The organism is Luteimonas sp. A478, from assembly GCF_054052025.1.
In genome coordinates, this window is sequence record NZ_JBSVRF010000002.1 from 1 (window position 1) to 230,686 (window position 230,686).

Below are 230,686 nucleotides of genomic sequence, written 5' to 3' on the forward strand. Positions count from 1 at the left end.
TGTTAGGCCTGCCGCCAGCGTTCACTCTGAGCCAGGATCAAACTCTTCACTTAAGTCTTGCAGGGCCGAAGCCCTTAAGTCTTGAGTGCAGTCGTCGTTACCTGAGCCCCAATTACTCGCTTGCATTTGCATGCATTTGAATCGTTGTTGCTCTTGTTACGAACGTCTGCATTTTGTGGATGGTCACCCACCTGCCAGACGCCCGCACAAGTCACCTGCGCACACTGTCAAAGAACCCGGGAACAGGCCTCAGCGCCTCGATCCCGACCCCTCGCAACTTCTCGAGGGGAGCCGCACATGATAGCGCGGATTTGGTTTCTGTCAACACCTCGTGAGGGTGACTTTTTCCGTTCCGCTTCCCATTCAGTCGGTGACCGTCCGGGGAGCGAGCCGCACATTCTAGCGCCGAATTGAAGAACGTCAACACCCTTCGAGCAAGGATTCCCAAACCCGCGCGCCTGTTCAGTTTTGCGCGCTGCTGGCAGGGCGGGTGCGAGCCAAAGCGCCTCCTTCGAGCGATCTCCGCGCCGGCTGATGGCCCCGCCCCACGCATCCTGCCAAAGCCCAGGCTTTGCTCCTCAGGCAACCGCGAAGTCACAGCGCGGGGTGCCGATGCCCTTGAGGGCGAAATCAAGGAGGAGGCGGTGGCCGCAGGCCATCGCCGGGGGACATTCGCCATCAAGGGCATCGGCACCCCACGCTTCCGCGACTCATCAGCCCTGCGATGGCAGGTTCACCCCCCTGCATCCAGAATCAGGCCCATGCTCGAACATGACTCCCACATCGGCCTGTGGCTGCTGGCCATCGACTGGCTGATCCGCATCGCCGCCCTGTTCTGGATCCCCACCCGGACCACGCCCGCCGCCGCGCGCAGCTGGCTGCTGCTGGTCGGCTTCCTGCCGCTGGTCGGCCTGCCCCTGTACCTGCTGTTCGGCCACCCCTGGCTCTCGCGCGAACGGGTACGCCGCCAGGCCGAAGCCTCCGAAGCCATCCGCGAAGGCCAGGCCCCGCAGGCCGCCCTGCGCTGGACCCCTCCCGGCACCGCCGCCGACAGCGAGATCGTCCCGTTGGTCGAGCGACTGGGAGGGTTCATGCCGGTGCGCGGCAACTCGGTGGAACTGCTTGATGACTACGACGGCTCGCTCCAGGCCCTGATCGAAGCCATCGATGGCGCCAGTACGCGTGCCCACCTTCTCTACTACCTCATGCACGATGACGCCGTTGGCGAGGCCGTCGTCCAGGCCCTGATCCGCGCCGCGGGCCGCGGAGTGCACTGCCGCCTGCTGCTGGATGCCATCGGGGCCAAGCAGGGCCTGCGCGCCTATGCCCGCAGGCTGCGTGCGGCCGGGGTGGAAGTGCACGACATGCTGCCCGGCGGCCTGCGCTGGCGGCGCAGCGGAAGGATGGACCTGCGTAACCACCGCAAGCTGGCGGTGATCGACGACGACGTGGCCTTTGTCGGATCACAGAACCTGGCCGCCGCGGAATTCGTTCCCGGCCACCCCAACCGGGAGCTGGTGGCACACATCCGCGGGCCGGCGGTGGCCCATGTGGAAGCCATGTTCGCGGTTGACTGGTATCTGGAGACGGGCGAGTTGCTGGAGGTCTCGCCGACGCGGCCTTTGCAGGACGAGGACATGGCCCTGCAGCTGCTGCCCAGCGGCCCGGCTTTTCCCTTTCCCAACGCCCGCGACACCGTTGAAACCCTGATCCACCTGGCCCAGCGCCGGCTGGTCATCACCACCCCATACTTCGTGCCCGACGACAGCACCATGAACGCGCTGCGCGTCGCGGCGCTGTCGGGAGTGGAGGTGCAGCTGATCCTTTCGGCCAGCAACAACAAGCCGTTGGCCAACCTGGCCCAGGAGGCCTGCTACGAGGAGCTGCTTGCATGCGGGGTGCAGATCTCACTCTATCGGCCGAACTTCCTGCATGCCAAGCATATGAGCGTGGATGAGGAGATCGCCATGGTCGGCTCGCTCAACCTCGACATCCGCTCGTTCGCCCTGAACGCCGAGATCGGCCTGATCTGCTACGACCAGCGCGTGGTGGCGCGGATGCGGGAGATCGAAGCCGGTTACCTGGACGATGCAGTGCATCTGTCACTGGAGCAGTGGCAGCAGCGGCCGCACTTCAAGCGCAGCCTGGAAGCCATTGCCCGGTTGGCGGATTCGTTCCTGTAGGCCTGCTCCCGTAACCCTGCTGCGCCGGCACTGTCCGGCACGGGGCGGCGTACACTGGGCCGCGTTCGCGCGGAGGGCGGGAATTGTCGAACTGGGTGCTGCTGCTGGTGTCGCTCGGCTACGCCGCGCTGCTGTTCGGCGTGGCATGGTGGGGTGACCGCAACCCCGGCTTCACCCAGCGCCCGGCGCTGCGCCCGGTGGTCTACAGCCTGGCCCTGGCGGTGTACTGCTCGTCGTGGACGTTCTACGGCGCGGTCGGCACCGCAGCCCGCAACGGCCTGGGCTATCTGCCCATCTATCTGGGCCCGCTGCTGCTGCTGATCTTCGGCTGGCGCATCCTCGAGCGGCTGGCGCTGATCGCGCAATCGCAGAACACGGTGTCGATCGCCGACTTCCTGGCCGCCCGCTATGGCCGCTCGCAGCGGCTGGCCGCGATGGTGGCATTGGTAGCACTGATTGCCGCGGTGCCGTATCTGGCGCTGCAGTACAAGGCGGTGGCGCTGAGCTTGCAGGTGCTAGGCGGCGATCGCATGCCCAGGGGCACCTTCAGTGACCCGGCCCTCTACGTGGCCCTGCTGATGGCGCTGTTCGCGATCCTGTTCGGCACCCGCCAGGTGGATGCCACCGAGCACCGCCCCGGCATGATGTTGGCGATCGCGCTGGAGTCGCTGGTCAAGCTCGTGGCGCTGGTGGCGGTAGGGGTGTTCTCGGTGTTCTGGTTCAGCCGCAACAACCTGGATCTGACCGCGGCGACCGGTGAGCTGCTCGCCAATACACCGGCCACCGGCGTGGTTGCCCAGACCCTGCTCGCGTTCACCGCACTGGTGTGCCTGCCGCGCCAGTTCCACGTGGCGGTAGTGGAATGCGTCGACGCCGGCGACATCCGCAAGGCGCGCTGGCTGTTCGGCGGCTACCTGGTGGTGATCTGCCTGATGGTGCTGCCGATCGCGGCCGCCGGCATGGCGCTGTTCGGTGGCGGCACTGCCCTGGCCGACACCTTCGTACTGGCGCTGCCGCAGGCCGAGGGCCAGAACGCGCTGGCCCTGTTCGCCTACGTGGGCGGGTTTTCCGCCGCCACCGGCATGGTGATCGTGGCCAGCGTGGCGCTGGCGATCATGGCCAGCAACGACCTGGTGATGCCACTGCTGTTGCGCAGTCGCTGGGCCCAGCGCCAGGGCGGCGACGTGGCTTCCACGGTGCTGTGGGTGCGGCGGATCGCGATCCTGTGCTTTGCGCTGTTCGCCTATGGCTATTACCTGGCCAGTGGTACCGACACGACGCTGGCGGCGTATGGGTTGATGGCGTTCGCGGCAGTGGCACAGTTTGCGCCGGCGCTGATCGGCGGGCTGTACTGGCGTGGTGCCAGCCGCCAGGGCGTCGAGGCGGGGCTGCTGATCGGGTTCGGCGTGTGGGTGTACACCCTGTTGCTGCCCACCCTTACCGACGCCGGCTGGCTGAATCCGGCCTGGGTAGAGCACGGCCCGTTCGGCATTGGCTGGCTGCGGCCGCGGCAGCTGTTCGGGGTCGAGGGTTGGGACCCGCTCACCCACGGCACGTTCTGGGCCCTGCTGCTCAACATCGGCGCCCTGCTGCTGGTGTCGGCGCGCTGGCGTCCCGGGCTGGACGAGCGGCTGCGTGCGGCACCCTTCCTGGACCCCTATGCCGAGCGCCGGGTGCTGGGCGCCGATGACTGGCGCGGCGCGCCCATCGCCGACCTGCAGGCGCTCGCGCGCCGGGTGGTGGGCGCGCGTGCCGCGCAGCGTGCATTCGATGATTACGCGGCCAGCCAAGGCCGGGAGCTTGCCCCGGGAACGTTGGCCGACCGCGGCTGGGTGCAGTTCACCGAGCGCCTGCTGGCAGCAGCCATCGGCGCCGCCTCTGCCCGGCTGGTGATCACCAGCACCCTGCGCGGCTCGGGCATGGAGCTGCCCGAGGTGATGGCGGTGCTGGACGAGGCCGGCCAGGAGCTGCGCTTCAACCGCGAGATCCTCTCCAGCACGCTGGAGAACATCGACCCGGGCGTCAGCGTGGTCGACCGTGACATGCGCCTGGTGGCCTGGAACCGGCGCTACCAGGAACTGTTCGACTATCCCGACGGGATGCTCTACCTCGGCCGCCCCGTTGGCGACCTGATCCGCTACAACGCCGAGCGCGGCGAGCTCGGCGAGCTGGACGAAGCGGGCATCCAGGCCGAGATCGACAAGCGCATCGTCTACATGCAGGCCGGATCGCCGCATGTCTCCGAGCGCACCATCGGCAAGGGCGTGGTCACCGACGTGCGCGGCCAGGCCCTGCCCGGCGGCGGCTACGTGACCAGCTACAGCGACGTGACCGAGTACAAGCGGGTGGAGCGGGCGCTGCGCGAGATCAACGAGACCCTGGAGCAGCGGGTGACCGAACGCACCCGCGAGGCGGAGATGGCGCAGCACTCGCGTACCCGATTCCTGGCTGCGCTCAGCCACGACGTGCTGCAGCCGCTGAACGCAGCGCGGCTGTTCACCTCGGCCATGCGCGAAACCGATGATCCACCGGAACAGCTGCGCCTGGCCGAGCGGGTGGATTCATCCCTGCGCGCCGCCGAGGAACTGCTCGACGGCCTGCTTGACGTGTCGCGCCTGGACGCGGGCGCACTGCGGCCGGAATGGTCCAGGTTCGACGCCGGCGCCCTGGTGCGTGAGCTGGTGGCCCAGCACGCACCAATGGCCGGGGCGCGTGGGCTGGAATTGCGCGCGCATGCGCCAGCCCTGTGGGTGCGCAGCGACCGCCGCCTGCTGCGCCGGGTGATCCAGAATTTCCTGGTCAATGCGCTGCGCTACACCCGCCAGGGCCGGGTGCTGGTGGCCGTGCGCCCGCAGGGCAACGAGGTGGCGCTGCAGGTCTGGGACACCGGGCCCGGGATTCCGGAACACCACATGCGCCAGATCTACGACGAATTCCAGCGTTTCGAACAACCCTTCGACTGGGATGAGCGCGGCATGGGCCTGGGCCTTTCGATCTGCCAGCGTATCTCGCTGCTGCTCGACCACCGCCTGGATGCGCGCTCTGAAGTCGGCCACGGCAGTATGTTCTCGATCATGGTGCCGCGGGCCCCCGCTGGTGGTGAACAACCCCTGCCGCCGCCGCAGGTGGATGACGGCCTGGAAGGCATGCGGGTGCTGTGCGTGGACAACGATCCGGAGATTCTCGCCGGGATGCGCGCCCTGCTTGAACGCTGGGGCGTCGAGCCTTTGCTGGCAGCCACCGTCGACCAGGCGCTGGCGCTGGCTGGCGAAGATCCACAGGTACTGCTGGTGGATTACCACCTGCACGACCGCCTGGACGGGCTGGGCACGCTGGATGCCCTTCGCGCCGCCGGCATCCAGGCGCCCGGCGCGCTGGTCACGGCTGACGGCAGCGACCGGCTCAAGCAGGCCGCCCGCCAGCGCGGCTACCGCGTGCTCACCAAACCGGTGAAGCCGGCCTCGCTGCGGGCGTTCCTCTCAGCCAGCCGACAATAGTGTTTACACTGGCCCGCCCGCAATCTTTCCGGCAGCGCCCGGTCCATCCCCGGACCGGCACCACGCCGGCTCTCTGGAATGACTGACTCCACTTACCGCTCCACCCTTGGCGACCGGCTGGAAGGTGTCATCGCCGGCCTGGACGGCGACTCGCTCACCCTGGGCCAGATGCTCGACCACGTCGGCACCCAGGGCCTGCTGCTGCTGGCCGCGTTGCTGACCCTGGTGTTCCTGATCCCGGTCTCGATCCCCGGCGTGAGCACGGTCTTTGGCGCCGCGATCCTGCTGATCGGAGTCAGCCGGCTGCTGGACCGGCCGCTGTGGCTGCCGGCCAGGCTGCGCAACCGCGAGCTGCCTGCCGAGCGGGTGCGCGAGATGCTGGGCCGCGGGATGACCTGGGTGCATCGGATGGAGCGGATCAGCCGCCGGCACCGGATGCCGGGGCTGGCCGAAGGCCGGGCGATGGACATCATCAACAGCCTGGCCTTCATCTTTGCCGCAATCCTGCTGATGATGCCGTTCGGGTTCATCCCGTTCAGCAACACCCTGCCGGGCATCGCGCTGCTGTTCTATGCGGTCGGGATGATCCAGCGCGACGGCGTGGCGATCCTGCTCGGCCACCTGGGCACGGTGGTGACGGTGGTGTACTTCACCTTCCTGATCGCCGGTGGCGGCTGGGCGCTGCTGGCCCTGTGGCAACACTTCTCCGGCTGATGACCGGCGACGGCTGAAGCACTGCCGACGGCGTCAGGAAAAGGCGTCGTCGCCTTCCGCCACGCCGTCCGGATCCAGCGCCAGCCGGCCGGCGATCAGCACCGCCTGGGTGCGGTTGGTGGCGCCCAGTTTGCGCAGGATCGCGCTCATGTGCGCCTTGATGGTGGCTTCGGACACGCCCAGCTCCCAGGCGATCTGCTTGTTGAGCAGGCCGGTGGCGAGCATCTGCAACACCCGGAACTGCTGCGGCGTGAGCTCCCTCACCCTGGCCGCGACGTCCTGTTCGACCTCGTCCGCGGCAGGAGCCGCGGCGGCGGCTTCCGGCGCCCAGCGCTCGCCATCAAGCACCTGCTGCAATGCTTGACCCAGCGTCTGGGCATCCACCGACTTGGGAATGAAACCCGCCGCGCCGTGATCCAGCGCGCGCCGCATCACCGCCGGCTCTTCCCGGGCGGACACCACCACCACCGGCAATTCCGGATAGTGCGCGCGCAGATACACCAGCACGCTGAACCCGTGCGCGCCCGGCATGTTCAGATCCAGCAGCAGGAGATCGGCATCAGGCTCGGCCTCGATCAGCCGGAACAGCCCGTCGGCATCTTCGGCCTCACGCAGGGTCGCCTGTGGCAGGACCCGCGCGATGGCGCCCCGCAGGGCTTCCCGGAACAGGGGGTGATCGTCTGCGATCAGCAGGGTCGGCATCGGCTGCGGCAGCTCAGCTGAACGGAGTCCGAGTGTGCACCATGACGCCACAGGCGTCACGGCGGCCCGTCTCCTGTCTGGAGTACGGGCCGCACGACTGGCAACGGCTCAGGCCTGGCGGCGGTCGTTGACCAGGGCTTCGACTACCGATGGGTCGGCCAGGGTGCTGGTATCACCCAGCTGCTCGGGAGCGTTCTCGGCGATCTTGCGCAGGATCCGGCGCATGATCTTGCCCGAGCGGGTCTTGGGCAGGGCGTGCGCCCACTGCAGGTGATCGATCATCGCGATCGGACCGATCTCCTTGCGCACATGCGCGATCAGCTCTTTGCGCAGCTCCTCGGTGCCCTCTTCATCGCCGATCAGGGTCACGTAGGCATAGATGCCCTGGCCCTTGATGTCGTGCGGGAAGCCAACCACCGCCGCCTCGGCCACTTTCTCATGCCCCACCAGCGCACTCTCCACCTCGGCGGTGCCGATGCGGTGGCCGGACACGTTGATCACGTCATCCACCCGGCCGGTGATCCAGTAGTAGCCGTCGGCATCGCGGCGGCAGCCGTCACCGGTGAAGTAGGCCCCGGGATAGGTCTTGAAGTAGGTGTCGATGAAGCGCTCGTCGTCACCGTAGAGCGTGCGCATCATTCCCGGCCAGGCATCGGTGATCACCAGGTTGCCCTCGCCTTCGCCCTCGATCAGCTCGCCGTTGGCGTCCACCAGCGCCGGCTGTACGCCGAAGAAGGGGAAGGTGGCCGAACCGGGCTTGAGATCGAAGGCACCGGGCAGCGGAGAAATGAGGATGCCGCCGTTCTCGGTCTGCCACCAGGTGTCCACGATCGGACAGCGACCGTCGCCAACCACATCGAAGTACCAGCGCCACGCCTCGGGATTGATCGGCTCGCCCACCGTGCCCAGCAGCCGCAGCGACTTGCGCGAGGTGGCCTTCACCGGCTCCTCGCCCTCGCGCATCAGCGCGCGGATTGCGGTTGGGGCGGTGTAGAAGATGGTGACCTGGTGCTTGTCCACCACCTGCCAGAAGCGCGAGTAGTCCGGGTAGTTGGGCACGCCCTCGAACACCAGGCTGGTGGCGCCATTGGCCAGTGGTCCGTAGACGATGTAGCTGTGCCCGGTGACCCAGCCCACGTCGGCCGTGCACCAGAAGACGTCGTCGTCCTGGATGTCGAACACCAGCTCGTGGGTGTAGGCCGCGTAGACCAGATACCCGCCGGTGGTGTGCAGCACGCCCTTGGGCTTGCCGGTGCTGCCGGAGGTGTAGAGGATGAACAGCGGGTCCTCGGCGTTCATGCGCTCGGGCTCGCATTCGGCCGGCTGGCTGTCGACCACCGCGTCGTACCAGCGGTCGCGCGGCATCTGCATGTCCACCGCACCGCCGGTGTGGCGCACCACCAGCACGGTTTCCACCGTTTCGGTGCCGGGCAGTTTCAGGGCCGCATCGACGTTGGCCTTCAGCGGCACCTTGCGGCTGCCGCGCAGGCCCTCATCGGCGGTGATGATCAGCTTGGCGCCGCAGTTGCCGACCCGGTCGGCGATGGAGTTGGGCGCAAAGCCCCCGAACACCACCATATGGATGGCACCGATGCGCGCACAGGCCAGCATCGCGACTGCGGCCTCGGGGATCATCGGCAGGTAAATGGTGACCCGGTCACCCTTCTTCACCCCCAGCGAGCGCAGCGCGTTGGCCAGCTTGCACACGCGCTCGTGCAGGTCGCGGTAGGTGATGTTCTGCGCCGGGGTGTCTGGCGAGTCCGGCTCGAACACGATCGCGGTCTTGTCCCCGCGCTCGGCCAGGTGGCGGTCCAGGCAGTTGACGCTGACATTGAGCTCGCCATCGTCGAACCAGCGGATCCGGAAGTCGTCCAGCGCGAAGCTGGTGTCCTTGATCCGGGTGGGCTTCTTCATCCACTCCAGACGCTCTGCGGCCCGGCCCCAGAAGGCGTCCGGATCACGCAATGATTCCTGGTAGAGCCGCTCGTATTCTTCCTTGCCGATGCGCGCTTTGGCGGCAAAATCGGCCGGTACCGGATAGATGTCCTGGGGCGTGGTCATGCGGTGTTCCTCCCGAAACTGTGGTCCCGACTCCAGTGTGCCGCATCCGTTACCGGGCAGGCTTAGACCTTGGTCTATCCATATGCTGCAATACAACCAATTGGGAATACGCTCGGGAGCACAGGTCAGCGGGTCGTCCGTTGCCATGCCCCGCGCTGCGTCTCGGAACCGACTCCATGGAGAGAAACATGTCTGGATCACACCGCGCCGGCACCGCCGGCACCGTACCGGCCGGCCCCATACCGGCACTTCGCCGGCCCCTGGCCGCCGCAGTCCTGCTGGCCCTGCTTGCCCCCGGCCTGGCACTGGCCCAGAGCCCGCGCGAACAGGAACTGGAAGCGCGCGTTGCCGAGCTGGAGCGGGTCGTCCAGCAGCTGCTTGAGCAGCGGGACACCACCGTGGAAGGTACCGCCCAGGCGCCCGCGCCGGCTCCTGCAGCGGCGCCCGCCGTCCCGGCTGGCGCCCAGCCGATCCAGACCACCACCATCACCCCGCAGGCCAATCCCGGCACCCGCTTCACCGTAGGCGGCATGGTGCGCCTGGACGCCATGGCCACCAAGACCACCGACGGCGAGATCGCCAAAGGCACCGCCGGCCGCGATTTCTACGTACCCGGCGTGATCCCTGTGGGTGGCGAAGGTGCGGACGTATACATGGACAGCACCGCCAAGTTCTCGCGGCTGTGGTTCGACGCCAGCACCGAGCTCGACACCGGCGACAAGCTCGGCGCACGCTTCGAGATGGACTTCTTCGGCGGCTCATTGGGCAACACCGCGGCCACCAACACCTATGGCGCCATCGTCCGCCACGCCTACGTGACCTGGAACAACCTGCTGGTAGGCCAGACCTGGTCGAACTTCATGGACACCGGCGCCCTGATCGACGCGGTCGACTTCATCGGTCCGACCGACGCGGTGGTGTTCGTCCGCCAGCCGCAGATCCGCTACACCCACGGCCCGCTCACCGTCTCGCTGGAAAACCCGGAAACAACCGTGCAACCGTTCGGCGGCGCGCCGCGGGTGATCACCGGCGACAACAGCGTGCCGGACCTGATTGCGCGCTACACCCACAAGGCCGACTGGGGGCACTTCGGCATGGCCGGCATGGTGCGCCAGCTCAAGTACGAACCGATCGCTGGCAGCTCCGATTCCGCGACCGGCTTCGCCGCCAGCATCAGCGGCCTGGTGAAGCTGGGCGAGCGCACCGACATCCGCTACCAGGCCACCGGCGGCGAAGGCTTCGGCCGCTACGTTGGCCTGGCCACGATCCAGCAGGACGCCATGGCCGATGCGGCCGGCAACATCGACGCCCTGGGCGGCTGGGCCGCCTACGTGGGCCTTCGCCACGTGTTCAACCCCACCCTGCGCGGCAACCTGTTCTACGCCCGCTCGCAGTGGGACAACAGCACCGACCTGACCGGCTTCGGCGTCACCCGCCGGGTGCACTCCACCCACGCAAACCTGATCTGGTCGCCGGTGCCCAAGCTGGACTTCGGCGTCGAAGCCATCTGGGGCGAGCGCACGCTCGAATCCGGCGTCGACGGCGAACTGCTCCGCCTGCACACCACGGCGCGCTACTCGTTCTGAGTCCGCCGCAACTGATCCCAAAGGGCCCGCACAAGCGGGCCCTTTTTTGTGGTGGCTGGGTTCACGCGGCTTCGCGCGCATGGCGCGCTCCTACAGGAGAGCGCCTCGATAGCGAATGTCCTGACATTCAGCGCGTAGCACCCACAGCAGCAGCGCCAGCCACCCCCCAGGTACCTGATAACCCCCCTCCGCAAGCCGAGCCCCGTCGTGGCTGGGAGGCCTTTGCGGGAAGTAAAGGAGGAGGCATCCGCCGCAGGCGGAGGCCGGGGGACATGAGCGCAAAGGCCTCGCGGCCGCGACGGGGCCCGTCAGCTCACCGCAACATGGATCGAAGCCAAGCCCTCCCGCACAAAAAAACCCGCAATCGAAACCGTCCGATCGCGGGTCCAGAGTTGTCGCCGCAGCGGAACCGCCCTCAGCGCACCACCAGCACCGGCAGCGTGCTGTGGGTGATCACCGCATTGGCCTGGCTGCCTAGCAGCAACCGGTTGAGACCACGACGCCCGTGCGTCGCCATCACGATCAGATCCGCACCCCGCTCCTTCGCAACCTCAAGGATCGCCTCGGCCGGATACGCGTCCGCCACGTAATGCGTCTTGTGCGTCACGCCCAGCGCACTCGCTCGATCACCCGCCGTCGCCAGGATCTTCGAGGCCGCCTCGCGGCTATGCGCCCGGTACTCGTCGAGCATGCTCACCGACCCGCCCCACAGCTGGCCGGCGTCAACCGACTGCCAGGGCTCGGTCACCGTCACGATGGTCGCCTCGGCGCCAGTAGCCACGGCCAGCCTGAGCCCCTGCTCAAGCCCCTTGGTGGCCAGTTCCGATCCGTCCGTGGCAATCAGGATGTGCTTGTACATGGAATTACTCCCTCAGCGGTGGAACCACCATGGTACCGGGCCGCACAGGGCGGCCCGGTACCGCCGGATCAGTGGTCAGACGCCGAAGTGGCACCAATGCCGGTCTGGCTGCGCACCGTCAGCGCCTCGAACGCGTGACGCTCTTGCTCCGCCGCCTTGCTGCGGTCAGTCACCGAGAACAGCCAGATGGCGATGAAGGCCAGCGGGATGGACACGATGCCCGGGTTCGGGAACGGCACCACCGGGCTGGCGAAGCCGAACACGTCCACCCACACCGTCTGGCTCAGCACCACCCACAGCGTGGCTACGATCAGTCCCGTGAAGCCGCCGATCGTCGCGCCGCGGGTGGTGCACCCGCGCCACGAGATCGACAGCACCAGCACCGGGAAGTTGGCGCTGGCCGCGACCGCGAATGCCAGCCCGACCATGAAGGCCACGTTCTGGTTCTCGAACACGATGCCCAGCAGAATCGCCACCACGCCCAGGGTCACGGTTGAGATGCGCGAGATCCGCAGCTGCTGCTTCTCCGTCGCCCGGCCGCGGGCAAACACGTTGGCATACAGGTCATGCGAGATCGCCGCCGCACCGGCCAGCGCCAGGCCCGCCACCACCGCCACGATCGTGGCGAAGGTCACCGCGGCCAGGAAGCCCAGCAGCAGGCTGCCACCCATCGCGTTGGCCAGGTGCACCGCCACCATGTTGGTGCCGCCAATCAGCCCGTCGATCATGTTGAAACTGCCATTTGACGCGACTTCAAAGAACTCCGGATTGCGCACCAGGATGGCGATCGCGCCAAAGCCGATGATGAAGGTCAGCAGGTAGAAGTACCCGATGAACGTGCTCGCATAGATCACCGACTTGCGCGCCTCCTTGGCGTTGGCCACGGTGAAAAAGCGCATCAGGATGTGCGGCAGGCCCGCCGTGCCGAACGCCAGGGCGAGGCCCAACGAGAGCGCGTTGAGCGGATTGCCACTGACCTGCGAGCCCGGCTGCATGATCGACGCACCGGTCGGGTGCACGGCCACTGCTTCGGCCAGCATCGTATCCGGGTTGAAGTTGAACGCGCCCAGCACCAGGAACGCCAGCAGCGAGGCGCCGAACAGCATCAATACCGCCTTGATGATCTGCACCCAGGTCGTGGCGGTCATGCCTCCAAAACCCACGTAGACCATCATCAGCGCGCCAACGATGACCACCGCGATGTTGTACTGCAGGCCGAACAGCAGCACGATCAGCTTGCCCGCGCCCACCATCTGGGCAATCAGGTACAAGGCGATGATGAGCAGCGACGCGCTGGAAGCCAGCACCCGCATCTTCGTTTGCCCGAGCCGGAACGAGGTCACGTCGGCGAAGTTGTAGCGGCCCAGGTTACGCAGCCGCTCGGCGATGAGGAACATCACCACCGGCCAGCCGAACAGGAACCCGATGGCGTAGATCATGCCGTCGAAGCCGCTGACATAGACCATGCCGGCGATACCCAGGAACGACGCCGCCGACAGGTAGTCGCCGGCAATCGCCAGTCCGTTCTGGAAGCCGGTGATGCCGCCACCGGCGGTGTAGAAGTCCGACGTGGTCTTGGTGCGCCGTGCGGCCCACCAGGTGATGCCCATCGTGGCCGCGATGAACACCAGGAACATGACGATGGCGGAATTGTTGGCCTGTCCGGGGGCCGCGGCCAATGCCGGTACCGGGAGCAGGGCTGCAGCCGCAGCAAGGACAAGGCGGCTCATGTCACATCCCTCAGCACGGCTTCAAGCAGCGGATCGAAGTACTTGTTCGAAAAACGCACATAGGCGGCGATCATCACCACTGCGCTGACCGCCACGATGGTGGCCGTCAACACGCCGATACTCATGGTGAAGCCCGGCCCGATGGGTCGTGAAAACAGTTCCGGCAGGTACGCCAAGGTGACGATGAAGCCTGCATAGATCACGATCATCACCGCGAAAAATATCAGGCTCACCCGGGTGCGCTTGTGTACCAGCTCCTGGTATTTCGGGTGCTCCACCACCCGACGGACCATCTCGTCGTTCTGCATCTCCACTCCCTCCATTCATGGATGCCCCGTGTCCCGACCGCCCGCTGGCTGGCGCCTGCGGGACCGATGGTGACGGGTACATCGCCGAATGTAGTGAGGGCCCGGAGGCGGGCACAGACGACCTTGGTATAACACCGGCCCCCAGCCTGCATGCCGGGGAAGACCGGGCTCAGCGCGGCGGAGCGGCCAGTTCGCGCGCGTCCAGGAACCCGTCCCGGTTGGCATCCTGGCGGTTGAAGCGGTCTGTCAGGCGGGCGCGGTGCTCGGCCAGGGTCAACGCCTGGCCCCGCCCGCCGGGCAGCTCATCAGTGCTGAGCACGCCGTCGCCATTGCGGTCCATGCGCTGGAAGGCATAGGTCATCCAGGCCAGGTACTCGTCCAGGGAGACCCGGCCATCGCCATCGGTGTCCATCCGCTCAAGATACTCAGCGGTGGCCTGCACCTGCGCCGATGCCCACCCTGGCACCAGCACCAGTATGAGCACCAGTGAGATTGCGAGCGCCACAGGTCCCAACGCCGATCGCCGCGCGGGCGGTTGGCAGCGGGGGCCTGCGGCGTGCGGACTCACGTCCGCGCGTTCTGCAGTGAATAGCCCTTGAGCCGCTGCGCATAATCGTGCAGCAGGCGATTGCCGCTTTCTTCGGCTTCCCTGCACCAGGCCTGCAGCTGGGCCAAGCGCTCGGAGGCGTCATGGCTGCGGGCTTCCAGCACGGCGCGCAGGCGCGCGCGGTATTCGATCAGGGTGTGGATCTGCGGGCGCTCTTCCACCCAGCGCTGCAGCTGCTCGCGCGCCTCCGGCTGAAGCCAGCGGCCGTCGTCCACCAAACCCTTACGCAGCTTGCGCGGCAGCAGCGCGCGCAGCTTCTCGCCGGCCAACCGCGCTTCCTCACGCAGCGCCGGCTTGAGTACCTTGCGCTGGTAATCAGTCATGGCCTGGAAGCGGAGCGCCAGCAGCGCCCGCATGGTGTCGGTATCGGGCACGTTGATGTTGGGGCGCACATCCAGCGATGGCGCCACCCGCAGCACCTTGGCCAGGCGCAGCTTCTCCAGTCCGCGGATCACCAGCCAGCCGATATCCAGCTCCCAGCGGCGCAGCGCGAACTTGGCCGAGCTGGGAAACGCGTGGTGGTTGTTGTGCAGCTCTTCGCCACCGATCCACACCGCCCAGGGCGTCAGGTTGGTGGCGGTGTCGTTGGTTTCAAAATTTCGATAGCCCCACCAGTGGCCCAGGCCGTTGACCACGCCGGCCGCCCAGAACGGGATCCAGGCCATCTGGATCGCCCAGATCGCCACCCCGGCAAAGCCGAACAGGGTGAACTGGATCACCAGCAGCACCACCGGCCCCATGGTGGCCCAGGGTGTGTACAGCCGGCGCTCGATCCAGTCGTCGGGCGTGCCCTTGCCGTACTGCTCCATGTCCGCGCGCTGGCGGCGTGCTTCCCGGTACAGCTCCACGCCGCGCCAGAACACGTTGCCGATGCCCTTGTGCATGGGGCTGTGCGGATCCTCTTCGGTCTCGCACTTGGCGTGGTGCTTGCGATGGATGGCCACCCACTCGCGGGTGATCATCGACGTGGTCAGCCACGTCCAGAAGCGGAAGAAGTGGGCGATGACCGGATGGAAATCCACCCCCCGATGGGCCTGGCTGCGGTGCAGATACAGGGTGACCGCAAGGATCGTCAGCTGGGTGGCAACCAGGAGTACGAGGACAAGCTGCCAGAAACCGAACTGCAGCAGGCCCCCGGCAAGGAAATCGAGCAGGAGCGCGGACATGGGGAGAGCATTACCGTAACGGCGGGGAAGACTGGTCATGATGGAGGGTGCTGTCCGCGATTGCCATCCTTGCCGGGCTCCTGCAGGGGGCGCATTCAGCGCCGGCCCTTGCGTACCCCGGCCCTTGTGCACCCGCGCCTTCGCCGCCACCTTGGGCGGATGCCTGAACTTCCCGAAGTTGAAACCACCCGCCGCGGCCTGGCGCCACACCTGACCGGGCGCACCATCCGCCAGGTCATCCTGCGCAGGCCCGACCTGCGTTGGCCGATACCGCCCGAGATCCAGGCTCTGCTGCCCGGACAGCGCGTGGGCGGGGTGCGACGGCGGGCCAAATACCTGCTGCTGGAAACTGAAGCCGGCAGCGCGCTGATGCACCTGGGCATGTCCGGCAGCCTGCGGGTGATCGACGCGGCCACTCCGGTACGCGCGCACGATCATTTCGACCTGGTACTGGACAGCGGCCGGGCCATGCGCTTCAACGATCCGCGCCGCTTCGGCTGCCTGCTCTGGCAGCCCCCCGGCGAGCAGCACCCGCTGCTGCAAGCGTTGGGCCCCGAGCCCCTGTCGGAAGACTTCAGCGGCGCCTGGCTGTGGTCGCGCTCACGCGGGCGGCGGGCGGCGGTCAAGACCTTCCTGATGGACCAGAAAACCGTGGTTGGCGTGGGCAATATCTATGCCGCCGAAGCCCTGTTCATGGCCGGCATCTCCCCGCTCCGATCGGCCGGACGCATCTCGCGCGAGCGCTACGAGGCCCTGGCCGCAGCGGTGAAGCAGATCCTGCTGGCCGCGATCGAGCGCGGCGGCACCACCCTGCGCGACTTCCTCACCCCGGACGGAGCCCCCGGCTATTTCGAACAAGAGCTGTCCACCTACGGCCGTGGCGGCCAGCCCTGCCAACGCTGCGGACGGCCACTCAAGCAGGCCCTGATCGGCCAGCGCAGCTCGGTGTGGTGCGGCCACTGCCAACGCTGAGCGCCGCCGCGCGCCCTCATATATAAGGTATATAGTGACCCCATCACCGAGGGGGAACTTGATGGCGGATAGCGGAGACATCACCCAATGGCTGGACGCCGCTCGGGACGGGGATCGCGGCGCGCTTGATCGGGTGCTTTCCACCTTGTACCAGGAGCTTCACTCCATGGCACGGCGACAGCTGGCGGGCCAGTATGGACAGACCCTGGACGCGACCGCACTGGTCCACGAGGCGTACCTGAAGCTTGTCGGCGGGCGCACCGCCCGCTTCGAGGATCGCACCCACTTCTTTGCCTACGCCGCTTCGGCCATGCGCAGCGTGGTGGTGGACTACGCGCGCCAGCGCATGGCCCGCAAGCGCGGCGGCGACATGCACCGGGTCACCGACCTGCCCGAGGATCTCCCCGGCGGTCTGCACCTGGACGAGGACATGCTGGCACTGGACGCCGCCCTCAACAGCCTGGCCGCTGCCGACCAACGCCTCGCCCGCGTGGTGGAACTGCGTTATTTCGCCGGGCTGTCCGAGCTGGAAATCGCCAGCCTGATGGAGCGTTCCGAGCGCAGCGTGCGGCGCGACTGGCAGAAGGCGCGGCTGTACCTGTTGGCGGCGCTGCAGGATGACCCGGCCGACTGAACCCGTGACGGGGGCCCCCAGCCGCCGCCGCGGCTGATCGGCCATGGACGCCGAAAGCTGGCTCAAGCTGTCTCCGCTGCTGGACGCGCTGCTGGAGCTGGAGCCGGCCGCACGCCAGTCCAGCCTTGCTTCATTGCGTGAAGACGACCCCGGTCTGGCGGACGAGCTGGAACAACTGCTCGCCCTGGAGCAGGGCCGGGAAGGCTTCCTCCACACCCCCCTGGTGGCGCCTTTGCCCGGCATGCGGCCCGGCCTCGAGGTTGGGCCCTACCGGCTCGAACGCCTGTTGGGAGAAGGCGGCATGGGTCAGGTGTGGCTGGCCAGCCGCTCCGATGGCCTGTACCAGCGCCGGGTGGCGCTGAAGCTGCTGCGTCCCGGCCTGGCCGACCCCGGCCTGCGCCTGCGCTTCACCCGGGAGCGGGAGATCCTGGCCCGGCTTGAACATGCCCACATCGCCCGCCTGCTGGATGCCGGCATCAGCGCCGACAACCAGCCCTACCTGGCGCTGGACTATGTGGACGGCGAGCCGATCAGCGACTGGTGCACACGCCGTGGCCTGGAAGTGCGTCCGCTGGTGCAGCTGTTCCTGCAGGTATGTGACGCGGTCAGCCATGCCCACGCCAACCTGATCGTCCACCGCGACCTCAAGCCGTCCAACATCCTGGTCACGCCGCTGGACGAGGTGCGCCTGCTCGATTTCGGCATTGCCAAGCTGCTCGACAGCGCTGACACCCCGGAGCAGACCCGCACCGGCGCGCGCACCTTCACCCTGCACTACGCCGCACCCGAACAGATCCGCGGCGAACCGGTGTCCACCCTGACGGACGTGTATTCACTCGGCGTGGTGCTGTACGAGCTGCTGGCCGGGACCAAGCCCTACGTGCCCAAGCGGCCCAGTGACGCGCAGTGGGAAGAGGCGATCCTGGCCAGCGATCCCATCCGACCCTCACAGGCCCTGCTGCGTCGGGCCGATGCCGAGCCGGAGGCGGCCCAGTCCCTGCACCGGCGTGCGCGCGTGGTAGCCGGCGATCTGGACAACATCGTCCTCAAGGCACTGTCCAAGCGCTACGAGCACCGCTACGCCTCGGTCGAAGCGATGGCCCTGGACCTGCAGCGCTACATGGAAGGTCGTCCGGTCCTGGCCCGCCCACAGCGGCTGGGCTACCGGGTAGGCAAGTTCATGCGCCGCCACCGCTGGCCATTGGCCACCACCCTGCTTGGGGTGGTGGCGCTGTCCGCGGCACTGGGGCTGGTGGCCTGGCAATCGCGCCAGTCACTGTTGGATGCGGGCCGCGCGCAGGCCATGCAGAACTTTGTCATCAGCCTGTTCCAGGATGCTGGCGACGGTCCGGAGGGCGCTCCGCTGGATGTGCGCCAGCTGCTCGAGGCCGGCGTGGAGCGGGGTGAAGTGGAGCTGGCCCGACAGCCGGTGGCACGCGCCGGACTGCTGGGCGTGATCGCCAGGCTGCGGCTGGGCCTGGGCGACCACCCCCAGGCGCTGGAATTGCTGCGCCGCCAGGCCGGATTGTTGGCAACCGTGGACAGCGCGCCGGCAGGGCTCCGGCTGGAAGCGGCCACCGACCTGGGCCGGGCGTTGCGCGCGACCCGGCAGCCGGCCGAATGCATCGAGCACATGCGTCCACTGCAGCCCCTGGTCCGTCGCGAGGAACGACGGCTGCCGCGGCAGGCCAGCGGTTTCTATTCCCAGCTCGGTCGCTGCCATCGCGATCTGGGTGAGAGCGAGCACGCCAACGCGCTGTTCCGGCGCTCGCTGTCGCTGCGCCGCGACCGCCTGGCCGGCAGCCCCGGGATCGCCGAGAACATGGCCGACCTGGCCGGGCTGGAGGCCGATGCGGGCCGCCCGCAGGAAGCACTGACGGGGCTGGTGGCAGCATTGGCGCAGCTGCAGGACACGGTCGGCGATCGCCACCCCATGACCATCCGGATATTGCGCGAGCTCTGCTTCCAGCGTTGGAATTCGGGCCAGCAGCAGGCGGCGCTGGGTGCCTGCGCCCGGGCGGCAACACTGTCGGCCGGGCTGCATGGCCCGCAGCATCGCACCACCATCGACGCCCAGCGTGACCATGCCGCCCTGCTGGCGGTGCTGGGCCGCCACGCCGAGGCCGCGGCACTCCAGGCGGAAGTGCTGGCCCAGCTGCGCTCCCGCCTGGGGGCGGCCCATCCGGAAGTAGCCGCGGCCCATCATGCGCTGGCGCTGACCGCATGGCAGCAGGGTCAGCGGGCAACGGCGCTGGAGCAGTTGGACGAGGCCGTGCCGATCTGGAAGGCCCAGCCTGATACGCCCCGCCTGGTCGCCGCCCTGGCCGACCGGGCCATGATCCTCAACCGCGACCGCCGCCACCGCGAGGCCCTGGCCAATCTGGAGCAGGCCTTGCAAGCCGTCTCCAACGGATCGGACCTGGAGCCTCCTGCCGGGTCGGCGCGCGCTCTGCGCCTGCTCGCCGAGACCCTGGCCGCGCTGGACCGGCCCGCAGAGGCCCGTGACGCATACAGTCGTGCCTTACAGGCCGCCCGACGCGATGAAAGCCCGGGTCACCCGACCATCCTGGGGATCGAACTGTCCCAGGCGGTGTTCGAGCAGCGTCAGGGGGACCCCGACGCATCGCAGCGGCTCGAACAGCTGGCAGAACTCCCTGACCGCGGCCCGGCGCGCGCAGTAGCCTGGCTCGCCCGCGGCCATCTGGCCGCCAACAGCTGCGGAGCGGATGCCCCAACGGCCGCCCAGGCTCGCCAGGCACTGCGCAACCTGGACGGCACCGTCCATGCGGCCCTGCCTGAAGGCGGGGCGATCGCCGGCCAGATCCGCGACCTGCGACAGACCTGCGAACGCGCCGCCGTGACGGCTCCAACCGGCGTGGCGCCCTGACTGAAGACGCCGGGAGTGGTCAGCCCAGTGGAAGATCCGGCTGCAGCGGTTCGATCCGGCCTTGGCCCTGCATGATCTTCTTGAACTCCGCCCGGCTGACCGACACATACCGGCCATTGCCGCCGATCTCCAGCTGCGGGCCGGCCTGCACCGCAAAACCGGCCTCATCCACCCGGACCGTCATCGTCGCCTTGCTGCCGCTGTGGCAGATGGTCTTGATCTCAACCAGCTCGTCGGCCCAGGCCAGCAGGTACTGGCTGCCTTCAAACAGCTCCCCGCGAAAATCCGTGCGCAGGCCGTAACACAGCACCGGGATGCCCAGCGCATCGGCCACCTCGCTCAGCTGCCAGACCTGGCTGCGGGCCAGGAACTGTGCCTCGTCCACCAGCACGCAGTGCAGGATTCCGTTGGCGGCGATGTCGCGCTGCACCAGCGCCTGCAGGTCATCAGTGGCGGCAAACGCCACGCCCTCGGCCTGCAGCCCGATCCGCGAGGCCACCCGCCCGCTGCCGGCGCGATCGTCCAGCGCCGGGGTGAGGATGAGCGTGCGCATGCCGCGCTCACGGTAGTTATGCGCCGACTGCAGCAGCGTGGTCGTCTTTCCGGCATTCATCGCCGAGTAGTAGAAGTAGAGCTTGGCCATGGGGGGAGTTTAATCCCCCGGCGCGTGCGCCCACCCCTGTCGTCAGTCGTCGTTCTCCGGAGCATCGTCACGGCGCAGTGGCTCCACGTCACCGATGTCCACGCGTCCCGCCGGCAGCTGGGTCCAGACCGCATCCTGCCAGGCGTGATATTGCTCCGGCTCCCAATACTTCGGGTCGTAGAAGCGGTTGCCATCGATTGACTGGACGATGCCCCCGGGACCCGGGATCCGGATCTCCAGAAAGCCTACGAAGCCGGTTCGGCTTCCAGTGGTCCTCCTGCGTTCGCGGCGCAGCACCTGGTCAATGCGTGGCCTGGATACCGCATCTCCGTATTCGGCATAGACCTGCTCGCCCCGCACCAGCGCGTCCTCGCGCTGCGCATCGTCCAGCCCGGCCCAGAGCCGCTCGCGGATGACAGTAAACCCGGGATAACCACGCTCCGCGGCCAGGTCCATCCACGCATAGGCGAGCGCGGGATCCCGGCTCGTGCCTTCGCCCTTCCACAGCATCTCGCCCACCATGGCCTGCGACGGCTTGTCGGCATAGCGGGCGGCGCCACGGAAGAATGTCAGCGCTTCCTTGTACCGGCCCACTTCATAGGCCGCCATGCCCCTGCGCCGGTTGTTGAGATCCGGATGCGCGGTCAGGAACGCCTCCGATTGCATTACCACATGCTCGTCCAACGCGTCCTGCGCTGAGGCGGACGCGGAGCCCAATAACACCACGCCGACCATCCCGGCCAGAATTGCCTTCCTCATGAAAACTCTCCTTGAATGTTTGACGCTGCCCAAGCCGCGCATTGGCGGATCAGTCGTCTTCCTCTCGCAAGGGATTGATCGCTCCGACATCCACGTGTCCAGATCGGTCAGGCGCGTTCCAGGAGAGTTCACGCATCTGCCAGTACTGCTCGGGTACCCAATAACGGTCAGCGTAATACTCCTCTCCACTGACTGTCATCGCGTTCGGGGTGGACAGATTGAGCCCGCCAACGCCCGACCTGGCCAGCGGTCCGGTAAGCGGCCTCACGCTGCCAGCGAATATCCGGATGGCCCCCGAGAAAGCCTTCGGTCAGCATGTCCAGATCAATTCCCCGCTCCAGCCCCTGTCCCGCTGCCACCGGCATCTGGCTTGACGCAAACAATACCGCCAGCCCGACTCCCCATGCTTTGTTCATACGGCGCTCCTCCCTGGTTGCCATGTCCGTGCAGGACAATACGGCGCAGCAGCCGGAAAGGTCGCACCCTGTAGACTTGCGGCCCGTCCGCGCGGCCGATTCCACAGCTTTCCTGCAATGCTCAATCCCCAACAATCCGCCGCCGTTGCCTACTCCGACGGCCCGCTGCTGGTGCTGGCGGGTGCCGGCAGCGGCAAGACCCGGGTGATCGTGGAAAAGATCGCCCAGCTGATCAGCTCCGGCCGCTACCCCGCCCGGCGCATCGCTGCGATCACCTTCACCAACAAGTCGGCCAAGGAAATGCGCGAGCGCGTGGCGCAGCGGATCCGCGGCGATGGCGCGGAAGGGCTGACCGTGTGCACGTTCCATGCGCTGGGACTGCGGATGCTGCAGATCGAGCATGAGCGTGTCGGGCTGCGGCGCGGGTTCTCGGTGTTCGATATGGATGATTGCCTGGGCCAGTTCCGCGACCTGCTTCCCGGCGCCAAGTCCGACGTCGTGCAGTCCATGCAGCAGCTGGTGTCGCGGGCCAAAAACGCCTGCCTGTCGCCGAAGGAAGCCGCCGCGGCTGCCCGCACCAATCGCGAGCACGAAGCGGCAGCGCTGTACGCGCGCTACCAGGCGCGGCTGGAAACCTTCAACGCGGTGGATTTCGATGACCTGATCCGTCTGCCCGTACAGATCCTGGAGAATGACGAAGACGCGCGGCTGGGCTGGCGCGAACGCATCGGCTACCTGCTGGTGGACGAATGTCAGGACACCAACGACGCCCAATACCGGTTGCTCAAGGCGGTGGCCGGTCCTGCGGGCAACTTCACCTGCGTGGGCGATGACGACCAGAGCATCTACGCCTGGCGCGGCGCCAACCCGGAAAACCTGTCGCAGCTGGGCAGCGACTATCCAGACCTCAAAGTCATCAAGCTGGAGCAGAACTACCGCTGCTCCAACCGCGTGCTGCGGTCCGCCAACGCGTTGATTGCCAACAATCCGCACGAGCATCTCAAGACCCTGTGGAGCGACCGTCCGGATGGCGAGCGGATCCGGATCTGGGAGTGCCGCGACGCCGCCCACGAGGCGGAACGGGTGGCTGCCGAGATCGACTTCCTGCACAACTCGCAGCAGATCCCGTGGAGTGATTTCTGCATTCTGTTCCGCAGCAACTACCAGTCGCGGGCGCTGGAAAAGGCACTGCAGCTGATCCGCGTGCCCTACCACCTGTCCGGCGGCACCGCGTTCCTGGAACGGGCCGAGGTCAAGGATGCGCTCTCATGGCTGCGGCTGGTGGCCAACCCTGACGACGACTCCGCCTTCCTGCGCGCGGTGCAGTCGCCGCGTCGCGAGGTGGGTGCCACCACCCTGGCGCGGCTGGCCGAGTTGGCCCGCAACGCCGGCATGCCCATGGCGCGGGCGATCGAATCGATCAGCGTGCTCAAGCAGCTGCCTGCCCGTGCAGGCAGCGCATTGGGTGGGTTCGCCAGCATCCTGGGCAGGCTGCGCGCCGACGCCTCGCGGCTGCCGCCGGCCGATCTGGTCCGCAGCCTCAGCGAACGCTCCGGGTTGCTGGCGGCGCTGCGCGCCCAGTGCCAGACCGAATCCCAGTTCAGCATCCGCCGCGGCAACCTGGACGAGCTGGCCGACTGGTTCGAGGCCGGCCCGGGCCGCCAGAACCGCGGCGCCGGTGCCGCCGAGCTTGCCGCACAGCTGGCCCTGCTGACCCACGCCGATCGCGACGATGGGGGCAACCAGGTGCGGCTGATGAGCATGCACGCGGCCAAGGGGCTGGAGTTCCGCTGCGTGTTCGTGATCGGGGTCAGCGATGGCACCCTGCCCCACGAAGCCAGCATCGACGAAGGCAGTCTGGATGAAGAGCGCCGTCTGCTCTACGTAGGCATCACCCGGGCCAAGGAGCGGCTGTGGCTGTCCTACCCGCGCGAAGTGCAGAAGTGGGGCAGCAAGCTGCGCCTGGAGCCGAGCCGCTTCCTGGATGAACTGCCGCCCGAGGAGCTGCAGCGCGATGGCGCCGACCCGGTGGCCGACGCCGCACGCAAGCAGGAGCGGGCTGATGCCGGCTTCGCCGCGATCCAGGCCCTGCTCAACGACTGAGCCCCGCCGCCGGGCACCTTGGGTACACTCGGCGGCCCATCCTGACCCGGAGCCCGCGATGCAGCAGCAACGTCCGTCCCAGACCCTTTTGCTGGCGCCGCTGCTGGCGCTGGTCATGACCGGCTGCGCCAGCGTGCCCGCCGCGCCGGCACCGGCCACCACCGCATCGGCCGACGACAACCTCAACGCCGTGCTGTGGGTCCAGCGCTCGCAGGAATTTGAAACCACCCTGCTTTCGCTCTACCGGGGCGCGATCAACCAGCTGGATGCCGCCCTGGCCGATCCGCAGTGGGATGCACTGGTTCCAGCCGAACGCGACAACCCGGACGGATGGCACGGCCTGCCGCCTGCGGTGATCCTGGACATCGACGAAACCGTGCTGGACAACTCCATCTACCAGGCCCGGCTGGTCCGTGATGGGCTGGAGTACGACGACGACACCTGGGCCGAGTGGGTTGCAGAACAGCGCGCTACCCCGGTGCCGGGCGTGCTGGAGTTCGCCCGCGCCGCCAGCGAGCGCGGCGTGACCCTGTATTACGTGACCAACCGCGAGCACCGGTTGAAGGACGCCACCCTGGCCAACCTGCGCGCCCTGGGCCTGCCGGTAGCACACGACAATGTCTTCCTGGGCCTGGGCATGGAAGTGGCGGACTGCGAGCAGCCGGGAAGCCGCAGCGGCAAGCTGTGCCGACGCCAGCTGGTGGGCCGCAGCCATCGGGTCCTGATGCAGTTCGGCGACCAGCTCACCGACTTCGCCCACCTGCCCGTCAACACCAGCCAGGCGCGTGACGCCACCGTGGCCGAGCGCGGCGGCTGGTTCGGAGAACGCTGGTGGATGTTGCCCAATCCCACCTACGGCGGCTGGGAACCGGCGCTGTTCAACAACGACTGGGGTCTGTCACGAGAACAGCGCCGCACGCTGAAGCGCGAAGCTCTGAACACAGAAAATTGATATAAATCAACAGCTTTGTATGCAAGTCCTAACGTATTGAATTAAGTTTAATGCCGGGTTAACCTTTCCCGGCCACAACATGGTCCTACGGCTCCGGCCGATTCACGGGAAATCTTCGGATTTCCCGTTTTTTTTTTGCGGAAGGACCTAGGGTCAGCCCCAGCTTTCACGGAGCGCCCGCACGGGTAGCGTTACAGCAACATGCGCGACGGGGGGCGGCGTCGCAGCAATCCGTTCCCGGAGCAATTGGCATGGTGTCCATTCCGAGCCCATCCAGGGTCATCTCCTCGCTCATCGGAGGAGGACCTTCGCCGCTGCGCTCGGTCCATTCCGCGCTCTCCTCAACGCTTTTCCGCCACGTCTCCAACGGCCCGCCCGGCGGTGGCCCGCCCGCATGGGCCGGCTTTTCCGGCGCAGGACGCAGCCCCGGACCTCCGCCCTGGGCGGGCGGTCCCGGTGGTCGTCCTGCCGTCGAAACGCCCCCGGGAGTCGGTCCCCCGCCCCAGTTCGGGGGACCGCCCGCGGCGTCGCGGGGGCCTGGCTGGAGCAACGCGCCGACACCGGGGCCTCCTGTACTTCCGGGCGGAGCACAGTCTCCAGGCGCGCAAGGGCCTGCTGGCAATCCCGGCCTTCCCGGGAGCTCCCCCCTGCCAGGGCAGTCGGGTTCTCCGGCTTCTGCCGCCCCGCCCGCCTTCCGCGGGGTGCTGGGGGAAACCGTGGCTGCAGCGCGCGGTCTGTTGTCCACCCTGCCTGACGCCGCCGCGCTGAGATCCGATGCAGCGACCGGGCGGCCGGGCAACGCCGGTCCGGGCAATGCCTCACCCTGGACACCGGCCTCTGGCATGCCGGCCAGTCCACTTGCCCCGGCCCCGCCGGCCCAGACATTGGCCGCCCTTGTCCAGGCACTGCGGGCCGCCATGACTCCCCAGGGAGCGGGTCCGATCCAGACCTCCGGCATGCCGCAGGCCACCAGCCCCGGCTCGCCCGGCGTCGCCACAGCTTCGGGCATGGCGGGTCCTGCCAACCTGATGAGCCACGCCGGCATCACCCAGGCGCCAACCCAGACCATGCCGTCTGCATTTTTGCCAATGCGTGCGCACGGCGCCCAGGCGGGCGCCCACCCATCAGCCGTACTCGCGGGCCAGCAGGGCAATTACCCAATGCCGGCTTCAACCTCAGCCTCGGCCCCAACGCAGGTCCTGACAACTGCACCCGCTGCGACATCGGTCACCGCTTACTCCAATGCCACACACATTGCCGGCTCCCAAGCCTCAGCCGCCCAGGCGAGTGGGTTCCTGACGCCTCCTGCAGTCAATCCGCAGATGACTTCACTGCTGCAGATCCCTGGCAATCCCCAGTCGATGAATCCAGCAGCCGCTGCGACCCAGGCGACCGTTCCTGCCCAAGCGCCCGCCGTAACCGCGGGCGGCAACCCGATGCTTGCCGGCGCCCCTTCCCAGGCCCGCAGTGAGGGAGTGGTCCCGGCCCATGGGCATACGGTGAGCGCGGCTGCACGCCGGCAAGCGGGGACCGGGCGCTCAGGACTGCACGGCTGGATCAACGCGGCACTGCCGGGTCACACCGCTGCGCGTGGCCGCGAACCGGACGTGCAGGAGCGGGCCGAGCGCACTTTCCGGCGGCTTTACTGGCTGCTCGCTCTCACCGCCTACATCAGCCTCGCGTTCACCGTAGTCCTGCTCCTGCCCCTGCTTGGTGGCAGCGGAACCACCTTGATGCCAGCCGGCCACCAGCGTTCCCTGGCGGGCCTGCTCGGCCTGGCCGCCCTGGGGTTCGGCGCCGGAATCGGAGCCTGGTTGCTGGCCCGACGACCAAGATAGCTTTCGTCCCGCGCAAAGCGGGAGCGATCGCGGGAGCCCGGATTTCTTCAGTGTCAGATAGAGGACAGGTCCGATAGAAGACATGACGGCCTGCCGAGCGGGCATCGGCGCCTGTCTTATCCCACCGCACAAGAAAAGAGGCCCCGGGAACCGGGGCCTCTTTGATCCAGCTTCCCGAGGCGGCGCGGGCCGCCCCGGGAATTCTGTCCTGCTTACTGCTTGCGGGCCAGGGCGGTGTTGCCTTCGCCGATGGTCTTGATGATGGTGCTGATGGCGTTCATCAGCATGTTCATCTGCTGGGTCATGGCCTGCATCTTGGCGTTCATTTCCGTGACGTCCTTCTTGTCGGCACGGATGGCGGAGTCCAGCTTGGCCGCCTGCTTTTCAATCTTCTGGCCCAGGGCGTCTGCCATCTTGCCCAGTGCCTCGGCAACCGCCACGAGCCAGCCCTTGCCGACTGCGGACGAGGCGGATGCGCCGCGCGCGTTGGTGATGGTGGAAATGTAGGTGTTGATATTGCCGTTGTAGCCGACGTCATTGGACATGATGAGTTCCTCGATTGGATTAGCGATAGATTGATCTATGGACAAACACACTTCGGTAACGCGTCTGCTGTGAAGCGTCAGCGCCGAGGTGGGCCACGCAATCTCCGCGACTTCGAGTTCACAATCGAATCACGACCCGGCATTCCGGATACGTCGGCAGGAGCAACATCCTCCTGGCCGGACTCCTCGGACCTGCGGCGTTCGTTCTGGAACCATTCCAGGGCGGCCTCTTCACCATCGCGCTCACAGCGCGAGGCGAACTCCATGGCCATCTGTACGTCCGGTGTCTGCAGCGGACCCAGCGCGTCATCAATCTGCCGGGAGAGGTCATTGCGCTCGTCCTCGGCCAGCACCCCGTTGTCGACCAGCCCGTTGAGGGCCAGAGTCAGGTCTTCGGGATCGAATGGCGTCAACGCCACATCCAGCGGGGTGTCTTCGACCGCCTGCCGGAAGGTTTCCAGCAGACCGTCCAGGTCTCCGTCATCCAGGCTGGACGACTCACGCAGGGAAGCTTCGAAGTCAGCGATCACCTGCTGCCGCAGCCCCTCTTCCTGGCTCTGCTCCGGAGCAACAGGTGATGCAGTCTCCACTGGGACGGCAGCCTGCGGAGCCACGACACCGGTACTCGGCGCGGGACGCTTGCGGGGCGCAACTGGGCGGCGAGCGAATGACATGTAATCCGGTCTCCCTTGTGATCCGGGTTCCGGGCTGACAAGCCCGCATGCCCGATCACTTCTTGAATTCGACTCTAGGGGATTGCCGCCCCAGTCGATACTAGGGCGTACCCTAGGGACGCCCGCATTCCACGATCCTCAACCATGGAACTGCGAATCGATTTCCAACGTACCCAGGTTGCGCTCCGCAAAGCGCCTTGCCAGTTCCGGCGCTGCTTCCTGGATGGCATCAAAGCTCTCGCGCGAACGCACGTCCGCACGCAGCAACCAGCCATCCGCGGTCTTGCTCAGCAGCAGATCGGTACCGGGCAGGGTGGCATCGGCCATCCGCAGCAACACCTGGCCATCACGATCGCCGGCACTGTTGCCACCCCCCACGGCCAGCTGTCGCAGGTGTCGTTCCACCAGGTCGGCAAAGGCCGCCGGATTGGACGTCAGCGGCGCGACGGGAGCAGCCTGTGCTCCATCCCGCATCGCGGTCTGGGCCTGCAGCATGGCCAGCACTTCGGCCGGATCCATGTTCGACTGCCTCATCTGCTCGCTGTCGCCGCTGAACTGCCGGCCGGCCTCCACGGCGTCTGCCGTGGCTGCCTGGTGCGCAGCGTCCTGCGCTCCGGCACGCTGCTCCTTGCCGAGGTCACCGGCGCCCTTGAAGCGGGCTGCGCTGAACTCGTCGCGCGCCTCCTGGCGGCTCTGCATGAGGTTGCGGAAGCGTTCGGAACTCTCCGGCTGGGCGGGTTCGCGCCCGGTGCGACTCTCGCCGGTCTTGCGGGCCTCGCCCACCGAATCCGACAGCTGGCTGCGTTCGATACTCATGGGTCACCTCGTTGTTGTCCGGCCATGCCGCGCATGGCGCGGCCCTGAAGCAGGTCGGCGGTGGCTTCCTCTTCCTTCCGACCTTCCAGTGCAAACTGCTCAACGCGCCAGGCATCCCTGCGCTTGTGCAGTGCGTCCTCGCGCCCCTTCGCCCGCAGCCAGGCCTGCCTGGCCTGGTCGAGCGCCTGTTCGGCGGCCTTGAGCCGCTCACGGGCCTGCTGCAGGTTCTTCTGTTCAGCCACGATGCGCTCGCCCAACAGGTCGATGTGCGCCTCGCGCTGTTCCATCGCCACCGGCCAGGCCTGGCCGGGCGGCGGCGGATCCAAAAGGCGGTGACGCTGCGCAGCGCGCTCCTCGCCCAGCGCCTGGATCCCAGCCTCGATCCGCTCGCACTGCTCGCGACAGGACCGGGCCGCCGCCTGCTTCTCCAGCATTTCCAGGCGCGCCTTGTCGGTGCGGTGGGCTCGCAGCTTGACCAGTGTCTGCAGCGGATAGCGCTTCATCGGAACAGCTTCTTCACAGCGTCCGCGGACTGGCTGAATTCAACCAGGTCGGACGACGACTGCTGCAGCAGCTTGCGGATGGGGCCGATCTTCTCGATCGCCACGTCGGCTTCCGGATCGGTGCCGCGCTTGTATTCGCCCAGCTGCAGCAGCATCTCGATGTCTTCGTACTTGGCCAGGTATTTGCGCAGCTGTCCGGCCGCCCGCAGGTGCGCTTCATCCACCACCCGCGGCATGGTGCGGCTGAGGCTGGTGAGCACGTCGATGGCCGGGTAGTGATAAGCGGCGGCCAGCTTGCGCGACAGCACGATGTGGCCGTCAAGGATCGAGCGCACCTCTTCGACGATCGGATCGCCGCCGTCCTCGTCCTCGGCCAGCACGGTGTAGAAGGCGGTGATCGAACCGTGCTCGTTGTTGCCGGCACGCTCGAACAGGCGGGGCAACGCGCTGAATACCGAAGGCGGGAAACCACGCCGCGCCGGCGGCTCGCCAATGGCAAGGCCGACATCGCGCAGGGCACGGGCAAAGCGGGTGACTGAATCGACCAGCAGCAGCACGCGTTTGCCGCGATCACGGAAGTGCTCGGCGATCGCCGTACCCACCCAGGCGGCGCGACTGCGCTCCAGCGCAGGCCGGTCGGACGTGGCCACGACCACCACAGAGCGGGCCATGCCTTCATCGCCCAGGTTGTCGTAGATGAATTCGTTGACCTCGCGTCCGCGCTCGCCGACCAGGACGATCACGTTGACGTCGGCATCGCCGCCACGGGCGAGCATGCCCAGCAGGGTGCTTTTGCCACCGCCGGCGACGGCAAAGATGCCGATGCGCTGGCCTTCGCCCGCGGTCATGGTGGCATCGATTGCACGCACTCCGGTGGCGAACGGATGCTCGATCAGGTTGCGGCTGAGCGGATTGGGCGAATCGGCATAGATCGGGGCATCCACCGTCGGACCCAGTGGGCCCTTGTCGTCAATCGGCTCGCCGTGGGCATCGAGCACCCGTCCGAGCAGGCCATCACCGGCGCGCACAGCCGCCTGGCGACCAGTGGCATAAACCTCGGTGGTGGCCGAAATTCCATCCAGCGCTCCGAGCGGGGTCAGCAGGGTGTGCTGGCGGGCCACGCCCACGACCTCGGCCGCCAGCCGGAAATCGGGATCACCCTCACCGCGGGGATTGCGCAGGTAGCACAGCTCGCCGATCGACGCCTTCAGCCCGGTCGCCCGGATCAGGGTGCCGTAGGCATCGGCCACCCGGCCGACGCGCTCGATGCTGGTGACCGATGACAGCGCACTGAGCAGCGGATCGCCAGCGGGAGCGTTCACGACGGTGCGGCCTCCGCGGCAGCCCCTGCCAAGGCGGCGCGGATCGCTTCAATCTGCTGGGTCACGCCCGCCCTGACCTCACCGGCTTCCGACACCACCACGCAGCTGAGCGGATCCAGGCTTTCATCGGCAACCAGCTCGATCACGCCCACCGCAGGATGCGCCTGGCGCACCGCGCCCAGGCCGGCTTCCACGCGCTCACGCACATCCGGGTGCACCCGGATCAGCAGGAACTGCTCCGCCTGGGCCGCTTCCACGGCCTGCATCACCAGCGGTGGGACCACGGTCAGCGCGTCAAAGCCCGGGGCAATCCGGGCGACGATGGCACAGGCCAGGTCGGTGATCCGGCCCGCGGCTTCCGCCAACACCCGCGCGCGACGCTCATTGAGTTCGGCCATCTTGCCGGTCATCTGTTGCTGCGCACGGGCAAGGCCTTCCGAAAAACCGGCGGAATGACCTTCCTCGCGGGCCTTTGCCACTTCCTTTTCAGCCTGCGCATACAGCGCATTGACCTGGTCGAGCAGGCTGTCGAGCTCAGACAGCCGGGCCCAGGCCGCGGCAGGCACCACCGGTGCAGTGACCGAACGTACGAACGCCCGCCGGTCGGTGACCACGATTGCATCCTGGGGCACCCGCGGTGTCGCTCGGCCCTGGGCGGTGCCCTGTCCGGGTGCGGTCGACGCGCTCATGGCCGTTCCCTCTTTGTCTCGTGATGGGTGACCAGCAGCAACACCGGCTTCTCCGGCAGGTGTGTCGGGCCGGGCTCTTCGGGCGGATGCAGCAGCGCCACCCACTCGCCCAGCGGACGATCCCGGTGCGCCGCCCAGCCGCGCAATTCGTTGCGGCCCTGGCGTTCGAACAGGGCATGAAGTGCCGCATCATCCTCCCGCGCACGCAGCGCCGCCATGAGCGGGGCCCATGCCTGTTGCAAGCGACGCAGCACGTCGTCTTCCACTCTTGCATTCCAGATGGTGCGGTCCAGTGGCAGCAGGTAGCTGCTGCCCAACGCCCGCTTGAGCATGCGCACCGAATCCCGCGCAACCTCGGCGCGGATCAACGGCGCGTATGCCAGCACGCCCAGGTCCCGGATCAGCGCCGCCAGTCGCGCACGCGGCCAGCGCATGACCGCGCTGGGGATTGCATGCCCCGGCCGGGGCGCCAGCAGCGCTTCCGCCGCACCCGCCTGAAACAGCCTGCGGGCCAGCATCCTGCGCCCCAGCTGCGAGCGGCCGGCACGCGCCACCAGGCGCTGGTCCAGAGGCGCGGCGTCACCCGCATACCAGCCCGGATCAACCTCGGCGAACAGCGGTTGCAGCGGCATGGCGCCCGGTCACCCCTTCCAGATCCGATCGTCGGGCTTGGCCGGTCCCTTCAGCCGCGCACGCAGGCGGTTACCAAAGGTCATGGCCAGCGCCAGCAGCGCGATCACCCCAGCCACGATGGCCAGGGTCACCGGGCTCATCGCCGACATCACCGGTTGCGCACGGCCCTGTCCCGCCAGATCGGTCGGAGCGGGGAGGGTGTTGAATTTGATGGTCACGTGGTTGATGTTCTCCAACCCCGGGACCGCGTCCTTCACCAGCACCTTGAAGTTGTGTTCCTCGTTGCGGACATTGGCCCCTGCCTGTTCGAACACCACCACCGAAGCCGATGCCAGGCCAACCTTGCCAAGCACCGGGTCACGCTCGGGCATGGCGATATGGACGCGGGCATGGGCGACGCCGGCATAGGAAGACAGGGTCCGCGACAGATCCTGCTGCAGGCCACACTGCTCCTGGCCACGCTGCTCGGTGGCCGACGACACGAAACCCTGCCGTTGGAACACCTCACAGGTGGTTGACTGGAAGCTTTCCCCCGGCAGGCCGCGCGCCTCGAGGATCTGCATGGCGAGGGCGAAATCACCCTGCCCGACCCGCACCTGATAGCCGCTGTCACTGGCGATCGAGGTGCGCTTTTCAGCCTTGATCCCGTTGGCCAGCAGGACCCCGAGTACACGGTTGGCCTGGCGCTCGTCCAGACCGTCGTTCAGCGTCACGCGGCTGCAGGCGGCCAGCATCAGGCTGGCCACCAGCACCACCGCGATCCGCATCCATTTTCCGTTTACGGTCCCGGTTGTCGTCGCGATCATTGTTGCTCCCCCGTCATGGCAGTCAGGACTGCTGGCGGAACAGCTGCTGCACGCCATCGGACGTGCGGTTGGCCACGTTGGCTGTCAGCTGCGACTGGAACAGGAACTGGTGCGTGCTCATGGTCATTTCCAGCATCTGGCTGGGGGTGAGGTCACCCACCGTGGAGGCGCTGGCCATGCTTTGCGAGAGATCGGCGATCTTCTTCGCCCCGCCGTTGAGGCCGTCGAACGCCGACATGAGCATGCGCGTGCCTTGCGATGGCTCGGCCTGGGCAGGACCCGATACGGCCTCGGCCCCGGACGCCTGCTGCGTCTGGTTGGTGCCTGAAACGCGTTCCTGCGCCTGGGCGAAATCGCGGACTTCGGTGGCTGATGCCTGGGGCTGGGCCGCTGATCCGGCACTGGCGCCGCCGGCTGCGCCGGTGGTCGCTTCGATACCGGCGGCCTGGATGGCTTCAATCATTTCAACTCTCCCGTGGAGATGTTCCGTTACTGGCGCTTGCCCAGGGTTTCCAGCGCCTGCCCGGTCGCGTTCTGCGAGGTGGCGGCGTTGTTGGACATGAACTGCATCTTCAGGCTGGCCGCGGTCAGCTGGACCATGTTCGATGGCTGGTCGCCACCGGTGCGGATCTCTGCCGACATCTCGGTGATCTGTGCCGCCTGGCCGTCGAGGGCCTGGCCCCAGGCACGGGACATCGCCTCATACCAGCTGCTGCCGCTGCTGGAAGACGCGCTGCCGCGGCCACCGTTGGCGGCCGGGCCGTTATTGAATGTTGCGTGCCCGATGAAATTGTTCAGGGCTGAATTGTCGACGCTCATCATGCTGCTCCTTCTGCTATGGATTGAGACTGCTGGATGGTCCGGCACCCCGGACCGTACTGCGATTCCTTTCCTGGAATGTTCATTGGCGGCTGCCCGCCGCGCGTGCCTGCTCCATCGCCCAGGCGTGCGAGCGTGAAGCGGCGGCGGATACTCCTGCCGATCCGCCGCCTGCACCCGGGGCAGCCGCTGGCTCCTGCTCTTCCGGGGACAGCGGGCGGATGGTGATCTTGCGGATCGTGCCGTCACCGGCAGTGGCGAACGCATGGTTTCCCAGCGACGCGAGCGAGCCTTCGCCCGGGATGAACATGCCCACCCGGTATTCATTGCCGTGCTCATCGAGCAGATGCGGATCTTCACCGCGTTCGTAAGCCACGATCCGGACCGCGGGGGCCTCCTCGGGAGACGGCTCTTCGGCCGCTGGCGCGGCCCGGTTGATCAGTGCCACGTTGCGCACGCCGGTGTTGCGCATGGCATCGGTCCCCAGGAAGACACGGAAGGCGGCCTCGTCCTTGTAGTAACCGGTGACTTCCACTTCGCCGCGCCCCAGATAGCGGGTGTTGCCGGGATAGCCCCCGCCGCGCAGCACTTCACCAACATCCGAGGCGAGGTCTGCGCCGGTCGTCAACGTCAGCCCGGCATCGAGCCCTTCGTCCACGATCATCTGCTGCATCCGCTGGCGCACGGTGTCATCCGCCACCATGCCGGACAGCACCGGGCGCCCATTGACGTCCGTCTCGATCCGCCGCCCCGACACGTTGAACTCGAGCGCCATCGCTTTCAGGCGCTGCTCGGGATCCACTTCCGGTTCGGAGGAGGGCACCACCGCGACGAACGTGGCCAGCGCGGCCAGGCACAGCACCGCGATCGCGGCAATCATCGGCAGGCGGCGGGTGAATGGCTCGGAGATCCTGCGCGCACGCGACGCACTGGGCTCCTGGCCATCGGGGGCCAGCGCCAGCCATGCGGGGTCATCCTCTTCGCCGAAGGCCAGCGCGGCTTCGCCCAGCCCGACCCGTTGCAACCGGTCCATGGCGACCGGGTCGCCCGGATGCAGCACGCGGCCTTCCAGCTGCAGCGGCGCATCCAGCGCGCGCAGCTGGCCATGGCCATCAATCACGCTGATCAGGGCATGGTGCCGGGCGACGCCCTCGTCGGCCAGGACGATGTCGCAATCGTCGCCGCTGCCGACCAGGATCATCTCGCGCTCGGCCAGCTCCCGGCTTGCGCCCGCGTGCAGTCCGGAGATGATCCGCAGCAGCCTGCGACCCTCCTGGTCTGGAACGTTGGCGTCCGGCTCAGACATCCCATACCTCCCTGTAACACTTGCCGGCACTCCGCATCAGCCTGCGGGGCGCGATGCTTCCCGGAGCGGACAGGTCATGCATTGATCTGCCCCGATTGCACGATGCGAAGATCCGCTGCCAGTTCCTGGTAAGAGAGCACCGGCAGCTCGAAAAAATCCACTTCCATCAGTTTGCGCAGGTGTCGGCGCACGTCGAGCGAGCACAGCAACACCGGGCGGACGTCCTGGGCCATGCGCGCCAGATTCGCACGCACTTCATTGCCAAGACGCGCGGCCAGCTCGGGAGAGATGGCCAGTTGGCTGGCGCCGCCGGCAACCCTTACGGATTGACGCAGCTTGTCTTCCAGCTCGGGATGGATCAACAGTACGTGCAAATTCCGCTCGCTGTCTGAATAGCGGTCGGCGATTTCCCGCTTCAGCGCAACGCGCACATATTCCGTCAGCAACACCACGTCCTTCTCACGCCCACCCACATCGGTGATGGCTTCGAAGGCATCGCGCAGGTTGCGGATCGGCACGCCTTCCTCGGCCAGCCGGCGCAGCACATCGGCCACCCGTTGCGGGGCCACCACGCGCAGCATTTCCTTCACCAGGTCGGGATAGTCACGCTGCATGCGTCCGAACAGGTTGGAGGTTTCCTGGATGCCGAGGAAACCGCCGAGGCGGCGCTGCAGGGCGCCGCGGCAGTGATCCACCATCACCTCCATCGGCGGCCGTGCGTCTTCGGACGGCTCGGTGGTCCACTCGCCCGACACCGGCGGGAAGAACCCGGTCAGGCGCGCGTCGGCCGCACCGGGCCGCGCCGGGCGCAGCCCGCCTTCCAGCTGCAGGCGTCCGGAAGCCAGGCGCGCACCAAAGGCGGTCAGCCGATATTCGCCCTCTTCCAGACCCGTGGTAACCCGCAGCACCGGCGTGGGTACCGGTACGCCGTACTCCTCGCGCTGGCGCCGGGCAATTTCACCCATGCGGGTGCGCACCGGCTCCTGCCCGAACGCGACCGCAATGGACGGCGAGATGTCCAGTTGCAGCGGCGCCGGCGGCGCCATGTCATCGCTCTGCGCGGTCACCTGGCTGATCGCCAGGTCCTCGTCGCTGACCCGGAACAGCTTGCGCAGTGTTTCGAACTGGTAACGGTACTGCCAGCCCGCGGCAGCGAACAGGATCAGGCTCAGCGCGGCAAACACCAGCTTCGGAAAGCCCGGCACCAGCATCATGAGGAACGCGAGGATGGCGGTGATCAGCAGCACCCGCGGCTGCTTGGTGATCTGGCGGGTGATCGCCTCACCCAGATGCCTGTCGTCCACGTCGCTGGTGGTGCGGGTCACCACCAGACCGGCGGCGATCGTGCCCAGGATCGCCGGAATCTGCGATACCAGGCCGTCGCCGATGGTCAGGATCGAATAGACCCGGGTGGCCTCACCCAGGTCCATGCCCTTCTGCAGCACGCCGATGGCCAGGCCGCCGAGCAGGTTGATGATGATGATGACGATGCCGCAGATGGCATCGCCCTTCACGAACTTCATCGCGCCATCGAGGCTGCCGTACAGCTGGCTTTCGGTCTCCAGCAGGCGGCGCTTGCTGCGCGCCTCGTCCTTGTCGAGCAGGCCGGCACGCAGGTCCGAGTCGATCGACAGCTGCTTGCCCGGCATCGCATCCAGGGTGAACCGTGCGGCCACTTCCGCTACGCGCTCGGCACCCTTGGCGATGACGATGAACTGGACCACGGTGATGATCAGGAACACCACCATGCCGACCACCAGGTTGCCCCCCGCGACCAGCGCGCCGAAGGTCTCCACGATGTGGCCGCCTTCGGCATCGAGCAGGATCGAGCGGGTGATGGCGACCGAGATGGCCAGCCGGAACAGCGTTGTCAGCAGCAGCACGCTGGGGAAGCTGGAGAACGCGACAGGGCTGGGAATGTAGATGCCCAGCAGCAGCAGACCGAAACCGATCGAAATGTTGACCGCCACCAGCGAGTCGATCAGCACCAGCGGCAGCGGCAGGATCATCACCGCGATGATCAGCACCGCCCCGAAGGCGAGGAATACATCGCTGTAACCAAGCCGTCCGCGTGGCGCCGAGCCCGCCGGCGCGGCGAACAGGTTTCCAATCAGCGCCCGCATTGCCTACCTCCCCCTGTAGCCGCGGTACGCGGCGTCAACCAGGCGTGGGACTTCTGCCATGTGGGGCAAACGATCTGCGGAGGATATCCGCACCTGCTGCCGCAAACGACATCGCTTCCGCCCCACGCCTGACCTCATGTGTCACTTTGTGCCAACTTACGATAGCTGTGTAAAGTGTACGAGGCGTAAAGATCATGTTTCAGCCGACCCGACTTGCGTTCTGGGCCGGGGGACATGTGCAAATTGTGACGCGCGTCCCGTTACGCAAATCGATCACGGAGGCTTAACGCCGCAGCAGCAGATCTAGTGGAGACTTCGCCGTTCGTGCGGCCTGTGCCGATCCGGATTCTTCCGAATCTGGATCGATGGTCACATCGTCCTGTTCCAGGCGTGTGATCAGATTGACCGACTGCGCGCTCACCCCGATGGCCAGCACGCGCCCGGCACGGGTCTGGAGCAGCACGACGCGTTCACGCGGCCCCACCGGCAGGATCTGCAGGACTGACAAATGGGCTTTGCTGCCCGTCAAACCGTAGCGGCGGCGCATGAGGCGCAGCACCAGGAGCAGGGCAAGAATCATGAACCCCAGTGGCACCACGATTCCCATCAGCTCACGCAGGTACGAGGGCGCCGGCGCGGTCGCCACAGGCGCAGCGGCTGCTACCGCAATACCGCAGGTCAGGGCCAGCGCGGCGAAGACAATCACGTTGGCCGCACGGCGGCGAAGCACTCTATGGGACATGACGGGAAGGGGTGCGTGAGGAAATGAAAGGGGGAAGCGCGTGGGACGCGGCAGCAGGGTATCCCATTGTCGGCAGCGTGGAACGGACGGTGGGGCGGGCCGGGAATCGGCGATGACCATCATCGAAACCGTCCCTGAAGAAGCAGGGGTGCCCTTCGCCACCGAGTTGGAGCCGCTGCTGCAGGCGGTGCCGTTTGCCTGCGCTGCTTTCGACCGTGACGACGGCCGGCTGCGGGCTGCAAACGATCTGTACCGGCGTGAATTCGGCGCCCTGGCAGGCCACGACCGGCGCTCCGGGCTGCTGGACTCGCTGCGCGCCAGCGAGGTCGACGTCGATGCCGGGCGCGAGGTGCGGGCACCGCATAACGGCCGCTGGTACTCGCTGTACTGGCGTGACGTTGACCAGCAGGGGCAGGCACTCGCGCTGCTCACCGCGGTCGACATCAGCGCGCGGATCGAAACGCTGGACTCGCACAAGAGCCGCCAGGAAAAACTGCTGTTCACTTCGCGCCTGATGTCGGTGGGGGAAATGGCCGCCACCCTGGCCCATGAGCTCAACCAGCCCCTGGCTGCAATCGTCAACTATCTCAACGGCAGCCTGCGCCTGGTCGGCCAGGCAGGCGGACCGGCGCAGGTGGAGCGTGCCCTGGTGGCCGCCCGCACCCAGGCCGAGCACGCGGCTGCAGTCATCGCCCGGGTGCGCGAATTCGTCCGTGCGCGCGAACCGCGGCGTGATGCCCACAGCCTGGCCGCGATTGCCGAAACCGTGCTTGAACTCCTGCGCCTGGAAGCCGAACGCCAGCAGCTGGACATCGAGGTGGCGCTCGCAGACACCCTGCCCGACGTTTACGCCGACAAGGTGATGGTCGAGCAGGTGCTGCTGAACCTGGTGAAGAACGCCATCGAGGCCATGCGCGAGGTGGACGCTGGCGAACGTGACCTGCGCATCGAGGGCCGGGTGAACCTGGACGGCGAGATCGAGGTGCGGGTGTGCGACCGCGGCCACGGCATGAGCCCTGCGGAGAGCGAGCAGCTGTTCTCGCCGTTCTACACCACCAAGTCGGACGGCCTGGGAATCGGCCTGGCGATCTGCCGGTCGATCATCGAATACCACGAAGGACGCCTGTTCTTCGAACCACGCGAGAGCGGCGGCAGCATCTTCGGCTTTACCCTGCCGCGCGCCGAAGGGAGGACGTGAGAATGGGACAGGTCCAGGTGTACCTGGTCGACGACAACGACGGCTTCAGGGATTCGACCGCCTGGCTGCTGGAAACGGCCGATTTCAAGGTCGAGTCGTATGCCTCGGGCGCCGAATTCCTGACGGCCTATGATGCCGGCCGTCCAACCGACGAGGCCTGCCTCGTGTCCGATATTCGCATGCCACAGATGAGCGGCCTGCAGCTCCAGGACGAGCTGCGCCGCCGCGGCAGCACCCTGCCGCTGGTGTTCGTCACCGCCCACGGCGACGTGCCGCTGGCGGTGGAGGCGATCCGCAAAGGGGCGGCCAACTTCCTGGAGAAGCCGTTCGGTGACGACACCCTGATCGAAGCGATCGGGGCCGCGCTTGCCAGCGCCCGCAACCGTGCCGATGGGTTCATCAACCAGCAGGTCCTGGAAAAACTCAGCCCGCGCGAGCGCCAGGTGCTGGACCTGGTGGTGGCCAGCAAGCCCAACAAGATCATCGCCGACATCCTCGGTATCAGCATCAAGACGGTGGAGCTGCACCGGTCGAACATGATGAACAAACTCGGGGTACGCTCGCTGCCCGAACTGATGAAGGTGGCTCTGGGACATGCCTGAGACTGCGAAGGCGGTATCCGCCGCATCGGCGCCTGTGTCGCTGCGCGGACGCATCCCGGCCGTCCCGCCTGGGCACGCGCAGGCGCTGCGGACATTCTTCTCCGCTCCGCACAGCTGGCTGCTGGCGGACCATGGCCTGGTCATGTTCATGCCCGGCCGGGCCGGCACAGCAGGGGATATCTTCGAGCTGGATGCCGAAGGCACGCGCATCGGCGTGCGCCTGCAAGCCACCGCGGCGGCTATCGGCGAGGGCCTGCACTGGAGCGACTTCAGCGGATCCTCGCGGGTCCTGGCCTGGAGCCTGGCCCACGAAAGCCAGCTGATGCGGCTGAGCGAGGCGCTGGGGGTGGCCCTGACCCCGCTGCTGGAAGCCGGCGGCGGACAGGATCCGGAAAGCGCCCCGCTGTGGCTCGACTTCCTGATCGATGACGAGCCCCCTGCGGAGGACCCGGACGCCGCGCGCCGCGCCCCGGGCCTGCACGGTTCACTGCGCCTGCCCGCCGAATGGCTGCCGCGCCTGCTGACCCGTGCCGAGCCGCCGTTCGAAGGCGAGGCGCCGCCGCGCCTGGGCCGCTGGAGCCGGATTCCGGCCTCCGTCTCACTGCAATTCGCCATCCCGCCGCTGACCCCGGCCGACTGGGCAGGCCTCGCGCCGGGCGCAGTGTTCGTGGTTGGCCGCGGCGGACGCCGGCCGGCCTTCCAGGCCCATGCCTGCGGCCAATCCTGGCCGCTCGCCCCCACCGGCGCCGGCTGGCGTATCGAGGGCCCGGCGCAACCCATTCCACGCATGCACGAGGACTCCACCATGACCGACACCCCTTCCCAGGCCGTAGAAGACGGCGACCAGGGCGAGGCCGCGGCCCCACCGCCCGACCCGGATGCCGCCGTGCGCGGACTGCCGGCCAATGTGGTGTTCGAGATTGGCCGCCTGGAAATGCCGGTGGGCAAGCTGGCTGATCTGCAGCCGGGCTATGTGTTCCCGGTACCCGCGCAGCTGGAAGGGGCCAACGTCACCATCCGCGCCAACGGCGAGGCAGTCGGTCAGGGCGAGCTGGTTTCGGTCGGCGATACCCTCGGCGTGCGCCTGTTGTCCTGGAAGTAGGCCGAGACGATGGACTTCAGCAATTACTCCCCGGCACTGGTCCTGATGGTCGTCGTCAGCCTGGCGCTGGCGCCGTTCGTGGCGGTGATGGTGACTTCCTTCACCAAGATGGTGGTGGTGCTGAGCCTGCTGCGCAACGCGCTGGGGCTGCAGCAGGTGCCGCCGAACGTGGTCATCAACGGCCTGGCGATCGTGCTCTCGATCTACGTGATGTATCCGGTGATCCTGGACACCCACGCGGCGATCACCGCGCACATGGAGGGCCGGCCACCACCGCCAACGGTGCAGGCTCATATCCAGGCGCGTCAGGCGGAGCAGGCGGCGATTGAGCGGGCCGCGGCCGACGCCATGCGCGACGTGGCCACGGAGTCCAGCACAGGTGCGGTCGCATCCGCCACCAGTCCGGCAGCCGCCGATGCACTCCAGGCCGAAGCCCGGGCCGCGACCGAACCCGAACGGGGCGAGCTGTTTCGCAACGTGACCGGTGGCGTGGGGCAGGATCCGGACCCGGCCGGAGGCGCGCAGGCGCAGGCAGCGCAGGATCCAGCGGCGCCGCGGGTAATCATTGCGCCACCACCGCCAGCGGCCACCGGTCCCCCGGCCGACGGCATCGACGCGAACTACCTGCTGGGCCTGGCCGAGGCGGGCAAGGAGCCGCTGCGCACGTTCCTGATCCAGCACTCGCACCGCACCGAGCGCCAGTTTTTCCTCAACAACGCCAAGCGCCTGATGCGTGAGGAATACCACCCGTCGCTGACGATCAACGACTTCATCGTGGTGATTCCCGCATTCACGGTGAGCGAGCTGACCGCGGCGTTCCAGATCGGCTTCCTGATTTTCCTGCCGTTCCTCATCATCGACCTGGTGGTGGCCAACATCCTGCTGGCACTGGGCATGATGATGATGTCGCCCACCATCATCTCCCTGCCGTTCAAGCTGCTGCTGTTCGTGCTGGTGGACGGCTGGGCCAAGCTGGTGCATGGCCTGGTGCTGACCTACGCGATGACATGACCGGGATCTGCGCCACCACCGGAGGAGGCCACCATGGCTGAGATGCTGGAACTGACCCGCCAGTCACTGTGGCTGGTGCTGGTCCTGTCGGGACCGCCGATCGCCGCGGCGGCCGTGGTCGGCCTGCTGGTGGCCTTCCTGCAGGCGGCCACCCAGCTGCAGGAGCAGACGTTCGCCTACGCGCTGAAGTTCCTGACCATCGTGCTGGCGCTGTTCGTGACCGCCTCGATGATCGGCGGGAGCATGTACACCTTCACCGAGCACATCTTCACTTCCTTCCCGGGCCTGGTGAGGGACAACCGGCAGTGAACCCGTTCGGCTCGCTCAGCGAGACCATGCTCGCGCTGGGACTGACCCTGCCGCGCATCATCGGCGCGTTCATCATGCTGCCGCTGATCACCCAGTCGAACATGCCGGCCATGGTGCGCAACAGCTTCCTGGTCAGCCTGGCAATCGTGGCCCTGCCGGTGGCGATGGCTGCGGCGCCCGGCGCGACCACAAGCTCGCTGCAGTGGCCGATGATGGTGCTCAAGGAGCTGTTCATCGGCCTGGCGATCGGCTACCTGTTCGGGCTGGTGTTCTGGGCGTTCTCCGCCGCGGGCACGGTGATCGACAACCAGGTCGGCATGGGCATGGCGCAGGCGTTCGATCCGATCCAGGGTCACCAGGTAACCCTGCACGGGCAGTTCCTGTCCGAGTTCGCGGCATGGCTGTTCATGGCCAGCGGCGCGTTCATGATCTTCCTGGGCCTGCTGATGGACAGCTATGCCATCTGGCCGCCCACGTCCTTTTTCCCCGACCTTGAGCGCGCCGGGATCAATCTGTTCGTGAGCCACTTCGGATGGTTCATGAGCACGCTGGTCGTACTGGCAGCGCCGGTGATGGTGATCCTGCTGGTGATCGATCTGTCGTTCGGGCTGATGAACAGGTTTGCGCCGCAGCTCAACGTGTTCGCCCTGACCCTGCCCATCAAGGCCTGGCTGGCCACCGCAATCCTGCTGCTGCTGCTCGGGGTCTACGTGGAAGTACTGCTGGACCGGCTGGCGTCGAGCAAGGGCCTGGTGGAACTGCTGCAGCGGACCTTCGGCAGCTGAGCCCGGCGGCGTCCGCCGCGCCCGTCAGTCTGCCTGGCCACCCGCGCCGGTCCCGCCGGCGCCGTCGCTTCCCAGGTCGCCGCGGCGCACGCCTTCGGCCCAGAACAGCACTTCGGCCACCGCGTCGAAGAACTCGTCGCTGATGTAGTCGTCCAGCTCGACCTTCTCGTTGAGCCCGCGTGCCAGCGGCACGTTCTGCAGGATCGGCACGCCCGCCTCTTCGGCAGCCTGCTTGATCATCTCGGCCATGTGGCCCTCGCCCTTGGCAACCACCACGGGCAGGTCGGTTTCACCCTGTTCGTATTGCAGGGCCACGGCGATGTGGGTGGGGTTGGTCACGACCACGTTCGATTTGCGCACGGACCCGAGCATGTTCTGCTGCGCCCACTCCTGATGCAACTGCTTGCGCCGCTGCTTCACGTACGGGTCGCCTTCGTTGTCCTTCACCTCGCGCTTGATGTCGCGCCGGCTCATGCGCAGTTTCTTGGTGTAGGAAAACTTCTGGTACCACACGTCCAGGGCCGAGACGAAAAAGAACACCACCACCGTCCACAGCATGATCCACTTGATCCCGTGCCACACCGCCGCGGCCATGCCCGCGGGGTTGCCGTGGGGCAGCATCATCAGCCGCTCGATCATGCCGCTGAGCACCACATAGCCGATCCCGATCATTGCCGCGCACTTGATTACCGACTTGACCAGCTCGATCAGGTTGTCCATCGAGAACATCTTCTTGATGCCCTCCACCGGATTGAGCTTGTCCACCTTGGGCGCCATCTTCTTCATGGTGGCGACCGGACCTACCTGCAGGAACTCGATCAGCACGCCCAGCGTGACCGCCAGCAGCATCAGCGGCAGCACCATCCACAGCAGTGTCATTACCGCCAGCCAGCCCAGCTCCGGCAGCACCTGGAAGAACGGCAGTCCCACCGCGCCCAGCGACTGGTCGAACAGATCACCGATCCGCCGGCCCATGAGGCCCATCAGCATCCAGCCGCCGGCCACCCAGCCCATCACCAGGACGGTGCTGGTCAGGTCCTTGCTCTTGGCAACGTCGCCTTCCTTGCGCGCGTCCCGGACCTTTTTCGGAGTCGGTTTTTCGGTCTTGTCGCCGCTGTCGCCCTTGTCGGCCATCCATCCGCCTGCGTTTGCCCCGTACCGTGCGGGAGGCTAGCATGCCCGCGCTGCAGCATTGTCGCCTCCAGTGCGGCTCTCCTGAACAGGGGAAAACAGGCGCTGGAACCTAGGGTCGGCCCGAGGTGACACCGGACCTGCAGCGCCATACATTGGATTCCGGCCCCAAAGACGGTCGACCGCCCCCACGCTTCCAGGATCTCCCGCACAGTCATGAGCAGCATCGGCTCCAACCCGCACCTCAACCTCACCGGCCTTGGCGGCCTGGGGAGCCAGGTTGCGCTGGACGATCTGCAGGGACGCCAGCAGGCCGGACTGGAGCACGTCGAGGCGCCGCGTGAGCCGGGCACCGCCCAGGCGGATGTCGATGCCGGCGAACTGGTGCTGCAGGCTGCCGCATGGGAAGGCGCGGGCGAAGGCACCCGCATGTTGCCCGGTGATGGCGCTTTTGAAGCCGCGCTCGGCCACCTGGACCTTTCGGCCGCTGCCGACCAGGGCGTGGACGCGATCTTCGCCGCGCTCGGCGCCGCCTGATCACCCCGCGGCACGCGCCGCGATACCCTAGCAATCCCTTCTGCTGCCGGATGTCCGGCGCTCCGCGCCTGCCGTTGCCGGCCGCGGCCTGCTGCCATCAACCATGAACGTTCCCGCCCCCGAACCCGCCGCCCTGCGCGCCGCCGCCGACCGGCTGGTCTCGACCCTGGCCGCGCACAGTGACCCCGAGTACCGCCTGACCGTGCTCAAGCGCCTGGCCCGCCGGCTGGGGGAAGATTCCTACCCGATGTTCCTGCGGCTGCTGGGCGTGGTGGCGGAAAGCGACGACGAGCGCGCCAAACGGCTGCTGGCCGAGACCCTGGGCGCGGCGCTGCGGCGCATGGACCTGCCCGGCGGGGCGCTCAGTTCCTGGGGTGCGACCGGGCTGCCTGACACGGTCAATCCATTTGCGGCCGGCGGCCTCAGCGGGCATTTTTTCGGCGCCACGCCGCGACGCCTGCTCGGTCCGGTGGAGTACCTGACGGTCTGGCACCTGCAGCGTACCCAGCGCATGCCCCTGGGCGCCGGGACATTCCGCACCAGTCTGGAGCGGCTGATTGAATTGCTCAACCACAGCGAGGAAGCTCGCACCCTGTACCCGCAAAAGATTGCCGCCGACGTGCAGAACGAGCTGGAAGGTGCCTACACCCGGGCCACCCGCGAGCGCCTCGCTGCGCTGGCGGCTGCGTGGAAGGCGGGTAAATCCCCTGCGGAAGTAGCCCGGGCAGCGCTGGACCCGGACGTCGACCAGCCCCCCGGCACGTGGCTGGTCCGCGACCTGTAGTCCCAGCCCGCAGTTGGGCCCGGCCCGGTTCGGGCCCGGTTGCCGGCGTTGCTGGGTGATAATGGGCCCATGTCGCAGCCTTCTGACCAGTCGCGCCTGCCTTTTCCGGAAAAACCGGGAACGGCAGCGCCCACCGACACCCAGCCGGCGGCTCCGGCGCGCGCCGCGGTGAGCCCCTACAAACGCCCGCTGTGGGCGCGCGTGCTTGGCGGACTGCTGGGCCCGTGGATCGGCCTGAAAACCGAGCCCGCCGATCCGGAGCGGTTCGTGGACGGGCGCCCGGTCTGCTACGTGCTCGAGGACTACGGCCTGTCCAACGCCCTGATCCTGGAGCGCGCCTGCCGCCAGGCCGGCCTGCCCTCGCCGCTGCAGCCGCTTCCCGGCGACCCGCTGGGCCGCAAGCGCGCCTACGTGGCGCTATCCCGTCGCAACGCGGGCTCCACCCTGGGCGCGCTGGCGCCGGGCAAGCGCCCGCCCACCAAGACCCATTCCGAATCGCTGGCCAGACTGCTCGATGCCCACCGCGAAGATCCGGCGCTGGACGTGCTGCTGGTGCCGGTCTCGATCTTCGTCGGCCGTTCGCCGGACAAGGCCAGCGGCTGGTTCTCGGTGCTGTTTTCTGAAAACTGGGCGCTGGTGGGCCGCTTCCGACGGCTGCTGACCATCCTGCTCAACGGCCGCGACACCATGGTCCGCTTCGCCGCGCCGGTGGAGCTGCGCGCCAGCGTGGAAGAGGGCCTGACACCGGAGCGCACCGTGCGCAAGGTGTCGCGGGTGCTGCGCACCCATTTCAACCGCATCCGCGAAGCGGTGATCGGCCCGGACCTGTCCACCCGCCGCCTGCTGATCGACAAGGTCCTGACCACGCCTTCGGTCAAGGACGCCATCGCCGACCAGGCCCGCCGCGACAACAGCACCCCGCAGGAAGCGTGGAAGAAAGCCCACGGCTACGCCTGGGAAATCGCGGCCGACTACTCGCACCCGCTGGTGCGCTCGGCCAGCTTCCTGCTGACCACGGTGTGGAACCGGATCTACCGCGGGGTGCTGGTCCACCACCTGGACCGGCTGAAGGCGATCGCGCCGGGCAACGAGATCATCTACGTGCCCTGCCACCGCAGCCACATGGACTACCTGCTGCTGTCCTATCTGCTGTACGTGCGCGGCATCGTGCCCCCGCACATCGCCGCGGGCATCAACCTCAACCTGCCGGTGATCGGCACCGTGCTGCGCAAGGGTGGGGCGTTCTTCATCCGCCGCAGCTTTCGCGGCAACGCGCTGTACTCGGCGGTGTTCACCGAGTACGTGGCGCAGCTGGTGGCCGGCGGCTACTCGATCGAATACTTCATTGAAGGCGGGCGCTCGCGCACCGGCCGGCTGCTGGCCCCCAAGGGCGGGATGCTGGCCATGACCGTGCGCGCCTACCTGCGCCAACCCACCCGGCCGGTGCTGTTCCAGCCGGTCTACATCGGCTACGAAAAGCTGATGGAGGGCAACAGCTACCTGGACGAGCTGTCGGGCAAGAGCAAGAAGAAAGAGTCGATCTGGCAGCTGCTGCGCGGCATCCCGCGGGTGCTGCGCTCCAACTACGGCCAGGTGGTGGTGAACTTTGGCGAACCGATCCCGCTCACCGAGGCGCTGGCCGAACACGCGCCGGACTGGGACGGCAGCCCCATCTCCGAAGACGAGAAGCCCGCCTGGCTATCGGCAACGGTCGAACGCATCGCCCAGCGGATCCAGGTGAACATCAACCGCGCCGCCGACGTCAATCCGGTCAACCTGCTGGCGCTGGCCCTGCTGTCCACGCCCAAGCACGCCATGGGCGAGGCCGACCTGCTGGCCCAGATCGCCCTGTCACGGACGCTGCTGGCCGAGGTGCCCTACAGCGAGCTGGTCACGATCACCCCGCATACGCCGGCCGAGATCGTGGCCCACGGCGAAGAAATCGGCATCCTCAACCGCGTTGCCCATCCCCTGGGAGACGTGCTCAATGTCGATGGCGACACCGCGGTGCTGCTCTCGTACTTCCGCAACAACGTGGTGCACCTGTTCACCGCTTCAGCGTGGATCGCGTGCTGCTTCCTGCACAACCGGCGCATGAGCCACGCCACCCTGCTGCGGCTGGGCGCAGAGCTGTACCCGTTCCTGCAGGCCGAACTGTTCCTGCCGTGGGGGGCGGACACCTTCGCCGAGCGCATCGCGCTGACGCTGGACGTATTCGTACGCGAAGGTCTGCTGCAGCGGACGGGTGAGGACGATGGCGGCATCTACCAGCGCAGCCCCGGCCAGACCGATGAGGTGTTCCGCCTGCGCGCATTGGGTCACCCGCTGCAGCAGGCATTCGAGCGCTACTACATCGCCATTTCGGTGCTGGCCAAGAACGGGCCCGGCGCCCTGGGCGCGGGCGAGCTGGAGAGCCTGTGCCAGCTGGCCGCGCAGCGGCTGAGCCTGCTGTACGCGCCGGCGGCGCCGGAGTTCTTCGACAAGAGCCTGTTCCGCGGCTTCATCCAGAAGCTGCGCGAGCTGGAGCTGGTGAAGCTGGACGGCAACAGCAAGCTCACCTTCGACCAGCGCCTGGACGGCTGGGCCCGCGACGCCAAGCTGATCCTGGGCCGCGAGCTGCGCCACACCATCGAGAAGGTCAGCCCTGAAGCGGCCCGGCCGGAAGAAGAACCGGAAGAAGCCTAAGGCGCTCCCGCCTTTCTACACCGTGCCGCCCGCAAGGGCAGCGTGTCATGCGGGTTCGTCAGGGATCTGCGCCGACTCCAGCCGGGCGATCGCATCGCGCAGCTGAAGCTTGCGCCGCTTCATGCGCTTGAGGGCCAGCTCATCGCTGGCAATGTCCGCGTGCAGGCGCACGATCGCCTGGTCAAGTTCGCGATGCTCGCCGCGCAAACGGGCGAGCTGCTGCGTGATTCCGTCCGGATCGTCGGGCGCCATGACCGAATCTTACCCCGGCCCGGCGCCCATGGCCTCCGGCTACTGTGGCGGACGCTCGCCGCCGGCCTCGTCGTGGGCCTGGTGATAGCGGCAGGCTTCCTCGACTTCCTTGCGCGAGCCCAGGAACACCGGCACGCGCTGATGCAGCTTGTCCGGCTGGATCTCCATGATCCGGCGGCGGCCGTCGCTGGCCGCACCGCCCGCCTGCTCCACCAGCATGCCCATCGGATTGGCCTCGTACATCAGCCGCAGCTTGCCCCGGCGATCCGGCTCACGCTTGTCCCAGGGATAGATGAAAATGCCGCCGCGGGTGAGGATGCGATGCACGTCGGCGACCATCGAGGCCACCCAGCGCATGTTGAAGTTCTTGCCGCGCGGCCCGGTCTCGCCGGCCAGCAGGTCGGCCACGTAGGCCTGCATCGGATCTTCCCAATGCCGCTGGTTGGACATGTTGATCGCGAACTCCTGCGTCTCCTCGGGAATCCGGATGTCGCTGCGGGTGAGCACGAACGCGCCCTGCTCGCGATCCAGGGTAAAGGCATGGGTGCCGTTGCCCACGGTCAGCACCAGCAGGGTGCTGGGCCCGTAGATGCAGTAGCCGGCCGCCACCTGGTCGGTGCCCGGCTGCAGGAAGTGCTCGTCGCGCGGTTCGCCGGCATTCTCCGGGGCCTTGAGCACCGAGAAGATGGTGCCCACCGAGACGTTGACGTCGATGTTGCTGCTGCCATCCAGCGGATCAAACAGCAGCAGGTAGTTGCCGCGCGGGTAGGCGTCTGGGATCGGCGTGCAGTGCTCCATTTCCTCCGAAGCGCAGGCCGCCAGGTGCCCACCCCAGGCGTTGGCCTCCAGCAGGATCTCGTTGGACAGCACGTCCAGCTTCTTCTGCGCCTCGCCCTGCACGTTGATGCTGCTGCCGCCGGCGCCGCTGACCGCATCGCCCAGCACATCGCCCAAGGCACCCTTGGCGACCGCCACCGAAATCCGCTTGCAGGCGCGCGCCACCACTTCGATCAGCAGCCGCAGCTGCGGATTGATATGGCCCTCGCGCTGGGCCTCGATCAAAAAACGGGTCAGGGAGGTGTCGGACATGGCAGGCAAGGTCCTCGGCGGCGGATGGAGGGCTATTGTCGCCTTTCCCGCCGGCAAAAGCCTCCGGGGCCCGCAGGCCCTGCCGCTACAATGGCCGGATGAGCATCGTCATCCCCCTGCCCGAACCGGTCATGCCGCGCCCCGCTGGCGACCCGCCGGGCCAGCGCCGCGACATTGAGCGGCTCGGCCGGCGCCTGCGCCATCAGGCCGGCCGGGCGATCGCCGACTTCGGCATGATCGAAGACGGTGACCGGGTGATGGTGTGCCTGTCCGGCGGCAAGGACAGCTACACCCTGCTGCACATCCTGCTGCAGCTGCAGAAGAAAGCGCCGGTGGATTTCTCGATCATCGCGGTCAACCTGGACCAGAAGCAGCCGGGCTTTCCGGAGCACGTCCTGCCGGACTACCTGCGCTCGCTGGGGGTGGATTTCCACATCATCGAGCAGGACACCTATTCGGTGGTGTCGCGAGTGGTGCCCGAGGGCAAGACCATGTGCTCGCTGTGCTCCCGGCTGCGCCGCGGCGCCCTGTACACCTGGGCCGCGGAGAACGGGATCACCAGGATCGCACTCGGCCATCACCGCGAAGACATGGTGGCCACATTCTTCCTCAACCTGTTTTTCCACGCCAAACTGAGCGGCATGCCGCCCAAGCTGCTGTCCGACGATGGCCGCCACGTGGTGATCCGGCCGCTGGCGTACGCGGCCGAAACGGACATTGCCGAGTATGCGCGCCTGAATGAATTCCCGATCATCCCCTGCAACCTGTGCGGCTCGCAGGAGAACCTGCAGCGCAAGCAGGTGCAGCGGATGATGGCCGAATGGGAGCTCCAAACCCCCGGGCGGATCGAGACCATCGCCCGCGCCCTGGCCGACATCCGCCCCTCGCAGCTGGCCGATCCGAAACTGTTCGATTTCCTGGGTCTCACCCCCGGCGACACCAACCCGGTCTGATATCCCCCTCATCCGCCGCCCCGCTGCGCCCACCCGGCGCGCGGTCGCCGGCGGATTCTCCCGACAACTGCCCAACACGGTCCCTCAATGTTCTTTCGCAATCTCACCCTGTTCCGTTTCTCTCCCTCCCTCGACCTGTCGCACCTCGACGAAGGGCTGGCTGAAACCACGCTCAAGCCGGTCGGCCCGCTGGAGCTGTCCTCGCGCGGCTTCATCTCCCCCTTCGGTCGCAACGCCGAAGCCCTCTCACACCGCATCGGTGATGCGCTGTGGCTGACCGTGGGCAACGAAGACCGGCTGCTGCCGGGCGCCGTGGTCAACGACCTGCTGGCCCAGAAGCTGGCCGAAATAGAGGAGAAAGAGGGCCGTAAGCCCGGCAGCCGCCTGCGCAAGCAGATGAAGGACGATCTGGTGCAGGAACTGCTGCCACGCGCCTTCGTGCGCCCCGGGCGCACCGACGCGCTGCTGGATCTGGAACACGGGGTCTGCGTGATCGATACCTCCAGCCGCAAGAGCGCCGAAACTGTGGTCTCGGAGATCCGCCGCGCCCTCGGCAGCTTCCCGGCCCTGCCGCTCAATGCCGAAGTCTCGCCGCGCGCGGTGCTGACCGGCTGGATCGCCGGCGAGCCACTGCCCGAGGGCCTGTCGCTGGGCGAGGAATGCGAACTCAAGGACGCCGACGACCACGGCGCGATTGTGCGCTGCCAGCGCCAGGAACTGCAGTCCGACGAGATCACCCGGCACCTGGAGTCGGGCAAGCAGGTCACCAAGCTGGCCCTCACCCTGGACGACCATGTTTCGTTCGTGCTCGGCGAAGACCTGGTGATCCGCAAGTGGAAGTTCCTGGAAGGCGCCGTGGACCAGCTGGAAGCCAGCGATCCGGACGACATCCGCGCCGAACTCGACGCCCGCTTTGCCCTGATGAGCGGCGAATTCCGGCGCCTGTTTTCGATCCTGGAGCCGGCGCTCAAGCTCTCCAGGGCCGACGCGGGCTGAACCCAATGATTTGACCCGCCGGCTGCGCGGTGATAGTGCTGCAGGACCACAAACGACAGGGACACAGTCATGCTTACCAACCTGATGATCGCCTCGCTGATGGCTGGCAGTGGCGCCGTCTGCGTGGATGATCTGCAATCCACCAGGGCAACCGATGTCCAGCCAGTGGAGATCAGCGCCAGCCGCGCAGGCGTTGCCTCGGGTCACGCGAGTGAAGTGGAGGTTCTGGCCACAGTTGGAGCGGACGGCCGGATTGCACGGATCGCGATCCTCGATGAAACCGCCTCAGCTACTGTTATCTCCGCCGTGGAGCGGGCCTCATCCGCGTGGCGCTTCGATCCCGCCCGCGCCTGTGGCCAAGCGGTTGCCCAGGATGTCCAGTTCTCCGTTCCGGTAACGGCGACCCGTTTTTCCCGCCTTCGCGCGCCGCGGGCAGTTGGCCCCGAAATGAGTGCTTCAAACGCATCCTACGGTGGCGGCAAGACCCGACGCCTTCCGCACGAAAGCTTCTGACTCCCTGACAGCCGGACCGGCGCTTCCGCGCAGGCCTGGCGCGTATCATCCTGCCGATGGCGCTTTTATCCGGTCGCAGGTCCGCTGCGCGCCCGCGCAGGATCGAACGTGACGTCATGCAGGTGCCGCTGGACGACGGCGGCGGCATCGAGATCCTGCGGGTGCGCGATCCGCGCGCACGCCGCATCCGCCTGAGCGTTGGTGACCGCGGCGCACGGCTGACCCTGCCACTGCGCGCCAGCCTGGCTGCAGGCGAGCGTTTTGTCCTCGAGCACCGCGACTGGCTGCTGGAGCAGCTCGACAGGCGGACCGCGGTGGACACCAGCCCCCTGGTCCCGGGCCAGGATGCCGGGCTGCCGCTGCGGGGAGATTTGCTGCCGCTGCGCTGGCAGACCGCCCGCTATACCCGGCTGCTACAGGACGACGGCGGCCTGGTCATGCAATACCCGGCCAGCGCCGGTCCAGCTGCAATCTCCCGTGCCCTGCGTGACTTCTACGAAGCCGAGGCCCGGGCCGACATCGGTCGCTGGCTACCGCGCTACCTGCCCGGCCTTCCCGCTGCGCCGAGCCGGATCCGCCTGCGGCAGATGTCCTCGCAGTGGGGGTCGCTGGCACCGGGCGGGGCCATGTCGCTGGATCTGTCATTGGTGCTGGGGGAACCGGCGGCGTTCGAATACGTGCTGGTCCACGAGCTGTGTCACCTGATACAGGCCAACCATTCGCCCGCGTTCTGGCATGAGGTGGAAGTCCGCTGCCCGGACTGGCGCCGGCACCGGGATTACTTCCGCGCCGAGGGGGCGCGGCTGAAGGGCACCCTGCGCGCGCTCCTACGACGGGGTGGATGCAATCAGTGCGTGAGGAAGTCGCCGATGGCGGCGGCCACTTCGACCGGCTGCTCCATGTGCAGATGGTGGCCGCCGGCGATCACCACCAGCTCACCCTGCGGCAGCAGCCGGGCGCGACGGCTGCGGTCGGGTTCGGGCAGGTAGGGCTGGGGGGGATCGGCATAGATCACCCTGGTGGGACAGGCAATGCCGGCAATCAGGTCGTCAACCTGCTCCGGCGTCATCCGCACCATGGTCGGCAGGGTCAGGCGCGGATCGCTGCTCCAGCTGAAGCCGCCTTCTACTTCCTTCAGACCACGTTCGACCAGCAAGCGCGCACTGCCCTCGCCGAGCGCGTTGGTCGCCATCCGCGCACGTATCGCCGGGCAAGGATCTGCGAACACGCGCAGCTGCTTGTCGTTCAACTTGCGGCGGGCTGCCACGGCTTCGCGCAGCCGCTCGGCAGTCCGCCCGGCCGGCTCCGGCAGCGCGCCCAGGGCCTCGATGGCCACCAGTCGCTCCACCCGCTCCGGACAGCCAGCTGCCACCATGCTGGCGATGCCTGCCCCCATGGAGTGGCCGAGCAGGGAAAACGTATCCCAGCCCAGCGCATCGGCGATCTCCAGCACCGTGTTCACCGCGCCGGCGAACGAATAGTCCGCCCCCGGGCCCAAATGGAAGCTGCGGCCGTGGCCGGGCAGGTCCGGCGCCACCAGGTCCACGCCTTCAAGATGCGTGGCGAGCGGCACAAAGCTGGCGGCGTTGTCGAGCCAGCCGTGCAGGGCCAGCACGCGCCGCGTCCCGGGCGTACCCGAGCGCAGGCCGGCAATGGTCCCGCCCGAGATCGGCAGGGAAACAGCGTCCATCAGGACATCAGGCCCAGGCGGCCAGTTCACGCCGCGCCAGGTCGGCCAACACGCCAGCGTGGACCGGCGAGTCGTTCAGGCACGGAACGTAGTGCAGTTCCTCGCCGCCGTGCTCGCGGAACAGCTCGGCATTCTCGATCGAGATCTCCTCCAGGGTTTCCAGACAATCGACCGCAAACCCGGGGCAGACCACGTCGATGCGCTTCACCCCGTCGCGCGCCAGCTGTTCAATGGTGCCGGCCGTATACGGCTGCAGCCACTGTTCGCGCCCGAAGCGCGACTGGAACGTCATGATGGCCTCGCCCTCCGGCAGGTCAAGCGCCGCGGCGATGGCCCCGGTGCCCGCCTCGCAGTGGCGGTGGTAGGGGTCGCCCTGATCCACCAGCCGCTGCGGAATGCCGTGGTAGGAAAACAACAGCCGCTCGCCCTTGCCGTGCTGTTCCCGGTAGTCGCGGATGCTGTCGGCAACGGCCTGCACCCACTGCGGATCGTCGTGGTAATCATGCACCACCCGCACCGCATCACCACCGACGCGATTGGCCACGTCTTCCACCGAGGCGGTGGTGGTGGTCGAGTACTGCGGATACAGCGGCAGGACGAGGATCCGGCGCGCACCCTGCGCCCGCAGGCGCTCGATGGCGCGGGTCAGCGACGGCTTCTGGTAGCGCATGGCCCAATCCACCCGCACATCCGGCATGGAGACGGCGACCGCCTCGGCCAGGCGCCTGGTGTAGACCGCCAGCGGCGAGCCCTCGTCCATCCAGATCCCGGCATACAGCTTGGCCACCCGCGGCGAACGGAACGGCAGCACGATCAGGTACAGGATCGGATACCAGAGCCAGCGGGTCAGCTGGACCACGCGCCGGTCGCTGAGGAATTCGCCCAGATAACGGCGCACGGCACCGGCCGTCGGCGCGTCCGGTGTACCCAGATTGACCAGGAGCAGGGCATCATGCCCTCTGGATGGAGCAGTTTGCGCAGCGGCGGCGGCCGACTGGGACGGATGAGCTTGATTTGTCATCGGTATAGGATGACAGGCAGCCGCACCACCTGTCAGCGCCCCGGCTGCGACAGTCGGTTCCGCCGGCAAGGCTCATTGCCGATTCATGCCACCACCCCTAGCCTGAACTTGCACCGCCTGGTGCGGTCTTTCCCGTATCCCGCCGAATCTCCGGAGTCTCCCGATGCCCGTGTCCCGCCGTCCCAGCCTGCGCCTGCTGCTGCCCGTCGCCCTTGCCGCATCGTTGGCGGTCACTACCGTAGCCAGCGCCGGCCAGAAGGAAGATGTGCGCGCGCACAACGCGGTCAGGGTGCTGGCCGAGATCCAGGAGATCCCTGAAAGCGCCATTCCCAACAAGCTGCTCGATGAGGCCCGTGCCATCGTGGTGGTTCCCGACACCATCAAGGCCGGGCTGGTGATCGGCGGCCGCCGCGGTCACGGGTTGATGTCGGTCAAGACCGCCGATGACACCTGGTCGCAGCCTGTCTTCGTAACCCTGACCGGGGGCAGCATCGGCCTGCAGGCGGGGGTGCAGTCCGCCGACGTGGTGATGGTGTTCCGCAACGACCGCAGCCTGGACAGCATCGTCAACGGCAAGCTGACCCTGGGTGCCGATGTCGGCGTGGCTGCTGGGCCGCTCGGCCGCAACGCGTCCACCGCCACCGATGGCCAGCTCAAGGCCGAAATCTGGTCGTGGTCACGCGCTCGCGGCCTGTTCGCCGGGGTGGCGCTGGACGGCGCGGTGCTGAGCATCAATGACCGGGCCAACCAGGCCGTTTACGGCCGCGGCACCACGCCAAGGATGATTTTCGAAGGCCGCGTGCAGAACCCGCCCTCCAACGCGGTGGTGGACTTCCGCGACCGCCTGGAGGAAGCCACCGCCGTGGCCCGCGCCGAGCGCGGCACCGAGACCAGCGCGCCGACCAACGTTCCGTCCAACGCCGCCGCTGCAGCCCAGGCTCCGGCTGCTGCGAACACAGGCGCGGAAAGCCTGCCCCTGCCACTGCCGGACGCCGAGGCCCAGCCGCAGCCGTTCGAACCGGTGCCCGAAGGCGAGATCCGCAGCGAACCGCTCGACGACGGCATCTGATCTGAATCTGGCCCCCGTACGGCCCGCGCCAAAAGCCGGGTGGCTGCGGTATCCTGACCCCTCCGATCACTCTGGAATTTCGACCACAGCTTATGGGCACTTTCAGCATCTGGCATTGGATCATCGTGCTGGTGGTCGTGCTTCTCGTTTTCGGCACCAAGCGCCTGCGCGGCGCGGGCCGTGACCTGGGCGAGGCGATCAAGGGCTTCAAGAAGGGCATGCACGACGCGGACGACGATACGCCGCCGGCCAAGCTCGAGGACCAGCAGCGGGAGACCGACTCCCAGCGGGACGCGCAGCAGAAAGAAAGCACGCGGCGCTGACGCCGCGGACGCGGCGGCTGCGACATGTTTGATATTGGATTCTCCGAGCTCGTCGTCATTGCGCTTGTCGCCTTGATCGTGCTCGGCCCCGAACGCCTGCCCAAGGCCGCGCGGTTTGCCGGCCTGTGGATCCGTCGCGCGCGCGCCCAGTGGTACTCGGTGCGCAGCGAGCTGGAGCGCGAGTTGGCCGCCGATGAACTCAAGCGCAGCCTTGAGGATGCCAAGCAGGCCGTGCAAAGCACGGAAGAATCCATGCGCACCGCGGGCCAGGACCTGCGTCGCGAGCTGGGCACGATCGAAGACTCCGTCCGCGATACCGCCCGCGACGCCGGCGACGCGCTCAAGCCACCGGTAACCCCGGCGGCCAACGGGGACGAAGCGGACACCGGCCAGCCCAGGGCCCTGCCGGAACGCGCCGGGCCGGAGGCAGACGATGACCAGCAACGCTGAGGGCGCGTCCGAATCCACCCTGGTCGATCACCTGATCGAACTGCGCTCGCGCCTGCTGCGCGCGGTGACCGGGCTGATGCTGGTGTTCCTTGGGCTGCTGCCGTTCGCCAACCGGCTCTACGCCTGGCTGGCCCAGCCGCTGCTGGACAAGCTGCCAGAAGGCGCCCACCTGATCGCAGTCGAAGTGGCCTCGCCGTTCTTCGCCCCGCTCAAGCTGGCCTTCTTCATCGCCCTGGTCGCCACCATGCCGTGGCTGCTGTACCAGCTGTGGGCATTCGTGGCGCCGGGCCTGTACAAGCGCGAGAAGAAGCTGGCGATGCCGCTGCTGGTCTCGGCGGTGACCCTGTTCTACGCCGGCTGCGCGTTCTCGTTCTACCTGGTGCTGCCGGTGGTGTTCACCTTCCTCACCGCGGTGACCCCGGAAGGCGTGTCGATGATGACCGACATCCACGCCTACCTGAATTTCGTGATGGTGATCTTCCTGGCGTTCGGGCTCAGCTTCCAGATGCCGGTGGCGCTGGTGATCTTGACCCTGCTCGGATGGGTCACCCCCGACCAGCTGCGCGAATGGCGCGGCTACGCGATCGTCGGCGTGTTCATCCTGGCCGCGGTGGTGACCCCGCCGGATGTGATCTCGCAGCTGATGCTGGCGATCCCGATGATCCTGCTGTACGAGGCTGGCATCATCGCCTCGCGCATCCTGGGGCCCAAGCGGCAGCGGGACGCCGGCGACGAAGCCGGTCGCCCGACGCCTTGAGCCCCCGCGGCGGCCAAGCCGCGGGACCTGTTGTCAGAGTTCAATACCGGTAGCCGGCGGCGGCGTTGCGCCAGCGGTTGCCTGGCCTCCGAGCAGCTGGCGCCAGGCGTGATAGACCGCGCCCATCAATACCGGCATCAGCACCGTCATCATCAGCAGCTGCGCGCCGATGGCGGCGGCCACCTCGCCACCGAAGATGCCCAGGATCATGCCCACGATCTGGGCGCCGATCAGGATGGCCACGGCCACGATCAGCATCAGCACGACGAACACGAGGAAGGCGCCAATGTTGGCCATGCAGGCCTGGAAGCTGCGCTTCATTGCCGCGAACGGCCGTGCACCTTCAAACATCACCTGGGCCGGGAACAGGAAGGTGAAGGTGTAGGCCACGACGCCGATCACGATCGCGCCGAGGAACCAGAGCGCAAACCGGCCCATCGGGAAACCTTCGAACAGGGCCGGATCGGGGTTCTGGCCCTGGGCCTGCTCCATCGCCACCATCATGTTCTGCAGCGCTGTGGGGCCAACCATCACCGCCAGCAGCACGATGGCCGCCAGGCCACCCAGCATCTGCGGGATCAGCTGCGCCACCAGCGACGCCGCCTTGCCTTCGCGGAACGCCTGCAACAGGTGCGACGGACTTGCCTCGCGGCCCTGGTCCACTTCGCGCACCGCGTAGACCAGCCCGCCCAGCATGATCGGCGTGAGCAGCACCAGCACCAGCTGCGCCAGCATCGACAGCAGCGGCCCCGCGCCCATGAACAGCAGCGGCAGCACCGACACGATCCCGAACACCAGGCCCACCAGGCCCAGCGCCAGCGGCGCCTTCTTCAACAGGCCGAAGCCGCCCAGCAGCCACTCCGCGCCCGCACCCGCTTTCACCCTGTTGCCATTACCCATTGATCCGGCCCGTCAATCCGTGTGTGAGGGCGCAAGTGTAGTACGCGCAAGTTGCGCGAACCTGCGCAGCACCCCGCGCGCCACCGGCGCGGCACGCACGGCCTTGAGCAGGGCCTCCGGATCAGCGCCTCCGCTGCGCAGCACATGCGCACGGGCGCGGATGTAGCCGCGCATGTGGGTCACGCTGAACTCGGGGTGGAACTGCACGCCCCACACCGCCTTGCCCCAGCGGAAAGCGTGCAGCGGATCGTGCCCGGTCTGCGCCAGCAGCACCGCGCCTTCCGGCAGCCGGCGCGCGACCTGCACGTGGGTCATATGGGCCGGGAAGCGGGAAGGCAGCCCGGAGAACAGCGGATCCTCAGCCGCCGCTTCCAGCAGCTCGACCTCGAAAGTACCCATCCGCCGTCCCTCCGGGTTGTCGCCCACCTCGCCGCCCAGCGCATGGGCGAGCAGCTGATGGCCGTAGCAGATGCCAAGCATCGGAACGTCCGCTTCGGCCGCCGCGCGCAGCCAGCCGGCGCAGCGCTCGCTCCACTCCAGGCGCTCGGTGACCATCGCGGCCGAGCCGCTGATGATCACCCCGGAAAACCTGTCGTGCGGTGGCAGGGATTCGCCGGACTCCACGTCGACCACTGCCACCTCCCCGGCCTGCAGACCCGCGGCCACGCGGATCCAGTGGGCGAAATCGCCTTGGCGGCGCAGTGATTCCACCGGACGACCGGCAGCGATGATGAGCAACGGAAGGGGAGCAACGGACATCGCGGACATTCCAGGGCAGAAGGTGGGAAGGAGCCAGCGACGATACCGCACCGACGCCACCCCCTTGCAGATGCAGCCCCTTGTAGATGCAGCCCCGTCCGCTTGCTGCCAACATGGCCGCCCGCCCGATTCCTGGACCCGAGATGCCCGCAGCCGCAGCCCGTTCCCATGCGATCAACTGGATCGCCGCCTGCCTGCTGGCGCTGGTTTGCTTCACCGCGCCGATCGCAAAGGCCGCCGCGCCCGATGCCGCCGCCTACCAGCGTTCGCTGGAACTGCCGGAGCAATGGCAGCACCTCACCCGCGGCATCGCCGGGCCGGTCAGCTGGATCGATGACAGCCGTTACCGCTACCGACGCACGGTGGAGGGCGGGTTCGAATTCCTGCTGCGCCATGTGGACGGGACGGATGCACGGCCCGCCTTCGACCACGCCGGGCTTGCCCGGGCGCTGGGCGAGGCGCTCGATCAACCGTATGACGCGCGGCGGCTGCCGTTTGGCGATTACGAATTCATCGACGGCGAGGCCGCGATCCGCTTCCGCGCCACGGACCACGCCATGCCCCAGTGGATGCGCTGCGAGCTGGGCGCCGCGATGACTTGCACCGCGACGGCACGCGAGTCCGGCAAGCGCCGCCCACGCGCCTTCGGGGTGGTGCGTGACCTTTCGGTGCCGGCGGACGACACGCCCCACCCCTCGCCGGATGGGAACTTCGAGGCATTCGTGCAGGACGGCAACGTGGCCCTGCGCATCCGTGCCGACGGCAGCGTGCGCCTGCTCACCTCCGATGGCGCGGCGGATGATTTTTACGATGCGGAAACCATCGCCTGGTCACCCGACTCCAGCCGCTTCGCCCTGTACCGGGTGCGGCCCGGCCATCAGCGCCTGGTCACCCGGGTGGAGAGTTCGCCCCGCGACCAGCTGCAGCCGAAGGTGCATACCCAGCTCTATCCCAAGCCCGGCGACGCGGTGGATATCGAGCGGCCGGTGATTTTCGAAATTGCCACGGGCCGGCGCATCGAAGTGCCAACAGCCCTGTTCGCCAACCCGTTCCGGCTGTCCCCGCTGGCCTTTCGCGCCGACGGCCGCAGCCTGGCATTCCGCTTCGTCGAGCGCGGCCACCAGCGGGTCCGGCTGATCGAAGTCGATGCCCATAGCGGGTCAGCGCGCACCGTGGCCGAGGAACAGGCCGATACCTTCGTCAACGACTGGTGGCACCGCAGCTTCTTCCACGACGTGGGCGGACGCGGCGCGCAGATCGTGTGGATGTCCGAGCGCGACGGCTGGAATCACCTGTACATGATCGACGGGGCCAGTGGACAGGCACGGCAGCTCACCCGTGGCGAATGGGTGGTGCGCGAGGTGCTGCGGGTGGACGAGGAGCGGCGCGAGATCTGGTTTGCCGGCAACGGCCGCGAGCCGGGCGACCCGTACCTGCGCCACGTGTACCGGATCGACTTCGACGGAGCCAACCTCACCCACATGACCCCGGCCCACGGCTGGCACGAGACCAGCCTGTCGCCCGACGGGCGCTACTACGTGGACACCTGGTCGCGGCTGGACCAGCCGGACGTGACCGAGCTGCGTGATGCACGCGACGGCAGCCTGCTGGCCCGGATCGAGGAGGGTGATGCCAGCGCACTGCTCTCCGCCGGCTATCGCCCGCCGGAGACTTTCGTTGCCCCGGGTCGTGATGGCCACACGCAGATCTGGGGCCTGGTGGTTCGCCTACCGATTACGACTCCGGCCGCAGCTATCCGGTGATCGAGAACATCTACGCCGGCCCGCACAACGCCTCGGTACAGAAGAAGTTCTGGCCCTACGATCCGCAGTCGAGCAACGAGCGGCTGGTGCGTGCGCAGGCGCTGGCGGACCTGGGCTTCATCGTGGTGCAGATCGACGGCATGGGCACCATGTACCGGTCCAAGGCTTTCCATGACGTGGCCTGGAAGAACCTGCAGGACGGCGGCTTCCCCGACCGCATCGCCTGGCACAGGGCATTGGCTGCCAGGGACCCGTCCTATGACATCAGTCGCGGCGTAGGCATTTACGGCGCGTCCGCCGGTGCCCAGAACGCGCTGCATGCGCTGCTGTTCCATCCCGGGTTCTACACCGTCGCCGTGGCCTACAACGGCTGCTACGACAACCGCATGGACAAGATCAGCTGGAACGAGCAGTGGATGGGCTGGCCGGTGGACGACAGCTATGCGCGCGCCTCGGGCGTGGACAACGCCCACCTGCTGCAGGGCCGGCTGCTGCTGGTGGTCGGCGAGCAGGATGCCAACGTCGACCCCGCCTCCACCTACCAGGTGGCCGATGCGCTGATCCGCGCCGGCAAGGATTTCGACCTGGTCACCATGCCCGGCGCCGGCCACGGCGTGGGCCGCTCCGAGGAGCCGGTGAACTGGCTGCAGCGGCGCAAGTTCGACTTCTTCGTTCGCCACCTGCTTGGCCAGCCCACTCCCGACTGGAACCGTCCGCGCGCTGTTGGTCCTCTGCCTGCGGATCCACTGTAGGAGCGCGCCACGCGCGCGAAACCGCGTGACACTTCCTATGGGCCGGGGCTTCGGTAATCGCGTGGTTGCCGGAGCCACGCAGTGCCGCCGGTATTCACGCGGCTTCGCGCGCATGGCGCGCTCCTACGGGGCAGGGTCCATCGCCGGAACGAAAGCCGGGACACGATTCGTTTCCGGAGTGAATGCCCGCGGGGCGGTTCATCCCGAGGCGAAAGCGGGGCGCGCCCTATTTCCGGGCGGAAGCATGGGAGCGGTTCATTCCCGCGGCGGGAGGACGGTTAGGACCTCTTCGACCGTGGTCAGACCCTGGGCGACCTTGGCGGCGCCGGCCAGGCGCAGGGTGCGGAGGCCGCCGGCGCGGGCCGCGCGTGAGAACCCGGCCAGCTCCATGTCCGGCCGGATCAGCGCGCGCAGGGCCGGGGTGAGCGGCATCAGTTCGTACAGCCCCACCCGACCCATGTAGCCGGTCTTGCGGCACTCCAGGCAGCCGACCGGGCCCATGGTTTCGCCCTCCGGCACCGGCTCGTCCGGGCCGAGCAGCGCATCCCAGCCGCCCGTCTTCACCGCGCGCGGCTGCTTGCAATGCGGGCACAGGGTGCGCACCAGGCGCTGGGCCAGCACGCCGGTGAGGGTGGAGGCGATCAGGTAGTGCGGCAGACCCAGGTCGAGCAGGCGGGTCACCGCCGAGGGCGCGTCGTTGGTGTGCAGGGTCGAGAGCACCAGGTGGCCGGTAAGCGAGGCCTGCACGCCCATCTGCGCGGTATCCAGGTCGCGAATCTCGCCGATCATGATGATGTCCGGATCCTGGCGCAGCAGGGTGCGCACGCCTTGGGCGAAGCCGAAATCGATGCCGTGGTGCACCTGGCTCTGGTTGAGCTCGGGGGCCACCATCTCGATCGGGTCCTCCACCGTGCACACGTTCACCTGCGGTGTAGCCAGGGTGCGCAAGGTCGAATACAGCGTGGTGGTCTTGCCCGATCCGGTCGGCCCGGTGACCAGGATGATCCCGTGCGGCTGCTCCACCAGCGCGTTCCACGTCGCCGCCTCGCCGGCGTCGAAACCAAGCTGGGAGATCGGCTTGAACGCCGTGTCCGGGTCGAAAATGCGCATCACGCACTTTTCGCCGAACGCGGTGGGCATGGTCGACAGCCGCATCTCCACCTCGCGTCCGCCCGGCGAGCGGGTCTTGAGACGCCCATCCTGCGGGCGCCGGCGCTCGGCCAGGTCCATGCGCCCGAGCACCTTGATCCGGCTGACCACCGCGGTCATCACCGGCGGCGGCATCTCGAACACCTTGTGCAGTACCCCATCGATGCGGAAACGCACCCCGCCCACGTCGCGCCGCGGCTCCAGGTGGATGTCGGAGGCGCGCTGCTCGTAGGCGTACTGCAGCAGCCAGTCGACGATGTTGACGATGTGGTGGTCGTCGGCGTTGACGTCACCCGCGCGGCCCAGCTCCACCAGCTGCTCGAAGCTGGGCGCATGGCCTTCGCCATCGGCATCGCGGTGATCGCGCGCACCGCGGATCGAACGGGTGACGCCGTAGAACTCCATCGTGTAGCGGTGCAGGTCCAGCGGGCTGGCCACCACCAGGTCGATCTCGCGCCGCAGCAGCCGGGCCACGTCGGGCAGCCAGTCCAGCGCCAGCGGCTCGCTGGTGGCGATCAGCACGCGATCCGGCGCCACCTCCAGCGGCAGGATCCGGTGGCGGCGGGCGTAGGCATGGGAAACGACATCGGTGACCCCGGCCACGTCCAGCCGGGTCGGATCGATCCGCCGGTAAGGGTGGCCGGTTTCTTCCGCCAGCCACTCGGTGAGCTGCTCCAGGCCCAGTTCGGCACCAGGCCTCGGTACGAAAGCCAGCTTGAGGTTGGCCAGGAACACCAGCGGATGCACCGCATCGTTGGCCCGCCCCTGGCGGGCGGAGACCTTGGCCCGCTCGGCGTCGACAGGCGAGATCGCGCCATCGGCCAGCAGCGCGTCCACCACCGCAGCCAGCTCCAGCCGGCCCGAAGGCAGCCGCGCGGGACGGAGCGGAACGCGGCTTGGGCGGGGTTCTTTCAAGGCGTCCTCTCGCGGATTGCGGCTGGGCCGGGGTGGGCTCGCCGCTATACTAGCGCGCCCCGTATTGCGAGCCTTCCGGATGAGCGGCCCGACTTTCCAGGACTTGATCCAGCGCCTCAATGCCTACTGGGCCGGACACGGCTGCGTGCTGATCCAGCCGCTGGACCTGGAGGTGGGCGCCGGCACGTTCCACCCGTCCACGTTCCTGCGCGCGATCGGCCCCGAGCCGTGGAACGCCGCCTACGTGCAGCCGTGCCGCCGGCCCACCGACGGCCGCTACGGCGAGAACCCCAACCGCCTGCAGCGCTATTACCAGTACCAGGTGGTGATGAAGCCCAGCCCCGACAACATCGTGGAGCTGTACTTCCAGTCGCTGAAGGAGCTGGGCGTGGACCCGAAGGTGCACGACCTGCGCCTGGTCGAGGACAACTGGGAATCGCCGACGCTTGGCGCCTGGGGCCTGGGCTGGGAGGTCTGGCTCAACGGCATGGAGGTGACCCAGTTCACCTGGTTCCAGCAGGCCGGCGGTCTGGAGTGCCGGCCGGTGATGGGCGAGATCACCTACGGTCTGGAGCGCCTGTGCATGTACCTGCAGGGCGTGGACGACGTGTTCGACCTCATCTGGACCCACGGCCCCGACGGCACCCCGGTCACCTACCGCGATGTTTACCACCAGAACGAGGTGGAGCAGAGCACCTACAACTTCGAGCATGCCGACGTGGCCGAACTCTTCCACCGCTTCGACGCCTGCGAGGCCGAAGCCCTCAAGCTGGCCGAACTGGGCCTGCCGCTGCCGGCCTATGAGCAGGTGATGAAAGCCAGCCACAGCTTCAACATGCTCGACGCGCGCCGCGCGATCAGCGTCACCGAGCGCCAGCGCTACATCCTGCGCGTGCGCCGGCTGTCGCAGACGGTCGCACAGGGTTATTACGCACAGCGCGAGAAGCTCGGCTTCCCGGCCCTGCGCCAAGTGGCAGGGGAGGTGGCGTGATGGCCAACAAGATGCAGCCGCTGCTGATCGAACTGGGCACCGAGGAACTTCCGGTGAAGGCGCTGCCCGGACTGGCGCAGGCGTTTTTTGACGGCGTGCTGGCCGCGCTGGACAAGCGCGGCATCGCGGTCGAACGCGGCGACGCCAAGCCGCTGTACACGCCGCGTCGCCTGGCCGTGCTGCTGCCGGGAGTAGCTCCCGAACAGCCGGAGCAGGCCTCCGAAGTGCTGGGGCCCTATCTCAACATCGCGCTGGACGCGGACGGCCAGCCGACCCGCGCCCTGCAGGGCTTCGCCACCAAGGCCGGCGTGGAATGGACCGCGCTGGAGCGCACCAGCGACGCCCGCGGCGAGCGCTTCGTGCACCGCTCGGTCAAGCCCGGGGCCAGCACCGCACAGCTGCTGCCGGAGATCCTGGCGGAAGCCATCGCGGCCATCCCCATCCCCAAGCCGATGCGCTGGGGCGCGCATGAGCACGCCTTCGCCCGCCCGGTGCTGTGGCTGGTGGCCCTGCACGGCAGCGACGTCGTCGATTGCGAAGCCTTTGGCGTGCGCGCCGGCCGCGAAAGCCGCGGCCACCGGTTCATGCACGAAGGCCCGGTGCTGATCATCCGGCCGGATGCCTATGTCGACACCCTGCGCGCCGCGAGCGTGCTGGTGGACGCGGACGAGCGCCGCACGCGCATCGTCGAGCAGGTCAACGCCGCCGCGCAGAGCGGCAGCGCGCGCATCGATCCGGACAACCTGGAGCAGGTGAACTGCCTGGTGGAATGGCCCAGTGCCATCGCCTGCTCGTTCGAATCCGGCTTCCTCGCGATACCGGCCGAGGCGCTGGTGGTGACCATGGAAGCCAACCAGAAGTTCTTCCCGGTGCTGGATGCCGACGGCCAGCTGACGGAGCGCTTCATCGGCATCGCCAACATCGAATCAACCGACGTGACCCAGGTACGCCAGGGCTACGAGCGGGTGATCCGGCCGCGCTTCGCCGATGCGCAGTTCTTCTTCGAGGAAGACCTCAAGCAGGGCCTGGGCGCGATGAACGCGGGCCTGGAATCGGTGACCTACCAGGCGAAGCTGGGCTCACTGGCCGCCAAGGTGGCGCGCGTGGGCGAACTGGCCCGCGCCATCGCCCCGCAGGCCGGCGTCAACCCCGACCTGGCCGCGCGCGCCGCCGGCCTGTCCAAGGCCGACCTGCAGTCGCGCCTGGTGGGCGAATTCCCCGAGCTCCAGGGCATCGCCGGGCGCTACTACGCCCAGCAGGATCCATCGCTGCAGGAGCTGTCCGATGCCGACCGAACCGCCCTTGCCGACGCCATCGACGCAGCCTACGCGCCGCGCCATTCCGGTGAGGCGATCGCGCCCTCGCCGCTGGGCCGCACGCTGGCAATCGCCGAGCGGCTGGATACCCTGGCCGGTGGCTTCGCCGCGGGCCTGAAGCCCACCGGCAACAAGGATCCCTTTGCCCTGCGCCGCAATGCGCTGGGACTGGCCCGCACGATCATCGAAAGCGGACTGCAGCTTGATCTGCACGCGCTGCTGGCCCGCGCCCACGCGCAGGCACTGGACGCCGCGTTCGTGGCTGCCGAAGCAGCGCTCGCTGACGCGAACACCGAAAAGGAGCAGGCCCAGGCCAACAAGCGCCTGGAGCAGGCCTCCACCGAACGCCAGGCGGATCCGGCTGGCGCGGTCGCGGAGCTGTACGACTTCATCCTCGAGCGCCTGCGCGGCTATTACGCCGACAAGGGCGTGCCGGTGCAGCACTTCAACGCGGTGGCAGCTTTGTGTCCGGGCTCGCTGCACGATTTCGACCGGCGCCTGTCAGCAATCGGCAGCTTTGCCGCCCTGCCCGAGGCCGAAGCGCTGGCCGCGGCCGACAAGCGCATCCGCAACATCCTGCGCAAGGCCGGCGACGACGTGCCGGCATCCGTGGATCCCGCGCTGCTGCAGGAGCCGGCCGAGCTGGCCCTGGCCGAAGCAGTGGACCAGACGTTCACTGACACCGATCAGCCCCTGGCCAATGGCGACTACGGCAAAGTGCTGGCGCGGCTGGCGCAGCTGCGCCCACAGGTGGATGCGTTCTTCGACGCGGTGATGGTCAACGCCGAGGATCCGGCTGTGCGCGGCAACCGCCTGGCACTGCTGCAACGGCTCGCCGACCGGCTCGGCAGCGTGGCGGTGATCGGCCAGCTATCGGGCTGAGCCGATCACGGTGGGCGCGTGCGCGGCACCGCCCACCCACCGCGGAACCCGGATGCGCATGGTGCAGCCCGGACCCGGGCCGTCGACCGACAGCTCGCCCCCCGAGGCCTCGATCATGTTCGCGGCCACTGCCAGTCCAAGGCCGGTGCCATGACCGCTGGCCTTGGTGGTGAAAAACGGTTCGAAGCAGCGCGCAACCACGTCAGCCCCCATGCCCGGCCCGGTGTCGCTGACCAGCACGTCGACAGACCCCGGCACCGCCGCTTCCAGCCCGATCCTTAGCCGGCCCCCGTCTTCCATCGCCTGTACCGCGTTGGCGGCCAGGTTCAACAGCACCAGCTCGAGCTGCGCACGATCCATCCGCACCGGCTGTGGCATCGCTGGCAGGTCCAGCTCCAGGGCAATTCCAGGCGGACACATCTGCTGCAGCATCGGCCGCGTGCGCGCCAGCATTTCCCCCAGATCAAACGCATCCAGCCGCGGCGGCTCGAGCCGGCTGAAATCCAGCAGCTGCCGACTGACCGCAGCCGCCCGGCGGGCGGCCGATTCGGCGCCCGCCAAGGCTTTCCGCAGTCCATCCACGTCGTCCAGCTGGGGCCCCTGTGCCGCATAGCCCATCACCAGGCCCAGCAGGTGGTTGAAGTCGTGCGCTATGCCGCTGGCCAGATGCCCGGCCACCTCCATCTTCTGCGCGTGCACGAGCTGTTCGCGCGCCCGGTCTTTTTCCCGCATTTCCAGCTGCAGCCGGTCGCGCGTGCGTGCGAGTTCAAGGTTGCGCTGCTGCTGGGCCTTGAGGCTGGTGCGCAGCCCGGCTACCGCCAGATCCAGCACCGCGGTGATGGCCAGGAGCACCACTACCATGTGCAACGCACGATCGCGGACCGTCTGGACCATGAAGGGCTCGAACAGATACAGGCCGGCGTCGCGCCACGCGCCGAGCAGGACCAGCAACGCGAGGCTGCCGGCGGCCAGCCACAGCGCGCGGCGGCTGAGTACCAGTCCGCCCACGAGGATCGGAAGCAGTTGGCCCAACTGCCCCCACAGCTGTGCCTGCAGACCCCAGCGCAGGTATCCATAGCCGACCAGCAACAGCGAGACGGCAACGAACAGCCCCGCCGCAAAGCGCAGATGGCCACGACGCAGCAGTACGAAACACGCCCACATCACCACCGTGTTCAGCAGCGCCGCCCCTATCAGGAGCGGATCCTGGCCGCTGCCACGCCACATGGAATTGAGCAGTAACAGCGGCTGGTAGATCCCCATGAACACCAGCAGCAGCTGCAGCATCGCAGCATGGTTGCGACCCACCGGGTCGACGATCGGCACCGCGCGCAGCCATTCCAGCGCACCGCGGGCCCAGCGCCACCACGTCGGGCGGAAAGCTTGCGGGTCCATCGTCGTTACTTTAGACGAGAACGCGCCGCCGTCGCGGACCCGGTCCAAACGGAGTGCGATACTCACCCGGAGTGAACAAGCGGCAGCGCCGCACCTGGAGATTTCACACATGGAACCGACCCGGAGCTGGTGGCTCACCCTGGTGGCAATCAGCGCCATGGCCTTTGCATCCACGACGCACGGCCAGAACGTCCCGCTCCACGATCCCTACGCAGCCCGGATCCAGCACTGCCTCAAGACCCGCCAGGAGGCTCCACACGAAGCGCTGCTGCTGGCCGACGCCCTGCTTGCCACCCTGCAGCTGCCGGACGGCCCGCGGCTGGGCGCGTTCCTGTGCAGGGCCGAAAGCCTGATGATGATCGGCGAGGGCGACGCGGCGCGCGCAGCCGTCGAGCAGGGCCTGCCGCTGGTCGACTCGCCCGGGGTCTCGGCGCAACAGCGGTTCGCCGCGATGATGAATTTCGGCGGCATGCTGCAGAGTCTGGGGCAGACCCGTCAGGCGCTGCAGCTCTTCGATCAGGCACTGGAGCTGGCAGGCCAGGATGGTTCTCCGCAGGAGCAGCTGGCCGCACTCCAGAGCATTGCGCTGACCCGTGCGGTGGGCATGAATGACAACGCGGGTGCGGAGCAGTATTTCCAGCGCGCACTTGCACTGCTGGAACGCCACCCGATGCCGCCCTCCATGGTTGAGCTGATGCTCCACTACAACTACGGCTACACCCTGCTGCTCGGGCAGCGCCACGACGAGGCGGAATCCGCGCTGGCGCGCGCGCTCGAGCTTGCGCCCGAATTGCCTGGGCAGGAGCAGCTTTACCATCGCATCCTCAGCCATCGCGGTGAAATCCAGCGCGCGCAGGGCAACGCGACTGGCGCGCTGGAACGCTTCGAGCGGGCCCATGCATGGCAGCGCGACAACAGCGATGCGCAGGGCGAAACCGTCACCCTCACCCGCCTGGCCCGCGTGCACCTGGACCTGGATGCCCCGGAGCAGGCGCTGCCGTACGCCGAGCGCGCACTGGAGCTGGCCGAGCGCGGCAACTACGTGGCCGAGACCCGGGCCGCGCTGGACACCCTGGTCGACGTCCACTCGGCGCTGGAGGACCACGCGCAGGTCATCGCTTTCACCAGCCGGGCGCTGGCGTTCGAGCGTGAATCGGCGCGCGTGGTGGACCTGGAGCGGCTTGCCGCACTGCAGGCACGGGCTGACGCGGCCCAGGCTGCGCGGTCCTCTTCGCCCCGCGCCAACGCGCTGCGCGACACCGCCATCGGGGTCCTGGCACTGCTGCTGGTCGTCGGCGCGGTCCTGCTGTTGCGCAGCCGGCGCCGGCAAAACCTGCTGGCCACGCAAAGCGCAGTGGACCCGCTGACCGGCCTGTACAACCGCCGCGAAGGCGTGCGGCTGATCGAGGCGCTGGCGCCACCGGCGGCGTCGGGCGAGGCCCGCCATGCGCTGCTCGTGGTGGACATCGACAGGTTCAAGGCGGTCAACGACAGCCACGGCCATGGGGCTGGTGATCGGGTCCTGGCACAGGTTGCCAGTCACCTGCAGGAAGCCTGCGACAGCGGCGACATCCTCGTCCGCTGGGGTGGCGAGGAATTCCTCGTGGTCCGCCCGCACTCTTCGCGCAAAGCAGCGTTCGCCTTCGCCGACCATCTTCGTCGGCGGATCGAAGGCCAGGCGTTCGAGCTGCCGGGGGGCCTGTCCCTGGCAGTCACCATCTCCATCGGCCTTGCACCGTCGCCGTTCTTCCCTGGCAAGGCCGGACCATGGCAGGAAGCCATCGGCATGGCCGACCGCGCCCTGTACGTGGCCAAGCACGCGGGCCGCAATGCCTGGGCCGGGGTCTGGGGGCTGGAAGAAGGCAGGGACGTCGACCTGTTCAGCGTGCGGGAGGATCCGCAACATGCACTGGCACAGGGCTGGATCGCGATCAGCGGGAACAAGCCCATGTCGTGGTCCCCGGCACCGGATGTGCCGACCCCGTGGAGCGGTGCACGTGCCGTTGCGGATCCTGGCAAGCGTGCCAGGCACGTTTCCTGAAAGTCCGCACGCATGCGCCACGGTCGCAGCCGGAGGCTGTTGTTAAGCCAACCTGGACGTCTGCTTGAGTATCCTGCGCGGATGCCAGGACGCACGCTCGCCCCCACCTTCGCCGCGCTTCTTCTATTCCTGTCCGGTGCGGCGCATGCGGTGGAAGTGGGTGAGGTGGTCATCCGCGGGCTGGATGAGGAAATGGCCGACAACGTGCGGGTGTCGCTGTCACTGAGCGATGCGCGCGGCGACGACGTGTCGATGCGCCGGTTGGCCTACCTCATCCGCGCCGCGGAAGCGGAAGCCCGCGAGGCGCTGGAGCCGTTCGGCTATTACTCCCCGGAGATCCAGGTCGAGCGTGAGCGCGTCAATGGCAGCTTCAACGTGACCGTGACCGTGGATCCGGGTGAGCCCGTACGGGTGCGCAACGCCGACGTGGCGATCATCGGCGCCGGCAACCGCGACCGTTACCTGGCGCAGGACCTGGCGGATTTCCTGCCCGCGCCCGGCTCGGTGTTCGACCACCGGCCCTACGAATCCAGCAAGGCGCGGATCAGCCGCCGCCTGGCCGAGCGCGGCTACTTCGACGCCGACTTCAGCGCCCGCCGGGTGGAGGTGACCCGGGCCGCACAGACGGCAGATATCGAACTGGTGTGGACCAGCGGCGAGCGCTACAACATGGGCCCGACCACCTTCACCCAGGCGCCGCGCCAGGTCATCAACGACGACCTGCTGGAACGGCTGGTCTATTGGGAAGAAGGCGGCTACTACCACCAGGGCCGGCTGGACCGGCTGCGCACCTCACTGCAGCGGCTGGATTATTTCGGCTCCATCGAGATCGAGCCGCGTCCCGACGACGCCGATGACGACCTGCGGGTGCCGGTGGACGTACGCCTGACCCCGGCGCCGCGAAAGATCCAGACCGCCGGCCTCAGCTACGGCACCGACAGCGGCGCCGGCTTCCGCCTGGGCGAGGAGCGGCGCTACGTGAACCGCCGTGGGCACAAGGCGCTGGCGCAGCTGGATTACGCGCAGAAGCGGAAAACGCTGACCCTGCAGTACCGCATTCCCGCCTTTGCCTGGTATGACGGCTGGTACACGGTCAGCCTGCAGGCGGCCGACGAGCAGACCCGCTACATCGATGCGCGCAAGGTCGAGCTGGTGGCCAGCCGCAATGGCCAGTACAACCGCAATCTCAACCTGGTGGCATCCGCCCACGTGCTGCGTGAGCGCTGGTCGTACGTGGACCAGGACAATCCCGACGTTCCCGCGGAATACCGCTACGCCACCTTCAGCTATCCGTCGCTGCGCGCCGAATACGTGGACGTCGACGACCAGCTGTTCCCGCGCCGCGGGATCGGCGGCAGCGTGGTGCTGCGCGGCGGACTTGAAGACGTGGGGTCGGATGCCAGTTTCGCCCAGATCCACGCCCGGGCCAGCTGGTACCGGGGCATCGGCGAACGCCATCGCCTGATCGTACGCGGCGAAGCCGGCCACACCTACACCGACGCGCTGGTGGACATGCCGCCGAGCCTGCGGTTCTACGCCGGCGGCGACCGCAGCATCCGCGGCTATGACTGGCGCGAGGTAGGGCCGCGCCTGGGTGACTACGCGGTGGGCGCCAAGCACGTGTTCACCGGCAGCGCGGAGTACGAGCACTACTTCCAGAGCGGATTCGGCTTTGCCGTATTCGCCGACAGCGGCAGCGCGTTCAACAACAGCCCGGACTGGCACACCGGCGTAGGCATGGGCGTGCGCTGGGCGTCCCCGGTCGGCCCGCTGCGGCTGGACATCGCCCGCGGGCTGGACGATCCCGACTCGCCCTTTACCCTGCACCTGGATATCGGCACCGCATTCTGAGCCATGGCACCCACACTGCGCCGCCGGATCGACCCCAACCTGAGCCCCGAGGAACGCGAGGCCCGGATCGCGGCCCTGCGCGAGCGACGCAAGGCGCGGCTGCGCTGGCTGGCGATCCGCTCCGGCATTGTCAGCCTGGTGCTGGCGGTGCTGGTCATGGCCCTGGCCTGGTGGCTGCTGCTGACGCTGGGCGGGCGCGACTTCCTGCTGTCGCAGATCACCGCGCGGCTGCCGGCCGGGACCACGCTTGAGTGGCGCCACGCCGAAGGCCCCGCCTCCGGCCCGCTGACCCTGCACGGACTGCGCTTCGTGCAGCTGAGCTGCCCGGATCGCGACGGCGAACCGGTGGCCTACGGCAACTGCGACGAGCACCGCAGGCTGGTGTTCACTGCGGAGCGGGCAATGATCGATCCGGCCGTCCTGCCCTTGCTGGGCCGCCTGCTGCGGCTGGATGTGCTGGAAGTGGAGGGCGCAGTGCTGTCGCTGCCGCCATCGGTGGAGGATGACGAGCCGTTCCAGCTGCCCTCCTGGCCGGATTCGCTGCCCGATATCGGCCCGCTGCCGCTGTCGCTGCAGGCCGACACGATCCGGGTGGACGACCTGCGGGTGATTGGCGCCGACGGCCCGCTGATCCATGTCCACCAGGTGCGCGGCGGGCTCAACGCCGGCGAGGGCCTGCTGGAGCTGGACAACGTGCTGGTGGACAGCGACCGTGGCCGGTTCACCGCCCACGGCAGCTACGCGCCGCGCGACAACTATCAGGTGGACCTGACCGCTGGCGCGGTGATGCCTGCCCCGGCCGGGCACACCCGCCCCAACTTCGGCCTGGTGGCACGCGGCGACGCCGGCCACCTGGACCTGGTGCTGACCGGCCATGCGCCCTCGCCGGTGCTGGCCACCCTGGCCCTGCGCGGCGGCGAGCGCCCGGACTGGCGCCTGCAGGCGCGCTCGGACGCGCTGGACCCGGCCCTGCTCGCCGGTGGCGAGCCCGGCACCCCCGTTGCCTTCGATCTTGTGGCCGACGGACAGGACGGAGCGATGGTGCTGGAAGGCAGCATCAGCCAGGGGGACTTCAGCGCCACCGTATTGCCCTCCACCGTCAGCCTGCACGATGAAGTGCTGGAGGTTGACCCGCTGGTGGTCGAACTGCTCGAAGGCCGGGTCACGGTGGCCGGCCGGGCGGACTTCAGCGGCGACGACGGTCCCAGCGGCCGCTTTGCCATCAATGCCCAAGGCGTGCGCTGGGGCGGCGGGCAGGACGAAAACGGCGAGCCCGGAACTGCCGTTGTGGCCGATGCCAGGCTCGGCCTGGCCGGCCGGATGCAGGCCTGGGCCGCGATCGGCAACGCCGACCTGACCCGCGGCGACCTCGCGGCGCGGGTGGAGCTTGACGCGCGCGGCAACCAGACGCAGATGGTCCTGCGCCGCCTGCACGCGACGATGCCCGGCAACAGCGGCAGCCTGGACGGCAGCGGGCGGCTGGCCTGGGCGCCGGCTCTGGCATGGGATCTCGATCTGGCGCTGGCCTCGTTTGATCCCGGCTATTTCCTGCCCGACTGGAACGGGGCAGTGGACGGGTCGATCACCAGCAGCGGCAGCGCCCATGACGACGGCGGTCTTGAGGCCCAGGTCGAAGTGGCCGACCTTGGCGGGCAGCTGCGCGGGCGCGCGCTCGGCGGCAGCGGCCGCTTCACCATGCGGTCCCCACCGGCCTCGGAATTGGAAGCGCCTGCTGCATATGAGGGCGAGCTGGCCCTGACGCTTGGCGAGAGCCGTATCGACGCCACTGCCTCGATCGGCCAGTCCCTGGACATTGATGCCCGCCTGGCGCCGCTGCTGCTGGCCGATATCCTGCCCGGCGCCGGCGGCCGGCTCAGCGGGGAAGTGAACCTCACCGGTGCCCGCACCGCACCGGATATCGATGTCGATCTGGAGGGCAGCGACCTCGCCTGGGGTGACTACAGCGCGGGCCGCGCCACCCTGCGCGGCCGCCTGCCGTGGCGCGGCGGCAACGGCCAGCTGGACCTGGATGCGGAAGCGATCAGCGCCGGCGTGGCCCTGGATGCGGTCACGATCCAGGCCAGCGGCGCGGTTGAATCGCTGCGCGCCACCGCCAGCGCACGCGGCGAGATCGGTGAGCTGCAGTTGGCCGGCAACGCCGAGCGCCGCCAGCAGCGCTGGCAGGGCGGGCTGTCATCGCTGCGGCTTGCTCCGGCCCGCGGCGCCGCCTGGAACCTGCAGTCACCGGCCAGCTTCGCCCAGACCGGCAGCGGCTGGCGGCTGTCGCAGTCGTGCTTTGCCAGCACCGCCGGCGGCGCGCTGTGCCTGGATGCCGACTGGCCGGCCACTGGCCTGGGCGTCAGCGGCAACAACCTGCCGCTGGCACTGGCCGAGCCCTACCTGCCCGAGCGCGCCGACGGCCAGTCCTGGGCCCTGCGCGGCAACATCGACATTGACGGGCGCCTGCGCCCGGCCGGCAACGCGTTCGCCGGCCACCTCAACGTGCGCTCCGAAGAGGGCGGCCTGCGCTTCAGCCAGCGGGCCCGCCGCGACACGGTCAGCTATTCCGGTCTGCAGCTTGAAGCCGAATTCAGCCCCCAATCCATCCAGGCCAGCTTCACCACCCTGGTGGACGACGAGGGCCGCATTCAGGCGCGGGTTGAAACCGGCTGGGACGCCTGGTCGCCGCTGTCCGGCGCCATCGACCTCGACATCAGCGAGCTGGTGTGGCTGGAACTGTTCTCTCCCGACATCGTGGAACCGGAGGGCCAGCTGGCCGGACGCATCACCCTGGCCGGCACCCGCTCTGAACCGGTATTGGGTGGGCAGGCGAGACTGACCGGATTCAGCACTGAACTGCCCGCGCTGGCGATCCTGCTGGAAGAGGGCGATGTGCGCCTGGACGCGCGCGCGGATGGCACCGCCACCATCGCCGGCAGCGTGCGCTCGGGCGAGGGCACGCTGGATATCAGCGGCAGCCTCGGCTGGAGCGGCGAGACCGCCGCACCGCTGGTGCTCCAGGTTGGCGGCGAGAACGTGCTGGTCTCCAACACCCGCGACCTGCGCGCCGTGGCCAGTCCCGATATCCGCGTGCTGTACGCCGCGGGCAGGCCGCTGGAAGTAACCGGAACCGTGCTGGTGCCCGAGGCGCGGATGGACCTGGAGCGGCTGAGCGACGGCGTGGCGCCCTCCGACGACGTGGTGGTGCTGGACCCGGTGGACCCCGAAGAAGGCCCGCCGCTGGCGATGCAGCTCGACCTGACCCTGGAAATGGGCGATGACGTGGTGCTCAACGGCTTCGGCCTGGAGGGCACCCTGGGCGGCAAGCTGCGGGTGCGCCAGCACCCGGGCCGCGACATGCGCGGCACCGGCTCACTGCAGGTAGGCGGGCGCTACAAGGCCTACGGCCAGGAGCTGCGCATCACCCGCGGCAACCTGTCGTGGAGCAACGACATGATCTCCGACCCGGTGCTGGACATCCGCGCGGTGCGCCGGATCGAAGCGGAGGAGCTGACCGCCGGCATCGACGTCACCGGCCGCGCGTCCGCGCCACAGGCGAGCGTGTGGACCGATCCCAGCCGCGACGAATCCGAGGCGCTGGCCTACCTGGCGCTGGGCCGCTCGCTGTCCAGCGTGACCGGTGACGAAGGCCGCGAGCTGGACGCCGCCGCGGCGGCGCTGCAGGCGGGCGGCGGCCTCCTGGCCTCGCAGCTGGGCGCGGGCCTGGGTTTGGATGACGCCGGCGTAAGCCATTCGCGCGCGCTGGGCGGCAGCGTGCTGGGCGTGGGCAAGCAGCTCTCGCCGCGCCTGTACGTGGGCTTTGGCGTCTCGCTGCTTGGCACCGGCCAGGTGCTGACCCTGCGCTACCTGCTCGATCGCGGCTTTGATCTTGAAATCGAATCGAGCACGCTGGAAAACCGCGGCTCGATCAACTGGCGCCGCGAAGTGGACTGATGCAGCGGCCGCGTAGCGGCTACGGCGCCAGGCCCGCTTCCGCCAGCTTCCGGCCCAAGGCCTGGAAGGCGCGCTCGGCGTCGGCGAGGTCATCAAACTCCTCCGCGCAGGCAACCACAATGGTGGCCCCCTCATCGACCTGGTCCGGGTTGATCACCCCGACGTTGCAGGCGCGTGCCACCTGGGTGCCGGCTTGCTGGGCGAAATCGGTGCCGGGCGGCAGTCCGGCCTGGATGCGCCGCTCTCCGGTGCTGATCGCGCGCATGTGCCCCAGCATCAGCGCGGTGCTTTCCGCTGACAGCAGCTCACCGGACACCAGCATTTCCAGAATGTTGGCAAACATTTCCAGCGGCGCGGAATTGGTGCCGGTGTCGTAGTAGCGGCTGAACACCTCCTCGATGCCGGGGGTGTCCAGCGCATCCCGCTCAACCTCGAGCATCCCGGCCAGCGCATCCAGCCGCGCTTCTCCGTCGCCCGCCTGCTGCACCTTCAAAAGATCCGCACTCGTGAGCGTCCTCACGCCCGGATGCAGGGCACCGTAGACGTCATAGTGCACCTGCAGGTTGGTGGTGATCTGGCCAAAACCACGCCCGAGCCAGTCACGGACCCGGCGGTTGAGGTCAACCTCGCCCACCTGGCGGATCAACATGTCGGTAGCCGTGCTGTCGCTGTCGCGCAGTGACTTTTCCAGCAGGGTGGCGATGCTGAAGTGCTCGCCGGGCCGATGGCCCAGCATGTCACCGGCGCCGTCGACAAAATCCGTTTCGGCCAGTTCCAGCTCCTGATCCAGTGACAGGGTGCCGGCATCCACCTGCTCCAGCACCGCAATCGCCACCGGCACCTTGACCGTGGACGACAGGTACCAGGCGCGCCCGTCGCCCAGGTCCAGGCTGCCGGCGTCAGGTCCGAGCCGACGCACGTAGACCCCGAACCGTCCGGACATGCCGGCGTCGATTTCATTGATCGAGGCCGACAGCGGGTTGAGCCAGGACGGGGCCGCGACATCGCCCGGCGTGTACTCGGTGCGCGCGTCGGCATCTGTCTCACTGGGCAGTTGCGGTTGCGGATCGGCCGGGCGGCAGGCCGCCAGTAGAAAGAGAATGGCCAGCAAGGCCGGCAACTGGAGTCTTGGTGCGCTGGGCATGGGCAGGACGGTCATGGGCTCGGCACATCCAATACCCCGGACACAGTGACAGCAGCGCCAACGTCGCCCAGCGCGCCCACCCGCCGCCAGCGATGCGTTGCCACATCTCTGCTAGGGTCTTTGCCCGCCCATTCACCAGTGCGATCGACTCAATGCAACCAACCCGCCGTTCTTCCCGACCACGCCTGCTCCAACGCTCACTGTTCCTCCTGTTCGGCTTGCTGCTGGTGCCGCTGGGCGCCATGGCGCAGACCGGGGCGCCCGCCGAGCTGGAAGGCATCGAGGAGTTCGTCGAGCGCGGCATGCAGGACTGGGGCATTCCCGGCCTGGCGGTGAGCGTGGTCAAGGACGATGAGCTGGTCTGGGCGACGGGCTTTGGCGTGCGCCGCCTCGGCCGCCCGGATCCGGTCGACGGCGACACCCTGTTCAACATCGCTTCGGTGTCCAAGGCCTTCAACGCCGCGGCGCTGGGCCTGCTGGTAGACGAGGGCCGGATCAGCTGGGACGACCCGGTGGTCAAGCACCTGCCCCAGCTGCAGCTCTACGACCCCTATGTGACCCGCGCAGCCACGGTGCGCGACATGCTCGCCCACCGGGTGGGCCTGGGCCGGCTGACCGGCAACCGGCTGCGCTGGATCTCTTCGCGCGACCGCTCCGAACAGATCGCCCGCCTGCGCCACCTGCCGCCCGAGCAGGGGTTCCGCGAGGGCTACGTGTACTCGAACGTGCTGTACATGGTGGCCGGCGAGGTGGTGCCCGCAGTCACCGGCACCGGCTGGGAGCAGTTCGTCGAACAGCGCCTGTTCGCGCCGCTGGGCATGACCCGCAGCCTGGCAGGCGGCAGCCGCCTGGACGAGTCCGGCAACGTGGCCTGGCCACACCAGGAAATCGACGGCACCGTGGTGGAGATCCCGCGACGCAATTTCGACGCGGTGGGCCCGGCGGCCTCGGTCCACTCCAGCGCGCGCGAGATCGGCAGCTGGATGCGCCTGCACCTGGGCACGCCCGGCGAATTCGAAGGCAACGTTGTGCTCGCGCCTGGCACGGTGGCGGAAATGCACCGCTCACAGACCCCGATCCAGACTCCCGCTTTCGAACCGCTGGCCGCCTACGGCATGGGCTGGCGCCTGGGCAGCCATGAAGGCCGGCAGACCTCCTCGCACTCAGGCGCGGTGGACGGCATGAACTCGCTGCTGATGCTGGTGCCCGAAGAAGGCCTGGGCATCTTCATCACCACCAACACCTTCAACAACTTCACCACCGCGCTGGCCCGACAGATTGTGGACGCCTACCTCGGCATCGATGGCCGCGACCGTCATGCGGAGACCTTCGAGCGCTATCTCGGGCAGAAGACGCGGGCGCAGGAGGAACGCGAGGCGATCCATGCCGCGCGCATCCGCAGCACCCGCCCGTCCGGTCCGCTGGCCGACTTCATCGGCGGCTACGACGACGCCCTTTACGCCGACGCCGCGGTGCGGGTGGTGGATGGGAGGCTGGTGCTGCAGCTGTGGGACGATCCGGAGCAGGTTGCCGACCTGGAGCACTGGCACCACGACACTTTCCGGGCGGTGTGGCGCAACCCGGCGATGCGCGAGGAGTTCGTGTGGTTTACCCGCGGCCGCGACGGCACCATCGACCAGCTGCACATCGACTGGAACCTGCGGCCCGCCGTGCTGCAGGTGGGGGCGTATCCTTCGTCGTATCGTCGTGAGGCCACGTTCAAGCGCCAGCACGGCGGAGAATGACCGGCTGGCACGGCTGACGAGCATAAAAAAGCCCCGCAGGCAGGGGGGGCCGGCGGGGCTCGGTGGAACGGGAGCTCGGGGAGAAGTCCCGTTCCAGATCACTCCAGGGGAAGGGAGAGATCAGCGACAGACGTTGCATCTGTCGCGTTACATATGACCACCGCGAGCATTGATGGTTCGTGAAGATCCCCGGCTTCCCGGCGAAAAGTTCAGCCGGCATTTACATTTCACGGGGACTGAACGGAATTTGTACAAAACCCGCTGAAATCCGCCGTATTTCTGCGGTTTCCACCCCTCAATGGGCTACCTCCCAGTTGTCTCCCACGCCGCTTTCGACCGTCAGCGGCACCTGCAGTTCCGCCGCGCCGGTCATGCGCGGCACCACCTCGGCGAGCAGGGTGTCGGCAAAGTCCGCATCGGCCTCGAAGACCAGTTCGTCATGCACCTGCAGGATCATGCGCGCCCGCCCACCCTGGCTGGCCAGCCAAGCGTCGATATCGATCATCGCGCGCTTGATGATGTCGGCCGCCGTGCCCTGCATTGGCGCGTTGATGGCCGCCCGCTCGGCGCCGGCGCGCAGCCCCTGGTTGCGGGCGCTGATGTTTTCCAGATACAGGCGGCGACCGAACACGGTTTCCACGTAGCCGGCCTCATGCGCCTGCTCGCGGGTGCGGTCCATGTACTCGCGCACGCCCGGGTAGCGTGAGAAGTACAGGGCGATGTAGTCCTGCGCCTCGCCGCGGCCGATGCCGAGGTTGCGGGCCAGGCCCCAGGCGCCCATGCCGTACATCAGGCCGAAGTTGATCGCCTTGGCCGCGCGGCGCTCGTCAGCGGTGACCTCTTCCAGCTTGCGGCCGAACACCTCGGCCGCCGTGGCGGCGTGGATGTCGGCACCTGCTGCGAATGCCGCCAGCAGGCCCGCGTCGCCCGACAGGTGGGCCATGATCCGCAGCTCGATCTGCGAATAGTCGCAGGCCACCAGCACGTTGCCCTCGTCGGCAATGAAGGCGCGGCGGATGCGGCGCCCGTCCTCGGTGCGGATGGGGATGTTCTGCAGGTTGGGATCGGACGAAGCCAGCCGCCCGGTGGCCGCGCCCGCCTGGTGGAAGCTGGTGTGCAGGCGACCGGTCTCCGGGTTGATCATTTCCGGCAGCTTGTCGGTGTAGGTGCTGCGCAGCTTGGCCAGGCCGCGGTACTCGAGGATGATCCGCGGCAGTTCGTGCTGGTCGGCGATCGCCTCCAACGCTTCCTCATTGGTGCTGGGCTGGCCCTTGGGCGTCTTTACCAGCGCCGGCAGGCCCAGCTCGTCGAACAGCAGCGCCTGCAGCTGCTTGGGCGAATCCAGGTTGAAGGTGCGCCCGGCCAGCTCGGTGGCCTTCTGCTGCGCGGTGAGCATGCGCCGCGACAGGTCGGCGCTCTGCCGGCGCAGCTCGTCGGCGTCGATGCGCACGCCGTGGGCCTCGATCCGCGCCAGCACCGGCACCAGCGGCATCTCGATCTCGCGGTACACCTTCTCCAGCGCCGGCACCCCGGCCAGCTTCGGCGACAGCTCGCGGTGCAAGCGCAGGGTGATGTCGGCGTCTTCGCACGCGTAGGGGGTGGCGTCGTCGATCGCCACCTGGGAAAACGGGATCGCCTTGGCTCCCTTGCCGGCCACGTCGGCGTACTTGATGCAGGTGTAGCCCAGGTAGCGCAGGGCCAGCGAGTCCATGTCGTGGCGGCTGGCGGTGGCGTTGTACACAAAGCTTTCGAGCATGGTGTCGTCGGCGTAGCCGCGCACCTCGATCCCATGCCGGCGCATCACGTGGATGTCGTACTTGCCGTGGTGTCCGATCTTGCGCCTGCCCGGATCTTCCAGCAGCGGCCGCAGCGCTTCCAGCGCCTCCTTGCGATCGAGCTGGGCCGGGACGCCACCGTAGTCATGGCCCAGCGGCAGGTAGGCCGCGCGGCCGGGCTCGACCGCAAAGCTCATGCCCACCAGGTTGGCGCGCAGCGGGTCGAGCGCGTCGGTCTCGGTGTCGAAGGCGAACTCGTCGGCCTTGCCCAGGATCCCGATCCATTCGTCCAGGCGCGCCCGGTCGAAGATCGTCTCGTGTACGCCGGGCGCGGCCAGCGCTGGATCCAGGCCACCGTCAGCCGGTTTCGCCGCCGGACGCGCGTAGCCGGCCTCGGTGCCGCGCACGCTGCCGGGAATGTCGGCCACCGGCACCGGCGCATCGCCATTGGCTCTGTCCAGGTCCCGCAGCGCCTGGGTGAATCCATAGCGGGTATACAGCGCGCGCAGGGTGTCCACATCCTGCTCGCGCAGCGGCAGCCCGGTGGGGCCGCGATCCAGCGGCACGTCGGTGCGGATGGTCACCAGCTCGCGGTTCAGCGGCAGCCGGTCCAGCGCCTCGCGCAGGCTCTCGCCGACCTTGCCCTTGATGTTGGCCGCGTTGGCGATCACCCCGTCCAGGCTGTCGTACAGGGCCAGCCACTTGGCGGCGGTCTTGGGACCGCACTTGGGCACGCCCGGCACGTTGTCGACGGTATCGCCCATCAGCGCCAGCAGGTCCACGATCTGGTCCGGGCGCACGCCGTACTTGTCGATGATGGCCTCGTCGCTGTCCACGTGGCTGCCGCTCATGGTGTTGATCAGCGAGATCCCGGGCCGCACCAGCTGGGCGAAGTCCTTGTCGCTGGTGGACACCAGTACATCCAGGCCGTCAGCGGCGCCAGCCACGGCGAGGGTGCCGATCACATCGTCCGCTTCCACGCCCTCCACCCGCAGGATGTCGATCCCCAGCGCGTCCACCACGTCGCACATCGGCTGCACCTGCACCCGCAGGTCGTCCGGCATCGGCGGGCGGTTGGCCTTGTATTCGGGGTACAGGTCATCGCGAAAGGTCTTGCCCGGCGCGTCGACTACGAAGGCGATGTGATCGGGTTTTTCCTTCAGCGTGGCCCGCAGCATGTTGACCACGCCGAACAGGGCGCCGGTGGGCTCGCCCTGGGCATTGGTCAGCGGCGGCAGGGCATGGAAGGCGCGGTACAGATAGCTGGAACCGTCGATCAGCACGAGTCGTTTCATGGCCCTGATTCTACGCGTGCGCCCTTCTCGGCACCGGCACGCGCCAGCACGCATACTTGGGGATCGCCACGCCCCGGAGCCCCCAATGAAAGTTCTGCTGTCCGCCGTCCTGCTGATGCTGCTCGCCGCCTGCGCCACCATCGGCACGGGAGCCGGGATCGCGGGGATCCCTGAAATACCCGCCGATGCGGTCGAACAGGTCCGCACCTCCCCCAACGGCGACGTCATCACCGAGTACCGCGTTGCCGACCAGGTCCGCGTGCTCAAGGTGCAGCCGCCGCGCGGGCCGGCCTACTACCTGTACAACCGCGACGGCCAGATCATTTCCACCCGAGAAGGCGACAATCCGCCACAGACCTATTTCAAACTGTTCGAGTGGTGAACCCGGCCGGGCTCAGCCGTCGTCGGGCCCGGTCACCAGGCGCGCACCGCGCAGCTGCGGGCGGCCGTCAATGACATCGGTCCACACCGCGTGGGCGACGCCTTGGTGGAACACCAGCCGCGGGAATCCGGTGCCGCGCCCCCGGCCTGCAAGTCCGGCCAGCCGGATGCGCTCGATTTCACGTGAGAGGTCGGGAGTAAAGCGCGCGTACCACAGCGACTGTCCATCGCCGTCTTCCCGCAGCCACAGCGCCCCGGCCTGGTGGCCATCCAGGGCCACCGCCACGCGCCCTTGCACCCCGGCGCCGCTGTCGAGCACCAGCGGCTGGCCGAAGTTGTCACCCGCGTCGGCGCTGTAGGCCAGGCGCACCTGCGGCTCGCCACCGGCTTCCGTGTACCAGCCCGCCACCACGTTGTGGCCGTGGCCGTGCGCTGATGGACCGTTGACCGGGCAGGCGGACATGACCCAGCCGTCCGCGTGGATCCGGCGCGGCGCGGTCCACACGTTGCCTTCCAGGCGCGACACCAGCACATCGCGGACTTCATCGGGGCTGCGGCCGCGGTAGAACAGCAGCGGCCCACGCGAGGTCAGGGCCACGCTGGTCTGGCAGCACTCGCACACGCGGGTGTCGATCACCGCCTCGTGCACCAGTCGCTGGGCGGAATCCACCAGCGCAGCGCGCAGCGTCGAAGAACCGTGGGCGCGGGTTTCGGCCTCGCCCGCGCCGGCCTCATGGCCGTCATGGCCATCGTGATCGATGCCCGTGCTGCGCCCGTCCAGCCAGGCAATCCCCAGCAGGTCGGTGCCGTGCGGCCACATGGAAGCGAACCCATGCTCGGTGCTGGTACCGCCGGCATGGGGCACCAGCGGCGCCGACCAGTTGGCGCCGTCGCGTGAACGCACCAAGGCAATGTCGTAGGCGTTGGCCCTGCCGCTCTTCTGCAGCCAATGAGCCCAGACCGCGCCGTCCAGGCTCGCCACGATATGCGGCGTATCGGCCCAGTTGACGAACATCCGGCTGCCGATCGCGATATTGGCAGGCGCGTGCTGCCAGCGCTCCAGCGCCGGGTTCCATGCGCTGAAGCGGAACAGGTGCCTGCGCCCGGGCTGGGAATCCAGCCATGACAGCAGCACCCGTCCGTCCGCAGCCACCGCCAGGTCCGGCGCGCTGGTGCCCGCAACCGCGCCGGGCAGCGGCCAATCCAGCACCTGCAGCCGGCCGGGCCCGGCTTCGCCGGTGGGAGTTTCCCCCGCATCCTCACCGCCACAGGCGGCCAGGAGCAGGAACGACAACAGCATCAATGCGATGAGACGGGCCATCGACGCAGCCTACCCGGTTTCCGCTGGGCCCCACATCCGGCCGCTGTCAACGGGTACCCCCGCCTGCGTCATGCGGCCACAATGGCTGGCTCCGCGGCCCTTGCCGCCCGCCCCAGAATGCCGATGTCCGATTCAGCCCCCGCGCTCATGCGCAAGATCGCCCAGACCATCGCCGAGGAAATCGGTGCCCAGCGCAGCCAGGTGGAATCCGCCGTGGGCCTGCTTGACGAAGGCGCGACCGTGCCCTTCATCGCCCGCTACCGCAAGGAAGTCACCGGCGGCCTGGATGACACCCAGCTGCGCGACCTGGAAACCCGCCTTGGCTATCTGCGCGAGCTGGAAGACCGGCGCGCCGCGATCCTGGCCAGCATCGACGGGCAGGGCAAGCTGGGCGACGAGCTGCGCGCCGACATCGAAGCCGCAGACACCAAGGCGCGGCTGGAAGACCTGTACCTGCCGTACAAGACCAAGCGCCGCACCCGCGCGCAGATCGCCCGCGAGGCCGGGCTGGAGCCGCTGGCCGACGGCCTGCTGGCCGATCCAACCCGGGTGCCGGAGGAATTCGCCGCCGGCTTCGTGGATACCGACAAGGGCGTGGCCGACGCCAAGGCGGCGCTGGATGGCGCGCGCGCGATCCTGATCGAACGCTGGGGCGAAGACGCCGCGCTGGTGGGCGAGCTGCGCGAATGGCTGACCCGCGAAGGCGTGATCCGCGCCAGGGTGATCGAAGGCAAAGACGCCGCGGGCGAGAAGTTCCGCGACTACTTCGATCACGCCGAGCCGCTGGCGAAGATCCCCTCGCACCGCCTGCTGGCCCTGTTCCGCGGCCGCCGCGAAGAATTCCTCAGCCTGGATCTGGAACCCGGCACCGATGCCGACGCGGGTCACGCCTATGCCGAAGGCCGCGTGGCCCTGAATGCCGGCATCCAGGACCGCGGCCGGCCGGCCGACGCCTGGCTGCGCACCGCCTGCCGACTGGCCTGGAAGGCCAAGCTGCACCTGCACCTGATGCTGGATCTGTTCGGCCAAGCCCGTGAGAAGGCGGAGGCCGAAGCGATCGCGGTGTTCGGCGACAACCTCAAGGACCTGATGCTGGCCGCGCCCGCCGGCCCGAAGGCAGTCCTCGGCCTGGATCCCGGTCTGCGCACCGGCGTCAAGGTGGCGGTGGTGGATGCGACCGGCAAGCTGGTCGCCACCGACACCATCTTCCCGCATGAGCCGCGCCGGCAGTGGGACCAGTCGCTGGCCGCGCTGAAGAAACTCTGCACCGCGCACGGCGTGCAGCTGATCGCCATCGGCAACGGCACCGCCTCGCGCGAGACCGACAGGCTGGCCGGCGACGTGCTGAAACTTCTGCCGGAGCTGAAGATGCAGAAGATCGTGGTCAGCGAGGCCGGTGCCTCCGTTTACTCGGCCTCGGAGCTGGCGGCGAAGGAATTCCCGGGCCTGGACGTATCGCTGCGCGGCGCGGTGTCGATCGCCCGCCGCCTGCAGGATCCGCTGGCCGAACTGGTCAAGATCGAGCCCAAGGCGATCGGCGTCGGCCAGTACCAGCACGACGTGGACCAGTTCAAGCTGGCACGCGCCCTGGATGCCCGGGTGGAGGACTGCGTGAACGCGGTGGGCGTGTACGTGAACACCGCTTCGGCACCGCTGCTGGCGCGGGTGTCCGGCCTGTCGTCCACGGTGGCCACGAACATTGTTGCCCACCGCGATGCCAATGGTCCGTTCAAGCGCAGGAAAGACCTGCTGAAGGTGCCGCGCCTGGGCGAGAAGACGTTCGAGCAGTGCGCCGGCTTCCTGCGCATTGCCGACGGCGACGAGCCGCTGGACGCGTCCGCGGTACACCCGGAAACCTATCCGGTGGTCGAGCGCATCGTGGCCGCGACCGGCAAGCCGATCCGCGCGCTGGTGGGCGACGCTTCCTTCGTGCGCACGCTCAGGGCCCGCGACTACGTGGACGGGCGCTTCGGCGAGCCGACCGTGCGTGACATCCTCGCCGAGCTGGAAAAGCCGGGTCGCGACCCGCGCCCTGAGTTCAAGGCGGCGGTGTTCGCCGAAGGGGTGGAGGACATCAAGGATCTGCGCGAAGGCATGATCCTGGAAGGCGTGGTCAGCAACGTGGCCGCATTCGGCGCGTTCGTCGACATCGGCGTGCACCAGGACGGTCTGGTCCATATTTCCGCGCTGTCCGACCGCTACGTGAAGGATCCGCGCGAGGTGGTGAAGGCCGGTGACATCGTCAAGGTGAAAGTGCTGGAGGTCGACGTGGCGCGCAAGCGCATCGCCCTGACCCGGCGCCTGGACGACACGCCCGCGCCGCGGGAAGAGCGCCAGGATGCGCGTCGCAACGAGCGGGACGGACGCGATGGACGCGGACGGCCAAGTGGCGGCCCACGCGGCGGACGTCCGGGTGGCGGTGGACAGAAGACCTCGGCGCCGCCGGCGAACAACGCCCTGGCCGATGCCTTCGCCCGCGCCAAACGCAGCTGAGGACCATCACGAATGGGCTGACCGTCAGTCAGCCCATTCCGGATCGGCGGTGAACTCGATCGTCAGCCAGCGGTTGGCATCGTCACCGCCGAGGGCCTCGCTGATGTCGTCGCGCAGGTCATCCCACTCCTCCACCCTGCGCGCCGGCCCGTTGGCCGGCACGATGAACACCAGCTCGATCTGGCGCCCGCGCCCGACCCGCGCCACATAGGCCCGGTGATCGATGAAACCATGGCGCTGCACCACCTGTCGGGCCACGGTATCCACGTGGTCTTTCAGGTCCTGCGGCGTGACCAGCAGGATGTCCTTGAGCGCCTGGCGGATAGTGCCCAGCGGCATCGGGATGATCACCAGGCACACCAGCATCAGCACCGCCGGATCGATGTAGGGCGCCATCCACGCCCGGGGCGTCCCTTCCACCAGCAGGCCCGCCGCGAAGGCGACCAGCAGCGCCCCGGCGAGCAGCGCGGCCATCAGCCAGCCCTTGGCATCCAGGGCCACGAAACTGGAGCGGATGTGCCGGTTGGCACGCGTCTCGAACACCCACATCACAATGCAGGTGACCAGGGTAAGGGCCGCATATACCAGCGCGCGTCCGAAACGCAGCTCGCGTCCACCGGTCATGAACGAGTCGATCGCGCTGATCAGCGCGTACATCGCCGCCCCGGTCAGCAGCAGCCCGGTCACCCCCAGCACGATCGGCTCCAGATGCCAGAAGCCCATGGTGAACCGCTCCACCAGGCGCTTGTTGCGCAGGTCGCCCGCGGTTGACGTGGCAATCAGGTTCGCCACCAGCAGGGCCACTGTGGTCATGCTCGCATCGATCAGCGAATACACCCCGTCGAACACGATGGCGAACGAGCCCGACAGCAGCCCGAACACCACCCCCAGCACGGCGAACACCACGATCACCGCGATCGAGATGCGCAGCACGCCCTGCTCGGTATCCACCTCCAGCCGCCACCGTGACCGCCCAACCGCCATTGACCCGTTCTCCGCCTGCACGCCCATCGGGCAGGCTAGCGCATCGGAAGCCGCTCAGGATCCCGTGCGGGTGGGAACGCGGTAATCGAGCGGTGGCGTCTCGCGTCGCTGCAGCGGTACGTAAGGATTGTCGCCACGGCGCTGCTCAAACTCGGCACGCGCCGCAATCACCAGCTCCGGATTGGAGAACAGCTCAACCGCTGCCATTGCCAGCACCGAGGCAGCGTTGAGCGCGCCGCGCTGGCCGATCGACATGCCCGAGGCGGCTACCGCCTGCCAGCTGTGGGCCGGCGTGCCCGGCACCCAGGTGGCGGTGGACAGGCCCGCAGTCGGAACCACCTGGCTGACATCACCTACGTCGGTGGAAGCCAGCCCTTGCACGTCAGCGCGGTACTCCGCCACCTGCGTGGCTGACTCCAGCGGCGGCGCACGCTCAAGGCTCTGCTGCAGCTCACGCGCGAACTGGAGCTCATCCTGGCTGTACTGGAGCCCGCCAACCAGGCGCAATGCGCGGTCCAACACCTGCCCCAGGGCATCGTTGGGCAACAGCCCGTGCACCCCGCCCAGGGGCTCGAACTCCACTTGTGTTCCCGTCCCCAGCGCGGCACCGCGGGCCGCAGCGTGCAGCCGCTCGAAGACTTCCCCCACCACCTCACCGCGCGTGTGCCGCACGTAGTAATACGCCTCGGCATAGGCCGGCACCACGTTGGGTGCGCGGCCGCCGTCGGTGATCGCGTAATGGATGCGCGTGCCGTCGGGCACGTGCTCCCGAAGCAGGTTGGCCATGTGGTTGAGCGCTTCCACTCCATCCAGGGCAGACCGGCCACGCTCGGGGGCGATCGCGGCGTGCGAGGCAACACCATGGAAGCGGAACTTGCCGCTGATGTTGGCCAGGCTGGTGGACTGCGCGGCGGAATTGCTGTCCGAGGGGTGCCAGTGCAGGGCCACATCGACATCGTCGAACAGTCCGGCACGGACCATGAACACCTTGCCGGAGCCGCCTTCCTCGGCAGGTGTGCCGTACACCCGGATCTCACCCTCCTGTCCGCTGTCTTCCAGCCACCGTGCCACGGCGCGCGCGGCGCCCACCGCCCCGGCACCAAACAGGTTGTGCCCGCAGGCATGGCCGGCGTCGTGTCCGGGCAGCGGCGAACGCAGCGGTGCCGCCTGCTGCGACATTCCGGGCAGCGCATCCATTTCTGCCAGCAGCGCGATCACCGGCCCGCGACCGCGGCGACCGGCCCGGGCGACGAACGCGGTCGGCATGCCCGCCACTCCGGCCTCAACCTCGAACCCGGCCTGGCGCAGCTGCTCCTGCAGCAGCGAAGAAGCCATCTGCTCCTGATAGCCCAGCTCCGGCTGCTCCCAGATCGCCTGGGCCAGCTGCGCCTGGGGCGCGGCCCAGGCCTCCACTTCGGCCCGCACCATGGCCTGGCCGGCGTTGATGGCCGCTGCACCCCCTGTTGCGGCGCTGACGCTGGTGACAGACATGCCGACCGCGACGAGCAGGCCGGCCACGAGCTGGCGGCCGATCAAGACCCCTCTCCTTCCTGCGGATCCAGCAGGCGCACGTCGTCCAACTCGAACCAGGCCGTATCGCCCGGCGCGCCGCCCAGGGAAAACGCAATCTGCACCGCATCATCGCCACGCCAGGCCGGCGGATCACCGTCACCCCGCCACGGCGGCAGGCCGGCGAAGCCGGTCCAGGGGATCCGGTACTCGCGCCAGTCCGGTCCAAGGGTGAACTCATGCGCCCAGCGCTTTCCCTCCTGGCCGCGGATTTCCACCCGCGCGGTCCCGGCCTCGCCACGGGCCTGGAACGACAGCCCGGTCCAGGCACCCAGGTTGGCCGGTGCCACCGAGCCACGCGAGAGCGGCAGCAGCACCGCCGCATTGGCCCGGTCGGAATGCGAGAGGCGCGCGTGAGTGGACAGCACATGACCGTCCCCGTCAGGGCGGGCAATGCGCAGGCTCGATTGCCAGGTGCGGTCGTTGCCGCCGTCGGCATCGGTGACGCGCAGGGTATCCACGGCGGTCCGGCCATCCTCGCGCTCGAAGTCGTCGATCAGTGCGGGCAAGGACACCGCCGGCAGGCTTGCATGGGCATTTTCCGACGGACGATTGGCATCCGGCCCGGTCACCTCCACCCCCGCCAGGAACACGCGCTGCACGCGCTGCATCGCGGTGACGTCATCCCATGGCGCACCTTCCACCAGAACCAGATCTGCACGCTTGCCCTCGGCGATCACCCCCCGGTCAGTGGTTCCCAACACCGTGGCTGCCACTACGGTGGCGGCGTGCAGTGCCTGGCGTGGGGTCAGTCCTGCCTGCACCAGCAGTTCCAGTTCGCGGCTGGTAGCCCGGCCGTGCGGAGTACCGGTCATACCGGCATCGGTCGCCACCACCACGGGGATTCCGGCGTCATGCAGGCGCTTCACATTGGCCAGCGCCATGTCGAAGTTGATTCGTCGCTGGCGCAGGACCGGGCTGTCCGGATCCCGCGGCGGCGCATCGCCGACCCGCACCGGCTCGTACACCGCCAGCGTCGGGCCGTAGGCCGTGCCGTGTTCGAGCATCAGCGCGATCAGTTCGTCGTCAACCTCGCGGTCCAGCAGGCTGTGGGCGATCAGGTCCACGCCGGCGCGCGCCGCCTGCTTGCCGCGCTCGACCGTCACCGTGTGGGTGAACACCTTGATGTCGTGGCGGTGCGCCTCCTCGACCAGGGCGGTCAGCGTGGCCTCGTCCATGCTCGTGTTGTCGGCAGCATTGTTGTAGCGCCAGCCGTCGGTGAACGCCTTGATGAAATCGGGCCGGTAGGCGGCGATGTCCCGCACCGCCGCGCGCGCGGCCTCGGGCGAATTGACCCAGCGCGTGGTGGCCTGGTCGGCCCAGTCCGCGCCGTGGCCCAGCGGTGTGCTCATGCGTGCACCGAAATGGACGGTCGGCGCCGCCAGATTGGCAAGCCACTCGCGCCGTGGCGCGTGCGCCTCCGGGGGCTGGTGGTAGTCGGCCACCGTGGTTACTCCGGCATCCAGGTAGGCGTTGGCTACCTCCGGCAATGCAGCCGGCCGAGTATTGGGAGTCCAGTGAGTGTGCAGGTCGAGCATGCCAGGCACCAGCGACAACCCGTACGCCTCGATGATGCGCACGCCGTCGTCCGCGGACAGTCCGCTGCCAATCCGCGCGATCCGCCCCTCCTCCACCAGCACATCCACGGTCCGCGGCTGCTGCGCCTGATCGCCCAGGATCAGCGCCTCGCGGATCAGCAGCCCCGCTTGGGCATTTCCCGCAAACAGCAGCAGAACCAGCAGCATCGGCCAAAGAGCGTGGGAAACGTGTTTTTGCATCAGGAAGGACCTCGTCGTTGCAATCGCGGCCCGGCGGCAGCGCCGCCGGCAAGGGTACAGGGCTCCGCTTCCAGGGCGCTCGAAAACTGGTAGCTTCTTGCAGCTCCGCAACGATCACAGAACCTTCCATGCCCTCGCTCGATACCCTGCACCGCCACTTCCGCCTGATCGCCGCGCTGGCAATCGCGCTCAGCGCGCTCACCTGGGCCGTGGACCTGGCCGGACTGGTCTACAACTGCCCGTTCTGCCGCGCCCAGCGCACGGTGATCGGCCTGCTGGGCCTGCTGATGCTGGTACCCAATCCGCGCCACTGGCTGGTCCGCTGGCCGGCGGCCACCCTGGCTGGTTTCGGGATGGTTGTCGGTGCCACCCAGCATTTCTCGCACTGGCGGCGGATCAATGCCGGTGAGTTCCGCCTGGCCGAGGCGTGGTGGGTGGATCCGTTCCTGCTGTCGGGCGCGGCCATTTTCATCATCACCGGACTGTTGCTGCTGCTGTGGTCATGGCGTCCGCCGGACGGGGCAACTCGTTCAAACTGAACACCGGCTTTGAAACCTGTCGCACCAGCCCCATCCTGTTGACGATGGAGAAGCAATCCGCCGCCCTGAATCTTGCCCTCGTCCGCGACGACGATCCGCGCCCGGAGCCGCCCGAAGCGCCGCTGCCCAGCGACTGCTGCGACAGCGGCTGCGATCCGTGCGTGCACGACAGCTATACGGAAGAGCTGCAGTATTACCGCCAGCAGCTGGCCAAGTGGCTGGAGCGCAACCCGGGCCAGGGCGATTAGTGGATCATCCGCGCCTTGAGCAAGCGGGCTGCCTGATGGGATATCGCACATGAGCGCACTGGGGCCGTTCCCGATGCGCGCGGTGATTGTCGCGCTGGCGCTGCTGGCCGCCTGGCTTGTAGTGCGCGCGTGGGCACGGCGGCTGCCGGAGTCGCCGCACAAGCCTGCCGGCGCGTGGTTGCTGGACGCCGCGCTGGTCGGCCTGCTGGCCGCACGGCTGGGCTTCGTGCTGCGCTGGTGGCCGGAATACGCTGCGGCGCCGATGTCGCTCATCGCCATTGGCGATGGTGGCTTCCTGTGGTGGGTCGGGCTGCCGGCCGCTGTTGCCTTCGCCTGGTGGCGGGCACGACGACTGCCTGCGCTGCGCCGGCCGCTGCTGGCCGGCATTACCGCGGGCATGCTGGCCTGGCTGGCGTTCAACGGCACCCTGGCGCTGCTGCAACACTCCGCACCGCCGCTGCCGGGCACCGCCTTGGCCACGCTCGACGGCAGCCCAACCACGCTCGATGCCCACGCCGGCAGGCCAATCGTGCTCAACCTGTGGGCCACCTGGTGCCCGCCCTGCCGGTGCGAGATGCCTGTGCTTGAAGACGCGCAACGGCGCTACCCCGGCGTCGCCTTCGTACTGGTCAACCAGGGCGAAGGCCGCGATGAGATCCAGGCGTTTCTGCAGCAGCAGGGCCTGGTCCTGGAACACATCCTGCTCGATCCGCACTCGCAGGCAATGCGCGACATGGGCGCTCGCGCTCTGCCGACCACCCTGTTCTTCGACGCCGGCGGCCGCCTGGTGGACACCCACATGGGTGAACTCACCCGCGCCAGCCTGGCCAGCACCCTGCGCAAGCGTTTCGACGCGACCGCCACCATCGCCCCACCCCGGGAGCAACCATGAACAAGGCCCTTGCACGCGGCTGCCTGGCCGCCCTGACGGCCGCCGCCCTTGCGGCGTGCACCGTCACCGCACCCGCTCCTGGCCCGTCGCACGCCGCGGAGGAGGCCTCCGCCACACCTTCCGACAGCTGGCTGCAAGGCACGGTGGAGGAGCGCCTGGACACCGTGGCCGACCAGCTGCGCGGCTTCGGCGCGGCCATGGTGGAAGTCGACCATCGCTACCGCGAGATGTACTTCGCCGGCCAGGACCGGAACTGGGACTACGCCGCATACCAGATCGAGGAGATGGAGGAGGCCATCGGGTACGGACTGCAGCGACGGCCCAACCGCGCCGCGAGCGCAGCCATGCTGGAGCCCGCCCTGGACGAAGTGAAGGCCGCGGTCTCCGCGCAGGACGCGGATGCTTTCGGGCAGGCGTTCCAGGCCCTGGCCGCGAACTGCAACGCCTGCCACCTGGCGGAGGCCGTGCCCTTTATCCATGTCGCCGTGCCGGAAATGCGCGTGAGTTCGATCCGCCGCGAACCGCAGTGATCATCTGGCAGCGGCGTCGCGCACCTGCTTGATCCTGATCAAGAGTCCGGCCCCGGTGGGCGAGCACAATCGTGTTGCGACCCGGGCCGACCTTCTCCACCGTCGGACCGCGGCGCCACCCCTGCGTGGAGGTCCACATGTACGCACGCACGATTCTGGCCCTGACCCTCGCGCTGTCGGCGGCCGGTGCCCAGCCCGCCGACAGATGGCAGACCAGTGGCGACATCCGCGTTGGCTACGTTGCCTCCGAAACCCGCACCCGCAGCGACACCACCTCTGATGCCGACAGCTTCCGCACCCGGGCCCGTTTCCGCGTGCGGGGCGAACTCGGCGGCGGCTGGCACGCCAGCGGCCGGGTAGCTGCGCGGCTGGACACCAACCAGTCGGACGAGGAGTTCTGGTTGCGAACCTACGCACCCGGTCCTGCAGGCCTGCAGGACGGCCAGGCCACGATTGACGAGGCCTACCTCGAATACCGCCCCGCGGAATCGCCTTGGAGCCTGCGCGTCGGGCGCTTCCAGGCCGCGTTCGGCATCGACGACATCATGAAAAAGTCGCTGGACCAGAACGACAGTCCCAATTTCGATATCACCTGGACCGACGGCATCTGGTGGCAATGGCGCGGCAGCGACTGGACTACGCATGTCATTGCGCGCCACAACGACCGCCGCGGCCCCACCGGCACGCTGCGCCGGCCGCTGGACTTCGCCGACGGTGACTCGCGCGCGGGTTTGTTCCTCGCAGCCGAATCGAAGACAGCGGTCGGCCCGCTGGTGCAGCGCATGGTCACGCTGACCTGGCTGCCGTCGGCGCTGCGCCCCAACGGCCTGACCGACCCGGCGCTGGATGACTACCTGGCGGTGACCGCCAAGACCGCCGCGGAGTGGCCGCTGGGCGAAGCCGGGACGAAATTCCGCCTGGGCGCAGAGGTCGGCTGGGCGCCCGACACGCCGCGCCGTGAGGCGATGAACTCCGGCACCGGCGACGCAGACGCGCTGTCCTGGCAGGCCTCGTTCAACTTCATGGACATCCGGCCCGACCACGACTTCGGCATCGTCTACGGACGCGTCGCCGACGGCTGGCTGCTGTCGAGCGACTTCCGTCCGAATGACAGGCTGCTCGAAGCGCGCTGGGTCTGGCAGGCTACGCCGGCCTGGCAGTTCGACGCCCGGCTGCGTCGCCGCGAGGAGATCCACCTGCCCGCCACCGCCGCGGGCGCCCGTCGTGATGACGACCTTTACGTGCGGGCGACCTGGCGGTTCTGAGACGTCCCGGCCCGGCAGCCTGATGCCGGTGAAGCCTGCGCGCTCGCTGTAAACCACTGCGTTGTGCAGTGGCCACCTCGTTCACGCACAGCGCCTGGCCGGCCGGGCGGCTACCCTCGGGGCTTCGGAACAAAGATCACGTGGGAACTGGAATGCACAAGCACGAGCACGAACACGGACACGACCACGGCCAAGCCGGCGACACCGCGGTCCCGGCCGCGGGCGAAGGCGCGATCTGGACCTGCCCGATGCATCCGGAAGTTCGCCAGGATGGCCCGGGGAGCTGTCCGATCTGCGGCATGGCGCTTGAGCCGATGACGGTCACCCGCGACAGCGCGCCCAGCTCGGAGCTGGCCGACATGACGCGCCGGTTCTGGATCGGCCTGGCGCTGGCGCTGCCGGTGTTCGTGCTCGAGATGGGCGGGCACGTGTTTCCGGCGTTGCACGAACTGGTGCCCATGCGCACCTCGATCTGGATCCAGCTGGTGCTGGCCACGCCGGTGGTGCTGTGGTGCGGCTGGCCGTTCTTTGAGCGCGCGTGGGCGTCGCTGGTCAACCGCAGCCTCAACATGTTCACCCTGATCGCGATGGGTACCGGCGTGGCCTGGGGCTACAGCGTGGTGGCGACGCTGGCGCCGGGGATCTTCCCCGACGCGTTCCGCGCCGTCGACGGCACGGTGGCGGTGTACTTCGAAGCCGCCGCGGTGATCACCGTGCTGGTGCTGCTGGGCCAGGTGCTGGAGCTGCGCGCGCGCGAGCAGACTTCCGGCGCCATCCGGGCCCTGCTGGACCTTGCCCCGAAGACCGCGCGCCGGATCGGCGACGACGGCAGCGAGGAAGACGTACCGGTCGAAGCCGTGGTGCCCGGCGACCGGCTGCGGATCCGCCCCGGCGAATCGGTTCCCGTCGACGGCGTGGTCGAGGATGGCCGTTCTTCGCTCGACGAAGCCATGGTCACCGGCGAGTCGATGCCGGTCACCCGCACGGCCGGTGACAACGTCATCGGCGGCACCTTGAACCAGACCGGCGCACTGGTGATCCGCGCGGAGAAAGTCGGCAGCGACACCATGCTGTCGCGGATCGTGCAGATGGTTGCCGACGCGCAGCGCTCGCGCGCGCCGATCCAGCGCCTGGCCGACCAGGTCTCGGGCTGGTTCGTGCCACTGGTGATCGTGATCGCGGTCGTCGCCTTCATCGTCTGGAGCCTGGTCGGCCCCGAGCCGCGCATGGCCTACGGGCTGGTGGTGGCGGTGTCGGTGCTGATCATCGCCTGTCCTTGCGCGCTGGGCCTGGCCACGCCGATGTCGATCATGGTCGGCGTGGGAAAGGGCGCGCGTGCCGGGGTGCTGATCAAGAACGCCGAGGCCCTCGAGCGGCTGGAAAAAGTGGACACTCTGGTGGTCGACAAGACCGGCACCCTGACCGAGGGCAAGCCGTCGGTGACCGCGATCACTGCCGCTCAGGGCTTCGACGAGACCGGGATCCTGCGCCTGGGCGCCGCGGTGGAACAGGTCTCCGAACACCCGCTTGCGCTGGCCATCGTCGCCGCCGCGCGCGAGCGCGACATCGAACTCCCGCAGGTCACCGGCTTCGACTCGCCGCTGGGCAAGGGCGTCATCGGCACGGTTGAAGGCAAGCCGGTGCTGCTGGGCAACGCGGCTTTCCTGCGGGAGCACGGCATCGACGTCGCCGCCCTGCGTGAGGCCGCCGACAAGCTGCGCCACGACGGCGCCACTGCCATCTACATCGGCATCGACGGCGTGGCCGCGGGCATCTTCGCCATCGCAGACCCCATCAAGCCAACCACGGCCCAGGCGCTCAAGGCGCTGCACGCCGACGGCATCCGCATCGTCATGCTGACCGGCGACAACCGCACCACCGCCGAAGCGGTCGCGCGCGAGCTGGGCATCGACGAGGTCGAGGCCGACGTACTGCCCGATGAAAAGAACGCCGTGGTCAACCGGCTCAAGGCCGAAGGCCGGGTGGTGGCGATGGCGGGCGACGGCGTCAACGACGCCCCGGCGCTGGCCGCGGCCGACGTCGGCATCGCCATGGGCCACGGCACCGACGTGGCGATCGAAAGCGCCGGCGTGACCCTGCTCAAGGGCGACCTGATGGGGATCGTCAAGGCCCGCAGGCTGTCGGAAGCCACCATGGCCAACATCCGCCAAAACCTGTTCTTCGCCTTCATCTACAACGCCGCCGGCATCCCGATCGCCGCCGGCGTGCTGTATCCCGCGTTCGGCATCCTGCTCTCGCCGATCTTCGCCGCCGCGGCGATGTCGCTGTCCTCGGTGAGCGTGATCGCCAACGCCCTGCGCCTGCGCACGTTGAAACTGGACTAACTGCCGGTCAGCCGGAAAACCCGCCTTCGGCCAGGAACGCCTCTTCCTCACGGGTGTGTTCGCGGCCCAGCACCGGGTTGCGATGCGGGAAGCGGCCGAAGCGCCGAATGATGTCGCGGTGTCCGCTGACCCGCTGCGCCCGCTCCTCGCTGATCCGGGCGCTCAGGGCGATCGACATTTCCTGGTCCGCCAGTTCCTCGGAGTGGGTGAACGGGAAGATGAAGAACACGCGGAAGCCCTCTTCCGCCCGCGCCATGTAGTCCCTGCGTTCGGACTCCCAGGCAAACATGCGCGCCAGGCCATCGGTCGCGTACATGTGTGCGGTACCGCGGAACGCATTGCGGGGGAACTGGTCAAGCAGAACCATCAACGCCAGCGCGCCCTCCGGGCTTTTGATCCATTCGTCGCAGCGGCGTGCAGCGGCGTCCATGTGCAGGCCAAGGAAGCCCTCGCGGAACAGCTGGTCGAAGGCATCGTCTTTCTGCATCCAGCGGCCATCGGCGACAACGTCGCGCCAGAAGTCGATCACCGTATCAATTCGCGGATCCATGCCGATCCCTTCTGAAGAAACGCCTTCAAACATAGCTCACCGGTTCCTAAGTTTTACTGAGCCGGCTATTGCTCCTCTCCTGCAGTGCGCGCACATCCGTCATCCACCCGCAGACCGACATTCCGAGGGCGGAATTCACCCAAAACGCCTTGGCAAAAGACCGTTCCATGGCCCATGGGACGGTGGATCCCACAAACGATCGTTTGAATCGTGCGCCCGGACTCCATATCTGCTCTGAGCGGGCTTCCCCGCATGATCGATAGGAGTTCCCCCATGACCAAGACCAACCTGATTGCCACTTCCATCCTTGCCGCAGCGCTGGGCGCGCTGTCATTCAATACCCAGGCGGCCGAGCCGACCGGCTTTTACGCTGGCGCCGGTGTGGGTCAGTCGATGGTGGACGAGTGGTTTGCCGATGACGAAGACGTCGGGTTCCAGGTGTTCGGCGGCTACCAGTTCAACCCGTACTTCGGGCTGGAGGCGGCCTATACCAACTTCGGCGATGTAGACGTGACCGGTGGGGTCGGCGAGCTTGATGCCGACGCATTCTCCCTGGTCGCCGTAGGCACGCTGCCCTTCACCGAGCGGTTCTCCGGCTATGCCAAGGCCGGCTTCAACCGCTGGGATGCCGATGTGGACATGCCCGGCGTTGGCCGCGTCAGCGATGATGGCACCGACCCCACCTACGGCCTGGGCCTGCAGTACCGCTTCACCGACACCGTAGCCCTGCGCGGCGAGTACAGCCGCTTTGAAATGGACGACGTTGACGTGGACCTTGCGCAGGTACAGGTACGCTTTGATTTCTGATGTTTCCGCAGAAACGACATACGTACGGGGTCGGCATTTTGCCGGCCCCGATTGCATTCCTGCGGGCTGTAACGCGCAGCTATCCATCGAGGAAAAGACATGACTGATAAAAATCGCATCGTGATCATCGGCGGCCACGGCAAGGTGGCGCTGCTGGCCGCGCCAAAATTGAAGGCCGCCGGCTACCGCGTGGATTCGATCATCCGCAATCCCGATCACGCCGACAGCGTGCGTGCCGCGGACGGCAACCCCGTGGTGTTCGATATCGAATCGGCCGACGTGGACGCGATGGCCAAGGCCTTCGAAGGCGCTTCGGCCATCGTGTTTTCCGCGGGCGCGGGCGGCGGCAATCCGCAGCGAACCCGTGCCGTCGACTACGAAGCCGCAACGCGCGCCATGCAGGCGGCGGAGCAGGCCGGGGTGAAGCGGTTCGTGATGGTGTCCTACGCCGGCGCCGACAAGGACGTGCATCGGCTTGACCCTTCCGACTCGTTCTATCCCTATGCCAAGGCCAAGCATGATGCCGATGCGAAGCTGCGCGAGAGCGCGCTGGACTACACCATCCTGGGCCCAGGCCTGCTGACATTGGAGCCGGCCACCGGCAGGATCCAGCGGGCGGAAACGACCGGCGCCGAGTTGGCCGAGGACAAGCGGGTCACCTCACGCGACAACGTGGCCGAGGTGATCACCCATGTCATCAGAACCGCTGCCGCCAGTCGCCAGACCGTGGATTTCTACGACGGCGACACGCCGATCGCTGAAGCCATCGCCTGAGCGCGCCTCCAGAGGCGCAGGAGCGCGCCATGCGCGCTCCTACATTTGGGTGGATCAGGCGGCGGTGGCGCGGCGGGTGCGCTCCAGATGGACGAGGAGCAGGGAGACGGCCGCTGGGGTGACGCCTGAAATGCGGCGCGCCTGGCCAATGGTCTCCGGGCGCACCCGCTCGAGCTTCTGCTGCACTTCAGCCGAAAGCCCGCGCACCTGGCCGTATTCGAAGCTGTTGGGAATGGGCGTGACTTCGTGGCGCTGTTGGCGGGCGATCTCGTCGCGCTGGCGCTGCAGGTAGCCGGCGTACTTGGTTTCGATCTCGACCTGTTCCGCCACATCCGCAACCACCGGTACCTCCGGGGTGAACGCCGGCAGCGACACCAGCTTCGCGTAGTCCAGCTCCGGGCGGCGCAGCAGGTCCAGTGCGCTGTTCTCGCGAGTCAGCTCAATGCCCAGCGTGTGCGAAGCCTCGCGGCCGGCGGCGTTGTTGGGCGAAGCCCACAGCCCACCCAGCCGTGCGGTCTCGCGCTCGATCGCCTCGCGCTTGACGTCAAAGCGCGCCCAGCGCGCGTCGTCCACCAGACCCAGTTCCCGACCGATGGCGGTCAGGCGCAGGTCCGCATTGTCCTCACGCAGCTGCAGGCGGTATTCGGCGCGGCTGGTGAACATACGGTAGGGCTCGGTGGTGCCGTGGGTGATCAGATCATCGACCAGCACGCCGATATAGGCCTGGTCACGACGCGGCGACCACGCCGCTTCATCGCGCAGCAGGCGCACGGCGTTCACTCCGGCCAACAGGCCCTGGGCGGCGGCTTCTTCATAACCGGTGGTGCCATTGATCTGGCCGGCGAAGAACAGCCCGGCCACGGCCTTGGTTTCCAGCGAAGCCTTCAGCCCGCGCGGATCGAAATAGTCGTACTCGATCGCATAGCCGGGGCGGGTGATGTGTGCGTTCTCGAATCCCACCACGCTGCGCACCAGGTCCAGCTGCACGTCGAACGGCAGCGAGGTGGAGATGCCGTTGGGATAGATCTCGGCCACGTCCAGGCCTTCCGGCTCGACGAACACCTGATGGCTGTCCTTTTCCGCGAAGCGCACCACTTTGTCTTCGATCGATGGGCAGTAGCGCGGGCCAATGCCTTCGATCTGTCCCGTATACATCGGCGAACGATGCAACGCGCCGCGGATGATCTCGTGGGTGCGTTCGGTGGTCTGGGTGATCCAGCACTCCACCTGACTCGGATGATCAGCGCGGCTGCCCATGAACGAAAACACCGGGCGTGGAACATCCCCGGGCTGCGCGGTCATGCGGGAGTAATCAAGGCTGCGCCCATCCAGCCGCGGCGGCGTGCCGGTCTTGAGCCGGCCAACCGCGAAGGGCCGCTCGCGCAGGCGCTGGGCCAGGGTGGTGGCGGGCGGATCGCCGGCCCGCCCCGCGGAGTACTGCGCTTCCCCCACGTGCACGCGGCCGGCCAGGAAGGTCCCCACGGTCAGCACCACGGTGGGCGCGCTGAAGCGCTGCCCGCCCTGGGTGATGATCCCGCGTACGGCATCGCCCTCGATGACCAGATCGTCCACGGCCGACTGGAACACCGTCAGCCCGGGCTGGCTCTCCACGACCTGGCGGATGAAAGCCCGGTACAGCGACCGGTCCGCCTGGCAGCGGGTGGCGCGCACGGCTGGGCCTTTCGATGCGTTCAACCGCCGCCACTGGATACCAGCTGCGTCGGCGGCCTTGGCCATCACCCCACCCAGCGCATCGATCTCCTTGACCAGATGCCCCTTGCCGATACCGCCGATGGCGGGATTGCAGCTCATCGCGCCGATCGTTTCGATGCTGTGGGTCAGCAGCAGGGTGCGCGCACCCGCACGCGCGGCCGCCAGCGCGGCCTCGGTGCCCGCATGGCCACCGCCGACCACGATCACGTCATGGCTGAAAAAGTCCGTACCCATCTGTCTGCCTGTCTGTGTCGAAGCGCGGCCAAAGGCCGGCGCCGGGCCATTATCGCCCCTCGCCCCCATTCATGAATTCCAGCGGGATTGGCACGCATTCTGCGTACGTATCCACTGCACCCGGGAAGGCAAGCGCCCAGAGGGCGCGGCTGGACTGGAACAGGGGCTGGCCACGCGCAACCCGGGGAAGCGAAGGGGCCGGATGTCGGGGGACATCCGGCCCCGTTTTTTTTGCGGATCGGCCTTGCTGGCCTCTTGATCGGGTTGCCGACACCCGGCGGGAGCGGAACAGGGGGGATCCGGAAGTCTCCCGCCGGGGGTCGGCATAGACGGCTTGCGCGCGTCGCAATGCGACGCTGGCTGTCACATGGCCCTAGCTTGCGCCCACAATCTGGGCAGTGCAAGGGGCACTAGGGCTCAATAGTGCGATGACGGTCACCGTCCCGCGATCGCGAAGCCGGTGCCGGACGGCGTGCAGGCCGCGGGGACGCATTCTGACGTGCCGGGGTCACAGACTGACGCGTAGCGGCAGGCGTGGGACGACTGCGGTTCGGCTGCGAGCTCCGCTGCTGGGAAGGACCCGCCCGCCACGGAGAACTGCGGCTCGATTGGCCGGTGGACGGCCTGGTGGACGGATTCGACTGCTGGATGCGCTCGCGTCGCTGGCTCTGCGGACGCGGACCCGCGGTGTTGCCGCGACCGATGCGCTGGGCGCGCTCACGATGTTCAACCCGGGTGACGCCCTGCAGATTTCGCCAAGGAGAATTGGGACGACTCTCGCGGGGCGGTCGGTTGTGATCAGGACGCGGGCGCACAACGATTGGGCGACCGTAGTAGGCCCCGGGGTAGTAACCGTAGGACGGATAGCCGTAATAGCGCGACCCGTAACCGTAACGATCACCGTAACGGGCGTAGCCGGGGTAGCCATAACCCACGCTGCCGTAGGCGCCGTAAACACTCCCGTAGCCCACGCTGCCATAAGGCGCGCCGTAGTAACCGGTGGAAGAGCGGTCGTAATAGTAGTCACCGCTGCCACCGCGGTAGCCGTAGGTGGCGCAGCCGCCTAGCAGCAGCGCGGCAAGCCCAACGGCGACGATATAGCGGATTTTCATTGGATCGCCCCTCTGTGACTGGTGTCCAGCATGGGCCCAGGCCATTGAATCATGGCTTAATTCAGCTGAAGCGGCGTTGTGATAGCTGAACGGACCCGGCTTCGGCTACGCTTTGGCCGATGGCATCTTCGCTCCCTGCCGCCGGCCTCCAGAACGTCCCCGCCCCCAGCACCCGCGGCGTAACCTGCAGCGTGGTGGCGCCGGAAATATTGCGGATGGCCGAGGAGCAGGGGTGAGCGCCCGGCGCCGGCCAGGAATTTTCCGGCGGCTGCTGGGCGGCCTGTTCAAACTGGGCGTGCTGGCCCTGCTGTGGCTGGGCGGGGTGGCGGCGTACATCGCCTGGACCGGTGCGCGCGACCAGGCCGCGCCGGCGGAAGCGATCATCGTGCTGGGCGCCGCGGCCTACGACGCCCGCCCGTCGCCGGTGTTCGAGCAGCGCATCGCCCACGGCATCAACCTGCACGAACAGGGGCTGGCCGAGTGGATCATCTTCACTGGCGGCTTCGGCGGCGAGGGCGCTCGCTTTGCCGAATCGGAAGTGGCGCGGCGCTACGCGATCGAGCGTGGCGTGCCGGAGGAACGGATCCTCATCGAAACCGTCTCGCGTACCACCCGGCAGAATCTGGAACAGGCCGCGATGCTGATGCGCGAGCGCGGCATGCGCAGGGCCATCGTGGTCAGCGATCCGCTGCACATGGCCCGGGCGCTGCGGCTGGCCCGTGGGCAGGGCATCGAGGCACTGGGATCAGCCACCCCCACGACCCGCTTCCGCAGCCTGGAGTCGCGCTGGCAGTTCCTGCTGCGTGAGGTGTATTTCTTCCACCGCGACCGCTGGATCGAGCTGACCAGCGACCGCTGAGCGGCTACAGCTCGCGGCCGTAGCGGGTCATTCCTTCCAGCAGCAGATAGCGGGTGGCGGCGGCGCGTTCGGCCAGTTCGAAATCCTGCAGCACGCCCACCAACTGGCGGAACGAGCGGCAGCGGGCCTCGCGGCTGCGTTGGTCATCACCGGTGGCAACCATGCCCGCGGTGAACCCGTCGTGCACCAGCATGGCCGTCGCGCCCGCGCGCCGGAGCACCTGGCTGGCATGGTCCTGGTCGTAGGGCTGCAGCGGGTTCTGCATGCCCGCCACGGCAATCGCCACCGCGGCGTCGGTAAAGCGCGCCCTGCTTTCCGTGCCCAGACCATTGGCCACGCGCTGCAGCCCCACCAGGCTGCGATCGGCGGCCGGATCGAACAGGGCGCAGAGCAGCCGCGCCTCCTCATCCGTGGCGGCGGCATGCAGCACCGCCTGGTACAGGCCATCCATGTCACGGTCCGTGGCCCGGAGCATCACGTCTTCGGCACCGGCCAGAACCATTGCCGGATTGATCCCGGACAGGTCGATCTCATAGGTGTGCTGCTGCGCGTTGGCGGACAGCGACAGGCAGCTCAGTGACAGGGCAAGCAGCAGTGCGCGCATGGCGGAAACAGTTGGGAAATGACGGCGCCGAGTGTAGGCAGCGGCGCCTGAATCGCTCCGGTGCGGCCTCCGGCCACGGGCTATTTGCGCCGGCGGACCGGAATGCGGTCGGCGGGAAAGCTGATCACCTCTTCACCGCCCAGACGGATCGGCGCGCCCGGTTCCGGTGCCCAGGCCATGCCGGTGATCACCTCCCAGCTTGCCGGCAACCTGCCGTTGCCACGCAGCGGTTCGTAGGCCTCGGCGGCGCGCGAGAAGCGGGCCCGCCCGGTCAGGGTGCGGCGACGGCTGGCCAACGCATTGGTCGCCCCCATCGCACGCAGCTCGCGCATCAGCGTGGGCAGGTCGTCATAGCCGCGCACCATCATTTCGCGGTCGATCACCGGGTTACGGAAGCCCGATTGCATCAGCGCATCGCCGAAATCGCTGATGGTCACGAACGGGCTCACGTGTGGCGCTTCGTCGGCGGCCGCGAACGCCCCACGCAGCTCGTGCAGGGTGTCGTGGCCGAAGGTGGACAGCAGCAGCAACCCGCCCGGCCGCAGCACCCGGCGAAAGCCCGCCAGCGCCGCCGGCAGGTCTTCCACCCACTGCAGGCAAAGGTTGGAGAACAGCACGTCCACGCTGCCATCGGCCAGCGGCAGGGCTGCTGCGTCGGCACAGACCCGATCGATGCCCCGGCGCAGGCCCAGGCCCGCGGCCAGACCGCCACCGGCGCGGCGATCGATCTGCTGCAGCATCGGCAACGCCAGGTCCATCGCCATGACGCGCGCTTTTGGCCAGCGCTTGCGCATGGCGACCGACGCGTTGCCCGGCCCGGCACCCAGGTCCAGCACTGTGTCCGGCAGGGTGTCGTCCAGGTACATCAGCGATTCGAGCAGCCAGTCCTCGACTTCGCGCTGCAGCCCGGCGGCGGCGGAATAGCCATCGGCGGCGCGGCCGAAAGCGTGGCGGATATGGCGGGAATCAAACATCTACGGATCCAGTGAGGCTTCGAACCGGCGCAGCGCATCGGCGACCACGTCGGCATGGGTGAGAAAGGGGGCGTGGCCGGCATGCTCCACCTGTTCGAACTGCGCCCGCGGAGCCAGCGCCGCAGCTTCACGCATGGCGCGTGGATCGACCACGCGGTCGCGACGGCCGGCCAGCCACAGGCTGGGCACGGGCAGACCCGGCAATGCCGGGCGCAGGTCGGCTTCCTGCAGCAGGCGCAGGCCATCGGCCAGCACTCCGGCCGCCGGCTCGCCGCGGGCGAACAGTCCGTCGCGCAGCGTGCGCAACTCTTCCTTGGCGTGATCGGAGCCGAACGCCTCCAGCGCAATGAACCGCTCCAGCGTGCCGCGCCAGTCCTGGCGCAGGCCGGCGGCGAAGTCCTGGAAGATTTCCGGCGACATGCCGTAGCGCCAGCTGCCTTCGCCGGCACCATCGCGGACGAAGCGCGGGCTTGAGCAGAGCAGCGCCACTCCGCGCACCGCCGGCGTGCGTGTCAATGCCGCCTGCAGCGCGAACAGACCACCGAGCGACCAGCCCAGCCACAAAGCGCGCGGCAGTTGGGCCACCAACGCGTCCACCACCGGCCCCGGCGCCAGCGGCAGCCCGGCCCCGGCGCTGTGGCCGTGCCCGGGCAGATCCACGATGTGCAGGGTGTAATCCGCTGCCAGGCGCTCGACCAGCGGCGCGAATACGCCGCCGTGCATCGCCCAGCCGTGCAGCAGCACCACATCCGGCCCGCTGCCGGTCGTCTCCACGTGCAATGTGCTCATTGCCTGATCATGCTCCCTTGTCGGTACGCAGGACCTGGACCGTCTTCGCGCTGCCAGCCGCGGGCCGCGCCACCGTCCAGGCGAAGGTGATGATCCCGGCAATCACCACCAGCGCGCCGTACATCGACAGCCGGCCGGGCCAGGCTTCACCGAGCAGCAGCGCGCCCAGCAGGACCGCGAACACCACTTCCGAGCCCTGCATGGCCTCCACCCCGCCCAGCGCCAGCGGCTGGTTGCGGACCATGCCGGTGGCCTGGAAAAACAGGATGGTGGCGATCACCCCGGCAAACAATGCCACCCCGGCGGCCAGCCACACGTGCGAGGCCGCCGGAACGCCCGACTGCACTCCGGCGTACAGCGCCACTGCAATCCACAGCGGCTGGCTGGCCAGGGTCATGCCGAACACGCGCTGGGTGGCGTTTAAGTTTTCCCCGCTGCGTTCCAGGTGCAGCAGCAGCAGGCGGTTGCCCAGCGGAAACGCGAACGCGGCCACCAGCACGCAGCCCAGCGCCAGCCACGCGGAGCCATCCAGCGGCCAGCTGGCGTATCCGACCTGCATCAGCAACACCCCGGCCAGGATCACCACCGCCACGGCCAACCCTGCCGGCGGGATCCGGCGGCGCTCGTCCTTGTACAGGAACGGCGCGCACAGCATGCCGGTGACCACGGTGACCAGGAAGCTGCCGGCCACCAGCCAGGCCGGTCCGCTGGCCGCCGCCAGGCTGAGCATGCAGTAAAACAGCACGAAGCCGATGGCCCCGCAGCGGATCCACGCCCACGGATGCGCGGCGATCGCCCGCAGCACCGGCCGCGCGCCGCCCTGGAACCACACCAGCGGCAGCATCAGCGGCAGGGTGATGAGATATCGAAGGGAGGCCATCCACGCCCAGTGACCGCCCTCCAGCGCGCTGGCGCGGTTGAGCACATAGGTCATGGTGAAAAACAGCGAAGCCAGCAAGGCAACGCCAAGGGCGACCAGCGCGATGCGTGCCGGCGAAGACCCCACGCCCAATGCCGGGGGATTCATTGCCGCATGCCCGCCTCAAGCCCGTCGCGCGCCCGCACCAGCGCGTCCACCAGACCGTCCACGTGGGCTTCCTCGTGCGCCGCGGACAGGGTGATCCGCAGCCGCGCGCGGCCTTCGGGCACCGTGGGTGGGCGGATCGCCGCCACCCAGTAGCCCTGCTGCTCCAGCGCCCGGGAGAGCGCCAGCGCGTGGGCATCCTCGCCGCACAGCAACGGCTGGATGGCGGTGTCGGAAGGCATCAGTTCGAAGCCGTGGCCGCCGAGGCCGCGCCGCAGCCGGTGCACCAGGGCCGCAAGCTTGCCGCGGCGCCAGTGCTCGTGCCGGGCCAGCTTCACCGCCGCCAGCGACGCCGTGGCCAGCGCCGGTGGCAGGGCGGTGGTGTAGATGTAGGGACGCGCGGTGCCGGCCAGGTGTTCGATCAGGTCCGCCTCGCCCACCACCGCCGCACCGTAGCCGCCAAGCGCCTTGCCCAGGGTAACCAGCTGCAGCGGCACCTGCTCCACTCCCAGGCGCGCGGCGGCAACGCTGCCGCGCCCTTCCGGACCCAGCACGCCCACGCCGTGGGCGTCATCCACGTACAGCAGCGCCTGCTGCGAATGGGCCGCCACCGCCAGCTCGCGCAGCGGCGCCACGTCGCCATCCATGCTGAACACCCCATCGGTGGCCAGCATGGCCGCTCCGCCGGGCGTGGCCCGCAGCTGGCGCAGCGCCCCGCCGGCGTCGCCATGTGGATAGCGGCGCAGGCGGCAGCCGGCCAGCAGCGCAGCGTCGATCAGGCTGGCGTGGTTGAGCCGGTCCTGCACGCACACGTCGCCATCGCCCAGCAGCGTCTGCAACACCGCCAGGTTGGCCATGTAGCCATTGCCCAGCAGCAGCGCGCGCGGCGCCTGCAGCCAGTCGGCCAGCTCGCGCTCCAGGAGTTCGTGCTCCTGCGAATGGCCGCAGACCAGGTGCGAAGCCCCGCCCCCGGCACCGGTGCGCATGGCACCGTCCGCCAATGCGTTGGCCACCGCGAACTGCTGGGCCAGGCCCAGGTAATCGTTACCGCAGAAGTTCACCAGCCAGCGGCTCGCACCGCCCTCGGCGGCCAGTTCGCAGCGCACGCCGTCGCGGCGGAGCACGGTGCGGCGCACGCGCAGCCGGTCACGGGCGACGCGCTCGGCCCGCTGCCCGGCAATGCGCGCCCGCAGGTCTTCGCGCTCAGACAAGCTGGCGCACCCACACCGCGATCGCGCCCATGGCGATTGCCGGCAGCGTGGCCAGGCCGCCCAGCGAAGTGACCAGTCGCTCCCCGGCCGGAATCGGCGCCTCGCGCATGCGCTGTGCCTGGGCCACCGAGTGCTGCGCCAGCACCAGCACCGACAGCAGCAGCGCCCCCATGAACAGCAGGCCCGCGCCGGCGCCGCGATAGAACAGCACCACGCCCAGCATGACCACGGCCATCGCCGCCATCGAGCCCAGCGCCGCGGGCAGTCGCTTTCCCGCGCGCAGGCGCGCGCGAAATCCGGCCAGCCCGATCAGTGCCAGCATCACCAGGTACGCCCAGGCGTACCAGGGCATCACGCCGCGCAGGTCCGGGCGCCGGCCACGATATCCGCATGCACGGTGCCGCCGTGGTCATGGTCGGCGGCATCGACCTCCACATGCATCGGACGCAGGCCCAGACGTTCAAACAGCGCCAGGTCGCGCTCGGTATCCGGGTTGCCGGTGGTCAGCAGCTTCTCGCCGTAGAAGATCGAGTTGGCCCCGGCCAGGAAGCACAGCGCCTGCAGCTCATCGCTCATTTCCTCCCGCCCTGCCGACAGCCGCACCATCGAGCGCGGCATGAGGATGCGGGCGACCGCAATCGTGCGCACGAATTCGAACGGGTCCAGCTCGGCCGCGGTGTTTTTATCGGCCAGCGGGGTGCCGGCCACCTGCACCAGGCGGTTGATCGGCACCGAATCCGGATGCGCCGGCAGGGTGGCCAGCGCAAACAGCAGGCCGGCGCGCTGGGCACGCGATTCGCCCATGCCCACGATGCCGCCGCAGCAGGTCTTCAGGCCCGCGTCGCGCACGTGGCCGAGAGTATCCAGACGGTCCTGGAAATCTCGGGTGCCCACGATCTCGTCGTAGAACTCCGGATCGGTATCGATGTTGTGGTTGTAGTAGTCCAGCCCGGCGACCTTGAGCGCGGCGGCCTGTTGGCCCGACAGCATGCCGAGCGTGGCGCAGGTCTCCAGGCCCAGCGCCTTCACCTCGCGGATCATTTCCGCCACCTTGGGGATGTCGCGATCCTTGGGCGAGCGCCAGGCCGCACCCATACAGAAGCGGCTGGCACCGGCGGCCTTGGCCTGGCGGGCTTTTTCCAGCACCTCATCGGTGGCCATCAGCTTGGTCGCATCCACGCCGGTGTGATAGCGCTGGGCCTGCGGGCAGTAGGCGCAATCCTCCGGGCAGCCGCCGGTCTTCACCGACAGCAGGGTGCTGACCTGGACCTCGGCGGGGTCGAAGTGCGCCCGGTGCACGGTGGCGGCGTGGTGCAGCAGCTCCGGGAAGGGCAGGTCGAACAGCGCTTCGATCTCGGCGCGCGACCAGTCGTTGCGCAGATCGCGGGTTTCACTGACTGCAGGCATGGCGGTTTTCCGATGGAATGGATGGGACAAGCCGGCCAGTCTGGAAAGCATGCCAGCGACTGTCAACCAAACCGGCCGCGAAAAAGTTGACGAGCTGCGTCGCCGGATCGGATTCTGGCTGAGCAACGATGCCACCCGCCTGCTGTGGCCGGGCCGCTGCCTGTCCTGTGGAGAAGGTGGCACCGAGGCCATCGACCTGTGTATTCCCTGCCAGTCCAGCCTGCCGTGGCTTGGGCCCGCCTGCCCGCGCTGCGCATTGCCACTGCCCGCCGTCGGGACGAGCGAGGCCGCTCCATGCAGCGCCTGCCTGGCCAATCCGCCGCCGCTGACCGAAGTGCACGCCCCGTGCCTGTATGCCGCGCCCATCGACCGCCTGCTGCCACGGTTCAAATTCCATCATGACCTGGCCGCAGGCCGGCTGCTGTCCCAGCTGATGGCCGAGCATTGTTCCGCCCTGCAGCGGCCCGGCGCGCTGGTCCCGGTGCCGCTGCATCGCGCCCGGCTGCGCCAGCGCGGCTACGACCAGGCCCTGGAACTGGCCCGACCGCTGGCCAGCGCGCTGGGGATCCCCATACGCACCGATCTGCTGCGGCGGGTGCGCGCCACCGCCCAGCAGACGCGCCTGGATGCCGCAGAACGGGCGCGCAACCTGCATCGCGCATTCCAGGCCAATCCGGCCAGTCGACTGCCATCGCACGTGGTGCTGATCGACGATGTCATGACCACGGGGGCCACGCTGCACGCCGCCGCCTACGCCCTGCGCCAGGCCGGCGTGCGCCGCGTCGACGCGTGGATCTGCGCACGCGCGCCTTGACGGCGCGGCGCGGGCAGCGTATCCGGACGGTTGTCATCGGCATGGAGTGTGGCAATGGGATCGAGTTTCCAGATGGGACTGCGCCGCAGTTGGTGGATCTTCCTTCTATATGGGCTGCTGGCCATCGTGTTCGGCGTGGCGCTGCTGCTGTGGCCCACGTACTCGGTGATGGCGCTGGTGATGGCCTTCGGCGTGCTGTCGCTGGCCGACGGCCTGGTAAGCCTGTTCAGCGCCATCCGCCGCGACCTGGCCCTGCCACGCTGGCTGCTGGCCGCCTACGCGCTGGTATCGATCGGCTTTGGCGTTGCCGCACTCATGTGGCCGGTCCATCTGGCCACCGCCATGCTCTGGGTCATCGCGCTGTGGCTGATCCTGGCCGGCATCGCCCGCATCGTGTTCGCGGTCCAGGTGCGCAAGCTGATCCGTGGGGAATGGCTGCTGGCCCTGAGCGGCGCACTGGCCCTTGCCCTGGGCATCCTGTTCCTGGCCCGCCCGGATATCGGCCTGGTGGCGATCTCGGCCTGGGTGGGGATTGGCGCGCTGTTCTACGGTGCGCTGCAGATCACCACCGGCGTGCGGATGCGATCGCGCACGCGGCTGAACCTCTGAGCACGAGCCAGCGGCGGCGGGTTCAGCCCGGCGTGTAGTCCAGCGCGTAATCCAGCGCTATTCCGGCAAATACCGCCATCCCCACCCAGTGGTTGTGCAGGAACGCGCGGAAACAGGCCTCGCGGTCGCGGTAGCGGGCCAGCAGGAATTCCCACGCCACCAGCGCCAGGGCCACCGCCAGACCGGCCCAGTACAGCGTGCCCAGGCCCACCTGCAGGCCGACCAGCACCAGGGCCAGGAAGAACAGGGTGTACAGCACGCCCTGGGCGACCAGGTCGAGGTCACCGAACAGGATCGCGGTGGATTTGCTGTTGACGCGGATATCGTCGTCGCGATCCACCATCGCGTACCAGGTGTCGTAGGCGGTGGTCCAGAAGATATTGCCCACGTACAGCACCCAGGCCACCGGCGGCACCTCGCCCTGCACCGCCGCGAACGCCATCGGAATCGCCCAGCCGAAGGACAAGCCCAGGTACACCTGCGGCAGATGGGTATGGCGCTTCAGATAGGGATAGGTGGCAGCCAGCACCAGGCCAATCAAGCTCATCACGATGGTGAGCCGGTTCATGGTGAGCACCAACGCGAACGCGGCCAGCATCAATACCGCGAACAGCACCAGCGCCTCGCGCCCCGACACCGCTCCGGTCGCCAGCGGCCGGTCGCGGGTGCGCTTCACATGCGGGTCCAGCCAGCGGTCGGCGTAATCGTTGATCACGCAGCCGGCCGAGCGGGTCAGCCATACCCCGGCACTGAACACGAACAGGATCCACGGCGGCGGAAATCCGTCGGCCGCCAGCCACAGCGCCCACCAGGTGGGCCACAGCAGCAGCAACCAGCCGATCGGCCGATCGGCACGCATCAGTTTCCAGTACAGCGCCAGCCGCGAGGGCGCAGAAGGAGGCGGGGGCGCGGCGTATCGTTCGTAGGTCACCGCGAAAGCGTAGCAAGAAGGAGCGCGATTGCCCCGCATCCTACGAGATCCGGCTGGAGTCGCTCGTCGGCTCGGTCAGCGCCTGTGGCCCGGATGCGGGCTCGGTGTGCAGGGCGGTGGTGTGGCGCTCGATCATCCGCCGGACCCGGGGCCCATCGGGCCCGCGATGCAGCGCGCGCAGGTGCGCCGGGATGGTCGCATCGTCGTGGGTGAGGCGGCTGTTGTGGCGGATGTAGTCCAGCCAGGTCGGCGTCTCGTAGCGCTCGATCCAGACCTGCGGATCGGCGAGATCGCGCAGCACCCGCCAGTTGCGCGCACCGTCTCGGCGGCGCATGCGGCGCCGCTCCGCCATCGCGCCGAGGAACTCCAGCACGTCCTCTTCACCGATGATGTACTCGACCGTGACCACCACCGGCCCGGTCCGCGGCTGTACCGGGACCGCGGTGGCAGGCTCCTTCCAGCGGCTCAGCGGATCGAGGTTGAGTTCGGTCAGCCGCGCCAGCGGGAACCGGAGGCCAAGCAGTGCACAGGCGACCATGACCGCCGCCGCCGCCAGCAGCGCCGTGCGCACGTCGGCGTTGTCAGCGACGAAACCCCACAGCCAGCTTCCCAGCGCCATGCCGCCGAACGCGGCCATCTGGTACAGCGACAGCGCGCGCGCCACCACCCAGCGCGGCGTGGACAGCTGCACCGTCACGTTGAAGGTCGACATCGCCAGCACCCATGCGGCGCCACCAAGCAGCAGCGCGGCCATCGTCAGCAGCAGAAAGCCGCTCAGGGCGGCGATGGCCGCGGCGGCCGCGAACGCGACGCAGGCGCCGCGGACCAGGCCTTCGGTGGACAGCACCTCGCGCAGGCGCGTGCTGCCCATCGCGCCAGAGACGGCTCCCACCCCGAATGCCCCGAGCAGCAACCCATAGGTCAACGGACCGCCGCCGACCAGGTCCTGGGTCACCAGTGGCATGAGCGCCATGATCGCGCTCGCGCCGACGCCGAAGACGGCGGCGCGTCCCAGGATGGTGCGAACGGCCGGCGACATCGCCACGTAGCGCACGCCCGCGGCCATCGCGCCCCCGAGCGCTTCCCGCGGCAGCAGGCGCGGACTCCGGTCCGGGCGCCAGCGCACCAGCACCACGATCAGGGCGACGTAGCTGGCGGCATTGATCGCAAACGCGGCCGCGGCGCCCGCCGCGGCGACGATGGCACCACCAACCGCCGGCCCGACGCTGCGGGCGATGTTGAAGCCCATGCTGTTGAGGGCGACCGCGCCCGGCAGCTCCCCGCGCGGCACCATGTCGCCGACGGATGCCTGCCACGCAGGCGAATTGAACGCCGCGCCGCAGCCGATCAGGAAGGTGAAGAGCAGCAGCAGCCACGGCGTGATGACACCCGACCACGCGCAAACCGACAGCGCGACCGACACGACCAGCATGAACACCTGCGCCGCCAGCATCATCTTGCGGCGGTCGAAGTTGTCCGCCATCGCGCCGGCCACCAGCGAGAACAGCATCACCGGCAGCGCGACCGAGGCCTGCACCAGCGCAACCATGTCGGCCGACTGCGCGATCGAGAGCATCAGCCACGACGCGCCGACCGACTGGATCACGCCGCCGAAGTGCGAGGAGACGCTGGCGAACCAGACCTTGCGGAAGATCGGATAGCGCATCGCCGACAGCGTCGTCGGGCGCTGCACTGGATCAGGTGGAGTCGATGCGTTCTGCGCCATCACGAGCCTGGCTGAAGGGAACGACGGCAATGGTACCGGTGGCCGTCCACCGAGCGACAATTCAGCCAGCGGATGCAAGCCCGCTACGCGAACGCTCGCAACATCCGGCCGAATAGTGGAAAATGGCCGTCTGCGCGCCTGTAGCTCAGCTGGATAGAGTAGTGGCTTCCGAAGCCATTGGTCGGGGGTTCGAATCCCTCCAGGCGCGCCATTTCCTGCGGACATTTCGTCGGGGCGGGATTCCCGGCCCGATCGCACAGCGATCGTGCGTTCGCTCGACGCGCGAACCAGTGGTTCGCAGACGCGTCGGACTCACCCCTCCAGGCGCGCCATTTCCTGACCCGCGGAATCACTGCGCGGCGCTGCCACAGCGCCAGGCGGCGGCAGCTGTTGCGCCAAAAATAAGTTCGGCCAAGGCAAATGGTTCGAACTCGCGCCCGCGTGTTCTATACTTGCCCGTCAGCTGTGGCCGGGCGGCCACGCGCCAGAACGGTGTCCCGTGCGCAATTACGACCTCGACTTCCTGAAGAAATTCTCTCTGGTGATCCTGTTCCTGGCGGTGATAACCGGGGGACTGATCTGGTTGGCTGCGGCGCTGCACCGTTCGGTGCCACCGCAGCCGTCAGAGACCGCAAACCTGGCCCGGCTTGAGCGTATTGCTCCGATAGGGTCTGTCTATGCCGGTTCCACCGGCGCGGCGGCGCAGGCCGCGGCGGCAGCTGCGGCGCAGGCCTCGGCAGCCTCACAGGTGGCCTACGGCGGCACCCTGGACGGCGGCGAGATCTACAGCAACCTCTGCGCTGGCTGCCACACCAGCGGCGCCGGCGGCTCGCCCACCCTCACCCAGGCCGAGTGGGCGCCGCGTATTGCCCAGGGCCGCGACACCCTGGTCCAGCACGCCATCGAAGGCTTTACCGGCAACACCGGCTTCATGCCTGCCCGCGGCGGCAACCCTGCGCTGAGCGACGAGCAGGTGATCGCTTCGGTCGACTGGATGCTGGAAAACATCCAGTAAGCCAGCCAAAAGCACCATCGACGAACGCCGCCTCCGGGCGGCGTTTTCGTGCCCGGAACATCACTTTCGACTGCCGCAAGCCATGACCATGCAAGCCATCACCCCCCTGTTATCCGTTGCCCTGGCCAGCCTGCTGGCTGCGGCCTGCTCCCAGCCCTCCGCCGATCCCGGCGCCGCCGCGGTGGTCCTGATCGGCACGGTCCAGGGCGATGGCGAGCGCAGCCCGCTGGAAGGCGAGGAGGTGACGGTGGAAGGCGTAGTGACCGGCAACTTCGGCAAGCACCTGGGGGGCTGGTTCCTGCAGGACGCGGGCGACGGAGACCCGGCCACCTCCGACGCACTGTTTGCACTCAGCGATGGAGATTCACCGGTGCGCCGCGGTGACAGGCTGCGGGTACGCGGCCGGGTGCTGGAACATGGAGAGGGCGACGCCACCCTGACCGCACTGCAGCCGGTTGAGCAGGAAACACTGGAGGCCGACGCCAGGGTGGAGCCACTGGTCCTGCACGGGCCACCCGAAGACTGGGAACGTCTGGAAGGCATGCACATCTGGATCCAGGCACCACTGGCCATCAGCGGCCATCGTGACTTGGCCCGGGAAGGCGTGCTGGTGGCCAGCTTCGACGGACGCCTGCCCGCGCCCACCGAAGTCGCCCTTCCCGGCGAGGACGCTCGCCTCGTGGCAGCGGACAACGCCCGTCGCAGCGTGCTGATCGACGATGCCATGCAGGACCGGGATCCACGCCAGATCTGGTATCTGCCGGAAGACAACCAGACCCCGCGCACCGGCAGCGTGCTGACCGGCGTACAGGCCGTGGTCGACCAGCGTGACGGCCAGTACCGGCTGCAGCTGCTCGACAAGCCGGTCCTGCACCCGGCACCGCGCCCGCAGCCACCGGAGGTGGAAGGCGACCTGCGCCTGGCGGTGTTCAACCTTGAAAACCTGTTCAACGGCGACGGCCGGGGCGGTGATTTCCCCACCGCACGCGGGGCGCGCAGCGCCGATGAGTACGCCCGCCAGCTGGCGCGCCTGCAGGCCAGCCTGCAGATGCTTGCACCCGATATCGTGGCGTTGATGGAGCTGGAAAACGACGGCTATGGGCCGGACTCGAGCATCGCCCAGCTGGCCACGGCGCTGGGCCCGGACTGGCGCTTCGTGGATGCCGGCGAAGGCCCCGGCGAGGACGCCATCCGGGTGGGCCTGCTGTATCGCGCCTCGGTGGTGGAGCCGGTGGGCGCTCCGGCCACGCTGGAAGGCGGCCCTTACGGCACCCGCAGCCGGGTGCCGCTGGCGCAGGCGTTCCGCGCCGACGGGGGACCGGTGTTCACCGTGGTCGCCAACCACTTCAAATCCAAGGGCTGCGGTGAAGCCGTCGGCCTCAACCGCGACCAGGACGATGGCCAGGGCTGCTGGAATGCGCTGCGCACGGATTCCGCGCGGCGCCTGGTGGAATGGCTGGCCACTGACCCGACCGGGTCGGGCACGGGGCTCGCCGCCCTCGTCGGAGATCTGAACTCATACGGCATGGAGGATCCGATCCGCCTGCTGCGCGATTCCGGCTGGCTCGACGTGTTTGAAGGCCGCGAATCGTACAGCTATGTCTTCGCTGCCCAGGCCGGGCGCCTGACCCACGCCTTGCTCAGCCCGGAGTTCGCCGACCGGCTGCGCGCAACGGCGACCTGGCACAGCAACTCCGATGAGCCGGCCAACGTCGGCTATCGTGCCGCCAACGGCGATCAACCGCTGGAAAGTCCGTGGCGAAGCTCGGATCACGATCCGGTCATTATCGGCGTAGATGCGCGCCTTCCCTGACCGGAAAACCTTGCCTGAACACCGGATCGCCTATCATTTCGATCATGACTACCCCCAATTTCCCCATCCAGTCGGGCGCGCTTTCGCTGCCCGGCCCCTCCGGCGCGCTGGAAGTGGCCGTCGATTTTCCCGATGACGATGTGGCGGCACTGCCGCTCACCGTGATCGTCTGTCACCCGCTGCCCACCGAGGGCGGCACCATGCACAACAAGGTCGTGACCATGACCGGGCGCTCGCTGCGCGAGCTGGGCGCCACCACGGTGCGCTTCAACTTCCGCGGCACGGGTGACTCTGAAGGCACGTTCGACGAAGGCCGCGGCGAGGTCGATGACCTGCGCGCCGTGGCGGCCTGGGTGCGCGAGCAGCGTCCGGGCCAGCGTCTGTGGCTGGCCGGCTTCAGCTTCGGCGCCTACGTGAGCCTGGCCGCCACGGCGCAGATCGAGCCCGGGATGCTGATTTCCATCGCCCCGCCCGCAGGCCGCTGGGATTTCGACTCCATCCAGCTGCCCACCTGTCCCTGGCTGGTGATCCAGGGCGAAGAAGACGAGATCGTCGATCCGCAGGCGGTGTACGACTGGCTGGACAAGATCGACGCCACCTCCGAGCTGGTGCGCATTCCCGACAGCGGGCATTTCTTCCATCGCAAGCTGATGGACCTGCGCGGTGCGGTCAAAAACGGAGTGCGCCAGCACCTTCCGGCCGCCGAAGCGTGACCCCCGGGCGGCGATGACCCCAACGCAGGCCTACGACGCCGGCGTTGCCGAAGGCAGCTGGCAGGATGATCCCGCCCAGCGCGCGGTGCTGGTGGAGCTGGACCGCATCCACGCTGCCGTGTCGCGGCCCGCACCGCGGCGCGGCCTGCTGGACCGGCTGCGCGGCGCCGGTACGGACGAGCCCATCGAAGGCCTGTACCTGTGGGGCGGCGTGGGCCGCGGCAAGACATTTCTGGTCGACCTGCTGCATGCCGCCCTGCCGCTGCCTGATCTCAAGGGCGCCGAGCTGGCGCGTGCCGGCACCTCCGAGCGCGCACGCGGGGCCCGCGCCGCCGCGCCCGGCAAGTACCGCACCCACTTCCACCGTTTCATGCGGCAGGTGCACGAACAGCTGCAGGCGCACGGCGGCGAACGCGACCGCTTGGCCCTGATCGTGCAGGGCTGGCGCCGCGCGGGCCTGCGTGTGCTGGTGCTGGACGAGTTTTTCGTCGGCGACATCGGCGACGCCATGATCCTGGCGCGCCTGCTGGAGCGGATGTTCGCCGAAGGCATCGTGCTGGTGACCACCTCCAACGTGGCCCCGCCCGACCTGTACCGCGACGGCCTGCAGCGCGCGCGCTTCATGCCGGCGATCGACCTGATCCAGGCCCACTGCCGTGCGCTGCATATCGAAAGCGAGACCGACTACCGCCTGCGGGCGCTGACCCGATCGCCGGTCTACCGCACTCCGCTGGATGAAGGCGCCGAAGCCTGGCTGCAGGCACGCTGGCGCGAGCTGGGCGGCAGCCAGGCCCACCGCGATGGCGGCATCGAGCTGGAAGGGCGCCGGATCGCGGTACGTGCGCGCTGCCCGGGCATGGCGTGGTTTGATTTTGACGTCCTGTGCGAAGGTCCGCGCGGATCCAGCGACTACATCGGGATCGGGCGCGAATTCCACACCTTGCTGCTGGGCGGCATCCCGGTACTGGACGGACTGCGCGACGACGCCGCGCGCCGCTTCGTCAACCTGGTCGACGAACTCTACGACCGCCACGTCAACCTGGTCTGCACCGCCGCCGCCGAGCCGCCCGCGCTGTATGCCGGCGAACGCCTGGCCGGCGCGTTCGAGCGCACCGCCTCGCGGCTGATCGAAATGCGCAGCGCCGAGTATCTGGCCAGTCCGCACCGGCCCTGAGCACCACCCCCACATTTTGCGTTGACAAATTCCCGGACCACGATATGTTGTGTCCGTCGGTTCCGGCGGGCGCTACCCGCCGGATGAAAAGGGAAGCCGGTGAAGCCGTTCCACTCAGGATCGGCCATTCCGGCGCTGCCCCGCAGCGGTAACTGGGAACGACCCCGCCATACAGCACTGGAACCACCTGGGTTCCGGGAAGCGGCGGGCAAGGTGGAGGCCACAGGCCTCCGTGCCCATGAGTCCGAAGACCTGCCGACAGCCGCGCGCAAGCACGTCGCGCGGTGCCGGCTGCGGAATCTCCGGGGGGAGATGGCTGGCGAAGCATGCGCGCGGCCTCCGCTTTCCGGGAGGCTGTCGCTGCCCCTGCGACGCCGCTTTCCCATCCTGTGACGAATCCGCCCGCCCGAGGGGGCGAGGCCGCGCCGACGCCTGCGTCGGCGCGCGCCCGTGCCCTTCACCGCCTGTCGGGGACAGGTGGATGTGCGCAACCGATCCGGGAGACATCCATGAGCAGCAACGACAGCGCCACCCTCACCACCACTGCAGGGACTCCCGCGGCGGACAACACCGCGGCTGCACCCCCCGCCCCCGCTACCTCCGGCCCCGCGGATCCGATTCCCTGCCCCCGCAGCGCCAGCCCGGTCCCGGCCAGCGGTCCCGACCCGGTCGGTGCCGGCACGGCTACCTGGATCACCAAGGAAGCCGGGAACCGCCGCATGCCCTACGATCGCACCCGTCTGGAACGCGCCATCGACCGGATCCACGCCGAGTTCCAGCAGCTCGACATCGCCCCCTACAAGGCCGCAGTGTTCGGCTTCGTCGAACGCAAGCAGGCGGTCAACGCCGACGACCTGGTCGACCACCTGATCCGCGAGGCGGAAGCCCGCGTGGACGTGACCGCGCCGGAGTGGGAGATGTTCGCCGCGCGCATCTACCTGCACCGGCTGTACAAGCGCGCCAGCCGCAACCGCTTCTACGACGTGGGCGAGAAGTACGGCTCCTACGTGGGCCTGCAGGAGAGCCTGGCCGACCGCAACATCTATTCCAACGACATCCTGCGCGCCTACTCCAAGGAGGAACTGGAGGAGGCCGGGCGCATGATCGAACCCGATCGCGACCGGCTGTTCACCTACAACGGCCTGTACCTGCTGGCCACCCGCTACCTGGCCACCGACACCAGCCGGGCGGTGTATGAGCTGCCGCAGGAGCGCTGGCTGACCATTGCCCTGTACCTGATGCAGGACGAGGGCGGCAGCGCCCCGGGCAGGCGCGAGCGGCGCATGCAGCTGGTGGGCGAGGCCTACTGGGCGCTGTCGAACCTGTACATGACCGTGGCCACGCCCACGCTGCAGAACGCCGGCAAGGTGGGCGGCCAGCTGTCGAGCTGCTTCATCGACACGGTCGAGGACTCGCTGCAGGGCATCTACGACTCCAATACCGACATCGCCCGCGTGTCCAAGGGCGGCGGCGGCGTGGGCGCCTACATGGGCTACGTGCGCGCGTCGGGCTCGGCGATCCGCGGCGTGCCCAACTCCTCCGGCGGCGTGGTGCCGTGGATCAAGCAGCTCAACAACACCGCCGTCTCGGTGGACCAGCTGGGCCAGCGCAAGGGCGCCGTCGCCGTGTACCTGGACGTCTGGCACCGCGACATCGAGGCCTTCCTGGACCTGCGCCTGAACAACGGCGACCAGCGCCTGCGCGCGCACGACGTGTTCACCTCGGTGTGCATCCCGGACATCTTCATGGAGGCGGTCGAGCGCCGCGGCGACTGGTACCTGTTCGACCCGCACGAGGTGCAGCGGATCAAGGGCTGGTACCTGCAGGACTTCTTCGACGAAAAGAAGGGCGAGGGCAGCTTCCGCACGAAGTACGAAGAGGTGGTGGCCGACGAGCGCATCAGCCGGCGCACGGTGAAGGCGATCGACATCTTCAAGCGGATCATGGTGAGCCAGCTGGAAACCGGAAACCCCTTCATGTTCTACCGGGACGAGGTCAACCGGAAGAATCCGAACAAGCATGCCGGCATGGTGTATTCGTCCAACCTGTGCACGGAGATCCTGCAGAACATGAGCCCCACCCGGCTCATGCAGGAGATCATCTCCGGCAACCAGATCGTGACCACCCGCCAGGCCGGCGACTTCGTGGTCTGCAACCTGTCATCGATCAACCTGGGCCGCGCGATCGTGCCGCAGGACGCGCAGGGCGACCTGATCACCGACGTCCTCGAACGGCTGATCCCGGTCCAGGTGCGCATGCTCGACAACGTGATCGACCTCAATCAGCTGCCGGTCCTCCAGGCCACCATCACCAACCACAAGTACCGGGCAATTGGCCTTGGCACCTTCGGCTGGCACCACCTGCTGGCCCTCAAGGGCATCCACTGGGACACGCCTGAAGCCGAGGAATTCAGCGACACGCTGTACGAGCGCATCAACCAGCTCACCATCCAGGCCAGCATGGAACTGGCCAGGGAGAAGGGCGCCTATCCGGCGTTCGCCGGCAGCGACTGGCACACCGGCGCCTACTTCCGCGACCGCGGCTACAACGATCCCCAGTGGCTGGACCTGTCGGCCCAGGTAGCGGTCAATGGCCTGCGCAACGGCTGGCTGATGGCGGTGGCACCGAACATGAGCACCGCCCAGATCGCCGGCTCGACCGCATCGATCGATCCCGTCTACTCCGCGTTCTATTACGAGGAAAAGAAGGACTACCGCCGCCCGGTCGCCGCACCGGGACTGTCTCTGGAGACCTGGCCGTATTACGAGAAGGGCGGCTATCGCTTGGACCAGTTCGCCAGCGTGCGCCAGAACGCCCGTCGCCAGCGCCATATCGACCAGTCGATCAGCTTCAACTTCTACGTGCCCAGCACCATCCGCGCCAGCACCCTGCTGGAGCTGCACATGAGCGCATGGCGCGAGGGGCTGAAAACCACCTACTACGTGCGCTCCAACGACATCGACATCAGCGAGTGCGAGTGGTGCAGTAGCTGAAAACGCATTCGCGCTTTCAGCTTCCACGGTTCGCGTTGCGAACCGTGGACCCTGCATTACCAGCTCCCAGGCCCCCGCGCCTTCGGCGCGCCCCCCTGACTCAGGGGGGCTTTCCTCCAGAAGGTTTGCGCCGCTGCGCGCCACCCGAATAAGAGAACGCAGACATGTCCGCTACCGCTCCCTCCACCGCCACCCCGCTCGAGCGCATCCGCATCCTCGAGCCGCGCCATCCCAACCGCTCCACCGGCATCATCAACGGCCGCACCAGCGGCATCCTCAACTGGAACGACATTCCCTATCCGTCGTTCTACCGCGCCTACAAGGAGCTCTCGACCAACTTCTGGATCCCGGACGAGGTCGACATGAAAAGCGATGCCAAGGAATACGGCGACCTGTCCGCGCGCGAGAAAAACGCCTACGACTCGATCATCGGGCTTCTGGCCACGCTCGATTCGCCGCAGACGCGCTTCATCTACAACGTCGCCGAGTACATCACCGATCCGGCCGCGCACGCCAACGCGGCGATCATCGGCCAGCAGGAGGTGATCCACAACGAGAGCTACAGCTACGTGCTGTCCTCGATCACCGACCTGGAAAACCAGAAGCGGATCTTCGAGATCGCCCGCACCCACCCCACCATCATCAAGCGCAACGCGCCGATCATGGGCTCGTATGACGACTTCATGCACGAGAAGACCGCCGAGACCCTGCTGCGCTCGCTGATCCAGTCCTCGATCCTGGAAGGGATCAACTTCTATTCCGGCTTTGCCTATTTCTACAACCTGGTGCGCCAGAACCGGATGGCCGGCACCGGCAAGATCATCAGCTTCATCAACCGCGACGAGCTGGCCCACACCAAGTTCATCAGCGAGGTGATCCGCGCCATCGTTGGCGAGAACCCCGAACTGCAGACCGACGAGCTGACCGACTACGTCCACGGCGCCTTCCGCCACGCGGTGGATCTGGAAATGCAGTGGACCGGCGAAGTGCTGGACGGCATCGACGGCATCAACGTGGACGAAATGATCCGCTACGTGCAGTACCGCGCCAACAAGATGGCCGGGATGCTCGGCATCGAAAACCTCTATCCGGATTCGACCGACAACGTCATGCCATGGATCCGGGCCTACGCGGACAACTTCACCGAGACCAAGACCGACTTCTTCGAGATGCGCAACGCGTCGTACAAGAAGACCAACGTCGACAACGGCTTCGACGACCTGTAGCCCCATCCGATGCGCATCCTGATTGCCTACACATCCCTGAGTGGCAACACCCGCGACGTCGCCCGCATGGTGCAGGCGCGCTGCCAGGCACGCGGACACGCGGTCACCTGGATCGAGACCGACATCCAGGGCCTGGCCGCGGCCGGCGATGATCCGCGCCACGACCTCTACCTGCTCGGCGCCTGGAGCGACAACGCCGGCCGCACGCCACCGGAGATGAAGCGCTTCATCGGCGAGCTGGTGGAAGCGGTCGGCAAGCCCCGGCGGCTGGCGGTGTTCGGCACCGGCGAGACCCAGTGGGGCGAGGAGTACTACTGCGGCGCGGTGCGGCGCATGGCCACGTTCTTCGACACCGGCTACCCGCGCCTGGAGATCGAGCAGATGCCGCACGGCAACCGCGACACGCTGAAGATCGAGCGCTGGACCGACCACGTCCTGGCCATTGCCGGCGACCCCGGCGCCACCCACACCACCATCGACAAAACCATGCCCCATGCAGACCCTGCACGCCTCATCCGCTGACGACTACCGCACCGCCCTCGCCGCCCACCCGCGGCTGCTGGTCGACTACTACAAGGACAACTGCCCCGGCTGCAGGATGCTGGAGATGTCGCTGCACAAGTTCGCCGCCGCGGATGCCGAAGGCGTGGCGCTGCTGAAGGTGAAGCTGGAAACCGTCGGCGAGGACTTTTTCCACGGCCTGGGCCTGCGCCAGACCCCAACCCTGTCGCTGTTCCGCGACGGCGTGGAAGCCGCGCGGCTGCCGGGATTCCAGTCGCCGGAGCAGATCGCGCACGCGGTCCACGCCCATTTCGCCGGGGTCCCGGCATGATCCCGGCACCGGGCCCTGCCCCCACCGAGGCACGGCTGCTGGAAATCGTGTTCCCCGACCACACCAACCATCTGGGCACCCTGTTCGGCGGCCAGGCGCTGGCGTGGATGGACAAGGCCGCCTTCATCGCCGCCTCGCGCTATGCCCGGCGCACCGTGGTCACGGCGAGTTCGGACCAGGTCGACTTCAAACTGCCGATCCGCCAGGGGCAGCTGGTGGAGACGATCGCCCGGGTGGTGGCGGTGGGCCGCACCTCAATACAGGTACAGGTGGAGCTGGTGGCCGAAGACCTGCTCAGCGGTGAGCGCACGATCTGCACCCGCGGACGCTTCGTGATGATTGCGCTCGATGCCGCGGGCACACCAACACCGGTTCCGGCGCTGCGCTGACCCTCCAATCTGAACAGCCCGGACCCGGCCAGGGGAAGCCGCTCCTATAATCCCCGGTCCCGGTGGCACCGCGACCGGACAGCCCGTCCTGTCCGCCCGGCTGCCGCCACCTTCATGCCAGCATTCGCCGGCACCTGATCCGCCCCGCATGGGCGTGAGCGGCCCGGAGGGTCGCTCACGCCCATGCGCGCTGCCTACGGAGATGGTCCATGACCCGTGAAGACCTGCTCGCTTCCCTGCGCACCGCGCTTGCCCAGCCCGGTTCCGACACCTTTGCCACCCTTGCAGACCAGGTCCATGCTGCAGACCTGGCCCTGGCCCTGCGTGACTTCGAAGCGGACGAGGTCCACCGAATGCTGCTCACCGTGGCCCCGACCCCGCGCGCCCGGCTCTTCGGCTACCTGGTCCCCGACCAGCAGGCCGGGGTCGCCCTGCTGATGGACCGGCACAGCCGCATCCAGCTCCTGGAGCGCCTGTCCCCCGATGACCGCGCCGACCTCTACAACACCCTTCCCGAAGACGCCCGCGAAGCGCTGATGCCGGCCCTGGCCCAGGCCGACCGGGAGGACATCGTCCGCCTTGCCTCCTTCCCGGAAGGCACCGTGGGCGCGCTGATGACAAGCGAGTACGCGCTGCTGCACCCGGGCCTGAACGCCCGCGAGGCGGTGGAGCACCTGCGCCGTGAGGCGCCGGACAAGGAAACCATCTACCACGCCTATGTGGTGGACCAGCAGCGGCGCCTGCTGGGAGTGGTATCGCTGCGCGACCTGATCGTCGCCTCCGCCGCCACCAGCGTGGAAGCGCTGATGACCCGCGACGTGGTGTCGGTACAGGCCAACGCACCCGTGCGCGAAGCGATCAAGGCCATCGACCACTACGACCTGCTGGCAGTGCCGGTGACCGACGATGGCCACGCCCTGGTCGGCATCGTCACCGTCGACGACGTGCTCGACTCGGCGGAGGACGAGGCCACCGAGGACTTCCACAAGGGCGGCGGCAGCCTGCCGCTCAAGAGCACCAGCCTGCTGGGCGCGTCCGCCTGGCTGCTGTATCGCAAGCGGGTGTTCTGGCTGGTGGTGCTGGTGTTCGGGAACCTGCTTTCAAGCGCCGGCATCGCCCATTTCGAGGAAGTCATCACCAACTACATCGCGCTGGTGTTCTTCCTGCCCCTGCTGATCGGCTCCGGCGGCAACGCCGGTTCCCAGGCCTCCACGCTGATGGTGCGCTCGCTGGCCACGGGCGACGTGAAGATGCGTGACTGGGGCCGGATGCTGGGCCGCGAGTTCGGCGTGGCCGCGCTGCTGGGACTGACCATGGCGGTGGCGGTGGCGCCCATCGGCATCTATCGCGGCGGCTATGAGATCGCCCTGACCACGTCGTTATCGATGGTCCTGATCGTGCTCACCGGCAGCGTCGTAGGCATGTCGCTGCCGTTCCTGCTGTCACGGCTGCGGCTGGATCCGGCCACCTCCAGCGCACCCCTGATCACCTCCATCTGCGATGCGATCGGGGTCGTCATCTACCTGTCCATCGCCGTCGCCATACTTGGCGCCCCGGGGGCGGGCGCCGGCTGAGGCAGGCGGCGGGGCATGAAAAAGGCCGGCGCGAATCCGCGCCGGCCTACTTGCCACCTGCCGCTGCCGCCGATCAGGCGATCGAAGCGCGATAGATCGATTCGATCGAGTCGTCCAGTGCGCTGTTGAACCCGTCGTCGCTCTGCTGGGCGGTCAGGCCTTCGGTCAGCGCGCGGCTGAAGCTGGCGATCACGCCGGGGTTCTTTGCCAGCTTCTCGTTGGCATCGGCGCGGCTGTAGCCACCCGAGAGCGCCACCACCTTCAGGACCGCCGGATGGTCAACGATCTCCTGGAAGAAACCATCAACGCTCGGCAGGGTCAGCTTGAAGATCACCGGGTTGTCGGCGCTGTAGCGCGACAGGCGCTCGAGGATGCCCTTCTTCATCTCGACCTCGATCGCTTCCTTGTCGGCCGCCTTGATGTCCACTTCCGGCTCAAGGATCGGCACCAGGCCGGCGTCCAGCACCTGCTGGCCCACGTCGAACTGCTGGTCGAGCACGTCGGCGATGCCCTTGGCATTGTTCGACTTGATCACCGAGCGCTCCTTGGTGCCGAACACGCCCTTGGCCTTGGCCTTGGCGAGCAGTTCGGACAGGCCCGGCATCGGCTTCATCAGCTGCACGCCGTTGGCCTCGTCCTCAAGACCCTTGTCGATCTTCAGGAACGGCACCACGCCCTTGGTCTGCCACAGGTAGGTGGCGGCGTCCTGGCCTTCGAAGCTGTCATCCAGGGTGCGCTCGAACAGGATCGCGCCCACCACGCGGTCGGCGTTGAACGCCGGGCTGGCAACGATGCGGGTGCGCATCTGGTGCACCAGATCGAACATTTCCTCGTCGCTGGACCAAGCCGACGGCTGGATGCCGTAGAGGCCAAGCGCCCGGGGGGTGCTGCCGCCGCTCTGGTCGAGCGCTGCGATGAAACCCTTGCCGGAACCGATCCTGTCACGCTGCTGCTGATTGATTGCCACGTCGATATCCTGTCGTCTGGTGGAGGGGAAGGCGGTCACACTCCGCAACCTGCAATGATACCTTGCCGCCGGCAGGGAGGCCCGCTGCCGGCCCCGGACGGGCCCGCAACGGCGCCATTTTCGCGGAGCGGGACGTTCTCCGGACCCTTTTCGCGAAGAGCTCGTGCTCCTGGCCGTCACCACCCGGCCCGGCGGATAGGTCCGGCTCATGCCCGACCTGTAAAATGGCCGTCTTTTGGCCGCTGATGTGATGCAAGTCCCGGTTTCCGCGCCCGGCGCGCCAACCTTCATCCGCCTGCTTGCCCGGGCCTCCGGCGCCCCGGCCCAGGCCCCGGCGCTGCCGCTCGCGCGCCAGTTGGGTGAATGGATCGACTGGACGCGCGCGGTCAGCCTGTCGCGGGCGCTGGATGGCGAAGTGCAGCCTGCGGAGCCCGGCGCCACGCCCGATCACGACACCCTGCTGGAGGACTGCGCGCGGATCCGCGCCGAGCTGGAAGAATCGATCCACACAGGCCCGGCACCTGCTCGCGCCAGCGCCGGCTTTGCACCCTGGCAGCAGCACATACTGGCGATGCAACGCGCCATGCAGACTGCCACCGGCTATCTGCGCGGCGATCTGCGCGAGCTGCTGGCCGCCGGCTCGCCCTCCCAGGCCCGGCTGGCCGAGGTGGACGCCGCCATGGAAGCGGCGCTGAGCCCGCGCGAACACGCGCTGCTGCAGCCGGTGGCGGCGGCGCTGGCCGCGCGCTTCGAGCATCTGGAAAAAAGCGCCGCAGCAAGCGCCACCCCGGATGCGGCGGCGCCAGCACCTGATTCCGAAACCGCCCCATCCACATGGGCAACGACCTTCCGTCACGAACTGCGCGACCTGCTGCTGGCCGAGCTGGACCTGCGCTTCCAACCCGTCGAAGGCCTGCTTGCAGCCCTTCGCAGCCCCTGATCAAGGACAAGATGAAAACCAACCACCTGGGGATTTCCGTATTCGTGCTGGGCCTGGCCGCAGTGGCCTGGGTCGGGCTGGGCTATCTGGGCAGCAACCTGCCGGCGCTGCTGGTGACCCTGCTGATCGCCGCGCTGTATCTGGTCGGCGCGCTGGAGCTGTATCGCTACAGCCAGGCCACAGCAACGCTCGAAGGTGCGCTTGGCACGCTGGACGGCGAAATGCCCGCGCTGGAGTCCTGGCTGCAAGGCCTGCACCCCTCCCTGCGCAGCCCGGTGCAGCTGCGCATCGAAGACGGCCGCAGCGGCCTGCCCGTCCCCGCGCTCACTCCCTATCTGGTCGGCATGCTGGTGCTGCTGGGCATGCTCGGCACCCTGCTGGGCATGGTGTTGACCCTGCGCGGCACCGGCATGGCGCTGCAGACCGCCACCGACCTGCAGGCGGTGCGCGACTCGCTGGCCGCCCCGGTCAGCGGCCTTGGCGTGGCGTTTGGTGCCTCGATCGCGGGTGTGGCCAGCTCGGCCGCGCTCGGTCTGATGTCGGCGCTGGTACGGCGTGAGCGCATCCAGGTGGTGGAGCGGCTGGATGCCCACATCACCACCACCCTGCGCAGCCACTCCAGCGCCCACCAGCGCGCCCACCAGCACGAACGGGCGCTGGAACTGCTGCAGGCCCAAGCAGCCACCATGCCCGCGCTGGTGGAACGGCTGGAATCGATGATGGGTGCGCTGGAACAGCAGTCACACGCCGCGCATGAGCAGCAGGCACGCCAGCAGGACGCCTTCCACGCCAGCACCCGCGAGGCCTATCAGCAGCTGGCAGGCTCGGTCGGCCAATCCCTTGAGACCAGCGCCGCCGAAGGCGCGCGCCTCGCCGGACAGGCGCTGGTGCCGGTCATGGAGACGGCCTTGGCCGACATGTCGCGGCAGACCGCCTCCGTGCACGAGCAGGTCACTGCCAGCGCCCGCGAACACCTGCAGGCGCTTTCCGCTGAACTCACGGCCAGCACCACCCGCATGAGCCAAGGCTGGGAGCAGGCGCTCAGCGCCCAGGCCGTTGCCAACCAGACCCAGGCCGCCGCACTGGGCCAGGCGCTGCAGGCATTCGAGGCCGGCTTCAGCCGGCGCGCCGATGAACTGCTGGAACGCATCGGCGAGCGCATGCAGGCGATCACCGACGGCACCGCCGCCGGCTGGGAGCAGGCCCTCACCGCGCAGCAGGCCGGCCAGGAAGCGCTGGTCACCCGCCAGCAGCAGGCGCTGGACAGCACCGTGGAAGGTTTTGCCAGCCACGCCGGCACCCTGGTTGCCGGCGTCGGCGAAGCCCACGAAAAACTGCAGCAGACCCTGGCCGAACGTGACGAGCAGCGTCTGGCCACCTGGCGTGACAGCCTAGCCGGCATCAGCGAAGACCTGCGCGGACAGTGGGCCGAACTCACCGAGCAGAGCCGCACCCACGCCAGCGACACCGTGGCCGAAATCTCGCGCCTGATGGAAGTCGCCGCGGAAGGCCCCCGCGCCGCTGCCGAGACCATCGCCGAGCTGCGCCAGACCCTGTCCGACAGCATGGCGCGCGACGCCGCCATGCTGGAAGAACGCAGCCGCATGCTGGAAACCCTGGACACCCTGCTGACCGCGGTGAACAGCGCCTCGGGCGAGCAGCGCGCGGCCATCGAGGCCCTGGTCACCACCTCCTCCGATCTTCTGGAGCGGGTGGGCAGCCGCTTCGGCGAGCAGATCGAGGCCGGCGAAACCCGCCTGGAAGACGCCTCCACCCGCCTCTCCACCGGCGCGGAAGAAGTGGCCGCGCTCGGCGGCGCGCTGGGCAGCGCCGTACAGGCGTTCTCCGACACCAGCGCCGGACTGGTGGAACGGCTGCAGGCCATCGAAGGCGCGCTGGAGCGCTCGATGGAGCGCAGCGACGAGCAGCTGGCCTACTACGTGGCCCAGGCCCGCGAGGTGGTGGACCTGAGCGTGCTCAGCCAGCGCCAGATCATCGAAAACCTGCAGCAGCTGGCCGCGCAGGGCGAACTGCCCGGGACCGTGGAATCCACCGGGGCCGATCCGGCATGAGCTCGGCGCTGGAAGGCGGCGACGACTCCGCCACGCCGATCTGGGCCGCCTTCGGCGACCTGATGGCGGTGCTACTGGGCGCGTTCGTGCTGATCCTGGTGGGGGTGATCGGGGTGCAGCTGCATCTGGAGATCCAGCTGCAGGAGGAAGTGGCCCAGCGCGAGGTCCAACAGCAGCGCCTCCAGACCCTGGAACAGGCATTGGCCGCGCCGCTGGCTGCCGGCCGCATCACCCTGGCCGACGGGCGCATCGGCATCAGCGGCAGCCTGCTGTTCGCCCACAACTCCGACCAGCTGCAGGGCGAAGGCGCGGAGCTGCTGGATGACCTGGCCGGACCGCTGGCCGAATACCTGGGCGGGCGCGACGAGATCCTGATGGTCAGCGGCTTCACCGACGACCGCGCCGTGCACGCCGGCAACCGCCGTTTCGACGACAACTGGGATCTGTCGGCGCAGCGCGCGCTCACCGTCACCCGGGCGCTGGTTGACCGCGGGGTGCCGGCATCATCCGTGTTCGCGGCGGCCTTCGGCGACCGCCACCCGGTGGCCTCCAACGAAGACGCCGAAGGGCGCGCGCGCAACCGACGGGTGGAAATCGCCCCCGTGCCGCGGCAGGGTCCGGCCCCCACCGATGGCTGAGCAGCGGGACACCCTCGCCGGACTGGTGGCGCATATCGGACAGCAGGCGCGCGAACGCGACGCCGCGCTGCGGACCATCGGCCTGCCCGCAAGCGAATACCCCGAGCTGCCCGCCGTGGAGGACTTCCGCCGCCTGTGGGCCAGCCAGCGCCAGCAGGCGCAGCTGCGCGCCTCCATGCAGCCCCCGCCCGCCGACGCCGGCCCGCTCAACTCCGCCAACCTCGCTCACCGCGCCCTGGCAGTGATGCACGAGAGTTCGCCGGGGTATCTGCAGCACTTCATGACCTGGATGGACGCGCTGGCGTGGCTGGACCGCATGCACGCCTCCGGCGGCCAGCAGAAGGAAACCGGCACGCGACGCGCAGGGCAGGGCAAACGCGCCCGCGGCGGCAAACGTAAGTCCGGCGGCTAGAATCCCCGCGGCCCGCCCCATCCACAGGGACTTCCACCAATGACTGACCGGATGCACCGGGCTTGGCGCGCCACGTGGCTTGCAGCCATCCGCCTGGGAATACTGCTGATCGCCGTCTGGGGCGCGCTGGCGCTGTGGTTCCAGGCGCCGCGCCCGGCGCTCTGGTTTCTGCTGGCCGTCTGGTGCGTCTTCGCCGCCGCGGCGCTGGCCGCGCCGTGGCTGCCGCGCGGCAGGCGCACTGTGCACCTGCTGTCGGCCACCGGCCTGGCGCTGCTGCTGGCCTGGTGGACCACCCTGCAGCCTTCGCATGACCGCATCTGGGCCGATGACGTCGCCCGACTGCTGGAGTCCGAGGTCAGCGGCAGCCACGTGCTGCTGCACAACGTACGCAATTTCGACTGGCGCTCGGAGGACGACTACGGCGCCCGCTGGGAAACACGCGAGTACGACCTGGACACGCTGGCCACGGCCGACCTGATCCTGTCGTACTGGATGGGCCCGCACATCGCCCACACCCTGGTGTCGTTCGGCTTCGACGACGGCCGCCAGCTGGTGTTTTCACTGGAAATCAGGAAAGAGCAGCACGAAGCCTTCTCCGCCATCGGCGGCTTCTTCCGCAAGTTCGAGACCGTGGTGATCGCCGCGGACGAGAACGACATCGTCCGCACCCGCACCAACGCCCGCGGCGAGGACGTCTATCTGTACCGGCTCGACGCCGGCCGCGATGCCCTGCGCAAGCTGTTTCTCGGCTATCTGGACGAGGCAGATGCCATCCGCCGGGCGCCGCGCTTCTACAACACCCTGACCAGCAACTGCACCACGATCATTTACAGGCTGGCGCGCGGCATCGCCCCCGTGCTGCCAGTGGACTACCGGCTGCTGCTGTCGGGCCATTTCGCCGAATACGTCCATGACGCGGGCGGACTGGTGCCTGGCCACGACTACGCCCAGCTGCAGACCGCCGGCCGCATCAGCGACCGTGCCAAGGCGTTCACCGGCCCACCCGAAGACTTCTCCCGTGCCATCCGCACCGGCGTACCCGGCATCGAGGAACCTGCCCGGCCATGAGGCTCCCACAACGACTCCTCATCGCGTGCCTGCTGGTCTGCTCTCTTGGAGGCTGCGCGATCCTGCGCGAATTCAAGCCGGCAGTGGCGCTTGAGCCCATGACCCCGGGCGAGTACATCGCCCTGCAGCGCGGCGACATCCTCACCAGTGGCCAGCTCAGCACGTATACGGCGCAGGCGATCCGGGTGACCGGCCTGGACCAGGGCGACTGCGCGACCGCATCGCCCGGATGCATCGAAGCAATGTCCAACGCCACCGGCCTGGGTGACGAGCGCCAGCTGTCGACCCTGGCCGAACTGTGGCTGCAGCACGCCATCTCGCTGGAGGAAGGCGACCCCGACACACGCCTGCAGGCATGGATGGAGGCCGTCCGCCACGCCTACGCCTATCTGTTTTTCACCGGGCGCGCGCCGGGCGACCGGGCTTTCGAGGACCGCCAGACCCAGGTGCGCGATTGGTACAACTACGCCGTCCAGGAAGCCTCCACCCTGCTGTTCGAGGAAAACATGGTCCAGCAGGCGGCCGATGCCGACGCGGGCATGTCTCATGAAAGCGACATGCAACGCGCCGGCTGGACGTTCCACCTTGACCTGGACAACGTGCGCCTGCCGCAAAGCAGCGGCCCGCCGCAGGAGCTGCTGCCGGCGGCGTCGCTGGCCTTCACCGGCCTCCGCAGCATCTGGCGCCGCGACGGCTTCGGCGCCGAGCTGGTGGCGGTCATGGACGAGGCGTCGACCACGGCTCCCCGGCCAGCACGTGACCACGCCGCCGCGCATGGCCACGCCGCCGGCGACCGCCCCGTGCGCCGCCCGCAACCGCCTGCGTGGAGCGAGATGCCATCGCCCGGCATCACCGTGCTGTTCCGCTTCCACAACGCGGACCTGGCCGCGGTACTTGCGGCGGACGAGGTGCAGGTGGAAGTCCACGACCCCTACGCCAGCGACAGCATCGTGGTGAACGGCCAGCGGGTGCCGCTGGCGGCCAACTTCACCGCCGGCTACGGCCTGTGGCTTGCCCGCTCGGGCTTCAACCTGGAGTCGCTGCGCACGCTGTTCGGCCGCGAGGACGGCATCCACCGCCCGCACCTGTACCTGATGCAGCCCTACGACCCGGACCGGCGGATCATCCTGATGCTGCACGGCCTGGCCAGCAGCCCGGAGGCCTGGGTGAACCTGGCCAACGAGATCCAGGGCGACGAGGAGCTGCGGCGCAACTTCCAGATCTGGCAGGTCTACTACCCCACCAACGTACCGGTGGTGCTCAACCACGCCGCGATCCGCGGCCTGCTGGCCAACGTGCTGGAACATTTCGACCCGGGCCGCACTGCCAGCGCGTCGCAGGAGATCGTGCTGATCGGCCACAGCATGGGCGGGCTGATTTCCCGGCTGATGGTTTCCACCGCGGACATCGAGCTGTGGGAATGGTTTCAGGACGGACGGGACATTGATCCGGAGCGCCTGGAACGGATCCGGCCGCGGCTCGACCCGATGCTCCGGTTCGAACCGTTCCCCGGGATCACGCGCACGGTCTTCATCGCCACGCCGCACCGGGGCACCGACGTGGCCGGCCACACCCTCGGCCGCTGGATCTCACGCCTGGTGCGCCTGCCGCTGACCCTGGTCGAAGAGCTGGGTGAAGCCTTGCAGATGCCGACCGCCCACGCCGCAGACGGGTCCAGTGGCGACACCGGGCGCCTGTCCAACAGCATCGACAACCTCGACCGCAACGACCCGTTCGTACGCGCCGCTGCGGACCTGCCGATCTCGCCAACGCTGCCCTACCACTCGATCATCGCCAGGACCGACCCCACGGTCCCGCTCGAGCAGTCTGACGACGGCCTGGTGCCCTACCCCAGCGCACACCTGCCGGATGCGCTGTCGGAAGAAGTCATCACCTCCGGGCACAGCGTGCAGCAGACCGCGCTGGCGATCCTGGAGATCAGGCGCATCCTGCACTTGGACCTGCTGCAACGCGCGGAATCGGAAGGCCGGAAATAAGAAATGCCCGGAGGGGAGGTCCGGGCATTCCGTGCAGACAGATGGGAGAGAGGACATCGGCGCTGCGGGTGCAATTGTCCGATGCCTGCATTACAGCCTGATGTCGATACGGACGCGCTTTCGCGAAACGTCAGCGTCACATTCGATTCGTAACCTGTCGGCGCCGAAGGATCGCGACGGCCGGTCCCGAACGGGTCCGGCGCGCTTCCGGCTGTTTGCCTTTTGCCTTCTCCCTCCCCCGAGACCGACATGACCTACCGCACCCAGCGGCGCTTTCCTGCGCCGCAGCCTGCTCCGTTGAGCCTGATCATCCACGCCCTGCTGGTCGCCGGCATCACCGTGGCGCCGCTGCCGGCGATGGCGCAGGACGACGCTTCCGCGATCGCCCCCCAGGCCACGGATTTGGACGCCGTCCGGGTGACCGGTAGCTACAGCCGAAGTCTGGACCGGGCTGTAGATCTGAAGCGCGACAACGTCGGCTTTTCCGACTCCATGGTGGCCACTGACGTGGTCGACTTTCCGGAGCAGAACCTCGCCGAAGCGCTGCAGCGCATGCCCGGCGTGACTATTGAGCGTAACAAGGGACTGGGCACCCGGGTCAACGTGCGCGGACTGCCGTCTGAATACACCCATGTGGCGATCAACGATCTGGCTACCGCTTCGGGCAGCGGCGGACGCGATGTGGAGTTTGACATCTTCGCCTCGGAAATCATCCAGCAGGTCACGGTGCAGAAGTCGCCCACGGCCGCTCACGAGGAAGGCGGCATCGCCGGCTCTGTACAGATTTCCACCGCCCGTCCATTTGACTACAGCGGACGCAAGCTGGCGCTGTCGGCCGAAGGTGCGCACAACTCGATCTCCGGTGAAGTCGATCCCAAGCTCTCGTTCCTGGCCAGCGACACGTGGGGCGACTGGGGCGCGCTGGTCTCGTTTTCGCGAGCCGACCGCACCAACCGTACCGACGCCAACTCCGGCGTCAACTTCCGTCCGATGTCGCGCTTCCTGGGTGCCTCCGGCGTCCGCGGCGAACAGGCCCAGGAAGTCCTGGCGCGCGATGCCGGCGTGACCGTGGCCGACCGCACCAACAGCGACGAGACCAACCTGATCATTTTCCAGGACAAGGTCGGCGACCGCGTTTACCTCAACGATCAGGAGCAGTGGGGTGCGACTGCCTCGGTGCAGTACCAGCCGAGCCGCAACTTCAGCCTCACCTTCGACGCCATGATTGGTGGTTACGACACGCGCGAAGACGAATACGACGCAGCGGCCTATTCCGCATCCAGCCGGAGCACCCTGGACACGATCCACGAGTACGACGCCGACACGCTGTCCCAGTACGGGATGGTGGTGCTGCGCGACGTGTCCTACACCGCCACACAGCACGAGTTCCTGAGCAAACTGCGCACCGGTGAAAACGAATACCAGCAGCTCAGCACTGCACTGGACTGGAAGGGCGACACCTGGACAGTCGACGCCCTGCTCGGCTATTCGGGCGCGGAAAAGAAAATCGATTACCACAACCTGAAACACGTGGCCTACGCACCTTCGCGTACCCGTTGGACCGCGACCGGCGGCGAGACCATTCCCAGCGCCGACCCCAACACCATTGACATGTACAACGCCCCGGACAGCTACCTGTTCGAGGCCTACGAGACCACCTACGAGGAAATCAACGACGACAAGTACGCCGCACAGGTCAACTTCCGCAAGGCCATGGACGTTGCGTTCCTGCCAGCACTGGAAGCGGTGCAGTTCGGTGCCCGTTACACGGACAAGTCCAAGGAACGCAACCGCGGCCAGCTCAACATCCATGGCCCGGCTGCGGGCGACTCCTCGTGGGCCAACGTGCGCACCCTGGGCGACAGCGTACTGACCCCGGTGACCGACCTGGTCCCCGGGGGCCGCTACCGCGCCCGGGACCTGGAATGGTCGCAGGCCGGCAACGACTACGCGCGGGACACCTTCCGCTACCCGGGCTTCTATACGCCGTTCGAGGAGGGCGAGTACTACCGCGTGGACGAGGAGGCGACCGCGCTGTACGCCATGGCCGATCTGGCCTTCGACATCGGGCGAGTCCCGGTCTCGATCAACGGTGGCCTGCGCTACGTGGATACCTCCGTGACCTCATTCGGCTACCACCCGATCCAGAACCCGGACGGCACACCGGGCTTCACCGAAGACCCGGTGTCAATGGACGGCGACTACTCGGAATTGCTGCCCAGCCTCAACCTGACCGCCGAGCTGGCCGACGGTCTGCTGCTGCGTGCCGCCGCGTCGGAAACCATGATGCGCCCGTCGCTGACGGACCTGGCCTACCGACGCACCGCGAGCTGGAGCTCGTTCCGTTTCACTGACGGCAACCCGGGCCTGGAACCGACCTTCGCCAAACAGTGGGACGTCGGCCTGGAAAAGTACTTCGACAACGGCGGCTTGCTGGCGGCCAGCTATTTCCGCAAGAAGATCGACGGCGTGGTGATCAACGCCCTGACCGGTGCGGTCCCGGATGTGGCCGTATACAACGCCAACGGCACCCTCAACGGGCACTATGATTTCGACGTTTACCAGCCGGTCAACGCGGACGGCTCCTACGACGTGGACGGGTTCGAGCTGATCGCCCACCTGCCGCTGGGCAGCCTGCACAGCTCGCTGGAAGGTTTCGGCATCAACGCCAACTACACCTCGCTGGACAGCTCCCTGGCTGGTGAGTCCTCCCTCGGCATTCAAACCCCGATGCCGGGACTGGCCGACGAGGCATACAACTTCACCCTGTACTACGACAACGATCGCTTCGATGCACGCGTTTCGTACAACCACAAGGGTGAGTACGTGGAGAGCCTTGGCTACAACATGTACCCGATCTATCGTGACGCGTACGGCCAGACCGACATCTCGATCGGTTACCGGGTCACCGACAACATCAAGGTGAGCCTGAAGGGCATCAACATCACCGATGAGGAAACCAGCGGGTACACCATGGACCCGTCATTCCCGACGATGTACGAACTCTCGGGCCGCCGCGTCAGCCTCGGTGTCAGGGTCGATTTCTGACCGTCCCCGGCTGCTGGAGCAGACGACGGCCAGCGTGCGCGCGTCTGCTCCAGCAGTCCTGGCGCTGGCATTGCTGCTGGGTGGCTGGGCCGGTAATACATACGCACGGGAAGCCGCAGCAGTGGCCAACGACGCCGGGCCGGTGCGGATCGCCTTCATGCCGGACGTGCACTTCCACGACGTTTACGCCACCTTCGCGGACGGCTCCTTTCCCGGTGTACGGAACCCGATAAACGGCCGACAGGCGACCATCCGCACCATGCAGGCGCAGGTCACGTCCACACGCCTGTTCAACGAGAACTATTTCGCTTTCCTGGCCGCGCTCGACGATGCCGTCGCCAGGGGCGTGCGGCTCATCGCCCTGCCGGGCGACTTTTCTGATGATGGCCAGCCGGTGCACCTGCGCGAGCTGGCGCAGATCATGGACGGGTATTCGAGACGGCACGGGGTGCGATTCTTCGTCGTCCCTGGCAACCACGATCCGGTGCGGCCATTCGACCACGCAGGCGGCAAGCCCGATTTCCTGGGCACCGACCCGACCGGGGAGTCGGGGGTGCCGCAGGGGCTATACAGCCGCGGCGGCAATGACGATTGCTCCACCCCTTGGCCGGGCGAATGGGCCAGGGTAGGCGACAGTTGGTGCACAGACGAAATCCGCATGCTTGGCTACGCCGGCATCACCGCCGCCATGGCCGGATACGGCTTCACACCCCAACTCACTGACCGTTACTACGAGACGCCCTATAGCGATTACAGCTACGCGGGTTACGACTACTCCACGGCTCTCGAACAGGCCGACTGGAGCCGGCGCATCCACCGCATCTGTAGCAGCGTCAACGCGCCTGGCGACTGCCAGACGGTTCCCGATGCGTCCTACCTCGTAGAGCCGGTAGATGGCCTTTGGCTGGTTGGACTGGATGCTGCCGTCTACGTCCCCACCGGCTCTGGTCCGGGCGATTTCACGGGGTCCGGCAACCAGGGCTACAACGCCGTGCTCCGGCACAAGCCGCATGTGATCGACTGGTTGGCCGATGTGGTCGCCCGGGGCGAAGCGCTGGGCAAGCAGGTGATCGCTTTCAGCCACTTCCCCATGGCCGAGTTCTTCAACGGCGCTTCCGATGACATCGCTTCCTTGATGGGCGAGCGCGCCATGCAGCTCGTGCGCCGGCCTGCCGACGACACCACCCGGGCACTGGCGGGCACCGGGCTCAGGCTGCACGTGGGCGGACACATGCACATCGGCGACGTGGCCGTGCATGACTCTGGGGACGGCAACGTGCTGTTCAACATCCAGGCCCCGTCGCTCGCGGCTTACGCGCCGGGCTATACGCTCATGACCTTGCAGGACAACAGTCAGGTGGAGGTGGAAACCGTGCGCCTGGACCAGGTGCCACGCTTCGACGAACTGTTCCCGCTGTACCGCGTCGAGCATGGACGCGGTGCGCAATGGGACGTATCGATCCTGGATGCCGCCGACTACGGCGACTTCGTCAGCCGCTACCTGCGCGAGTTGGTCCGGCTCCGTCTGCTCGACGACGACTGGCCGTGCGATATGCGCGAGATGGTCCGCAGCCCGTTGACCGGTGCGGACCTGCTGGTGTTTTCCCAGCTGCGAACGGGAGTCACGTTGGCGGGGCTGGAACAGGTGGAGGGGAGTGGCGGGCTGTCAGCAGCTTTCTTTGCCTGCCACCCCCGCGCCCTGCTGAACGGCAAGATCACGCGCACCGGTCCGTTCGCCGCCGACCTGGCTGCTGCCCGGGCTCGCGCCGCCGACCTGACGCAAGCCCACGGTCTGCAGCTTGAAGAGCTCGCAAGCTGGAGCGCCATGGAGCTGGCAATCGACTTCGTGCGCTTGGCCAATGCCGGCGAACTGGCGTTCGACGACATCCCGACTGCGCGTCTGGAGCACTACAGAATCCTTGCAGAAGCGCTGCGGCGGGCGCCCCCGGCAACGCCGACCGGACACGCCCACGAGGACAACGTTGGCGACCTGTTCCGCGCCCGTTTCGGTGCGTTGATCCGGATCATGGCCAAGCTGGCGCAGGGAGCGCCTTCACGTCATTTCCGCATCGACCTGGATCGGGGACTAATCGAAGACCTGAGCCGGCAGTCAACGGAGAAGACGTAACCACACGCTCCGTCGAAGCTACCGGTCAGGCCGCCGGCACCGGCGCCATCCGCTTGCGGAAGTAGTACATCAGGGCCAGCACCAGCAGCCACACCGGGATCAGCAGGATCGCTGTGCGGATGCCCGGGGTGAACCACATCACCAGCAGGATCCCGGCCAGGAACAACAGGCACAGCACGTTGGTGAACGGCGCGCCGGGGCTGGCGAACGCCGGCTTGCGGCCTTCGCGTTGCATATGCCGGCGGAACATCAGGTGGGTGATGCTGATCATCGCCCAGTTGATTACCAGTGCCGCCACCACCAGCAGCATCAGCATGCCGAAGGCGCCCTCGGGCATGAAAAAGTTGAGCAGCACGCACAGCGCGGTGGCCGCAGCCGATACGCCCAGCGCCGCCACCGGCACCCCGCGCCGGTTCACCCGGGCCAGCGATTTGGGCGCGTTGCCCTGCAGCGCCAGCCCGTAAAGCATGCGGCTGTTGCAGTACACGCAGCTGTTGTAGACCGACAGCGCCGCGGTCAGCACCACCACGTTGAGCGCGGTCGCTACCCAGCCGTTGTCCAGCGAATCAAAGATCATCACGAAGGGGCTCGCGCCTTCCTGCACCTGGTCCCACGGATACAGGGCCAGCAACACGCCCAGCGCGCCGATGTAGAAGATCAGGATGCGGTAGATGATCTGGTTGGTGGCCCTGGGGATGGTCTTGCCCGGGTCGTCGGCCTCGGCGGCGGTAATGCCCACCAGCTCCAGCCCGCCGAAGGAGAACATGATCACCGCCATTGCCATCAGCAGCCCGCTCACCCCGTTGGGGAAGAATCCGCCCAGCTCCCACAGGTTGCCCACCGAGGCCTGCGGCCCGCCGGTGCCGCTGGCCAGCAGCCAGGATCCGAACACGATCATGGCAATGATCGCGGCCACCTTCACGATCGACAGCCAGAACTCCATCTCGCCGAACAGGCGCACGTGCAGCAGGTTGATGCCGTTGACCAGCAGGAAGAACGCCAGCGCCGAGACCCAGATCGGGATCTCCGGCCACCAGTACTGCACGTAGATGCCGATCGCGGTCAGCTCGGCCATGCTGACCAGCACGTACAGCGCCCAGTAGTTCCAGCCCGAGAGGAAACCGGCGAAATCGCTCCAGTAGCGGTGGGCGAAGTGGCTGAACGAGCCGGCCACCGGCTCTTCCACCACCATCTCGCCCAGCTGGCGCATGATCAGGAACGCAATCACGCCCGCCACCGCGTAGCCCAGCAGCACCGACGGACCGGCCAGGCCGATCGCCGTGGACGTGCCGAGGAACAGCCCGGTACCGATGGCGCCGCCCAGGGCGATGAGCTGGATATGCCGGTTTTTCAGCCCGCGGCTGAGGGTATTGCCTTCTGTTGGGTTCATGCGACTGCCATCGGCTGTTGCGTCAAAGTCGGGCAGCATAGCCGGACCGCGCCGATCGCGGGCAGTGTCCTTGGTCCGGTCAGGCCATGAAATCCGCGAGCACAGAACTGAACGCGTCAGTCGATTCAATGTTGACGATATGCCTGCCCGGCAGCGACAGGTGCCTGCCGTCCGCCACACCATCGGCGATCGCCTGCAGGTCGTCCGGGGTGCATACCGGGTCGTCATCGCCCGAGATCGCCAGCACCGGCACGGTGATCCGGCCGATGTCGGCACGCAGGTCGGCGCCGGCCAGCGCGGCGCAGCAGCCGGCGTAACCCTCGGCCGAGACGGCGGCAAAGCGCGCCAGGATGTCTTCCACCACGCCCGGGTTGGCGGCGATGAAGGCGGGAGTAAACCAGCGATCGGCAGTCGCATCAAGCAGCGGCGCCAGGCCCTTGTCCCGCACCAGGGCGATGCGCTGGTTCCAACCGTCGGCGGTGCCGATCTTCGAAGCGGTAGCGCACACTGCCAGCCGTTCGATCCGGTCGGGCGCATGGATCCCGAGCCACTGCCCGACCAGCCCGCCGATCGACAGCCCGCAGAAGTTGGCCCGCTCGATCTCCACCGCATCCATCAGCGCCAGCACGTCGCCGCCAAGGTCGGCCAGCGAATACGGCCCTTCCGCGGCAGTGGACTGGCCATGGCCGCGGCGGTCATAGCGCAGCACCCGGAAACTCCCGGACAGTGCTTCGGCCTGCGCGTCCCACATGTGCAGATCGGTGCCCAGCGAATTGCAGAACAGCAGCCACGGGCCGGTGTCGCCATCCACGCGGTAGTGCAACCGGTGGGTGGGAAGGTCAAGAAATGCCATGCGTCCTCCTCAGACCCGCTCGACGGCCAGCGCCACGCCCATGCCCACGCCTACGCACAGCGTGGCCAGGCCCAGGCGCCCGCCGGTCTTCTCGAGCTGGTGCACCAGGGTCAGCGCCAGCCGCGCGCCGCTCATGCCCAGCGGATGGCCGAGCGCGATCGCGCCGCCATTGGGATTCACCTGCGGAGCGTCATCGGCCAGGCCCAGGCCGCGCAGCACGGCCAATGACTGGCTGGCGAACGCCTCATTGAGTTCGATCGCGTCGAAATCGTCGATGCCAAGGCCCAGCCGCGCCATCAGCTTCTTCGTCGCCGGCACCGGGCCCATGCCCATCACCCGCGGCTCCACGCCGGCCGAGGCCATGCCGAGGATGCGCGCGCGTGGGGTCAGGCCGAAGCGCTTCACTGCCTCCTCGCTGGCCACGATCAGCGCCGCGGCGCCGTCGTTGATGCCCGAGGCGTTGCCCGCGGTCACGGTGCCGTCGGCGAACAGCGGCCTCAGCTTCGCCAGCGCCTCGGCATTGGTGTCCGGGCGCGGATGCTCGTCGGTGTCCACCTGTACGGTTTCACCGCGCCGCACGCCCGGCACGGTCACCGGAATGATCTCTTCGGCATGGAAGCCCGACTCCCGCGCAGCGGCCGTACGCCGCTGGCTGCGCAGAGCGAAGGCGTCCTGGTCATCACGGCTGATGCCGTGCTCCCGGGCCACGTTCTCGCCGGTCTGCGGCATCGACTCGGTGCCATGGGCCGCGTCCAGGGCCGGGTTCACGAAGCGCCAGCCCATGGTGGTGTCTTCAAGCTGCTGGCCCCGCCCCCAGGCGCGATCGGACTTGCCGACGACCAATGGCGCGCGGGTCATCGACTCCACGCCGCCGGCGATCGCCAGCGCCATCTCGCCGGCATGGATGGCACGCGCCGCCTGGCCCACTGCCTCCAGCCCGGAGGCGCACAGCCGGTTGAGCGTCACTCCCGGCACCGTGGCTGGCAGGCCGGCCAGCAGCAGGCTCATGCGGGCCACGTTGCGGTTGTCCTCGCCGGCCTGGTTGGCGCAGCCGTAGAACACTTCCTCGATCGCTTCCGGATCCAGCCCCGGATTGCGCTGCAGCAGCGCCCTGAGCGGCAGCGCGCCCAGGTCGTCGGCCCGCACCGCCGAGAGGATGCCGCCGTAGCGACCGATCGGCGTGCGCACCGCATCGCAGATGAAAGCCTGGCTCATTGTTCCTGCACTCCCTTGGGTCATACCGCCATTTCCAGGTCCAGCCCGGTCAGCTGGCGCACCTCGTCCAGGCTGACGCCATCCACCAACTCGATCATCCGTGCGCCTTCACGGCCAACCGAGAACACGCCCACATCGGTATACACCCGCGACACGCAGCCCAGGCCGGTCAGCGGATAGGTGCATTCGGCCACCAGCTTGCTCTCGCCCTTGCGGGTCAGCAGGTCCATCAGCACGAACACCTGCTTGGCGCCGATCGCCAGGTCCATCGCCCCACCCACCGCCGGGATCGCGCCCGGCGCGCCGGTGCTCCAGTTGGCCAGGTCGCCATGCTGGGAGACCTGGAACGCACCCAGCACGCAGATGTCCAGGTGCCCGCCGCGCATCATCGCGAACGAATCGGCGTGGTGGAAATACGCACCGCCCGTCAGCAGGGTCACCGGCTGCTTGCCGGCGTTGATCAGGTCGGGATCCTCCTGCCCCGGCTCCGGCGCCGGGCCCATGCCGAGCAGGCCGTTCTCGCTCTGCAGGAACACCTCCTTGTCGGCAGGCAGGTAGTTGGCAACGCTGGTGGGCAGGCCGATGCCCAGGTTCACGTAGGCGCCCTCGGGAATGTCCCGGGCCACCCGTTCGGCCATCTGTTCGCGGCTCAAGCGGCTCATGCTGCACCTCCGGTAGCCACCACCCGCTGCACGAAAATGCCGGGGGTGACGATGTGTTCGGGATCAAGCGCGCCCAGCTCCACCACTTCGCTGACCTGGGCAATGGTGGTGGCGGCAGCCGTGGCCATGATCGGGCCGAAGTTGCGCGCCGCCTTGCGGTACACCAGGTTGCCCCAGCGGTCACCCTGATGAGCCTTGATCAGGGCGAAATCGGCGCGGATCGGATACTCGAGCACGTACTGGCGCCCGTCGATCTCGCGCGTCTCCTTGCCTTCGGCCAGCTCGGTGCCGTAACCGGTGGGGGTGAAGATCGCCCCCAGCCCGGCGCCGGCCGCCTGAATGCGCGCGGCCAGATTGCCCTGCGGCACCAGCTCCAGCTCGATCTCCCCAGCCTCGTAGGCTTTGTCGAAATGCCATGAGTCGGACTGGCGCGGGAACGAGCACACCACCTTCTTCACCCGCTTGTTGGCGATCAGTGCGGCCAGCCCGGTATCGCCGTTGCCGGCGTTGTTGTTGATGATGGTCAGGCCGCTGGCGCCGTGGTCGATGAGCGCATCGATCAGCTCATCGGGCATGCCGGCCGTGCCGAAGCCGCCGATCATCACCGTGGCGCCGTCGGCGATATCCGCCACCGCCGAGGCCAGGGTCCATGTTGTCTTGTCGATCATGACTTTGTTTCTCCTGTCAGCGCGGGCCGGGCATCAGCCCAGATCACCACCCGCCACCGGCAGCACGCTGCCGGTAATGTAGGACGCCTCGTCGGAGGCCAGGAACAGGATCGGCGCCACCTGTTCGGCAACGCCCGCATAGCGTTTTAAGAAGCTGGATGACTTGACCTGTTCCACCGTCCCGGCCATCCATGCCTGTTCCTCCGCAGTATCGCCTGCGGCATTGCGCGGCACGCGGCGCGGGCCCACATCGGTGCCGCCGGGCGCCGTGGCCACGACGCGGATGTTGCGCTCGGCCACCTCCATCGCCAGCGATTGGGTGATCGCGTTCACCCCGCCCTTGGCCGCCGAATACGGCACCCGGTGGATACCGCGCGTGGCGTTGGACGACACGTTGACGATGGTGCCGCCGCCGCGGGCGAACAGGTGCTTGAGCACCGCGTGGCAGCAGTACAGCGTGGGCATCAGCGAGCGCCTGATCTCGGCGTCGATCTGGGCCGGCTCGAACCGGTCGAACGGGCGCATGCGGATCGCACCGCCCACGTTGTTGATCAGGATATCGATGCCGCCGAAGGTGCGGGTTGCAAAGTCCATCGCCGCCTCCGCACCCGCCCAGGTTTCCAGGTCGGCGTTGAAGGCGGCGCTTTGTCCGCTGGCCCCGGCGGCCACTTCATCCACGAAGTCCGCCCGGTCCACGAATACCACCTGGCCGCCCTCGGCCGCAGCGCGCAGGGCGACATCGCGGCCAATGCCCTGGGCGGCACCGGTCACCACGATGACCTTGCCGCTGAAGCGCTGTCCGCTCATGCAGCCTCGGCCCGCACGGTCGCGTTGGGGGTGAACTTCTCGTAATGGAAGCTGGCGGGCTCCACGCCGGTCTCGCCAAAGTGCCCGCGCACCGCGTCCACCATTGGCGGGGGCCCGCACAGGTACACATCCACGTTGCCGCCATGCAGCACTTCGGCCGGCATGTGCTGGGTCACCCAGCCCTTGCGCGGATGGTTGCTGGCCTCGTCGGCCACCACGGTGGTGAAGCTGAAGGCGGGCAGCTGGTCCGCATAGGCCTGGAGCCGGTCGACCAGCACCAGGTCGGCATCGCGGGTCACCCCGTAGATCATGTGCACCGGCTGGGTCGATCCAGCCCGCACCAGCGTTTCCAGCATCGACAGGAACGGCGCCAGGCCGGTGCCGCCAGCCAGCAACAGCAGCGGCCGCTCCACCGCGCGCAGATAGAAGCTTCCCAGCGGGCCGGTCAGCTGCAGCGACTGTCCCGGCTGGGCGCCCTGCAGCCAGGCCCCCATCAGACCGCCGTCGATGGACTTGATCAGGAAGCTGACACGCTGCTCGCCCGGCACCGAGCTGAAGCTGTAGGAGCGGCTCTGGCCGCTGCCCGGCACCTCGATGTTGACGTACTGGCCCGGCAGGAAGGTCGCCGCCTCCCCGGCCACGTCCAGCTGCAGCACGATCGCAGCGTCGTTGTGCCGCTCGATCCCGGCCACCGTCGCCGTTGACGTCACCAGGCCGGTCTTGCAGGCGCTGGAAGGCACCGGCACGGCAATCACGCAGTCGGACGAGGGCTGCATCTGGCAGGTCAGCACCAGCCCGGATTCCTTCTCGTCATCGGCCAGCGCATCCTCGATGTAGTCGTCGCCCAGGTCGTAGCTGCCGCTCTCGGCGCGGCACTTGCAGGTGCCGCACACGCCATCCGAGCAGTCCATCGGCAGGTTGATCCGGTTGCGGTAGGCGGCATCAAGCACCGTCTCGCCTTCCCCGCACTGGATGAAACGGGTGACACCATCTTCGAAATTCAAAGCAACGCTGTAGCTCATCTGCCTTTCTCCCGGGGGCACCGTTACAGGTGGTAGATATCCACCACCTGGCGGATGTAATCGTTCTTCAGCACGATCTTCTTGCTGCTGATCAGAAAGTCTTCACCGGAGCGGCGCAGGGTGACCAGGGCGGTGCCGAAATACTGGTCGGTGACCCGGTAGCGATGGCTGAGGGTATGGAAGTTGTAGCGCAGGTCCGCTTCCTCACCGCGGGTCTCCAGCACCTCCACGTTGTGGATGGCGTGGCTGGTGCGCGGCTCCGGCGTGGACGCGCTGGAGCGCTCGGTCTTGATCCGGAACACGCGGTCTTCCAGCCCCGAACGGTCGGGATAGTAGATCAGCGAGATCTCCGACTGCGGGTCTTCCGTCAGCTGGTCGTCGTCGTCCCAGGCGGGCATCCAATAGGTCGCATCCTCGGCATACAGCGCCAGCCATTCATCCCACTGGCGATCGTCCAGCAGGCGCGCCTCCCGGTACAGGAAGGCGCAGACGTCCTGGTAATCAAAGCTCATGCCGCCACCTCGCCCTGCCTGCGCTCCAGTGCCTTGCGCAGCTCCTGCGCCCAGTACGCGTGCTGGCATACGAACAGGCCTTCGTCTTCACTGCGCTCGCCCGACAGCAGCGGGGCAATGCCCATGGCCTTCGCGTTCTCGTCCGCGCCCTGGATCCACAGCGGCGCTCCGCGGCTCATGTCGTTCCACGGTGCGGAGGCTGCGGCAGCGTAGCCGGCCTGGCAGGCGCGGAACTCTTCCAGGTCGTCCGCGGTGCCCATGCCCGAGACGTTGAAGAAATCCTCGTACTGGCGGATGCGCGTGGCGCGGTCCTCGGCGCTTTCGCCCTTGGGGGCAAAGCAGAAGATGGTGACTTCGGTCTGGTCCACGCTGATCGGCCGCACCACCCGGATCTGGGTGGAGAACTGGTCCATCAGGAACAGGTTCGGATACAGGCACAGGTTGCGGGTCTGGTTGACGATGAAGTCCGCCTTGTCCGCGCCCACCCGCTCGGTGATCTCGTCGCGCACCTTGTACACCGGCCGCACTTCCGGGTTCATGGTGCGGGTCCACAGCAGCATGTGCCCGTTCTCGAACCCGTACACACCGGCCGTGCTCTTGCTCCAGCTGTTGGCGTCCACGGCCTTGGTGCCTTCCTCGTGGCGCCGGCTCATTGTGGCGGCGTAGTTCCAGTGCACGCTGCTGACGTGGTAGCCGTCGCAGCCGTTCTCCATCTGCAGCTTCCAGTTGCCGTCGTAGATGTAGGAGGAGTTGCCGCGCAGCACCTCCAGCCCGTGCGGCGACTGGTCGACGATCTGGTCGATGATCACCCGGCTTTCGCCCAGGTATTCCTCCAGCGGTGCCACATCGGGATTCAGGCTGCCGAACAGGAAGCCGCGGTAGTTCTGGAACCGCGCCACCCGGCGCAGGTCGTGCGAGCCTTCCTGGTTGAACTGGGCCGGGTACTGGGTGGTCTTGGCGTCCTTGACCTTCAGCAGCTTGCCGCTGTTGGAAAAGCTCCAGCCGTGGAACGGGCAGGTGAACGTGCCCTTGTTGCCGTGCTTGCGCCGGCACAGCAGGGCGCCCTTGTGCGCGCAGGCGTTGATCACCGCGTGCAGCTCACCGTTCCTGTCGCGGGTCACGATGATCGGCTGGCGGCCGATATGGGTGGTGTAGTAGTCGTTGTTTTCAGGAATCTGGCTCTCGTGGGCCAGGTATACCCAATTGCCCTCGAAGATGGCTTCCATCTCCAGTTCGAACAGATCGGGGTTGGTGAAGATATCCCGGCGGCAACGGAAGACGCCGGCCTGCGCATCGTCCTGGACGGCGGTGGCAAGCAGCTGGTCAAGGCTCCGTGCCTGGTCGGTCACAACGGACATTGACAATCTCCTGGATGATTCAAGTGACGCCCTGCCAGTCACCACGGACGGCTTCGGTCAAGGCGTGGCGACCGGGCAGCGCAGCTGCCGCCCGGCCGCGTTCGCCTCAGGCGGTTGCGCGCACGCGCGCTTCGTTGATCTGGTTGTCCACGCCGTCAACCAGCGCCGTCAGGTGGAAATCGAAATCGATCTCGCCATACGGACCGTCCATGTTGTTGGCCTTGATGCTGGCCTCGTCGGTGCGCTCGATGACTTCGCACACCAGCCCGTCGCGGGTGGCGTGGGCGAAGTCGTCCTGGACCAGCGGGTCGTGGGCCAGGTTGATCTGGGTGGTCAGTTTGCGATGGCCGTCGGCACTGATGAAAAAGTGGATGTGCGCCGGGCGTTGGCCGTGGCGGCCAAGCGCGGTGAGCAGCGTCTCGGTCGGGCTGCCCGGGGGCACGCCGTAGCCGCTGGGCACGATGCTGCGGTAGCTGTAACGCCCCTGGTCATCGGCAATGATCGTGCGGCGCATGTTGAACGGCTGCTGCTTGCCGGTCGGATCGAAGTGCGAATAGAACCCGCGGGTGTCGCAGTGCCACACCTCCACCTGCGCGCCCGGAACCGGCTGCCCATCGGCGCCATACACGGTGCCGGCCATGAACAGCGGATGGCCGTTCTCGTCGCTGCCATCATCCAGCCGCGCAAAGCCCTGCTCCACCGGCGCGCCGGCCACGTACAGCGGGCCTTCGATGGTGCGCGGGGTCTTGCTTTCCACGCCCAGCACAGCGTCCTTGGCATCCAGGCGCAGGTCGAGGAAGTGGTCCACGCCCAGGCCCGGGGAGATCAGGCCGGCCTGGCCGGCGGTGCCCAGCGCGTTGAGCCAGGCAATCCCGGTCCAGTACTCGTCCGGGGTGATATCGAGGTCGTCGATCGCCTGGAACAGATCGCTCATCAGGCGATGGATAATCTGCTTGGTGCGCGAATCGCCACCTTCCTGGTCCAGCCCGGCCACGGCCTTGAGGAAGTCCTGGACTTCCGGCTTGTTGAAGATTTTCACGTTCATGGTTTTCCCTCCTGAATCTCAGCGGTCGTCATCGCGGATCGACGATGGATGTCGGCACAGCGCAATCACCTCGATGTGCATATAGGGGAACAGTGGCAGGCCGGTCAGCAGCTCGTGCAGCTCTTCATTACTGTCCACGTCGAAGATGCTGTAGTTCGCGTATTCGCCCACCACGCGCCAGATGTGGCGCCACTTGCCGCTGCGCTGCAGCTGGTGCGAGTACTCCTTCTCGCGGGCCTTGATCTCATCAACCACATCGGCCGGCAGATCGGCCGGGATATCGACGTCCATCCGTACTTGAAACAACATGATTTCAGGCTCCCTTGGTTGTCGCGGGGTTGGATTGGGCGAGGCTGACCGTGTGCGTGGCCCGGTCGCGGCGGAAGAACTGCACGCGATCCTCGTCCAGGGTGATGCCCAGCCCGGGGCCATCCGGCACCGTCAGCTGGAAGTCGCTGTAATCCAGCGGCTCGGCGAGGATTTCCTCGGTCAGCAGCAGCGGCCCGAACAGCTCGGTGCCCCACTGCAGTTCATTGAACGTGGCGAACACGTGCGCCGAGGCCACGGTGCCCACCGCGCCTTCGAGCATCGTGCCGCCGTACAGCTCGATGCCCGCGGCATCGGCGATCGCCGCCACGCGCTGGGCGCCGTACAGCCCGCCGGACTGCTCGATCTTGATCGCGAACACGTCGGCTGCGGCCACCTTCGCCAGCTCGAACGCCGAACGCGGTCCGTGCAGGGATTCATCGGCCATCAGCGCCACCGGGAAGCGGCGCACCAGGCGTGCCAGCGCCGCGGCGGTGGCCACGGGCTGCTCCACCAGTTCGCAGCCGGCATCGGCCAGCGCGGCCATGCCGCGCGCAGCCTGCAGCTCGCTCCAGGCCATGTTCACGTCCACCCGCACCGCGCCGCGGTCGCCCAGCGCGCGCTTGATCGCGGCCACGTGGGCAATGTCCTCATCCAGCGGCCTGGCACCGATCTTGAGCTTGAACACGTTGTGCCGGCGCTGGGCCAGCATCTGCTCGGCTTCGTCGATGTCGCGCGCGGTATCGCCCGAAGCCAGGGTCCAGGCGACCGGCAGGCGCTCGCGGCGGCGCCCGCCCAGCAGCTCGGATACAGGCAGTCCCGTGCGCTTGCCCTGCGCGTCGAGCAATGCAGTTTCCACCGCGCTGCGGGCAAAGCGGTTGTCCTTGATCACGCTGTCGATGCGCGCCATCAGCGCCGGCACCCGGGTGGGATCAGCGCCCTGCAGCAGCGGGGCGAAGTAGGTATCGACCGCCAGCTTCATGCCTTCGGGGCTTTCGCCGCCATAGGCCAGGCCGCCGATGGTGGTGCCTTCGCCGATGCCCACCACGCCATCGGAGCAGTGGATCCGCACCAGCATCACGGTCTGGCCGTTCATGGTGGCCACCGACAGGCGATGGGGGCGGATGGTGGGCAGGTCGAGCAGCAGGGCTTCGACCCGATCGATGGTCGGGCTGGTTCTGGAAGCGGGGGAGGTGGAAGCATTCATGGGCCTGTTTATCCGCCCACAAATGCCCGGAGTCCAACACCAACTACCTATTGATCAATACCTTTTGAGTATGATTGGAGCAAATACGGCGCTGCCATGCGACTGTTGCACCGCAACAATGCGCTGAAGGTATAAGTCTGAATAGGGGTGCCAGAATGGAACTTCGCCAGCTGCGGTACTTCATTGCGGTAGCCCGCGCGCGCAATTTCACCCGCGCCGCGGAAAAGCTGCACATCGCCCAGCCGCCGCTGAGCCGGCAGATCCAGCTGCTGGAGCAGGAGCTTGGCGTCACCCTGATCTCGCGCACCCGTCCCCTGCAGCTGACCGCTGCCGGGCGGCTGTTCTACGAGCAGGCCCTGCAGATCCTCGGCCGGGTGGAGCAGATGACGGCCGCCACCCGCCGGGTGGGCAAGCAGGAGCGCAGCGTGCTGTCGATCGGCTTCGTGGCTTCCACCCTTTACGGCGGGGTGCCGGCGCTGGTGCGCAAGCTGCGCGAGCGCGCGCCGGAGCTGGATATCCAACTGCTGGAGCTGATGTCGGTGCAGCAGATCGAGGCGCTCAAGGCCGGCCGCATCGACCTGGGCTTCGGCAGGGTGCGCAGCAACGATCCGGCGGTGGAGCGCACCGTGCTGCGCGAAGAGCGCCTGGTACTGGCCGTGTCGCCGGACTCACCCCTGGCGGTCAGCAGCGCGCCGGTGCCGCTCAGCGCCCTCTCCGGGCAGGACCTCATCGTCTATCCCAGCCAGCCCCGGCCCTCCTTTGCCGACCAGGTGCTGACCCTGCTCAACGACCACGGCGCGCTGCCGGCAAGCGTGCACGAGGTACGCGAAATGCAGACCGCGCTCGGTCTCGTTGCCGCGGAAACCGGCGTGTGTGTAATCCCCTACGCCGCCAGCCGTCAGCGCGCGGACCTGCACTACCGCCTGATCGATGAGAAGGACGCCACCTCGCCGGTCATCCTCAGCCATCGGCGCAACGACAACTCGCGCTACATCCTGCTGGTCAAGGAACTGCTGAGCGAGCTGTATGCCGAATCCCCGGTCTGGCTCGACGCCGCCCACAACTACCTGCCCGACTCCGCGCCTGACCGCGGCTAGAATGTCGGCCGCAATGCCCGCCACCACCTGCCCGCGAGCCCCACGATGAAGCACTACCTGCCGATCTGGACCCATCAATGGCTGGGCGTGGCACTGCCCACCCTGCAGATCGCACTGGTGATCGTGGTGGCCTGGGTATTGCGTACGTTCGCGCAGCGGCTGATCAACCGCCTGTCGGACCGCTGGGAGCTGCCGCCGGAAGTGCGGGTGGGAGGGCGCAGGCTGAGCACCTTCCTTATCTACTCCGCCGCGCTGCTGATCATCCTCGAGCGCCTTGGCGTGTCGGGCACGGTGCTGTGGACCGCATTCACCGGCTTTGCCGCCGTGGCTGCGGTGGCCTTCTTCGCCGCCTGGAGCGTGCTGTCCAACATTTTCTGCGCACTGCTGCTGCTGATCACCCGCCCGTTCCGCCTCTATGACCACATCGAGCTGCTCGATGGCAGCGAGGGTCGCGGCCTGGGCGGCCAGGTGATGGACATGAACCTGATTTCCGTCACCCTGCGCGAGACCCACGAGGACGGCAACGAGTCGCACCTGCGCGTACCCAACAGCCTGTTCTTCCAGCGCGTCACCCGGCGCTGGCGCGAAGCTCCGCCGCCACGCCCGCAGCCGGATCCGGACGCCCCGCGCAAGCGTTCGCGTCAGCAGACCACGGGCGGTGGCGGCGCCAGCCTGTTCTGAGCGACCACGCCACCGCGTCCGCGGGAACGGGCCGTAGAATTGGTCCCATGAACACACCGCAAGATTCCAGCCTCGGGCGCGAGGTCGCCTACCCGGCCCGCTACGACCCGGACCTGCTGTTCCCGATCCCGCGCGCCCAGGGCCGGGCCGGGTTGCGCCTGCCAAGCGCGGGCCTGCCCTTCACCGGCCACGACCGCTGGCACGCCTATGAGCTGGCCTGGCTGGACGGGCGCGGCAAGCCGGTGGTCGATACCGCCACCTTCCTGGTGCCGGCCGATTCCCCGCAGTTGATCGAATCCAAGTCGCTCAAGCTCTACCTCAACTCGCTCAACGCCAGCCGTTTTGACAGCGCCGAAGCATTGCGCGAGCGCTTGGTGGAAGACCTCTCGCGCACCGCGCAGGCCCCGGTGGCAGTGGCCTTCGGCCTGCCCCCGGTAGTGGAAAGCGACGACGCGGGATCCATCGACGGCCAGAGCATCGACATCGCCACCTATGGCCCGCCCGATGCCTCCCTGCTGCTGGCCGACCCGGCCCACCAGGTCAGCGAGACCCTGCGCTCGGATCTGCTCAAGTCCAACTGCCCGGTCACCGGCCAGCCCGACTGGGGCAGCGTGCACATCCAATACCAGGGACCGCGGCTGGATCGCGCCGCCCTGCTGCGCTACCTGGTCTCGTTCCGTGACCATTCCGGATTCCACGAGCAGTGCGTGGAGCGCATCTTCACGGACCTGCTCGCCTGCCTGCAGCCCGCGGCACTGTCGGTTGAAGCGCGCTACACCCGGCGCGGCGGGCTCGACATCAACCCGTGGCGGGCGATGCCGGGCCAGGCGGCGCCGCAGGCAGCACGCGACCCCAGGCAGTAACCGGCGCGGAAACCGGCCGCCCGGCGCTTCACTGCGCCGGCATGCCGGCTTAACGGTCTCTGTGTGACGATCCGGGCTCCCGGCCCTGCATGCAATGGAGTCCGAATGATTTCCCCACCCGCAGACCCTGGTGACCGCCAGGTCCCCGGCACCAACGCCGGGCAGCCGATGGGGCAGACCCATACGGTGGTCGAGGGCGAGAGCCTGTCGGCCATTTCCAAAAAGCTCTACGGCAACGCCAACCGCTGGGAAGAGATCTTTGAAGCCAACCGGGACCAGCTGGATGACCCCGACCTGGTCCGGCCCGGCCAGACCCTCAGGATTCCCTGAGCCCACCGCATCCGCTGGAGGAACCCCCGTATGAACCGCAACGCCTTGACCATCGCTTCCCTGCTGGCCGCCTGCCTTGTCCTGGCCGCCTGCAACCAGGATGCCCAGGTGGAAAGCACCGCCACCCCGGCCATCGACGCACTCGAAACGCCGCCCGCCATGTCGGAACCCGAAGCCCCGGCCGCCACCGTGCGGGTCACTGATGTGACCCTGGGCACCGACGTCGGCGACGACCACTCCATCGCCGAGCCGGCGACCAGCTTTGCCGCTGACGATGACGACATCCACGTCTCGATCACCACCAACAACGACGCCGATGGCGAGACCATGGGCACGCTGGCGGTGCGCTGGACCTTTGACGATGGCGAGGGCGAACAGCTGGTGGACGAGCGTTCGGAGCGTTTCGCGTTCTCCGGCCAGGACGTGACCAGCTTCCGCATCACCAACCCCGACGGCTGGCCCATGGGCAGCTACACGCTTGAAGTCAGTGTCGACGACGAGGTGGTGGAGACCCGCCAGTTCACCATCCAGTGACCGCAGCTGGATCGCCGGCGTGGGGGCGCAATGCGCACACCCGCCCTGCCTTGGCAGCCGGCCTGCCGGCATCGCAGTGTTCCGTTCATAATCCTTCCGGAGGTCCATGACGGCACTACACTGGGACGTCGTGTCCGGCGAACGGGCCGCAGACGGGGACCGCTGCTGCCCCCCAAACGTCACGCAACGAGGCCGGTTCATCTCCGGCACCCCGTTCACCTGCACGCAATCATCAAATCGGTCATGGCAGTCTCGGACCGATCCAGTCACTGTGATCCTTGGGAGAACTGGCATGGCCTACACCACCTCCGTCCGGAGCGTGCACCCGATCCATCCGATCCATGCAATTTTCGTGGCCGGCATCCTGCCGCTGTTCGGCGGCGCCGCGCTGAGTGACCTCGCCTTTTTCCGCACGTTCGAAATCCAGTGGCAGAACTTCGCCTCCTGGCTGATCGTCGGCGGTCTGGTGTGGACAGGGGTAGCGCTGGTATTCGCGCTGTTCGATCTGACCCCGGCGCGGCGCACCCGCAACCGCGTGCTGTACCTGCTGGTACTGCTGGCCACCTTCATCGTGGGCTTCTTCAATGCCCTGCAGCACGCCCGCGACGCCTGGGCCAGCATGCCCGCCGGCCTGGTGATGTCGGTGATCGTACTGGTGCTCAGCGTCGTGGCGCTCTGCCTTGCCTTCTGTGGCCCGCGCATCGGAGAAGTGAAATGAAGCGCCTTGCCTTGTTTGCCGTAGCCGGCTCAGCGGCGGTCATGCTGGCCGCCTGCAACCCGGCTCCGAAGCCGGAACTGGAATACGGCACCAACCCCGACCTGCCCCAGCCCAAGCGCGGCCTGCTGCCGCAGATGGTCATCGCCAGCCCGGACGAATGGGGCGACCAGCTGCCGGTCGTGCCGGAAGGCTTCGAGGTCCGCGCCATCGCCCGCGACCTGGGCATCCCCCGGCAGACGCTGGTGCTGCCCAACGGCGACATCCTGGTGGCCGAAGGCCGTGGCGGCAACGCCCCCAGCCTCAAGCCCAAGGATATTATTGCCGGGCCCATCAAGGGTGCGGGCACCACATCGGTGCCAAGCGGCAACCGCCTGACCCTCCTGCGCGACGGCGACGGCGACGGCGAATACGAGCTGCAGACCGTGTTTGCCGACAACCTCAACGCCCCCTACGGCCTGGCCCTGATCGACAACAACCTGTACGTGACCAACCAGGACGCGGTGGTGCGTTTCGACTACCAGCCGGGCATGACCCAGGCCAGCGGCCCGCCGGAAGAGCTGGCGAAGCTGCCGTCCGCGATCAACCACCACTGGACCAAGGCCATGGCCGCCAGCGCGGATGGCCAGTTCCTGTACGTGGGCATCGGCTCCAACAGCAACATCACCGAACGCGGCATGCTGGCCGAGCAGGACCGGGCCCGGGTCTGGGAAATCCACGCCGAAACCGGCATGCACCGTCCCTACGCCACCGGCCTTCGCAACCCCACCGCACTGGCCATCCAGCCCGACACCGGCGTGCTGTGGGCGGTGGTGAACGAGCGTGACGAAATCGGCCCCGACCTGGTGCCCGATTACCTCACCTCGGTGCAGGAAGGCGGTTTCTACGGCTGGCCCTGGGCCTACTGGGGCAACCACGTGGATGACCGCGTGCGGCCCGAGAATCCCGAGAAGGTGGCCGCGTCCATCACCCCGGACTACAGCCTCGGTGCCCACGTGGCCTCGCTTGGGGTCGACTTCTCCAGCCCCGTGATGGGTGCGGAGTTCGCCGACGGCGCCTTCGTGGGCATGCACGGCAGCTGGAACCGTTCGGACCCGGTGGGCTACAAGGTCGTGTTCGTACCGTTCAGCAACGGCCAGCCGGCCGGCGATCCGATCGACTTCGCCACCGGCTTCCGCGACGACGACGGCACCACCCGCGGCCGCCCCGTGGGCGTCACCGTGGATCCGCGCGGCGCCGTGATCATTGCCGATGACCTGGCCAACATCATCTGGCGCGTCTCACGTATTGGTGGCCCGGCGCAGATGCCGCAGCAGCCGGAAACGGACGGCCTGCCCGAAGCCCTTGAGGCCGAGGGCATCGAGGGCCAGGGACCGGAGCCGGAAGAAGCTGCGGCTGACTGACGTCCGTCAGAGAGTTGTTTGAATAGATCGGCGGTGCCGCCACCTCGGCACCGCCGTTTTCGTTCTTGGCTTTCGCCATTCGCTGCACCTCACCCCGCATCGGGGAATTTTGGACATCACGGTCGGACTCGGTGAAGTCCGGGCCATCCCCGCGCATGCGGGGATGAATTACGATGCACATCGCATGTAACACAACGCTGAGGCCCCAACATGAGCGACGCCACTTTCACTTTCCGGGTGGATGAAGGCCTGAAGGCCGAGTTCGCCAAGGCCGCCAAGGCGCGCGACCGCTCCGGCGCGCAGCTTCTGCGCGACTTCATGCGTGAATTCGTTCGCCAGGAGGAGAACTCCATCGAATACAACGCCTGGTTCCGTAATGAAGTGCGGCATGGCATTGAAGAAGCGAACGCGGGCGATGTCGTCTCCAGCCAGGACGTGGAAGCCGACGCGGCCGCATGGCGGGCCGGCCTCCGAGCGGCGCAGACAGGCTCCCGCGGACACTCATGAAGCTGGTATGGACGCGCGCCGCCCTTGGCAACCGCAGGGCGATCCGCGAACTGGTCGTCCACCCGAACTACATCCTCATTTACGACATCACTGGTGAGATGTTGCGCGTCCTGCGGGTCCTGCATGCAGCCCGTCAGTGGCCCACCTGACCAACAGCTGCAACAACCCGCTGTTATAGGTGAGTCCCGGATGGCCCGCTGCCAATGCAAGGTGACATGCTCAAGCACATCGCAGGGTCGGGAAGGCTGCTGGCCGACAATTTCCTCCTGTTTGTCCCGGTCATCCTGGCCTGCATCCCCATCGCCGCATATCTGGAGTACGGCCCCAGCCGACCGTTCTACCTGACCGCGGGCATCGCCACCCCGGTGATTGTCGTGCTGTCGTACCTGATGATCCGGTTCCACCTCGACTACGCTGCCGCCGCGCGCGATACCGCCCCGCTGCTGGCCCGGCTGAAAATCGAAGGCTCACAGGTCAATGCCCGGGTGCTGCAGGTGCGACAGAGCAACGCCTTCATCAATGAGCTGCCGGTCATGCAGATCACCATCCAATACCGCTACGGCGACCGCACCTACACCAGGACGATCCCGAAAGCCGTGCCGCATCACAGCCTGCACCTGATCAGCCCGGGCGATACCCGCAGCGTCTGGATCGACGTGCGCGATCCCGGGATCGTGGTGCTCTGATCCCTGCTGAATGAGCTCTCTTCTGAGCCATTCAGTAACCCCTTGAAAGGTCCCGAGACCGGGACCGAGGTCGAAGCCGAAGACCAGCAGCCGGAGCAGGAAGAAGCCGCCGCTGACTGACCCAGTGCGCAGCCCAGCTGCAACCAACTGCTGTTACAGGTGAGTCCAACGTGGCTCCGCGATGACCTCGCGGAGCCACGCTCATTTTTGGAGCCTGGGATGCGTCGTGCCCGGTTTCGCCTGCTGAATACGTTCTACCCGGCAACAGTACGTGATCCGTGACCAGCTGGACCCACCACCAAGGAGCCATGCAATGAATCCGATCGATCCGATGGACATGCTGCAAGCTGCAGTCGTGCTGTTCACCTTAGCCGCGCTCGGCGGCCTGGCCATGGCCGGAATCCGGTTCGCGGGAAAGCGCAACCCGCCTGCATGGCTCGCAATGCTCCACGGCCTGCTTGCCGCTGCCGGCATCACCCTGTTGGCGTACACCGCCTATGTGGGAGGGGCCCCGGCCCTGGCCCTCGCTGCCCTGCTGCTGTTTCTGCTCGCCGCCGGCGGCGGTTCGGTGCTGAGCCTGGCCTACAAGTGGAAACAGCGCCTCCTGCCGGCCTGGCTGGTACTCGCCCACGCGGTACTGGCGGTGCTTGGCTATGCGCTTCTGCTGATCGTGGTACTGGGTTAGGGACGCATCTGAACCCAACCCATCACCGCGCGCCGTGATTCACGGCGCGTGGCCGCCCAGCGCGCGACGATCGTCCACACCACAAACAGAGGACGACGTCATGATGCGTTTACATCACATTGCCATCGCGTCCGCGCTTTCGATCGCCGCAGCCGGGTGCGCCCACTCCCAGGCCCCGGTCCGAACGCAGGGCTATGCGCCGACCCAGGGGCAGACCTATGGCCCCCGGGACGAAGGCCGCACCTTCAACGACGGCACCCGGGTGATCTGCGAGAACGTTGAAGTTGCCCGCGACACGTCCGATCCCAACCGCATTGTAGGCACCGCCGCAGGCGCGGTGATTGGCGGCCTGGTCGGCAATCAGGTGGGCAGCGGCAGCGGACGCAAGGCCGCCACGGTCGGCGGCGCTGTTGCCGGCGGAGCCATCGGCCGCCATGTGCAGGGCAACCGCCAGGAAGCCCAGGGCGAGCGCGTGATCGAACAACGCTGCTGGCGCGGTCGCTGACAGCAGCCTTCGTGACAGCAGGCCTCGCCGGTCACGCCAGCGGTACCGCCGCGGGCAAGGCCGGCGAAGCTATGCCCGGCGCAGCGTCTGCTTCGCCAGCAGTGCCACTAATGCCGCCAGTACGAAGCACCCCAGCGCCATCCACACGATCCCCTTTACTCCGGCACCCGCCAGCCGTACCAACAGCACGCCGCCCATCCCGGCGGCGAGCATGATGGAGAAATTGAACACGCTGGACTGCAGCGAAGTGGCCACGTCCCTGCCGCGGTCCACCTGCCGGGCAATGGCGGTCTGGTACATGGCGCCCAGCGGACCGAAGGAAACGCCCCACAGGAAGAAGGTGAAGTGGGCAATGCCGGGCGTGCGGGCAAAGGCCAGGAACAGCAGCATCGATACCGCGCTGAGCACCAGCATGGACACCACCAATGGCCGCAGCCATTGGTCGATGACCCGGGCGGAAGCCACCACTGAAATCACCGAACCAATGCCGAACACCAGCAGCGCCATGCCGGTGCCGCCGGCCAGTTGCACCGTCTCCACCAGCAGCGCGATGTAGGTGTACACGGCGTAGTGCCCGGTCACCGACAGGAAGGTCAGCAGGATCACCATCAGGATGGCCCGGTTCTTCAGCAGGGTCAGCGGGGAGTTGCTGCGGGTGCGCTGTTCCCCTGGCACGGCCGGCAGGTACAGGTGGCACAGCGCCGCGATCAGCACCACGCCCAGCCCGAACACCAGGAACTCCGTGCGCCAGCCGAACTGCAGCCCTACCAGGGTCATGACAGGCAGGCCGACACTGATACCCAGGGTACTGCCGGCCAGGATCACGGTGATGGCCCAGCCCTGCCGCTCGGGGGGAACGAGACGCGTGCCATAGGCCGCGATCATCGGCCACATCACCCCGGCGCATACGCCACCCACGATGCGCGCGCCCACCATCACCGCATAGGAAGAAGCCAGCCCCACCACGATGTTGGAGACGGCAAAGCCGGCCAGCAGCACCAGCAGCAGGTGCTTGCGGTTGACCGTCAGGGTGGCCGTGACCAGCGGGATGGTGCACACCGCGGACGCCAGCGCGTACACCCCCACCAGCATGCCGATGTGGGATTCGGACACGCCCAGGTCTTCGGTCATCTGCGGCAGGATCCCCGAAGGGATCAGCTCCGACAGCAGCCCCACGAAGGTGACGCTGGCCATCAGGCCGAACACGAACCACTCCGGCGCCCGCAGCCTCGGCGCCCCCGGCACCGGCCTCATGGATGGGTCAGACACGCCGCAGCGCCACGAATGCAGCGCGGGTGGCTTCGGCGATCACGGCGTCCAGTGCTTCGGGACTGGCCTCGGCGCCGGTGTAGTACACAGCGATCACCACCGGTGCGCCGGTCGGCGGAAAAGCCACGCCGATGTTGTTGCAGCTGTTGCGCGCCCCGGTGCCGGTCTTGTGCGCCACGCGCCATCCGTTCGGCACGCCGGCCTTGATCCGGCCCGGACCCGTCGTGGTCTCCACCAACCAGGTTTGCAGCTTCGCCAGCAGCTCCGGTGCCAGCAGGCCGCGCAGCAGCACCCGGTCGAGGTTGGCCACCGCTTGCGCCGGGGTGGTGGTATCGCGCGGGTCACCGGGCAGCGCGCTGTTGAGCTGGGTCTCGTAGCGATCGACGCGGGTCACCTCATCGCCGATGCCGTGATACCAGGCCTGGAAGGTTTCCAGCCCGCCGAGCTCGCGCAGCAGGATATTTGCCGCGGGGTTGTCGCTGATTTCCACGGCGGCCTTGCACAGCGCTTCGATCGTCAGGCTGGATCCCACCGCCGGGCCGGTGACCGGGGCGTGGGGCACCATGTCGCGCTCGCGGATGGAAATGGCACGATCCAGCCGCTCCGCTCCCTGCTGCACGCGATCCAACACGCAGGCGGCCAGGAACAGCTTGAAAGTGGAGGCGTAGGCGAAGCGCTCATCCATGCGCCAACCCACCCGGCCTGGCCCCATCGCGCAGACGCCAAGGCGCCCGCCATGACGGGCTTCCAGCGGGCCAAGATCCAGCGGGCTTGGCGCCGGCGGGGGTGAAAGGGCGAATGCCGGGATGGGCAATGCCAGTGGCGCGCCAGCGGCGGCCGCCAACGCAAGAAAAGCCCTGCGATCCATCAGCGCCGCTCTCCGGCAGACAGGATGAAATTGCGCAGCGGCAGGAAGGGGGAGGAAGACCTGATATTCATGGGCGGCTATTCTCCCCCGGATATCCGACAGCCGCGACCACCCCGTTGAGCTTTCCGGGGCGATGAAGCGAGCGCGAATTACGCCCTTATAGATTCCGACGCGCCCTTCACTGGCGGGCGGGCCGTGCGCGTCTTCAATCGTTGCGTTGCGTCGTCGCGCGACCTTGCGCGAACTCCGGGAAGAGCTCCGCCATCGACGCCTCATCCGGCAAGACATAGAACACCCCGCCCCGCTCGAACGTCGGACGGATGACGCCCTCGTAAAACTCCGGCGAGACGTTGATGCAGCCATGAGTGACGCGGTTGTCGTCGGGCGAAGGCGATGCAAGGCGTTCGGCGCGTCTCTCGGCCGGGACGCCAGTCGCGGTCGGGTGGATGGAGACCGCCGAATCGTAGTCCACCCACAGCACGCGCCCGGCGTCGATCGACGGACCGTAACCGCCCACGAAGCGACCAGCAGGCGTCGTGCGATCCCGGCCCGGAATCTCGCGAAGCGCAAGACCGGCGATACCTGGGGCCGTATGATCGCCACTCGCCGAGCCAAACAGCCCGGGTGCCGCGCCGCGAAGCCGGCCGTCACCGCCAAACACCAGGATCTGTGCGGCCGCCTTGTCGATGACCGCGAATGGATAGCCTTGGTTGTCCTCGGCTGCGACAACCCAGCCCGCGAGCTCGATCACCGTGTCGGACACATCCTGGCCTCGTGGAAGCTGGTCGACGGCGGCGACAGGTTGCGCGACGGCATCCTCGGCGTTTGCCACGCCGAAGCTTGCGAACGCCAGCGCCAGCGCAACAACAACGGCCCGGATCGCAGGGGGTAAGGACGTACGGATGGGACGGCTCCCTGGAACGAAGACTGGTGGAAGACCAAGGAGACCGATGGCCAGCAAAGGCCACCGGTCCCGGTTCAGGAGCGACTAACCGCGCGGCACGCGGCGCGGGGCCGTTTCGAGCTGCTGGACGCGGCTTTCCATTTGATCCAGCCGCTGGTTGGCCTGCTGCGCGGACTGGTTGGCGGACTCGGCGCTCTGGGCCGCGCCCTGCACCCTCGTGTCGAGTTGATCGAGGCGCGAGTTGATGCCTGCAAACTCGTCACTATAGGTAGCGCAAGCGGATAGGCCGACGGCGGCGACGATCGCCACGCCGAGCGTACGCGCCATCGCCAGATGCTTCTTGGTCGGGAACATGGCAATCCTCCTTCGTGTGGGGTATTCGAATATAGCGGGGTTTATGGGGGCCTCATGACCCGCCTTCAGCTGAGGTTGAAGTACGTGGATGGGCTGTGAAGATGTGCGATCACGAAGCGCAGCCAGAACCGGCCTTGTGGTAACCGGAGGGATGTCGGCAAGCGACCGCTGGTTTCGGCATCATGGCGGCATAGGGGGAGGGACCACATGCCGCTGAGCTGGAACGAGATCAAGGATCGCGCCCTGCGCTTCTCGCGCGAATGGGCGGATGAAGCCAACGAGCACGCCGAGGCCAAGAGCTTCTGGGACGATTTCTTCAATATCTTCGGAGTCTCGCGCCGGCGGGTAGCCAACTTCGAGCGCCGGGTGAAGAAGCTGGACGGACGCGACGGCTACATCGACCTGCTGTGGAAGGGCGTGCTGCTGATCGAGCACAAGTCACGCGGCAAGGACCTCACCCGCGCCCACACCCAAAGGCCGTGCGCGGTCACCGATCAACCACGTGCGGCTGTTCGGGTTCATCACCTGCTACCAGCCACGCGGGCTTAATTACCAACGCCGACTGACCCGGCTCCTGAACTTCCTATGCGGCAGTGAACCAACTGTTCGGAGTTTCCGAAAGGTTCGTTCATCTCTGAGCTGCCTATGCGGCAGTGAACGCCCTCGCCCAGCAGCCCGCAGCCGTGGATGATCTCTGAGCTGCCTATGCGGCAGTGAACCGTGGGCGGCCACCGGGCGCCGGGTCATTTGCTCTCTGAGCTGCCTATGCGGCAGTGAACGCGAGCGATCGCCGACCGCGGTACACGCTGTATCTCTGAGCTGCCTATGCGGCAGTGAACGCCTGGACGGCTGCATGTTCCGCATGCCCAAGTCTCTGAGCTGCCTATGCGGCAGTGAACGGCGCGCGAGATCCGCGCCATGTGCCGGATCTTCTCTGAGCTGCCTATGCGGCAGTGAACTCAAAGCCGATGGCTCCAGCCCGGCCGAGCAGTCTCTGAGCTGCCTATGCGGCAGTGAACCTGCTGTGGCCCATGTCCAGCGCCAGCTCGTATCTCTGAGCTGCCTATGCGGCAGTGAACGTGAACAGCGGGCCGCGGAACCACTTGAATCTTCTCTGAGCTGCCTATGCGGCAGTGAACTCGTCGCTGCCGTGCTGTGCGGCCACGTTCGCTCTCTGAGCTGCCTATGCGGCAGTGAACGGCCAAGGTCTCGCACGCCTCCAAAGTCCTGATTCTCTGAGCTGCCTATGCGGCAGTGAACGAGTGCGATGCGCTGCTGGAGGCGGACATGATTCTCTGAGCTGCCTATGCGGCAGTGAACGTTCAAGTTCACGTCCCGCCGCGCCACCAGGTTCTCTGAGCTGCCTATGCGGCAGTGAACTTGCTGATGTAGAGCCGCTCGAGCTCCTGCATTCTCTGAGCTGCCTATGCGGCAGTGAACCATACGATGATGTCCTCCGGCTCATGCCGGGTTCTCTGAGCTGCCTATGCGGCAGTGAACCCAGCGCCTACAACGGCACCGTTTGATGCCAATCTCTGAGCTGCCTATGCGGCAGTGAACAACACCCCGGAAGGCCGGCACGTGGGCGTGGTTCTCTGAGCTGCCTATGCGGCAGTGAACAAGCCGCCGAAGCCATCCTCGCCCGCGAGACTTCTCTGAGCTGCCTATGCGGCAGTGAACCTGGTGCCGACACCTACACCCTGGCACTGCCATCTCTGAGCTGCCTATGCGGCAGTGAACCGGGCGAGACGCTACGAATGCAAATCGCGATTTCTCTGAGCTGCCTATGCGGCAGTGAACCTTGAGGATCTCCCGCAGCGCCTGGCCACTGATCTCTGAGCTGCCTATGCGGCAGTGAACGTGCAGCTGCGCGGATTTCCCTACCACCTGCATCTCTGAGCTGCCTATGCGGCAGTGAACGGGGATGGGCGTGGCGTTGGGGTTGCCGTAGGTCTCTGAGCTGCCTATGCGGCAGTGAACGACTGCGGCAGGATGCCCAGCAGGTTCTCGCCTCTCTGAGCTGCCTATGCGGCAGTGAACGTATCGCCGAGGGCAATCCAGCGCACGTCTACTCTCTGAGCTGCCTATGCGGCAGTGAACGGTCGACTGTCGACGTCAAGTGGATCGCGCTATCTCTGAGCTGCCTATGCGGCAGTGAACTTCGGGATCGAGGAAGTCTGCCGAGCGTTCCGTCTCTGAGCTGCCTATGCGGCAGTGAACTGAAGTGGCTGGCCGAGAACGTGGCCATACCCTCTCTGAGCTGCCTATGCGGCAGTGAAGTCGCGGAACCAGCTGCGCGCCATGAGCTGCTGTCTCTGAGCTGCCTATGCGGCAGTGAACTCGGAGTTCAAGGCGTGCTGCCCGTTCCACCATCTCTGAGCTGCCTATGCGGCAGTGAACGCCCTAGAGAACGCCGGCGCGTTCGCCGCGCATCTCTGAGCTGCCTATGCGGCAGTGAACCTCGGTGGGCTTCCAGGTCTCTTCCACGCTTATCTCTGAGCTGCCTATGCGGCAGTGAACCCTGGTGCCTTCCGTGTCCGTGGTGCTCTGGTTCTCTGAGCTGCCTATGCGGCAGTGAACAACAGCACCACCTGGCGCCGGATCCGCGAACATCTCTGAGCTGCCTATGCGGCAGTGAACTTCGCCTTCCGGCTCTCGCCTCCCTCCCGATTTCTCTGAGCTGCCTATGCGGCAGTGAACCCCACGGGCGCGCTCGGGGGTTGAGCCTTGGCTCTCTGAGCTGCCTATGCGGCAGTGAACTCGCGCCAAACGCGCCCGCCGCCCGATCTATCTTCTCTGAGCTGCCTATGCGGCAGTGAACTCCTTGGCTCGCGCCAGCGCCTCATCCGCTATTCTCTGAGCTGCCTATGCGGCAGTGAACGGGCACCAACCTCGAGGCCGGCCTGTGCGCACTCTCTGAGCTGCCTATGCGGCAGTGAACAGGGCGGCGGGTGAAGTTCTCGATCACCTCGTTCTCTGAGCTGCCTATGCGGCAGTGAACGAAACGCCCACCGACTACCTGCGCGCCGTCCGTCTCTGAGCTGCCTATGCGGCAGTGAACGCATTGGTTGCTCCCATCAGCGTGAGCGTCGATCTCTGAGCTGCCTATGCGGCAGTGAACGGTAGAAGTGAAGCTGATCTCCATCCCCCAGTTCTCTGAGCTGCCTATGCGGCAGTGAACACTTCCAGCACAGTTGGCCAGGTGGTGGATATTCTCTGAGCTGCCTATGCGGCAGTGAACTCAATCGTCGCGGTGGTGGTCCCGCTGCCTGGTCTCTGAGCTGCCTATGCGGCAGTGAACTGGATCGCGTTCGGGCTGTGGCTGATCTCTCTTCTCTGAGCTGCCTATGCGGCAGTGAACGCCGACCAGATCGGGTTCCTGTACCGGGATGATCTCTGAGCTGCCTATGCGGCAGTGAACGTGCCCTCTACGTATGCCGCCATCGAGCAGGTTCTCTGAGCTGCCTATGCGGCAGTGAACTAGAGCCTTATCTCGCCATGCCCTTGATTGATCTTACATTCCAGCAAAAAAAGGCCGGCTACCATTCCTGGAGACCGGCCCGTAAACGTTTGATTTTATTAGCTTAGGATCCGCTTGTAAATTTAAGGTCCGAACCAGGGAACAGTAGCATCGCCACTCAATCCATAGCTGCTGAAAGTCCCCGGGATCGGTTGCTCGGCCACGGGTCCATGCCGGATGAACAACGGAAACCGTGCCTGGCCGGTACTGCGGCTGCCGAGCTGGACAAAGGGCAAACACAGCCGCTCCGCTGCGCTATCCGGAATGCGGCGTTCAGCCGCATCCATGTCCAGGCCATGTCGACGCATTGCGCGTCTCCGCATGCGAGCGGGGCTGCTGCTCGGCTGGACACGGCTGACGACGCGATGGCGGGCGCCATCTGGCACGACAGCAATCCCGGCAACCTCGAGATGATCTTCAATCCCCCGGAGCCAGGGGGTCGCCATGAGCGCCTGCAAGGACAATTCCACTCCATGCACACGCACATGGTTGCCCAGAGTTGGCCGGCGATCGTCGTGGGCGGGGAAACTTACCCCGATGTCCTGGCTCCCCAGTTCCACCAAGGCGCGATGGAATCGCGCATACAGGGCGCTGAGGATGTGCGGCGGCGCCAGCTCAGGATCAGGGCGGAGGCGAATGTCCAGGTAATGACCCATGGCATCAGCCCGCATCACCGAAAACGCCACCACGGATCAGCGTGGCAACAACAAAGTGCTGTTGCTCCAGCTCCGGGGCCTTGTCCTTGATGATCCAGCCATCGAGCAGGTTATAGAAGTCCTGCTTCTCCTTCGGCTGCCTCCAGGCCTTGCCCTGAGTGGTGACCGAACCATAGGGCTCTACCGCAATTGGCCCGTTTCCGTCAGCGCCGGAATACCAAGTGTCAATGGTGCGCAATGCGTTTCCAATTTTCTGGGAGTGCATCGCAGCCACTCCCGCAACATCGTAAAGCGTCCTGCTCTTGTCCCCCCGTTCACGGTCGAGGATGAGCTCCTGCGAGGGAAATACCTCCTGTCCTGCGCCGGCACGGATGAAGGCGGTGACCTGGACCAGGACGTGTGAAGTACCGGCCAGGCCGGACTCAAGAAGCGAGGCAAGCTTCTCAAACGACGATGCCTCGTCCGCAGGCGCCGCCAGTTCACGCAACGAGTGGTCCAGCGCATCGAAGGACCATTGGGCAGCGGGGTTGCCATCCCTCAGGTGGGCCACCTGAACCTCGACCTGCTCGGCCCCGACACGGTTGCGCCACAGGAAGCGTCCGTTGGCCAGGTTGGCGGCATAGCGGCGGGCAAGTTCGCCGAAGCCATGCTCCTCGACGTAACCGCTGACGGTACCTACAAGCTTGTCCCGGTAACCGGCATCGTTACAGGCCGACGGCTCACCGGTACCGCCCAGCACGCGCAGGGTGAACTGCACTTTCAGGGTGTCGGCATCCGCAGGCAGGGTGGCAACGTCGACCGTCTGCAGGTTCGGGTTCTCAATGGCGGCGTCGAGCTTGGCCGGGTCCTGGTCCTTGGTCTTGAGGCGGTTGGAAATGGTACCGCGCACGGACTTGGGACGGATGGTCACCGGCGCCCAGTCGACGGATGCATCACGCGTGGACCAGCTTCCGGAATAAAACAGCGCATCGGACGGGTCGAGCTTGCGCTCGAAGGCGAGGACGGAAGCAGTCTTGAGGTCTTTGGCCATGATTGGATTCCTTATCGTGGTGGACAGTCAGTCGAAGTCGTAAAGCTGCTCAAGCGCAGTGGCAGCCGGCTGGTAGTCATTGCGACAACGGTAGAGCCCGGCGCCGGGCTGGCTGTCGGCGTACCAGAGCATCTGATGGGCCGACTGCAGACGGTGCGGGCTGACCCATTCGCCGATGGAGTACAGGCTTTCGACGAAGCGGAAAGGCGTGGACGCATCGCGTGCGTTGGCGACCGTGCCCGCCGCATGCAACTCACCCAGTGCGCCATAACCAACCGGGATGGGCACGATCCAGCCCTGGTCCTTGCGGTCGTTGACCCACCCCGCCTTTTCATCCTTGTTCGCCGGCTGATGGCGCCAGTTGATGCGCGACAGCGATAGCCAGACGTCCAGTCGGGTGGCGGCCGGCTGCCCGGCCTGAAGCTCAATCAGCCGACTCTCCAACCGGTCGTCACGCGACACCAGGACAAAACCCGGCAACAGCCGCATACGCGCCTTGCGGAACTCGGCCTGCTGGTCATCTTCGGTACCGCTGAGATCGATGCTCCAGGGCTGGTAACGGAACCGCCCCGGGTGTGCCGGCGGCAGCACGCTGCCTCCTGCAATCCGCATGCCTGCCAGCAGATCGACAATGACGGCAATGTCGGCGACCCGTGCATCCGGCTCCCGGCTCCAACGCTCGCTACGTATCGCAAAGACAAGGCTCAGCTCCAGATGGATCCGGCCCTCCTCGACGATGGCGGCGGTCCTTCCGTCCTTGCCGACCGGGTTGCGGGTCAGGCGGAAGGCTTTGACGAATCCGCCTTCGGTGACCTGCTCCTGGTAGTCGTGGCAGACCGTGCCAACGGCCTTGAACCCAAGATCCAACCCGGCGCCGCGGGCCTTGCGCTCCAGCGCCCACATCAGGCCAAGGAACGCGGTCATCGACGGGAAGCCGTGGGTCAGCGGGCTGGAAACCGCATTGGCGTTCTGGACCCGCAGCCGAGGCAGCACCAGCAGGTTCTCGAAATCGGGACAGGCGCTCATGCCGTCTCTCCTGCCGGCGCCCGCCGCTGCATCGGCACCGGCCACGCTGCGTCGATGATCGCCTGCTTGGCCCAGTGCCTGTACTCCGCATCGCCCACGGTCGTCAGCCCGGCATCACGCAGCTTTGCGTTGAGCCAGTTGGCAAAACGCCCGGCGACTTCGTCCGGCCAATCGCCGAACTCATAGACAGCGCGGAACTCTACATCCCTCTCCGTCCACTCCGGATGGGCCGGGTCCTCCCGGTTGGGCAATTCAACGCGCTCCGGATCCAGCCACACCTGTTCGCAGAGCGGAAGCTGGCAATCGGGATCGCGGGTCCAGCCCGGCTCAAGACGCGCCTGGATACCGGCAGCGAATACCGGCAGTTGGAAACCAATCGCCTGCTCGATGATCTCGCGCTTCTCCCGCGTCTCCATCGTCGGGGGCGGATCGGCGAGAAGGAAGTCTGCCAACGCCTTCACCAGCGGGCGGACGCCGTCGAAGTGCGTAAACCTGTCCAGGACCGACTCCATGCGGAGCAGGTTCCCTGGCGACTCACGGGTCCATGTCGGCGGCAGCGAGGCAAGCAGGTAGTTGACGCCGCGTCGCTCACTGTTGAGCTGACTTACATTCTGCGGTTTTGTACCTCCGAGCTTGCGGGCAACCAGGTTCCGATAGTCACGATAGGGCGTCTCATGCGCTTCCTTTGCCCGGAACGCGCGTCGTGCCAGCTTGTTGCCCTCGCCGAAGCGGGCCTCCTGGATCTCTGCGTGTACTGCATGGGCGAGGCTGCTGGAGAACATTGGCTGCAGCAGATGGTAGTTGCCATCGCTGGACGCATCGCCACTGTCGAGCCAATAGACCTGCTTGGCGGCCTCATGCGAACTGGGAGAAGTGTCACCACGCACCAGGCTTCCGAACGCCTCCATCCAGCTTCTGGCGATATCAGGGTCGGGATGCAGGGCGTTGCGCAGGTCGGTGTCATCGTCCCGCATCCAGTCCAGCAATCGACGGCCGTCTATCTCGACCTTGAGGAACTTGAATACATCCAATGCGGCCGCGTTGCCGACCACATCCTCGGCGTAGTCATCACCCAAGAGGTGCGTCCCGACCTCGGCGCGCCTGGGCAGACTGTCCGGCGTAACGCGCAGGCTGCTGCCGCGCGCATCGGGATGGGTGGCCTTGAGCACGTGGGTGACCGCCTGGATCTGGCTTACCCGGCGGGCTGCATCAGCCAACCACGTTCCATAGTCGTACTTTGATGCTGCAGCAGCATCCTCTTCCTTGCCCTTCAGCTTGGCCTCTCGCCGCTCCCAAATGAACGCGGCAATCGCCGAGCGGAAGACTTCGCGCCTCTCGTTCGGATCAGTCATCTGCTTTCCCCTGTCAGTCAGCAACATCCTTGATATCAATCTCGCGTCTCACCAGCCAAGACAGCTGGGTCTTGGCTTCCACCACCTACCGGGGCGGATCACACAAGCAGCAGCGTATCGCTATGACCAATCTACTATCAATTGATATAACTTTAATTTTTTCCTTCCATAGTGCTTTCTGGACTATAGTCACTCTCTCCTGCCGAAAGGCAGCTCAGGGAAATCTCCTGTCCATTGAGTTCGCATCCACGATTTTCTGCCGAACAGGCAGCGCTGCGACGTCCATAGGATCAACGGACAGACAGCAGTCGTTGACTGCACAGGAGCCGGGGCATGGCAACCGTGACCATCCGGAACATTGACGACCACCTCAAAGCCCGGCTGCGGGTGCAAGCCGCCAAGCACGGACGCTCGATGGAGGGCGAGGCAAGAAGCATCCTTCGCACCGCCTTGTCCACGAAGCCGGAGAGTGGGGAATCGCTGTATGACGCAATCCGCGCCATCGTCGACCCGCTCGGCGGAATAGAGCTGGAACTGCCCCCACGTGAGTCCATGCGCAAGCCACCGGACTTCGGCAAATGATCCTGCTGGACACCAGCGTCATCACGGAATTGTTCAAGCCGGCGCCCAGTGCACATGTGGTCGATTGGATCGCCGGGCAGCCAGTGGCGGCGCTCTTCACTTCGACCATCACGCGTAGCGAGCTGTTCTACGGCGCCCAGCGCCTACCTGCCGGGAGACGCAAGGACGCCCTGCTCAGGGGCCTGAGGGCGCTGTTCGACTTGACGCTGGATGGGCGGGTGCTGGACTACGACAGCGATGCCGCAGATGCACACGCGGACATTGCAGCCGCACCTCGCGCCATCGGTCGGCCAACCTGCCCATTCGACGCGATGATTGCCGGCATCGCCCGCTCGCGCGGTGCCCGTCTGGCGACTCGCAATCTCAAAGACTTCGATGATTGCGGCCTTGTGCTGATCGATCCCTGGGACGAGACCGGCACCGACTGACTGCCCTGACTACCTTTTCGACGCAAACCCAAGGTGCGGGTGCCAGCGCCATCCCTGCTGGCTCTCCGGCAGTTCCACCGTTGCGAACTTCTCCGCGCAGACCTGCAACGGCAGATCCAGGTGTTCCGCCTGCTCGACAAGCAGGTCCAGGAGGTCGAAGGCGCCCCAGGCGCTGATCCCCGGTCCGCACTCCAGCTCCAAGTCATGACGCTGGCTGCGGTCGATGGCCACATACAGGCTGCGGCCACGGCGGGACCGGTCCTTCTCGACGCGATGCAGGACAAGCTGCGCTTCGTCCTCATCCGGAAGGAACGCCACCGGAACAGTGGTCATGGTGTCGTCGCGGAAGGGCTGCTGCTGCGGCAGCACGCCGGTCAGGCTGGCCTGCGGGTACTGCCACGACCATGCGGACTCGTCGCGCTCCATGGCTGCACCCGGTGCCGGCACCAATGCGCCGGGCATGCGTTCGCGCGGCAGCATGCCGGCGGCCATGCGGGCGTGCTCCAGGTCCACAAGCCGTTCCCGACTGGCCCATTCGGCTTCGGGGCGGGGCTGGATGCGCGGCACGGCGGTCAGCACCTCGTACTCGTCGGGTGCGAGGAGCCGGTCAAGGCGCGGGGAACGAAGACGGAAGCGGTGGCTGTCATCGCGGCGCTCGAAGCCTGGCCGGATGAAGACCGGCGCCGGTGTACCGTCAGAAAGCGTCCGTCCCTCCAGCGCCTTGAGGTTGCGCTCGAATACCAGGACATTGGGGCGATCGCCGACCTTGCCGCGATGCCGCTGCACCCGTCCGGCAAGCTGTATCAGCGAGCGCATCGATGAGGGTTCGGCCACGGCCCAGTCGGCGTCCCAGTCGCGCCCGACCTCGCAAACGGGCGACGCCAGTACGACGAACAGGTGGTCGCTCTCCGGATGCGCATCGATGGCCGCGCGGATGGCCGACAAGCGATAGACCGCCTGCCCATCGCCGCGCCGGTTGAATGCGTTATCGAGCTGATGCTCGATGGCCGAGCGCTGCAGCAGCGGAAAGCGGGCGTGATAGACGCACAGGTGGATGCGGGCGCTCTCCGGTGCGCCGCGCGCGAGCAGCGCCTGTGCCACGTCGAACAACGGATCAATGTTGGCCATGCGTACCAGGCCGAAGCTGACGCGCTTGCCGCTGCCGGGGTCGATCTCCGCGTGGTCGGCATGCAGGCGCAGGCAAGCAGCGCGCACATGCTCGGCGAAGCCGGCGCGTTGGTCTGCCTGCGGCAGTCCTTTGGCGATCTCCAGCGGAGCCAGCTCGGCACGCCGCAATGGCTTGGCCTTCTCCAACCGGGCGGCACGCTTGCCAACGAACTGCATGTGCTGGTCGGCAAAGGCGGAGGCGTCCACGCAGCTCGCCGTCTTGGCACCGAACTCGTCGGCCCACAGGCACGGAACGTCGATCTGCTCCCTGTGTCGTCCACCGTCGCTTCCACGATTGCGCCGGTACTGGATGCGGCCGGCGCGATAGGCGAGGAACATGCCTTCGACCAGGGCCGGGGGAAGCGTGGCCGACGACAGCACCACGCGCGTGCCCAGCATGCCGGCCCAGTGCACCAGCCGGGTCAGCGCGGGCAGATCGTTGAGGTCGTAGTCGTCCAGTTCGTCCAACACCAAGTCCGAACTCATCAGCCGCAGCATCGGTGCTATTTGCCGGCCGGCGCGCAGCGATTCGGTCGCCGGGACGAGATGATCCACGGTGCAGACCAGCATCGGCGCCGACAACAGGCTGCGGATGTCGTTGTCCTGCAGCGCGCGCGACAGCAGGGGGTGGTCAGCGACCACGCCTTCGTAGAGGACGTGGCTGTCCTCCTCGATCAGGTCCTGCACCGAGGCCGAGCCGTACGCTTCTGCCTTCTGTTCGTAGTACTCGAACAGCGCGCGGCTGGCCGAGCCACCCACGCGGATTGCCAGCTCGTCCTCACCCAGGTGCAGATCGGTGCGGTAGCTACGGCCGGTCTGCAGGGTGAGCGTGCGCAGCCCCAGCGCATAGGTGGCCCGCATTCCCTGCTGGGGGTGCGCCAGGGCATAGAGGATGCGGGCGTTGGCGAGGGTCTTTCCGCAGCCGGTGGACGCCATGTTGACGACGAATGCGCCGTGCTCGTGGGCGGCTTCGCGCAATGCCGTGGCGGCGTCGGCAGCCTTGTCCTGCCAGGAAAACCTCGGATCTGCGCTGCGCTTGCGCAGGCCCCGGTGGTTGGCAAGCCGAGGCAGGTGGCGCTCGAATCCGGGCAGGGCATGGGCAATCAGCCCGGCATCACGCGCCACGCCCAGCAGGTGTTCGTCCAGCGGCTGCTTGAGACGACCGTCACGATCGGTGTTGGCGTACAGCTGCGTGGCGCCATCGCCGTGAACGCGCAGGCGCGAATCAGGCGCCAATCCGGAATAGTGATGGTCGGCCAACATCAGACTGAGGCGGGCCAGGTGCATGACATAGGGGTTGCCGAGCCAGTCGCCATCGCGATGTTGCCGCAGCTCCAGCAGATGCTTCGCCAGGCGCGCGGCTTGCGCCCGCCATTTCGGTTCCATCACCGGCAGCGGCCCGGCAAGCTTCCAGTACTGCGCTGTCCGGGCGGGATCGGCCGCCTGACGGATCTCGTTCCAGTCGTGCGCGACCTGCGCCAATGGCGTCTCCAGCCACGCCAGACTGAAGCGCAACGACCGCCTGCCCAGCCAGTCCTGCGTGCCGTCCTTCTTTTCCACCGGAACCACCGGCAGGCGGTGGTGGGTCGCGACCAGCCACGCCACGGCGGACGCCAAGGGCGGCAGGTCACGGAACGGATACCTGTCGATTCCGGGGTCCAGTCCATCGCGCCGGTACCGGTCGCTCCCGATCCAGGCCTGCTCGTCAGCTGCACCGGGATCGGCAAGGCGGCGCAGCCAGCCTTCGTCATCATCCTGGCCGACGAAGGCGAGGAACAGGCGCAGTGAAACCCATTCATGGCGATACAGGTTCTTTTCCAGCAGCTTGCCGCTCAGGCGAGCCTGGAATGCCGTGCTGGCCTTGCCCAGGTCGTGCAGCAATGCCGCCAACTGCGCGAGCAGGCGGATGTCCTCGGCGCTGTGCCAGTCATTCTCGTCCCCGCGCCGCAATACATTGCGTACCGTCGTGGCGGTGGGCACCGCGCCTTCGACATTGAAGCGGCGCGCATCACCGACGACCCATAGCAACTCGCTGTGATCCAGCCCACGGATCCAGTGGCAGGCCACCGCGGTGTTCTTGCGTGCGGTCTTGCGCAGCAGCTTGCGCAGGGTGACCAGGCCGGCCTGGGTGATCGGGGTCTGCCAGGTCCGGTCACCGCGACGCTCAGCAAATTGATCAAGGATGCGGCGTGTTTCAGTCAGGGCCCGCTTTTCACATTGGGAGATCAGCAGGATGTTCATGCGACCTTGGCCGCCGTCTCCAGCGCCACCGACTTGACCGAGTCGATCATGAAGTCCAGCGACTCGCTGCGCGTCAGCGCCTCGATGCAGCCACGGCGGAACGTCTGCTCGTCGTCGCCGCGCATCGCCGACACGAACGCCTGCGGCAGGATGGTGGCGTCCTTGACCAGATCCGCTACATCGAACACCAGGCCACCAGGACGGGTCTTGCCGTGCAGGACCGCCAAGCCGTGCGGTAGCCCGAGCACCCAGGTAGCCGTCGCTCCCAGACCGTAGGCCAGATAATTCCCGTGATCGAGAAAGCGGTTGGCCGGATCGCTGCCGCTGCCGCGCTTGGCGCGGGTGAACTCGCCATAGCCGACCGTATCGACCGCCAGCTTGAACAGGGCTTTGGTCAAGCGCGCTTCTTCGGTCAACAGGGCGACGTTGTCCTGTGCAAGCTCGATATTGCGCACGGTGCGCGCCAACAGCCCCTGCAAACGCGCAGCGTCAGGGGCGAATCCCGCCTCCTTCAGGGCACGTTGCTGCCACTGCCGCGCAATCCGGTCGGCGCGCATCCGCTGGAACGCCTTGGCGGCATACAGTCGCAGGTCGTCATCGAACCAGAACCGTACCCACGCCTGCAGATATTCAGTCGGCCGATATTCGCTCTGCGGCGAGAACCAGGCCACTTCGACGTCCATTTCGTTCGCCGAGAACAGCGGCGTTCCGCCGCCACCACAGAAACCGACCAGCACACCCGCCTTTGCCAGCTCACGCATCGCTGCCTGGGTGACCGACGTTCCGTTGCCGAGCAACACCGTCGTGGTGTTGGCGATTGGAATGTTCCAGTACAGCGATCGCTTGCCGGCGTCAGTGACGTATTCGACCCGGCCACCCTTCACCAGGACGCGGCAATGTTCCAGATAGTAGAGGTTCGCCCGCTTTGAGTGCAGGATCGTCTTCAGATCAGACGGTGAGAATTCTTGCATTGTTTCCCCCGGTTCCCCAGAACCAAGTATTCCATTGCTCGGTCTCATTCGGCGAGATGCTGAGTACCATCGCCGACTTCACGCCGTTTGCAAGACCATTCCCTTGGCCGGATCTTGCCGTGGCTCCGCTTAAGGCCACGCCGTCCGCGGCTTAAATCCACCGCCATCGTGGCCATCTCTGGATCAACAGCCCGCAACGGCGGCACGGCCCAATCAGGAGCACGTAATGACCAAACTCAACCCCATCCGCGTCGGCATCATCGGCCTCAACCCCGGCATCCACTGGGGCGCCACGGCCCACGTGCCGGCCCTCGCCTCCCTGCCCAACGATTACGAACTGGTCGGCGTGGCCAACACCAGCCTTGCCAGCGCCGAACGCGCAGCCAAGGCGTTCGGGTTGAAACATGCATTCCCCGGTGCCCAGGCGCTGGTGGAATCACCGGAGGTGGACCTGGTGGTGGTGACGGTGAAGGTGCCGCACCACCGCGAGCTGGTGACGGCGGCCCTGGAGGCCGGCAAGCACGTGTACTGCGAGTGGCCGCTGGGCAACGGGCTGGCCGAGGCGCGCGAGCTGGCCGCGCTGGCACGGGCGCGGGGCGTGGTGACGGCGATCGGCACGCAGATGCGGGTGGCTCCTGAGGTGGAGCACCTGCGCGAGCTCATTGCCGGCGGCCACATCGGCGAGGTGCTGTCGACCACGCTGGTCGGCAGCGGCGGGCAGTGGGGCGGGCTGACCGATGCCGCGCATGCCTATCTCTACGACGCTGCCAACGGCGCGACGCTGTTGACCATCCCGCTGGCGCATACGCTGGCTGGGCTGTGCGAGGTGCTCGGTGGCGTGCGCAACCTGTCGGCGCGCATGGTCCGCCACCGGGACACGGTGCAGGTGGAGGACACCCGGGAGGACATTTCGAACAACAGCCCGGAGCAGGTGCTGGTGCACGGCACGCTGGAGAGCGGCGCGGCCTTCTCGGTCCACTATCGCGGCGGCAGCTCGCGCGGGACCAACCTGCTGTGGGAGATCAACGGCACCAAGGGCGACATCCAGGTGACGGGTGCCAGCGGCCACGCCCAGCTCGTGGACCTGGAGGTGCGCGGCGGCACCGGCGAAGCCACCGGGCTCGCGCCGCTGATGCCGCCCGCCAGCGCCTACGCGGGCCTGCCGGACAGCGCGGTGGCGCGCAACGTGGCACGCATCTATGCGCTGCTCGCGCAGGACATCCGGGAGGGAACCAATCGGGCGCCAAGTTTCGATGACGCCGTGGTGCTGCATGAGCTGGTGGATGCGATCGAGCGCTCGGCCGCCGAGGCGGAGGTGGAGGTTCCGGGAGGCTGATCCAGGATCAGCAGCCGGTCACGCGAGCTCGCCCGATTCCACCGTTTGCTCCCCCGCCTGGCCCTTCACCGCCGCTTCCAGCATCGCCCAGGCGATGTTCTGGGCGGGGTTGATGCGCCACCTCCGCGGCAATACCGGACCGACTGTTCCCAGCACCGCCTCGGCTACCCGCTCGCCGAGGCGGAACTCATTGCGTTCGCCGCTGATCAGGCCCGGCCGCACGAACGTGAGCGAGGGAAAGCCGACTTCCTGCAGGTCGCGCTCCAACTCGCCCTTCACCCGGTTGTAGAAGAACCGCGAGCCCGGGTCGGCGCCCATGGCGGAATTGAGCACGAAGGTGGGGGTGCCGTGGCGGTGGGCGATGCGCGCGGCCTGCAGCGGGTAGCGGTGGTCGACGCGGCGGAAGGCCTCGCGTGAGCCGGCCTTTTTCATGGTGGTGCCCAGGGCGCAGATGACCGCTTCGGCGCCCCACCAGAAGGCGTCTTCGGGCAGGTGCTCGTAGTCGACCCGCGGGGCGGTCAGGCCGGCGCGCGTAGGCAGCGGGCGGCGGACCGGGGCAATGACTTCGTGGACACGTTCGTCGGCGATGGCGAGGTCAAGGACGTGGCTGCCGACCAGGCCGGTCGCACCCAGGACAAGAAGCTTCATGGTGCCGACTCTGGTTGCTGCGCGCCGGAAACGCAAAGGTCACAGGTGCACCGCGAGCGTGGCGCCCACGCACCACAGCACCACCCACAGGGCGGACGCGCGCGCGAAGAACAGCAGGCCGAAGCCGATGGCCGCGATGATGAAATCCGCCGGCGCGCGGATAGCGCCGGTCCAGACCGGATCGTAGAGCGCCGCCGCCAGCAGGCCGACGACGGCGGCATTGGTGCCGGCCACGGCACTGGCAGCCAGGCGGTGCCGGGTCAGCCCCGCCCAGGCCGGCAGCACCGCCAACAGCAGCAGGAACCCGGGCAGGAACACCGCAATGAGTGCAACCGACGCGCCCAGCGCGGCCGGCATGCCAAGCGGGATTCCTGCACCGAGGAAGGCGGCGAGGGAGAACATCGGGCCGGGCACGGCCTGGGCGGCGCCGTAGCCGGCAAGGAAGGTATCCGCTTCAATCCAGCCCGGGTCGACCACCGAGTGCTGCAGCAGCGGCAGCACCACGTGGCCGCCGCCGAAGACCAGCGCACCGGCCTGGTAGAAGGCACCCGCCACCCCGGCCGCGGTCGGCGTGGCTGGGGTAGGCAGCAGCAGGGCCGCGGCCAGGCCGGCCAGGAACAGGGCGAGGAAGACGGCGCCGGCGCGGCGGCCATGGCGCACGGGAAGGCCCGCTGCGGCCGGCGCGCGCACATGCCGGCACAGCCCCAGCCCCAGCAGGGCGCCGAGGGCGATGGCCACCAGCTGGATCCAGGCCGCCCCGGCCAGCAGGACCAGCGCCGCCGCGCCGGCGGCGATCGCGACGCGCGGCAGGTCCGGGGTGAGCTGCCGCATCATGCCAAGCAGGCTGTGCGCCACCACCGCCACGGCCACCAGCTTCAGGCCCTGCAGCGCGGCCGCACCAACGCCCTGGCCCAGGTGCGGCGCCAAGGCCGCGAAGCCGAACATCAGCAGCGCCGAGGGCAGGGTGAAGGCAAGGAAGGCGGCCAGCGCACCGCGCCAGCCGCCGCGGAACAGGCCGATGGCGAACCCGACCTGGCTGCTGGCCGGCCCCGGCAAAAACTGGCAGAGCGCCAGCAGCTGGGCGAAATGGGCGTCGTCCAGCCAGCCGCGGCGCTGCACGAACTCGGTGCGCAGGTAGCCCAGGTGCGCGACCGGCCCGCCGAACGCGGTCAGCCCGACCTTGAAGAACGCACGGAAGACTTCGCCCGCGGTCCCTTCCGGGCGCCCGGCCCTGTCGGAGTCAGCGTGCGGCATGGCGGTCGGCCCTCCGGGAGCCGGCAGGCGTCAGGCCCATCGTCATCTGCTGGCCGGGATCACTTCGCCGTGCTCCTTGGTGAACGGCTTCGTCAGCGGCGGCAGGATCTCCAGCACCACCTCCGACGGCCGGCACAGCCGCGTGCCCTGCGCAGTGTCCACGAACGGCCGGTTGATAAGGATCGGGTGGTCCATCATGGCATGGAATTGAATGATGCAACCACCGCGCTGGCCGCCCTGGGCCACCCCAAGCGGCTGTCGGTGTTCCGCTTGCTGGTCGAGGCCGGCCCTGAAGCACGCACCCCTGGCGAGATCGCCGAAACCCTGTCGCTGCCGGGCGCGACGCTGTCGTTCCATCTCAAGGAGCTCACGGCGGCGGGACTGATCGAGGGGGAGGCGCATGGGCGGAATATCCTGGGGCCGGGGCGCTGGTGCTGCTGGCCGTTGCCGCCCGCGGGCACGTGATCTCCACCCGCAGGAAGGTGGGCATCGTGCTGACGCTGCCGGTGCTGCTGGTCACCCTGACGGCGCTGGCGGTGCGGCTCAGCGCGGGCTGATTGGCAGCGCTCCGCGACGCAAACATGCCCCGGGCTGGCGTGGAAGGCTGTGTTTCTTTGCCCGCCCCGGCCCAAACCGCGACAATAGGGGGGTTACGCGGCCGTCCCCTCCGGGCCGGCCCTGCGTGCCGCCCGGCCCGTTGCCCGCGGCGCGCCCTCCCGTCCGTATCGAGGATTGCCAGCCCCATGCCCAACGCCCCCAAGATCATCTACACCATGACCGACGAAGCGCCGTACCTGGCCACGCAGTCGCTGCTGCCGATCGTGCAGGCCTTCACCAGGACCGCCGGCATCGCTGTGGAAACACGCGATATCTCGCTGTCGGGCCGCATCCTGGCGCAGTTCCCCGACCGGCTGAAGCCGGAGCAGCAGGTGGCCGACCACCTGACCGAACTGGGCGAGCTGGCCAAGACGCCTGAAGCCAACATCATCAAGCTGCCCAACATCAGCGCTTCCGAGCCGCAGCTGCGCGCGGCGATCCGCGAGCTGCAGGACAAGGGCTTTGATGTGCCGGATTACCCCGCCGATCCGAAGGACGATGCCGAGCGCGAGATCCGCGCCCGCTACGGCCGGGTGATGGGCAGCGCGGTGAACCCGGTGCTGCGCGAGGGCAACTCCGACCGTCGCGCGCCCAAATCCGTGAAGGAATACGCACGCAAGCATCCGCACCGCATGGGCAAGTGGAGTGCGGACTCCAAGGCGCACGTGGCCCACATGAGCGACGGCGACTTCTACTCCAGCGAGCGCTCGGCCACGATGGCCGCGGCGGGCGAGCTGAAGATCGAGTTCGTCGGCGCCGACGGCAGCGCGCGCGCGCTGCGCGATCCGGTGAAGGTGCAGGAAGGCGAGATCGTTGATGCCGCGCGCATGTCGCGCAAGGCGCTGGCCGCGTTCATGGCCGAGCAGATCGAAGACGCCAAGGCCCAGGACGTGCTGTTCTCGCTGCACCTGAAGGCGACCATGATGAAGGTCTCCGACCCGCTCATGTTCGGCGTGGCGGTGCAGGAGTTCTACCGCCCGGTGCTGGAGAAGCACGCTGAAGCACTGAAGCAGTCGGGCTTTGACCGCAACAACGGCATCGGCGACCTGTACTCGCGCCTGGACAGCATGCCGGCCGATACCCAGGCCGCCATCAAGGCCGATATCGAGGTGCTGTACAAGGACCGCCCGGGCGTGGCGATGGTGAATTCCGACAAGGGCATCACCAACCTGCACGTGCCGTCCGACGTGATCGTTGACGCGTCGATGCCCGCGATGATCCGCGACTCCGGGCAGATGTGGAACGCGGCCGGCGAGCTGCAGGCCGCCAAGGCGGTGATCCCTGATCGCAGCTACGCCGGCGTGTACCAGGCCACGATCGAGGACTGCAAGGCCAATGGCGCGCTGGATCCGGCCACCATGGGCAGCGTGCCCAACGTGGGCCTGATGGCGCAGAAGGCCGAGGAATACGGCAGCCACGACAAGACCTTCCAGGCGCCGGGCGAAGGCACCATCCGGGTCACCGACCAGGACGGCAACCTGGTGTTCGAGCACACGGTGGAAGCCGGCGACATCTGGCGCATGTGCCAGGCCAAGGACGCGCCGATCCGCGACTGGGTGCGACTGGCGGTTGAGCGCGCGCGCCTGAGCGGCACCCCGGCCGTGTTCTGGCTGGATCCACAGCGCGCACACGACGCGCAGCTGATCACCAAGGTGGAGCGCTACCTGAAGGACCACGACCTGGCCGGCCTGGACATCCAGGTGCTGGCGCCGGTGGAAGCCACGAAGCTGTCGCTGGCGCGCATGCGCAAGGGCGAGGACACCATCTCGGTGACCGGCAACGTGCTGCGCGACTACCTGACCGACCTGTTCCCGATCCTGGAGCTGGGCACCAGCGCCAAGATGCTCTCGATCGTGCCGCTGATGGCCGGTGGCGGGCTGTTCGAGACCGGCGCCGGCGGTTCGGCCCCCAAGCATGTGCAGCAGTTCGTGCAGGAGAACTACCTGCGCTGGGATTCGCTGGGCGAGTTCCTCGCGCTGGCGGCTTCGCTGGAGCACCTGGGCCAGCGCAACGACAACGCGCGTGCGCAGGTGCTGGCCAAGGCCCTGGATGCGGCCACCGGCCGGTTCCTGGACAACGACAAATCACCCACCCGCCGCCTGGGCGGGATCGACAACCGTGGCAGCCACTTCTATCTGGCCATGTACTGGGCCGAGGAACTGGCGGCGCAGGACGAGGACCCGGCACTGAAGGCGATCTTCGCCCCGCTCGCCGCTGCCCTGGCCCGCGATGAAGAGAAGATCGTGACCGAGCTGATCGATGTGCAGGGCAAGCAGGTGGACATCGGTGGATACTTCCGCCCCAGCATCGAGAAGACTGGCGCGGCGATGCGCCCGAGCGCGACCTTCAACGCAGCCCTGGCCAACCTGGCCACCTGACCCGCCACGGGGGCCGCACCCGCGGCCCCCGATGGGCTCCGAGGGGCTCCGCTGTAGGAGCGCGTCATACGCGCGAAGCCGCGTGACACTTGGACGCAAACCGCGGCTTCGGTCCCGGCGTTATGTCCGAAGCCACGCTCCGTTGCCGCAATTCGCGCGGTTTCGCGCGTATGACGCGCTCCTACAAATGGGGGGATTACCGCCCGGGGTCAGATCGGGATGGCGGGATTCCACCACTTCGGACACCGTGCCGCCTTCCATCGTGCCGTCGATATCCAGCGGGGCCGCATACGAGCGTCCCTCATTCATGCGCCCGCGCATGTAGGGATCCAGCGACAGCCACCGGTTGCGCAGCAGCACCTGGCCTTCGGCGGGCGTGGGCAGCGGCGCTTGCTCGAGGCGGAAGTTGTCTGCCGTTGGCACGCCGTTGGGCCGCGAGGCCAGCACGATGCGGGTGTTTTCAGCGGGGGACTGGGTGTTCATGGGGTCTCCATAAGGCGTGCCCGCGGATTTCGCAACATGCACTTGGGAGTTGCAAGGTAGCGCCCTAGGCGTTTCGCCGCCGCGAAACCGCCACCGGCTTTGCGCTAGGCTGTCGACCCATTTACGGAGAACCGCCGATGAGACCTGTCCTGCTCACCGCCCTGCTTCCGCTCGCCCTGGCCGCCTGTGCTCCATCCGGCGGCGACACGCCGGCTACCGCAGAGCCGGCGGCCGAAATGGCCATGCCTGTTCCGGCCGACGCCGGGGCCGAGGCATCGCTGGAAGGAACGGTTTCCGGCACGTGGCGCTCTCCCGACTTCGTCGAGCGCGACCGTTACCGCAACCCGGCTGAAACCTTGGCCTTCTTCGGCCTGCAGCCTGATCACACCCTGATCGAAATCACCCCGGGTGGCGGCTGGTATGCCGAGATCCTAGCGCCGTACCTGCGCGAGCGCGGCCAGTACATTGCCGCCGTGGTGGATCCGGATGCGCTGCCGGAAGACCGCCGCGATTACCCCACCCGCACCCTGGCGGGCCTGGAGGAACGCTTCGGACAGGGGCCGGACCAGTTCGATCGCGCCCAGGTGGTGCGTTACAACCCGGACAGCCCGCAGTTCGGCCAGCCCGGCAGCGCCGACATGGTGGTGACCTTCCGCAACGTGCACAACTGGCTGGGCAACGACCAGGCCGAGGGCATGTTCAAAGGCTTCTTCGAAGTGCTGAAGCCGGGCGGCGTGCTTGGCGTGACGGATCATCGCGCTGCGGCCGATGCGCCCGATTACGACGGCACCGGCTATGTGCGCGAAGACCGCATGGTTGCGTTGGCCGAAGCGGCCGGTTTCCAGTTCGATGCCAGCAGCGAGATCAACGCCAACCCGGCGGACACCAAGGACCATGCGAACGGCGTGTGGACCCTGCCGCCCACCAACCGCCACGACGAAGCCGACGCGGAAAAGTACGCCCAAATCGGCGAAAGCGACCGCATGACCCTGCGCTTCGTAAAGCCGGAATAACGCCGACCGCTGCTGTAGGAGCGCCTCGCAGGCGCGAAGCCGCGTGAATCATGGCGGCCAGCGTGGCTTCGGACCCGATGCAGGATCCGAAGCCACGTCTGATGATCGATGTCACGCGGCTTCGCGCGCATGGCGCGCTCCTACGAAAGGGACAGAACCCTCTTGGCTGGTGTCACGCGGCTTCGCGCGCGTGGCGCGCTCCTACGGGGAGAGCGGCGTGGTGCGCAGGACGGTGAGGATGTTCTGGCCGGCGCGGCCGTCGGCGGGGGTGATGCCGAGGCGCTGTTGCTCGGCGCGGATGGCGCGGCGGGTGTTGGTGCCGATCAGGCCGTCGACTTCGCCGATGTCATGGCCGCGCTCGAGCAGCAGGGTCTGCAGCTGGCGGCGTTCGGCCCGGGACAAGCCGGGATCGCTGGTCGGCCACGTGGCCACCAGGCCGCTGCCGCCGCGCAGGCGGTCCGACAGCAGGGCGATGGCCAGGGCGTAGCTTTCGGCGGCGTTGTAGGAATAGATCGCGTCGAAGTTGCGGAACACCAGAAACGCGGGCCCCTGCGCTCCGGCTGGCAGCAGGATGGCCGAACGGGTGTCGCCGGGCAGGTCGATGCCCTCGCCATTGATACGCGCAACGCCGCGGCCCAGCCAGTCGGACAGCGGCCGGCGGTTGGTCCGTCCGGCCAGCGAAGCGTTGAAGCCGGCGGGCAGCTTCACTTCGTAGCCCCAGGGCCGACCTGTCTGCCAGTTGGACCGCTTCAGGTAGTTGGCGGTGGAGGCCAGCGCGTCGGGAATGCTGCCGACCAGGTCGCGGCGGCCGTCGCCGTCGAAATCGACCGCGATGCGTGCATAGGTGCTGGGGATGAACTGGGTGTGGCCGAACGCGCCGGCCCAGGAGCCGGTGAGGCCTTCAGCCTTGATGTCGCCCGCCTGCAGCAGCTTGAGCGTGGCGATGAATTCACCGCGGAAGAATGACTGCCGCCGGCCTTCGCAGGACAGGGTGGACAGCGAGGTCAGGATCGGGCGCTTGCCGAAAATCCGGCCGTAATCACTTTCCACGCCCCAGATGGCGACCACCGTGGCCGGATCCACGCCGTACTGGGCGGAGACGCGGGCCAGCAGCTCGCCGTGCTCCTCAAGCCTTGCCTTGCCGTCAGCCACCCGCTCCTCATCCACCAGTCCGGCCAGGTAATCCCAGATGTCGGTGCTGAACTCGGGCTGGAAGTTGAGCAGCTCCAGCACGGAGCGATCAGGCTCCAGATCCGCGGTGTAGCGCTCGAACGTGGCCGCACTCACGCCCTGCTGGGCCGCGGTGGATTTCACCCCGGCCATGCAGCGCTGGAACGCCGGATCGGCTTGGGCGGCAAAGGCGGGCAGCAACAGCAACAGGCAGGCAAGTCGTTTCATGGGCACGGTCACAGGACGGCAAGACCCCCATTGTAGGAGCGCGCCATGCGCGCGAAACCGCGTGACCCCTGCCTCCCCCGAATCGCCGCCAACGTGAAGGGTCGGTGGGGCCATCCCGGTCAGGACTGTCGGCGCCATGGACGGCGCCGGCAAGCGTACATGGACGTATTCACAGCGGGTCCTGACCGGGATGGCCCCGCCGGCGCACCCGCGAGGCTCGCGGAACAATCCCCCGGACGATGCAGTGGAGCCACTATAAACGTCACGCGGCTTCGCGCGCGTGGCGCGCTCCTACAGGGGGTGGAGGAGGCGCAGGCCGAGGCGGTTGTCGGGGTCGTTCCAGGATTCGGCGACCTTCCAGCCGGCGGCGGCGGCGATCGCGGCGAAGTCCGCGTCGGTGTATTTGTGGCTGGTCTCGACCTGCATGGCTTCGCCTTCCTCGAAATGGAACGTCCGGCCGTCCACTCGCACCTGCTGCTCGCGTTGGCTCACTAGAGCCGTCTCGATCCGGCTGCGCTCCACCGAATAGCGCGCTTGGTGACGGAACTTGTCGAGGTCGAAATCGCTGCCGATCTCGCGGTTCAGGCGCGCCAGCAGGTTCAGGGTGAACTCGGCGGTGACCCCGGCGGCATCGTTGTAGGCGGCCTCGATCAGCGCCGGATCCTTGTGCAGATCGATGCCGATCAGTGCCAGCCCGTCGGGTCCCACGGTGTTGCGCATGGCGCGCAGCAGGTGGATGGACTCCTCGCGGTCGAAATTGCCCAGGGTCGATCCGGGGAAGAAAACCAGCCGTCGGCGCGGTGCGCGGGCCGGCTGCGGCAGGTCCACCTGACGGGTGAAGTCCGCGCCCACCGGCAGCATCTCGATCAGCCCAAAACGCCCTTCCAGCCGCGACACGCTGTCGAGCAGGGCCGCACGGGAAATCTCGATCGGCGTGTAGGCCACCGGATCTTCCAGGCCCGCGAGCAGCAGCTCCGTCTTGCGCCCGCTGCCACTGCCGTATTCCACCACGTGCAGATGCGGTCCGACTGCGGCGGCGATATCGGCCAGCCGTGATTCGAGCAGGGCGATCTCCATCCGGGTCAGGTAGTACTCCGGCTGCCGGGTGATGCGTTCGAACAGTTCGGAGCCGCGCGCATCGTAGAAATACTTGGACGGCAGCCGCTTGGGATGGGCCGACAGGCCGGCCACGACTTCCGCGGTAATCCGCTCCGGGGTGGGCTGCAGGTCGATCAGGTCGGCGTCGGGGACGGCAGGCATGGACAGGCTCATTCGTCGCGGGCCAGGCGCACGCCGGCAAACTGCCAGCGTGCGTGGGAGGGGAAGAAATTGCGGTAGCTGGCACGGATATGGCCGGCCGGGGTGAGGCAGCTGCCGCCGCGCAGGACCCACTGGGAATTCATGAATTTGCCGTTGTACTCCCCCTCCGGGCCCGGCCAGGGCCGGTAGCCGGGATAGGCGGTGTAGGCGCTCGAAGTCCACTCCCACACCCCGCCGAACAGCCGGGCGAATCCGCTGACACCCTCGGCCCCTGCCGCACGAGGATGCAGCGCCGCATCGTCTCCGGCCGCGACAGGATCGACACCTGCGGCGGCATGTTCCCACTCGGCCTCACGCGGCAGGCGCGCGCCGGCCCAGCGCGCGTAGGCGTCGGCTTCGTAATAGCTCAGGTGGCAAGCGGGTGCATCGGGCTCCGCCTCGCGCCAGCCGTACAGGGTGAACACCTGGTCCAGGTCCTCGTGCCAATACAGTGGGCGCTGGACACCTTCGGCCTGGATCCACGCCCAGCCGTCGCTCAGCCACAGGGCCGGATCGCGATAACCGCCGTCGCGGATGAACTCGAGGTATTCACCGTGCGTCACCGGACGGTTGGCCAGCGCATACGGCTGCAGCAACACCGGGTGGCGCGGCGATTCGTTGTCATAGGCGAAGGCTTCCGAATCCGCCGGCCACGCCGCCGCACCAATGTCTGCGGTACCACCGGGCATGCGGATCCACTGCAGGGCGCCCGCTCCGCCATCTTTGGACGGGGCGTCTTCGCAATAGGTCGGATGCAGCGGATTGCTCCAGAAGGCGTGCTTGATGTCGGTCAACAGCAGTTCCTGGTGCTGCTGCTCATGGTGCAGACCCAACAGCAGGCGTTGCCGCGCCTCCGCATCCAGGCTCCCGGCTTCCGTCTGCCAGGTCAGGCGCGCGTCCACCTGGTGGCGGTAGTCGATCACTTCAGCCAGCGAGGGTCGGGTGAGCAGGCCGCGCCGCGGCCGTGCATGCATCGGACCGATGCTCTGGTAGTAGCTGTTGAACAGGTAATCCCAGGCGGGGTTTACCGGCTGGTAGCCGGGCAGCCCAGCGAGGATGAAGCGCTCGAAAAACCAGGTGGTATGGGCGAGGTGCCACTTGGCCGGACTGGCGTCGGGCATGCTCTGCACCATCGCATCTTCGGCAGAGAGCGGCGCTGCCAGGCAGAGGGTGCGGGCGCGCACCTGGGCAAAACGCGCCGCGAGCGACTGTGCGTAGGCCGACGTGGAGGTGGGAAGGGCCGTGGGGGCGGTTTCCATGGGCACATGATTGCGGCGCTCCAGTTACAGGAGCGTTAACTGGCGCAGTCAGCCTCCCGCGTCCAGGTACAGCCAGCGGCCGTCAACGCGCAGGAAGCGGCTGGCTTCCTGCATCCGCACTGCGCTGGCGCCGCCCTCGCGATAGCGGGCGATGAATTCCACGATCGCGCTGTCCTCACCGGTGAGCCGATGCGACTTCACCGTGAGGCCGAGCCAGGTGGGGCCCCCTTCGGCTGGCGCTTCCAGATCCAGCGGATCCGGGCAGGTGTCGGGATGCCAGCTCTGCCGCAGGTAGTCTTCCAGCAGCAGCACGTAGGCGCTGTAGCGGGAGCGCATCAGCGCCGCTGCATCGGCTGCCGGCTGGCCCTGGTGCAGGGGTGCGCAGCAGCGCAGATAGTCCCTGCCGGCACCGCAGGGGCAGGGGCCGCGCAGGTCAGCCGCGGCGGCCACTGCCGGTTTCGATGAACTGCAGAAACTCGGAGCGGGTGCGGGCATCGTCGCGGAACGCGCCGAGCATGCTGGAGGTGATCATGCTGACGCCGCGCTTGTGCACGCCGCGGGTGGTCATGCACTCGTGCACGCCTTCAACCACCACGCCCACGCCCAGCGGCTGCAGCGCGCGCTGGATGCAGCCGGCGATCTGCGCGGTCATCTTTTCCTGCACCTGCAGGCGCTTGGCATAGGCTTCCACCACGCGCGCCAGCTTGCTGATGCCCACCACCTTGCCGGCCGGCAGATAGCCCACGTGCACGCGGCCGATGATCGGCGCCATGTGGTGTTCGCAGTGGCTTTCGTATTCGATGTCGCGCAGCACGATCATCTCGTCGTAGCCGCCGACTTCCTCGAAGGTCCGGGCCAGGTACTCGTCCGGATCCAGCGCGTAGCCGCTGAACCACTCCCGATAGGCCTTGACCACGCGCTTCGGGGTATCGAGCAGGCCTTCGCGCGCAGGGTCGTCGCCGGCCCAGCGCAGCAGCGTGCGCACGGCCTCTTCGGCCTGATCACGGGTCACGCCGTGGGGGTCTTGGGGAAGCTCGGCCATGGACGGAAATCACGCGTTTGGGGAGTCGCCCATGTTAACGCGCCGCTGCTCAGCTGGGCCGGCCCTGGTTTTGCAAGGTCGCGTCCATGTCGCGCCAGACATGCTCCACGGCGTGCCGGGCCTGGTCCCAGGACAGGCGCGAGCGGCCGCGGACCTTCAGCCAGCGTGCGCCGAGGGCCGGTTCAACGCCGGCAAATTCCTGGCCGCCGTGCGTGCGCCAGGTTTCCACGCCAAAGCGGTACGCGGGCTCGTAGTCATGCCATTCCATGCCATGCGCGTAGTAGGCCATCTTCGAGTAGATCTCCTCGAAATGGCCCACGTTGTCGCTGGGATCGGTCGAAACGGCCATGCGGTTGCCCACCAGCGCGCCGCCGGCCACGCCGATCACCACCCCGACCACCAGCCCCGATGGGCCGGCCATCAGGTAGCCCAGCGCGCCCAACACGGCACCGCCGACCAGGGCACTCACGGTAGTACGCGGAATATGTCGCCTTTCCAGAGTGCTCATCCTGCCTCCTGGGCGCGGGTACGCCAGTTTCCCTGTTATGTTTCGCACGCTATAGCGTCCCCGGTCGCCGTGCGGTGAAAGTCGGCCGAGCCCGGCGGCCCTTCTTCAATCCGGGAGTAGATACCGTGCGATCCGCCCTTGCCTGCAGCACCCTTGCCATCGCCCTGGCCCTGGCCGCCTGCTCCCCGCAGCCCGCGGCCGACCAGACCAGCACCGCCATCCCCACCCAACAGGCCGAGGACGAATCGGCGCGCCTGAATGCGTGGTTCGAGGAGCAGTACGAGCAGTTCCTGCAGTTCAGCCCGACCATGATGACTTTCCAAGGGCGCAAGGATCTCTACGACCAGCTCGATGACGTCTCCGAAGCGGGCCAGCGCGCGCGCCTGGACTGGATGGCGGCTTCGGTTGCGGAAATGGAATCGGCGTTTGATTACGACCGCCTGGACGATGACGCCCAGCTCTCCTGGGACATCTGGAAGCGCCAGTACGACAGCGCGCGCGGGCAGATGCAATACCTCTCCCACGCCTATTCGTTCGACCAGATGAACGGGATGAACAGCGTGCTCCCGATGTTCCTGATCAACTTCCACAAGGTGGACAACGAGCAGGACTACCTGGCCTATATTTCCCGCCTGCAGGCGGTGCCGACCCTGCTTGGCGAGCTGCTCGACCGCGCCCGTGCCAATGCCGAACAGGGCATCCGCCCGCCCCGTTTCGCCTACGAGGGCGTGATCGAGCAGTCGCGCAACATCATCACCGGCGCGCCTTTTGGCGATGGCGTCGACAGCCCGCTGTGGGCCGACCTGCAGGCCAAGGTCGACGCACTGGTGGAGTCCGGTGACATCACCGCGGAGCGCGCCGATACGCTGAAGGAGCAGGCGCGCCAAGCGCTGGTCGAGCAGGTGCAGCCCATCTACCAGCAGATCATCGCCTGGAGCGAGGAGGAGCTGCCCAACACGCTGGAAAACCCGGCCGGCGTGGGCACCACCCATCCCGACGGCGCGGCGTACTACGCCTGGCAGCTGCGCGAGAACACCACCACCGACATGAGCGCGGAAGAGATCCACCAGCTCGGCCTGGACGAGGTAGCCAGGCTGCGCGGGGAGATGGAGGCGCTGATGGAGCAGGTGGGGTTCGAGGGCGACCTGCAGGCGTTCTTCGAGTTCCTCAACACCGATCCGCAGTTCCGCTATCCGAATACCGACGAGGGCCGCCAGGCCTATATCGACGACGCCACCGCGGCCATCGACAACATCGAGCAGTACCTGCCCGAGTACTTCGGCCTGCTGCCCAAGGCGGACCTGGTGGTGCGCCGGGTTGAGTCGTTCCGCGAACAGGACGGCGCCGCCCAGCACTACTATCCGGCCACGCCGGACGGCTCACGCCCGGGCATCTACTACGCGCACCTGTCTGACATGGACGCGATGCCGAAGACCGAACTGGAAGTGATCGCCTACCACGAGGGCCTGCCCGGCCATCACATGCAGATCTCGATCGCCCAGGAGCTGGAGGATGTCCCCACCTTCCGCACCCAGCAGTTCACCACCGCCTACACCGAGGGCTGGGGCCTGTATTCGGAGTGGCTGGCCAAGGAAATGCCGGACACCTACCAGGACCCCTATTCGGAATACGGCCGGCTGATGTCGGAGATGTGGCGCGCGATCCGCCTGGTGGTGGATACCGGCATGCACGCCAAGGGCTGGACCGAGGAGGAAGCGGTGGAATATTTCTCCGCCAACAGCTCGATCCCCGAAGCCGCCGTGCGCTCGGAGATCCGCCGCTACCTGATCATGCCGGGCCAGGCGACCGCCTATAAGGTCGGCATGATCAAAATGCAGGCGCTGCGCCGCAAGGCCGAGGCCGAGCTGGGCGAAGCCTTCGACATCCGCGGCTTCCACGACACCATCCTCGGCGGCGGTGCCATGCCGCTGGACCTGCTGGAACGCCGCGTAGACGCCTGGATCGCCGCGCAGAAGTCCTGACCTCGCGAGAGCTCCGGTTCAGGACGATTCGCGCGCCTGGCACACCGCGGCGGTGAACACCACGTCGGTGGAGGAGTTCAGCGCCGTCTCGGCCGAGTCCTGCACCACGCCGACCACGAAGCCGATCGCCACCACCTGCATGGCGATGTCGGCATCAATGCCGAACAGCCCGCAGGCCAGCGGGATCAGCAGCAGCGAGCCGCCCGGTACGCCGGAAGCTCCGCAGGCGCCGATCGCCGCCACCACGCTCAGCAGCAGCGCAGTGGGCAGGTCCACAGGAATCCCCAGCGTATGCACCGCGGCCAGGGTCAGCACGGAAATGGTCACCGCCGCGCCGGCCATGTTGATCGCCGCGCCCAGCGGGATGGCCACCGATGCGGTCGCCTCATGCAGCCCCAGGCGCTTGGCCAAGGCCAGGTTCACCGGGATGTTGGCCGCCGAAGAGCGGATGAAGAATGCGGTGATCCCGCTCTCACGCAGGCACGTGAGCACCAGCGGATACGGATTGCGCCGGGTCACTGCGAACACGATCAGCGGATTGAGCACCAATGCCACGGTCAGCATCGCGCCCAGCAGCACCGCCAGCAGGTGCGCGTAGTCGACCAGCACGCCCAGGCCCGAATCGGCCAACGTGGAAGCCACGATGCCGAACACGCCCAGCGGCGCCAGCCGGATCACCCAGCGCACCACCGTGGCCACCGCCTCGGCCAGGTCCGCCAGGCCGGTGCGGATGCCTTCACCAGCTTTGCGCAGGGCGAGCCCCAGGGCGATGCCCCAGGCCAGCAGGCCGATGTAGTTGGCCTCGGCCATGGCCTTGGCCGGGTTTTCAAAGATCTGCAGCGCCACGCTGCGCAGCACTTCACCGATCCCGCCCGGCGGCGACATGGCCATGTTGGGATCCACTTTCAGCACCAGGCTGGTGGGAAACAGGAACGAGGCGCTCACGCCGATGAGCGCCGCACCCACCGTGCCGATCAGATACAGCGCCAGGATCGGGCGCATGTGGGTGCCGCCACCGCCCTGATGGCCGGCGATCGCCGCCGCCACCAGCACCAGCACCAACACCGGCGCCACGGCCTTGAGCGCGCTGACGAAAGCGGTGCCCAGCAGCTCGGTGGCGGCGCCAACGCTCGGCCAGACCACCCCGACCAGGGTGCCCAGGATCAGGGCAATGACAATCTGGGTGACCAGGCTAGGTCGGCGCAGGAAAGCGGGCAGTGCGGACATGGGCGATCCCCGGGGTTGAATTGGCGTCGGCTCAGCCGGCCTGCGGAGCGGGCGCCGCCCGCGCACGGTCTGCCACGACGGCCAGTACGACCATCACAACGACCGGCACCGACCAGCCCAACCCGATCGACGAGCCCGGCAGCAGATACAGCCACTCCGGAACCCAGCCGTCAAAGCCGGCGGCGATCAGGGCATCAATCACACCGAACACCGTGGCCACCGCCATCGCCGGCACGAACACCCGCGGCGGCGAACGCCACAGCGGCATGGCCAGGCTGAGGGCCACCAGGGTGATGGCGATCGGATAGATGCCCACCAGCACCGGCACCGAGACCGCGATGATCTGCGCGAGTCCCTGGTTGGCCAGGGCCATCGAGAGCAGGCCCACCACGATCACCACCGTGCGGTACGACATCGGCAGCAGGCGGCTGAAATACACCCCGCAGGCGCTGATCAGCCCAACGGCCGTGGTCAGGCAGGCCAGGATGATCACCGCAGCCAGCAGCACGCCGCCCGGCGCACCGAAGGCGTGGCGGGCAAAGCCGGTCAGCAGCGGCACGCCGGTTTCGGCAGCCGGCGCCACGCTGCCGCTGCCCGACCCGAGGTAGGCCAGCGCGATGTACACCAGGCTCAGGCACACGGCCGCGATCAGCGCGGCGATGATCGCGTAGCGGGTCACCAGCGAATCGTTGTCCACCCCGCGGCCACGGATGGCGGAGACGATCACAACGCCGAACACCAGCGCGCCCAGCGCGTCCATGGTCAGGTAACCCTGGACGAAGCCCTGCGAGAGCGGCGCGGATTCATACGCCGCGGTCAGCACGCCAGCGCCTCCGGCCGGGTTGAAGAAGGCCGCTGCGCCAAGGACTGCCAGCGCTGCCAGCAGCGCCGGGGTCAGCACCTTGCCCACGTTGTCGATCAGCCGGCCCGGGAACAGCGCGATCAGGATCGCCAGCCCGAAATACACCACCGAATAGCCGAACAGCGTGGCCGAGCCATCACCGATGAACGGCGCGATACCTATCTCGAACGAGACCGTGGCGGTGCGCGGCGTGGCAAACAGCGGGCCGATGGCCAGGTACACCGCCACGCCGAGGATGGTGCCGGCCGCTTTCCCGATCGGCGAGGTCAGCGCGATCATGCCGCCGCCCACGCGGGCCAGGGCCACGATGGTCAGCAGCGGCAGGCCCACGCCGGTCAGCAGGAAACCGAGCACCGCCCACCACAGGTGCGGACCTGATTCGAGCCCCACCATGGGCGGGAAAATGATGTTGCCCGCGCCCAGGAACAGCGCGAAGGTCATGAAGCCAAGGGCGACGACGTCCTGTTTCTTCAAGGTCTGCATGCAGCTGGGTCCCCGATCCACAAGCGGGTCATTCTAGGCCCACGCAGAGCCTACGTGCCCGGGTCGGGGGTCATGCATCCAGGCGGGCGGCAATCACGCCCTGATGCTCTCCACCATGACCGGTCCAGCGGTTGCGGCCGCAGCGCATGAACAGGGTTTCGGCTTCTTCCTGGCCCGCCGGGCGGATCACCAGCTCCAGCCAGTCGCCCCACAGCACCGCCTTTTCCAGCGTGGCCGGGCGTCCATCCACCCAGGCCTCGCCCGTGACCCGCTGGTAGGTCTGGCGCAGGTTGACCCGGAAGTGGCGCTCACCGGCCAGCCAGTCCCAGGTGCCGGCCACCTTGGCCGGGATGATCCACAGGAACAGGCTCACCCCGCCCGAGGACACGCGGCGGTCGGGCTTCCAGTCGCCCATGTCGAAGGCATGCGATACCACCCGGGTGCCGGGCCGCAGCTCGTCCAGCAGGCGGGGGCGCAGGTCCACGTTCACGCTGTGCAGCAGGTACATGGTGACCACGGTGGCCGGGCTGAAATCGGCGTGGAACAGGTCGTACTCAATGAAGCTGACCATGTGCTCGACGCCCATCTGGGCCGCGTATTCCTCGGCCTCGCGCACCCGCGCCTGGTCAATTTCAACGCCCACCGCCTGGGCCCCGCGAAGGTGCGCGGCGGCGACCACGATGCGGCCATCCCCCGAGCCCAGGTCGTACAGCACGTCATCGGCATCCACCCCGCCCAGTTCGAGGATGGCCTTCACCACCCGCTCTTCCGATGGCACGTACGGCACATCGAGATGGACGTTGAGCTCTTCGAGCTGCTCTTCGAAAGACAGTTCGCGGAAATGCAACTTGCTGCACCTGACCATACGGATGAATAGGCCATCCATTCTACCATTCGGCAATTTTGGACGGCCTTTGTTGCATTGCTGGCTGCAACGCCAGGCTTTGGCCTAACCTGTTTCGCTGCCGTGCAGTACGCTGCGAAGACCCCACTTCCCCCGGAGAAGCCGTGCCGCGCACACCGGCCCCAGACGCCCCCGTGGCCGCCAACGCCATCCCCTCGCTGGATCGGCTGCTGCGTGATCCTGCGCTGGACCCGCTGCTGGCGGCGCACGGCCATACCCGGGTGGCAGCCACCCTGCGCGACCAGCTGGGCGAACTGCGCCAGGCCGCCCTGGCCGGCAGCCTGCATCCCGCCGCCCTGGCGCCTGAAACCATCGCCGTCGCAGCGCAGCAGGCATTGGAAGAACAGTCCCGCCCGCGCCTGCGCACGGTGTGGAACCTGACCGGCACCGTGCTGCACACCAACCTCGGCCGCGCGGTGCTGCCCGACGAATCGGTGCAGTCGGTAGTGGAGGCGATAACCGCGCCGATGGCGCTGGAATTCGACCTGGAGCGCGGCGCCCGCGGCGACCGCGACGATCTGGTTGAAGGCCTGCTGTGCGAACTCACCGGCGCCGAGGCCGCCACCGTGGTCAACAACAACGCCGCCGCGGTGCTGCTGATGCTGAACTCGCTGGCCAACCGGCGCGAGGTGATCGTCTCGCGCGGCGAGCTGGTGGAGATCGGCGGCGCCTTCCGCATCCCCGACATCATGAAGCGCGCCGGTTCGAAGCTGGTGGAAGTAGGCACCACCAACCGCACCCACCCGGCCGATTACGCGGGCAACATCGGCGAGCGCACCGCCATGCTGATGAAGGTGCACTGCAGCAACTACGCGATCGAAGGCTTTACCGCCAGCGTCGGCACCCCGCAGCTGGCCGCGATCGCGCGCGAACACGGCCTGCCGCTGGGCGTGGACCTGGGCAGCGGCTCGCTGATCGACCCGGCGCAGTGGGGCCTGCCCGCCGAGCCCACTGTGCGCGCGACCCTTGAAGCCGGCGCCGACGTGGTCACCTTCAGCGGCGACAAGCTGCTGGGCGGGCCGCAAGCGGGGCTGATCGTGGGTCGCGCCGACCTGATCAACAAAATCCGCCGCAACCAGCTCAAGCGCGCGCTGCGGGTGGGCAAGCTGACCCTGGCCGCGCTGGAGCCGGTGCTGGCCCTGTACCGCTCGCCGGAGCTGCTGCCCGAACGGCTGACCACCCTGCGCCTGATGCTGCGCCGCCCGGCCGCCCTGCGCGAGCAGGCCGGGCGCCTGCGGCCGGCACTTCAGCACGCGCTGGGCGAAGGCTGGGCCATCCGCGCCGAACCCATGGACAGCCAGATCGGCAGCGGCGCCATGCCGGTCGAAGCCCTGCCGAGCTTCGGCCTGGCGCTGCGCCACCAGGGCAAGGGCAGCAGCGGTCGCGCGCTCAGCCGCCTGGCGAAGACCCTGCGCGACCTGCCGCGCCCCGTCATCGGCCGTGTCAACGACGATGCGCTGTGGCTGGACCTGCGCTGCCTGGAGGAACGCGACGAAGCCGCCTTCCTGCAGCAGCTTGAAGGACTGCGCGCATGATCGTCGGCACCGCCGGGCACATCGATCACGGCAAGACCACGCTGGTAGGTGCGCTCACCGGCGTTGAGACCGACCGGCTGAAGGAAGAGCAGGCCCGCGGCATTTCGATCGAGCTGGGCTATGCCTACGCGCCGATGCCCAACGGCGAGGTGCTCGGCTTTGTCGACGTACCCGGCCACGAGAAGCTGATCCACACCATGGCCGCGGGGGCCAGCGGCATCGATTTCGGCCTGCTGGTGGTGGCCGCCGACGACGGGGTGATGCCGCAGACCCGCGAGCACCTGGCCATCCTCGGCCTGCTGGGCGTGGAGCGCGGCGCGGTGGCGCTGAGCAAGGCCGATCGCGTGGATGCCGAGCGCCTGGACCAGGTGCGCGCCGACATTGAAGCCCTGCTGCAGGGCGGCGCCCTTGAAGGCGCACCGGTGTTCGCGGTCAGCGCCACCAACCCAGGAGACCCGGGCGTGGCCGCGCTGCGCGCCCACCTGCATGAAGCCGCCGCCGGCTGGAACGCACGGGATGACGGCGGACTGTTCCGCCTCGCCATCGACCGTGTGTTCACCCTGGCCGGCCATGGCACCGTGGTCACCGGCACCGTGGTCGGCGGCAGGGTGGTGGCCGGTGACGACAGCGCGCGGCTGGTGCTGGCCCCGGCCGGCAAGCCGGTGCGCGTGCGCACCGTGCACGCCCAGAACCAGCCCAGCGCCGACGGCCGTGCTGGCCAGCGCTGCGCGCTCAACCTGGGCGGCATTGCCAAGGACGCCATCAGCCGCGGCGACTGGATCGCCGATGCCCGCGCCTTCGTGGCCAGCCGCAATATCGACGTGGAGCTGGAGCTGCTGGAAGGTGCCGACACCGCGGTGGGCAACTGGGCGCCGCTGCACGTGCACCTGGGCACCGCGAGGCGCCTGGCGCACGCGGTGCCGCTATCGGATAGCAGCATTGCCCCCGGCACCCGCGGCCGCGTGCAGCTGGTGTTTGACGAACCGCTGTGCGCCGCGCCGGGCGATCGCTTCATCGTCCGCGACGCCCAGGCCAGCCGCACCATTGGCGGCGGTCGGGTGCTGGACCCACAGGGGCCCAAGCGCCGGCGCCGCTCGCCGGAGCGCATGGCCTGGCTGGACGGCATGACCGCTCTGCTCGACGGCGATGGACTGGAGCCGCTGCTCGCCCACGCCCCCTATGGCGTGGATGAGACCGCGCTGGCGCGGATCACCGGACTGCCGCCGGAACGACTGCAGCTGTCGGAAGGTGTCCGCTGGCTGACCCCGCGCACCGGCGCACCCATCGCCATCACCGATGCCAACCGCCAGGCCCTGCACGCGCTCATCGAACAGGCCCTGGCGGATTACCACCGCGACACGCCGGACGAGCCCGGCCCGGAAGCCACGCGCCTGCGCCGCATCGCCCTGCCCACCGCCCCGGCGGCTCTGTGGCACGCGCTGCTGGACGAACTGGCCGAAGCCGGTCGCCTGCGCCGCAACGGTCCCTGGCTGCACCTGCCGGGCCACAGCGTCACCCTGGACGAAGACGAGGCCGCATTGGCAGGGCGCTTGCTCGAGCATCTGCACGCGGGGGGATACAACCCGCCATGGGTGCGCGACCTGGCGCGGATCGAAGCCGAGCCGGAAGAACGCATCCGCCGCCTGCTGCGCACGCTCGCACTGCGTGGCGATGCGTTCCAGGTGGTGCGCGACCTGTTCTATCACCGCGAGCGCACGCGGGAACTGGCCGAACTGGTGGTCGAGCTTGGCGCCGGCGACGAAGGCGTGGAGGCTGCCCGCTACCGCGACGCCACCGGCCTGGGTCGCAAGCGCGCGATCCAGATCCTGGAATTCTTCGACCGCACCGGTCTGACCCGCCGCGTCCGCGACACCCACTTCCTGCGCCCCGACAGCGCCTGGCTGCAGGACCTGCGCGCACCCCGCTGAGATGGCCCGCGCCGGGCCTGTGATAACTTCAGCCGCTAGATGGAAGGCAAGCGCGCCCGGTGGCGCGGCCGGGCTTCAAACCCGGTTGGGGGCGTCAGCCGCTCCCAGGCAGGTTCGACTCCTGTTGCCTTCCGCCACCTCCTGCGTAGGAGCGCGCCACGCGCGCGAAGCCGCGTGACGTCTGGTACGGCGGCGTGGCTTCGGTCATGGCGCTGCTGCCGGCGCCCCGCCGCGATGATCGACGTCACGCGGCTTCGCGCACATGGCGCGCTCCTACCGGGGCGGGCGATACTGCTGCCATGACCGACTCCCCCGATACCTCCATTCCCCGTCTCACCTCGCTGTCGCACGGCGGCGGCTGCGGCTGCAAGATTGCGCCGGGCGTGCTGGCCGACCTGCTCAAGCGCGCCGCGCCTGCGCCGGTATGGCCGCAGCTGATGATCGGCAACGACACCGCCGATGACGCCGCCGTGTACCGCCTCAACGACGAACAGGCGCTGATCGCGACCACCGATTTCTTCATGCCGATCGTGGATGACCCCTACGATTTCGGCCGCATCGCCGCCACCAATGCGCTGTCGGATGTCTACGCCATGGGCGGCAGCCCGATCATGGCGCTGGCCATCGTCGGCATGCCGATCAACGTGCTGCCGCACGAAGACATTGCCGCCATCCTGCGCGGCGGCGAAGACGTCTGCGCCGAGGCCGGGATTCCCGTGGCCGGCGGCCACAGCATCGATTCGGTCGAACCGATCTACGGCCTGGCCGCCATGGGCATTGCCCACCCCGACCGCATCCGCCGCAACTCCGATGCCCGCCCGGGCGACCTGCTGGTGCTGGGCAAGCCGCTGGGCGTGGGCGTGATGTCGGCCGCGTTCAAGCGCGGCGTGCTGGGCGACGCCGGCTACCAGGCAATGATCGACGCCACCACCCTCCTCAACCGTCCCGGCGTGGCCCTGGCCGCGCTGCCCGGCGTGCACGCGATGACCGACGTGACCGGCTTCGGCCTGCTCGGCCATGCGCTGGAACTGGCCCGCGGCGCCGGCCTCACCGTGCGCCTGCGCCATGACGACCTGCCGTGGCTGCCCGGCGTGCAGCAGCTGGCGGCCGACGGCGTGGTTACCGGCGCTTCCGGCCGCAACTGGGCGGCCTATGGCGAGGGCGTGGAGCTGGGCGCCGGCATCGACCAGACCGCCCGCGACCTGCTCACCGATCCGCAGACCTCCGGCGGCCTGCTGGTGTCCTGCGCGCCGCAGGCGCTGGGCGAGGTACTGGAGATGTTCCACCGCGAAGGCTTCGCCGACGCGGCCATCATCGGCGAGATCCGCGCCGGCGACCCGCGCGTCGAAGTGATGTAACCAGGCGCAACCCTCGCCCGCATGCAGGTCCGGGCTACGCCCCCGACGCCTCGCGATCCCGCTCGCCCCTACCGGGATGCGCCGCACTTCGGGCCGGCCGCCATGAATCACGGTTGCACCGACGCCGGCTACATGAAGTTGCGGGTGTGCAGGCTGGAGAGGTGACGCGCGCGGTCCGGCTCAAAGCCCAGCCGCACCAGCTTGGCGTAGCGGCTGTCGGCCATGTCCTTGATCAGCACCTGTACCTTGCGCGAGCCGAGCGCGATGGCCTCCGGGGTGATCGCGCCGGCCGCCATCACCACCAGCGAATCGAACACTTCCTCGTTCAGCCCGCCGGTATGGCGCAGCGCCTCGTGGCGGTCTTCCACCGCACGCGCCAGGCGGTTGCGGAAGTCGGGCTCACGCTGCAGCCGGTACAGCAGGTGCGACATGCCCAGGGCCACGTGACGGGCCTCGTCGATCGCGGCGTAGCGGGCGATCTGGCGGGTGAGCGGATCCGGCGCCTCGGCCTGGATGAACTTCAGCAGTGAAACGAAGGTGCCTTCGCCCAGCACTGACAGCAGGAAGCTGGCGACCGAGTAATCGGGTTCGTCCAGCAGGCTCTTGAGCGACTCCTGCCCACCCGCGGTGGACAGCGCAGGCTCTCGGCCGTGGCGGCGGATGCGCCGGGTGAACACATCGATGTGGCGGGCCTCGTCGGCAATCTGGATCGCCAGCGCGGCCTGCAGTTCGCGGTAGTGCGGGTGCAGCTGGCCGAGGAAGCGCGCCGGGATCACCAGCGCGGCGTTCTCGTTCTCGACCATGAAGGTCATCACCTGCACCACGGCGTCCTCGATCTCGTCGGCCAGCACCGGGGCGTTGTCCCAGTCGATCTCTTCCGGGCTCCACTGCGCAGCGACCGCTTGCCGGTACAGGTTGCCGGCGGACTCGTTCCACAGCTCGTCGCGCTCAGACAGGCGGAAGTGGATCTCCGGGGCGCCCGCCTCCACCACCGCGCCGCGCGCGGCCAGGCCCCAGCGCGGGTCTGCGCTGGCAGCGATGGCGCCGTCTGCGGTCGGGTCGCTGTGACCGGTGGGCAGGGCATCGCGCCAGCGTCCGGCCTGGGCCGATCCACGGCGCACATGCACCGCATCTTCCCCCCCGGTTCCGGCTTCCATCCCATGCCCCTGGGCCCGGCACCAGGCGGCAAGCTGCGCCTGCCAGCCTGGAGCAGTACCGTGCACGGCGACGCTTTCGCCCACCGCCACGGCGTTCAGCGCGTGCTTGACCAGCAGGTGCGCGCCGCTGTCGAAGCCGAGCGCACCCAGGTCCACCACGTTGTCGGTATTGATTGAAGTATTCATTCCATCAGCGGCATGCCGCACATCATCCTGGCTACCAGATCATTGATCACGTCGGTGGTCGGCGCCATGACCGCCGCCGCGCGCGAGTCGCGGAACAGACGCTCGATGCCCACATCCTTGCGGAATGCAGCCCCGCCGCACACGCGCATGGCGGTGTCGGTCACCGACAGGGCGGCCTCGGCAGCCACGGCCTTGGACTGCAGCACGCGCATGAACATGTCTTCGTCACCGTTGGCGATGGACGCCAGCGCCAGGGCGCGCACGCCGCGCGCCTGGTCGATGCCGTTGCGCGCCTGGGCCAGCTGTGCACGCAGGGTGGGCAGGTCGGCCAGCTTGCCGCCGGCGGTAAAGCCGGTCCTGGTCACGTGCGCCACCGCCCGCTGCAGTGCGCCTTCCATGAGGCCAATGGACACCGAGGCGATCAGGTTGACGAAGGACGGCAGCTCATCGCTGAACATCAGCTCCTGGCCTTGGCCGTCCTCGCCCAGGCGGTTGGAGATCGGCACGCGCACGTCCGTCGCCTTCACCGGCGCCGACGCGTTGGCACGCAGGCCCAGGCCATCAAAGGGATTGGGCGACTGCAGGCCGTCAAGCTTGGTCTCAACCAGCCAGATGGTGCTGGCGGCATCGCCGTCAACCGGCTTTGATGACCAGACATAGGAGTCGGCCTCGCCGGCCGAGGTCACCATGCTCTTGCTGGCGTTGAGCAGCACGTGGTCGCCATCGGCGGTGGCGGTGCTGACCGGGGCCCAGAAGTGGCTGCGCGAGCCGGACTCGGACCAGGCCAGGGTGGTCAGGTGGCGGCCAGCGGCGATCTCGCGACGAACGTCTTCGGCGCCGTGCTTTTCAACCAGGGTGGTGCCGGCGTAGTGCATGGTCACCACCATGGCGGTGGCCGGGCAGTCGCGGGCAATGCGTTCGACTACCTGGGTGGCCTCGTCCAGGCCCAGGCCCATGCCGCCGACGTCCTTCGTGCTGATCAGGCCCAGCAGGCCGGACTGGCCCAGCGCGGTGATCGCTTCGCGCGGGAAGCGCGCCTCACGATCGATCTCAGCCGCACGCGGCAGGATCACGTCGGTGACGATCGGCTCCAGCACATCCCGCCAGGACTCAGTAGTCATAGTTCTGCTCCGTGATGCGGCCTTCGGCGTCGTAGAACTTCTCGTCATCCACCGCGCGCTCGAGCAGTGCGTAGCCGCTGGTACGGCCGGGGTGCCAGACCTTCAGGCCTTCCAGCTCGAGCAGGGGCCGCACTTCCGGGTCGTCCCACGACATCGCCAGCAGCAGGTCGGCGAAGCGCTTGGCCAGCGCGGGATCCAGGTCGGGCGCGGTGGTCATATTGCAGTGGTCGAAGGCGCCGGTGGTGGCGACGATGCGGGTGGTGCCCGCAGCCAGGGTGCCCTCTTGAGCGAAGGCCTGGTAGTTGCCCGCGATCATCCAGGCAGCGTCGATTTCGCCCTTGATCATCGCTTCGGCCGCGTCTCGCTCGCCGCCGATGTGGTCGCCGTGCTTGCCGCCGAGCACATCGAACAGCTGCGCGGTGTAGTCGGTGCCCTGCACCAGGCCGTGCTGGCGCATGTGATCGAGCGGGATCAGGGTGGCCTGCGGCGAGTCGATCGCGCCAAAGCCGACCTTTGCCCCGCGCAGGTCCGCGACGCTCTGGACCTTGCTGTCGGTGGGCACCACCAGCACCGACTGCAGGTCCATGTCGGTATCGCGCATCACGATCGCCTGCACATCCTGGCCGCGGGCGCGGGCCATGCGCTGGGCGCGCACGAAGGCCAGCGGCGAGTTCCAGGCAAACTGCAGGTCGCCGCGCATCAGCGCTTCAACCAGCGACTCGTAGTTTGAATACAGCACGTAATCGAAGTTGAAGCCGCGCTCCTTCAGGTAAACCTTGAAGCCTTCCCAGATGGTGACGACCTTCGGGGCGTAGGACACAGCCCCCATGCGGATGATTTCGGACATAAGCTCCTGCCAATGACGTTGTGAGGCGCGCACGCAGCAGCAACCGCCGGCGACGGCACGCGGAAAGACCAGGGGACGGATCACGCCACGCGAAGAAGGCGCGGGCGGCCGGGTTTCCCGGCGCCATGCGAGGCAATGGCTGGCGGGGAGGCCGGCGGCACGGTGCATCGGGCACTCGCGCGGCCGGGAAACGGACAGCACCTGTCACGTCGGCAGACCCTCAGTCTAGCCGACAGATAAGCGGGTCGGGTGACAGTCAGGCCGCGGCCCGCCGCCATTTATGGAACGCGGCATTCCGGTGGCCCCAGATGGCCCGGCGGTCCGGAATCCCCGTAGGAGCGCGCCATGCGCGCGAAGCCGCGTGAACTGCGGCCCTGCCCCGGGGCGTCGGCCACGACGTGACCACCGACGCCTCGCCGCAATGATCAATGTGACGCGGCTTCGCGCGCATGGCGCGCTCCTACAAGGGCCAGCGCACGTGAGGCGGTGAGCCTCAACGTGCGCCGCGGCAGCGAGACCTCAGTGCACGCCGAAGCACATCGAGGTCGGGCCGAAAGTCTCGCCAAACGTCTGGCCCTGGCGGTGGTGCTGCCAGTAAAACGTCGGTGCCGGCACGGCCTGGTTGCCGATCTCGGCCATGTCGGCTTCGACGTCGAACAGGCGCCCATCAACCATCACGTAGCGGGTGTCGGCGGTGTGGCGGATGTTGTCCAGCGGGTTGCCGTCCAGCACCACCAGGTCGGCGCGCTTGCCGACTTCCAGCGATCCCAGCTGCGCACCGAAGCCGATGTAATCCGCCCCATCAATCGTCGCCGCGCGCAGCGCCTCGAAGTTGCTGAAGCCGCCCTGGGTCAGCATCCAGATCTCCCAGTGCGTGGCCAGGCCCTGCAGCTGGCCATGCCCGCCCACCTGCACCTTCACTCCCTCGTCCCGCACCTTCTTCAGCGCCTCGGCCACGCGGATGTGGTTGTAGTCCCAGTCCGGCGCGATCTCGCGGCGGATCGAGCGCGCATCCAGGGTCTCGCGCGGGAAGAAGCGGTTGAGCTTGGCGTCTTCCCACACGTTGTCGCGGGCGTACCACCAGTACTCACCGGACAGGCCGCCGTAGCTCACCACCAGGGTGGGCGTGTTGCGCACGTCGGTTTCCTTCCACAGGTTCACCACGTCGTCGTAAAGCGGCGCGATCGGCAGGTTGTGCTCGATGCCGGTCGCCCCGTCCAGGATCATGGTCATGTTGTGGTGGAAGGTGGAGCCGCCCTCTTCCACCACCAGCATGCCCAGCTCGCGCGCGGCCTGGTTGACCTGCTGGCGCTGGTCGCGGCGCGGCTGGTTGTAGCTCTTGACCGAGAACGCGCCGTTGGCCTGCATCCGGCGCAGGTGGCTGCGGGCGTCGTCGAGCGAGTCGATCTCCGCCTTGAAGCCGCCGTCGGCGCCGTAAAGGATGGTGCCGGTGGAGAACATGCGCGGACCCACCATGCGCCCGGCCTGCAGCAGCTCGGCCTGCGAGAACACGAACTCGGTCGTCGCTGAAGGGTCGTGCAGGGTGGTGATGCCGAAGGCGAGGTTGGCGTAGTACGCCCAGTTCTGCTGCGGCACCACGCCCTGGCCGAAGTTGGAGGCGTGCGCATGCACGTCGATCATGCCCGGCACGATGGTCTTGCCGGCCGCGTCGATCACGTTGGCACCCGCCGGCACCTGCACCTCACCGGCCGCGCCCACCGCGGCAATGGTGTTGCCGTTGAGCACGATGGTGCCGTTCTCGATCACTTCCTGGCCGTTCTCGGCATCGCGCATGGTCACGATGCGCGCGTTGGTGAACACCACCACTTCGCCTGGCTGGTACACCGGCGCCTGCAGGCCAACCGGAATGCCGCCGCCCGGCGCGGGCTCGGCGATCTCCTCCGGCGCGCCCGGCAGGAAGGCAAACGTCTGGTCCAGGCGCCGTGAGTGGTAACGGTCGCCCACCATCCAGTGCACGGAATTGGAGTCCGCCGCCCAGTGCAGGTAGCTGCCGACGTCGGCGCTGACCTGGCGCACCGGCAGCGCGCGGGTCTCGCGGTTGAGGGTGATCACGCGACCGGCCTCGGGCATCGGCGCCACGTAGGCGTGGAACAGCTCGGTGAACGCCACCCACTTGCCGTCCGGGCTGATCTGCACCGAGTCCACGTACTTGAGGTCGAACACCTCGCGCGGATCCTCGCCGTGCAGGCCCACCGACATCAGCTTCTTCTCCATGCCGCCGCCGGCCAGGTACAGCACCCGGGTGCCGTCATGGTTGAACTGCGGCGACTGGCCGGAATCGGCCACCCGCACCGGCTCGCCGCCCGCTGCGGGGATCACGTAGATGCCGCGATCACCCGACCACAGGCTGCCGGTCAGTCCGCCGCCGCCCGTGCGGCTGTAGACCACGTGGCGGCCATCGGGCGAGAAACCGGGCTGGTAGTAGAAGCCGGGCTCGCTGGTGATCTTGCGGCCCACGCCGGTGCCGCTGGCACCGCGCACGTGGATCGCACCCAGCCCCTCATCGGTCCAGGTGGTGTAGACCATCTGCCGGCCATCGGCGCTGAAGCCGGGCTGGTATTCGTACACGCCCCGGCTGTTGGTCAGGCGCTGCGGCGTGCCGTTGGGCAAGGACTTGCGCCACAGCTGGCCGAGCGCGTGGAACACGAGGGTGCCGCCGTCAGCGGAAGTAGCCACGTCACGGATCATGCGCGGGTTGAAGCTGTCTTCCGGCAGCTGCTGGGCGAAGTGCAGCGCCTCTGACACCACCTGCTCTACCTGTGCGGTGAACGGCACTTGGCTGGCCTGGCCGTTGCCCATGTCCACCCGCCACAGACCGCCCTGGGCCCACAGCACCACCGCGTTCGAATCCGGCATCCAGTTGAAACCGGTGTACGGCCCGAAGATCGCCCACGCTTCCTGCTGGTCATGGCTGAGGCCATCCCACACCGGACGCACCTCGCCGCTGGCCAGATCCAGGTGATGCAGCACGCTCTTGTCACGTACGCGCTTGACGAAGGCCAGCGAGCGGCCGTCCGGAGACACCTGCGGGCGCACCGCGCCACCCGGGCTGTAGACCACGTTCTCGTTCTTGCCGGTGTGGCGGTCGAAGCGCTTGATCGCGTAGATCACGCCGTGCGGATCGCGGTTGTAGTCGAACGCGCCGCCGGAGCTCACGTCCTGCGAGTAGTACACGTAGCGGCCATCCGGCGACACGCTGGGCTCGCCGATGTCCTGCTGGTCGTTGGGCTTTTCCACCAGCTGGATACCGGCGCTGGTGCCGCCGGCGTGATACAGCCACAGCTCGCCCGCGCCCAGCGAGCGGCGCGAGGTGAAGTGCTTGCGGGCCACGATGTACTCGCCGTCCGGGGTCCAGGTGGGGTTGTTGAGCAGGCGGAAGCTCTCGTCGGTCACCTGGCGCGCATCGCTGCCGTCGGCGGCAATGGTCCAGATGTTGTTGCCGCCGCTGCGGTCGGAGGTGAAGGCGATGCGGCTGCCATCGGGCGACCAGCGCGGCTGGATGTCCCAGGCCCGGCCGGTGGTGATGCGGGTGGCGGCGCCGCCGCCGATCGGCATGCGGTACAGGTCACCCAGCAGCGTGAACACGATGCTGCGGCCGTCGGGCGAGACGTCCACGTCCATCCAGGTGCCTTCGCTGGTCTCGAAGCGGACGGTCTTGGCCTGGCCCTGGGTGGATTCGACGCTCCACTTGCCGTTGTCCTCGGCGGCGTCGGGGTCTTCACGCAGCCCGCGGGCGCTTTCCAGCGGCGCCTCGGCCGGATCCATGCCGGCCGCGTCCAGCGCGTCCTGTTCCAGCTCGATGTTGTCGCTGCGGTCTTCCTGCTGTTCCTGCTGCTCCTCCGGCGGCGGCGGTGCGTCCTGGGCATGGGCGGGGAGGGCGAAAAGCGCACCGGCAAGTGCGAGGGCAAGGACGTTGCGGGTCATGCAGGACTTCCGGAAAAGTGATTCCCGCCAACATACCGGCCGCCGCCACGCGCCGCACCGGACGAAAGTCACCTGCGCGCGTGGCGCAGCCCCACCTTGAAAACGGGGCGCGGGGGCGCATATCGGGCGGTTGGAGCAACAACATTGGCCCGTATCCATGACCACAGAAACCCGCAAGTTCGAAGCTGAAGTCGCCCAGGTCCTGCACCTGGTCACCCACTCCCTGTACTCGCACAAGGAAATCTTCCTGCGCGAGCTGATCTCCAACGCCTCGGACGCCTGCGACAAGCTGCGCTTCGAAGCGATCGCCGAACCCGACCTGCTGGCCGGTGAAGGCGAGCTCAGGATCGACGTGGACTGGGACAAGGACGCACGCACCATCACCATCCGCGACAACGGCATCGGCATGACCCGCGATGAGGTGGTGGCCAATATCGGCAGCATCGCCAGTTCCGGCACCCGCCGTTTCCTGGAAGCCCTGGACGGCGAGAAGAAGGCCGACGCGCGCCTGATCGGCCAGTTCGGCGTGGGCTTCTATTCCGGCTTCGTGGTCGCCGACAGGGTCACCGTGCTGACCCGCCGCGCCGGCGCGGCGGCCGAAGAAGGGGTGAAGTGGGAAAGTGATGGCCGCGGCGAGTACTCGCTGGAAGCCGCCACCCTGCCCGAGCGCGGCACCGCCGTGGTGCTGCACCTGAAGGAAAGCGAGGACGAGTTCCTGGAAGACTGGAAGCTGCGCTCGCTGGTGCGCAAGTATTCCGACCACGTGGCCTTTCCGATCCGCATGCCCAAGGCCGCGATGGAGCCGGCCGAAGGCGAGGAAACCAAGCCTGACGCCGCGCCGGAATGGGAAACCGTCAACGACGCCTCGGCCCTGTGGACCAAGCCCAGGTCGGAGATCAGCGACGAGGACTACCAGAATTTCTACAAGTCGCTTGGCCACGACTTCAACGACGCCGCCGCCTGGAGCCACAACCGGGTCGAAGGCAACCAGAGCTTCACCACCCTGCTGTATCTGCCGTCGCAGCCGCCGTTCGACCTGATGATGGGCGGGCGCGATGAGCGCAAGGGGCTGAAGCTGTACATCAAGCGCGTGTTCGTGATGGACGCGGCCGAGGAGCTGCTGCCCAACTACCTGCGCTTCGTGCGCGGGGTGGTGGATTCGGACGACCTGCCGCTCAACGTCAGCCGCGAGATCCTGCAGCAGAACCGCCAGCTCGACCGCATCAAGGGCGCGTGCGTGAAGCGCGTGCTGGACCTGATCGAAAAGCTCTCGCGCGACGAACCGGAGAAGTTCGCCGCCTTCCTCAAGGCCTTCGGCAACACCCTCAAGGAAGGCATCGTGGAAGATCACGCCAACCGCGAGCGGATCGCCAAGCTGCTGCGCTTTGCCTCCACCAAGGGCGAGGGCGAGGCCCAGACCGTGTCGCTGGATGACTACATCGGCCGCATGGCCGGTGAGCAGGACGCGATCTGGTACATCACCGCCGACGGCTACAAGGCCGCTGCGGGCAGCCCGCAGCTGGAGGCGTTCCGGGCCAAGGGCATCGAAGTGCTGCTGATGTTCGACCGCATCGACGAATGGATGCTCGGACAGTTCAACGAGTACGCCGGCAAGCCGCTGAAGAACGTGGCCAAGGGCGAGCTGCCGCTGGACGAGGCCGACAAGGCGAAGCAGGAGCAGGCCGCCGAGGCCGCCGCCCCGCTGGTGGAGAAGGTGAAGAAGCTGCTGGGCGACCGGGTTGCCGACGTGCGCGTCTCGGCGCGGCTGACCGATTCCCCCTCCTGCCTTGCCCTGGCCGATCACGAAATGGCCCCGCACCTGGCGCGCCTGCTGCGCGAGGCCGGCCAGGACGTGCCGGACAGCAAGCCGACGCTGGAGATCAACCCGGGCCACCCCCTGGTGCAGAAGATCGACGGCGAGGCCGACGAGGCCCGCGCCGCGGATCTGGCCACCCTGCTGCTGGAGCAGGCCGAGATCGCCGCCGGCGCGCCGCTGCCCGATCCGGCAGCGTTCGTGCAGCGGATCAACCGGCTGTTGCTCGGATGATCACAGTGGAGGGCGCAGAATGGGCCCTCCACTTTCCGGAGCTTTCGCAATGAGCCTGTTTTCCAAGATCAAAGACAGCATTTTTGGCCGCAAGGCCAAGGCGTCCGAACCAGCACCCGCGCCCGCCAAGCCGGCGCCGGTCATTTTCGACGGCAGCAAGGACGATCCCGACGTGTCACCACCGGCGCGCCTGCCGGAAGCCGCTGCCGCCGAGCCGGTGGACGTGGAAGCCGTGCTGACCGCGATGGCCGGGGAAAAGGGTGGCCCGAGCGACTGGCGCAACTCCATCGTCGACCTGCTCAAGCTCCTCGACCTGGATTCCAGCCTCAGCGCGCGCAAGGAACTGGCGGCCGAGCTCAACGTCAACGCCGGCGCGCACGGCAGTGCCGAGCAGAACATCGCCCTGCACAAGGCAGTGATGCGCAAGCTTGAGGAAAACGGCGGCAAGGTGCCGGCCGACCTCAAGGATTGACGGGCAGACTGACGGACAAACTGACGGAACGGAACCGGACGCCGCCCCGCGGCGTCCCGGCTTTCAGGATCCGCCGGCTGGCCCGGCGGAGACCTGCACCGGGCCGTTGCCCTCGCGGATGGCGGTGACCCGGAACAGCTCGGCGCCTTCCACGTCGGTCATGAAGAATTCCACAGCGCGCGCGCCGGGCTCGTCCCGGCTGAAGCGCGGGGCGTGGAGCGCGTAGCCGCCGTTGTCCATCGCGCGGCGATGGGCAAGGCTCGATACCTCCTGCTCCCGCCGCACCACGTAGCCCGGCCGCGGTACGCCGAATGCGGCCACCGCCTCGGCCCAGGCCTCGGCGGAAGCGTCTGCACCGCAGGCCGTGATCACCCGGTCCAGGGCGCCTGCCGATCCGGGCAACACCACCTCGCCATCCACCACCGCCACCGTCCGCCGCAGATTGGGCAGGGCATTGGGCGAGGTCAGGCCCAGCAGGCGGCAGTCCAGCGCTTCGGTGCCAGCCAGGGACTCGATCATCACGTCATCAGGATTCCAGCCCCAGGCCTGGGCCGCGGCCATGCCCACCTGCCGGTTGAACTCATCGTGCATCTGCGTACTCACGCTTTCGGTTACTCCGCTGGTGGCCACGGGCCGCTGCTGGCAGCCGGCGACAGGGACTGCAAGCAGCAGGCAGCAGCCGATCGTGGAAAACAGCTTAGCCATTGGTCACGTTGTTGGTACCCGGTGGGCCGATGGTAACTGCGGCCGGGCGTGACAGTTCGGGCGGCAGCGGCGCGCCGCTGTCTTCAGCATCCTTCTTCGCCTGCACCAGCGCGTTCACTTCATCCACGGCGTTGTCGATGGTGATGTCATCGCGGCCCAGCATGGTGTTGAGGTAGCCGGCGATATCCTCGGCATCCTTCCCGCCCGCAGCCAGCAGCTCGGCCAGGTGCGAATAGCCCGGACCCGGATTGACGAACACCGCCACCCGGTCGATCACGTCCGCCACGCTGGGATCTTCGCCATGCTGCGCCTTCACCCCCACCCAGTACGCCCGGTATTCCTCATGGAACCCGTAGGAGGAATTGAGCGACAGGCTGCGGTCCCAGTTCTGCATGTGGTTGACCTCATGCACGAACGTGTGGCCGATCACCCGGAGCTCACCGGATTCCCATGAACGGGCCGAGGTATCGACGGGATTGTTGTCAGCGCCGATGTAATAGGGATTGATCCGGAACAGATCCTCGGGGCTGAAAGGCACCGATCCGTAGGCCCCGTGCTCGCTGAACTCGAACCGGTAGGGCGCTGATTCGCCCAGGAACAGGGCCAGGGTGCTGGAGATGATTTCCTGGTCGCCGGCATCGTACTGGGACAGAAACGCCACCGTCTTCGCCGCCCGCTGGGTATCACCCAGGTCGAAATCGCGCACCCAGCCCTTGCCCAGCATCGCTTCCAGGTTTTCAACCGCTCGGGTGTCGGGATAGTTGCGCACCTGGCTCAGCACGGCAGTGCGTTCAGCGGCGCTGACATCGGTACCGTCCTGGAACTGCGGGCTGGAAATCAGCGAGCGGATGGCGCCCGGCAGCGCGGTGTCTTCAGGCTGGCGCGCCGCCAGCGCATCGGTGATCAGGCGCTGGTCGGCGGGCGTCAGATCCTGGAATTCCGGCGACTGCTGCAGGGCGACGGCGGACAGCGAAGACAGCTGTTGCGGTGACGGCAGCAGCTGGAATGACAGGTCGCGGATCAGCGTGTGCAGATCCACCAGCACCGCAGGATCGGCCTCTCCCTCACGCGCCGCATCGGCCACCAGCGCCTGCGCATCGGCGGACAGCGCGGCGTATTCCGGTGCATCGAACAGTCCCGGCTCGGCGGCGGGCTGCTCACCTTCCCCAGCTGCGCTGGCGGGCGCCTGGCTGGCGGTCTGCTCCAGCTCTGCCCTGGCTTCAAGCCGCGGATCGAGATGCATCGGGAGGCTTTGGGTGGATTGCAGCGTGTTCATGGATCGCTCCGGGCTTCCTGCTGGATCCACCGATCCTGCCACGCACCCATGCATGCGCCAGCCGGGGCTGACCCTAGGTGCACCGGCTCGCGTTACGATGCCGAACCTACCCCGCGCACCCCATATTCCTCCATGAAGGTCAGCACCACCCGGACACCGCCGGCAGCATGAACCAGCCGTTGCACCAGGCGGATGCCGGCGCCAGGCCCGGGGATGAGCGCCTGACGTCGTGGACCGCAGGACTGCTGAGCGGATCGCTGCATCTGGCCATCCTGCTGCTGGCATTGCTGGTTGAACCGATGGAAATGCCGACGCCGCAGGGCTCCACCGCCGGCGGCAGCCGGGTGGAAGTGGTGATGATCGGCGAAACCCCCGAGACCGCCCCGCCCACCGAGGTTCCGCCGGTCAGCGCACCGGCGGTGCAGACCCCGCAACCGCCCCACCCAGACCCGGCCGAACCCACTCCTGCTCCGCCGCGGGTGCAGCCCACGCCCGTGGTGCAGGCCGATGAAGCCATGCAGCGTCGCCAGGCCCGACCGGCCGCTGCCAGCCCGCCGCCCACGCCCAGCACCAACCGCCGCGCCCACGTCTGGGGCCAGCCGCCCGGGATGCTGCCCGAGGACCACGCCCCTGTGAACGCCGGCCGCGCGCCCAGCCCGGCCGTGAGCCAGGGCCGTCGCCACACCAGCTCCTCTTCCGAACCGAGCATGGAGGTCGGCGGCTACCAGGTCCTCTACGACGTGCGCAGCGAGCAGCGCCTGCGCGACTGGCGCGATGCCGGCATCACCGAGCTCTTCATACCGCTGCCCGGCACCCGCGACTACATGGTGTGCCCGCTGGAAGTTGCGATCAGGCGCGAATCCGGCGCCTGCCGCCTGCTGGATCCGGATGACCCGGAAATGGCCGACATCGGCGACGCGCGCGAAGTCATCAACATGCATCGCGTCTACCGCCGCGGCGAACTGGTGTGGCGCGGACCGCGTGCCTATCGCTGAGCGTTTTGTTCTGCCGGGCGAGCCCCTGCCACCTGAACGCAGCACCCGGCCGGTCCACATCGCTTTCATCCCCGCTGGCCCAAAGTGGATTCCACTCTCTCCCCAGAAAGGAACCGCGAATGGACAACCAGAAGAAGATCCAGCACTCCCTCAATGACCTGATCGAGATCGCTCGCGACGGCAGCGAGTTCTACACCGAGGCCGCGTCCAAGGTGGACAACCCGGAACTCTCCACCCTGTTCACGCAGATGGCCGGCCACAAGCGCGAGATCGTCAGCGGCCTGACCGCCGACGTGGCCGCCATCGGTCGCGAACCGGCCGAGAAGGGCACCATGGCCGGCTCGATGCGCCAGATGTACGCCAACGTCCGCGCTGCCCTCGGCAACAAGGACTACGCCTATGTGGCCGAGCTTGAGGAAGTGGAAGACAAGCTGCTCGAGGCGTTCAAGGACACCGTCAACGACACCGACACCCCGCCCGCCGCCAAGGCCGCCGCACAGAAGTACATGCCACAGGTGGTCCAGTGCCACGACATCATGCGCAACCGGAAGATGGCGCTGAAGGACGCAAACTGATCGCAGCGACAAGAAGCTGCAAAGGACCGGCCCCGGCTTTCAGCCGGGGCTTTTTTGTGCCGCGCGTCATGCGCGCGAAACCGCGTGACTGCTGACATGCCGCGTGGCGTCGGCCACGACGATGCCGTCGACGTCTTGTCGCGCTGATTGAATTCACGCGGCTTCGCGCGCATGGCGCGCTCCTACCGGCATTCAACGTCACTCACGGCTGCTGCCCTGCAGGTGGCGCGCTCAATCCAGACGGATCGAGGCGCGCACGCGGGAGTTCAGCCGGTCCACCAGCCACAGCAGCCCGCCCCGCCAGAACCCGTGGATGCGGGCCTGGTGGCTGCGATAGAGCATCACGTGGCTGAGCTGCGCCAGCTTGCCGCGGATGGTGAGCCCGTTGAACAGGCCGAACTGGCCCAGCGAGCCGAACGCGTCGTAGTCGGCCAGTGACACCAGGGCGCCCATATCGCGGTAGCGGAAATCGGGCACCGGCCTGCCCTGCAGGACGCGGGGCAACGACCGGACCAGGTATTTCGCCTGCTGGTGCGCCACCTGCGCCGTGGGCGGCAGGGCGCGCTCGGCACCGGGCAGCGTCAGCGCTGCGCAATCGCCCAGCACGTAGATGGCGGGGTCGCGCGTGCTCTGCAGGGTCGGGCGCACCACCAGCTGATTGTTGCGGTTCGCCTCCAGCCCATCCAGGTCGGCGAGAAAGTCGGGGCCCTTGACCCCGGCGGCCCACACCTTGAGCGCGGCGGGCAGCGTACTGCCGTCGGCGAGCACGAAGGCATCGGCGGTGGCCGCACTCACCTGGGTACCCGTCAGCACGCGGATGCCGATCGCCTCCAGCCGCGTGCGCGTGGCGCTGGAAATATCCTCCGGGAAGGCCGCCAGCAGGCGCGGCCCGGCCTCGATCAGGGTGATGGTGATGCGCCCGGCAAGCCCCGGCGCGCCGTAGGCGGTCGCCGCCTCCACCAGCTGCACCAGCTCCGCCGCCAGCTCCACGCCGGTAGCGCCACCGCCAACGATGGCGACATGCAGCGGTATATCCTGGGTCAGGCACTGCAGCAGCCGGATGCGCATTTCCCGATTGAACGCATCGGCCTCGCGCCGCGAATCAATGTTCCAGCAGTGCTCCGCCACCCCGGGCGTACCGAAATCATTGGCCTGGCTGCCGGTGGCCAGCACCAGCACCTCGTATCCCAGCCGGCTTGCCGGCACCAGCAGGCGCCCATCCGGCGCGTGCTGCGCCGCCAGCTCGATTTCGCGGGCGTTGCGGTCCAGGCCACACAGCTCACCCGGGCGATAGGCAAACCCGGCATCGCGCGCCTGGGCAAGGTAAGCGGTCTGCTGCTGGGAGATATCCCGCGTGCCGGCGGCGATGGTGTGCAACATCGGCTTCCACACGTGCGCCGACTCGCGGTCAACCAGGGTGATCGATGGCGTCCCGGCCCGCCCCCGCCAGCGACGGCCAAGCGTGCTGGCGACTTCCAGGCCGGCCACGCCACCGCCGACGATCACGATCCGGGGCTGGGTTTCGGGTGTTGCCATCAGGTGCGTCCTCGTCGGCATGTCCAGGTACGGATGTCGGGCATCCGTCCACGCCAGCATGCCCGCAAAGAAACAACGGTTCCACGGCAGGCAGCGCACTATTGCAAATGGGCGGAGGCGGGGCTGGTCAGGCTCGACGTCGTGGCCGCAGGCGCCGCCCCACCGGTGCATCGCGACAACAGGGCCAGCTGCCGTGTCATCAGCTGCATCTGCCGCGCGACCAGGTGGCGCACGGCGTCCGCATCGACGGACGGGGCCGCAGGAATGGCAGCGCTCCCTGCATCGGGCAATGGCAACGGCTCAGCCTCTTTGAGCGGTGGATCGGGCGGCAGCCGGGCGTCCAGCTCCAACACCAGACGGTCCACGCTGGCGCAGTCCTCCATCAGCTGGCGGAAGGTAATGCCCACGGGGAACACCTTCCCCAGCTGCACCGAGACCTGGGTCAGCGTGAGGCTGTCCATCCCCAGCTCCACGAAGGGGGTATCGCCATCCTCCATGGAGATGTCGAAGCCAGTGACGTCCGCGAACAGCTCCCTGACCCGTGCCGAGAGGCGCGCGTGGCGGCCACCGGGCTCCATTGCCTGCCGATCCGTATGCGTCATTCCTGCAGCTCCGAAGGCACGCGGCGACGGGTGGGGAACAGCCATTTCCTGAACTGGCTGATGGGGCCGCCGCGCAGTGCCGCCTTGGCCTTCATGGGAGCGAAGCGCTCCGACCCGGCGATCTGCTCCCCCAACTGTTCCAACGTGGATGTCGCCAGGGCGAGCACGTTGAGACGGACGCCGGTCTCCCTGTGGATCCGGTTGATGAAGCGCACCGCCAGGAGCGAGTGGCCACCGGCATCGAAGAAGTTGTAGTCGGCGGCGACCGGGGCGCCCACCAGCTCGGAGCAGAGCGCGGTCACATAGCCGACAGCGGCGGCAGTGCCGTGGCGTGGCGGCTCCTCCCGCGCCGCGCCGGGCCCGCCGGCGACGGCCTCCGCGGGCTTGCGCGGCTGCGGCCGTGGCAGCGCGGCGCGGTCGACCTTGCCGTTGGGCAGGAGCGGCAGCGCATCAAGCACCAGAATGTGCTGCGGCACCATGTAAGTTGGGAGGATCCCGCGCAGCCGCGCGAGCTGCGCCCTGTCGTCGAACCGCTCCCTGTCGGCGGCGATCACGTACGCCACCAGCCGCTGGTCGCCCGGCGCGTCCTCGCGAACGGTCACCACCGAGCGCACGATGCCGGGGTCGGCGTCGAGCGAGGCCTCGATCTCACCCGGCTCGATGCGGTGGCCGCGCAGCTTCAGCTGGAAATCCAGACGTCCCTGGTGTTCGATCATGCCGTCGTGCCGCCAGCGGCCGCGGTCACCGGTGCGATACAGCCTGGGCGCCAGGCCGGTGCCATGGTCCCGGGGCGCGACCCGATCGGCAACGAACAGTTCTGCCGTCAGTGCTTCGCGACCCAGGTAGCCCAGGGCGACACCCGCGCCGCCGATGCAGATCTCGCCCGGCACGCCGACCGGGCACACCTGGCCATGCGGGTCCATCACCCAGACCGTGGTGTTGCCGATCGGGCGACCGACGTGGATGTCGAGCGTATCTGCGTCGCCCGTGCGTTCGATCCTGGCGCAGGTCGACCACACCGTGGTCTCGGTCGGCCCGTACATGTTCCAGAGTTCCACCCCGCGGTCGATGAGCAGTCCCGCCAGCTCCGCCGACAGCGGCTCGCCTCCGCACAGGGCCCGGAATCCGCGCTGCGGCTTCCATCCGGCCTCGAGCAGCAGGTGCCAAGTGATGGGCGTCGCCTGCAGCACGGTGGCGCGCTCGTCCTCGAGCAGCGCGACGAGCTTCCCGCCATCCACAGCCTGCTCGCGCGTCGCCAGCACCAGGGTGGCCCCGACCCAGAGCGGCAGGAAGATCTCCAGCACCGAGATGTCGAACGAGGTCGTGGTGACGCCGAGCAGGATGTCTTCCGGGCCCAGCCCGGGCGTCTCGCGCATGGCCTGCAGGAAGTTGATAACCGCTCCGTTCGGCACGGCCACGCCCTTCGGCGTTCCGGTCGAACCCGAGGTGTAGATCACATAGGCCGGCGCGTCCCGGCCGGCCGGGTCGACTTCGCGCGCCAGCACCGGGGCCGACTCGATCTCGCCGGCATCCCGATCCAGGAGCAGCTGCTGCGAGGGCTGCAGCGCGAAGCCGTCTGCGAGCTCACCCACGGACACCAGCAGCGCCAGCCCGGCATCGGCGACCATGAAGCGCAGCCGGTCGGCGGGATACGCCGGGTCGAGTGGCACATACGCGGCGCCCAGCTTCAGGACCGCCAGCAGGGTCGCAACCAGGTCCGGGTCGCGCTCGAGGCAGACACCCACCAGGTCGCCCGCTCCCACTCCGCGCGCCGCCAGGGCGTCTGCAAGCCGGCTGCTGCGTGCGTCGAGCTCACGGTATGTCAGCGTGCGTGCGCCGAAGCGCAGGGCGATCCGCTCCGGCGCGCGCTCCACCTGCGGCGCAAGCAGCCCGGGCAGGCTCGTGGCCTGCGGCAGGTTGGTGGATGTGTCGTTCCAGGTCGCCAGCGCCTCGCAGTCTTCGTCGCCGCGGGTCTCGATGTTGCCGATCGCGACATCGGCCTCGGCAACCAATCGCGCCAGCAGGCCGACGAACCGGTGCGCCATGAACTTGGCCGAGGGTGCGGCGATGACGTCGGCGTTGTAGTTGAAGTCGATCAACAGCCGCTCGTCATCCTCGTCCACCCACAGCGAGAGGTCGGTCAACGCGCTGTAGTTCGGCAGGGTGAGATCGTCGCAGCGCAGCTCGCCCCATTGGCGGGCCTGCCCGCGCGAGTCGTCCATGGAGAACAGGGCCTGATACAGCGGCGACCGGCTCATGTCGCGAGGGATCTCCAACTCCTGCAAGAGGCGCTCGACCGGCACGTCCGGGTGCGCGAAGCAGGCCATCATTTCATCGCGCACGTGCCCCAGCAGCTCGGCAAAGGTCCATTCCGGATCCAGTTCGAGGCGCATCGGCAGCACGTTGGAAAAAAAGCCCATCACCTCCTGCAGTTGTTCGGTGAGATGGCTGCGGACCGGCAGCCCGACCACCAGGTCGCGCTGTCCGCTGGTCCGGTGCAGGAACGCGAAATAGGCGGCGAGAAGGGTCATGAACAGGGTGGCGTGGTGGGCCTGGCCGAGTTCGCGCAGCCGCTGCGCCAGGGCCGCCTCGACGCGGACGAATTCGCTTCCACCGCGCCCGCTGGGCATGGCCGGACGCGGGAAATCCGCGGGCAGGCGCAGCGGCTCGACGCCTCCGGACAGCCGCTCGCGCCAATGGGCGATCTGCGCGCGCACGTCCTCGCTGTCCGCCGCGACCGAATGCCAGGCCGCGAAGTCGATGTAGCTGCGCTCGAGCGGGCGCAGCATCGGACTCACGCCCGAGGTGTGGCACGCGTAGAGCGTCGCCATTTCCTTGCAGAACAGGCGGAACGAAGTGCCATCCCAGACGGCGTGATGGACCTGCAGGTAGAGGATGTGGTCCTGGTCGGACAGCCGGAACAGGCGGACCCGGAACAGGGGCGCGTCGTCGGTCCGGATCGGGGCGCGGATCAGAGGGTCGACCCGACGCAGGAACTCGGCATGGCGCTCCCCGGCCGGGAAAGCCGTGAGGTCCTTCTCCGGCAGCAGCGTCACCGGCAGGTCGTCCAGCACCCGCTGCACCGCACCGCCGTCATACGCTTCCAGGACGGTGCGCAGGGCGGGCTGGCGGTGGACCACATCGGCGAGCGCACGATCCAGCGCCTGCAGGTCCAGCGGCCCGCGCAGGCGGAGGGCCGACGGGATCATGTGGTTGGTCGAATCGGGCTGGATCTGTTCCTGCACCCACAGCCGCTGCTGCATCAGCGACAGCGGACCGATGGACTGGTCCGGCTGGCGCGGGATGTCGAGCACGCCTGCTCCGCTAGCCTCCACTTCGGGACGCGCGAGCAGGACCTCAGCCAGCGCGGCCGGCGTGGGCGTGTCGAACAACAGGCGCAGCTTGACCTGGGTCCCGAAGGCCTGTTCCAACCAGCTCGCCAGCCGTGCGGCAAGCAGCGAATGGCCACCTGCGGCGAAGAAGTCCTGCTCCGGGTCGAAATCCGGCAGGTCCAGCAGCTCGGCCATCTTCGCTGCGATCCGCGACGCCGCCGTACCGTCGTCCCGACGCACCGCAGCCTCGGCCACTTCGTCATGCGGTACCACGGGCAGTTTCGACGGGGCGAGCTTTCCCGTCGTCGAGACCGGCATGGCGTCGAGCACCACCACGCGTTCCGGCAGCATGTATGGCGGCAGCTGGTCCCGGAGCCCTTCGGCCAGCGCCGTCTCGTCGACGGAGGCGCCACTGCGCGCCACCACATAGGCGACCAGTCCCGCTGCACCCTGCCCGTCTTCGCGCACCACCACGGCAGCCTCGGCCACCGACGCGTCGGCGCGCAGCGCGGCTTCGATGTCGCCCGGTTCGATCCGGTAGCCGCGCAGCTTCACCTGGCGGTCCCGCCGCCCCAGATGCATGAGGTTGCCGTCGGCGCGCCAGCGGCCGCGATCCCCGGTCCGGTACAGCCGCGGCGCACCCGACCCAGTCTCCATGGCTGCGGAGAACACGCCGGGTACGAACTGCTTCGCCATCAGCTCGGGCCGGTCCAGGTAGCCGAGACTCAGGCCCTCGCCGCCGATACAGATTTCACCCGCAGTGCCGCGCGGGCACAGATGGCCGAAGCGGTCGACGATCCAGACGCTCGAATTGTCCACCGGCCTGCCGATGTGGATGTCGGGCAGCCCGTCCGCCGACGTCGCGATCCGCGCGCCGGTGGCGGTGACCGTGGTCTCGGTTGGGCCGTACATGTTCCAGAGTTCGGCACCGCGCTCCAGCAGCGCCGTCGCGACATCGGGCGGCATCGCTTCACCGCCGCAGATGGCCTTGAATCCAGGCGACCCGCGCCATCCGGCGTCGAGCAGCACGCGCCAGCCCGAAGGCGTGGCATCGAGGTAGGTCGCCCCGCTGCGCTCCATCATCTGCCGGAACGCCGCGCCGTGCACGGCCGTGTCCCGGTCGACGAGCACCACCCGTGCGCCCACTGACAGCGGCAGGCACAGGTCCACGACCGAGGGATCGAAGGACAGGGGCGTGACCGCGGCAACCGCGTCTTCCGCGCCGAGCCGCAGCCAGCGCTGCATGCAGGCGATGAGATTCGCGACCGCACGATGCGGCACGCGGACGCCCTTGGGGGTGCCGGTCGAGCCCGACGTGTAGGCCACATAGGCCACCGAATCCGGCATCGCCGCACCCGCATCGCGCCCGATGCGCGTCGTGGGCAGGTCCGGCGGAAGGTCGCCGGGAACGTCCAGCGCGAGCAGCGTCACGCCCTCGACGGCAACCCGCCGGGCGTGGACGGTCTCGGTGAGGATGACGGACAACCGCGCGTCCCTGGCGATCGCGGCCAGGCGCGCCGGTGGCTGCTCCGGATCCAACGGCACATAGCCCGCGCCGGCCTTCAACGTCCCCAGGACCGCCGCCGGCATCCGTGGCGTGCGCTCGAGCATGATTCCGACCAGGGCGCCGCGCGCAATGCCCCTGGAGCGCAGGAGGTGTGCGATGCGATTGCCCTGCGCCTCCAGCGCCGCGTAGCTCGTCGTGTCGCCGTCCTGCCAGAGCGCGATGCGCCCGCCGTCGACGTCGCACTGGCGTTCGAAGTGCTCGTGCATCCGGCACTCCGCGTCGAACGCCACCGGAGCCGGCTGCAGATCGCGCAACCGTTCCCTCGCTTCGCCTTCCACCAGTGGAAGACCTGACAGCCGCTGCGCGGAATCCCGCACCAGCCCGCGAAGCACGCTCTCATACGCTTCCAGCCACGCATCGACAGTGGCGGCATCGAACAGCGCGCTGCTGTACAGGCATTCCAGGCGCAGGCCGTCCTGCGACGGCACCGCGTTGATCGAGAAATCGAAGTTGTCGCAGACCATCGGTGTGACGGACAGGTCCAACACCAGGCCGGCGAACGCATCGCGCTCCCGGTCGGCGACCTGGTCGACGTTGAACACGGCGGACACCAGCGGCGGCCGGCTGGCGTCGCGTTCGATCCGCAGCTTCTTCAGCAGGGAGCCGAAGGTGCAGCGCTGGTGCTCCATCGCATCGAGCACGGTTGTCCGGGTCGCTTCGAGCAGCGCCGCGAACGACTGCGCATGGTCGATCGCCAGCCGCAGCGGCAGCAGGTTGACGCAGTGCCCGACCAGCGGTCCGCCCGAGCCTTCGTCCGCCTGGCCGGCGACCGGAATTCCCACCACCAGGTCATCCTGGGCGCTGAGCCGCGATAGCAGGAGGCCAAAGGCTGACAGCAGGCTCACATAGAAGCTCGTACCGTGTGCCGACCCCGTGCGCCGCACCGCATCCATCAGCTCCGCGTCGAGCGTGCGCACCGCGAACCCCGCGGCCGGATCCCGCTCCGGCGACCGGGGCCGGTCCACGGGCAGGTCAAGCACCGGTCCGCCGTCGGCAAGCCGTGCCAACCACCAGGCTTCGTCGTCGGGCGACACCGACAGCTCCGGCTGCAGCGCCAGTAGGCGGGCGTACTCGCGGAACGAGCGCGCTGCGGGCAGGCCCGGGCCCTGGCCGCCGCACTCGCGGGAGTAAAGCGCGCCCAGCTCGTGCACGATCACGTTCCACGACCAGCCGTCACAGACCATGTGGTGGGCGTGCAGCAGCAGCACGTGGCCTTCGTTGGAGAGGCGGACCAGTTCCGCCCGCAGCAGCGGGCCGCGCTCCAGGTCGAACGGCGTTTCCACACCGGCACGCTTGCGCCCCGCCAGGGCCTCGGGCTGCCCGTCCGCGGCCAGCGCGCCGAGGTCGGTGACCGGCATGTCCAACGTCATCGTCGGCTGGACGTGCAGCCATTCACCGTCGGCGGAGATCGTCGAACGCAGCGCATCGTGGCGGTCGACCGTTGCGCGCAGTGCGGACAGCAGCGCAGCGACGTCGAGCCTGCCCTGCAGGGAGAGCGAGATCGACTGGTTGAAGGCCAGGGCCACCGACGGATCGATCCGCGCCGCGAGCCAGATTTCCCGCTGCGGTTCCGTCGTCGGCACCAGGGCGCCATCTGCGGGGCCGGCCACGGTGCTCTCCGCGGCGCCGGGTGCGGGTGCAACCAGCACGGTCGTGGGCGGTGCAGCCGGGTCCACGCGACCGGGCTGCTGATCGGGCTCCTGGTGGGGCTGCAGTGCCTGCGCCAGCACCATCTGCCGGGCCATCAGCGCCTGCTGGTCGCGCACGACCGAGAGCAGCCACTCCCTGTCGGCGACCCCGCTGTGCTCCAGCGCGTCCAGGTGCCCGGACATGAGCCGGAGCTGTTCGTCGAAGACCTCTGCGAGTCCAGCCGGGACCGGGCCGGTCACCGCCGCAGCGCCTGGAACCGCCGCATCGGCGACGTCCTGCGCCACGGCCTCAGCGACCGCCGGGGCCACGGAATGGGCATCCAGCCAGCAGCGTTTTCGTTCAAAGGGATACGCCGGAAGGAGGACGCGGCGTCGGCGCGCGCGCCGGTCCAGGAGTTCCGGGCGCAGGGCCAGACCCCGGCTCCAGGCCTGTCCGAACGCGTCCAGCAGCGCTGTCGCTTCCCCGGCCGGGTTGTCGCCCAGCGAAGCGATCGCGGCAACGCCCTGCTCCCGCAGCAGCGGCTGCTGGCGCGAGAGCGCGGTAAGCGTGTTGCGCGGGCCGATCTCCAGCAGCGCGCGCGGCTGCACCACCTCCAGTGCGCTGGCGAGCGCCCCGGAGAAGCGCACCGTGCCGCGCAGATGGCGTGCCCAGTAATCGGCCGACACCGCTTGTGCGGCGTCCAGCAGTTCGCCGGTGGCGGTCGAGAAGATCGGGATCGACGGCGCCTGCCGCGGCAGCGCCTCGACTTCGGCGCGGAACGGCGCCACCGCAGGCTCCATCATCGAGGAATGGAATGCGTGCGAGGTCCTGAGCGCACGGCAGGCCACGCCCTCGGCCTCCAACTGCTGCTGGAAGCTGGAAATGAGGTCGTGCGGACCCGAAACCACGCTGGCTCCCGGCGCGTTCTCGGCGGCCAGCGACAGGCCGTCCGGCAGGCGCGCCAATAGCGCCGCGCCCGGCTGCCGCACCGACAGCATCGCGCCCGTGGGCTGGGCCTGCATCAGGCGGCCACGGCGCGCGACCAGGCGCAGCGCATCAGCCAGCTCGAACACGCCGGCCAGGGTCGCGGCAACGAACTCGCCGATGCTGTGGCCCACCATCGCCGCCGGCGTGAGTCCCTGCGCCATCCACCAGCGCGCCAGGGAATATTCGATGCTGAAGATCGCCGGCTGCATGATCGCTGTCGGCAGCAGCGCTTCGGCGTCATCGCCGAACACCAGGGCGCGCAGGCCCTGGCCCAGCTTCGTGTCGAGCAGCTCCACATCGAGCACCGCGGCGCAGGCATCGAAGGCCTCGCGGAACGCAGGCTCGCGTTCGTACAGCTCCCGCCCCATGCCCGCGTACTGGCAGCCCTGTCCAGGGAACAGGAAGACCACCCCGCCGTCCTTCGCCGGCACGGTCTTCGCGGCTGCGGCAGCGAGGCTGGCATCGCGCAGCCGCGTGACCGCCCCGGCGCTGTCCACGGCGGCAACGGCGACCCGGTGCCCCATGGCCTTGCGCCCGACCGCGAGCGTCCACGCCACGTCGGCGAAGTTCTGCGCAGGGTTGGCCTCCAGGTGGTCGGCGAGGCGGGTAATGGATGCCTGCAGCGCCGCCGGCGTCCGCGCCGACAGCACCAGCAACTGGGCGCCTTCCGCAGCGTCGGAAGGAGCCACCGGCGGAGCCTGCTCCATCACCACGTGCGCATTGGTGCCGCCCACGCCGAACGAACTCACGCCGGCGCGGCGCGGGCCGTCCGGGGAAGCCGGCCAGGGCAGCAGCTCGCCACTCGCACGGAACGGCGTGGACCCGAAATCGATGGATGGATTTCCTTCGCGGAAATGCGCCGTGGGCGGAATGCAGCCGTTTTCCAGCGCCAGTGCGGTCTTGATGACACCGGCCGCGCCCGCGGCCATCAGCGTGTGCCCGATGTTGCTCTTGACCGAACCGACCACGCAGAAGCCCGTGTCCCGGGTGCCCTGCCGGAAGGCCCGGGTCAGGCCCTCGATCTCGATCGGGTCTCCCATGGGCGTGGCGGTGCCGTGCGCCTCGACGTAACCGATGCTGCGTGGCTCGACCCCGGCATCGGCATGCGCCATCGCGATCACCGCCGCCTGCCCATCGCTGCTCGGCGCGGTGAAGCTCGCCTTGCCGCCACCATCGTTGTTGATCGCAGCCCCGCGGATCACCGCGTGGATGGGATCACCGTCCGCGATGGCCTCGGACAGGCGCTTGAGCAGCACCACCGCGGCCCCGTCGCTGAACACCGTCCCGGTCGCCCCGGCGTCGAAGCTGCGCGTGGCCCCGTCCGCGGAGAGCATGCCGCCTTCCTGGTACAGATGGCCGCTGCGCACCGGGCAGGTCACCGCCACGCCGCCGGCCAGGGCCATGGTGCAGCGCCCCGCGCGCAGGCTGTCGACGGCCTGCACGATCGCCACCAGCGAGGTGGAGCACGCGGTATGCACGCTCACAGCCGGGCCGGTGAGGTCCAGCTTGTGCGCGATGCGGGTGGCGATGTAGTCCTTCTCGTTGCCCAGCATGACCTGGAAGGCACCGAGGTTCTCAATCAGGTCCGGGTGCGCCAGAACATGGTTCTGGTAGTAGCTGGCGTTGTACATGCCGGCAAACACGCCCACCGGCGCGCCGGTTGCGTCCGGCACGCGGCCGGCGCGCTCGATGCACTCCCAGCACAGCTCCAGGAACACGCGCTGCTGGGGGTCCATCAGCTCGGCTTCCTTGTGCGAAATGCCGAAGAACGCCGCGTCGAAGCCGTCAAAGTCGTCGAACACGCCACGCGCGGGCACATAGGCCGGGTCAGCGCGCAGCGCTTCGGGGATGGCGGCGTCCAGCTCGTCCGCGGAAAAGCGGGCCACGCCGTCGCGGCCAGCGCACAGGCTTTCCCACAGCACTTCGACCGAGGCCGATCCCGGGAAGCGCCCGGCCATGGCGATGATCGCGATCGGCTCACCGTCGCTGCCGCCGCGGCCGCGCGACATGCGCGTGGTATCGAGGGCGCGCGGAGCGTCACCGGACGTGATTTCCGTCGCCAGCGTCGCCGGCGTGGGCGAATTGAACAGCGCCGTCGCCGGCACGTCGCCGATGCCTTCGCGGCGCGCGGCCTCCAGCACCCGGATCACCAGCAGCGAGCTGCCCCCGAGGTCGAAGAAACTGTCGTCACGACCCAGCCCCTCCAGGTCGAGGACCTCGGCGAAGATCCGGCACAGCGCGGCTTCGACCGGCGTCCGCGGGGCGGCGTACGGCCCGGCCCAATCCGGGCGTCCGCGGCCGGGCCTGGGCAGCTGCGCGCGATCGAGCTTGCCGTTGGGCGAGAGCGGCAGCGCGTCCATCTGCACGAAGGCCACCGGCACCATGTAGTCCGGCAGCTGCGCCACCAGGTGGCCGCGCAGCCGCTCCAGATCGACCGGCGCCGCCGCGTCCTGCGCAGACACGTAGGCGACCAGCCGCGTCATGCCCGGTACGTCCTCGCGTGCGAGCACGCCGGCCTGGCGCACGCCGGGGAACGCCATCACTTGCGCCTCGATTTCGCCCGGCTCAACCCGGAACCCGCGGATCTTCACCTGGAAGTCCTGGCGGCCGAGGCATTCAAGGTTGCCGTCGGGCAGCCAGCGGCCCAGGTCGCCGCTGCGATACATGCGCGCCCCGCCCCCGACGAAGGGATCGGGCACGAAGCGCTCCGCGCTCAACGCGTCGCGTCCGAGGTAACCGCGCGCCAGTACCGGCCCGGCCAGGTACAGCTCGCCGGCCGCCCCTTCAGGAAGCACTCGCCCGCCCTCGTCCAGTACGTACACCCGCGCATTGGCGATCGGCCGGCCGATGCTCGGCAGCCGCGGCCAGGTCGCGGGATCCGCGGGCAGGGTCAGCGCGGTAACCACGTGCGTCTCGGTCGGGCCGTAGTGGTTGTGCAGGCGGCAGCCGGGCAGGCGCTCGAAAAAGCGCACGATCTTCGGTTCGATGCGCAGCTGTTCGCCGGCGGTGATCACCTCGCGCAGGTCGCAGCGCACCGGCTCGCCGGCCGGCAGCGAGGCGATATGGCCTTCGAGTCCCTCGGCCAGCATCTGCAGCGCGAAATACGGAAGGAATATGCGTTCGATGCGGTGTTCGACGATGAAGTCGAACAGCCTGCCCGCAGCCAGCCGCGCGTCCTGGTCGATCAGGTGCAGCTCGCCGCCGGTGGCAAGCGTGGCGAAGGTTTCCTGGAAGGCCACGTCAAAGCCCAGCGCCGCGTACTGCAGCGTGCGCAGCGGCGCATCGTGGCCCGGCTCGCGCACCTGCCACTGGATCAGGTTGGCCAGCGGCCCATGGGGCATCGCCACGCCCTTGGGCTGGCCGGTCGAGCCCGAGGTGTAGAGCACGTAGGCCAGGTCGTCCGCGCGCACGTCGCATTCGTCCGGGCCGAGGTCGTGCGCGGGCTGTTTCGCCCAGGGTGCGTCCGTGGCCAGCAGGTCGATCACGACCAGCCCGCCCGGCTTCCCTCCCGCCTTCCCGCCCGGTGCGCCGTCTGCAACGGGCTCCATGCCGGACATCGTCAACAGCACGCGCGGCTGTGAGTCGGAGAGCGTGTAGGCCAGCCGGTCGGCCGGATAGGTGGGGTCCAGCGGCACATACGCGCCCCCGGCCTTGAGCGTGGCCAGCAGGCCCAGCACCACCCCCACGCCGCGCTCGACATGGATCGCCACGCGCCCGTCCCGGCCCACGCCGCAACTGCGCAAATGGCGCGCCAGGCGGTTGGCCCGCGCGTTCAGTTCAGCGTAGGTCAGCCGCTCATCGCCGTGCACCAGCGCGATCGCGTCGGGAGTGCGGGCCACCTGGGCCTCGAACAGGCGATGCACGCCCGCGACCTCCGGGAACGCGGCAGTGGTGCCGTTCCAGCGCTCCACGGCGGCGCTGCGCTGCGCCTCGTCCAGCAGCGGCAGGTCGGCCACGAGGCCACGGGCGTCGTCGAGCATCGCGCACAGCAGGGTTTCCCAGCAGCCAAGCCAGTGGTCGGCCTGGCGCGCATCGAGCAGCGCATCAACGAACTCGAACCGAACCGGCAGGCGGCCGGAAGAGTCGGCCTCGCCGAGCCGCATGGCCAGCAGCGTGCCGTCCTCGAACGGAGCATCGATCGCCCCTTCGGTAAACAGCGCCTGCCACCGGATCGCGGCCGCATCCGAGGCCGCGAACGCCGGGGCATGCCGCGCGGCTTCGTCCACACGCGTCGCCACCAGCCGCAGGCACGCGGCCACGTCGGTCCCTTCGGTCAGCCCGAAGCGCAGCGGCAGCGCCGGACCGTCGTCATGGCGATGCTGGATGACGAGGTCCGCCTGCGACGAGAGCCGGTGCAGCAACACCAGGAACGACGCCAGCAGCACCTGGCCCGGAGCGACGCCATGCGCCGCTGCGAAGGCACGCAACCGCATGACAAGCGGCGGCTCCAGCAGCCGGCCCGCGGACCCGCACCCGTCCGCTCCGGCGGCGCGCATATCGCCCACCGCCAGGCCGATCGACTGGGTCGCTCCGGACAATGCCGACTCCCAGTAGCCTTTCGCGTCACCCGTGATCATCCGACCGCTCCCCCCCCGTCCATCCATACAGCCAATTGAACGGATTCCGAGGGAAAGAGCGGCCAGTGGCGCCCGCGACTCAGCGCCCCGCGTCGGGCAGCTCCTTGATGCCTTCAGGAGGCAGGATGCGACGTTTCCGCGTCCGAACGGGTCCCCACCGCCCGACCCGGTCCGCTCCGACTTTCTCCTGCAGCCCAGCGGCCTGCAGGTGCCGTGGCGCACGGGGCTGCTGCCGGCGGGTGCTGACGCATGGCTAGGAAGCCATGCCGCGATCACTCATGCACGTCGGCCAGATCGGTCGGCATCAGCTGCCGGTAGTGCAGCACCGTCAGGATTTCCACCTGTGTATGCGTCACGCGGTAGATCAAGCGATAGGGGCGTTCAAGTAACTCCCGCACTTCGACGGGCCGATAGCGCTCCAACCGCTTGCCCATCGCCGGCAACTCACCCAGTTCCAGCGCGCGACGCGCCAGCTGGAGCGCCACCGACGACGCCACGTCTGGCGCGTGTTCTTTCAGGTAGGTCTGGATCTCCAGCAGCCGGGCTTGCGCGCCCGGCGTCCAGTAAACCCTCACGCGGCCAATTCAAGCTGCCGAAGCACGTCCTCGGCGGCAATGAGCTGCCCTGCATCGGCCTGGTCGATGCCCTTCTCGATCGCCCGGTGCAAGGCGGCCTGATAGATCAGGTCCTCCCAACTGGCATCGTCGGGCAGGTCGTCTACCAGCTGGTGGGCCTGCTGTTTGAACACGGCAGCCATGGGAATGTCTCTCGCAAGGGAGGTCCCGAACATCTTAGCCCCCCACTGTCCAGGCTGTCCTGTTCGTCCCCAGGCAGGCGTTCAGCGCGCCGCAGCCGCCGCTCATCCGGACCAGGCCGGCAGCTGGTTAATGGAGTCGAGGAGCTCAAGCCTTGGGCCGGTCGTCCAGATTCCGGTTGAGCGTTTCCTTGATGCTTTGACTCCAGGCGGATTTGAAACCAGGGTCGGAAGCAAACAGTTTGTAAAGCTCCAACTCTTCCTTCCGGCGTTTTAGCATCACCTCGTGCAGGATCCTGTCGAGGGCCAGACCCTTGTTGAAGGGATCGGCGTTTGATTCGTACTTCTCGACGTAATCCGGGTGCGCGCGGATGCTGTTCACCACGTTGACGAACTTCACCCGCTGCTCTTCCGGCGTCGCGCTCCAGCCCTGGAACCAGCGTTCGTTGAAGCTGCGGATGATCTCGTCGAGCGGATCCTTGTCCGGCTCACCGCCGTGGTGACCGCGTGGATTGGGATTCTGCGGATCGAGCTCGGCGTCAGACGGATCAAGGCTGATGGTGTGGTTGAGCTTGGTCCGCTCCAGGCCGTAGGACGACAGGTCCACGGCTTCCAGCAACTCGTCCAGCGTGTCCTGATTGGGGTCCTTGATCTTCAGCTTCGGGACCAGGAACTTGAGGAACCAGAAGAGCTTCTCCCAATCAACGACTTCGAACGGCAGGATCGACGCCATCTGGCCATAAACCTTCACGAACTGGCGCGCCTTGATCTTGAAATCAATCTTGTCCTTTTCGTCCAGCTCCAGCTGATCGTTGAAGCGGTCCGCAGCCGTATCGATGAGCGGGCTCAGGGTCTGGGCATCCTCGCCGGCGAAGTACCGCGCCACGAAGTCCTCGACCTCCTGCCATTCGTACACGCCCACCTGGTCAAGCACGTCCTTCAGCTCGTGCAGGACGTTCACGTCCGTGGCCGATGACAGGGTCGTGACTGTGTAGAAGGGATCGAAGGCCGTCTTGATGTCATCGACATCGTTGAAGAAGTCGAGGATGAACAGGTCCTCGGTCCGCTTGCCGAGCCTGGGCGCCGAACGGTTGAGGCGGGACAGCGCCTGCACGGCAAGGACATGCTGCAGCTTCTTGTCCACGTACATCGTGGTCAGCTTGGGCTGGTCGAAGCCCGTCAGGTACTTGTTGGCAACCACCAACAGCCGGTATTCGTCGTCATCGAACCGGTCGCGAGTTTCGGACTCGGAAAAACCGTTAACCCCGGCCTCGGTATAGGTCACGCCATCCACGAGCTTCTCGCCCGAAAACGCAACCAGCGCCTTGAACGGGTGGCCCCGTTCGCCCAGCAACCGGTTCACCGCGTTGTAGTAGCGGATGGCGGCCTCGATGTTCTGGGTGACGACCATGCCCTTGGCCTTGCCCTTGAGCTTCTTGGGCGTCACCACCTGGCCGATGAAGTGGTCGAGCATGATCTCGGCCTTGGTGTTGATCGTCTGCTGGCTGCGCTCCACGTAGGCCCGCAGCTTCTTCTGCGCCTTGGCGGTGTCGAACAGGGGGTTGTCGGCGATCGACTTCTGGATCTCGTAGTAGCTCTTGTAGGTGGTGTAGTTCGCCAGCACGTCCAGGATGAAGCCTTCCTCGATGGCCTGCTTCATGCTGTACAAGTGGAACGGCTTGAAGCTGCCATCCGGCTGGGCCTCGCCGAACTTCTCCAGCGTGGTGTTCTTGGGCGTTGCGGTGAAGGCGAAGTACGAGGCGTTGCCGCGCATCTTGCGTGAGCGCATGGCCGCCAGGATCCGCTCCTGCGGGTCGTCCTCGTCCGGATCTTCTTCGCCGGCGCCCATCGCGCGGTTCATGTTGTCGTGCGCAATGCCGCTCTGGCCGCTGTGCGCCTCGTCGATGATCACCCCGAAGCGCTTGTCGCTGAGGTCGGCGATGCCGTCGATGATGAACGGGAATTTCTGGATCGTGGTGATGATGATCTTCTTGCCGTGCTCCAGCGCGGACCTCAGATCCGCGGAGCTGTGCGCCGGGGCGACGATGTTCTTGACCTCGGAAAAATCCTTGATGTTGTCGCGCAGCTGCCTGTCCAGGAGGCGGCGGTCGGTCACCACGATGACGCTGTCGAACAGCGGCTGGTCCAGACCCTTGGCCCCTGGGAGATCCGGCTTTTCCGGATAGCTTTCGATCAGCTGGAACGCTGCCCAGGTAATCGAGTTGGACTTGCCCGAGCCTGCTGAATGCTGGATCAGATAGCTGTGTCCCACGCCATTGCTGGCGGCATGGTCAAGCAGGCGGCGCACCACATCGAGCTGGTGATAGCGCGGGAAGATCAGCGCTTTCTTCGCCAGCGGATCGGTCGCCTTGCCTTCCAGCAGCACGAAGTGCTGGATGATGCCCGCCAGGCTTTCCTTCGTGAACACCTCTTCCCACAGATAGGCGGTCTTGTGGCCGTGCGGGTTGGGCGGGTTGCCTTCGCCCTCGTTGTGGCCCTTGTTGAAGGGCAGGAAGAAGGTGGCGGGCCCGGCCAGCCTGGTGGTCATGAACACCTCGTCGGTGTCCACGGCCATATGCACCAGGGCGCGGCCGAACTGCAGCAGCGGCTGGCTGGCATCGCGCCCTTCGCGGTACTGCTTCTTGCCGTGATAGCGCGCCGTCTGGCCCGTCCAGGCGTTCTTCAGCTCAATCGTGACCAGCGGCAGCCCGTTGATGAAGAGGACCATGTCGATCTCTTCGGCCGGGTTGGCCTGCGAATAGCGGACCTGCCGGGTGACGCTGAAGATGTTGGCGGCGAAGTTCTCGTGCACCCTGGTGGCGGAACTCGCCAGCGGCGCGGGATACATCAGCACAAAGAAGGCGTCATCGACGGCCAGGCCCTTCTTCAGCAGGTGCAGCACCCCGTGCTTTTTGATCAGCCGGTCGAAGCGCTCGAGGATCTTGCGCTGCCAGTCGGCGGGGTTGCGGGCCTTCAGCTTGGCCAGCTCCTTGTCCTGCGTGGTTTCCAGGAACTCCCAGAACAGCCGGGTATCGAGCGCGTATTCGGCGCCGAAATCGGCGGGCAGGCCCAGTCGGTAGAGGGATCGGTCATAGGTTGCTGACGCGTCGGCCAGGCTCTCCGTGGTCTGGCCCGTCAGATGCCGCTGGATCGCCTGTTCCAGCGCGACTTCCTTGGTGTTGCTGACCATCACCTCCCCCCCTTATGCCACCTTGATCTTACCTGTGACTGCGGCGTTGATCAGGCTGGTCTTGTATTCCTTGAGCGCAGCGATCTGGCTTTCCTTAATTGCGACGCCGTTGTCAATTTTTTTGCACTGCCGTTTGACGTGCTTGACGATACTTCGCTGCTCATCAAGAGGAGGTATCGTTACTAGCGCTCGCTTCAGCCTAGGCCAATACAGGTTGCGCTGGATGGTGCCGACACCTTTTGAATTAATCAGGTAGTGCGCAACAGTAGTGCCAGAGCGGAAGTAGAGGTTGGCAAACTCAGAGTCGAAGCGGTCCGACAGTTCCAGCACGATGTAGGCGGGGCTGACAATCCCTGTCTCAAACGAAACTCCGACGGATCCGCGCCACGCTTGTTGATTGTTTAGAACCAGATCGCCAGGCTCTGCAACCTGATAATTGGACAAATTCAAACTTGTCGCATTCGTTCTTTTTTCTTCGACGTCTTCAAACTTGACTACACCAAGGCCGAGGTAGACCGACAGCAGCGGAAGATCCGGCTTATTTGTTACAGACTTAATTTCAGCCTCGGTAAACAGCGGCTTTACGTCCCAATGCTCCGGTACCGGACCCACCCAGTCGATGCCGCTGTCTTTCTTGGGGACATCGGGGTTCAGGCCGCGGGTGACGGCCTGCTGGATCAGGATCTGCCGCCGCTCGCGCAGAAGCGCGATCTGCTCTTCCTTGATCCGCACCGCCTCGTCCACCTTGGCGCATTTCTCCTCCAGAAACGCTGCGATGGCGTGCTGTTCCTCGAGCAATGGGATTGGCAGGCGCAAATATTTGAAGTCGTCATAGGAAAGGTTCTGCCGCAACCCCGAACCGAGCGCGTAGAACACCTTCTTCACGTCGTAGGAATGGAGAAGGTAATGGAGGAACACAGGATCAATTTCGGCCTTCGGGCGCAAATTGATGTAGGCCGATGTAATGATGCCCTTGTCCCGTGCCAGCCCGGTACGCAGGCTTCTCTTGTCGTTCTGGAGGTCCGTGCCGCGAATGATGATGTCGCCGGGTTCGACGATCTGATATGTCTCAAAGCTTTCCGGTACCAGTCCAGTCAGCTTGTCCTCGTCTTTCACAATCACTCGGCCATAGCTGAGGGAAAGCACAGTGTCTTCCTTCATCCCAGTGTTTTTGTCCTTGCTCTCATACAGACACTGGCGGCCCGGCTCGACACGCCAGTCGGATGGCACGTCCCCGATCCACTCGACACCACTATCTTTGAAGCTGTCATAGGTTGGCAACGAGGCAAGCGTCATCACACCGCCTCCGCCAACTTGGCCGTCTTCACCCCTAAGATATCGGCGATCAGGCCATCGGCCTTTTGCTCCAGCGCCAGAATATCCTGCGTCACCTCCTCCAGGCTGCGCAGCGGCTTGTGGCGGTAGAAATACTTGTTGAAGCTGATCTCGTAGCCGATCTTCACCGTGTCCAGGTTGATCCAGGCCTCGGGCACATGCGGCTGCACCTCGGACTTGTAGTAGCGGTGGATGCTGTCCTTCAGCGGCACCGACTCGCTGTCGCGCAGCTCGGTGCTGGATTCATAGGTCACGTAGCGGCCATCCGGTTGGACGTAGAAGCCGAAGTCCGCCAGGTCGTCGATATCGCAGCCCAGCCGCGCCGCGAGCTCCGCCAGCTCGGACTTCGTGAAGCGCAGGATCTTGCTGATGACCTTCTCGGCATCTTCCGCATACCAGCTGACCGCGTTGAGGATGGCGTTGCGCTCGGCCGCTGACAGCCTGATCTTGTGGTCCTTCAGCACCTTGGCCACGTGGTCGCGGAAGGCGTTGAAATCCGCCGTCTCCCCAGTGCCGATGGCGTCCATCAGCTGATGGCCGGCCTGGAGCAGTTCGCGCTGGCGCAGCCACAGCCCGGTGTCGACCAGCCTGGTGCGCTGCCTGGCGTTCAGGGCGATGGCCTGCTCCTCGCACCATGCCCGGATCACCTTGGCCTGGGATTTCAGGAAGCTGGGTTCATAGACCCTCTCACCATGCTCGGCCCACAGGTGTTCCATGGGTTCGCGGAGGGCTCGGTCAAAGCGAAGGGGCTCCAGCCGTTGGGCGCTGAACTGCGCGCGCCTACGGTCGGGTCGCTCGACGGTGACCTTGCAGTAGCCGAAATCTGCGTTGTCGAAGATCTGCACGGCGATGCCGGTCGGGTCTCCGTTCGCGTCCAGCTGGCGTTCGACCGGCTCGAAGGCCAGGCAGGCAGCGACGATCTCGTCGATATGCTCCGGTGCGAATTCGCAGTTCTTGTCGCCCAGGTTCTTGCGCAGCTTGCGGAACATCAGGTTGGCATCAATCAGCTGCACCTTGCCGCGGCGGGCCTTGGGCTTGGCATTGCTCAGCAGCCAGATATAGGTGGTGATGTCGGTGTTGTAGAACAGGTTGTTGGGCAGCTGGATGATGGTGTCCAGCATGTCGTTTTCGATGATGTAGCGGCGGATGTTGGATTCGCCGCTGCCCGCGTCGCCGGTGAACAGGCTCGAGCCGTTGTGGACGCTGGCGATGCGCGAGCCGATGGGGCTATCGGCGGTGGGCTTCATCTTGCTCACCATCTCCATCAGGAACAACAGCTGTCCGTCGCTGGAGCGCGGGGTGGCATCGACGGTCTCCGTTTCGCCCCAGTAATTGGCCAGTTCCACCTGGAAGCGAGGGTCGATGACCTCGTTGCCGTCCTTGATGTACTTATGGTCGCTCTTCCAGCTCTTGCCGTAGGGCGGGTTGGAGAGCATGAAATCGAAGCGGTGGCCCGAGAACTCGTCGGTGGCAAGCGTTGAACCGACCCTGATGTTCTCGGGGTTGTTGCCCTTGATCATCATGTCGGACTTGCAGATGGCATAGGTCTCGTCGTTGATCTCCTTGCCATAGAGATACACGTCGCCCGTCGCGGCGATCGGGCCTTCTGGATCCTTGATGTGGTTCTGGGCTTCGGTCAGCATCCCGCCGCTGCCGCAGGCCGGGTCATAGATGGTCATCACCGGCGGCAGCCGGTCCTTGATCGGGTCAAAGATGAGGTGGGTCATCAGCTGGATCACCTCACGCGGCGTGAAGTGCTCGCCGGCCTCCTCGTTGTTTTCCTCGTTGAACTTGCGGATCAGCTCTTCGAAGACATAGCCCATGCCCAGGTTCGACAGGCCGGGCATGGTGTTGCCTTCCGGGTCCTCGGCATCGTGCGGCGCTACGTTGATCCAGGGCGAAATGAACTTCTCCAGCACATCGAGCAGCACCTGCTTGCCCGCCATGTGCCGCATCTGCTCAAGCAGCTTGAAGCGG

186 protein-coding genes, 2 tRNA genes, 6 pseudogenes, 1 CRISPR repeat array and 1 riboswitch (1 of these 196 cut by a window edge) are annotated in these 230,686 nt (G+C 67.6%); of the genes and pseudogenes, 94 read left to right on the forward strand and 100 right to left on the reverse strand.

Annotated elements, in window-relative coordinates; translation table 11 throughout:
• Positions 1 to 761 precede the first annotated feature (761 nt).
• The 3 genes from cls to ACW7G3_RS03720 all read left to right on the forward strand — a co-directional run bounded on the left by cls (position 762) and on the right by ACW7G3_RS03720 (position 6,394).
• Positions 762 to 2,183, forward strand: coding sequence for a cardiolipin synthase (gene cls, locus ACW7G3_RS03710; protein WP_456981163.1), 1,422 nt, complete (start codon positions 762 to 764; stop codon positions 2,181 to 2,183).
• 83 nt (positions 2,184 to 2,266) lie between these two features.
• The gene (locus tag ACW7G3_RS03715) at positions 2,267 to 5,680 is read left to right on the forward strand and encodes a hybrid sensor histidine kinase/response regulator (RefSeq protein ID WP_456975883.1); all 3,414 of its coding nucleotides are present in this window, start codon (positions 2,267 to 2,269) and stop codon (positions 5,678 to 5,680) included.
• A 78-nt stretch (positions 5,681 to 5,758) separates the two neighbouring features.
• On the forward strand, positions 5,759 to 6,394 hold the full coding sequence (locus ACW7G3_RS03720; protein ID WP_456975881.1) for an exopolysaccharide biosynthesis protein: 636 nt from the start codon (positions 5,759 to 5,761) through the stop codon (positions 6,392 to 6,394).
• Between the two features lie 33 nt (positions 6,395 to 6,427).
• Here the strand turns inward: ACW7G3_RS03720 and ACW7G3_RS03725 are convergent, their stop codons facing one another.
• Both ACW7G3_RS03725 and acs read right to left on the reverse strand, forming a co-directional pair.
• Positions 6,428 to 7,096 (reverse strand): response regulator, encoded by a 669-nt coding sequence (locus ACW7G3_RS03725; RefSeq protein ID WP_456975879.1) that lies wholly within the window; start codon positions 7,094 to 7,096, stop codon positions 6,428 to 6,430.
• A gap of 108 nt (positions 7,097 to 7,204) precedes the next feature.
• Positions 7,205 to 9,157, reverse strand: a complete 1,953-nt coding sequence (gene acs, locus ACW7G3_RS03730; protein WP_456981165.1) for an acetate--CoA ligase — start codon at positions 9,155 to 9,157, stop codon at positions 7,205 to 7,207.
• A 188-nt stretch (positions 9,158 to 9,345) separates the two neighbouring features.
• On the opposite strand from acs, the gene ACW7G3_RS03735 reads away from it, so the two are divergent.
• Positions 9,346 to 10,743, forward strand: a complete 1,398-nt coding sequence (locus ACW7G3_RS03735; RefSeq protein WP_456981166.1) for a DcaP family trimeric outer membrane transporter — start codon at positions 9,346 to 9,348, stop codon at positions 10,741 to 10,743.
• 415 nt (positions 10,744 to 11,158) lie between these two features.
• Here the strand turns inward: ACW7G3_RS03735 and ACW7G3_RS03740 are convergent, their stop codons facing one another.
• From ACW7G3_RS03740 to ACW7G3_RS03760, 5 genes are all read right to left on the reverse strand, one after another.
• The gene (locus ACW7G3_RS03740) at positions 11,159 to 11,602 is read right to left on the reverse strand and encodes a universal stress protein (RefSeq protein ID WP_456981168.1); all 444 of its coding nucleotides are present in this window, start codon (positions 11,600 to 11,602) and stop codon (positions 11,159 to 11,161) included.
• A gap of 68 nt (positions 11,603 to 11,670) precedes the next feature.
• On the reverse strand, positions 11,671 to 13,332 hold the full coding sequence (gene actP / locus ACW7G3_RS03745; RefSeq protein WP_456981170.1) for a cation/acetate symporter ActP: 1,662 nt from the start codon (positions 13,330 to 13,332) through the stop codon (positions 11,671 to 11,673).
• Complete coding sequence (locus tag ACW7G3_RS03750; RefSeq protein WP_456975870.1) at positions 13,329 to 13,640, reverse strand: DUF485 domain-containing protein; 312 nt, start codon at positions 13,638 to 13,640, stop codon at positions 13,329 to 13,331. The genes actP and ACW7G3_RS03750 overlap by 4 nt, the downstream gene beginning before the upstream one ends.
• A gap of 169 nt (positions 13,641 to 13,809) precedes the next feature.
• A complete protein-coding gene (locus ACW7G3_RS03755; protein WP_456981822.1) occupies positions 13,810 to 14,133 on the reverse strand; it encodes an EF-hand domain-containing protein in 324 nt (107 codons plus the stop codon).
• Between the two features lie 71 nt (positions 14,134 to 14,204).
• Positions 14,205 to 15,413: a DesA family fatty acid desaturase gene (locus tag ACW7G3_RS03760; RefSeq protein WP_456975866.1), complete on the reverse strand. Its 1,209-nt coding sequence runs from the start codon at positions 15,411 to 15,413 to the stop codon at positions 14,205 to 14,207.
• A 159-nt stretch (positions 15,414 to 15,572) separates the two neighbouring features.
• On the opposite strand from ACW7G3_RS03760, the gene mutM reads away from it, so the two are divergent.
• The 3 genes from mutM (at position 15,573) to ACW7G3_RS03775 (ending at position 19,906) form a co-directional block, all read left to right on the forward strand.
• Positions 15,573 to 16,385 carry a bifunctional DNA-formamidopyrimidine glycosylase/DNA-(apurinic or apyrimidinic site) lyase gene (gene mutM, locus ACW7G3_RS03765; RefSeq protein ID WP_456981171.1) on the forward strand — a complete coding sequence of 271 codons (813 nt, stop codon included), beginning with the start codon at positions 15,573 to 15,575 and terminating at the stop codon, positions 16,383 to 16,385.
• Positions 16,386 to 16,446: 61 nt separating this feature from the next.
• The gene (locus ACW7G3_RS03770) at positions 16,447 to 17,019 is read left to right on the forward strand and encodes an ECF-type sigma factor (RefSeq protein ID WP_456975862.1); all 573 of its coding nucleotides are present in this window, start codon (positions 16,447 to 16,449) and stop codon (positions 17,017 to 17,019) included.
• Between the two features lie 43 nt (positions 17,020 to 17,062).
• A complete protein-coding gene (locus ACW7G3_RS03775) occupies positions 17,063 to 19,906 on the forward strand; it encodes a protein kinase domain-containing protein (protein ID WP_456981172.1) in 2,844 nt (947 codons plus the stop codon).
• 19 nt (positions 19,907 to 19,925) lie between these two features.
• On the opposite strand, the gene ACW7G3_RS03780 is transcribed toward ACW7G3_RS03775, so the two are convergent.
• The 3 genes from ACW7G3_RS03780 to ACW7G3_RS03790 all read right to left on the reverse strand — a co-directional run bounded on the left by ACW7G3_RS03780 (position 19,926) and on the right by ACW7G3_RS03790 (position 21,724).
• Positions 19,926 to 20,549, reverse strand: a complete 624-nt coding sequence (locus ACW7G3_RS03780; protein ID WP_456981173.1) for a thymidine kinase — start codon at positions 20,547 to 20,549, stop codon at positions 19,926 to 19,928.
• A 42-nt stretch (positions 20,550 to 20,591) separates the two neighbouring features.
• Complete coding sequence (locus ACW7G3_RS03785; RefSeq protein ID WP_456981174.1) at positions 20,592 to 21,308, reverse strand: hypothetical protein; 717 nt, start codon at positions 21,306 to 21,308, stop codon at positions 20,592 to 20,594.
• A 167-nt stretch (positions 21,309 to 21,475) separates the two neighbouring features.
• Positions 21,476 to 21,724 (reverse strand): hypothetical protein, encoded by a 249-nt coding sequence (locus ACW7G3_RS03790; RefSeq protein ID WP_456981176.1) that lies wholly within the window; start codon positions 21,722 to 21,724, stop codon positions 21,476 to 21,478.
• Positions 21,725 to 21,841: 117 nt separating this feature from the next.
• On the opposite strand from ACW7G3_RS03790, the gene ACW7G3_RS03795 reads away from it, so the two are divergent.
• The 3 genes from ACW7G3_RS03795 to ACW7G3_RS03805 all read left to right on the forward strand — a co-directional run bounded on the left by ACW7G3_RS03795 (position 21,842) and on the right by ACW7G3_RS03805 (position 26,617).
• Positions 21,842 to 23,827 carry a UvrD-helicase domain-containing protein gene (locus tag ACW7G3_RS03795; RefSeq protein WP_456981177.1) on the forward strand — a complete coding sequence of 662 codons (1,986 nt, stop codon included), beginning with the start codon at positions 21,842 to 21,844 and terminating at the stop codon, positions 23,825 to 23,827.
• A gap of 58 nt (positions 23,828 to 23,885) precedes the next feature.
• Positions 23,886 to 24,779, forward strand: a complete 894-nt coding sequence (locus ACW7G3_RS03800) for a 5'-nucleotidase, lipoprotein e(P4) family (protein WP_456981178.1) — start codon at positions 23,886 to 23,888, stop codon at positions 24,777 to 24,779.
• A 1,322-nt stretch (positions 24,780 to 26,101) separates the two neighbouring features.
• Positions 26,102 to 26,617 (forward strand): hypothetical protein, encoded by a 516-nt coding sequence (locus tag ACW7G3_RS03805; RefSeq protein WP_456975850.1) that lies wholly within the window; start codon positions 26,102 to 26,104, stop codon positions 26,615 to 26,617.
• Between the two features lie 212 nt (positions 26,618 to 26,829).
• On the opposite strand, the gene ACW7G3_RS03810 is transcribed toward ACW7G3_RS03805, so the two are convergent.
• The 13 genes from ACW7G3_RS03810 to ACW7G3_RS03870 form a co-directional block, all read right to left on the reverse strand.
• Complete coding sequence (locus ACW7G3_RS03810; RefSeq protein ID WP_456975848.1) at positions 26,830 to 27,162, reverse strand: hypothetical protein; 333 nt, start codon at positions 27,160 to 27,162, stop codon at positions 26,830 to 26,832.
• A 77-nt stretch (positions 27,163 to 27,239) separates the two neighbouring features.
• Positions 27,240 to 27,752, reverse strand: coding sequence for a hypothetical protein (locus ACW7G3_RS03815; RefSeq protein ID WP_456981179.1), 513 nt, complete (start codon positions 27,750 to 27,752; stop codon positions 27,240 to 27,242).
• A gap of 222 nt (positions 27,753 to 27,974) precedes the next feature.
• Positions 27,975 to 28,652, reverse strand: a complete 678-nt coding sequence (locus tag ACW7G3_RS03820) for a hypothetical protein (protein WP_456981180.1) — start codon at positions 28,650 to 28,652, stop codon at positions 27,975 to 27,977.
• A complete protein-coding gene (locus tag ACW7G3_RS03825; protein ID WP_456981181.1) occupies positions 28,649 to 29,155 on the reverse strand; it encodes a hypothetical protein in 507 nt (168 codons plus the stop codon). Before ACW7G3_RS03825 ends, ACW7G3_RS03820 begins: the two co-directional genes overlap by 4 nt.
• Positions 29,152 to 30,477 (reverse strand): FliI/YscN family ATPase, encoded by a 1,326-nt coding sequence (locus ACW7G3_RS03830; RefSeq protein ID WP_456981182.1) that lies wholly within the window; start codon positions 30,475 to 30,477, stop codon positions 29,152 to 29,154. The genes ACW7G3_RS03825 and ACW7G3_RS03830 overlap by 4 nt, the downstream gene beginning before the upstream one ends.
• Entirely contained in the window at positions 30,474 to 31,166 is a 693-nt protein-coding gene (locus tag ACW7G3_RS03835) for a FliH/SctL family protein (protein WP_456981183.1), read from the reverse strand. The genes ACW7G3_RS03830 and ACW7G3_RS03835 overlap by 4 nt, the downstream gene beginning before the upstream one ends.
• Positions 31,163 to 31,798, reverse strand: a complete 636-nt coding sequence (locus tag ACW7G3_RS03840) for a hypothetical protein (RefSeq protein ID WP_456981184.1) — start codon at positions 31,796 to 31,798, stop codon at positions 31,163 to 31,165. Before ACW7G3_RS03840 ends, ACW7G3_RS03835 begins: the two co-directional genes overlap by 4 nt.
• A 9-nt stretch (positions 31,799 to 31,807) precedes the next feature.
• Positions 31,808 to 32,566: a hypothetical protein gene (locus tag ACW7G3_RS03845; protein WP_456975834.1), complete on the reverse strand. Its 759-nt coding sequence runs from the start codon at positions 32,564 to 32,566 to the stop codon at positions 31,808 to 31,810.
• Positions 32,567 to 32,627: 61 nt separating this feature from the next.
• The gene (locus tag ACW7G3_RS03850) at positions 32,628 to 33,068 is read right to left on the reverse strand and encodes a hypothetical protein (RefSeq protein ID WP_456975832.1); all 441 of its coding nucleotides are present in this window, start codon (positions 33,066 to 33,068) and stop codon (positions 32,628 to 32,630) included.
• A 26-nt stretch (positions 33,069 to 33,094) separates the two neighbouring features.
• A complete protein-coding gene (locus ACW7G3_RS03855; RefSeq protein WP_343259024.1) occupies positions 33,095 to 33,424 on the reverse strand; it encodes a hypothetical protein in 330 nt (109 codons plus the stop codon).
• Between the two features lie 82 nt (positions 33,425 to 33,506).
• A complete protein-coding gene (locus tag ACW7G3_RS03860) occupies positions 33,507 to 34,730 on the reverse strand; it encodes an FHA domain-containing protein (RefSeq protein ID WP_456981185.1) in 1,224 nt (407 codons plus the stop codon).
• A gap of 74 nt (positions 34,731 to 34,804) precedes the next feature.
• The gene (locus ACW7G3_RS03865; protein ID WP_456975828.1) at positions 34,805 to 36,853 is read right to left on the reverse strand and encodes an FHIPEP family type III secretion protein; all 2,049 of its coding nucleotides are present in this window, start codon (positions 36,851 to 36,853) and stop codon (positions 34,805 to 34,807) included.
• A 283-nt stretch (positions 36,854 to 37,136) separates the two neighbouring features.
• Positions 37,137 to 37,559, reverse strand: a complete 423-nt coding sequence (locus tag ACW7G3_RS03870; RefSeq protein ID WP_456981186.1) for a flagellar biosynthetic protein FliO — start codon at positions 37,557 to 37,559, stop codon at positions 37,137 to 37,139.
• A 148-nt stretch (positions 37,560 to 37,707) separates the two neighbouring features.
• Here ACW7G3_RS03870 and ACW7G3_RS03875 point away from each other — a divergent pair, with 148 nt between their 5' ends.
• From ACW7G3_RS03875 to sctT, 6 genes are read left to right on the forward strand one after another with little or no spacing between them, the layout of a single operon-like run.
• Positions 37,708 to 38,793, forward strand: coding sequence for a sensor histidine kinase (locus ACW7G3_RS03875; protein WP_456975824.1), 1,086 nt, complete (start codon positions 37,708 to 37,710; stop codon positions 38,791 to 38,793).
• A gap of 2 nt (positions 38,794 to 38,795) precedes the next feature.
• Positions 38,796 to 39,395: a response regulator transcription factor gene (locus tag ACW7G3_RS03880; RefSeq protein WP_456981188.1), complete on the forward strand. Its 600-nt coding sequence runs from the start codon at positions 38,796 to 38,798 to the stop codon at positions 39,393 to 39,395.
• The gene (sctQ, locus tag ACW7G3_RS03885; RefSeq protein ID WP_456981189.1) at positions 39,388 to 40,497 is read left to right on the forward strand and encodes a type III secretion system cytoplasmic ring protein SctQ; all 1,110 of its coding nucleotides are present in this window, start codon (positions 39,388 to 39,390) and stop codon (positions 40,495 to 40,497) included. Before ACW7G3_RS03880 ends, sctQ begins: the two co-directional genes overlap by 8 nt.
• A 9-nt stretch (positions 40,498 to 40,506) precedes the next feature.
• A complete protein-coding gene (locus ACW7G3_RS03890) occupies positions 40,507 to 41,508 on the forward strand; it encodes a hypothetical protein (RefSeq protein WP_456981191.1) in 1,002 nt (333 codons plus the stop codon).
• Positions 41,509 to 41,541: 33 nt separating this feature from the next.
• Positions 41,542 to 41,817, forward strand: coding sequence for a type III secretion system export apparatus subunit SctS (sctS, locus tag ACW7G3_RS03895; RefSeq protein ID WP_343259032.1), 276 nt, complete (start codon positions 41,542 to 41,544; stop codon positions 41,815 to 41,817).
• Positions 41,814 to 42,602: a type III secretion system export apparatus subunit SctT gene (sctT, locus tag ACW7G3_RS03900; RefSeq protein ID WP_456981193.1), complete on the forward strand. Its 789-nt coding sequence runs from the start codon at positions 41,814 to 41,816 to the stop codon at positions 42,600 to 42,602. Before sctS ends, sctT begins: the two co-directional genes overlap by 4 nt.
• A gap of 24 nt (positions 42,603 to 42,626) precedes the next feature.
• Here sctT and sctU read toward each other — a convergent pair whose 3' ends face one another.
• Entirely contained in the window at positions 42,627 to 43,736 is a 1,110-nt protein-coding gene (gene sctU, locus ACW7G3_RS03905; protein ID WP_456981194.1) for a type III secretion system export apparatus subunit SctU, read from the reverse strand.
• Between the two features lie 213 nt (positions 43,737 to 43,949).
• Between sctU and ACW7G3_RS03910 the strand changes: the two genes are divergently transcribed.
• From ACW7G3_RS03910 to plsB, 3 genes are all read left to right on the forward strand, one after another.
• Positions 43,950 to 44,270 carry a hypothetical protein gene (locus ACW7G3_RS03910; RefSeq protein ID WP_456981196.1) on the forward strand — a complete coding sequence of 107 codons (321 nt, stop codon included), beginning with the start codon at positions 43,950 to 43,952 and terminating at the stop codon, positions 44,268 to 44,270.
• 103 nt (positions 44,271 to 44,373) lie between these two features.
• A complete protein-coding gene (locus ACW7G3_RS03915; protein WP_456981198.1) occupies positions 44,374 to 45,054 on the forward strand; it encodes a hypothetical protein in 681 nt (226 codons plus the stop codon).
• A gap of 69 nt (positions 45,055 to 45,123) precedes the next feature.
• Positions 45,124 to 47,739, forward strand: a complete 2,616-nt coding sequence (gene plsB / locus ACW7G3_RS03920) for a glycerol-3-phosphate 1-O-acyltransferase PlsB (protein WP_456981199.1) — start codon at positions 45,124 to 45,126, stop codon at positions 47,737 to 47,739.
• 45 nt (positions 47,740 to 47,784) lie between these two features.
• On the opposite strand, the gene ACW7G3_RS03925 is transcribed toward plsB, so the two are convergent.
• On the reverse strand, positions 47,785 to 47,991 hold the full coding sequence (locus tag ACW7G3_RS03925) for a YdcH family protein (protein ID WP_456975806.1): 207 nt from the start codon (positions 47,989 to 47,991) through the stop codon (positions 47,785 to 47,787).
• Between the two features lie 39 nt (positions 47,992 to 48,030).
• A complete protein-coding gene (locus tag ACW7G3_RS03930) occupies positions 48,031 to 49,080 on the reverse strand; it encodes a class 1 fructose-bisphosphatase (RefSeq protein ID WP_456981201.1) in 1,050 nt (349 codons plus the stop codon).
• A 98-nt stretch (positions 49,081 to 49,178) separates the two neighbouring features.
• Between ACW7G3_RS03930 and ttcA the strand changes: the two genes are divergently transcribed.
• The 4 genes and pseudogenes from ttcA to ACW7G3_RS03950 all read left to right on the forward strand — a co-directional run.
• Positions 49,179 to 50,033 (forward strand): tRNA 2-thiocytidine(32) synthetase TtcA, encoded by an 855-nt coding sequence (ttcA, locus tag ACW7G3_RS03935; RefSeq protein WP_456981203.1) that lies wholly within the window; start codon positions 49,179 to 49,181, stop codon positions 50,031 to 50,033.
• Between the two features lie 87 nt (positions 50,034 to 50,120).
• Positions 50,121 to 51,029 (forward strand): recombination-associated protein RdgC, encoded by a 909-nt coding sequence (locus tag ACW7G3_RS03940; RefSeq protein ID WP_456981205.1) that lies wholly within the window; start codon positions 50,121 to 50,123, stop codon positions 51,027 to 51,029.
• 69 nt (positions 51,030 to 51,098) lie between these two features.
• The gene (locus ACW7G3_RS03945; protein WP_456981207.1) at positions 51,099 to 51,542 is read left to right on the forward strand and encodes an energy transducer TonB; all 444 of its coding nucleotides are present in this window, start codon (positions 51,099 to 51,101) and stop codon (positions 51,540 to 51,542) included.
• Between the two features lie 56 nt (positions 51,543 to 51,598).
• A pseudogene (locus ACW7G3_RS03950) lies at positions 51,599 to 52,372 on the forward strand (M48 family metallopeptidase); the annotation flags it as partial.
• A 17-nt stretch (positions 52,373 to 52,389) separates the two neighbouring features.
• Here the strand turns inward: ACW7G3_RS03950 and ACW7G3_RS03955 are convergent.
• The gene (locus tag ACW7G3_RS03955; RefSeq protein WP_456981208.1) at positions 52,390 to 53,232 is read right to left on the reverse strand and encodes an alpha/beta fold hydrolase; all 843 of its coding nucleotides are present in this window, start codon (positions 53,230 to 53,232) and stop codon (positions 52,390 to 52,392) included.
• Between the two features lie 7 nt (positions 53,233 to 53,239).
• On the reverse strand, positions 53,240 to 54,253 hold the full coding sequence (gene hemH, locus ACW7G3_RS03960; protein WP_456981210.1) for a ferrochelatase: 1,014 nt from the start codon (positions 54,251 to 54,253) through the stop codon (positions 53,240 to 53,242).
• A 169-nt stretch (positions 54,254 to 54,422) separates the two neighbouring features.
• On the opposite strand from hemH, the gene ACW7G3_RS03965 reads away from it, so the two are divergent.
• The 4 genes from ACW7G3_RS03965 (at position 54,423) to tatC (ending at position 56,852) form a co-directional block, all read left to right on the forward strand.
• Positions 54,423 to 55,322, forward strand: coding sequence for a lipid-binding SYLF domain-containing protein (locus ACW7G3_RS03965; protein WP_456981823.1), 900 nt, complete (start codon positions 54,423 to 54,425; stop codon positions 55,320 to 55,322).
• A gap of 92 nt (positions 55,323 to 55,414) precedes the next feature.
• A complete protein-coding gene (gene tatA / locus ACW7G3_RS03970; RefSeq protein ID WP_456975792.1) occupies positions 55,415 to 55,645 on the forward strand; it encodes a Sec-independent protein translocase subunit TatA in 231 nt (76 codons plus the stop codon).
• 24 nt (positions 55,646 to 55,669) lie between these two features.
• Complete coding sequence (gene tatB, locus ACW7G3_RS03975) at positions 55,670 to 56,095, forward strand: Sec-independent protein translocase protein TatB (protein WP_456975791.1); 426 nt, start codon at positions 55,670 to 55,672, stop codon at positions 56,093 to 56,095.
• Positions 56,079 to 56,852, forward strand: a complete 774-nt coding sequence (gene tatC, locus ACW7G3_RS03980) for a twin-arginine translocase subunit TatC (protein ID WP_456981211.1) — start codon at positions 56,079 to 56,081, stop codon at positions 56,850 to 56,852. Before tatB ends, tatC begins: the two co-directional genes overlap by 17 nt.
• Positions 56,853 to 56,885: 33 nt before the next feature.
• Here the strand turns inward: tatC and ACW7G3_RS03985 are convergent, their stop codons facing one another.
• The gene (locus ACW7G3_RS03985; protein ID WP_456981213.1) at positions 56,886 to 57,752 is read right to left on the reverse strand and encodes a BPSS1780 family membrane protein; all 867 of its coding nucleotides are present in this window, start codon (positions 57,750 to 57,752) and stop codon (positions 56,886 to 56,888) included.
• A gap of 12 nt (positions 57,753 to 57,764) precedes the next feature.
• Complete coding sequence (locus ACW7G3_RS03990) at positions 57,765 to 58,511, reverse strand: glutamine amidotransferase (protein WP_456981215.1); 747 nt, start codon at positions 58,509 to 58,511, stop codon at positions 57,765 to 57,767.
• 143 nt (positions 58,512 to 58,654) lie between these two features.
• Between ACW7G3_RS03990 and ACW7G3_RS03995 the strand changes: the two are divergent.
• A pseudogene (locus ACW7G3_RS03995) lies at positions 58,655 to 61,026 on the forward strand (DPP IV N-terminal domain-containing protein).
• 255 nt (positions 61,027 to 61,281) lie between these two features.
• Here ACW7G3_RS03995 and ACW7G3_RS04000 read toward each other — a convergent pair.
• A complete protein-coding gene (locus ACW7G3_RS04000; protein WP_456981217.1) occupies positions 61,282 to 63,090 on the reverse strand; it encodes a GspE/PulE family protein in 1,809 nt (602 codons plus the stop codon).
• Positions 63,091 to 63,169: 79 nt separating this feature from the next.
• On the opposite strand from ACW7G3_RS04000, the gene glyQ reads away from it, so the two are divergent.
• On the forward strand, positions 63,170 to 64,081 hold the full coding sequence (glyQ, locus tag ACW7G3_RS04005) for a glycine--tRNA ligase subunit alpha (RefSeq protein WP_456981219.1): 912 nt from the start codon (positions 63,170 to 63,172) through the stop codon (positions 64,079 to 64,081).
• Positions 64,081 to 66,279: a glycine--tRNA ligase subunit beta gene (gene glyS, locus ACW7G3_RS04010; RefSeq protein WP_456981220.1), complete on the forward strand. Its 2,199-nt coding sequence runs from the start codon at positions 64,081 to 64,083 to the stop codon at positions 66,277 to 66,279. Before glyQ ends, glyS begins: the two co-directional genes overlap by 1 nt.
• On the opposite strand, the gene ACW7G3_RS04015 is transcribed toward glyS, so the two are convergent.
• Positions 66,268 to 67,674, reverse strand: coding sequence for a sensor histidine kinase (locus ACW7G3_RS04015; protein WP_456981222.1), 1,407 nt, complete (start codon positions 67,672 to 67,674; stop codon positions 66,268 to 66,270). The genes glyS and ACW7G3_RS04015 overlap by 12 nt on opposite strands.
• Positions 67,675 to 67,783: 109 nt before the next feature.
• On the opposite strand from ACW7G3_RS04015, the gene ACW7G3_RS04020 reads away from it, so the two are divergent.
• The 3 genes from ACW7G3_RS04020 (at position 67,784) to ACW7G3_RS04030 (ending at position 75,520) form a co-directional block, all read left to right on the forward strand.
• Positions 67,784 to 69,715, forward strand: coding sequence for a diguanylate cyclase (locus ACW7G3_RS04020; RefSeq protein WP_456981223.1), 1,932 nt, complete (start codon positions 67,784 to 67,786; stop codon positions 69,713 to 69,715).
• A gap of 81 nt (positions 69,716 to 69,796) precedes the next feature.
• A complete protein-coding gene (locus tag ACW7G3_RS04025; RefSeq protein ID WP_456981225.1) occupies positions 69,797 to 71,566 on the forward strand; it encodes an autotransporter assembly complex protein TamA in 1,770 nt (589 codons plus the stop codon).
• 3 nt (positions 71,567 to 71,569) lie between these two features.
• Positions 71,570 to 75,520, forward strand: a complete 3,951-nt coding sequence (locus tag ACW7G3_RS04030; protein WP_456981227.1) for a translocation/assembly module TamB domain-containing protein — start codon at positions 71,570 to 71,572, stop codon at positions 75,518 to 75,520.
• Between the two features lie 19 nt (positions 75,521 to 75,539).
• Here ACW7G3_RS04030 and ACW7G3_RS04035 read toward each other — a convergent pair whose 3' ends face one another.
• Positions 75,540 to 76,679 (reverse strand): serine hydrolase, encoded by a 1,140-nt coding sequence (locus tag ACW7G3_RS04035; protein WP_456981229.1) that lies wholly within the window; start codon positions 76,677 to 76,679, stop codon positions 75,540 to 75,542.
• Positions 76,680 to 76,816: 137 nt separating this feature from the next.
• Between ACW7G3_RS04035 and ACW7G3_RS04040 the strand changes: the two genes are divergently transcribed.
• Positions 76,817 to 78,409, forward strand: coding sequence for a serine hydrolase (locus ACW7G3_RS04040; protein WP_456981231.1), 1,593 nt, complete (start codon positions 76,817 to 76,819; stop codon positions 78,407 to 78,409).
• Between the two features lie 295 nt (positions 78,410 to 78,704).
• On the opposite strand, the gene polA is transcribed toward ACW7G3_RS04040, so the two are convergent.
• Positions 78,705 to 81,479, reverse strand: coding sequence for a DNA polymerase I (gene polA, locus ACW7G3_RS04045; protein ID WP_456981232.1), 2,775 nt, complete (start codon positions 81,477 to 81,479; stop codon positions 78,705 to 78,707).
• A gap of 85 nt (positions 81,480 to 81,564) precedes the next feature.
• Between polA and ACW7G3_RS04050 the strand changes: the two genes are divergently transcribed.
• On the forward strand, positions 81,565 to 81,861 hold the full coding sequence (locus ACW7G3_RS04050) for a DUF2782 domain-containing protein (RefSeq protein WP_456981234.1): 297 nt from the start codon (positions 81,565 to 81,567) through the stop codon (positions 81,859 to 81,861).
• A 12-nt stretch (positions 81,862 to 81,873) separates the two neighbouring features.
• Here the strand turns inward: ACW7G3_RS04050 and ACW7G3_RS04055 are convergent, their stop codons facing one another.
• Positions 81,874 to 83,181 carry a hypothetical protein gene (locus tag ACW7G3_RS04055; RefSeq protein WP_456981236.1) on the reverse strand — a complete coding sequence of 436 codons (1,308 nt, stop codon included), beginning with the start codon at positions 83,179 to 83,181 and terminating at the stop codon, positions 81,874 to 81,876.
• A 123-nt stretch (positions 83,182 to 83,304) separates the two neighbouring features.
• On the opposite strand from ACW7G3_RS04055, the gene ACW7G3_RS04060 reads away from it, so the two are divergent.
• Positions 83,305 to 85,674 carry a Tex family protein gene (locus ACW7G3_RS04060; RefSeq protein ID WP_456981237.1) on the forward strand — a complete coding sequence of 790 codons (2,370 nt, stop codon included), beginning with the start codon at positions 83,305 to 83,307 and terminating at the stop codon, positions 85,672 to 85,674.
• Between the two features lie 24 nt (positions 85,675 to 85,698).
• Here the strand turns inward: ACW7G3_RS04060 and ACW7G3_RS04065 are convergent, their stop codons facing one another.
• The 3 genes from ACW7G3_RS04065 to ACW7G3_RS04075 are packed head-to-tail and all read right to left on the reverse strand — an operon-like array spanning position 85,699 to position 89,972.
• Positions 85,699 to 86,658, reverse strand: a complete 960-nt coding sequence (locus tag ACW7G3_RS04065) for a cation diffusion facilitator family transporter (RefSeq protein ID WP_456981239.1) — start codon at positions 86,656 to 86,658, stop codon at positions 85,699 to 85,701.
• A 54-nt stretch (positions 86,659 to 86,712) separates the two neighbouring features.
• A complete protein-coding gene (locus ACW7G3_RS04070; RefSeq protein ID WP_456975752.1) occupies positions 86,713 to 88,194 on the reverse strand; it encodes an amidohydrolase in 1,482 nt (493 codons plus the stop codon).
• Positions 88,191 to 89,972, reverse strand: a complete 1,782-nt coding sequence (locus ACW7G3_RS04075) for an amidohydrolase family protein (protein WP_456981240.1) — start codon at positions 89,970 to 89,972, stop codon at positions 88,191 to 88,193. Before ACW7G3_RS04075 ends, ACW7G3_RS04070 begins: the two co-directional genes overlap by 4 nt.
• A 161-nt stretch (positions 89,973 to 90,133) precedes the next feature.
• Between ACW7G3_RS04075 and ACW7G3_RS04080 the strand changes: the two genes are divergently transcribed.
• The 6 genes from ACW7G3_RS04080 (at position 90,134) to ACW7G3_RS04105 (ending at position 95,824) form a co-directional block, all read left to right on the forward strand.
• A complete protein-coding gene (locus ACW7G3_RS04080; RefSeq protein WP_456981242.1) occupies positions 90,134 to 90,544 on the forward strand; it encodes a disulfide bond formation protein B in 411 nt (136 codons plus the stop codon).
• A 44-nt stretch (positions 90,545 to 90,588) separates the two neighbouring features.
• The gene (locus tag ACW7G3_RS04085; RefSeq protein WP_456981244.1) at positions 90,589 to 90,792 is read left to right on the forward strand and encodes an oxidoreductase-like domain-containing protein; all 204 of its coding nucleotides are present in this window, start codon (positions 90,589 to 90,591) and stop codon (positions 90,790 to 90,792) included.
• Between the two features lie 49 nt (positions 90,793 to 90,841).
• Entirely contained in the window at positions 90,842 to 91,684 is an 843-nt protein-coding gene (locus tag ACW7G3_RS04090; protein ID WP_456981246.1) for a prolipoprotein diacylglyceryl transferase family protein, read from the forward strand.
• Positions 91,681 to 92,214 carry a hypothetical protein gene (locus ACW7G3_RS04095; protein WP_456981247.1) on the forward strand — a complete coding sequence of 178 codons (534 nt, stop codon included), beginning with the start codon at positions 91,681 to 91,683 and terminating at the stop codon, positions 92,212 to 92,214. Before ACW7G3_RS04090 ends, ACW7G3_RS04095 begins: the two co-directional genes overlap by 4 nt.
• A 137-nt stretch (positions 92,215 to 92,351) precedes the next feature.
• A complete protein-coding gene (locus ACW7G3_RS04100; protein WP_456981248.1) occupies positions 92,352 to 93,479 on the forward strand; it encodes a porin in 1,128 nt (375 codons plus the stop codon).
• 152 nt (positions 93,480 to 93,631) lie between these two features.
• Positions 93,632 to 95,824, forward strand: coding sequence for a copper-transporting P-type ATPase (locus tag ACW7G3_RS04105; RefSeq protein WP_456981250.1), 2,193 nt, complete (start codon positions 93,632 to 93,634; stop codon positions 95,822 to 95,824).
• A 7-nt stretch (positions 95,825 to 95,831) separates the two neighbouring features.
• Here the strand turns inward: ACW7G3_RS04105 and ACW7G3_RS04110 are convergent, their stop codons facing one another.
• Positions 95,832 to 96,374, reverse strand: coding sequence for a DUF924 family protein (locus ACW7G3_RS04110; protein WP_456975731.1), 543 nt, complete (start codon positions 96,372 to 96,374; stop codon positions 95,832 to 95,834).
• A 273-nt stretch (positions 96,375 to 96,647) separates the two neighbouring features.
• Here ACW7G3_RS04110 and ACW7G3_RS04115 point away from each other — a divergent pair, with 273 nt between their 5' ends.
• Positions 96,648 to 97,181 (forward strand): outer membrane beta-barrel protein, encoded by a 534-nt coding sequence (locus tag ACW7G3_RS04115; protein ID WP_456981252.1) that lies wholly within the window; start codon positions 96,648 to 96,650, stop codon positions 97,179 to 97,181.
• A 99-nt stretch (positions 97,182 to 97,280) separates the two neighbouring features.
• Positions 97,281 to 97,955 (forward strand): SDR family oxidoreductase, encoded by a 675-nt coding sequence (locus ACW7G3_RS04120; RefSeq protein ID WP_456981254.1) that lies wholly within the window; start codon positions 97,281 to 97,283, stop codon positions 97,953 to 97,955.
• A gap of 54 nt (positions 97,956 to 98,009) precedes the next feature.
• Here the strand turns inward: ACW7G3_RS04120 and mnmG are convergent, their stop codons facing one another.
• Entirely contained in the window at positions 98,010 to 99,902 is a 1,893-nt protein-coding gene (gene mnmG / locus ACW7G3_RS04125) for a tRNA uridine-5-carboxymethylaminomethyl(34) synthesis enzyme MnmG (RefSeq protein WP_456981256.1), read from the reverse strand.
• A 410-nt stretch (positions 99,903 to 100,312) separates the two neighbouring features.
• Positions 100,313 to 101,014, reverse strand: coding sequence for a hypothetical protein (locus tag ACW7G3_RS04130; RefSeq protein WP_456975723.1), 702 nt, complete (start codon positions 101,012 to 101,014; stop codon positions 100,313 to 100,315).
• Between the two features lie 208 nt (positions 101,015 to 101,222).
• Between ACW7G3_RS04130 and ACW7G3_RS04135 the strand changes: the two genes are divergently transcribed.
• A complete protein-coding gene (locus tag ACW7G3_RS04135; RefSeq protein ID WP_456975896.1) occupies positions 101,223 to 101,873 on the forward strand; it encodes a YdcF family protein in 651 nt (216 codons plus the stop codon).
• 4 nt (positions 101,874 to 101,877) lie between these two features.
• Here ACW7G3_RS04135 and ACW7G3_RS04140 read toward each other — a convergent pair whose 3' ends face one another.
• The 7 genes from ACW7G3_RS04140 to bioB form a co-directional block, all read right to left on the reverse strand.
• Entirely contained in the window at positions 101,878 to 102,477 is a 600-nt protein-coding gene (locus tag ACW7G3_RS04140) for a hypothetical protein (protein WP_456981258.1), read from the reverse strand.
• 80 nt (positions 102,478 to 102,557) lie between these two features.
• Positions 102,558 to 103,451, reverse strand: coding sequence for a malonyl-ACP O-methyltransferase BioC (gene bioC, locus ACW7G3_RS04145; RefSeq protein WP_456981260.1), 894 nt, complete (start codon positions 103,449 to 103,451; stop codon positions 102,558 to 102,560).
• Complete coding sequence (gene bioH, locus ACW7G3_RS04150; protein ID WP_456981825.1) at positions 103,452 to 104,231, reverse strand: pimeloyl-ACP methyl ester esterase BioH; 780 nt, start codon at positions 104,229 to 104,231, stop codon at positions 103,452 to 103,454.
• Positions 104,232 to 104,247: 16 nt separating this feature from the next.
• Positions 104,248 to 105,267, reverse strand: coding sequence for a multidrug resistance efflux transporter family protein (locus tag ACW7G3_RS04155; RefSeq protein WP_456981262.1), 1,020 nt, complete (start codon positions 105,265 to 105,267; stop codon positions 104,248 to 104,250).
• Entirely contained in the window at positions 105,264 to 106,475 is a 1,212-nt protein-coding gene (gene bioF, locus ACW7G3_RS04160) for an 8-amino-7-oxononanoate synthase (RefSeq protein WP_456981264.1), read from the reverse strand. Before bioF ends, ACW7G3_RS04155 begins: the two co-directional genes overlap by 4 nt.
• The gene (locus ACW7G3_RS04165; RefSeq protein WP_456981266.1) at positions 106,468 to 106,830 is read right to left on the reverse strand and encodes a hypothetical protein; all 363 of its coding nucleotides are present in this window, start codon (positions 106,828 to 106,830) and stop codon (positions 106,468 to 106,470) included. Before ACW7G3_RS04165 ends, bioF begins: the two co-directional genes overlap by 8 nt.
• A complete protein-coding gene (gene bioB, locus ACW7G3_RS04170; RefSeq protein ID WP_456975711.1) occupies positions 106,827 to 107,882 on the reverse strand; it encodes a biotin synthase BioB in 1,056 nt (351 codons plus the stop codon). The genes ACW7G3_RS04165 and bioB overlap by 4 nt, the downstream gene beginning before the upstream one ends.
• Positions 107,883 to 107,931: 49 nt before the next feature.
• Here bioB and ACW7G3_RS04175 point away from each other — a divergent pair, with 49 nt between their 5' ends.
• Positions 107,932 to 108,696, forward strand: coding sequence for a ComF family protein (locus ACW7G3_RS04175; protein ID WP_456981267.1), 765 nt, complete (start codon positions 107,932 to 107,934; stop codon positions 108,694 to 108,696).
• A gap of 54 nt (positions 108,697 to 108,750) precedes the next feature.
• Positions 108,751 to 109,305, forward strand: coding sequence for an HdeD family acid-resistance protein (locus ACW7G3_RS04180; RefSeq protein ID WP_456981269.1), 555 nt, complete (start codon positions 108,751 to 108,753; stop codon positions 109,303 to 109,305).
• 22 nt (positions 109,306 to 109,327) lie between these two features.
• Here ACW7G3_RS04180 and ubiA read toward each other — a convergent pair whose 3' ends face one another.
• Both ubiA and ACW7G3_RS04190 read right to left on the reverse strand, forming a co-directional pair.
• The gene (gene ubiA, locus ACW7G3_RS04185; protein ID WP_456981270.1) at positions 109,328 to 110,236 is read right to left on the reverse strand and encodes a 4-hydroxybenzoate octaprenyltransferase; all 909 of its coding nucleotides are present in this window, start codon (positions 110,234 to 110,236) and stop codon (positions 109,328 to 109,330) included.
• Positions 110,237 to 110,276: 40 nt separating this feature from the next.
• Positions 110,277 to 111,962: an MFS transporter gene (locus ACW7G3_RS04190; RefSeq protein ID WP_456981272.1), complete on the reverse strand. Its 1,686-nt coding sequence runs from the start codon at positions 111,960 to 111,962 to the stop codon at positions 110,277 to 110,279.
• A gap of 134 nt (positions 111,963 to 112,096) precedes the next feature.
• Here ACW7G3_RS04190 and ACW7G3_RS04195 point away from each other — a divergent pair.
• From ACW7G3_RS04195 to mgtE, 11 genes are all read left to right on the forward strand, one after another.
• Positions 112,097 to 112,173: transfer RNA gene (locus ACW7G3_RS04195), tRNA-Arg, on the forward strand.
• A 288-nt stretch (positions 112,174 to 112,461) separates the two neighbouring features.
• Positions 112,462 to 112,977, forward strand: coding sequence for a c-type cytochrome (locus ACW7G3_RS04200; protein ID WP_456975701.1), 516 nt, complete (start codon positions 112,462 to 112,464; stop codon positions 112,975 to 112,977).
• 82 nt (positions 112,978 to 113,059) lie between these two features.
• On the forward strand, positions 113,060 to 114,790 hold the full coding sequence (locus ACW7G3_RS04205; RefSeq protein WP_456981273.1) for an ExeM/NucH family extracellular endonuclease: 1,731 nt from the start codon (positions 113,060 to 113,062) through the stop codon (positions 114,788 to 114,790).
• Between the two features lie 44 nt (positions 114,791 to 114,834).
• Positions 114,835 to 115,503, forward strand: coding sequence for an alpha/beta hydrolase (locus ACW7G3_RS04210; RefSeq protein ID WP_456981275.1), 669 nt, complete (start codon positions 114,835 to 114,837; stop codon positions 115,501 to 115,503).
• A gap of 13 nt (positions 115,504 to 115,516) precedes the next feature.
• Positions 115,517 to 116,677, forward strand: coding sequence for a cell division protein ZapE (gene zapE / locus ACW7G3_RS04215; protein ID WP_456981276.1), 1,161 nt, complete (start codon positions 115,517 to 115,519; stop codon positions 116,675 to 116,677).
• 40 nt (positions 116,678 to 116,717) lie between these two features.
• Positions 116,718 to 116,951, forward strand: a riboswitch (cobalamin riboswitch).
• A gap of 235 nt (positions 116,952 to 117,186) precedes the next feature.
• Positions 117,187 to 119,670, forward strand: a complete 2,484-nt coding sequence (locus ACW7G3_RS04220; RefSeq protein WP_456981277.1) for a ribonucleoside-diphosphate reductase subunit alpha — start codon at positions 117,187 to 117,189, stop codon at positions 119,668 to 119,670.
• Between the two features lie 164 nt (positions 119,671 to 119,834).
• Positions 119,835 to 120,896 carry a ribonucleotide-diphosphate reductase subunit beta gene (locus tag ACW7G3_RS04225; protein WP_456981278.1) on the forward strand — a complete coding sequence of 354 codons (1,062 nt, stop codon included), beginning with the start codon at positions 119,835 to 119,837 and terminating at the stop codon, positions 120,894 to 120,896.
• A gap of 9 nt (positions 120,897 to 120,905) precedes the next feature.
• Positions 120,906 to 121,418, forward strand: coding sequence for a flavodoxin (locus ACW7G3_RS04230; RefSeq protein ID WP_456981279.1), 513 nt, complete (start codon positions 120,906 to 120,908; stop codon positions 121,416 to 121,418).
• Complete coding sequence (locus ACW7G3_RS04235) at positions 121,390 to 121,728, forward strand: thioredoxin family protein (RefSeq protein WP_456981280.1); 339 nt, start codon at positions 121,390 to 121,392, stop codon at positions 121,726 to 121,728. Before ACW7G3_RS04230 ends, ACW7G3_RS04235 begins: the two co-directional genes overlap by 29 nt.
• Positions 121,725 to 122,117 (forward strand): acyl-CoA thioesterase, encoded by a 393-nt coding sequence (locus ACW7G3_RS04240; protein WP_456981281.1) that lies wholly within the window; start codon positions 121,725 to 121,727, stop codon positions 122,115 to 122,117. The genes ACW7G3_RS04235 and ACW7G3_RS04240 overlap by 4 nt, the downstream gene beginning before the upstream one ends.
• Positions 122,118 to 122,326: 209 nt before the next feature.
• Complete coding sequence (gene mgtE, locus ACW7G3_RS04245) at positions 122,327 to 123,691, forward strand: magnesium transporter (protein ID WP_456981282.1); 1,365 nt, start codon at positions 122,327 to 122,329, stop codon at positions 123,689 to 123,691.
• A 73-nt stretch (positions 123,692 to 123,764) separates the two neighbouring features.
• On the opposite strand, the gene ACW7G3_RS04250 is transcribed toward mgtE, so the two are convergent.
• Positions 123,765 to 124,658, reverse strand: coding sequence for a fructose bisphosphate aldolase (locus ACW7G3_RS04250; RefSeq protein WP_456981283.1), 894 nt, complete (start codon positions 124,656 to 124,658; stop codon positions 123,765 to 123,767).
• A 235-nt stretch (positions 124,659 to 124,893) separates the two neighbouring features.
• Here ACW7G3_RS04250 and ACW7G3_RS04255 point away from each other — a divergent pair, with 235 nt between their 5' ends.
• The 8 genes and pseudogenes from ACW7G3_RS04255 (at position 124,894) to ACW7G3_RS04290 (ending at position 136,961) form a co-directional block, all read left to right on the forward strand.
• Positions 124,894 to 125,598 carry a DUF3348 family protein gene (locus ACW7G3_RS04255; protein ID WP_456981285.1) on the forward strand — a complete coding sequence of 235 codons (705 nt, stop codon included), beginning with the start codon at positions 124,894 to 124,896 and terminating at the stop codon, positions 125,596 to 125,598.
• Positions 125,599 to 125,609: 11 nt separating this feature from the next.
• Complete coding sequence (locus ACW7G3_RS04260) at positions 125,610 to 127,670, forward strand: DUF802 domain-containing protein (RefSeq protein ID WP_456981286.1); 2,061 nt, start codon at positions 125,610 to 125,612, stop codon at positions 127,668 to 127,670.
• A complete protein-coding gene (locus ACW7G3_RS04265) occupies positions 127,667 to 128,308 on the forward strand; it encodes an OmpA family protein (RefSeq protein WP_456981287.1) in 642 nt (213 codons plus the stop codon). The genes ACW7G3_RS04260 and ACW7G3_RS04265 overlap by 4 nt, the downstream gene beginning before the upstream one ends.
• Positions 128,292 to 128,720 (forward strand): annotated as a pseudogene (locus tag ACW7G3_RS04270) (DUF2894 domain-containing protein); the annotation flags it as partial. The gene ACW7G3_RS04265 and the pseudogene ACW7G3_RS04270, both read left to right, overlap by 17 nt.
• A 39-nt stretch (positions 128,721 to 128,759) precedes the next feature.
• Complete coding sequence (locus tag ACW7G3_RS04275) at positions 128,760 to 129,788, forward strand: Lnb N-terminal periplasmic domain-containing protein (RefSeq protein ID WP_456981289.1); 1,029 nt, start codon at positions 128,760 to 128,762, stop codon at positions 129,786 to 129,788.
• Positions 129,785 to 131,785, forward strand: coding sequence for an esterase/lipase family protein (locus ACW7G3_RS04280; protein WP_456981290.1), 2,001 nt, complete (start codon positions 129,785 to 129,787; stop codon positions 131,783 to 131,785). The genes ACW7G3_RS04275 and ACW7G3_RS04280 overlap by 4 nt, the downstream gene beginning before the upstream one ends.
• Positions 131,786 to 132,034: 249 nt before the next feature.
• Complete coding sequence (locus ACW7G3_RS04285) at positions 132,035 to 134,833, forward strand: TonB-dependent receptor (RefSeq protein ID WP_456981291.1); 2,799 nt, start codon at positions 132,035 to 132,037, stop codon at positions 134,831 to 134,833.
• Positions 134,814 to 136,961, forward strand: a complete 2,148-nt coding sequence (locus tag ACW7G3_RS04290; protein ID WP_456981292.1) for a metallophosphoesterase — start codon at positions 134,814 to 134,816, stop codon at positions 136,959 to 136,961. Before ACW7G3_RS04285 ends, ACW7G3_RS04290 begins: the two co-directional genes overlap by 20 nt.
• A 25-nt stretch (positions 136,962 to 136,986) precedes the next feature.
• On the opposite strand, the gene ACW7G3_RS04295 is transcribed toward ACW7G3_RS04290, so the two are convergent.
• The 12 genes from ACW7G3_RS04295 to ACW7G3_RS04350 all read right to left on the reverse strand — a co-directional run bounded on the left by ACW7G3_RS04295 (position 136,987) and on the right by ACW7G3_RS04350 (position 148,006).
• A complete protein-coding gene (locus ACW7G3_RS04295; protein WP_456981293.1) occupies positions 136,987 to 138,351 on the reverse strand; it encodes an amino acid permease in 1,365 nt (454 codons plus the stop codon).
• A 79-nt stretch (positions 138,352 to 138,430) separates the two neighbouring features.
• A complete protein-coding gene (gene pcaD / locus ACW7G3_RS04300; protein ID WP_456981294.1) occupies positions 138,431 to 139,204 on the reverse strand; it encodes a 3-oxoadipate enol-lactonase in 774 nt (257 codons plus the stop codon).
• Between the two features lie 9 nt (positions 139,205 to 139,213).
• Entirely contained in the window at positions 139,214 to 140,419 is a 1,206-nt protein-coding gene (gene pcaF / locus ACW7G3_RS04305; protein ID WP_456981296.1) for a 3-oxoadipyl-CoA thiolase, read from the reverse strand.
• Between the two features lie 20 nt (positions 140,420 to 140,439).
• A complete protein-coding gene (locus tag ACW7G3_RS04310; RefSeq protein WP_456981297.1) occupies positions 140,440 to 141,081 on the reverse strand; it encodes a 3-oxoacid CoA-transferase subunit B in 642 nt (213 codons plus the stop codon).
• Positions 141,078 to 141,749, reverse strand: coding sequence for a 3-oxoacid CoA-transferase subunit A (locus ACW7G3_RS04315; protein ID WP_456981298.1), 672 nt, complete (start codon positions 141,747 to 141,749; stop codon positions 141,078 to 141,080). Before ACW7G3_RS04315 ends, ACW7G3_RS04310 begins: the two co-directional genes overlap by 4 nt.
• 33 nt (positions 141,750 to 141,782) lie before the next feature.
• Positions 141,783 to 142,556, reverse strand: coding sequence for a benzoate diol dehydrogenase BenD (gene benD, locus ACW7G3_RS04320; RefSeq protein WP_456981300.1), 774 nt, complete (start codon positions 142,554 to 142,556; stop codon positions 141,783 to 141,785).
• Positions 142,553 to 143,578, reverse strand: a complete 1,026-nt coding sequence (benC, locus tag ACW7G3_RS04325) for a benzoate 1,2-dioxygenase electron transfer component BenC (protein WP_456981301.1) — start codon at positions 143,576 to 143,578, stop codon at positions 142,553 to 142,555. Before benC ends, benD begins: the two co-directional genes overlap by 4 nt.
• Positions 143,579 to 143,601: 23 nt before the next feature.
• The gene (benB, locus tag ACW7G3_RS04330; RefSeq protein WP_456981303.1) at positions 143,602 to 144,090 is read right to left on the reverse strand and encodes a benzoate 1,2-dioxygenase small subunit; all 489 of its coding nucleotides are present in this window, start codon (positions 144,088 to 144,090) and stop codon (positions 143,602 to 143,604) included.
• Positions 144,087 to 145,448: a Rieske 2Fe-2S domain-containing protein gene (locus ACW7G3_RS04335; protein ID WP_456975639.1), complete on the reverse strand. Its 1,362-nt coding sequence runs from the start codon at positions 145,446 to 145,448 to the stop codon at positions 144,087 to 144,089. The genes benB and ACW7G3_RS04335 overlap by 4 nt, the downstream gene beginning before the upstream one ends.
• Before the next feature lie 106 nt (positions 145,449 to 145,554).
• On the reverse strand, positions 145,555 to 146,493 hold the full coding sequence (gene catA, locus ACW7G3_RS04340; RefSeq protein ID WP_456981304.1) for a catechol 1,2-dioxygenase: 939 nt from the start codon (positions 146,491 to 146,493) through the stop codon (positions 145,555 to 145,557).
• 18 nt (positions 146,494 to 146,511) lie between these two features.
• Positions 146,512 to 146,802, reverse strand: a complete 291-nt coding sequence (gene catC / locus ACW7G3_RS04345; protein WP_456975635.1) for a muconolactone Delta-isomerase — start codon at positions 146,800 to 146,802, stop codon at positions 146,512 to 146,514.
• A gap of 4 nt (positions 146,803 to 146,806) precedes the next feature.
• On the reverse strand, positions 146,807 to 148,006 hold the full coding sequence (locus ACW7G3_RS04350) for a muconate/chloromuconate family cycloisomerase (protein ID WP_456981306.1): 1,200 nt from the start codon (positions 148,004 to 148,006) through the stop codon (positions 146,807 to 146,809).
• A 155-nt stretch (positions 148,007 to 148,161) separates the two neighbouring features.
• On the opposite strand from ACW7G3_RS04350, the gene ACW7G3_RS04355 reads away from it, so the two are divergent.
• The 12 genes from ACW7G3_RS04355 (at position 148,162) to ACW7G3_RS04410 (ending at position 156,012) form a co-directional block, all read left to right on the forward strand.
• The gene (locus tag ACW7G3_RS04355; protein ID WP_456981308.1) at positions 148,162 to 149,103 is read left to right on the forward strand and encodes a LysR family transcriptional regulator; all 942 of its coding nucleotides are present in this window, start codon (positions 148,162 to 148,164) and stop codon (positions 149,101 to 149,103) included.
• Positions 149,104 to 149,148: 45 nt separating this feature from the next.
• Entirely contained in the window at positions 149,149 to 149,784 is a 636-nt protein-coding gene (locus ACW7G3_RS04360) for a mechanosensitive ion channel domain-containing protein (protein WP_456981309.1), read from the forward strand.
• 47 nt (positions 149,785 to 149,831) lie between these two features.
• Complete coding sequence (queF, locus tag ACW7G3_RS04365; protein WP_456981310.1) at positions 149,832 to 150,647, forward strand: NADPH-dependent 7-cyano-7-deazaguanine reductase QueF; 816 nt, start codon at positions 149,832 to 149,834, stop codon at positions 150,645 to 150,647.
• Positions 150,648 to 150,752: 105 nt separating this feature from the next.
• Positions 150,753 to 150,977, forward strand: coding sequence for a LysM peptidoglycan-binding domain-containing protein (locus ACW7G3_RS04370; RefSeq protein ID WP_456981312.1), 225 nt, complete (start codon positions 150,753 to 150,755; stop codon positions 150,975 to 150,977).
• A gap of 30 nt (positions 150,978 to 151,007) precedes the next feature.
• A complete protein-coding gene (locus ACW7G3_RS04375) occupies positions 151,008 to 151,511 on the forward strand; it encodes a hypothetical protein (protein ID WP_456981314.1) in 504 nt (167 codons plus the stop codon).
• A gap of 292 nt (positions 151,512 to 151,803) precedes the next feature.
• Positions 151,804 to 152,229 carry a DUF2231 domain-containing protein gene (locus ACW7G3_RS04380; protein WP_456975621.1) on the forward strand — a complete coding sequence of 142 codons (426 nt, stop codon included), beginning with the start codon at positions 151,804 to 151,806 and terminating at the stop codon, positions 152,227 to 152,229.
• Positions 152,226 to 153,629 carry a PQQ-dependent sugar dehydrogenase gene (locus ACW7G3_RS04385; RefSeq protein WP_456981316.1) on the forward strand — a complete coding sequence of 468 codons (1,404 nt, stop codon included), beginning with the start codon at positions 152,226 to 152,228 and terminating at the stop codon, positions 153,627 to 153,629. Before ACW7G3_RS04380 ends, ACW7G3_RS04385 begins: the two co-directional genes overlap by 4 nt.
• A gap of 210 nt (positions 153,630 to 153,839) precedes the next feature.
• Entirely contained in the window at positions 153,840 to 154,136 is a 297-nt protein-coding gene (locus ACW7G3_RS04390; protein ID WP_456981318.1) for a CopG family ribbon-helix-helix protein, read from the forward strand.
• Complete coding sequence (locus ACW7G3_RS04395) at positions 154,133 to 154,285, forward strand: type II toxin-antitoxin system RelE/ParE family toxin (RefSeq protein ID WP_456981319.1); 153 nt, start codon at positions 154,133 to 154,135, stop codon at positions 154,283 to 154,285. Before ACW7G3_RS04390 ends, ACW7G3_RS04395 begins: the two co-directional genes overlap by 4 nt.
• Before the next feature lie 66 nt (positions 154,286 to 154,351).
• Positions 154,352 to 154,822: a hypothetical protein gene (locus ACW7G3_RS04400; protein WP_456981320.1), complete on the forward strand. Its 471-nt coding sequence runs from the start codon at positions 154,352 to 154,354 to the stop codon at positions 154,820 to 154,822.
• 313 nt (positions 154,823 to 155,135) lie between these two features.
• Positions 155,136 to 155,507 carry a hypothetical protein gene (locus tag ACW7G3_RS04405; RefSeq protein WP_456981322.1) on the forward strand — a complete coding sequence of 124 codons (372 nt, stop codon included), beginning with the start codon at positions 155,136 to 155,138 and terminating at the stop codon, positions 155,505 to 155,507.
• 103 nt (positions 155,508 to 155,610) lie between these two features.
• A complete protein-coding gene (locus ACW7G3_RS04410) occupies positions 155,611 to 156,012 on the forward strand; it encodes a glycine zipper 2TM domain-containing protein (RefSeq protein ID WP_456981826.1) in 402 nt (133 codons plus the stop codon).
• Between the two features lie 69 nt (positions 156,013 to 156,081).
• Here the strand turns inward: ACW7G3_RS04410 and ACW7G3_RS04415 are convergent, their stop codons facing one another.
• The 4 genes from ACW7G3_RS04415 to ACW7G3_RS04430 all read right to left on the reverse strand — a co-directional run bounded on the left by ACW7G3_RS04415 (position 156,082) and on the right by ACW7G3_RS04430 (position 159,407).
• Positions 156,082 to 157,281 (reverse strand): MFS transporter, encoded by a 1,200-nt coding sequence (locus ACW7G3_RS04415; protein ID WP_456981324.1) that lies wholly within the window; start codon positions 157,279 to 157,281, stop codon positions 156,082 to 156,084.
• Positions 157,274 to 158,149: a class A beta-lactamase gene (gene bla, locus ACW7G3_RS04420; RefSeq protein WP_456981326.1), complete on the reverse strand. Its 876-nt coding sequence runs from the start codon at positions 158,147 to 158,149 to the stop codon at positions 157,274 to 157,276. Before bla ends, ACW7G3_RS04415 begins: the two co-directional genes overlap by 8 nt.
• A 205-nt stretch (positions 158,150 to 158,354) precedes the next feature.
• The gene (locus ACW7G3_RS04425) at positions 158,355 to 159,008 is read right to left on the reverse strand and encodes a hypothetical protein (protein ID WP_456975887.1); all 654 of its coding nucleotides are present in this window, start codon (positions 159,006 to 159,008) and stop codon (positions 158,355 to 158,357) included.
• A gap of 129 nt (positions 159,009 to 159,137) precedes the next feature.
• Complete coding sequence (locus tag ACW7G3_RS04430) at positions 159,138 to 159,407, reverse strand: hypothetical protein (RefSeq protein WP_456981327.1); 270 nt, start codon at positions 159,405 to 159,407, stop codon at positions 159,138 to 159,140.
• A 207-nt stretch (positions 159,408 to 159,614) separates the two neighbouring features.
• Between ACW7G3_RS04430 and ACW7G3_RS04435 the strand changes: the two genes are divergently transcribed.
• Complete coding sequence (locus tag ACW7G3_RS04435; protein ID WP_456981328.1) at positions 159,615 to 159,956, forward strand: type IIL restriction-modification enzyme MmeI; 342 nt, start codon at positions 159,615 to 159,617, stop codon at positions 159,954 to 159,956.
• Between the two features lie 22 nt (positions 159,957 to 159,978).
• A CRISPR array of direct repeats spans positions 159,979 to 162,888; the repeat unit is 28 nt; unit sequence TCTCTGAGCTGCCTATGCGGCAGTGAAC.
• Between the two features lie 122 nt (positions 162,889 to 163,010).
• Here the strand turns inward: ACW7G3_RS04435 and cas6f are convergent.
• Genes cas6f through csy1 form a run of 4 tightly spaced genes read right to left on the reverse strand, consistent with a single transcriptional unit; the run spans position 163,011 to position 166,991 of the window.
• Positions 163,011 to 163,583: a type I-F CRISPR-associated endoribonuclease Cas6/Csy4 gene (gene cas6f, locus ACW7G3_RS04440; RefSeq protein WP_456981330.1), complete on the reverse strand. Its 573-nt coding sequence runs from the start codon at positions 163,581 to 163,583 to the stop codon at positions 163,011 to 163,013.
• 4 nt (positions 163,584 to 163,587) lie between these two features.
• Positions 163,588 to 164,613 carry a type I-F CRISPR-associated protein Csy3 gene (gene csy3, locus ACW7G3_RS04445; RefSeq protein ID WP_456981331.1) on the reverse strand — a complete coding sequence of 342 codons (1,026 nt, stop codon included), beginning with the start codon at positions 164,611 to 164,613 and terminating at the stop codon, positions 163,588 to 163,590.
• A gap of 27 nt (positions 164,614 to 164,640) precedes the next feature.
• A complete protein-coding gene (csy2, locus tag ACW7G3_RS04450; protein ID WP_456981332.1) occupies positions 164,641 to 165,639 on the reverse strand; it encodes a type I-F CRISPR-associated protein Csy2 in 999 nt (332 codons plus the stop codon).
• Positions 165,636 to 166,991 (reverse strand): type I-F CRISPR-associated protein Csy1, encoded by a 1,356-nt coding sequence (csy1, locus tag ACW7G3_RS04455; protein ID WP_456981333.1) that lies wholly within the window; start codon positions 166,989 to 166,991, stop codon positions 165,636 to 165,638. The genes csy2 and csy1 overlap by 4 nt, the downstream gene beginning before the upstream one ends.
• Before the next feature lie 333 nt (positions 166,992 to 167,324).
• Here csy1 and ACW7G3_RS04460 point away from each other — a divergent pair, with 333 nt between their 5' ends.
• On the forward strand, positions 167,325 to 167,573 hold the full coding sequence (locus ACW7G3_RS04460) for a FitA-like ribbon-helix-helix domain-containing protein (protein ID WP_456981334.1): 249 nt from the start codon (positions 167,325 to 167,327) through the stop codon (positions 167,571 to 167,573).
• Entirely contained in the window at positions 167,570 to 168,001 is a 432-nt protein-coding gene (locus ACW7G3_RS04465) for a PIN domain-containing protein (protein ID WP_456981336.1), read from the forward strand. The genes ACW7G3_RS04460 and ACW7G3_RS04465 overlap by 4 nt, the downstream gene beginning before the upstream one ends.
• A 9-nt stretch (positions 168,002 to 168,010) precedes the next feature.
• Here the strand turns inward: ACW7G3_RS04465 and cas3f are convergent, their stop codons facing one another.
• Positions 168,011 to 171,409 (reverse strand): type I-F CRISPR-associated helicase Cas3f, encoded by a 3,399-nt coding sequence (gene cas3f, locus ACW7G3_RS04470; protein WP_456981337.1) that lies wholly within the window; start codon positions 171,407 to 171,409, stop codon positions 168,011 to 168,013.
• Positions 171,406 to 172,380 carry a type I-F CRISPR-associated endonuclease Cas1f gene (cas1f, locus tag ACW7G3_RS04475; protein ID WP_456981339.1) on the reverse strand — a complete coding sequence of 325 codons (975 nt, stop codon included), beginning with the start codon at positions 172,378 to 172,380 and terminating at the stop codon, positions 171,406 to 171,408. The genes cas3f and cas1f overlap by 4 nt, the downstream gene beginning before the upstream one ends.
• Positions 172,381 to 172,606: 226 nt before the next feature.
• Between cas1f and ACW7G3_RS04480 the strand changes: the two genes are divergently transcribed.
• Complete coding sequence (locus tag ACW7G3_RS04480; protein ID WP_456981341.1) at positions 172,607 to 173,716, forward strand: Gfo/Idh/MocA family protein; 1,110 nt, start codon at positions 172,607 to 172,609, stop codon at positions 173,714 to 173,716.
• 18 nt (positions 173,717 to 173,734) lie between these two features.
• Here ACW7G3_RS04480 and ACW7G3_RS04485 read toward each other — a convergent pair whose 3' ends face one another.
• The 3 genes and pseudogenes from ACW7G3_RS04485 to ACW7G3_RS04495 form a co-directional block, all read right to left on the reverse strand.
• Positions 173,735 to 174,364 (reverse strand): NAD(P)H-binding protein, encoded by a 630-nt coding sequence (locus ACW7G3_RS04485; protein ID WP_456981343.1) that lies wholly within the window; start codon positions 174,362 to 174,364, stop codon positions 173,735 to 173,737.
• Positions 174,365 to 174,403: 39 nt separating this feature from the next.
• Positions 174,404 to 175,618, reverse strand: coding sequence for a chromate efflux transporter (chrA, locus tag ACW7G3_RS04490; RefSeq protein WP_456981345.1), 1,215 nt, complete (start codon positions 175,616 to 175,618; stop codon positions 174,404 to 174,406).
• A gap of 42 nt (positions 175,619 to 175,660) precedes the next feature.
• Positions 175,661 to 175,819 (reverse strand): annotated as a pseudogene (locus tag ACW7G3_RS04495) (arsenate reductase (glutaredoxin)); the annotation flags it as partial.
• On the opposite strand from ACW7G3_RS04495, the pseudogene ACW7G3_RS04500 reads away from it, so the two are divergent.
• Both ACW7G3_RS04500 and ACW7G3_RS04505 read left to right on the forward strand, forming a co-directional pair.
• Positions 175,820 to 176,032: pseudogene (locus ACW7G3_RS04500) on the forward strand (ArsR/SmtB family transcription factor); the annotation flags it as partial.
• Positions 176,033 to 176,361: 329 nt separating this feature from the next.
• Positions 176,362 to 178,593: an NADP-dependent isocitrate dehydrogenase gene (locus ACW7G3_RS04505; RefSeq protein WP_456981346.1), complete on the forward strand. Its 2,232-nt coding sequence runs from the start codon at positions 176,362 to 176,364 to the stop codon at positions 178,591 to 178,593.
• 201 nt (positions 178,594 to 178,794) lie between these two features.
• On the opposite strand, the pseudogene ACW7G3_RS04510 reads toward ACW7G3_RS04505, so the two are convergent.
• Positions 178,795 to 179,076 (reverse strand): annotated as a pseudogene (locus tag ACW7G3_RS04510) (NADP-dependent oxidoreductase); the annotation flags it as partial.
• A gap of 137 nt (positions 179,077 to 179,213) precedes the next feature.
• On the opposite strand from ACW7G3_RS04510, the gene ACW7G3_RS04515 reads away from it, so the two are divergent.
• Positions 179,214 to 180,089 (forward strand): class I SAM-dependent methyltransferase, encoded by an 876-nt coding sequence (locus tag ACW7G3_RS04515; protein WP_456981347.1) that lies wholly within the window; start codon positions 179,214 to 179,216, stop codon positions 180,087 to 180,089.
• Between the two features lie 201 nt (positions 180,090 to 180,290).
• Here ACW7G3_RS04515 and ACW7G3_RS04520 read toward each other — a convergent pair whose 3' ends face one another.
• From ACW7G3_RS04520 to ACW7G3_RS04545, 6 genes are all read right to left on the reverse strand, one after another.
• A complete protein-coding gene (locus tag ACW7G3_RS04520) occupies positions 180,291 to 181,487 on the reverse strand; it encodes a lytic murein transglycosylase (protein ID WP_456981348.1) in 1,197 nt (398 codons plus the stop codon).
• Between the two features lie 291 nt (positions 181,488 to 181,778).
• Positions 181,779 to 182,747: an L-histidine N(alpha)-methyltransferase gene (gene egtD, locus ACW7G3_RS04525; RefSeq protein ID WP_456981350.1), complete on the reverse strand. Its 969-nt coding sequence runs from the start codon at positions 182,745 to 182,747 to the stop codon at positions 181,779 to 181,781.
• An 8-nt stretch (positions 182,748 to 182,755) separates the two neighbouring features.
• The gene (gene egtB / locus ACW7G3_RS04530) at positions 182,756 to 184,045 is read right to left on the reverse strand and encodes an ergothioneine biosynthesis protein EgtB (RefSeq protein WP_456981351.1); all 1,290 of its coding nucleotides are present in this window, start codon (positions 184,043 to 184,045) and stop codon (positions 182,756 to 182,758) included.
• 48 nt (positions 184,046 to 184,093) lie between these two features.
• Positions 184,094 to 184,495, reverse strand: coding sequence for a YchJ family protein (locus ACW7G3_RS04535; RefSeq protein ID WP_456981353.1), 402 nt, complete (start codon positions 184,493 to 184,495; stop codon positions 184,094 to 184,096).
• Positions 184,479 to 185,087, reverse strand: a complete 609-nt coding sequence (gene folE, locus ACW7G3_RS04540; RefSeq protein WP_456981355.1) for a GTP cyclohydrolase I FolE — start codon at positions 185,085 to 185,087, stop codon at positions 184,479 to 184,481. Before folE ends, ACW7G3_RS04535 begins: the two co-directional genes overlap by 17 nt.
• A 49-nt stretch (positions 185,088 to 185,136) precedes the next feature.
• Positions 185,137 to 185,595 (reverse strand): hypothetical protein, encoded by a 459-nt coding sequence (locus tag ACW7G3_RS04545; RefSeq protein ID WP_456981357.1) that lies wholly within the window; start codon positions 185,593 to 185,595, stop codon positions 185,137 to 185,139.
• A gap of 125 nt (positions 185,596 to 185,720) precedes the next feature.
• On the opposite strand from ACW7G3_RS04545, the gene ACW7G3_RS04550 reads away from it, so the two are divergent.
• Positions 185,721 to 187,577, forward strand: coding sequence for a DUF885 domain-containing protein (locus ACW7G3_RS04550; protein WP_456981359.1), 1,857 nt, complete (start codon positions 185,721 to 185,723; stop codon positions 187,575 to 187,577).
• Positions 187,578 to 187,595: 18 nt separating this feature from the next.
• On the opposite strand, the gene sstT is transcribed toward ACW7G3_RS04550, so the two are convergent.
• The 3 genes from sstT to ACW7G3_RS04565 form a co-directional block, all read right to left on the reverse strand.
• Entirely contained in the window at positions 187,596 to 188,804 is a 1,209-nt protein-coding gene (sstT, locus tag ACW7G3_RS04555) for a serine/threonine transporter SstT (RefSeq protein ID WP_456981360.1), read from the reverse strand.
• Between the two features lie 31 nt (positions 188,805 to 188,835).
• Positions 188,836 to 190,149 (reverse strand): branched-chain amino acid transport system II carrier protein, encoded by a 1,314-nt coding sequence (brnQ, locus tag ACW7G3_RS04560; protein WP_456981361.1) that lies wholly within the window; start codon positions 190,147 to 190,149, stop codon positions 188,836 to 188,838.
• A gap of 70 nt (positions 190,150 to 190,219) precedes the next feature.
• The gene (locus ACW7G3_RS04565) at positions 190,220 to 190,996 is read right to left on the reverse strand and encodes a class I SAM-dependent methyltransferase (RefSeq protein WP_456981363.1); all 777 of its coding nucleotides are present in this window, start codon (positions 190,994 to 190,996) and stop codon (positions 190,220 to 190,222) included.
• Between the two features lie 161 nt (positions 190,997 to 191,157).
• Here ACW7G3_RS04565 and selA point away from each other — a divergent pair, with 161 nt between their 5' ends.
• The 4 genes from selA to selD all read left to right on the forward strand — a co-directional run bounded on the left by selA (position 191,158) and on the right by selD (position 195,874).
• Complete coding sequence (gene selA, locus ACW7G3_RS04570; protein WP_456981365.1) at positions 191,158 to 192,588, forward strand: L-seryl-tRNA(Sec) selenium transferase; 1,431 nt, start codon at positions 191,158 to 191,160, stop codon at positions 192,586 to 192,588.
• Positions 192,585 to 194,516 carry a selenocysteine-specific translation elongation factor gene (gene selB, locus ACW7G3_RS04575; RefSeq protein WP_456981366.1) on the forward strand — a complete coding sequence of 644 codons (1,932 nt, stop codon included), beginning with the start codon at positions 192,585 to 192,587 and terminating at the stop codon, positions 194,514 to 194,516. Before selA ends, selB begins: the two co-directional genes overlap by 4 nt.
• Before the next feature lie 41 nt (positions 194,517 to 194,557).
• Positions 194,558 to 194,653: transfer RNA gene (locus ACW7G3_RS04580), tRNA-Sec, on the forward strand.
• 162 nt (positions 194,654 to 194,815) lie between these two features.
• Positions 194,816 to 195,874 (forward strand): selenide, water dikinase SelD, encoded by a 1,059-nt coding sequence (gene selD, locus ACW7G3_RS04585; protein ID WP_456981367.1) that lies wholly within the window; start codon positions 194,816 to 194,818, stop codon positions 195,872 to 195,874.
• Positions 195,875 to 196,002: 128 nt separating this feature from the next.
• Here selD and ACW7G3_RS04590 read toward each other — a convergent pair whose 3' ends face one another.
• The 4 genes from ACW7G3_RS04590 to ACW7G3_RS04605 all read right to left on the reverse strand — a co-directional run bounded on the left by ACW7G3_RS04590 (position 196,003) and on the right by ACW7G3_RS04605 (position 203,130).
• Complete coding sequence (locus tag ACW7G3_RS04590; RefSeq protein WP_456981368.1) at positions 196,003 to 197,217, reverse strand: hypothetical protein; 1,215 nt, start codon at positions 197,215 to 197,217, stop codon at positions 196,003 to 196,005.
• On the reverse strand, positions 197,214 to 198,338 hold the full coding sequence (locus tag ACW7G3_RS04595; RefSeq protein ID WP_456981370.1) for an acyl-CoA dehydrogenase family protein: 1,125 nt from the start codon (positions 198,336 to 198,338) through the stop codon (positions 197,214 to 197,216). The genes ACW7G3_RS04590 and ACW7G3_RS04595 overlap by 4 nt, the downstream gene beginning before the upstream one ends.
• Positions 198,328 to 199,185, reverse strand: a complete 858-nt coding sequence (locus tag ACW7G3_RS04600) for a phosphate/phosphite/phosphonate ABC transporter substrate-binding protein (protein WP_456981372.1) — start codon at positions 199,183 to 199,185, stop codon at positions 198,328 to 198,330. The genes ACW7G3_RS04595 and ACW7G3_RS04600 overlap by 11 nt, the downstream gene beginning before the upstream one ends.
• A 519-nt stretch (positions 199,186 to 199,704) precedes the next feature.
• A complete protein-coding gene (locus tag ACW7G3_RS04605) occupies positions 199,705 to 203,130 on the reverse strand; it encodes an amidohydrolase family protein (protein WP_456981373.1) in 3,426 nt (1,141 codons plus the stop codon).
• Between the two features lie 157 nt (positions 203,131 to 203,287).
• On the opposite strand from ACW7G3_RS04605, the gene htpG reads away from it, so the two are divergent.
• Together htpG and ACW7G3_RS04615 are read left to right on the forward strand one after the other, a co-directional pair.
• A complete protein-coding gene (gene htpG, locus ACW7G3_RS04610; RefSeq protein ID WP_456981375.1) occupies positions 203,288 to 205,177 on the forward strand; it encodes a molecular chaperone HtpG in 1,890 nt (629 codons plus the stop codon).
• A gap of 49 nt (positions 205,178 to 205,226) precedes the next feature.
• Positions 205,227 to 205,649 carry a DUF3597 domain-containing protein gene (locus ACW7G3_RS04615; RefSeq protein WP_456974188.1) on the forward strand — a complete coding sequence of 141 codons (423 nt, stop codon included), beginning with the start codon at positions 205,227 to 205,229 and terminating at the stop codon, positions 205,647 to 205,649.
• 63 nt (positions 205,650 to 205,712) lie between these two features.
• On the opposite strand, the gene ACW7G3_RS04620 is transcribed toward ACW7G3_RS04615, so the two are convergent.
• Both ACW7G3_RS04620 and ACW7G3_RS04625 read right to left on the reverse strand, forming a co-directional pair.
• Positions 205,713 to 206,354, reverse strand: coding sequence for a hypothetical protein (locus ACW7G3_RS04620; RefSeq protein WP_456981377.1), 642 nt, complete (start codon positions 206,352 to 206,354; stop codon positions 205,713 to 205,715).
• Positions 206,347 to 207,630 carry a hypothetical protein gene (locus ACW7G3_RS04625; protein ID WP_456981379.1) on the reverse strand — a complete coding sequence of 428 codons (1,284 nt, stop codon included), beginning with the start codon at positions 207,628 to 207,630 and terminating at the stop codon, positions 206,347 to 206,349. The genes ACW7G3_RS04620 and ACW7G3_RS04625 overlap by 8 nt, the downstream gene beginning before the upstream one ends.
• Positions 207,631 to 207,797: 167 nt before the next feature.
• Between ACW7G3_RS04625 and ACW7G3_RS04630 the strand changes: the two genes are divergently transcribed.
• A complete protein-coding gene (locus ACW7G3_RS04630) occupies positions 207,798 to 208,625 on the forward strand; it encodes a type II toxin-antitoxin system RelE/ParE family toxin (RefSeq protein WP_456981380.1) in 828 nt (275 codons plus the stop codon).
• A 119-nt stretch (positions 208,626 to 208,744) separates the two neighbouring features.
• A complete protein-coding gene (locus tag ACW7G3_RS04635) occupies positions 208,745 to 209,200 on the forward strand; it encodes a PA2169 family four-helix-bundle protein (RefSeq protein WP_456981382.1) in 456 nt (151 codons plus the stop codon).
• 231 nt (positions 209,201 to 209,431) lie between these two features.
• On the opposite strand, the gene ACW7G3_RS04640 is transcribed toward ACW7G3_RS04635, so the two are convergent.
• The 8 genes from ACW7G3_RS04640 to ACW7G3_RS04675 form a co-directional block, all read right to left on the reverse strand.
• Positions 209,432 to 210,736: an NAD(P)/FAD-dependent oxidoreductase gene (locus tag ACW7G3_RS04640; protein WP_456981384.1), complete on the reverse strand. Its 1,305-nt coding sequence runs from the start codon at positions 210,734 to 210,736 to the stop codon at positions 209,432 to 209,434.
• Between the two features lie 98 nt (positions 210,737 to 210,834).
• Complete coding sequence (locus tag ACW7G3_RS04645) at positions 210,835 to 211,338, reverse strand: phosphopantetheine-binding protein (protein WP_456981386.1); 504 nt, start codon at positions 211,336 to 211,338, stop codon at positions 210,835 to 210,837.
• Entirely contained in the window at positions 211,335 to 223,430 is a 12,096-nt protein-coding gene (locus ACW7G3_RS04650) for an amino acid adenylation domain-containing protein (RefSeq protein ID WP_456981388.1), read from the reverse strand. Before ACW7G3_RS04650 ends, ACW7G3_RS04645 begins: the two co-directional genes overlap by 4 nt.
• A gap of 272 nt (positions 223,431 to 223,702) precedes the next feature.
• A complete protein-coding gene (locus tag ACW7G3_RS04655; protein ID WP_456974204.1) occupies positions 223,703 to 224,005 on the reverse strand; it encodes a type II toxin-antitoxin system RelE/ParE family toxin in 303 nt (100 codons plus the stop codon).
• Entirely contained in the window at positions 224,002 to 224,187 is a 186-nt protein-coding gene (locus ACW7G3_RS04660) for a hypothetical protein (RefSeq protein ID WP_456974206.1), read from the reverse strand. The genes ACW7G3_RS04655 and ACW7G3_RS04660 overlap by 4 nt, the downstream gene beginning before the upstream one ends.
• Before the next feature lie 145 nt (positions 224,188 to 224,332).
• A complete protein-coding gene (locus tag ACW7G3_RS04665; protein WP_456981390.1) occupies positions 224,333 to 227,374 on the reverse strand; it encodes a type I restriction endonuclease subunit R in 3,042 nt (1,013 codons plus the stop codon).
• A 12-nt stretch (positions 227,375 to 227,386) separates the two neighbouring features.
• Positions 227,387 to 228,670 carry a restriction endonuclease subunit S gene (locus ACW7G3_RS04670; protein WP_456981391.1) on the reverse strand — a complete coding sequence of 428 codons (1,284 nt, stop codon included), beginning with the start codon at positions 228,668 to 228,670 and terminating at the stop codon, positions 227,387 to 227,389.
• Positions 228,670 to 230,686: the 3' portion of a type I restriction-modification system subunit M gene (locus tag ACW7G3_RS04675; protein WP_456981392.1), read on the reverse strand. Its footprint extends 374 nt past the window's final position; only the last 2,017 of its 2,391 coding nucleotides appear in the window; the start codon falls outside the window, past its right edge — the gene reads right to left on this strand; it ends in the stop codon at positions 228,670 to 228,672. Before ACW7G3_RS04675 ends, ACW7G3_RS04670 begins: the two co-directional genes overlap by 1 nt.

Excerpts from the sequence above, each read along its gene's own strand:
- ACW7G3_RS04650 (WP_456981388.1), bottom strand. The coding sequence starts at position 223,430 with ATGATCACGGGTGACGCGAAAGGCTACTGGGAGTCGGCATTGTCCGGA.
- ACW7G3_RS03990 (WP_456981215.1), bottom strand. The coding sequence starts at position 58,511 with ATGTCCGTTGCTCCCCTTCCGTTGCTCATCATCGCTGCCGGTCGTCCG.
- ACW7G3_RS03820 (WP_456981180.1), bottom strand. The coding sequence starts at position 28,652 with ATGAGTATCGAACGCAGCCAGCTGTCGGATTCGGTGGGCGAGGCCCGC.
- ACW7G3_RS04285 (WP_456981291.1), top strand. The coding sequence starts at position 132,035 with ATGACCTACCGCACCCAGCGGCGCTTTCCTGCGCCGCAGCCTGCTCCG.
- ACW7G3_RS04600 (WP_456981372.1), bottom strand. The coding sequence starts at position 199,185 with ATGTCCGAAATCATCCGCATGGGGGCTGTGTCCTACGCCCCGAAGGTC.
- ACW7G3_RS04665 (WP_456981390.1), bottom strand. The coding sequence starts at position 227,374 with ATGGTCAGCAACACCAAGGAAGTCGCGCTGGAACAGGCGATCCAGCGG.
- ACW7G3_RS03930 (WP_456981201.1), bottom strand. The coding sequence starts at position 49,080 with ATGTCCGACACCTCCCTGACCCGTTTTTTGATCGAGGCCCAGCGCGAG.
- ACW7G3_RS03945 (WP_456981207.1), top strand. The coding sequence starts at position 51,099 with ATGCTTACCAACCTGATGATCGCCTCGCTGATGGCTGGCAGTGGCGCC.
- ACW7G3_RS04075 (WP_456981240.1), bottom strand. The coding sequence starts at position 89,972 with ATGCTGCTGGTTCTGCTGCTGTTTGCGGGAAATGCCCAAGCGGGGCTG.
- ACW7G3_RS04465 (WP_456981336.1), top strand. The coding sequence starts at position 167,570 with ATGATCCTGCTGGACACCAGCGTCATCACGGAATTGTTCAAGCCGGCG.
- sctS (WP_343259032.1), top strand. The coding sequence starts at position 41,542 with ATGGCTGAGATGCTGGAACTGACCCGCCAGTCACTGTGGCTGGTGCTG.
- bla (WP_456981326.1), bottom strand. The coding sequence starts at position 158,149 with ATGGATCGCAGGGCTTTTCTTGCGTTGGCGGCCGCCGCTGGCGCGCCA.
- ACW7G3_RS04240 (WP_456981281.1), top strand. The coding sequence starts at position 121,725 with ATGATCCCGGCACCGGGCCCTGCCCCCACCGAGGCACGGCTGCTGGAA.
- ACW7G3_RS04275 (WP_456981289.1), top strand. The coding sequence starts at position 128,760 with ATGACTGACCGGATGCACCGGGCTTGGCGCGCCACGTGGCTTGCAGCC.
- ACW7G3_RS04620 (WP_456981377.1), bottom strand. The coding sequence starts at position 206,354 with ATGGCTAAGCTGTTTTCCACGATCGGCTGCTGCCTGCTGCTTGCAGTC.
- ACW7G3_RS03790 (WP_456981176.1), bottom strand. The coding sequence starts at position 21,724 with ATGAACAAAGCATGGGGAGTCGGGCTGGCGGTATTGTTTGCGTCAAGC.
- ACW7G3_RS04660 (WP_456974206.1), bottom strand. The coding sequence starts at position 224,187 with ATGGCTGCCGTGTTCAAACAGCAGGCCCACCAGCTGGTAGACGACCTG.
- ACW7G3_RS03860 (WP_456981185.1), bottom strand. The coding sequence starts at position 34,730 with ATGTCTGAGCCGGACGCCAACGTTCCAGACCAGGAGGGTCGCAGGCTG.
- ACW7G3_RS04430 (WP_456981327.1), bottom strand. The coding sequence starts at position 159,407 with ATGTTCCCGACCAAGAAGCATCTGGCGATGGCGCGTACGCTCGGCGTG.
- ACW7G3_RS04355 (WP_456981308.1), top strand. The coding sequence starts at position 148,162 with ATGGAACTTCGCCAGCTGCGGTACTTCATTGCGGTAGCCCGCGCGCGC.
- ACW7G3_RS04130 (WP_456975723.1), bottom strand. The coding sequence starts at position 101,014 with ATGAAAATCCGCTATATCGTCGCCGTTGGGCTTGCCGCGCTGCTGCTA.
- ACW7G3_RS04225 (WP_456981278.1), top strand. The coding sequence starts at position 119,835 with ATGTCCGCTACCGCTCCCTCCACCGCCACCCCGCTCGAGCGCATCCGC.
- ACW7G3_RS04280 (WP_456981290.1), top strand. The coding sequence starts at position 129,785 with ATGAGGCTCCCACAACGACTCCTCATCGCGTGCCTGCTGGTCTGCTCT.
- benD (WP_456981300.1), bottom strand. The coding sequence starts at position 142,556 with ATGAGCGGACAGCGCTTCAGCGGCAAGGTCATCGTGGTGACCGGTGCC.
- acs (WP_456981165.1), bottom strand. The coding sequence starts at position 9,157 with ATGACCACGCCCCAGGACATCTATCCGGTACCGGCCGATTTTGCCGCC.
- cls (WP_456981163.1), top strand. The coding sequence starts at position 762 with ATGCTCGAACATGACTCCCACATCGGCCTGTGGCTGCTGGCCATCGAC.
- bioC (WP_456981260.1), bottom strand. The coding sequence starts at position 103,451 with ATGTTTGATTCCCGCCATATCCGCCACGCTTTCGGCCGCGCCGCCGAT.
- mgtE (WP_456981282.1), top strand. The coding sequence starts at position 122,327 with ATGACCCGTGAAGACCTGCTCGCTTCCCTGCGCACCGCGCTTGCCCAG.
- ACW7G3_RS04360 (WP_456981309.1), top strand. The coding sequence starts at position 149,149 with ATGAAGCACTACCTGCCGATCTGGACCCATCAATGGCTGGGCGTGGCA.
- ACW7G3_RS04080 (WP_456981242.1), top strand. The coding sequence starts at position 90,134 with ATGCCCTCGCTCGATACCCTGCACCGCCACTTCCGCCTGATCGCCGCG.
- ACW7G3_RS04105 (WP_456981250.1), top strand. The coding sequence starts at position 93,632 with ATGCACAAGCACGAGCACGAACACGGACACGACCACGGCCAAGCCGGC.
- ACW7G3_RS04115 (WP_456981252.1), top strand. The coding sequence starts at position 96,648 with ATGACCAAGACCAACCTGATTGCCACTTCCATCCTTGCCGCAGCGCTG.
- ACW7G3_RS04055 (WP_456981236.1), bottom strand. The coding sequence starts at position 83,181 with ATGGCCCGTCTCATCGCATTGATGCTGTTGTCGTTCCTGCTCCTGGCC.
- catA (WP_456981304.1), bottom strand. The coding sequence starts at position 146,493 with ATGAACGTGAAAATCTTCAACAAGCCGGAAGTCCAGGACTTCCTCAAG.
- pcaF (WP_456981296.1), bottom strand. The coding sequence starts at position 140,419 with ATGAGCCAGGCTTTCATCTGCGATGCGGTGCGCACGCCGATCGGTCGC.
- ACW7G3_RS04350 (WP_456981306.1), bottom strand. The coding sequence starts at position 148,006 with ATGAATGCTTCCACCTCCCCCGCTTCCAGAACCAGCCCGACCATCGAT.
- ACW7G3_RS04065 (WP_456981239.1), bottom strand. The coding sequence starts at position 86,658 with ATGGCGGTTGGGCGGTCACGGTGGCGGCTGGAGGTGGATACCGAGCAG.
- ACW7G3_RS04235 (WP_456981280.1), top strand. The coding sequence starts at position 121,390 with ATGCAGACCCTGCACGCCTCATCCGCTGACGACTACCGCACCGCCCTC.
- ACW7G3_RS03840 (WP_456981184.1), bottom strand. The coding sequence starts at position 31,798 with ATGCCGCTGCAACCGCTGTTCGCCGAGGTTGATCCGGGCTGGTATGCG.
- ACW7G3_RS04515 (WP_456981347.1), top strand. The coding sequence starts at position 179,214 with ATGAGACCTGTCCTGCTCACCGCCCTGCTTCCGCTCGCCCTGGCCGCC.
- ACW7G3_RS04625 (WP_456981379.1), bottom strand. The coding sequence starts at position 207,630 with ATGAACACGCTGCAATCCACCCAAAGCCTCCCGATGCATCTCGATCCG.
- sctU (WP_456981194.1), bottom strand. The coding sequence starts at position 43,736 with ATGGCCGACAAGGGCGACAGCGGCGACAAGACCGAAAAACCGACTCCG.
- ACW7G3_RS03750 (WP_456975870.1), bottom strand. The coding sequence starts at position 13,640 with ATGCAGAACGACGAGATGGTCCGTCGGGTGGTGGAGCACCCGAAATAC.
- ACW7G3_RS04460 (WP_456981334.1), top strand. The coding sequence starts at position 167,325 with ATGGCAACCGTGACCATCCGGAACATTGACGACCACCTCAAAGCCCGG.
- ACW7G3_RS04265 (WP_456981287.1), top strand. The coding sequence starts at position 127,667 with ATGAGCTCGGCGCTGGAAGGCGGCGACGACTCCGCCACGCCGATCTGG.
- tatC (WP_456981211.1), top strand. The coding sequence starts at position 56,079 with ATGACCAGCAACGCTGAGGGCGCGTCCGAATCCACCCTGGTCGATCAC.
- ACW7G3_RS03795 (WP_456981177.1), top strand. The coding sequence starts at position 21,842 with ATGCTCAATCCCCAACAATCCGCCGCCGTTGCCTACTCCGACGGCCCG.
- ACW7G3_RS04020 (WP_456981223.1), top strand. The coding sequence starts at position 67,784 with ATGGAACCGACCCGGAGCTGGTGGCTCACCCTGGTGGCAATCAGCGCC.
- egtD (WP_456981350.1), bottom strand. The coding sequence starts at position 182,747 with ATGCCTGCCGTCCCCGACGCCGACCTGATCGACCTGCAGCCCACCCCG.
- ACW7G3_RS03910 (WP_456981196.1), top strand. The coding sequence starts at position 43,950 with ATGAGCAGCATCGGCTCCAACCCGCACCTCAACCTCACCGGCCTTGGC.
- ACW7G3_RS04605 (WP_456981373.1), bottom strand. The coding sequence starts at position 203,130 with ATGACCCGCAACGTCCTTGCCCTCGCACTTGCCGGTGCGCTTTTCGCC.
- benB (WP_456981303.1), bottom strand. The coding sequence starts at position 144,090 with ATGAGCTTTGATTACCAGGACGTCTGCGCCTTCCTGTACCGGGAGGCG.
- ACW7G3_RS04640 (WP_456981384.1), bottom strand. The coding sequence starts at position 210,736 with ATGGCAACACCCGAAACCCAGCCCCGGATCGTGATCGTCGGCGGTGGC.
- ACW7G3_RS04405 (WP_456981322.1), top strand. The coding sequence starts at position 155,136 with ATGAATCCGATCGATCCGATGGACATGCTGCAAGCTGCAGTCGTGCTG.
- ACW7G3_RS03925 (WP_456975806.1), bottom strand. The coding sequence starts at position 47,991 with ATGGCGCCCGACGATCCGGACGGAATCACGCAGCAGCTCGCCCGTTTG.
- ACW7G3_RS03770 (WP_456975862.1), top strand. The coding sequence starts at position 16,447 with ATGGCGGATAGCGGAGACATCACCCAATGGCTGGACGCCGCTCGGGAC.
- ACW7G3_RS04615 (WP_456974188.1), top strand. The coding sequence starts at position 205,227 with ATGAGCCTGTTTTCCAAGATCAAAGACAGCATTTTTGGCCGCAAGGCC.
- ACW7G3_RS04545 (WP_456981357.1), bottom strand. The coding sequence starts at position 185,595 with ATGAGCACTCTGGAAAGGCGACATATTCCGCGTACTACCGTGAGTGCC.
- ACW7G3_RS04260 (WP_456981286.1), top strand. The coding sequence starts at position 125,610 with ATGAAAACCAACCACCTGGGGATTTCCGTATTCGTGCTGGGCCTGGCC.
- plsB (WP_456981199.1), top strand. The coding sequence starts at position 45,124 with ATGTCGCAGCCTTCTGACCAGTCGCGCCTGCCTTTTCCGGAAAAACCG.
- catC (WP_456975635.1), bottom strand. The coding sequence starts at position 146,802 with ATGTTGTTTCAAGTACGGATGGACGTCGATATCCCGGCCGATCTGCCG.
- ACW7G3_RS03985 (WP_456981213.1), bottom strand. The coding sequence starts at position 57,752 with ATGGGTAATGGCAACAGGGTGAAAGCGGGTGCGGGCGCGGAGTGGCTG.
- ACW7G3_RS04375 (WP_456981314.1), top strand. The coding sequence starts at position 151,008 with ATGAACCGCAACGCCTTGACCATCGCTTCCCTGCTGGCCGCCTGCCTT.
- ACW7G3_RS03725 (WP_456975879.1), bottom strand. The coding sequence starts at position 7,096 with ATGCCGACCCTGCTGATCGCAGACGATCACCCCCTGTTCCGGGAAGCC.
- polA (WP_456981232.1), bottom strand. The coding sequence starts at position 81,479 with ATGAAACGACTCGTGCTGATCGACGGTTCCAGCTATCTGTACCGCGCC.
- ACW7G3_RS03875 (WP_456975824.1), top strand. The coding sequence starts at position 37,708 with ATGACCATCATCGAAACCGTCCCTGAAGAAGCAGGGGTGCCCTTCGCC.
- ACW7G3_RS04370 (WP_456981312.1), top strand. The coding sequence starts at position 150,753 with ATGATTTCCCCACCCGCAGACCCTGGTGACCGCCAGGTCCCCGGCACC.
- mutM (WP_456981171.1), top strand. The coding sequence starts at position 15,573 with ATGCCTGAACTTCCCGAAGTTGAAACCACCCGCCGCGGCCTGGCGCCA.
- ACW7G3_RS04295 (WP_456981293.1), bottom strand. The coding sequence starts at position 138,351 with ATGAACCCAACAGAAGGCAATACCCTCAGCCGCGGGCTGAAAAACCGG.
- brnQ (WP_456981361.1), bottom strand. The coding sequence starts at position 190,149 with ATGCAGACCTTGAAGAAACAGGACGTCGTCGCCCTTGGCTTCATGACC.
- ACW7G3_RS03915 (WP_456981198.1), top strand. The coding sequence starts at position 44,374 with ATGAACGTTCCCGCCCCCGAACCCGCCGCCCTGCGCGCCGCCGCCGAC.
- ACW7G3_RS04030 (WP_456981227.1), top strand. The coding sequence starts at position 71,570 with ATGGCACCCACACTGCGCCGCCGGATCGACCCCAACCTGAGCCCCGAG.
- ACW7G3_RS04120 (WP_456981254.1), top strand. The coding sequence starts at position 97,281 with ATGACTGATAAAAATCGCATCGTGATCATCGGCGGCCACGGCAAGGTG.
- ACW7G3_RS04040 (WP_456981231.1), top strand. The coding sequence starts at position 76,817 with ATGCAACCAACCCGCCGTTCTTCCCGACCACGCCTGCTCCAACGCTCA.
- ACW7G3_RS04335 (WP_456975639.1), bottom strand. The coding sequence starts at position 145,448 with ATGTCCGTTGTGACCGACCAGGCACGGAGCCTTGACCAGCTGCTTGCC.
- ACW7G3_RS03785 (WP_456981174.1), bottom strand. The coding sequence starts at position 21,308 with ATGAGGAAGGCAATTCTGGCCGGGATGGTCGGCGTGGTGTTATTGGGC.
- ACW7G3_RS03810 (WP_456975848.1), bottom strand. The coding sequence starts at position 27,162 with ATGTCCAATGACGTCGGCTACAACGGCAATATCAACACCTACATTTCC.
- tatB (WP_456975791.1), top strand. The coding sequence starts at position 55,670 with ATGTTTGATATTGGATTCTCCGAGCTCGTCGTCATTGCGCTTGTCGCC.
- ACW7G3_RS04205 (WP_456981273.1), top strand. The coding sequence starts at position 113,060 with ATGACCATGCAAGCCATCACCCCCCTGTTATCCGTTGCCCTGGCCAGC.
- ACW7G3_RS03760 (WP_456975866.1), bottom strand. The coding sequence starts at position 15,413 with ATGTCCGCGCTCCTGCTCGATTTCCTTGCCGGGGGCCTGCTGCAGTTC.
- ACW7G3_RS04190 (WP_456981272.1), bottom strand. The coding sequence starts at position 111,962 with ATGGCGCAGAACGCATCGACTCCACCTGATCCAGTGCAGCGCCCGACG.
- cas3f (WP_456981337.1), bottom strand. The coding sequence starts at position 171,409 with ATGAACATCCTGCTGATCTCCCAATGTGAAAAGCGGGCCCTGACTGAA.
- ACW7G3_RS04385 (WP_456981316.1), top strand. The coding sequence starts at position 152,226 with ATGAAGCGCCTTGCCTTGTTTGCCGTAGCCGGCTCAGCGGCGGTCATG.
- ACW7G3_RS04210 (WP_456981275.1), top strand. The coding sequence starts at position 114,835 with ATGACTACCCCCAATTTCCCCATCCAGTCGGGCGCGCTTTCGCTGCCC.
- ACW7G3_RS04645 (WP_456981386.1), bottom strand. The coding sequence starts at position 211,338 with ATGACGCATACGGATCGGCAGGCAATGGAGCCCGGTGGCCGCCACGCG.
- bioB (WP_456975711.1), bottom strand. The coding sequence starts at position 107,882 with ATGCCTGCAGTCAGTGAAACCCGCGATCTGCGCAACGACTGGTCGCGC.
- folE (WP_456981355.1), bottom strand. The coding sequence starts at position 185,087 with ATGGCCGAGCTTCCCCAAGACCCCCACGGCGTGACCCGTGATCAGGCC.
- ACW7G3_RS03955 (WP_456981208.1), bottom strand. The coding sequence starts at position 53,232 with ATGGACGCTGTTTCCCTGCCGATCTCGGGCGGGACCATTGCCGGCCTG.
- ACW7G3_RS03805 (WP_456975850.1), top strand. The coding sequence starts at position 26,102 with ATGACTTCACTGCTGCAGATCCCTGGCAATCCCCAGTCGATGAATCCA.
- ACW7G3_RS04090 (WP_456981246.1), top strand. The coding sequence starts at position 90,842 with ATGAGCGCACTGGGGCCGTTCCCGATGCGCGCGGTGATTGTCGCGCTG.
- ACW7G3_RS04180 (WP_456981269.1), top strand. The coding sequence starts at position 108,751 with ATGGGATCGAGTTTCCAGATGGGACTGCGCCGCAGTTGGTGGATCTTC.
- csy2 (WP_456981332.1), bottom strand. The coding sequence starts at position 165,639 with ATGAGCGCCTGTCCCGATTTCGAGAACCTGCTGGTGCTGCCTCGGCTG.
- ACW7G3_RS03880 (WP_456981188.1), top strand. The coding sequence starts at position 38,796 with ATGGGACAGGTCCAGGTGTACCTGGTCGACGACAACGACGGCTTCAGG.
- ACW7G3_RS03845 (WP_456975834.1), bottom strand. The coding sequence starts at position 32,566 with ATGCGGATCGCGGTGGTGCTGGTGGCCAGCCTGATGCTGGCCGCCTGC.
- ACW7G3_RS04085 (WP_456981244.1), top strand. The coding sequence starts at position 90,589 with ATGGAGAAGCAATCCGCCGCCCTGAATCTTGCCCTCGTCCGCGACGAC.
- ACW7G3_RS04595 (WP_456981370.1), bottom strand. The coding sequence starts at position 198,338 with ATGACTACTGAGTCCTGGCGGGATGTGCTGGAGCCGATCGTCACCGAC.
- zapE (WP_456981276.1), top strand. The coding sequence starts at position 115,517 with ATGACCCCAACGCAGGCCTACGACGCCGGCGTTGCCGAAGGCAGCTGG.
- benC (WP_456981301.1), bottom strand. The coding sequence starts at position 143,578 with ATGAGCTACAGCGTTGCTTTGAATTTCGAAGATGGTGTCACCCGTTTC.
- ACW7G3_RS04050 (WP_456981234.1), top strand. The coding sequence starts at position 81,565 with ATGAAAGTTCTGCTGTCCGCCGTCCTGCTGATGCTGCTCGCCGCCTGC.
- ACW7G3_RS04315 (WP_456981298.1), bottom strand. The coding sequence starts at position 141,749 with ATGATCGACAAGACAACATGGACCCTGGCCTCGGCGGTGGCGGATATC.
- ACW7G3_RS03780 (WP_456981173.1), bottom strand. The coding sequence starts at position 20,549 with ATGGCCAAGCTCTACTTCTACTACTCGGCGATGAATGCCGGAAAGACG.
- sctQ (WP_456981189.1), top strand. The coding sequence starts at position 39,388 with ATGCCTGAGACTGCGAAGGCGGTATCCGCCGCATCGGCGCCTGTGTCG.
- ACW7G3_RS03940 (WP_456981205.1), top strand. The coding sequence starts at position 50,121 with ATGTTCTTTCGCAATCTCACCCTGTTCCGTTTCTCTCCCTCCCTCGAC.
- ACW7G3_RS04505 (WP_456981346.1), top strand. The coding sequence starts at position 176,362 with ATGCCCAACGCCCCCAAGATCATCTACACCATGACCGACGAAGCGCCG.
- ACW7G3_RS04220 (WP_456981277.1), top strand. The coding sequence starts at position 117,187 with ATGAGCAGCAACGACAGCGCCACCCTCACCACCACTGCAGGGACTCCC.
- htpG (WP_456981375.1), top strand. The coding sequence starts at position 203,288 with ATGACCACAGAAACCCGCAAGTTCGAAGCTGAAGTCGCCCAGGTCCTG.
- actP (WP_456981170.1), bottom strand. The coding sequence starts at position 13,332 with ATGAGCCGCCTTGTCCTTGCTGCGGCTGCAGCCCTGCTCCCGGTACCG.
- ACW7G3_RS04175 (WP_456981267.1), top strand. The coding sequence starts at position 107,932 with ATGCCAGCGACTGTCAACCAAACCGGCCGCGAAAAAGTTGACGAGCTG.
- mnmG (WP_456981256.1), bottom strand. The coding sequence starts at position 99,902 with ATGGGTACGGACTTTTTCAGCCATGACGTGATCGTGGTCGGCGGTGGC.
- ACW7G3_RS04095 (WP_456981247.1), top strand. The coding sequence starts at position 91,681 with ATGAACAAGGCCCTTGCACGCGGCTGCCTGGCCGCCCTGACGGCCGCC.
- cas6f (WP_456981330.1), bottom strand. The coding sequence starts at position 163,583 with ATGGGTCATTACCTGGACATTCGCCTCCGCCCTGATCCTGAGCTGGCG.
- ACW7G3_RS04635 (WP_456981382.1), top strand. The coding sequence starts at position 208,745 with ATGGACAACCAGAAGAAGATCCAGCACTCCCTCAATGACCTGATCGAG.
- ttcA (WP_456981203.1), top strand. The coding sequence starts at position 49,179 with ATGAGCATCGTCATCCCCCTGCCCGAACCGGTCATGCCGCGCCCCGCT.
- chrA (WP_456981345.1), bottom strand. The coding sequence starts at position 175,618 with ATGCCGCACGCTGACTCCGACAGGGCCGGGCGCCCGGAAGGGACCGCG.
- csy3 (WP_456981331.1), bottom strand. The coding sequence starts at position 164,613 with ATGGCCAAAGACCTCAAGACTGCTTCCGTCCTCGCCTTCGAGCGCAAG.
- ACW7G3_RS04015 (WP_456981222.1), bottom strand. The coding sequence starts at position 67,674 with ATGGACCCGCAAGCTTTCCGCCCGACGTGGTGGCGCTGGGCCCGCGGT.
- ACW7G3_RS04520 (WP_456981348.1), bottom strand. The coding sequence starts at position 181,487 with ATGAAACGACTTGCCTGCCTGTTGCTGTTGCTGCCCGCCTTTGCCGCC.
- tatA (WP_456975792.1), top strand. The coding sequence starts at position 55,415 with ATGGGCACTTTCAGCATCTGGCATTGGATCATCGTGCTGGTGGTCGTG.
- ACW7G3_RS04155 (WP_456981262.1), bottom strand. The coding sequence starts at position 105,267 with ATGAATCCCCCGGCATTGGGCGTGGGGTCTTCGCCGGCACGCATCGCG.
- ACW7G3_RS03775 (WP_456981172.1), top strand. The coding sequence starts at position 17,063 with ATGGACGCCGAAAGCTGGCTCAAGCTGTCTCCGCTGCTGGACGCGCTG.
- ACW7G3_RS03720 (WP_456975881.1), top strand. The coding sequence starts at position 5,759 with ATGACTGACTCCACTTACCGCTCCACCCTTGGCGACCGGCTGGAAGGT.
- cas1f (WP_456981339.1), bottom strand. The coding sequence starts at position 172,380 with ATGCAAGAATTCTCACCGTCTGATCTGAAGACGATCCTGCACTCAAAG.
- ACW7G3_RS04670 (WP_456981391.1), bottom strand. The coding sequence starts at position 228,670 with ATGACGCTTGCCTCGTTGCCAACCTATGACAGCTTCAAAGATAGTGGT.
- hemH (WP_456981210.1), bottom strand. The coding sequence starts at position 54,253 with ATGACAAATCAAGCTCATCCGTCCCAGTCGGCCGCCGCCGCTGCGCAA.
- csy1 (WP_456981333.1), bottom strand. The coding sequence starts at position 166,991 with ATGACTGATCCGAACGAGAGGCGCGAAGTCTTCCGCTCGGCGATTGCC.
- pcaD (WP_456981294.1), bottom strand. The coding sequence starts at position 139,204 with ATGGCATTTCTTGACCTTCCCACCCACCGGTTGCACTACCGCGTGGAT.
- ACW7G3_RS04400 (WP_456981320.1), top strand. The coding sequence starts at position 154,352 with ATGCTCAAGCACATCGCAGGGTCGGGAAGGCTGCTGGCCGACAATTTC.
- ACW7G3_RS04025 (WP_456981225.1), top strand. The coding sequence starts at position 69,797 with ATGCCAGGACGCACGCTCGCCCCCACCTTCGCCGCGCTTCTTCTATTC.
- ACW7G3_RS04140 (WP_456981258.1), bottom strand. The coding sequence starts at position 102,477 with ATGCGCGCACTGCTGCTTGCCCTGTCACTGAGCTGCCTGTCGCTGTCC.
- ACW7G3_RS04435 (WP_456981328.1), top strand. The coding sequence starts at position 159,615 with ATGCCGCTGAGCTGGAACGAGATCAAGGATCGCGCCCTGCGCTTCTCG.
- ACW7G3_RS04390 (WP_456981318.1), top strand. The coding sequence starts at position 153,840 with ATGAGCGACGCCACTTTCACTTTCCGGGTGGATGAAGGCCTGAAGGCC.
- ACW7G3_RS03825 (WP_456981181.1), bottom strand. The coding sequence starts at position 29,155 with ATGAAGCGCTATCCGCTGCAGACACTGGTCAAGCTGCGAGCCCACCGC.
- selD (WP_456981367.1), top strand. The coding sequence starts at position 194,816 with ATGACCGACTCCCCCGATACCTCCATTCCCCGTCTCACCTCGCTGTCG.
- ACW7G3_RS03835 (WP_456981183.1), bottom strand. The coding sequence starts at position 31,166 with ATGAGCGCGTCGACCGCACCCGGACAGGGCACCGCCCAGGGCCGAGCG.
- ACW7G3_RS04630 (WP_456981380.1), top strand. The coding sequence starts at position 207,798 with ATGAACCAGCCGTTGCACCAGGCGGATGCCGGCGCCAGGCCCGGGGAT.
- ACW7G3_RS03890 (WP_456981191.1), top strand. The coding sequence starts at position 40,507 with ATGGACTTCAGCAATTACTCCCCGGCACTGGTCCTGATGGTCGTCGTC.
- selB (WP_456981366.1), top strand. The coding sequence starts at position 192,585 with ATGATCGTCGGCACCGCCGGGCACATCGATCACGGCAAGACCACGCTG.
- sstT (WP_456981360.1), bottom strand. The coding sequence starts at position 188,804 with ATGTCCGCACTGCCCGCTTTCCTGCGCCGACCTAGCCTGGTCACCCAG.
- ACW7G3_RS04035 (WP_456981229.1), bottom strand. The coding sequence starts at position 76,679 with ATGACCGTCCTGCCCATGCCCAGCGCACCAAGACTCCAGTTGCCGGCC.
- glyQ (WP_456981219.1), top strand. The coding sequence starts at position 63,170 with ATGAGCGGCCCGACTTTCCAGGACTTGATCCAGCGCCTCAATGCCTAC.
- egtB (WP_456981351.1), bottom strand. The coding sequence starts at position 184,045 with ATGGAAACCGCCCCCACGGCCCTTCCCACCTCCACGTCGGCCTACGCA.
- ACW7G3_RS03850 (WP_456975832.1), bottom strand. The coding sequence starts at position 33,068 with ATGATTGAAGCCATCCAGGCCGCCGGTATCGAAGCGACCACCGGCGCA.
- ACW7G3_RS04485 (WP_456981343.1), bottom strand. The coding sequence starts at position 174,364 with ATGAAGCTTCTTGTCCTGGGTGCGACCGGCCTGGTCGGCAGCCACGTC.
- ACW7G3_RS03740 (WP_456981168.1), bottom strand. The coding sequence starts at position 11,602 with ATGTACAAGCACATCCTGATTGCCACGGACGGATCGGAACTGGCCACC.
- ACW7G3_RS03735 (WP_456981166.1), top strand. The coding sequence starts at position 9,346 with ATGTCTGGATCACACCGCGCCGGCACCGCCGGCACCGTACCGGCCGGC.
- ACW7G3_RS04230 (WP_456981279.1), top strand. The coding sequence starts at position 120,906 with ATGCGCATCCTGATTGCCTACACATCCCTGAGTGGCAACACCCGCGAC.
- ACW7G3_RS03855 (WP_343259024.1), bottom strand. The coding sequence starts at position 33,424 with ATGAGCGTCGACAATTCAGCCCTGAACAATTTCATCGGGCACGCAACA.
- ACW7G3_RS04110 (WP_456975731.1), bottom strand. The coding sequence starts at position 96,374 with ATGGATCCGCGAATTGATACGGTGATCGACTTCTGGCGCGACGTTGTC.
- ACW7G3_RS04060 (WP_456981237.1), top strand. The coding sequence starts at position 83,305 with ATGTCCGATTCAGCCCCCGCGCTCATGCGCAAGATCGCCCAGACCATC.
- ACW7G3_RS04410 (WP_456981826.1), top strand. The coding sequence starts at position 155,611 with ATGCGTTTACATCACATTGCCATCGCGTCCGCGCTTTCGATCGCCGCA.
- ACW7G3_RS03800 (WP_456981178.1), top strand. The coding sequence starts at position 23,886 with ATGCAGCAGCAACGTCCGTCCCAGACCCTTTTGCTGGCGCCGCTGCTG.
- ACW7G3_RS04590 (WP_456981368.1), bottom strand. The coding sequence starts at position 197,217 with ATGAATACTTCAATCAATACCGACAACGTGGTGGACCTGGGTGCGCTC.
- queF (WP_456981310.1), top strand. The coding sequence starts at position 149,832 with ATGAACACACCGCAAGATTCCAGCCTCGGGCGCGAGGTCGCCTACCCG.
- ACW7G3_RS04395 (WP_456981319.1), top strand. The coding sequence starts at position 154,133 with ATGAAGCTGGTATGGACGCGCGCCGCCCTTGGCAACCGCAGGGCGATC.
- ACW7G3_RS04480 (WP_456981341.1), top strand. The coding sequence starts at position 172,607 with ATGACCAAACTCAACCCCATCCGCGTCGGCATCATCGGCCTCAACCCC.
- ACW7G3_RS04380 (WP_456975621.1), top strand. The coding sequence starts at position 151,804 with ATGGCCTACACCACCTCCGTCCGGAGCGTGCACCCGATCCATCCGATC.
- ACW7G3_RS03865 (WP_456975828.1), bottom strand. The coding sequence starts at position 36,853 with ATGCGGGCGCTGATTGGAAACCTGTTCGCCGCGCCGGCGGGCTCGGCG.
- glyS (WP_456981220.1), top strand. The coding sequence starts at position 64,081 with ATGGCCAACAAGATGCAGCCGCTGCTGATCGAACTGGGCACCGAGGAA.
- ACW7G3_RS04310 (WP_456981297.1), bottom strand. The coding sequence starts at position 141,081 with ATGAGCCGCTTGAGCCGCGAACAGATGGCCGAACGGGTGGCCCGGGAC.
- ACW7G3_RS04100 (WP_456981248.1), top strand. The coding sequence starts at position 92,352 with ATGTACGCACGCACGATTCTGGCCCTGACCCTCGCGCTGTCGGCGGCC.